This window comes from Singulisphaera rosea, from assembly GCF_054877945.1.
This window is the reverse complement of the sequence record NZ_JBTYIP020000013.1, coordinates 1-230,686: the sequence shown is the minus strand read 5'-3', so window position 1 is coordinate 230,686 and position 230,686 is coordinate 1. Positions and strand designations below refer to the sequence as shown.

General features: G+C 65.9%; 176 protein-coding genes, 4 pseudogenes and 1 riboswitch (1 of these 181 cut by a window edge). Of the genes and pseudogenes, 97 read left to right on the top strand and 83 right to left on the bottom strand.

The genetic code is table 11. The annotated features are described in order from the left end of the window. Both rfbB and ACYOEI_RS22125 read left to right on the top strand, forming a co-directional pair. Window positions 1–992, top strand: partial view of a dTDP-glucose 4,6-dehydratase gene (gene rfbB, locus ACYOEI_RS22130; protein WP_462851746.1) — the 3' portion only. The gene continues 7 nt to the left of window position 1, outside the view; the window shows 992 of its 999 coding nt (coding positions 8–999); the start codon falls outside the window, past its left edge; the stop codon is at window positions 990–992. 208 nt (window positions 993–1,200) lie between these two features. Next, window positions 1,201–3,228 (top strand): RiPP maturation radical SAM C-methyltransferase, encoded by a 2,028-nt coding sequence (locus tag ACYOEI_RS22125; RefSeq protein ID WP_462851745.1) that lies wholly within the window; start codon window positions 1,201–1,203, stop codon window positions 3,226–3,228. A gap of 79 nt (window positions 3,229–3,307) precedes the next feature. Here the strand turns inward: ACYOEI_RS22125 and ACYOEI_RS22120 are convergent, their stop codons facing one another. The 3 genes from ACYOEI_RS22120 to ACYOEI_RS22110 all read right to left on the bottom strand — a co-directional run bounded on the left by ACYOEI_RS22120 (window position 3,308) and on the right by ACYOEI_RS22110 (window position 8,222). Further along, window positions 3,308–5,146, bottom strand: a complete 1,839-nt coding sequence (locus tag ACYOEI_RS22120; protein WP_462851744.1) for a cupin-like domain-containing protein — start codon at window positions 5,144–5,146, stop codon at window positions 3,308–3,310. Window positions 5,147–5,335: 189 nt separating this feature from the next. Next, on the bottom strand, window positions 5,336–6,139 hold the full coding sequence (locus tag ACYOEI_RS22115) for a hypothetical protein (RefSeq protein WP_462851743.1): 804 nt from the start codon (window positions 6,137–6,139) through the stop codon (window positions 5,336–5,338). A gap of 73 nt (window positions 6,140–6,212) precedes the next feature. After that, on the bottom strand, window positions 6,213–8,222 hold the full coding sequence (locus ACYOEI_RS22110) for a DUF6065 family protein (protein WP_462851742.1): 2,010 nt from the start codon (window positions 8,220–8,222) through the stop codon (window positions 6,213–6,215). Window positions 8,223–8,872: 650 nt separating this feature from the next. On the opposite strand from ACYOEI_RS22110, the gene ACYOEI_RS22105 reads away from it, so the two are divergent. Then, window positions 8,873–9,271 carry a hypothetical protein gene (locus tag ACYOEI_RS22105; protein ID WP_462851774.1) on the top strand — a complete coding sequence of 133 codons (399 nt, stop codon included), beginning with the start codon at window positions 8,873–8,875 and terminating at the stop codon, window positions 9,269–9,271. A gap of 400 nt (window positions 9,272–9,671) precedes the next feature. On the opposite strand, the pseudogene ACYOEI_RS22100 reads toward ACYOEI_RS22105, so the two are convergent. Then, window positions 9,672–9,929, bottom strand: a pseudogene (locus ACYOEI_RS22100) (DUF4214 domain-containing protein); the annotation flags it as partial. A gap of 764 nt (window positions 9,930–10,693) precedes the next feature. Continuing rightward, complete coding sequence (locus ACYOEI_RS22095; protein ID WP_462851741.1) at window positions 10,694–11,938, bottom strand: hypothetical protein; 1,245 nt, start codon at window positions 11,936–11,938, stop codon at window positions 10,694–10,696. 501 nt (window positions 11,939–12,439) lie between these two features. On the opposite strand from ACYOEI_RS22095, the gene ACYOEI_RS22090 reads away from it, so the two are divergent. Together ACYOEI_RS22090 and ACYOEI_RS22085 are read left to right on the top strand one after the other, a co-directional pair. Next, complete coding sequence (locus ACYOEI_RS22090) at window positions 12,440–15,109, top strand: serine/threonine protein kinase (protein WP_462851740.1); 2,670 nt, start codon at window positions 12,440–12,442, stop codon at window positions 15,107–15,109. 104 nt (window positions 15,110–15,213) lie between these two features. Next, window positions 15,214–16,041: a metallophosphoesterase gene (locus tag ACYOEI_RS22085; RefSeq protein WP_462851739.1), complete on the top strand. Its 828-nt coding sequence runs from the start codon at window positions 15,214–15,216 to the stop codon at window positions 16,039–16,041. 185 nt (window positions 16,042–16,226) lie between these two features. Here the strand turns inward: ACYOEI_RS22085 and ACYOEI_RS22080 are convergent, their stop codons facing one another. Beyond that, complete coding sequence (locus ACYOEI_RS22080; protein WP_462851738.1) at window positions 16,227–16,913, bottom strand: hypothetical protein; 687 nt, start codon at window positions 16,911–16,913, stop codon at window positions 16,227–16,229. A gap of 5 nt (window positions 16,914–16,918) precedes the next feature. On the opposite strand from ACYOEI_RS22080, the gene ACYOEI_RS22075 reads away from it, so the two are divergent. From ACYOEI_RS22075 to ACYOEI_RS22050, 6 genes are all read left to right on the top strand, one after another. Then, a complete protein-coding gene (locus ACYOEI_RS22075) occupies window positions 16,919–17,191 on the top strand; it encodes a GNAT family N-acetyltransferase (RefSeq protein WP_462851737.1) in 273 nt (90 codons plus the stop codon). Window positions 17,192–17,315: 124 nt separating this feature from the next. Then, window positions 17,316–17,513: a hypothetical protein gene (locus ACYOEI_RS22070; protein WP_462851736.1), complete on the top strand. Its 198-nt coding sequence runs from the start codon at window positions 17,316–17,318 to the stop codon at window positions 17,511–17,513. Window positions 17,514–17,531: 18 nt separating this feature from the next. Next, window positions 17,532–17,804 (top strand): DinB family protein, encoded by a 273-nt coding sequence (locus tag ACYOEI_RS22065; RefSeq protein WP_462851735.1) that lies wholly within the window; start codon window positions 17,532–17,534, stop codon window positions 17,802–17,804. A 329-nt stretch (window positions 17,805–18,133) separates the two neighbouring features. After that, window positions 18,134–18,436, top strand: a complete 303-nt coding sequence (locus tag ACYOEI_RS22060) for an HNH endonuclease (RefSeq protein ID WP_462851733.1) — start codon at window positions 18,134–18,136, stop codon at window positions 18,434–18,436. A gap of 127 nt (window positions 18,437–18,563) precedes the next feature. Next, window positions 18,564–19,037, top strand: a complete 474-nt coding sequence (locus tag ACYOEI_RS22055) for an NUDIX hydrolase (RefSeq protein ID WP_462851732.1) — start codon at window positions 18,564–18,566, stop codon at window positions 19,035–19,037. 120 nt (window positions 19,038–19,157) lie between these two features. Then, the gene (locus tag ACYOEI_RS22050) at window positions 19,158–19,679 is read left to right on the top strand and encodes a hypothetical protein (protein ID WP_462851731.1); all 522 of its coding nucleotides are present in this window, start codon (window positions 19,158–19,160) and stop codon (window positions 19,677–19,679) included. Window positions 19,680–19,725: 46 nt separating this feature from the next. Here the strand turns inward: ACYOEI_RS22050 and ACYOEI_RS22045 are convergent, their stop codons facing one another. After that, a complete protein-coding gene (locus tag ACYOEI_RS22045) occupies window positions 19,726–20,184 on the bottom strand; it encodes an IS66 family transposase (protein ID WP_462851730.1) in 459 nt (152 codons plus the stop codon). Then, complete coding sequence (locus ACYOEI_RS22040; RefSeq protein WP_462851729.1) at window positions 20,106–20,966, bottom strand: DUF3050 domain-containing protein; 861 nt, start codon at window positions 20,964–20,966, stop codon at window positions 20,106–20,108. Before ACYOEI_RS22040 ends, ACYOEI_RS22045 begins: the two co-directional genes overlap by 79 nt. A 248-nt stretch (window positions 20,967–21,214) precedes the next feature. Here ACYOEI_RS22040 and ACYOEI_RS22035 point away from each other — a divergent pair, with 248 nt between their 5' ends. From ACYOEI_RS22035 to ACYOEI_RS22020, 4 genes are all read left to right on the top strand, one after another. Further along, window positions 21,215–21,808 (top strand): DUF6933 domain-containing protein, encoded by a 594-nt coding sequence (locus ACYOEI_RS22035; RefSeq protein ID WP_462851728.1) that lies wholly within the window; start codon window positions 21,215–21,217, stop codon window positions 21,806–21,808. 346 nt (window positions 21,809–22,154) lie between these two features. After that, window positions 22,155–22,382 (top strand): carbonic anhydrase family protein, encoded by a 228-nt coding sequence (locus ACYOEI_RS22030; protein WP_462851727.1) that lies wholly within the window; start codon window positions 22,155–22,157, stop codon window positions 22,380–22,382. 216 nt (window positions 22,383–22,598) lie between these two features. Further along, window positions 22,599–24,338, top strand: coding sequence for an IS1634 family transposase (locus ACYOEI_RS22025; protein WP_462851726.1), 1,740 nt, complete (start codon window positions 22,599–22,601; stop codon window positions 24,336–24,338). Between the two features lie 92 nt (window positions 24,339–24,430). Beyond that, entirely contained in the window at window positions 24,431–25,087 is a 657-nt protein-coding gene (locus ACYOEI_RS22020) for an SMI1/KNR4 family protein (RefSeq protein WP_462851725.1), read from the top strand. A 45-nt stretch (window positions 25,088–25,132) separates the two neighbouring features. On the opposite strand, the gene ACYOEI_RS22015 is transcribed toward ACYOEI_RS22020, so the two are convergent. Together ACYOEI_RS22015 and ACYOEI_RS22010 are read right to left on the bottom strand one after the other, a co-directional pair. After that, window positions 25,133–26,899 carry a hypothetical protein gene (locus tag ACYOEI_RS22015; RefSeq protein WP_462851724.1) on the bottom strand — a complete coding sequence of 589 codons (1,767 nt, stop codon included), beginning with the start codon at window positions 26,897–26,899 and terminating at the stop codon, window positions 25,133–25,135. 99 nt (window positions 26,900–26,998) lie between these two features. Continuing rightward, on the bottom strand, window positions 26,999–27,505 hold the full coding sequence (locus ACYOEI_RS22010) for a hypothetical protein (protein ID WP_462851723.1): 507 nt from the start codon (window positions 27,503–27,505) through the stop codon (window positions 26,999–27,001). 233 nt (window positions 27,506–27,738) lie between these two features. Between ACYOEI_RS22010 and ACYOEI_RS22005 the strand changes: the two genes are divergently transcribed. The 5 genes from ACYOEI_RS22005 (at window position 27,739) to ACYOEI_RS21985 (ending at window position 31,359) form a co-directional block, all read left to right on the top strand. Next, the gene (locus tag ACYOEI_RS22005) at window positions 27,739–28,356 is read left to right on the top strand and encodes a sigma-70 family RNA polymerase sigma factor (RefSeq protein ID WP_462851722.1); all 618 of its coding nucleotides are present in this window, start codon (window positions 27,739–27,741) and stop codon (window positions 28,354–28,356) included. Beyond that, the gene (locus ACYOEI_RS22000; protein WP_462851721.1) at window positions 28,353–28,604 is read left to right on the top strand and encodes a hypothetical protein; all 252 of its coding nucleotides are present in this window, start codon (window positions 28,353–28,355) and stop codon (window positions 28,602–28,604) included. The genes ACYOEI_RS22005 and ACYOEI_RS22000 overlap by 4 nt, the downstream gene beginning before the upstream one ends. 154 nt (window positions 28,605–28,758) lie before the next feature. Continuing rightward, window positions 28,759–28,917, top strand: coding sequence for a hypothetical protein (locus tag ACYOEI_RS21995; protein ID WP_462851720.1), 159 nt, complete (start codon window positions 28,759–28,761; stop codon window positions 28,915–28,917). A gap of 235 nt (window positions 28,918–29,152) precedes the next feature. Beyond that, window positions 29,153–30,208, top strand: a complete 1,056-nt coding sequence (locus tag ACYOEI_RS21990; protein WP_462851719.1) for a DUF1559 domain-containing protein — start codon at window positions 29,153–29,155, stop codon at window positions 30,206–30,208. 77 nt (window positions 30,209–30,285) lie between these two features. Beyond that, entirely contained in the window at window positions 30,286–31,359 is a 1,074-nt protein-coding gene (locus ACYOEI_RS21985; RefSeq protein WP_462851718.1) for a TlpA family protein disulfide reductase, read from the top strand. 183 nt (window positions 31,360–31,542) lie between these two features. Here ACYOEI_RS21985 and ACYOEI_RS21980 read toward each other — a convergent pair whose 3' ends face one another. The 9 genes from ACYOEI_RS21980 to ACYOEI_RS21940 all read right to left on the bottom strand — a co-directional run bounded on the left by ACYOEI_RS21980 (window position 31,543) and on the right by ACYOEI_RS21940 (window position 43,210). Continuing rightward, window positions 31,543–32,469 (bottom strand): PLP-dependent cysteine synthase family protein, encoded by a 927-nt coding sequence (locus ACYOEI_RS21980; RefSeq protein ID WP_462851773.1) that lies wholly within the window; start codon window positions 32,467–32,469, stop codon window positions 31,543–31,545. A gap of 367 nt (window positions 32,470–32,836) precedes the next feature. Beyond that, complete coding sequence (locus ACYOEI_RS21975) at window positions 32,837–33,904, bottom strand: TlpA family protein disulfide reductase (RefSeq protein WP_462851717.1); 1,068 nt, start codon at window positions 33,902–33,904, stop codon at window positions 32,837–32,839. Between the two features lie 265 nt (window positions 33,905–34,169). Next, entirely contained in the window at window positions 34,170–36,155 is a 1,986-nt protein-coding gene (locus tag ACYOEI_RS21970) for an HD domain-containing phosphohydrolase (protein WP_462851716.1), read from the bottom strand. A gap of 344 nt (window positions 36,156–36,499) precedes the next feature. Continuing rightward, complete coding sequence (locus ACYOEI_RS21965) at window positions 36,500–37,060, bottom strand: thioredoxin family protein (RefSeq protein ID WP_462851715.1); 561 nt, start codon at window positions 37,058–37,060, stop codon at window positions 36,500–36,502. A 77-nt stretch (window positions 37,061–37,137) separates the two neighbouring features. Then, window positions 37,138–37,704: a hypothetical protein gene (locus ACYOEI_RS21960; protein WP_462851714.1), complete on the bottom strand. Its 567-nt coding sequence runs from the start codon at window positions 37,702–37,704 to the stop codon at window positions 37,138–37,140. Window positions 37,705–37,805: 101 nt separating this feature from the next. Beyond that, on the bottom strand, window positions 37,806–38,024 hold the full coding sequence (locus ACYOEI_RS21955; RefSeq protein WP_462851713.1) for a hypothetical protein: 219 nt from the start codon (window positions 38,022–38,024) through the stop codon (window positions 37,806–37,808). A 696-nt stretch (window positions 38,025–38,720) separates the two neighbouring features. Next, window positions 38,721–40,700 carry a redoxin domain-containing protein gene (locus ACYOEI_RS21950; protein ID WP_462851712.1) on the bottom strand — a complete coding sequence of 660 codons (1,980 nt, stop codon included), beginning with the start codon at window positions 40,698–40,700 and terminating at the stop codon, window positions 38,721–38,723. A gap of 46 nt (window positions 40,701–40,746) precedes the next feature. Then, complete coding sequence (locus ACYOEI_RS21945; RefSeq protein WP_462851711.1) at window positions 40,747–41,826, bottom strand: SGNH/GDSL hydrolase family protein; 1,080 nt, start codon at window positions 41,824–41,826, stop codon at window positions 40,747–40,749. After that, on the bottom strand, window positions 41,801–43,210 hold the full coding sequence (locus ACYOEI_RS21940; RefSeq protein ID WP_462851710.1) for an MBOAT family O-acyltransferase: 1,410 nt from the start codon (window positions 43,208–43,210) through the stop codon (window positions 41,801–41,803). Before ACYOEI_RS21940 ends, ACYOEI_RS21945 begins: the two co-directional genes overlap by 26 nt. 603 nt (window positions 43,211–43,813) lie before the next feature. Between ACYOEI_RS21940 and ACYOEI_RS21935 the strand changes: the two genes are divergently transcribed. Next, window positions 43,814–44,197, top strand: a complete 384-nt coding sequence (locus ACYOEI_RS21935) for a hypothetical protein (protein ID WP_462851709.1) — start codon at window positions 43,814–43,816, stop codon at window positions 44,195–44,197. 348 nt (window positions 44,198–44,545) lie between these two features. Here ACYOEI_RS21935 and ACYOEI_RS21930 read toward each other — a convergent pair whose 3' ends face one another. From ACYOEI_RS21930 to istA, 9 genes and pseudogenes are all read right to left on the bottom strand, one after another. Beyond that, window positions 44,546–45,745 (bottom strand): glycosyltransferase, encoded by a 1,200-nt coding sequence (locus tag ACYOEI_RS21930; protein ID WP_462851708.1) that lies wholly within the window; start codon window positions 45,743–45,745, stop codon window positions 44,546–44,548. Window positions 45,746–45,769: 24 nt separating this feature from the next. After that, window positions 45,770–46,423 carry a YdcF family protein gene (locus ACYOEI_RS21925; protein ID WP_462851707.1) on the bottom strand — a complete coding sequence of 218 codons (654 nt, stop codon included), beginning with the start codon at window positions 46,421–46,423 and terminating at the stop codon, window positions 45,770–45,772. A gap of 322 nt (window positions 46,424–46,745) precedes the next feature. Then, complete coding sequence (locus tag ACYOEI_RS21920; protein ID WP_462851706.1) at window positions 46,746–47,405, bottom strand: sugar transferase; 660 nt, start codon at window positions 47,403–47,405, stop codon at window positions 46,746–46,748. Between the two features lie 81 nt (window positions 47,406–47,486). Then, window positions 47,487–49,565, bottom strand: a complete 2,079-nt coding sequence (locus ACYOEI_RS21915; RefSeq protein ID WP_462851705.1) for an alpha/beta hydrolase-fold protein — start codon at window positions 49,563–49,565, stop codon at window positions 47,487–47,489. Window positions 49,566–49,601: 36 nt separating this feature from the next. Then, the gene (locus ACYOEI_RS21910; protein ID WP_462851704.1) at window positions 49,602–50,753 is read right to left on the bottom strand and encodes a DUF1559 family PulG-like putative transporter; all 1,152 of its coding nucleotides are present in this window, start codon (window positions 50,751–50,753) and stop codon (window positions 49,602–49,604) included. Window positions 50,754–51,465: 712 nt separating this feature from the next. Continuing rightward, complete coding sequence (locus tag ACYOEI_RS21905; protein WP_462851703.1) at window positions 51,466–52,254, bottom strand: carboxypeptidase-like regulatory domain-containing protein; 789 nt, start codon at window positions 52,252–52,254, stop codon at window positions 51,466–51,468. Window positions 52,255–52,323: 69 nt separating this feature from the next. After that, window positions 52,324–53,187, bottom strand: coding sequence for a DUF1559 family PulG-like putative transporter (locus ACYOEI_RS21900; RefSeq protein WP_462851702.1), 864 nt, complete (start codon window positions 53,185–53,187; stop codon window positions 52,324–52,326). A gap of 539 nt (window positions 53,188–53,726) precedes the next feature. Then, window positions 53,727–54,506, bottom strand: a complete 780-nt coding sequence (gene istB, locus ACYOEI_RS21895) for an IS21-like element helper ATPase IstB (RefSeq protein ID WP_462851701.1) — start codon at window positions 54,504–54,506, stop codon at window positions 53,727–53,729. 16 nt (window positions 54,507–54,522) lie between these two features. Next, window positions 54,523–55,923, bottom strand: a pseudogene (gene istA, locus ACYOEI_RS21890) (IS21 family transposase); the annotation flags it as partial. Window positions 55,924–56,157: 234 nt separating this feature from the next. On the opposite strand from istA, the gene ACYOEI_RS21885 reads away from it, so the two are divergent. Further along, the gene (locus ACYOEI_RS21885) at window positions 56,158–57,924 is read left to right on the top strand and encodes an ArnT family glycosyltransferase (protein WP_462851700.1); all 1,767 of its coding nucleotides are present in this window, start codon (window positions 56,158–56,160) and stop codon (window positions 57,922–57,924) included. A gap of 442 nt (window positions 57,925–58,366) precedes the next feature. Here ACYOEI_RS21885 and ACYOEI_RS21880 read toward each other — a convergent pair whose 3' ends face one another. Further along, a complete protein-coding gene (locus ACYOEI_RS21880) occupies window positions 58,367–59,593 on the bottom strand; it encodes a HEAT repeat domain-containing protein (RefSeq protein WP_462851699.1) in 1,227 nt (408 codons plus the stop codon). A gap of 277 nt (window positions 59,594–59,870) precedes the next feature. Further along, on the bottom strand, window positions 59,871–60,338 hold the full coding sequence (locus tag ACYOEI_RS21875) for a hypothetical protein (RefSeq protein WP_462851698.1): 468 nt from the start codon (window positions 60,336–60,338) through the stop codon (window positions 59,871–59,873). A gap of 225 nt (window positions 60,339–60,563) precedes the next feature. Here ACYOEI_RS21875 and ACYOEI_RS21870 point away from each other — a divergent pair, with 225 nt between their 5' ends. The 5 genes from ACYOEI_RS21870 (at window position 60,564) to ACYOEI_RS21850 (ending at window position 67,605) form a co-directional block, all read left to right on the top strand. After that, on the top strand, window positions 60,564–61,052 hold the full coding sequence (locus ACYOEI_RS21870) for a hypothetical protein (RefSeq protein WP_462851697.1): 489 nt from the start codon (window positions 60,564–60,566) through the stop codon (window positions 61,050–61,052). Between the two features lie 205 nt (window positions 61,053–61,257). Further along, on the top strand, window positions 61,258–64,398 hold the full coding sequence (locus tag ACYOEI_RS21865) for a sigma-70 family RNA polymerase sigma factor (protein WP_462851696.1): 3,141 nt from the start codon (window positions 61,258–61,260) through the stop codon (window positions 64,396–64,398). A 394-nt stretch (window positions 64,399–64,792) separates the two neighbouring features. Further along, window positions 64,793–66,415, top strand: a complete 1,623-nt coding sequence (locus tag ACYOEI_RS21860; RefSeq protein ID WP_462851695.1) for a polysaccharide biosynthesis protein — start codon at window positions 64,793–64,795, stop codon at window positions 66,413–66,415. A gap of 330 nt (window positions 66,416–66,745) precedes the next feature. Then, a complete protein-coding gene (locus tag ACYOEI_RS21855) occupies window positions 66,746–67,231 on the top strand; it encodes a VOC family protein (RefSeq protein WP_462851694.1) in 486 nt (161 codons plus the stop codon). A gap of 26 nt (window positions 67,232–67,257) precedes the next feature. Next, window positions 67,258–67,605: an MmcQ/YjbR family DNA-binding protein gene (locus tag ACYOEI_RS21850; RefSeq protein WP_462851693.1), complete on the top strand. Its 348-nt coding sequence runs from the start codon at window positions 67,258–67,260 to the stop codon at window positions 67,603–67,605. Between the two features lie 198 nt (window positions 67,606–67,803). Here the strand turns inward: ACYOEI_RS21850 and ACYOEI_RS21845 are convergent, their stop codons facing one another. After that, a complete protein-coding gene (locus tag ACYOEI_RS21845) occupies window positions 67,804–69,684 on the bottom strand; it encodes a glycosyltransferase family 39 protein (protein ID WP_462851692.1) in 1,881 nt (626 codons plus the stop codon). A 196-nt stretch (window positions 69,685–69,880) separates the two neighbouring features. On the opposite strand from ACYOEI_RS21845, the gene ACYOEI_RS21840 reads away from it, so the two are divergent. The 9 genes from ACYOEI_RS21840 (at window position 69,881) to ACYOEI_RS21800 (ending at window position 82,009) form a co-directional block, all read left to right on the top strand. Beyond that, on the top strand, window positions 69,881–71,515 hold the full coding sequence (locus ACYOEI_RS21840; protein WP_462851691.1) for a hypothetical protein: 1,635 nt from the start codon (window positions 69,881–69,883) through the stop codon (window positions 71,513–71,515). 303 nt (window positions 71,516–71,818) lie between these two features. After that, window positions 71,819–72,358, top strand: coding sequence for an RNA polymerase sigma factor (locus ACYOEI_RS21835; protein ID WP_462851690.1), 540 nt, complete (start codon window positions 71,819–71,821; stop codon window positions 72,356–72,358). A gap of 2 nt (window positions 72,359–72,360) precedes the next feature. After that, window positions 72,361–74,106 carry a hypothetical protein gene (locus tag ACYOEI_RS21830; RefSeq protein WP_462851689.1) on the top strand — a complete coding sequence of 582 codons (1,746 nt, stop codon included), beginning with the start codon at window positions 72,361–72,363 and terminating at the stop codon, window positions 74,104–74,106. Between the two features lie 438 nt (window positions 74,107–74,544). After that, a complete protein-coding gene (locus tag ACYOEI_RS21825) occupies window positions 74,545–75,618 on the top strand; it encodes a carbohydrate kinase family protein (protein WP_462851688.1) in 1,074 nt (357 codons plus the stop codon). Between the two features lie 18 nt (window positions 75,619–75,636). Next, window positions 75,637–77,802 carry a glycoside hydrolase family 32 protein gene (locus tag ACYOEI_RS21820; RefSeq protein WP_462851687.1) on the top strand — a complete coding sequence of 722 codons (2,166 nt, stop codon included), beginning with the start codon at window positions 75,637–75,639 and terminating at the stop codon, window positions 77,800–77,802. A gap of 434 nt (window positions 77,803–78,236) precedes the next feature. Then, the gene (locus ACYOEI_RS21815; RefSeq protein WP_462851686.1) at window positions 78,237–78,953 is read left to right on the top strand and encodes a hypothetical protein; all 717 of its coding nucleotides are present in this window, start codon (window positions 78,237–78,239) and stop codon (window positions 78,951–78,953) included. Between the two features lie 138 nt (window positions 78,954–79,091). After that, window positions 79,092–80,144: a DUF1559 family PulG-like putative transporter gene (locus ACYOEI_RS21810; RefSeq protein ID WP_462851685.1), complete on the top strand. Its 1,053-nt coding sequence runs from the start codon at window positions 79,092–79,094 to the stop codon at window positions 80,142–80,144. A gap of 96 nt (window positions 80,145–80,240) precedes the next feature. Next, on the top strand, window positions 80,241–80,735 hold the full coding sequence (locus tag ACYOEI_RS21805) for a hypothetical protein (RefSeq protein WP_462851684.1): 495 nt from the start codon (window positions 80,241–80,243) through the stop codon (window positions 80,733–80,735). Window positions 80,736–80,764: 29 nt separating this feature from the next. Continuing rightward, entirely contained in the window at window positions 80,765–82,009 is a 1,245-nt protein-coding gene (locus ACYOEI_RS21800; RefSeq protein WP_462851683.1) for a tetratricopeptide repeat protein, read from the top strand. An 11-nt stretch (window positions 82,010–82,020) separates the two neighbouring features. On the opposite strand, the gene ACYOEI_RS21795 is transcribed toward ACYOEI_RS21800, so the two are convergent. Beyond that, entirely contained in the window at window positions 82,021–83,910 is a 1,890-nt protein-coding gene (locus tag ACYOEI_RS21795) for an RNA polymerase sigma factor (RefSeq protein ID WP_462851682.1), read from the bottom strand. Window positions 83,911–84,269: 359 nt separating this feature from the next. On the opposite strand from ACYOEI_RS21795, the gene ACYOEI_RS21790 reads away from it, so the two are divergent. Continuing rightward, a complete protein-coding gene (locus tag ACYOEI_RS21790) occupies window positions 84,270–87,632 on the top strand; it encodes a protein kinase domain-containing protein (protein WP_462851681.1) in 3,363 nt (1,120 codons plus the stop codon). Between the two features lie 167 nt (window positions 87,633–87,799). Here ACYOEI_RS21790 and ACYOEI_RS21785 read toward each other — a convergent pair whose 3' ends face one another. The 4 genes from ACYOEI_RS21785 to ACYOEI_RS21770 form a co-directional block, all read right to left on the bottom strand. Beyond that, on the bottom strand, window positions 87,800–88,405 hold the full coding sequence (locus ACYOEI_RS21785) for a hypothetical protein (protein WP_462851680.1): 606 nt from the start codon (window positions 88,403–88,405) through the stop codon (window positions 87,800–87,802). A 229-nt stretch (window positions 88,406–88,634) separates the two neighbouring features. Further along, the gene (locus tag ACYOEI_RS21780) at window positions 88,635–90,068 is read right to left on the bottom strand and encodes a sigma-70 family RNA polymerase sigma factor (RefSeq protein ID WP_462851679.1); all 1,434 of its coding nucleotides are present in this window, start codon (window positions 90,066–90,068) and stop codon (window positions 88,635–88,637) included. A 498-nt stretch (window positions 90,069–90,566) separates the two neighbouring features. Continuing rightward, window positions 90,567–92,060, bottom strand: a complete 1,494-nt coding sequence (locus ACYOEI_RS21775) for a hypothetical protein (protein ID WP_462851678.1) — start codon at window positions 92,058–92,060, stop codon at window positions 90,567–90,569. Between the two features lie 241 nt (window positions 92,061–92,301). Further along, on the bottom strand, window positions 92,302–93,738 hold the full coding sequence (locus ACYOEI_RS21770; protein WP_462851677.1) for a DUF1501 domain-containing protein: 1,437 nt from the start codon (window positions 93,736–93,738) through the stop codon (window positions 92,302–92,304). 929 nt (window positions 93,739–94,667) lie between these two features. Here ACYOEI_RS21770 and sugE point away from each other — a divergent pair. After that, window positions 94,668–94,988, top strand: coding sequence for a quaternary ammonium compound efflux SMR transporter SugE (gene sugE / locus ACYOEI_RS21765; RefSeq protein ID WP_462851675.1), 321 nt, complete (start codon window positions 94,668–94,670; stop codon window positions 94,986–94,988). A gap of 447 nt (window positions 94,989–95,435) precedes the next feature. Beyond that, window positions 95,436–97,916: a polymorphic toxin-type HINT domain-containing protein gene (locus tag ACYOEI_RS21760; RefSeq protein WP_462851674.1), complete on the top strand. Its 2,481-nt coding sequence runs from the start codon at window positions 95,436–95,438 to the stop codon at window positions 97,914–97,916. A 54-nt stretch (window positions 97,917–97,970) separates the two neighbouring features. Here the strand turns inward: ACYOEI_RS21760 and ACYOEI_RS21755 are convergent, their stop codons facing one another. Continuing rightward, window positions 97,971–98,669: an SDR family oxidoreductase gene (locus ACYOEI_RS21755; protein ID WP_462851673.1), complete on the bottom strand. Its 699-nt coding sequence runs from the start codon at window positions 98,667–98,669 to the stop codon at window positions 97,971–97,973. A gap of 157 nt (window positions 98,670–98,826) precedes the next feature. Here ACYOEI_RS21755 and ACYOEI_RS21750 point away from each other — a divergent pair, with 157 nt between their 5' ends. From ACYOEI_RS21750 to ACYOEI_RS21720, 7 genes are all read left to right on the top strand, one after another. Continuing rightward, window positions 98,827–99,225 carry a hypothetical protein gene (locus tag ACYOEI_RS21750; protein ID WP_462851672.1) on the top strand — a complete coding sequence of 133 codons (399 nt, stop codon included), beginning with the start codon at window positions 98,827–98,829 and terminating at the stop codon, window positions 99,223–99,225. A 138-nt stretch (window positions 99,226–99,363) separates the two neighbouring features. Further along, the gene (locus ACYOEI_RS21745) at window positions 99,364–102,111 is read left to right on the top strand and encodes a bifunctional acetate--CoA ligase family protein/GNAT family N-acetyltransferase (protein WP_462851671.1); all 2,748 of its coding nucleotides are present in this window, start codon (window positions 99,364–99,366) and stop codon (window positions 102,109–102,111) included. Window positions 102,112–102,386: 275 nt separating this feature from the next. Further along, the gene (locus ACYOEI_RS21740; RefSeq protein WP_462851772.1) at window positions 102,387–104,402 is read left to right on the top strand and encodes a HEAT repeat domain-containing protein; all 2,016 of its coding nucleotides are present in this window, start codon (window positions 102,387–102,389) and stop codon (window positions 104,400–104,402) included. 37 nt (window positions 104,403–104,439) lie between these two features. Next, window positions 104,440–105,672, top strand: coding sequence for a polysaccharide deacetylase family protein (locus ACYOEI_RS21735; protein WP_462851670.1), 1,233 nt, complete (start codon window positions 104,440–104,442; stop codon window positions 105,670–105,672). Window positions 105,673–105,791: 119 nt separating this feature from the next. Continuing rightward, window positions 105,792–106,232 carry a hypothetical protein gene (locus ACYOEI_RS21730; protein ID WP_462851669.1) on the top strand — a complete coding sequence of 147 codons (441 nt, stop codon included), beginning with the start codon at window positions 105,792–105,794 and terminating at the stop codon, window positions 106,230–106,232. Beyond that, window positions 106,229–108,649 (top strand): glycosyltransferase, encoded by a 2,421-nt coding sequence (locus ACYOEI_RS21725; protein WP_462851668.1) that lies wholly within the window; start codon window positions 106,229–106,231, stop codon window positions 108,647–108,649. Before ACYOEI_RS21730 ends, ACYOEI_RS21725 begins: the two co-directional genes overlap by 4 nt. A gap of 47 nt (window positions 108,650–108,696) precedes the next feature. Further along, on the top strand, window positions 108,697–109,284 hold the full coding sequence (locus tag ACYOEI_RS21720) for a sulfotransferase family protein (protein WP_462851667.1): 588 nt from the start codon (window positions 108,697–108,699) through the stop codon (window positions 109,282–109,284). A gap of 62 nt (window positions 109,285–109,346) precedes the next feature. On the opposite strand, the gene ACYOEI_RS21715 is transcribed toward ACYOEI_RS21720, so the two are convergent. Next, window positions 109,347–113,336 carry a WD40 domain-containing protein gene (locus ACYOEI_RS21715; protein ID WP_462851666.1) on the bottom strand — a complete coding sequence of 1,330 codons (3,990 nt, stop codon included), beginning with the start codon at window positions 113,334–113,336 and terminating at the stop codon, window positions 109,347–109,349. 552 nt (window positions 113,337–113,888) lie between these two features. Here ACYOEI_RS21715 and ACYOEI_RS21710 point away from each other — a divergent pair. Continuing rightward, window positions 113,889–114,158: a hypothetical protein gene (locus ACYOEI_RS21710; protein ID WP_462851665.1), complete on the top strand. Its 270-nt coding sequence runs from the start codon at window positions 113,889–113,891 to the stop codon at window positions 114,156–114,158. A 517-nt stretch (window positions 114,159–114,675) separates the two neighbouring features. On the opposite strand, the gene ACYOEI_RS21705 is transcribed toward ACYOEI_RS21710, so the two are convergent. Then, window positions 114,676–115,401, bottom strand: coding sequence for a universal stress protein (locus ACYOEI_RS21705; protein ID WP_462851664.1), 726 nt, complete (start codon window positions 115,399–115,401; stop codon window positions 114,676–114,678). A 147-nt stretch (window positions 115,402–115,548) separates the two neighbouring features. After that, window positions 115,549–115,690, bottom strand: a riboswitch (cyclic di-AMP (ydaO/yuaA leader). Window positions 115,691–115,903: 213 nt separating this feature from the next. Between ACYOEI_RS21705 and ACYOEI_RS21700 the strand changes: the two genes are divergently transcribed. From ACYOEI_RS21700 to ACYOEI_RS21685, 4 genes are read left to right on the top strand one after another with little or no spacing between them, the layout of a single operon-like run. Next, window positions 115,904–116,413 carry an RNA polymerase sigma factor gene (locus tag ACYOEI_RS21700; RefSeq protein ID WP_462851663.1) on the top strand — a complete coding sequence of 170 codons (510 nt, stop codon included), beginning with the start codon at window positions 115,904–115,906 and terminating at the stop codon, window positions 116,411–116,413. Beyond that, a complete protein-coding gene (locus ACYOEI_RS21695; RefSeq protein ID WP_462851662.1) occupies window positions 116,383–116,928 on the top strand; it encodes a hypothetical protein in 546 nt (181 codons plus the stop codon). The genes ACYOEI_RS21700 and ACYOEI_RS21695 overlap by 31 nt, the downstream gene beginning before the upstream one ends. Continuing rightward, a complete protein-coding gene (locus ACYOEI_RS21690) occupies window positions 116,925–118,427 on the top strand; it encodes a hypothetical protein (protein ID WP_462851661.1) in 1,503 nt (500 codons plus the stop codon). The genes ACYOEI_RS21695 and ACYOEI_RS21690 overlap by 4 nt, the downstream gene beginning before the upstream one ends. Before the next feature lie 29 nt (window positions 118,428–118,456). Next, window positions 118,457–119,977 (top strand): DUF1559 domain-containing protein, encoded by a 1,521-nt coding sequence (locus ACYOEI_RS21685; RefSeq protein WP_462851660.1) that lies wholly within the window; start codon window positions 118,457–118,459, stop codon window positions 119,975–119,977. Window positions 119,978–120,026: 49 nt separating this feature from the next. On the opposite strand, the gene ACYOEI_RS21680 is transcribed toward ACYOEI_RS21685, so the two are convergent. The 3 genes from ACYOEI_RS21680 to ACYOEI_RS21670 form a co-directional block, all read right to left on the bottom strand. Next, window positions 120,027–123,005, bottom strand: a complete 2,979-nt coding sequence (locus tag ACYOEI_RS21680; RefSeq protein ID WP_462851659.1) for a CRTAC1 family protein — start codon at window positions 123,003–123,005, stop codon at window positions 120,027–120,029. Window positions 123,006–123,151: 146 nt separating this feature from the next. After that, window positions 123,152–124,249: a DUF1559 domain-containing protein gene (locus tag ACYOEI_RS21675; RefSeq protein ID WP_462851658.1), complete on the bottom strand. Its 1,098-nt coding sequence runs from the start codon at window positions 124,247–124,249 to the stop codon at window positions 123,152–123,154. Between the two features lie 210 nt (window positions 124,250–124,459). After that, window positions 124,460–124,660 (bottom strand): hypothetical protein, encoded by a 201-nt coding sequence (locus ACYOEI_RS21670; protein ID WP_462851657.1) that lies wholly within the window; start codon window positions 124,658–124,660, stop codon window positions 124,460–124,462. A gap of 1,161 nt (window positions 124,661–125,821) precedes the next feature. Here ACYOEI_RS21670 and ACYOEI_RS21665 point away from each other — a divergent pair. Beyond that, window positions 125,822–126,460 (top strand): sigma-70 family RNA polymerase sigma factor, encoded by a 639-nt coding sequence (locus ACYOEI_RS21665; protein WP_462851656.1) that lies wholly within the window; start codon window positions 125,822–125,824, stop codon window positions 126,458–126,460. Between the two features lie 3 nt (window positions 126,461–126,463). Further along, on the top strand, window positions 126,464–129,979 hold the full coding sequence (locus tag ACYOEI_RS21660) for a protein kinase domain-containing protein (RefSeq protein ID WP_462851655.1): 3,516 nt from the start codon (window positions 126,464–126,466) through the stop codon (window positions 129,977–129,979). A 223-nt stretch (window positions 129,980–130,202) separates the two neighbouring features. Here the strand turns inward: ACYOEI_RS21660 and ACYOEI_RS21655 are convergent, their stop codons facing one another. Next, window positions 130,203–131,828: a fumarate hydratase gene (locus tag ACYOEI_RS21655; RefSeq protein ID WP_462851654.1), complete on the bottom strand. Its 1,626-nt coding sequence runs from the start codon at window positions 131,826–131,828 to the stop codon at window positions 130,203–130,205. 574 nt (window positions 131,829–132,402) lie between these two features. Between ACYOEI_RS21655 and ACYOEI_RS21650 the strand changes: the two genes are divergently transcribed. Together ACYOEI_RS21650 and ACYOEI_RS21645 are read left to right on the top strand one after the other, a co-directional pair. Further along, a complete protein-coding gene (locus ACYOEI_RS21650) occupies window positions 132,403–132,627 on the top strand; it encodes a hypothetical protein (protein WP_462851653.1) in 225 nt (74 codons plus the stop codon). A gap of 41 nt (window positions 132,628–132,668) precedes the next feature. Continuing rightward, window positions 132,669–133,448 (top strand): hypothetical protein, encoded by a 780-nt coding sequence (locus ACYOEI_RS21645; protein WP_462851652.1) that lies wholly within the window; start codon window positions 132,669–132,671, stop codon window positions 133,446–133,448. Window positions 133,449–133,483: 35 nt separating this feature from the next. Here the strand turns inward: ACYOEI_RS21645 and ACYOEI_RS21640 are convergent, their stop codons facing one another. Further along, on the bottom strand, window positions 133,484–133,834 hold the full coding sequence (locus tag ACYOEI_RS21640; protein WP_462851651.1) for a hypothetical protein: 351 nt from the start codon (window positions 133,832–133,834) through the stop codon (window positions 133,484–133,486). 123 nt (window positions 133,835–133,957) lie between these two features. After that, complete coding sequence (locus ACYOEI_RS21635; RefSeq protein WP_462851650.1) at window positions 133,958–135,061, bottom strand: serine hydrolase domain-containing protein; 1,104 nt, start codon at window positions 135,059–135,061, stop codon at window positions 133,958–133,960. A 167-nt stretch (window positions 135,062–135,228) separates the two neighbouring features. On the opposite strand from ACYOEI_RS21635, the gene ACYOEI_RS21630 reads away from it, so the two are divergent. From ACYOEI_RS21630 to ACYOEI_RS21620, 3 genes are all read left to right on the top strand, one after another. Then, a complete protein-coding gene (locus tag ACYOEI_RS21630; protein WP_462851649.1) occupies window positions 135,229–136,497 on the top strand; it encodes a hypothetical protein in 1,269 nt (422 codons plus the stop codon). A 195-nt stretch (window positions 136,498–136,692) separates the two neighbouring features. After that, the gene (locus ACYOEI_RS21625) at window positions 136,693–137,460 is read left to right on the top strand and encodes a methyltransferase family protein (RefSeq protein ID WP_462851648.1); all 768 of its coding nucleotides are present in this window, start codon (window positions 136,693–136,695) and stop codon (window positions 137,458–137,460) included. A 224-nt stretch (window positions 137,461–137,684) separates the two neighbouring features. After that, entirely contained in the window at window positions 137,685–138,194 is a 510-nt protein-coding gene (locus ACYOEI_RS21620) for a hypothetical protein (RefSeq protein ID WP_462851647.1), read from the top strand. Between the two features lie 68 nt (window positions 138,195–138,262). Here ACYOEI_RS21620 and ACYOEI_RS21615 read toward each other — a convergent pair whose 3' ends face one another. The 3 genes from ACYOEI_RS21615 to ACYOEI_RS21605 form a co-directional block, all read right to left on the bottom strand. After that, window positions 138,263–139,405 carry a hypothetical protein gene (locus tag ACYOEI_RS21615; RefSeq protein ID WP_462851646.1) on the bottom strand — a complete coding sequence of 381 codons (1,143 nt, stop codon included), beginning with the start codon at window positions 139,403–139,405 and terminating at the stop codon, window positions 138,263–138,265. Window positions 139,406–139,501: 96 nt separating this feature from the next. Further along, complete coding sequence (locus tag ACYOEI_RS21610; RefSeq protein WP_462851645.1) at window positions 139,502–140,317, bottom strand: hypothetical protein; 816 nt, start codon at window positions 140,315–140,317, stop codon at window positions 139,502–139,504. Between the two features lie 334 nt (window positions 140,318–140,651). Next, the gene (locus ACYOEI_RS21605) at window positions 140,652–141,086 is read right to left on the bottom strand and encodes an SET domain-containing protein (protein ID WP_462851644.1); all 435 of its coding nucleotides are present in this window, start codon (window positions 141,084–141,086) and stop codon (window positions 140,652–140,654) included. A gap of 526 nt (window positions 141,087–141,612) precedes the next feature. Between ACYOEI_RS21605 and ACYOEI_RS21600 the strand changes: the two genes are divergently transcribed. The 9 genes from ACYOEI_RS21600 (at window position 141,613) to ACYOEI_RS21560 (ending at window position 152,094) form a co-directional block, all read left to right on the top strand. Continuing rightward, on the top strand, window positions 141,613–142,191 hold the full coding sequence (locus ACYOEI_RS21600) for a superoxide dismutase family protein (RefSeq protein ID WP_462851643.1): 579 nt from the start codon (window positions 141,613–141,615) through the stop codon (window positions 142,189–142,191). 225 nt (window positions 142,192–142,416) lie between these two features. Next, window positions 142,417–143,796 carry an argininosuccinate lyase gene (gene argH, locus ACYOEI_RS21595; RefSeq protein ID WP_462851642.1) on the top strand — a complete coding sequence of 460 codons (1,380 nt, stop codon included), beginning with the start codon at window positions 142,417–142,419 and terminating at the stop codon, window positions 143,794–143,796. Window positions 143,797–144,081: 285 nt separating this feature from the next. Further along, window positions 144,082–144,213, top strand: a complete 132-nt coding sequence (locus ACYOEI_RS21590) for a hypothetical protein (RefSeq protein WP_462851641.1) — start codon at window positions 144,082–144,084, stop codon at window positions 144,211–144,213. Between the two features lie 56 nt (window positions 144,214–144,269). Next, the gene (locus ACYOEI_RS21585; protein WP_462851640.1) at window positions 144,270–146,588 is read left to right on the top strand and encodes a HEAT repeat domain-containing protein; all 2,319 of its coding nucleotides are present in this window, start codon (window positions 144,270–144,272) and stop codon (window positions 146,586–146,588) included. A 206-nt stretch (window positions 146,589–146,794) separates the two neighbouring features. Further along, window positions 146,795–147,919: a sigma-54 interaction domain-containing protein gene (locus ACYOEI_RS21580; RefSeq protein ID WP_462851639.1), complete on the top strand. Its 1,125-nt coding sequence runs from the start codon at window positions 146,795–146,797 to the stop codon at window positions 147,917–147,919. A 4-nt stretch (window positions 147,920–147,923) separates the two neighbouring features. Continuing rightward, window positions 147,924–148,805, top strand: a complete 882-nt coding sequence (locus ACYOEI_RS21575) for a DNA-methyltransferase (protein WP_462851638.1) — start codon at window positions 147,924–147,926, stop codon at window positions 148,803–148,805. A gap of 836 nt (window positions 148,806–149,641) precedes the next feature. After that, entirely contained in the window at window positions 149,642–150,766 is a 1,125-nt protein-coding gene (locus ACYOEI_RS21570; RefSeq protein WP_462851637.1) for a DUF1559 family PulG-like putative transporter, read from the top strand. Window positions 150,767–150,886: 120 nt separating this feature from the next. Beyond that, entirely contained in the window at window positions 150,887–151,357 is a 471-nt protein-coding gene (locus tag ACYOEI_RS21565) for a hypothetical protein (RefSeq protein WP_462851636.1), read from the top strand. 128 nt (window positions 151,358–151,485) lie between these two features. Continuing rightward, window positions 151,486–152,094 (top strand): metallophosphoesterase family protein, encoded by a 609-nt coding sequence (locus ACYOEI_RS21560; RefSeq protein ID WP_462851635.1) that lies wholly within the window; start codon window positions 151,486–151,488, stop codon window positions 152,092–152,094. Window positions 152,095–152,101: 7 nt separating this feature from the next. Here the strand turns inward: ACYOEI_RS21560 and ACYOEI_RS21555 are convergent, their stop codons facing one another. The 4 genes and pseudogenes from ACYOEI_RS21555 to ACYOEI_RS21540 form a co-directional block, all read right to left on the bottom strand. Beyond that, window positions 152,102–152,347, bottom strand: a complete 246-nt coding sequence (locus tag ACYOEI_RS21555) for a hypothetical protein (RefSeq protein ID WP_462851633.1) — start codon at window positions 152,345–152,347, stop codon at window positions 152,102–152,104. Between the two features lie 436 nt (window positions 152,348–152,783). Then, window positions 152,784–153,836: a DUF1559 family PulG-like putative transporter gene (locus tag ACYOEI_RS21550; protein WP_462851632.1), complete on the bottom strand. Its 1,053-nt coding sequence runs from the start codon at window positions 153,834–153,836 to the stop codon at window positions 152,784–152,786. 411 nt (window positions 153,837–154,247) lie between these two features. Next, window positions 154,248–154,568: a cupin domain-containing protein gene (locus ACYOEI_RS21545; RefSeq protein WP_462851771.1), complete on the bottom strand. Its 321-nt coding sequence runs from the start codon at window positions 154,566–154,568 to the stop codon at window positions 154,248–154,250. Between the two features lie 61 nt (window positions 154,569–154,629). Then, a pseudogene (locus ACYOEI_RS21540) lies at window positions 154,630–154,914 on the bottom strand (hypothetical protein); the annotation flags it as partial. A 347-nt stretch (window positions 154,915–155,261) separates the two neighbouring features. Between ACYOEI_RS21540 and ACYOEI_RS21535 the strand changes: the two are divergent. Next, window positions 155,262–155,714, top strand: a complete 453-nt coding sequence (locus tag ACYOEI_RS21535) for a hypothetical protein (RefSeq protein WP_462851631.1) — start codon at window positions 155,262–155,264, stop codon at window positions 155,712–155,714. Window positions 155,715–156,118: 404 nt separating this feature from the next. Continuing rightward, the gene (locus ACYOEI_RS21530; RefSeq protein WP_462851630.1) at window positions 156,119–157,144 is read left to right on the top strand and encodes a DUF1559 family PulG-like putative transporter; all 1,026 of its coding nucleotides are present in this window, start codon (window positions 156,119–156,121) and stop codon (window positions 157,142–157,144) included. Between the two features lie 94 nt (window positions 157,145–157,238). Here the strand turns inward: ACYOEI_RS21530 and ACYOEI_RS21525 are convergent, their stop codons facing one another. The 3 genes from ACYOEI_RS21525 to ACYOEI_RS21515 all read right to left on the bottom strand — a co-directional run bounded on the left by ACYOEI_RS21525 (window position 157,239) and on the right by ACYOEI_RS21515 (window position 160,759). Next, the gene (locus ACYOEI_RS21525; RefSeq protein ID WP_462851629.1) at window positions 157,239–157,598 is read right to left on the bottom strand and encodes a hypothetical protein; all 360 of its coding nucleotides are present in this window, start codon (window positions 157,596–157,598) and stop codon (window positions 157,239–157,241) included. A 13-nt stretch (window positions 157,599–157,611) separates the two neighbouring features. Next, on the bottom strand, window positions 157,612–158,253 hold the full coding sequence (locus ACYOEI_RS21520; protein WP_462851628.1) for a nucleotidyltransferase domain-containing protein: 642 nt from the start codon (window positions 158,251–158,253) through the stop codon (window positions 157,612–157,614). Between the two features lie 136 nt (window positions 158,254–158,389). Further along, window positions 158,390–160,759 carry an RNA polymerase sigma factor gene (locus ACYOEI_RS21515; protein WP_462851627.1) on the bottom strand — a complete coding sequence of 790 codons (2,370 nt, stop codon included), beginning with the start codon at window positions 160,757–160,759 and terminating at the stop codon, window positions 158,390–158,392. A gap of 172 nt (window positions 160,760–160,931) precedes the next feature. On the opposite strand from ACYOEI_RS21515, the gene ACYOEI_RS21510 reads away from it, so the two are divergent. The 12 genes and pseudogenes from ACYOEI_RS21510 (at window position 160,932) to ACYOEI_RS21455 (ending at window position 173,495) form a co-directional block, all read left to right on the top strand. Beyond that, window positions 160,932–161,030 (top strand): DUF4058 family protein, encoded by a 99-nt coding sequence (locus ACYOEI_RS21510; RefSeq protein WP_462851626.1) that lies wholly within the window; start codon window positions 160,932–160,934, stop codon window positions 161,028–161,030. 95 nt (window positions 161,031–161,125) lie between these two features. Next, a pseudogene (locus tag ACYOEI_RS21505) lies at window positions 161,126–161,320 on the top strand (DUF4058 family protein); the annotation flags it as partial. A gap of 61 nt (window positions 161,321–161,381) precedes the next feature. Then, a complete protein-coding gene (locus ACYOEI_RS21500; RefSeq protein WP_462851625.1) occupies window positions 161,382–161,723 on the top strand; it encodes a DUF4058 family protein in 342 nt (113 codons plus the stop codon). A 133-nt stretch (window positions 161,724–161,856) separates the two neighbouring features. After that, window positions 161,857–162,501 carry a sigma-70 family RNA polymerase sigma factor gene (locus tag ACYOEI_RS21495; RefSeq protein WP_462851624.1) on the top strand — a complete coding sequence of 215 codons (645 nt, stop codon included), beginning with the start codon at window positions 161,857–161,859 and terminating at the stop codon, window positions 162,499–162,501. Window positions 162,502–162,520: 19 nt separating this feature from the next. Next, complete coding sequence (locus tag ACYOEI_RS21490; RefSeq protein ID WP_462851623.1) at window positions 162,521–163,981, top strand: serine/threonine-protein kinase; 1,461 nt, start codon at window positions 162,521–162,523, stop codon at window positions 163,979–163,981. Between the two features lie 369 nt (window positions 163,982–164,350). Continuing rightward, on the top strand, window positions 164,351–165,313 hold the full coding sequence (locus ACYOEI_RS21485) for an EF-hand domain-containing protein (protein WP_462851622.1): 963 nt from the start codon (window positions 164,351–164,353) through the stop codon (window positions 165,311–165,313). A gap of 866 nt (window positions 165,314–166,179) precedes the next feature. Continuing rightward, entirely contained in the window at window positions 166,180–168,756 is a 2,577-nt protein-coding gene (gene lon, locus ACYOEI_RS21480; protein WP_462851621.1) for an endopeptidase La, read from the top strand. Next, window positions 168,753–169,061, top strand: coding sequence for an H-X9-DG-CTERM domain-containing protein (locus tag ACYOEI_RS21475; protein WP_462851770.1), 309 nt, complete (start codon window positions 168,753–168,755; stop codon window positions 169,059–169,061). Before lon ends, ACYOEI_RS21475 begins: the two co-directional genes overlap by 4 nt. Before the next feature lie 936 nt (window positions 169,062–169,997). Next, a complete protein-coding gene (locus tag ACYOEI_RS21470) occupies window positions 169,998–170,657 on the top strand; it encodes a PEP-CTERM sorting domain-containing protein (protein ID WP_462851620.1) in 660 nt (219 codons plus the stop codon). A 207-nt stretch (window positions 170,658–170,864) separates the two neighbouring features. Then, window positions 170,865–171,665: a class I SAM-dependent methyltransferase gene (locus ACYOEI_RS21465; protein ID WP_462851619.1), complete on the top strand. Its 801-nt coding sequence runs from the start codon at window positions 170,865–170,867 to the stop codon at window positions 171,663–171,665. A gap of 150 nt (window positions 171,666–171,815) precedes the next feature. Then, a complete protein-coding gene (locus ACYOEI_RS21460; RefSeq protein ID WP_462851618.1) occupies window positions 171,816–173,039 on the top strand; it encodes a tetratricopeptide repeat protein in 1,224 nt (407 codons plus the stop codon). 138 nt (window positions 173,040–173,177) lie between these two features. Beyond that, window positions 173,178–173,495 (top strand): plasmid stabilization protein, encoded by a 318-nt coding sequence (locus ACYOEI_RS21455; protein ID WP_462851617.1) that lies wholly within the window; start codon window positions 173,178–173,180, stop codon window positions 173,493–173,495. Window positions 173,496–173,700: 205 nt separating this feature from the next. Here ACYOEI_RS21455 and ACYOEI_RS21450 read toward each other — a convergent pair whose 3' ends face one another. After that, window positions 173,701–173,985 (bottom strand): DUF2171 domain-containing protein, encoded by a 285-nt coding sequence (locus tag ACYOEI_RS21450; protein ID WP_462851616.1) that lies wholly within the window; start codon window positions 173,983–173,985, stop codon window positions 173,701–173,703. A 324-nt stretch (window positions 173,986–174,309) separates the two neighbouring features. Here ACYOEI_RS21450 and ACYOEI_RS21445 point away from each other — a divergent pair, with 324 nt between their 5' ends. Further along, window positions 174,310–177,999, top strand: coding sequence for a DUF4132 domain-containing protein (locus ACYOEI_RS21445; protein WP_462851615.1), 3,690 nt, complete (start codon window positions 174,310–174,312; stop codon window positions 177,997–177,999). A 281-nt stretch (window positions 178,000–178,280) separates the two neighbouring features. On the opposite strand, the gene ACYOEI_RS21440 is transcribed toward ACYOEI_RS21445, so the two are convergent. The 6 genes from ACYOEI_RS21440 to ACYOEI_RS21415 all read right to left on the bottom strand — a co-directional run bounded on the left by ACYOEI_RS21440 (window position 178,281) and on the right by ACYOEI_RS21415 (window position 186,857). Further along, window positions 178,281–178,592 carry a hypothetical protein gene (locus ACYOEI_RS21440; RefSeq protein WP_462851614.1) on the bottom strand — a complete coding sequence of 104 codons (312 nt, stop codon included), beginning with the start codon at window positions 178,590–178,592 and terminating at the stop codon, window positions 178,281–178,283. A 46-nt stretch (window positions 178,593–178,638) separates the two neighbouring features. Next, window positions 178,639–179,994, bottom strand: coding sequence for a UDP-glucose dehydrogenase family protein (locus ACYOEI_RS21435; protein ID WP_462851613.1), 1,356 nt, complete (start codon window positions 179,992–179,994; stop codon window positions 178,639–178,641). A 352-nt stretch (window positions 179,995–180,346) separates the two neighbouring features. Next, a complete protein-coding gene (locus tag ACYOEI_RS21430) occupies window positions 180,347–180,970 on the bottom strand; it encodes a precorrin-2 dehydrogenase/sirohydrochlorin ferrochelatase family protein (protein ID WP_462851612.1) in 624 nt (207 codons plus the stop codon). 10 nt (window positions 180,971–180,980) lie between these two features. Then, window positions 180,981–181,766: a GNAT family N-acetyltransferase gene (locus tag ACYOEI_RS21425; RefSeq protein WP_462851611.1), complete on the bottom strand. Its 786-nt coding sequence runs from the start codon at window positions 181,764–181,766 to the stop codon at window positions 180,981–180,983. A 225-nt stretch (window positions 181,767–181,991) separates the two neighbouring features. Next, the gene (carB, locus tag ACYOEI_RS21420) at window positions 181,992–185,225 is read right to left on the bottom strand and encodes a carbamoyl-phosphate synthase large subunit (RefSeq protein WP_462851610.1); all 3,234 of its coding nucleotides are present in this window, start codon (window positions 185,223–185,225) and stop codon (window positions 181,992–181,994) included. A gap of 1,236 nt (window positions 185,226–186,461) precedes the next feature. Next, window positions 186,462–186,857 (bottom strand): RNA-binding regulator, encoded by a 396-nt coding sequence (locus tag ACYOEI_RS21415; protein ID WP_462851609.1) that lies wholly within the window; start codon window positions 186,855–186,857, stop codon window positions 186,462–186,464. Window positions 186,858–187,512: 655 nt separating this feature from the next. Here ACYOEI_RS21415 and ACYOEI_RS21410 point away from each other — a divergent pair. Then, window positions 187,513–187,950 (top strand): response regulator, encoded by a 438-nt coding sequence (locus ACYOEI_RS21410; RefSeq protein WP_462851608.1) that lies wholly within the window; start codon window positions 187,513–187,515, stop codon window positions 187,948–187,950. 25 nt (window positions 187,951–187,975) lie between these two features. On the opposite strand, the gene hemA is transcribed toward ACYOEI_RS21410, so the two are convergent. Together hemA and ACYOEI_RS21400 are read right to left on the bottom strand one after the other, a co-directional pair. Continuing rightward, window positions 187,976–189,277 carry a glutamyl-tRNA reductase gene (hemA, locus tag ACYOEI_RS21405; protein ID WP_462851769.1) on the bottom strand — a complete coding sequence of 434 codons (1,302 nt, stop codon included), beginning with the start codon at window positions 189,275–189,277 and terminating at the stop codon, window positions 187,976–187,978. A gap of 5 nt (window positions 189,278–189,282) precedes the next feature. Continuing rightward, window positions 189,283–190,140, bottom strand: a complete 858-nt coding sequence (locus tag ACYOEI_RS21400) for a cytochrome C assembly family protein (protein ID WP_462851607.1) — start codon at window positions 190,138–190,140, stop codon at window positions 189,283–189,285. A 209-nt stretch (window positions 190,141–190,349) separates the two neighbouring features. Between ACYOEI_RS21400 and ACYOEI_RS21395 the strand changes: the two genes are divergently transcribed. Then, on the top strand, window positions 190,350–190,853 hold the full coding sequence (locus tag ACYOEI_RS21395) for a DinB family protein (protein WP_462851606.1): 504 nt from the start codon (window positions 190,350–190,352) through the stop codon (window positions 190,851–190,853). Window positions 190,854–191,158: 305 nt separating this feature from the next. On the opposite strand, the gene ACYOEI_RS21390 is transcribed toward ACYOEI_RS21395, so the two are convergent. The 3 genes from ACYOEI_RS21390 to ACYOEI_RS21380 all read right to left on the bottom strand — a co-directional run bounded on the left by ACYOEI_RS21390 (window position 191,159) and on the right by ACYOEI_RS21380 (window position 194,082). Then, window positions 191,159–192,262, bottom strand: a complete 1,104-nt coding sequence (locus ACYOEI_RS21390; RefSeq protein WP_462851605.1) for a hypothetical protein — start codon at window positions 192,260–192,262, stop codon at window positions 191,159–191,161. Between the two features lie 343 nt (window positions 192,263–192,605). Further along, entirely contained in the window at window positions 192,606–193,073 is a 468-nt protein-coding gene (locus ACYOEI_RS21385; protein ID WP_462851604.1) for a hypothetical protein, read from the bottom strand. A gap of 160 nt (window positions 193,074–193,233) precedes the next feature. Then, window positions 193,234–194,082 carry a hypothetical protein gene (locus tag ACYOEI_RS21380; RefSeq protein WP_462851603.1) on the bottom strand — a complete coding sequence of 283 codons (849 nt, stop codon included), beginning with the start codon at window positions 194,080–194,082 and terminating at the stop codon, window positions 193,234–193,236. 309 nt (window positions 194,083–194,391) lie between these two features. Here ACYOEI_RS21380 and ACYOEI_RS21375 point away from each other — a divergent pair, with 309 nt between their 5' ends. From ACYOEI_RS21375 to ACYOEI_RS21360, 4 genes are all read left to right on the top strand, one after another. Then, on the top strand, window positions 194,392–194,607 hold the full coding sequence (locus tag ACYOEI_RS21375) for a hypothetical protein (protein ID WP_462851602.1): 216 nt from the start codon (window positions 194,392–194,394) through the stop codon (window positions 194,605–194,607). Between the two features lie 71 nt (window positions 194,608–194,678). Beyond that, on the top strand, window positions 194,679–195,845 hold the full coding sequence (locus ACYOEI_RS21370; RefSeq protein WP_462851601.1) for a cysteine desulfurase family protein: 1,167 nt from the start codon (window positions 194,679–194,681) through the stop codon (window positions 195,843–195,845). Between the two features lie 290 nt (window positions 195,846–196,135). Beyond that, window positions 196,136–196,993, top strand: a complete 858-nt coding sequence (gene larE / locus ACYOEI_RS21365; RefSeq protein WP_462851600.1) for an ATP-dependent sacrificial sulfur transferase LarE — start codon at window positions 196,136–196,138, stop codon at window positions 196,991–196,993. Window positions 196,994–197,094: 101 nt separating this feature from the next. Next, on the top strand, window positions 197,095–197,625 hold the full coding sequence (locus ACYOEI_RS21360; protein ID WP_462851599.1) for a hypothetical protein: 531 nt from the start codon (window positions 197,095–197,097) through the stop codon (window positions 197,623–197,625). 90 nt (window positions 197,626–197,715) lie between these two features. Here ACYOEI_RS21360 and ACYOEI_RS21355 read toward each other — a convergent pair whose 3' ends face one another. Further along, the gene (locus ACYOEI_RS21355) at window positions 197,716–198,153 is read right to left on the bottom strand and encodes a hypothetical protein (protein ID WP_462851598.1); all 438 of its coding nucleotides are present in this window, start codon (window positions 198,151–198,153) and stop codon (window positions 197,716–197,718) included. A gap of 245 nt (window positions 198,154–198,398) precedes the next feature. On the opposite strand from ACYOEI_RS21355, the gene ACYOEI_RS21350 reads away from it, so the two are divergent. Further along, complete coding sequence (locus tag ACYOEI_RS21350; protein WP_462851597.1) at window positions 198,399–199,079, top strand: FkbM family methyltransferase; 681 nt, start codon at window positions 198,399–198,401, stop codon at window positions 199,077–199,079. Between the two features lie 295 nt (window positions 199,080–199,374). Here the strand turns inward: ACYOEI_RS21350 and ACYOEI_RS21345 are convergent, their stop codons facing one another. Beyond that, complete coding sequence (locus tag ACYOEI_RS21345) at window positions 199,375–200,883, bottom strand: rhamnulokinase (protein WP_462851596.1); 1,509 nt, start codon at window positions 200,881–200,883, stop codon at window positions 199,375–199,377. Between the two features lie 569 nt (window positions 200,884–201,452). Between ACYOEI_RS21345 and ACYOEI_RS21340 the strand changes: the two genes are divergently transcribed. Further along, on the top strand, window positions 201,453–204,734 hold the full coding sequence (locus tag ACYOEI_RS21340) for a sigma-70 family RNA polymerase sigma factor (protein WP_462851595.1): 3,282 nt from the start codon (window positions 201,453–201,455) through the stop codon (window positions 204,732–204,734). 139 nt (window positions 204,735–204,873) lie between these two features. Next, window positions 204,874–205,164 (top strand): hypothetical protein, encoded by a 291-nt coding sequence (locus ACYOEI_RS21335; protein ID WP_462851594.1) that lies wholly within the window; start codon window positions 204,874–204,876, stop codon window positions 205,162–205,164. A 207-nt stretch (window positions 205,165–205,371) separates the two neighbouring features. On the opposite strand, the gene ACYOEI_RS21330 is transcribed toward ACYOEI_RS21335, so the two are convergent. The 4 genes from ACYOEI_RS21330 to ACYOEI_RS21315 all read right to left on the bottom strand — a co-directional run bounded on the left by ACYOEI_RS21330 (window position 205,372) and on the right by ACYOEI_RS21315 (window position 210,297). Continuing rightward, window positions 205,372–205,986, bottom strand: a complete 615-nt coding sequence (locus ACYOEI_RS21330) for a macro domain-containing protein (protein ID WP_462851593.1) — start codon at window positions 205,984–205,986, stop codon at window positions 205,372–205,374. A gap of 634 nt (window positions 205,987–206,620) precedes the next feature. Next, on the bottom strand, window positions 206,621–207,598 hold the full coding sequence (locus ACYOEI_RS21325; protein ID WP_462851592.1) for a GDP-mannose 4,6-dehydratase: 978 nt from the start codon (window positions 207,596–207,598) through the stop codon (window positions 206,621–206,623). Window positions 207,599–208,048: 450 nt separating this feature from the next. Beyond that, on the bottom strand, window positions 208,049–208,810 hold the full coding sequence (locus tag ACYOEI_RS21320; RefSeq protein WP_462851591.1) for an MBL fold metallo-hydrolase: 762 nt from the start codon (window positions 208,808–208,810) through the stop codon (window positions 208,049–208,051). 110 nt (window positions 208,811–208,920) lie between these two features. Then, on the bottom strand, window positions 208,921–210,297 hold the full coding sequence (locus ACYOEI_RS21315; protein ID WP_462851590.1) for a lactate racemase domain-containing protein: 1,377 nt from the start codon (window positions 210,295–210,297) through the stop codon (window positions 208,921–208,923). Window positions 210,298–210,837: 540 nt separating this feature from the next. Here ACYOEI_RS21315 and ACYOEI_RS21310 point away from each other — a divergent pair. Beyond that, complete coding sequence (locus tag ACYOEI_RS21310) at window positions 210,838–212,193, top strand: carbonic anhydrase/acetyltransferase (RefSeq protein WP_462851589.1); 1,356 nt, start codon at window positions 210,838–210,840, stop codon at window positions 212,191–212,193. 31 nt (window positions 212,194–212,224) lie between these two features. Here the strand turns inward: ACYOEI_RS21310 and ACYOEI_RS21305 are convergent, their stop codons facing one another. Next, window positions 212,225–212,935, bottom strand: coding sequence for a metal-dependent hydrolase (locus tag ACYOEI_RS21305; RefSeq protein WP_462851587.1), 711 nt, complete (start codon window positions 212,933–212,935; stop codon window positions 212,225–212,227). 298 nt (window positions 212,936–213,233) lie between these two features. Here ACYOEI_RS21305 and ACYOEI_RS21300 point away from each other — a divergent pair, with 298 nt between their 5' ends. Then, window positions 213,234–214,103, top strand: coding sequence for a DUF6065 family protein (locus ACYOEI_RS21300; protein WP_462851586.1), 870 nt, complete (start codon window positions 213,234–213,236; stop codon window positions 214,101–214,103). A 218-nt stretch (window positions 214,104–214,321) separates the two neighbouring features. On the opposite strand, the gene ACYOEI_RS21295 is transcribed toward ACYOEI_RS21300, so the two are convergent. Further along, a complete protein-coding gene (locus tag ACYOEI_RS21295; RefSeq protein WP_462851585.1) occupies window positions 214,322–214,711 on the bottom strand; it encodes an AAA family ATPase in 390 nt (129 codons plus the stop codon). A 45-nt stretch (window positions 214,712–214,756) separates the two neighbouring features. Then, a complete protein-coding gene (glgC, locus tag ACYOEI_RS21290; protein WP_462851584.1) occupies window positions 214,757–215,989 on the bottom strand; it encodes a glucose-1-phosphate adenylyltransferase in 1,233 nt (410 codons plus the stop codon). 202 nt (window positions 215,990–216,191) lie between these two features. Here glgC and ACYOEI_RS21285 point away from each other — a divergent pair, with 202 nt between their 5' ends. From ACYOEI_RS21285 to ACYOEI_RS21270, 4 genes are all read left to right on the top strand, one after another. Beyond that, the gene (locus ACYOEI_RS21285) at window positions 216,192–217,913 is read left to right on the top strand and encodes an alkaline phosphatase (RefSeq protein ID WP_462851583.1); all 1,722 of its coding nucleotides are present in this window, start codon (window positions 216,192–216,194) and stop codon (window positions 217,911–217,913) included. Window positions 217,914–218,574: 661 nt separating this feature from the next. Beyond that, window positions 218,575–221,373: a PAS domain-containing sensor histidine kinase gene (locus ACYOEI_RS21280; protein WP_462851582.1), complete on the top strand. Its 2,799-nt coding sequence runs from the start codon at window positions 218,575–218,577 to the stop codon at window positions 221,371–221,373. Then, window positions 221,370–221,816 carry a response regulator gene (locus ACYOEI_RS21275; RefSeq protein ID WP_462851581.1) on the top strand — a complete coding sequence of 149 codons (447 nt, stop codon included), beginning with the start codon at window positions 221,370–221,372 and terminating at the stop codon, window positions 221,814–221,816. The genes ACYOEI_RS21280 and ACYOEI_RS21275 overlap by 4 nt, the downstream gene beginning before the upstream one ends. 8 nt (window positions 221,817–221,824) lie before the next feature. Next, window positions 221,825–224,191, top strand: coding sequence for a response regulator (locus tag ACYOEI_RS21270; RefSeq protein WP_462851580.1), 2,367 nt, complete (start codon window positions 221,825–221,827; stop codon window positions 224,189–224,191). Window positions 224,192–224,953: 762 nt separating this feature from the next. Here ACYOEI_RS21270 and ACYOEI_RS21265 read toward each other — a convergent pair. From ACYOEI_RS21265 to ACYOEI_RS21235, 7 genes are all read right to left on the bottom strand, one after another. Continuing rightward, on the bottom strand, window positions 224,954–225,994 hold the full coding sequence (locus ACYOEI_RS21265; RefSeq protein ID WP_462851579.1) for a squalene--hopene cyclase: 1,041 nt from the start codon (window positions 225,992–225,994) through the stop codon (window positions 224,954–224,956). Between the two features lie 32 nt (window positions 225,995–226,026). Beyond that, window positions 226,027–226,257 carry a hypothetical protein gene (locus tag ACYOEI_RS21260; RefSeq protein ID WP_462851578.1) on the bottom strand — a complete coding sequence of 77 codons (231 nt, stop codon included), beginning with the start codon at window positions 226,255–226,257 and terminating at the stop codon, window positions 226,027–226,029. A 175-nt stretch (window positions 226,258–226,432) separates the two neighbouring features. Then, complete coding sequence (locus ACYOEI_RS21255) at window positions 226,433–227,029, bottom strand: hypothetical protein (protein WP_462851577.1); 597 nt, start codon at window positions 227,027–227,029, stop codon at window positions 226,433–226,435. 126 nt (window positions 227,030–227,155) lie between these two features. Next, window positions 227,156–227,890, bottom strand: coding sequence for a DUF4058 family protein (locus ACYOEI_RS21250; RefSeq protein ID WP_462851576.1), 735 nt, complete (start codon window positions 227,888–227,890; stop codon window positions 227,156–227,158). A gap of 243 nt (window positions 227,891–228,133) precedes the next feature. After that, window positions 228,134–228,526 carry a hypothetical protein gene (locus ACYOEI_RS21245; RefSeq protein ID WP_462851575.1) on the bottom strand — a complete coding sequence of 131 codons (393 nt, stop codon included), beginning with the start codon at window positions 228,524–228,526 and terminating at the stop codon, window positions 228,134–228,136. Between the two features lie 203 nt (window positions 228,527–228,729). Continuing rightward, window positions 228,730–229,689, bottom strand: a complete 960-nt coding sequence (locus ACYOEI_RS21240; RefSeq protein WP_462851574.1) for a hypothetical protein — start codon at window positions 229,687–229,689, stop codon at window positions 228,730–228,732. Between the two features lie 309 nt (window positions 229,690–229,998). Next, window positions 229,999–230,403: a hypothetical protein gene (locus tag ACYOEI_RS21235; RefSeq protein WP_462851573.1), complete on the bottom strand. Its 405-nt coding sequence runs from the start codon at window positions 230,401–230,403 to the stop codon at window positions 229,999–230,001. Window positions 230,404–230,686 lie beyond the last annotated feature (283 nt).

Sequence of the window (230,686 nt, the reverse complement as noted above, 5' to 3'; positions counted from 1 at the left end):
GCATCCTCGTCACGGGCGGTTGCGGGTTCATCGGCGCGAACTTTGTTCGGTGGGAGCTCGGGGCGTATCCTGAGGTGTCGATCACGAATCTGGATGCGCTCACGTATGCGGGGAACCCGGACAACCTGGAAGGGTTGGAGGGGGAGGCGAGGTATCGGTTCGTGTACGGCGATGTCGCCGATCGGGGGCTGGTCGCGGCGCTGGTGGCGGAGGGGTTCGACGCGATCGTGCACCTCGCGGCGGAGAGCCATGTCGATCGCTCGATCAATGACGCGGCGCCGTTCTTGAGGACCAACGTGCTGGGGACGCAGTGCTTGCTCGACGCCGCGAGGGCGGCGGGGACGCCCCGGTTCGTGCAGGTCTCGACCGATGAAGTCTACGGGACGCTCGGGCCCGACGATCCGCCGTTTGCGGAAACCAGGCCACTCGCTCCCAACAGTCCGTATGCCGCGAGCAAGGCGGGGGCCGACCTCCTCGTCAGGGCGGCGCACCACACGCACGGGATGGATACGGTCATCACCCGCTGCTCGAACAACTACGGGCCGTATCAATTCCCCGAGAAGCTGATCCCGCTGTTCGTCACTAACGCGCTGGCCGACACCCCCCTGCCCGTCTATGGGGATGGTCGGCAGGTCCGCGACTGGATCCATGTCTCCGATCACTGCCGAGGCGTCGACGCCGCACTTCGGCTCGGGAAGGCCGGGGGGATTTACAACTTCGGCGGCCGCAGCGAGCGATTCAATATCGACGTCACCCGCGCGGTCCTCGAGCGGATGGGGAAGCCGGAGTCCTTGATCCGGCACGTCGCCGACCGGCTCGGCCACGACCGCCGCTACGCCGTCGACTGCTCGAAGGCCGAGGCCGAGCTCGGCTGGTGCGCGACGGTCTCGTTCGAGGACGGCCTGGCCGCGACGGTCGACTGGTATCGGGAGCACGCCACCTGGGTCGAACGCATCAGGTCGGGGGCCTATCGCGCGTCGGTGGGTCGGTGAATTAAGGCCGCCCGGAGGCCGATACGTCGGACAGGCGATCAGAGCAATTTCTATTTTATTGGAAATGTGTTAGTGTCGTTGAAAAGATCGCCGCGCTCTTTCGCGAATTCGGGTTGACCTTTGGAACGGTGGCCGGCACCGGCGGACGTCTTCCTCCCTTTTGCCAACGCCCGCGGGACTTGCTCTCCACCGGACCTCGGGAGACCTCATGGGTGAGCGCGTGGCCCTCGTCAACATGCCCTTCTTCGGGACCAATCGGCCTTCCCTGGGGCTTGGCCTGCTGAAATCCGCGTTGACGACCCGAGGGGTCGACTCCGAGGTCTTCTACCCGAACATCGATTACGAGTCGATGATCGGGAAGAATGCATATCGATTGATCGAAGGCACGACCTCGAGCCTCCTGGTCGGCGAGTGGACCTTCGCGGAGTCGTTGTGGGGGCCGAACCTGGATCGTGATGCGCGGTACCTGGAGCTGGTGCTTGGCAGCCCGGATGCGGCGAGGGCGATGTCGCGAGAGGCGTTCACCCTCGAGGAGATCGGCCAGGTCCTCCGGCATGCACGGGGGTGCGTCGACGACTTCCTCGAATACTGCCTGGATCGCATCCCCTGGGAGGACTTCAAGGTCGTCGGATTCTCCTCGATCTTCCAGCAGCAGGTCGCCTCGCTGGCCCTGGCCGAGCGCCTGAAGGCGCGGCACCCCCACCTCTACTGCGTCTTCGGGGGGGCAAATTGCGAGGACGAGATGGGGCGGGCGCTCTTCGAGTCGTTCCCGTTCATCGACGCCGTCTGCGCGGGGGAGGGCGACCTGGTCTTCCCGGAGCTCGTCGCGAGGGTGCTCGCGGGGGCCCCGGCCGGTGAATTGGCCGGGATGTACCAGAGAGACCTGCCGCGCCTCCCGCCGTCGTTGGCCATCGGGCATGTCCCCGTCACGCCCAGGGTGACCGACATCGGGTCGCTGTCCTACCCGGACTATGACGATTTCTTCCTGCGACGGGGCCCTTCGACTCGAGGGGACGACGCGCCGCTCTGCATCCCGTTCGAGACGTCGAGGGGCTGCTGGTGGGGTCAGAAGCACCACTGCACCTTCTGCGGGCTCAACGGCGGATCGATGCGCTTCCGAGAGAAGTCGTCGGCCCGGGCCGTCGCCGAGATCACGTCCCTGGGGGAGCGCTACGGGGGATATACCCGCGAGTTCGAGGCCGCCGACAACATCCTCCCGATGTCCTACTTCCATTCGATGTTGCCGGAACTGGCCCGGCTGGACCTCGGCCATCGGTTCTTCTACGAGACGAAGTCGAACCTCCGCCCCGACCAGGTGCGGGCCCTCAGCCTGGCGGGCGTCAAGAGCATCCAGCCGGGGATCGAGAACCTGAGCTCGCCGATCCTCGCGATTATGAATAAAGGCGTGAGTGCTATCCAGAATGTCCAACTTTTGAAGTCATGCGCCCAGTATGGTGTCCTGCCCTACTGGAACTACCTCGTCGGGTTCCCCGGCGAGACCGAGGCGAACTACGACGGGCAGGCCGACCTGTTCCGATCGATCTCCCACCTGCCCCCCCCCTCCCCCGGGCGTGCGGGGAAGGTCCGGTTCGACCGGTTCAGCCCCTACACGACACGGCCGGGCGAGCTCGGCGTCCGCGATCTCGTCCCCTATCCCGCCTACCCCTTGGTCTACGAGGGGCTGGGCGAAGCGATGGTCGGCCGGCTCGCCTACTTCTTCGAGGGTCGATTCGAGGGGGACGAGGCGCTCCCGGGGCGGCTGGATCGGATCAACGTCGAGATCCTCGAGTGGTGCTCGGCGAATGTTCGCTCGGCCCTGTTCACGCTCGAGGTCGAAGACGTCCTGATCGTGTTCGATTTCCGGCCGATCTCCCGCCATCCCTACACCGTACTCCATGAACCCTGGCGGACCCTCTACCACGACTGCGCCTCGATCCGGGGCCGGGACACGTTGACGCGCCGGGTCCATCAGCTTTGCGGCGAGGGTGCGTTGTTCGAGCCTCGGCTCGAGCGGGTGCTGGAGATGCTCCTGGAGCGTCGGCTCTTGATGCGGGAAGGCGACCAATATCTCTCGCTCGCGCTCGACGTCGGCGTCGATTATCAGCTCTCCGAATCACTCTCGGAACGCTTTCATGGACGCTTCCCGGAGACCGCCGGCCTCCCCGATGATGAGTTCGCCGAAGGGCTGGGAGGGTTGCCCCTCCTCGCGCTTGCGAGTGCCTTGGAGGTCGTTTAGGACCCCGGTCGGACCGTGGTCTGGTATCCCCTCCTGGCCTCGGGCTCTATGTACCCGCCCGGGGGCCGCCGAGAACGAGTTAGACGCCCCGGGCCGAGATCCGGAAGTCGCCGAAGTCGTTGTCGAAGGCGAAATTCGTGAATGAGAGAGTGGCGGAAGGCTCGAAGGTCTCGGCGAACGACCAGCAGCCGACCGGCAGGAAAAGGAGCTCGCCCGGCTCGAGGAGGCATTCCAGGATCTGGGGCCGGCCGAGCGGGACGACGGGGTCGTGGGGTAGCGTCCGGCCGTCGAGGTTCGAGGAGACCCGGCCGGTGTTCTCCATCAGCGGCAGCTCCCACGAGGGGGCGAGCTTGAGGAGCGTCCGGCCGACGACCTGGGCCACGAGGACGTTGACGAGGTCGTGGTGGAGCGGGACGACGGACTCGGCCGGGGCGAGCCGGAAGGTCCCCGCACGATGGTTTCGGGCGTCGAGGTAATCGGCGATCGGCTCGACGTCGTCCCATAATTCAATGAATTGATTTTGATTTGAGGAATTGTCGCCCGCGACCAGGACCCCGGCGGCGTCGGGCCAGGAGGCGAGGTACTCGGCCACCGTCATCGCCAGCATCCGGTCCGGCGTCGTCGGCGATTCCGCATCGGGGGCGGGTCCGATCGCGACCATCCGGTCGCCGAACCGCGAGGCGAGGGCGTCGAGGCTCCAACGCTCCAGGGCCGGCCAGCCATCGGCCACGCCGGTGATGATCACGGGCCGGCCGGTGGTGTAGTAGTCGTTGAGGAACTCGTCGCGGGACGGACGGTGCCGACGCTCGACCTCGAACAATTCCGGGCGCTGGCGTTGGAGCTTGCGGTAGGTGGCGAAGAGCCAGTCGCGCTTCTTCAGGCGGTTCTGGAGGCGCTGCATTCCCCAAAAGTAGGGGCTTTGGATCGCCCGTTTCAGCTCCAGCGAGGCCTCATCCTTGGAGATGCCGGCCGCCACCATCGTGTCTTCGAGGTCCGTGGGCGACGATCCCAGCATCAGGTTTTCGGATATCCATCGTCGCCATTCGTCGTCGATCTTGAGTACCGAATTCTCGGCGTGCTCGATGCCCGGCGAGGCGTAGGCCACGGCATTTTCCCCCGTGCCGGCCTCGTGGCGATTGATGTGGACGGCGTAGTGCCGCAGTTGGCTCTCGGCCAACCGTTCCGTGTCCAAGAGGGGAATGAAGCAAGGCGATGGGAGGGTGCTGGCGTCCCCGAAGAGGGCGCGTGACAGCACCGCCTCGAGGTCGCCGCGTTCGGCGAGCCGGTCGAGCAGTCCTTGCGAGGCGTCGGGGAATGGGACGAGGGTAACCCGATCGGAGCCTCCGATCCGATGCGCGTGGATGACGTCGAGGGAGACGGCGTCGGGATGGGTGTTCTCGCGTTTCGTGCCGAACAGGACGACGATGTCTCCCTGGAAGTCCGAGCGGTCGATGAGGGCGGAGACGTCGTAGCGCTTCGCCAGGGCGGGGTCGGGGAACTCGTCGAGGACATGGCCCCATCGCCGGTCGTTGTAGAGGGCGAGCTCGTCGGCGATGAGATGGGCGGGAGGCTCGACGGCGACGATCTGCCGGGCGCCGAGGAGGATCCCGTAGACGAGCGCGGCATGCCCTCCGAGGCCCTGACCGAAGGTGATGACCTCGCTCGGATCGAGCTCGGCAATCATCGGCCGCAGGGCCGCGACGGCCTCCTCGATCGACTCGCCAAGGCCGTCGATGCCTCGGTAGTACCCTGCCTGCCCGCGGTCGTTGAGGACGATCCGCCCGAACGGCTGTTGGCGATGGCTGGCGAGTCGCCCGAGGATCTCGCGGGGGCCGAGGACATCGTCCGAGGCGCCGATTTCGCCGAACGCGATCACCAGGGGGACACCGGGGCCGAACCAATCGACATTGTTAGACATAATATTGTCTAGATTTAAAAATTGAAGTTACAGGTATTGTAAGCCTCGCGGGACCTCTCCCGAAACCTGTTTTCTTCTCAAGAAACGGGTTTCTGATGCTCTCGACATCGACGACCACACCCGGGATGTCGTCGTGGACTCCCACGGAAACCCGTTTCTTGAGAAGAAAACGGGTTTCAGGAGAGACACTCATGCCGAAGCCACAGGTTCGGCTGCGAGCAGGCCGGCGAGCAAGTCGTCGATCTGCTTGTTGTCGATCAGCCACTGGATGACGGCGTGAACGGATTGGGGATAGGGGTGCAACGTCACGTGGGGGAGCCTCGCGAGCCGGAAGGCGTGGAGGGCGTCGAGGTTGCCGGAGACGCCGTCGTCGATACCGGGATGGGTGCCGAAGAGGACGTGGAGGTCCCCTCGGTAGTCGAGGGCCTTGCCAAGCTCGACGAGGTCGGAATAGCCCGACTTCGGCGGGTCGTCCCGCAACTGTTGCATCACCGGCAGGAACCGACGGTCTCCGTAGCGCTCCGCCTCGGCCGGGTCGAGGTGGGACAAAGGGCCGAAGGCGACGATCCGGTCGGCGTTCAGGAGCATGCCGAAGAGGACCGCCGCATAACCCCCCATCGACTGGCCGATCGTTATCACCTCGCTCGGGCCGATCGAGCGGACGAGGCCGCGGAGGGTCGCCGCGACCTCGTCCACGTGCGTCCCGAGCCCGGGGACGCCCCGGTGATACCAGGAGTTGACGACGTCTCGTATCAAGATACGGTTGAACCGCAGTCCGATACGATCCTCGAGCTTCTTGGTCCGCCCGAAGAAGTCGAAGATGGGGGGGTTGGTCCAGTCGACGAACCCGAAGCTGATGATGAGGGGCCGCCCGGGGATGACGCGGTCGATCAGGCACCCCACGTCCTTGTTCGACCTCGCGGCGTCCAGGGCGGCGTTCGTCAACTCGGGGACGCCCGAGAGCCCTTCGGCGCCCAGCGCGATTCGCTGCATTGGCATCCCCCCCGCCGGCGGCCGAGTGGACGGAGCAACCGGTCGGCACGACCCGACCGGCTCGCCCTTCGGCTTAGACGCCGTGGTAGGTCGTGTAGAAGCTGGAGAAATCGTTGTCGAAGGCGAAGTTGGTGAACGACATGGTCACCGAAATCTCGAGCCCCTCGACGAAGTGCAGGCAGCCGATGGGGAGGAAGAGAATGTCGCCGGGCCCGATGATGCACTCGAGGATCTGCGGCTGGTCGAGCGGCGGGTGGGGCATCGGCGTGAGGTTGCGCCCGTCGACGGCCGAGAAAACATGCAGATAGTTATGCATCAACGGCATGTCCCACGACGGCGCGATCTTGACCCGCTTGCGGCCGATCACCTGGGCCATGAAGTTGTTGGTGAGGTCGTGGTGGAACGGGGTAATCGTGCCGGCGGGGCCGAACCAGAAGAAGCCGGCCGTCTTGTCGCGCCCGTCGAGGTACTCGGGGAGCGGCGCGATGTCGTCCCAGAGCTCCGGCAGGGCGGTCTTGTTCTTCGAGTTGTTGTTGGCCGTCAGGTAGAAGTCGTTGGTGACTCCGGCATTGCGAACCTGGTTGACGAAGTCGGCGAACAGCATCCGGCTGAGGTATTTCTCGCGCTCGATCTCGTAGTTCGCGCCCGCGTTGCGGCCGAACTGCACTTCGACCTCGCGGTCGCCGAACTTGGTCTCGAAGTAGTCGAGGCCCCACTTCTGCAACGCGGGCCAATCCTCCATCATGCCGGTGATGATCACGGGGCGGTTGGTGCTGTAATACTCGTCGAGGAACTCCTGGCGCGAGAGCTTATGCCTGCGCTCGATCTCGCCCGAGTTGGGGTGGAGACGGTTGAGCTTCCGATACGTCGCGAGCAACCAATCTCGCTTGGTCAGGCGGTTCCGGAGCCGCTCGGCACCCCTGAGATAAGGGCTCCGCAGGGCCAGATCGACCTCGGCGGCGGCGTGCTGGGGGGCGAATCCCTGCGCGACCATGGCCTTCGCGATGTTGTCGGGCGTGCCGCCGAGAATCAGGTTCTCGGCGATCCAGCGGCGCCAATCGTCGTCCACCTGGCGGCCGGGGGCCGGATCCGCGGCCGGGACCGGGGCGGGATCCTGTCCCGGGCGGGTTGCGGCGTTGGCCAGGCGCACTGGGTTCGGCATCGTTTCCGGACTCCCCTGGGGTTGGGCTGCGGTCTGGATGGCGGCCCGGAGGGGGGCGGCCTGGCCTTCCACGTGTCGGTTCGGGGAGGCGGATGATGTCGACGTCGCGACCGCCTCGCCCGAGCCCGATCGGTACTGGATCTTCGGCGGCTTGACCTTCGTCATGTGGTCGCGGATCGTCTGCTGGCCTGACATGTCTCGGCCCTGGAAATAGTCCTTCTGCCAGCCGTCCGGCTTGACCTCGCCCTTCGCCTTCTGCTCATGGAACCGCGTCCGGGAGACGTTCCACTCGTGGTAGGCGCGGTTCATTTCGGGGTCGTCGACCAACTTCTGGTAGGTGACCGAGGCCGTCTCGAGGTCCGCGCAGACGTTGCTGACCAGCGGGATCGCCTGGAAGAGCGGCTCGCCCACTTCGAACCTCACCGGCACGTTCGGTGCCGTGAGCTTCCAGTTCATCGTGAACGACATGGTCATCCAGTCGCTCTCGATCAGCGCGGTGAGCGGGTAGGCGTTGGGTCGGAAGTAGTTCGCCGGGCCGCAGATCAAGAGACGCGAGCCTTGCGGCTTGGTCCGGAAGAGGAACGGCGTGTTCCAGGTGATGATCCCCTCGCCGAACTGGCTGTTGATCCAGCTCTTCCAGAGGTCGCCCGCGGCGTCGAATCGGAAGTCGATGGACCCCGGCTGGTTCTGCCCTCGCCAGACCGCCGTGAAGCCGACCGGGTTCCGGATCCACCAACCCGTTTGATTCGCGATCGTCAGCGGGAGGCAGCGATACGCGTAACGATTCGGCGTGGCATCCATCCAGTCCCGCTGCCACTCCGCCCAGCCCCATTCCCACCCGGTGCCGTCCGTCCGGTGACTCTTCAGCACGTTGTCGTCAACAATTTGATAAATGTCGACTTCAAGCTGCGGTCGTTCCATACCCTACTCCACGGAAACGGCGTCGAATGGAGTCGACCGAGGAAAGATGGGGCGATTGGGGCCCCTCGCATCGACGGCGTCCCGACTCATCGCCAACAGCCCGATTCAGATGGGGACGAAGCCCGCCGACCGGCCCACGGGAGACCGCGGCGAGACGACCCCCCGCGAGACCTCGCAAGCCTTGGGACGCCTCTATCATGCCCCGAGGCCTCGGCGCAAACAAGCGTCGTTTCTCGAGGGCTTCGCCCCGTTCCTGCAAAGACATCGTTGACACGATCGCTCCCACCCGGGGTCGTGCTCCATTCTTGAGACCCCCCAATCGGGCGTCGAACGGGTTCTCCGTTCCGGGGGAATCCTTCTTCGATCGCGCCAACCTCTCTAGGGGTGACCGGTGGATGGCGGCCACCCCCAGAGACGCAACCCGGCGCTCTCGGGACCACAGATTGCGCGTTGCCGAAGTCGCTAATTCAAAATCGGGTTCGTGGGAGTTGGCGTAGGCGTCGGTGTTGGTGTTGGTGTCGGAGTGGGCGTCGGTGTTGGTGTTGGTGTCGGAGTTGGCGTCGGAGTGGGCGTAGGAGTCGGAGTGGGCGTCGGAGTCGGCGTGGGCGTCGGAGTCGGAGTCGGAGTGGGCGTCGGAGTCGGAGTCGGAGTTGGCGTCGGAGTCGGAGTCGGAGTCGGAGTCGGAGTCGGAGTCGGAGTCGGAGTCGGAGTCGGAGTGGGCGTCGGAGTCGGAGTCGGAGTCGGAGTCGGAGTCGGAGTCGGAGTCGGAGTCGGAGTCGGAGTGGGCGTCGGAGTCGGAGTCGGTGTTGGTGTCGGAGTGGGCGTCGGAGTCGGAGTCGGAGTCGGAGTGGGCGTCGGAGTCGGCGTGGGCGTCGGAGTCGGAGTCGGTGTTGGTGTCGGAGTGGGCGTCGGAGTCGGAGTCGGAGTCGGAGTCGGCGTCGGAGTGGGCGTCGGAGTCGGTGTTGGTGTCGGAGTGGGCGTCGGAGTGGGCGTCGGAGTCGGAGTCGGTGTTGGTGTCGGAGTGGGCGTCGGAGTCGGAGTGGGCGTAGGAGTCGGAGTCGGAGTCGGAGTCGGAGTCGGAGTCGGAGTGGGCGTCGGTGTCGGTGTCGGTGTCGGAGTGGGCGTCGGTGTTGGTGTCGGAGTCGGAGTCGGTGTCGGTGTCGGTGTCGGTGTCGGTGTCGGAGTGGGCGTAGGAGTGGGCGTCGGTGTTGGTGTTGGTGTTGGTGTTGGTGTCGGAGTGGGCGTAGGAGTGGGCGTCGGTGTTGGTGTTGGTGTCGGAGTCGGAGTCGGTGTCGGTGTCGGAGTCGGAGTCGGAGTCGGAGTCGGAGTCGGAGTCGGAGTCGGAGTCGGAGTCGGAGTCGGAGTCGGAGTGGGCGTCGGAGTCGGTGCTGGGGTTGGGGTCGGTGCTGGGGTTGGTGTCGTGGGGGTCTGGCCGCGCTCGGGCGAGTTCAGGAATGCGCGGACAACGCGTGCTCGGCTCTCGCCGGCGCGGATCCGGTGGGTCCAGAATGCGGCACCGTCGGGATCGGGCTGCCGATTCAGGATGGTGACGTACAGCGAATCCACGAAGGCTCGCGTGTTCGCCAGGGAGGCGCGCCGGGCTTCGGCGTGTACCTGGCCCGCGGCGCGGATCTCCGGTTGGTTGGCTCGGGCGATTTCAAGGGGAGTCGGGTGTGAAACCAGTTTTTCCGTCCCCGGGCCGGACATCAAGGTCCGGTCCTCGAGCCCTGAAATTGCAGGGGCGCTCTTCCGGAGTGGGCGGCGAAGGCTGCCGAAGCCCGCGTCGCGTAAGGCTTTCTTCAGTTTGCGAAACATGATGCGTCGCCTCCTCTACTGGACTTCCGCCTTCGACAGAAATGCGGCCAACCCTTCCGAAACGCGTCGGAATGCTTAGCTGGCTTGACTATTTTGCCTGGATGAATTTCGCGACAAACTTTAAGCAATTGCCATGCCTTTGCACGTTCCCTTCAACGTTTATGGGTTATGGTGATCGCGGGAGGTTCGATCCGGCGAGAATCCATCAGTCGCGGCAATCCGGGCCGAGCCTGAAGATTTCACCGTGGATGCCGTGTGGAACGGCACTTGGCCTACGACCTGAGGGACGATGACCGTCGTCGAAACGGTATATTCTTCAGGGAGTTCCATCATTCAGGCGGGGACCCCAGGCATCGGGCCGTTACGAGGGGCGACTGCAATGGCCTTCCCGGGCGGGGCGTAGTCAGGTGTCGAAGTGCGGCGCGAATCTCGGGTTGCTTTGCGTGATGATAGTAATTTTCAAATATTCAAATAATCCGAAAATCTCAAGATTTGAGATCGGGAGGATGAGTCGGAATGCGCGAAGCGCATTGCCCAGCCTGGCGCAGCAAGGGTGCGTTTAAGCCACATCGGCGAAATCCATCGGCCCAATTCCTTGATACGATCCTAAGCACCCGGCTTTAGGATCCCCGGTCAGGCCTCGGCTCGTCCAATCCTTACAATGCGACCGCCTTCCGTCGGCTCCGCCTCCAGAGGATGACCCCGAAAGCAAGGAGGATAATGGGGATGCCGAGGATCGAGAGCTCCGCGATTTCATAAGGCAACCTCAGCCCCTGCACGTACACGTCGATCGAAGATTTCGTGGGGAGGCTGGACTCGGGGCCCGGAGTGTAGCCGGCCCAGAAGTCTGGATTGGTATCGGGGTGGAGACCTTCCTTCAATCGGCCCGTCATGAAGGCGATGCGCTCGGCGTGCCAGGTGTCTGCCTCGTCTCGGAGTTTCGCAAACATGGGCTCGAGGGCCTTCTCATCGTCCACGTGGCGTGGTTTGGGGAGTAAGGCCGTCAGAGCGATCCCCCTTGGCGCATCGGGGAGCATCGAGTTCTTGCCTGCGACGATCAACTCGCGGCATCGTAGCCAGGCGAAATAGGCGAGATAGTTCCGGCCCGCGCCCATGCCCTTCTCGAAGCCGAGGGTGTCGTACTGGAGCGCAACGCAGAGGGCATAGTAGACGTCGACGCTTTCCCAGGCGTTGCCCAGAACAATCAAGCCCGCCAGCCCTCGCACGGCCTTGTCGGCCTCTGTGGGATCGACGGCTTTGCCGGCCTCCTTGGGCTCCGCTGGCTCGCCATAGGGTGACGCGACCCAGCCGAGGAGGTTGGGGAGGGCGTCCAAGCCCGCCACCTTGGGCGGGTTGATGATCCACTCGAGGGCCCGCAACTGGTACGTCTCGCGGCCGAAGTGTGCGTTCGGGTTGATCTCGAGGGCCTTGGCGATGTGGTCGCGGGCCGCCTTCACCTCGTCGATCTTCGCGCGGTCGGCCCCCTGCCTCACCCAGCGGTGGACGAGGAACGTGCCGAGGTTCGCGTGGTAGCGGTATCGCTGCTCCTTCGCTTCGGGTTGGGCGGCGTCGAGCGTCTCGAGCCTTGCCCACTTCTTCTCCATCCAGGCGATCGCCTCATCGCCGCGACCGAGGCGGTCGCAGGCGACGCCCGCGTCGTCGTAGGCCGAGAAATCTTCGGGGTGGCTTTGGAGGTGGGCCGAGACTCGTGTCAGACGCATCTCGTAGAAGAGCGGCGGGTTCCTCTCGAATCGGCCCGTCAGCACGTTGACGACCTCGGGAAGCCCTCGGCTCTCTTCTTCCGGGGTATCCCGGTCCCACAGGCAGGCGACGATCGACGCAGGGATGCCGAGGACCAAGCCCAGGGCCAGGAACCAACCGAGGACGGGCGATCTACTCATGCTCGAGGCTCCCCGGCGATGATCGGTCCTGGAGCTCGCCCGACACGGCCGTCGCGAGGTTTGACGAATCGACCGGCCGACGACGAGACGCTCCTGCCGGTTGAATGTATTTAAAGGTTTGGGACTTGTCGAGACGGTCGACCGAAGCACCTCAATCCCCGTAGGGCAAAGGCTTCACCCGTGCGTCGATCCGACGGCTCGGGGATTGAAAAGCCAGGGTCTCTTTTCTACGCTTTGAGGTGGATCGGCCCGGTCTGTGCTCCCCCACGGCCACCGACACATTGCCCGTTCGTCGACCCACCCCGACGTCGAGAGGTGGTGTCTCACGCAACCTATCCCTGGCCGTCTCGGCTGCCGTCTCGGTGTACGTCATTGGTCCTCGACCTTGCAGGACTTTGAAGCCTACGGCTATACTCAACTAAACAGGTCGACTTAGTCGTGTTAAAGGCTTGAGGGGGATGATTGCCCCGACCCACCCTCAACGAACCGCGAGTCTCCGCGATGCCAGATCCCTCGAAGCTTGACAACGCCGCGACCTCTGGAGTTGGGGTGCGGTCCGGCCGAGCGGGCGAGGAAGGGTTGATCCACCCCGATGCCGATTGGGGAGTGAGGGATCCTCTTTCGTCAGATCGGGGCGGAGATCGTTCGGACTCGGGGACATGGGACCCGGCACTGGCCGGCTTCGTCGAAGGGCTCACGAGGAGGATCCAGGGGGGTGAAGCGGTCGACGTGGAGGCGCTCGTTGCGGAGCAACCCGCCTGGGCCGAGGTGATCCGAGGCCTCTTGCCGGCCTTGCAGAGCCTTGCTGCACTCGGTCGAGTAGGTGAGGCCGCCGGGGAAGGTCCGGAGTCCATCGCGTCGGCCGGGCGGGTCTTCGGCGACTTCCGGATCATCCGCGAGGTTGGCCGAGGGGGCATGGGGATCGTTTACGAGGCCGAGCAGGTCACCCTGACGCGCCGGGTTGCGTTGAAGGTGCTGCCCCTGGCCGCCGCGATGGACCCGAGGGCGCTCCAGCGGTTCCAACTCGAGGCGCAGGTCGCCGGATGGTTGCAGCATCCTCGGATCGTGCCGGTGCACGCCGTGGGCCTGGTCGACGACGTCCCCTACTACGCGATGCCGTTCATCGAGGGGGGGAGCCTCGCCGACCTGATCGGCGAGCTCCGAGGCCTGGTCGACGGCGGCGACCTTGAAGCCGAAGCGCCGGCTTCCGCCGTCAAGGCCGACTCTCTGGCGGCGGGCGTCTTGTCGGGCCGATTCGCCCCGCCTCGCGGCGAGTCGGACAGCGGCCGACATCACACCGGCCACGTCTCCTCGGCCGAGAAGATGGAGTCGCCAAGCCTGTCGATCGGGACGCGGGCTTATATTCGCACGGTCGCGCGGCTGGGCATCCAGGCGGCCGAGGCGCTCGGGTATGCGCATGACCACGGGGTCATCCACCGCGACGTCAAGCCGGCCAACCTCCTGCTGGATCGTCGAGGAGACCTCTGGGTCGCGGACTTCGGCATGGCCGACGTGCAAGGAGACGCGGGCGTGACCGTGACCGGAGACCTGCCCGGGACCCTCCGCTACATGAGCCCCGAGCAGGCCCTCGGCCGTCGTGCGCTGGTCGACCGCCGGACGGATGTCTATTCGCTGGGCGCGACGCTCTACGAGCTGCTGACCTTGCGACCGGCGGTCGCGGGGGCCGACCGCCAGGAGATCCTCCGCCGGGTCGTGGAGGGAGAGCCGGCGTCGATCCGGAGGCGGAACCCGGCGGTCCCCGTGGACCTGGCGACGATCGTGACGAAGGCGACCGCGAAGGACCCGACAGGCCGCTACGAGACGGCCCGGCAGTTGGCCGACGACCTCGGCCGGTTCCTCGAAGGGCGGCCGATCGCGGCGAGGCCCGTGGGCCCGGCGTCGCGCGCCTGGCGTTGGTGCCGCCGCAAGCCGCTCCAGGCCTCGCTGGCGTCGTCGTTGGTCGTCGCCCTGGTCGTCGGATTCGCCGGGATCACCTGGAACTGGCGCGAGGCCGTGCGGCAGCGGAAAAAAGCCCGCACCCAGGCCGCCCGGGCCGATGCGATCAATCGATTCTTGATTCACAAGCTGTTGATCCAGGCCGAGCCCGCGAATAACCCGGCCGCGAGCCGGGTCACCCTGCTCGAAGTCCTCGACCGCGCCGCGGCGGAGGTCGGATCGTCGTTCGCGGACCAGCCGGAGATCGAGGCCGCGATCCGGATTGCGATCGGCCGGACGTATCACGGCCTGGGCGAATACGCGAAGAGCGAGGGGCACTACCGGGCGGCCTACCGGATCCTCGGGCGAAGGCCGGGGGGCCTGGGTCGGGACGGGCTTGAGGCCAAGTCCGAGCTCGGACACCTCCTCTGCCACCTCGGGCGCGTCGACGAGGCCGAACCCCTCCTGCTCGAGGCCGTCGAGGCGACCCGCCGAGACCTCGGGCCGAGCCACGCGGTCTCGCTCGCCTCGGCCGAGTACCTCGCCGACCTCCACAAAGACCGGGGCCGATTCGCGCAGGCCGAGGCCCTGTATCGTCGCTACCTCGACGACGCCCGGAAGGCCCCGAAGCCGGACCAGGACATCATCCTCACCGCGCTCAACAACCTGGGCCTCACACTCCTGAAACGCGACAAGACCGTCGAAGCCGAAGCCCTCTTCCGTCGGCTCGTGGCCGACTCCCGGCGCATCAAAGGGCCGAAGCACCCCGACACCCTCGCCGCGCTCAACAACCTGGCGACTCTCTTCGAGACGCAGAAGAAATACGCCGAGGCCGAGCCGCTCTTCCGCGAGTCCCTGCGCCACAACCGCGAGGTCCTCGGGCCGAAACATCCCGGGACCCTGGCCACCATGTTCAACCTGGCCTACGTCCTGAAAGACCTCGGCCGCCTCGACGAGGCCGAGTCGCTCTTCCGCCAGGACCTCGCGTTGCAACGCGAGAGCCAGGGGCCCGAGCACCCATCCACACTCTTCATGATCAGCAATTTGGCCTCCCTCCTGCGGTCCCGCGGCCGTCTCGACGAGGCCGAGGCCCTGCTCCGCCCCTGCCTCGATGTCCAGCGACGAGTCCTGGGTCCCAGCCACCCCGATACCCTGAAGACGGTCAGCCGCCTCGACGCCGTCGCCAAGGCCCGCGCCACGCCGACTCCACCCGAGCCGATCGTCTCCAAGCGATGATCTCGCCCGCCACGGATGGAACACGGATAATTCAATAATTGAAAGATTCTGAAAATCATAAGCGTTTTAATGTGAAAGACATTTTCAATAATCAAGATTTGGCGATGATCGACCTGCCCACGACCTTGGGCTATCCGATCGTCGCCATCGCCGACCTGCACGGGCAGCACGCGGAGCTTTCCCGTTTGGTCGGTGCGTTGGAGGACGTGCCCGAGTGGCCCGACTGCGCGATCGTCTTCCTCGGCGATTTCGTGGACCGCAACGTTGGGGTGAGGGAGATCATCGACCTCGTGCTGGAGTTGCTCGGTCGGGCTCCCGGCGGTTCGGCGGTGATGGGAAACCACGACCTGGCCCTGGTGAGGGCGGCGAGGCTCGACGACGGCCCGACGTCGCCCTACTGGGTCGCGGGCTATCGGACTCGATACGACCACCATGCAACGTTCGAGAGCTACCTGGGCCGACCGGCGATGACCGGGGGGAGCGCCTGGGATCAGGATCTCAACGCCCTGCGGGATGCGATGCCGGAGGAGCATCGGGCCTTCCTCGCCTCGTTGCCCTGGCTGGTCGAAGCTTCGGGGCATCTGTTCCTGCACAACGGGTTGTCGCCCGAGTTGGGGGCGAGGCCTGAGGAGCAGGTTGAGGAACTCCGGGCTGGGAGGTGGGATCGCAAGCGGCTAAAGCCGATCGCCGGGACGAAGACCGAGGCGCTCTGGGAGGCCGAGTATCCGGTCTGGCTCGGGGCCGACAAGCGGTTGTCCGAATCGCCCCTGCGTTATCCGGGCAAGGTCCAGGTCACGGGGCACGTCCGCGTCGCCGAGCCCGATGTCGACGAGATCCGAATCCGGCTGGATACGTCGGGAGGCTTGGGGAAGCCGACCGCCTGCCTGCTGAGGTCGGCGACGGCCGAGCCGGTGTTCCTGAGGGCGAGGTGAGGGCCGTGGCCGGCCTGTGAAATCCTGCCGATATCCGCCCCGGTTGCCCCGAAGTCGTGTCGGTGCGAGACTTCGCCTACGCCCGGACTACGGGCCAGGGGCCTCGACGAGAGAAAGCTCCGAGCAAAAGCCGGCCCGTCCACCCGATCCGGGGGCATGGCACTGATGCCGTCAGCCGCACTGCATCAGGGTCTCAACCCCGCCAGGCGACGGGCGAGCCGACCGGCGTGCTCCGCCGCTACGAGATCATCCAGCACTCGTTCCAGCTTCCGTGCGAAGCCCTCCTGCGCCACCTCGGCGGCGTCCACGGCCCGGTCGAGCACGCCGGCATCGACCCTCCACCGGGGCTTGGGGTCATACGACTCGTGCGGCTCGCTCAAGACGAGCGAACGGCCCTCGGTCCGGACGGAGAGCCAAGGGTGCCCGATCCACAGCATCCGCCACTCCGGCTCCTGATGTCCCGTGGCGGCCCGCCATTCCGAGAGGTTCCCGAGGTCGGCGCAGCAGGTTGGCTCGACCAGGACCTCGCCCCGTTCGAGGAGAGCCAGGCCGCCCGCCAGGGCTCCGATCTCCTCCACCCCATCCGGCGTCGAGACGTCACTGATCTCCGGGTTGAGGATGCGGACGACCCTGGCCAGCCTGTCCTGGTCGTCCAGTTCGTGAATCGGGACATGCCAGGAGGCGGGCCGAAGCGGAGCCAGGCCAGTGATCCCCGAGTCGGCGAGGCAGTCGAGCCAGTACCGGCCCTGCGCCTCGGGCGAGTTGTCACCGGACTCGTAGGGGCGGGGCCGTCCCTCGGTTGAGAACGTCCACGGCTCCAGTTCGAGCACGGGGACAAGCCGAGGTTGTCTCAGCACGACCAGTTCGCCCATCGTCGATGACTCCGAAACCCCGGTCCGCTGCCCGCTGCCGTTCACCCCCGGCAGGACTTGGGCCAAGTCCTGGCCCGGTCCCGGATGGGTATCACATTGGAGCGAGGAGGCGTCACTCTGGTTCATCTCATCGAGGTGCAGTCGGACTTGGGTGCCCTCAACCCAATCGCCCGATTAAGCAACTGTATGTGATCCCCGAGCATCGAGGTCGGGGAGTTGGGAGTATCCAGGTCGCGGAAATCCTGAGACGGGCAGCCAATGCCGGTTATTATCGATGATACTGGACACACTGATCGAGATCGCCGAGGCAGCCCCTTCCCACGACGGTCTGGTCAGTCGGACGATTCTATGCAGAAGCTTCTCGACGCACCGGATGTGGCCGAGCAAAGAGGAGGAGGTCGCATGGGACACGACGGATTTGCAGAGGATGTGAAGGCCGACCTGGCGGGCTATTTCGAGCATCTGGCCGCTCGCATCGGGCGCCTCGTCGGGATGCTGTCGCATGACCAGCTCTGGTCCAACCCTTTCGGGTTCGGCAACAGCGTCGGCCGGATCGTGGTCCACCTCACCGGCAGCCTGAACCATTTCATCGGGGCGTGAGTCGCCGGTTCGGGATACGTGAGGGACCGGGCCGCCGAGTTTTCTGATCCGTCACGGCCGCCCGCCGAGGAATTGCTGGGCCGTTTCCAGGAGGCCGTCGACATGGTGGTGGCGACGATTCGATCGCAGGGAGAGTCGGGCCTGACGACGCCGGTGACGGATCGTGGCAAGCCGGTGCGGGATCGTCTCGGGCTGTTCCTCGTGTGCGCCGGTCACGTCAGTAACCACCTCGGTCAGATTGTCTACCACGTCCAGGCCCACGGGCACACGCTCGACGAGAAGTCCTGGTGACCCCCGGACACGGCCGCATGGCGACCTTCACGAAGGTCTGCTTCTACTGCGGGGATGAATTCGAGGCGGCCCATCCCCTCGCCAACATCTGCTCGCCCAATTGCCGAGAGAGATCCCGCACGACGAGGATCGATGACGCTCGGGCCGTGTCCATAGGCTCCGGGGATAAGCCCGACCAGAGTGAGCCGAACGCTCCAGAGGGAGACCGGGGGGCCTGCGGCATCGTGATGAGGTGCCCCCGGTGCGGGCGGACTTTCCGGGATGCCACGGAGGCAAGGAAGTATTGCTCCCCGGCCTGCCGCAGGTCCATGCAGCGAAAGAACCGCAAGATGATGATCCGTCGTGCCTACGTCGAGCCCGTCTCGATGGCCGTGCTGAGGCGGCGTGACGAGGACACGTGCCGCATCTGCGGCGGGCCGGTGGACTTCACCAGACTTCCGCCCCACCCGTCTGCGGCGACGATCGATCACGTCATTCCCCTGGCGAAAGGGGGCGAGCATAGTTATGGGAACACGCAGCTCGCCCACTACAAGTGCAATACAGAGAAAGGGGCGGGACCGTCAGGTCACGGCTCCACATCGGCGGCAGCAATCGGGGAACACGTCGGCCATAACGTCGGGCGAGAGCCGTGAAATCCCGACGAAGGTCGGAGAAGATCCCAAGGGTTCAATGGGATCCTGCGTCATCATGCCGATTCCGACGTTCTGGCCACACGACGCCTCAAACAAGTCCCGCCGCCCTTCGTTGAGGTCCCGAGATATGCCAGGTCAACGGGTGAGCGCCGGGCTGCTGATGTATCGGATTGTCGCTGGTGGACTGGAGGTCCTACTGGTCCACCCCGGCGGGCCGTTCTTCGTGAATAAGGACGAGGGGGCCTGGTCGATCCCCAAGGGCGAGGTCGGGCCGGGCGAAGATCTACTGAACGCCGCCGAGCGGGAGTTCGAGGAGGAGCTCGGCACCGCTCCGAGCGGCCCCTTCCTCGCCCTGGGCTCCGTGAAGCAGAAGGGGGGCAAGACCGTCCACGCCTGGGCCTTCGAGGGGGACCTCGACCCGACCGAGATCACCTGCAACAGCGTCTCGATCGAGTGGCCGCCCAGGTCGGGGCGCTGGATGGAGTTCCCCGAAGTCGATCGGGCGGCATTCTTCGGCCCAGAGGAAGCGAGGCGGAAGGTCAACGCCGCCCAGGTGCCCCTGATCGACGAGCTGGAGCGGATCATAATAGGCTCGGCATGACACCGTTGCTCGTGGCCTATGCTCCCCTGGATGTTGGGGCGAGAGATCCTACCCTTCCTTGAACTTCGAGAGAACTGGTCGCCGAAGTGTCACCGAAGAACCTTGGCTCAGGAGCCCCAGATGGATAGGTCATCGTTCGAGTCCGCTGAACCGATCGTCGATGAGCTGGCCGAGCAGGTCCATCAAATCCTGGCGTCCGACCAATTTGCTGCGATCCGAGAAGCATTGGCCCGCCTGAGCGAAAATTTCGGCCCTGATTCCTCCGTAAACTTCAACGTGATCGTTGAGGTCTTCGACCCGAAGCGTAGCCACCCCTTGCCGCTCCTAACGACAGGCTTCTCCACCTCGGGGGGGCAGCCGCCCTACAGAACATGGGGCGATTCTTCGCCTCAAAAATATGTGGTTGGTGGCGATATCCAGGTCGTGCCCCACGACCGTTGTCCCCGGTGTTACGGACCTTGGGATTTCAAATTCAAGCAGCGATCCTGCACCAGTTGTGGTGCGACCTTGGGTGAAAATGTGAAGATGCTCCTTGATACGGATTGCTGTCCGAACTGCGAGGAAGGCAAGGTTTCGATGTCCGCACCAGGATGCACAAAATGTGGCTACCGGGGCGATCCCGGCCTCATAGCCTGGGGGTAGGAATGTCTATCGATCAGTAGATGTTCATAATATTGGAGAAGTGGAATCAGGCGGCTTTGATGTCGGACGTGCCAGCCGGCAAGAGAGAAGGGACGGTGTGACCGCGACGATCCGCTTCAAAACACGAGGTCAAGTAGGCCAGGACGTTACGACCTTGTTGCCGAGTAGTCGCCACCACGGTCAGCATTCGTTCCACGAACCGACTCCCCTGCACGCTCGCCGTCCCGCCACTGATCCGCCGCCAGATCACCGCGTGCCGCCGCGAGCGTTCCGCCGCGTTGTTCGTCGGCTCCACGCCCTTGACCCGAGCGAATGTCCGCAGGCCCTCCTCCAGCTTGAGGATCTCGAAGCAGGTCGCCGCGGTCTTGGCGCACGAACTCCGCGATCCTTCCTCAAGGACCCGCTTGACGTCCCGTCGCAGTCGGCTCATCCGCTCCCGGAACTGGTCCCAGGGCAGGGTCCCATCTCGAACCCGGTGCCAATGCCGGAACAGTCGGTTCGACAAGCCGAGATCCGGCCGTCGAGGCGTTCCCCGATGCCATTCCAGAGGATAGTCCGAGCCTCCAGGGACCGCACCGCCGCATCCTCGGCCGATCGCCATCGGGCTGGATCGTCGCCGCACAGATCTTCAACCAGTCTCTCGGCCATCGGTCCATGCTCGCCGTCGTCCACCTCGATGTGGCGGTCGAGGTAGTAGCGAAACACGGACAAAGCCGTCCGATGCGTCGTCCCCAACTCCGCCACGATGCGGCGGAGGACGCCGGGCAGCAGGCCCTCACGTCCGAAGGTGAAGGCCGAGGCGATGGCGCACGCATCGCCGCCCTCGATCGTCCCGAACGTCTGGCCTACGAAATGCCGCACGGAGTCGGGGAGGCCGACGACCTCGATGGCCGATCGAATGCCTCGCCCGCTGCGGAGCTCCTCGATGAGGCGGTCGATCGGCCCGGTCTCCGCCCCGCACAATTGCATCGCACGGCGGTAGAGTTCGAAGTGGCCGGAAGGTCTGCCCTCCTCGTCCTCGTCGGATTCCTCGCCCAGGACGATTTGGTTGACGAGGCGACAGGCGGCGGGGTTCGCCGGGGGAGTCCAGGGCACGTCCACGCAGCAGACCCGGCGCTGCAACGCTTTGAGCAGCGACATGAAATCCCAGACGGCGAAGACGTGGTGTTCCATGAACCGGCGCAGGCCGTCGATGTCGTCAATCCCGGCGTAGACCGGATGTGCCAGGAGGGCGTCCCGCAGCGGGGCGATGCGGGTTCGGATGCGGTCGATTCGTGGCGAGCTCACGATGCAGTCCGGCGGGCCGTAAAATTAGGAGCGTCCTCGAGCTTGATTGTAGCGGAAGAGGCTCCGCTCGATCAGTCGGCCCTTGGGGATGGGATCAGCCGCCCGCTTCCTGACGCCGCTCGGTATCGTATACCATGACCCGACCGGGTGAGCCGCTTCGCCGTCCGAACCGATATTCCGCACGCACTCGAACGTGGACCGAGATCCGAAGGCCGGCTTCCAGGGCATGATGATCTTGCGAGCCAGTGATGGTTTTTCGCCTTTCTCACAGATTGAGCACGAAGATCGGGGCCGGTACGCTTCCCCATGAGCCTTCGCACGTGCATCCATACGCCGATTGGTCGGGTCATCTCTTCGTCGCCGGTCGGACGCAGTCCATCCTCCTGAGCAACACGAGGTCGCTCGACTCGATCGTCTTTCCCGCCAGGGGGATCACGGACGAGGGCCGGTTCACCGAGCGGGCCTTGTCCGGCCTTCTGGAGTCCATGGAGGGCGACGGACTGGCGGCCCTCCACCTTCGCTTCATCGCCCCGGAGTGCGCTGCGGTCCGCGTCGGCCGGGCGTCCGATCGTGCCGTCACGGGTTCCATGAACGGACTCAACAAGCATGCGACCTCCCTGCTGGCCGAGGAGAAGTCGTCGCCCTTGGACGTCGGGTTACGGCTCAACGAGGTGCTCCTTTCGGCGATTGCGACGAGCCGGTCAGAGAAATACGGCAAGCCACGAGAGGCGTTCAAGGACATGGCGGGCATTCTCGAATCGTGGCGGTCCCCATCACCAGAGGGGGCGTCCCGGCTTCATCGGGCCGACCCTGAACCGGACCATCGCCTATCATTGACATGAAAATAATATTTGTACTAGGTTGTATTTGCAGTCCGCCTCGCTTTATGGCCGCCTCGCCGATCCGGCGAGACGATGCTCCTGCGGGCCGGGTCGATTCGAACCTCGGCCGGTAAGGAAGTACCGGTTCGGAGCAAGGCAGTGGTGATCGGCACCGAACATCGTGTGCCGGGACGAACGGACTGCGACTCGGGAAAGACTCGGGGCGGTATGAGCCGATCTCATAGCCCATCGCCGCCACTTCCGCCTCGCTCGCCCCGTGGAGGGCCTCGCCCTCGACAATCAATCCGGTCGCAGGTCCCGAGGATTTCATCCCCAGTGAATTCGAGACCGATTGGTCCCGGACTCCATGCAGTTCATCATATTGGGCGGCAAGTCCGACCACCGTTCCAGCTTTCGCTTCCACCATTCCAGCGAGCATCAGGTTGATGCCAAGCGGCACACCATCGAGTTGTATGTCGTCCACCAGAACATCGACGATGGCTCGTTGGCGGTCGAACGACGCCTGCTGGGGCGACGGGAGCGACGGCAGCGACAAGAATGGGTTCGGGCCGATCCTCATGCGGATGCGGGATAAACTTCGCCGCTCGCAAGGTAAGGTGATCGGGCCTGGCAAAGCTCAGAGGATTGGTGACTCGGATTTCGCGGACCAAATGTCCAGTAAACGGAGAATTACATCATAGCCCAATCTATGCATAGATCCTATGTTCACGTTTTTCCGACTGGATCTATCATCCGGCATCCCCACCGCGATACAACGAGGCCTTTCCCCTGCCATGCCTCGGAGCGCCCCGTGGATCCTACACTCGAACTCACCCACGAACGGGTCAATGACGTCCCCCTCCTCCTGGGTTTCCTCTGCAAGCTCCGACTCCCCGAGATCCTCGATCGACACCTCACGCCGCATCCGCTCCACCAGGGGCTCTCCAACGGATGGCTCATCACCGCCTGGATCGCCTACATCCTCTCACACGCCGACCACCGCAAGTCCCCCGTCCAAGACTGGGCATTGGAACTCCGCCACACCCTCGAGACCTTCACCGGACAGGCCCTACGGCCCGTCGAATTCAGCGACGATCGCTTGACCTTGCTCCTGAGACGCCTCGCCGACACCGACGCTTGGGCGGCCCTGGAAGCGGATCTCTGGGAATCCCACTGCGACGTCTATGCCCTCCCCGTCGATCGTGTCCGACTCGATGCGACCACCAGCTGCGGATACCACACCGTCACCGACGACGGCCTGATGCAACTCGGGCACAGCAAGGACCATCGTCCCGACCTGGCCCAGTTCAAGCTGATGGCCGCCGTCGCCGAGCCGACCGGGCTGTTCTTGGCCGGCGACATCCATCCCGGCAACGCTGCCGACGATCCCTTGTACCTCCCGTTGTATCGCCGCATCCGTGCCACGCTCGGCCAGACCGGGTTGCTCTATTCCGGCGATTGCAAGATGGCCGCCTTGGAGACTCGCGCCGAGATCGCCGCGAACCAGGACTTCTACCTGACTCGGCTCGCCTTGACGGGGAAGGTCTCGGCTCAGTTCACGGAGTGGGTCGAGGCCGCGGTCGCCGGGGACCGGGCCGCGGAGTTGATCGAGATCCGTCGCGGGGAGGAGTCGGAGGGATTCCTCGGCCGCGGATATGAATTCGAGCGTCCCCAATCCGCCCGAGTGGGGCCGGACGTCCATGAATGGAAGGAGCGAGTGCAAGTGATCCGCTCCGAGTCGTCGGCACAGAGCCAAGCGGCGACGTTGGAGCGAAAGCTGAAGAAGGCGGAGGCGGCGATCCGCGCCCTGACCCCGGCGCCGGGGCCTGGGCGAACCCAGTACACGATCGAAGCGGAATTGGAGAGGGCCGTCGCCGAGGTGTTGGCCGAGCAGGGCGTGGAGGCGCTGTTGACGGTGCAATGGGAACGGCAGGAGACGATCCGAGAGCACTACGTAGGCCCGGGCCGTGGTGGCCCCGGGCGGCTTAAGACGACGGAGTCGACGGTCCGCTATCAGGTGACGTCGGTGACGCGGGACGAGGCGTCGATCGAAGGGCTGGTGATGCGGATGGGCTGGCAGGTGCAGGTGACCAACATGGCGGCCTCTCGGCTGTCGTTGACGGAATCGGTGTTGAGTTACCGGGCGGGGACGTGCGTGGAGCATGCGTTCCACCAATTGAAGGACAAGCCATTGGGGATCCGGCCGCTGTTCGTGCATCGAGACGACCAGATACGGGGCTTGACGCATCTGCTGACGCTGGCGTTGCGGATCCTGACACTGTTCGAGGTGCTGGTGCGTCGGGGCCAGGACCAGGACGGTGTGGACCTGGGCGGCTTGTTCCCGGGTCAGGCGAAGCGGACGACGGATCGACCGACGGCGAGGCGAGTGCTGGAGGCGATCTCCCGGGTCGGAGTGACACTGATCGAGGAGGTCCGCGAAGAAGGGAGCCGTAGGCATCTGACGGCCTTGCCCGTGCTGATCAAGCGGGTGCTGGGTTACCTCGGGCTCTCCGAGGGAGTATACAATCGACTAGTTAATAATTCGGGTTAAGCACGTTTTCAATAAGCGAAAGAAGAGTGGTGAGTCATGTGGTCGGGCTATTCCTCGTGGATCGGCCCCGGACGCCTCCGGAGGTATCGCCGATGTCGACTTTCTCCGAGCGACTAGAGTCTACGTTCGCCACGCTGGCACGGCCTCTGACGCCGGGCGACGGCGAGCCCGAGGCGAACATCGCCGGGGCCGAGGACCGTCTGGGCCTGAAACTGCCCCCTGCCCTGCGTGCCTATTACCGACTGGCGGGCCGCTTCGACCAGTTCAACCGTGCTCACAACCGACTGCTCAGGCCCGAGGAGTGGACTGTCGACGGGGGCAAGCTGGTCTTCCTCGAAGAGAACCAATGCGTGGTCTTCTGGGGCGTCGAGGCGAGCCGATCCCCCGACGACGACCCTCCGGTCTACCAGGGGCCGAACGACCTGGAGCAGCCGACCGAGTGGTATCTTGAGCACGGGACATGCTCGGAGTTCCTGCTGGTGACGCTCCACTTGCAGGCCGTCTGGGGAGGCTACGAGTCCACCGGCGGGTCGGACGTCACGCCCGAAGCCCTGGAGCGGTTCCTGGCCGGCTGGACGGCCTGTGGCCGTGTCAACGAGTTGCAGGCGTTCCACCGAGCGGGCGGGGCCGCCTGCGTGCTCGAAGGCGACGACACATCGCCGTTATATATCGGGGGCTGGACCAAGCGGGACTTCGAGGCGATCGTGGTCGAGCTTGGGGCGGCCGGGATCGAGATCGACCACTTGTGAGACGGGACGGGCCGCTGACAGGTCACGATGTCGGCCCTGAAGATGCTACCGACCGAGGGCCGCACGGATCGCAGCGGCCGTGACCTCCCGGTCGCAGAGGGCTTGGAATTGGGCGCGGTCCAGAAGTCGCTTCGTCCGGCAGGTGATCGTCACCGGGCGGGCCAGGGCGTATGAGGAGTCGTACCAGTCGATATCTGGCTCGACCGCCCGACCTCGGGTGTCCCGCACGGAAACGGCCGGGTGCTCGGCGAAGCCGACTCTGAGGTTCCTCTGCTCGTAGCCGACGATGGCGAGGACGTGGAACTCGTCCTTGCCGGCGTCCTTGAACAGGGGCACCATCATCCGCACGTCCTCGGCCAGGTCGGGGTCGTTGCGGTGCATCGAGGCCCACGACCGGGCCGCCGCCTTGCACGAGAGGAGCCACCGACTGTCAATTCCGGCGTCTTCGGGAGCGAAGCCCAGTTCGTCCCGCACGACGGCCCAGGCCCCGGTGTATCGCTGCTCCATCGTGACCAGTTCGTCGAGAAGCGAAACGCTACCCTCACCTCGAGGCGTCAGCCGGCTCCGGGACAGCAGGACGTCCTCGCCCAGCAGGGCCACCAACCGCTCCCGGACAAAGCGGTACGAGGTCGCTCGGCGGCGGTAGTGCTCGGCCAGGGGCTCGAACGTCAGATGGGGCCGGACAACGAGCGGGCAGCCACCGGCAACGGCCGACTCGACCTGCTTGACGTGGGTCTCTCGGGCCGACCCCAGCAGCGACCGGAACAACTCCTTGAGGTCGTCCCGGTAGTCCTCAGCGAGCCGGAGCTTGCCCGCCTCGGGGGTTCGGTCGGGCAGAATGAGCGGCTCCAGGGAGTGGAGGACGTGATCGTACCAGCCGCTCTCCCCGTCGATCGAGAGGCTGAGTCCTCCGTCCAGGAGTCGGTTGATCAGTTCGCCGATCAGGTCGAAGCCGGGCGGCACGGGGTCGGTCCCCACCAGGCGTTTGAGGAGCACCCCCTCGGGCGTCTCCGAGGCCGGGAAGAGGGCAGGCTCCCGGCCGATATCGTCGCTCGACTTGTGGATCACGCCGGGTCGGACGAGCGGGTTGGTGAGGGCGAGGAGGGCGAGGTGTGACTCGTATGCCTCACGCAACGCCTCGTCGCATCCCATCGCATGGGCGAGGGCCGAGGCGACTTCCGGCGGCAGCGGCTCCTGGAGGGCCTTGCCCTGGCTGTAGAGCCCTGCGAGCCGGGGACTCCACGAGTAGACGCCGAGGGGCACGTCCACCGCCTGACGCGCGCGGAATTCGGCCAGGAAGCGGCCCCGCAGGAGCCGGAGCTTCGTGGGCCAGGTCGCCGGGTCCTCGCCCGCCTCGTCGTCGCCGAGCGATCGGGCGGCGGCGACCAGGCCGATGGCCCCGGCATGCCCTGCGGCGTCGGGCGATCGGTCCCACTCGGCACGGAGGCGGGCCTGCACGTCGGCGAGGAGGGTGGCCCGGCCGAGCAGGCGATCGGTCCCCTCGTCGAGGAGGAACTCCAGGGCCGCCACGATCCCGTCATCGACGGCCTTCGCTTTCTGGGCGAGCACGGTGGCCGAGGCGAACGGGCCGGGATCCGGCATGGCGGCGATGCTCCGGTACAGCGGGGCCTCGAAGCGTTCCTCGGGGTCGAACTCGATGACCTGGATCCCTCCCTCGGCCCGTCGCCTGCCGACCGCCCCCCGTCGGACCTCTCCCCAGGATGTGAACGGGTCCATCTCCAGGTGCAAGGCCTGCGGCCGGCTATCGACGGCGACCCGGAGGCCATTCCAGGTGAAGTATCGGACCGACATGAACTGGCCCCCTCCCAGGATGCGTCGAGGATTCGCCGCCCTGTCGCCTGAGCGCCTTGGCGGTCACCGGCTCGGCTTGCACGCCCCGCCTCCCGAGTGTCAGTAGAGGTCGCCCGACGGGTCGAGCCTGCGTCGGAGGCGTGCGGAGCCGATCGTACCTTTCGGCAGGCAGACGCGGCAGGGGCAAGGCGTGGTGCCGTGGGCGTCAGGCTGATAGCGCCAGCCGATCGCCTGGCGCAGCGGTCGGACCCGGACGATCTCGTCGCTGCGGACCTTGCGGGGCACGACGACCTCGTAGCCCCTCGTGTCGGCGAGCCGCATGAGCATGGCCACGGCCCTGCCCACGGTCGTCTCGGCCAGTGGGCGAGCATAATGCCCGAACCAGGCCGGCTCGTCGGAGTGGAGGCGGAAATCGACGGCCACCAGGGTCCTCTGCCCTCGCCGCTTCAACTCCCGGAGCCACTGGTGCGTGGCGAGGAAGTCGGGCCGCGCCGGCAAGCAGAAGACGCCCTCGGGCGTGCCGCGGCCCACCGTGCCGGGCCGGATCCCGCCACGGCGGATCGCCTGGGAGACCTTCTCGGGGGCGAGGTGGACGAGGATCGGCATCGCTTCACTCGTACGAGGACGGTCACCGAGCCGGTTGATCGACACGCCCGATAGAGGCATGCCGCACCGCATCGGTTCACTCGGCCCCTACGAGGAGTTCGGTGAGGCCTTCCTGACAGGGAACCGGAGGCGCGATTCGGATCGAATTCATGGAGGTTTGCGAGAAATTTTGGTTTCGTTGTGAAGGAGATTCTCGCGAGTTGCGGGGTAAGGACGGGAGGAGGGAACCGGCGATGACGACCGACGTCAACCAGGCCACCGAGCGACTGATCGGCCGAGCGGGCGACGGCGACGAGGCCGCCAGGCGCGAGCTGCTCGAGCGCTATCGCGACAACCTGCGGCGGATGGTCGCGGCGCGGCTCGATCGGCGGTTGGCCTCGCGGGTCGACCCTTCGGATGTCGTCCAGGAGACCTTGGCCGACGCGGCCCGCAGGATGGACGACTATCTCCGCGATCGCCCGCTCCCGTTCTTAGGTTGGCTGCGGCAACTCGCGGGCGAGCGCGTCATCGACGCCCACAGACGCCATGTCGTCTCGCAACGGCGGAGCATCATGCGAGAGAGCCGGTCGCCGGAGTTTTCCGACGAGTCGGTCGCGACGCTCGGCCGCACCCTCTTGGCCAACGACACCAGCCCGAGCAACCGCCTGTTGCGGCAGGAACGGCTCGACGAGGTCATGGCGGCCCTCGAGGCCCTCTCGCCCAGGGACCGCGAGGTGCTGGTGATGCGACACCTTGAACAACTCGGGACGGCCGAGATCGCCGAAGCCCTCGGGATCTCGGAAGGGGCCGTCGAGTCGCGGCTCCTCCGAGCTTTGATCCGCCTCCGAGGCCGATTGGAGGTCCGACCATGACCGACCCCGGCGACGTGGACCCGGCCCTGGCCGCCCTGGCCGAACAGATCACCCGCCGGCTCGAGTCGGGCGACTCTGTCGACGTCGAGGAGTACGCCCGGCGCTATCCGTCCTGGGCCGGGTCGATCCGAGGCTTCTTCCCGACCTTGCGCCAGCTCGTCGCGCTCGGCCAATCGGCCTCGAGGGGTCGAAATTCGCTCCGAAGTCCCGAGGATCGGGATCCCCGGTCCTCTCCCCCGGGGCTGTGAGATTTCCACTGGATCGCCCCCCCTCCCCCTCGATATCCCCGGCCTCGATCCTCCATTCGACGTTTGTTCTTTGAAACCCGGGCGCCAAGCCATGATATGTGCAATACGATTTCATCATTTCAAAAGATTTGTCTTCCCCGCCCTGCTCGCGGTCATGTCGACCGCCATTTTCGGCTGCGGGGATGAGTCGAGCCGGCAGGCCGGGACGATCGAGCTGCCGTCGCGGGGGCCGACCCGTCCCGACGTCAAGAAACCGGCCAAGGCCAAAGGCAAGGCCAGGGCCAAGGGGGCCGTCCAGGCCAGGAATCCATGAGTGTTTGTCCCGAAGCCTGTTTTTTTCTTAAAAAACGGGTTTCTGTGGGTGTATACCTCGACGTACCGCGAGGGGTTTTCGGCGTCGAGTGGGGCAGAAGCCCGTCTATTCAGAAGAAATCGGGTTTCAGGTCAGACGCTGGGTCCCCTGGCCTGAATCAAGGCTCGGCACCCTCCCGAACCTCCCCGTCTTCGATCGGTTCCTCCATCATCGTCCATTCTCGAGGAGTTGCGCAATGATTCGTCCCTCGACACGCGGCCGGCTTGGCCGAGGTTTCACGCTGATCGAGCTGTTGGTGGTGATCGCGATCATCGCCGTGTTGATCGCCCTGCTCTTGCCCGCCGTGCAGGCGGCCCGCGAGGCGGCCCGACGCGCCCAGTGCGTCAACAACCTCAAGCAGCTCGGGCTCGCCACGGCGAATTATGAGTCGTCGACCGGCGTGTATCCGCCGTCCAACCTGTACACGATGCAGGGTTCGTCGCAGTTCGGGCCGTCCGAGTTCGTGCACATGACGCCGTTCCTCGAACAGTCGGTTGTGTATAACACGATTAATTTCCAGTTTAGCTATGCCTGTCCGGCGAATTCGACGGTGGGTGCCGTGAGCCTGTCGATGCTCCTCTGCCCCAGCGACCCGACGTCGAGCACCAAGGCACAGATCACCGCCGACTCCTACGGCCTGAGCGCGAGCGTGACGCTGTCGCAGGGCTACACCCATTATTTCGGCAACGGCGGCCCCTGGAACGCCAACGGATTCAAGGTCGTCGGCGGCTTCGGCGCCGACCCGACCCTCTCGCAGTACCAGCTCGGGGTGATCGTCGACCAGGGCAATATCACCATCGCGTCGGTGACCGACGGGACGAGCAACACGCTGATGTTCTCCGAGAACGGCCACGGCTATTTCACCGCCCCCAACGTCAACTATTATCACTGGTGGAACGACGGCGACCCGAGCGTCGGGGTCTTCGAGACGCGATTCCCGCCCAACATGCAGAAGAAGTACGCCGGGATGCCCACGTCTTGGATCCTCTGCAACCCGAAGAGTTTCCACCCGGGGGGGATCAACGCGTCGTTTTGTGATGGCTCTGTGCGGTTCATCAAGGATACGATCGATTCCTGGACGATCGCCTCGCCCGCGAGCAACGGCCTCCCGGTCGGCGCCACGGCGGAAAACTATTCCTCCGTGGGGCCTGGGGATTATGGGTTCTCGCTCGCGACCGTGTCCAAGGTGGGCGTCTGGCAGAAGCTCTCGACCCGGAACGGGGGCGAGGTCGTCAGCGCCGACCAGTATTGATTTCCCCAACACGGCCGGCCGTCGGAACTCCCCGGCGACCGGCCACGACCCTCGGCCACAGACAGGATGGTGTCGCCATGATCTCGAGATTCCGCCACCCCGCCGGCCTGGCCCTCGTCGCATGCCTGGCCCTCACGTCCCTCGCCCTGGGTGAAGACCGGCCGGCCGAGGCCATCCTCGCGGACTACGACGCCGTCGAGGAGCCGAGGTTCGACCCCGACATGAAGAACGACCCGAAGGCCATCCGGGAATTCCGCCGTGAGAAGATCAAGGCCGACGCCCGCAAGGCGGAACTGGCCTTGGAACTCTTCCGCGCCCATCCCGATCATGACCGGGTACTCAAGGTCATGCTCCCGCGCTGGATCGAACGGATGATGGGCCCCGAAACCGCGGGAGAGACGATTACCGAGATCGAACAGGCACTCCCCAGGATCAAGGATCCGGAGCAGGCGCGCGAGGCCTCGTACCTACAGGCCATCGCCACGATCCGCAAGAACGAGAAGACCCCCGAGGCCGCCTTGCCGGTCGTCGACGCCTTCATCCAGAAGGACCCCAAGGATCGCCGCGGGGCGCTGCTGCTGAACGGCCTCGCCATGCAGGTCGAGGACGCGACCCTCAAGGTCAAGCTCCTCAAGCGCCTGACCGCCGAGTTCCCCGACGATCGCGTCACCAAGAGTGCGGAAAGCAGCCTCCGCGTGCTGGACAGCGTGGGCAAGCCGTTCGAGTTGTCGTTCACCGAGGCGATCACGGGGACGAAGGTGTCGATGGAAGGGCTGAAAGGGAAAGTGGTCGTGGTGGACTTCTGGGCGACGTGGTGCGGCCCGTGCGTGGCCGAGATGCCCAAGATGAAGGAGCTCTACGCCAAGTACCGCGACAAGGGCGTCGAGTTCATCGGCGTCAGCCTCGACCAGCCCAAAGAAGACGGCGGCCTGGATCGGCTGAAGGAGTTCGTGTCGAAGAACGAGATCCCCTGGCCGCAGTATTACCAGGGGAATGGCTGGGACAGCGAGTTCTCGAAGTCGTGGGGGATCGGCGGGATCCCGTGCGTGTTCCTGATCGACGCCGAGGGGAAGCTGGCGTCGACCGAGGCTCGGGGGAAGCTCGAGGAGATGATTCCCGAGTACCTCAAGAAGGCTGGGGGGGGGCACTGAGGGGGATTTTTTGGCCACGGATGGAACACGGACAAGATAGCGGAAGAAAATCGATCGACATATGGTAAAGATGAACGCGGATTAAAAACTGGAAATTTCGGTTTTAAGAAAACTGCGTTCATCCGTGTCATCTGTTGATCGATTCCTTATTTCTTCACGCTATCCGTTGATCGATTCTGTGTTCTATCGAAAGAGTTCGGTGGAGAAGTAGCGTTCCATCCGGTCGGGGAAGACGGTGACGATGTGGGCATCGGGGGCGAGGCGTCCGGCGGCGGAGAGTGCGGCACGGAAGTTGAGGCCGGAGCTCGGGCCGACGGGGAAGCCTTTGCGCATGAGGCGTCGGGCGAGCTCCAGGGCCTCGTCGTCGGAGACGTCGATCTCGACCAGGGACGCGGGCCGGTGTTCGGCGTAGATCGCCGAGAGGCCTTCGACCACGCCGGGGATTCGCCCGCTGAATGAACAGCACTCGGCCCCATCGAACACGGCGCCGCTGACGGGCCGGGCCGCGAAGGGGGCGACGGTGCAGCCGAAGTCGGCGAACCCCTGACAGAGCCCGACGAGGGTCCCGCCGGTCCCCACCCCGCTGACGACCGCGTCGACGCAGCCCCCGGGGATCTGTCCGATGATCTCCTGGGCGGTCTGGTGCCGGTGGGCGCCGGGGTTATCCGGGTTGGAGAACTGTCGGGGGAGGAAGCCTCCACGCTCGGCGGCCTCGCGCTCGGCGCCGAGCAGTGCGCCTCGGATCCCCCCTTCTCGGGGGGTGAAGACGACCTCGCCGCCGTACGACTCGATGATCAGCCGACGTTCCAGGCTGACCCCTTCGGGCATCACCGCGACGAAGTGGAGCCCCATCTGCGCCGAGGCCAGGGCCATCGCGATGCTCGTCGAGCCGCTCGACGCCTCGACGACCGTCGTCCCCGGCCGGATCTCGCCCCGGCGCAGGGCCTTGCTCAGGATGTAGTTGGCGATCCGGTCCTTCGTCGAGCCGCTGGGGTTCAGGAACTCGAGCTTGCACCAGATCGTCGGGCCCGAGCCCTCGAGCCGCACCGGGACCAACGGCGTCGGCGTCGTCCGGTCGAGATACCGGTTCGTCTCGGGGAGTCTCACCATCATGCCCACGACCCGCCCCTTCATGATTATCGCGAGGAATCGCGGATAAGATAGTGAAAAAGAATAGATAATCAGCAGATGACGTAATTTGGCCAACCAATGGAAGAGAGACAATCGACAGGTGACACAGGCGATCGCAGATTATTTAAAGCATAATGCTATTTGGATTTGCATGGCCATGTTGATCGGCGTGGTTGAACTCGTGGAGCCGAGGCAAACAATCAACAGACGGTTCAGATGAACGCATAATGCCAATTTAGAAAGATTCCCATCTACGTTCATCTGCGTCATCTGTTGATCGATTCTTTTCCTCTCCCCGTCTTATCCGTGTTCCATCCGTGGCTAAAATGTCCCTCTCCTCAATTCGTCAGTGGCTCGCCTCACCCTTCTTGAGGTACTCGGGAATCATCTCCTCGAGTTTCCCCCGGGCGTCGACCGACGCCAGCTTTCCCTCGGCGTCGATCAGGAACACGCACGGGATCCCGCTGATCCCCCACGACTTCGAGAACTCGCTGTCCCAGCCGTTCCCCTGGTAGTATTGCGGCCAGGGGATCTCGTTCTTCGACACGAAGTTTTTCAACTTGTCCAGCCCTCCCATCTCTTTGGGCTGGTCGAGGCTGACGCCGATGAACTCGACGCCCTTGTCGTGGTACTTGGCGTAGAGCTCTTTCATCTTGGGCATCTCGGCCACGCACGGGCCGCACCACGTCGCCCAGAAGTCGAGGACGACCACCTTCCCTTTGAGTCCTTCCATCGACACCTTCGTCCCCGTGATCGCCTCGGTGAACGACAGCTCGAACGGCTTGCCGACGGCTTCGAGCCTGCGGCGGTCGCCGCGGATCATGTCGGTGAATTGCGCCTCGGGGTAGTCCTTGAGGATGCGATCCTCGAGGGCGGTTCTCTTGTCCTTGTCCTTGATCTGTTGGGAGACGATGTAGAGGAGTTGGGGGCTCCGCTCGTCCTTGGGCGCGAGCTTGACGAAGGACTCGATAGCGGCCATCGCCTCGTCGGGTGCGTCGGAGAGCTTGGCGCGGAGGACGCCGACCGTCTTGACGAAGGTCCCCTCGACCTTGAGTCCTTCTTCCTTGAGTTGGGCCGTAACCTCGTCGATCTCCTTGCCGAGTGCATCGGCCTTGTCCGGGTCGGCCATCAGGCTGTTCCAACGCTCGGGCAGGAGCTTGGCGAGCTTGTCATGGTGGGGCTGGGTGCGGTAGAGCTCGAGGATCAGGTTGGCCTTCTTGTCCTCGGCCTCCTTGCGTGCCTTGAAGAACTTGAGGACCGCTTCTTGGGTGCGTCCCTCGGGCTGCTGGGGGACCTTGATCGCCTGGATCTCGTCGACGATCTGGTCGGCCGAACGGTCGGCGGCGGCCACGGACAGGGCGAATCCGCCCGCGAGTCCGAGGGCAAGGCAGGCACGCAACATTCGCTTCTTCATCGTCGCTCCTCTAACGTCGAGTTTCTGCGTATAACGAGAAACATCTCTCCATAGATCAATCGCTTGCCCGACACGCGTCGGGCTCGGGCCCTCGTCAATATCCCAGGGTCGTGTCGCGGGCCCCCGCTGTCAAGGAAGCGCTCTCGCATGTCCGTTGAACATGCATGGAGGCCACGCGCTAAAGGGCGATCGCGCGTCGGCGGGGCGTTCGGGCGGAGGTGGGGATGTTGGGCGGGGCTTTCGGGGCCGTGCGGTCGCCGACGGATCAGCCCGGCGCGGGGCGGGGCTTGCGGGGCCCTTCGAGGAAGCGGGGATCGTGCACGACGAGCTCGAGGAACGCCTGTGTCACGATCGGGTCGAGGTGCGTGCCGGCGAGGGCCCGGATGTGCTCGAGGACGGTCTCGGCGGGCCAGCCTTTGCGGTAAGGGCGGTCGAAGCGGAGCGCGTCCCAGATGTCGACGATGGCGAAGATCCGGGCGGCCAGCGGGATCTGCTCCCCCGCGAGCCCGTGGGGGTAGCCGGTGCCGTCCCACTTCTCGTGGTGGCAGTAGGGGATGTCGAGGCAAGGGCCGAGGAAGGCGATCGGTGAAAGCATCTCGAATGCGTAGGAAGGATGTCGGCGGATCACCTCCTGTTCCCGATCGTCGAGCGGCCCGGGCTTCAGGAGGATCGCGTCGGGGACCCCCATCTTGCCGATGTCATGCAGCAGGGCCCCTCGGCGGATGTGGACGAGCTCGGGCCCGCTGATGCCCATCGCGCGGGCGAGCCGGACGGTCAGCTCGGTGACGCGTTGCGTGTGGCCCTCGGTCTCGCTGTCGCGGAGCTCCAACGCGCGCGACCAGCCCTCGATCGTCGCGTCGTAGGCCAGCGTCAGCTCGATGTTGGAGTCCTGGAGGTTCTCGAACAGCAACGCGTTGTCGATCGCGACGGCGACCTGACCGGCGAGGGTCTCGAGGAACTCCGACCACTCGGGCTCGGGCACGATCGGGGCGCGATGGAAGATCTCGAGCACCCCCTTGATCTGCCCCTTGGCCGAGAGCGGGACGGCCGAATAGGCCAGGAACCCTTCCCCCTCCAGGAGCGAGACGCGGCGGTCCGGCCCCCCCTGCCGGTGCAGGTCGGGGATGTGGATCGCGCGACGCTGGAGCGCGGCCCGGCCCGCCCAGTCTTCGCCCAAGCGGACGCTCGAGCCCGTGATCTCGTCGGTCCGGAACCCTCGCGAGGTGGCGTAGTCGAGGGTCTGGGTCGAGGGGTCGAACAGCAGGACGGCGGCCGCATCGACCCGGAGCTGCGCGAGGACCTGGTCGAGCACGATCTCCAGGGTGGGACGGAGGTCGAGCGTCGAGGTAATCGCCGTGTCGATCCTGCGCAAGGCGGCGATGCGATCGAGCCGATGCTCGAGGTGGGCGTTCAGCCGGCGGATCTCTTCCTCGGACCGGATCCGCTCGGTGACGTCGCGGCCTGCGACATAGATCGCGCCATCCTCGAGCACGGGGACCGCCGTCCAGGAGATCCAGCGATACGAGCCGTCCTTGTGGCGACAGCGGCACTCGAAGCCGTTGATCGAGGAGCCGAGGGCCAATTCTCCGAGCTTGGCGGCGGCCGCGGTACGGTCTTCGGGCTGCACCAGGCCGAGGAATCCCGAGGAGACGATCTCCTCGGATCGGAAGCCGAGCGACCGCTCGAACGACGGGTTGAATCGGCGCATCTGGCCGTCGAACCCGATGACTCCGATCAGCTCGAGCGAGATCGAGAAGAACCGCTCGCGTTCTTGCTCGGCCCGCCTCCGCTCGGTGATGTCGTGATGGGTGACGACCGCCCGTCGAGGGCCTGGGCCCGCGAACGGGGTCGCCCTCGCGAAGAACCAGCGGCGTCGCCCGTCGGGGTGGTGGCAGGCGTATTCGATCGTGAAGTGTTCGTCCCGGCCCGACAGGATCGTGCGGATCCCCGCGGCGAACGCGGCCGTTTCCTCGGTGCCCGGCCCCTCGGCGCGGTCGCAGACCTCGAGGTAGTTGGCCCCCTCCGCGAGGTGCGTGCTCGACCCCATGTTGGCCGCCGCGAAGTCACGCCAGGCCCGATTCACCGCGACGATGACCCCCGACTCGTCCACGACCGCGATGTGCGGGACGAGCGAGTCGAACAGGGAACGGGCGAATTGCTCCGATTCCTGGACCGTCTCTGCGGAGGTGTTCGACTCCACAATCGGTCGAGGTCCCACGTCCTCGGGACGTTGGGCGGCATCAGGATCCATTCCCCAACCCATATTCCGCCCATCGAGGCTGGTTCGACCACCGCCCGGCCGGGTCGCCCCTGTCCTCACGAGGAGAAGTTCGCCCGGAATGTCTTTCGTCGTGGACATCGCCCACCGATGACGCAAAGGGGTGGGCGTACCCACCGGATTTGGAAAAGGTGCCGATCCCGCTTTTACGGTCGACGGCGCCAACGGATGGCATAAATCTCAAAAATCGGGGTCGAAATAAAGAAAGGCTGCGATTTCCCTACCTAAATGTAAGTCGGTTTTTCCATCGGCGGTACGACCAGTAATCTTTCTGTGACAAAAATTTTCCGAGAATTTTTGAAGAATCGATGATCAGGCTAGTCGTTGTGGATCTGGCGGAGGCGAGGCGAGAGGCGGAGGATCCACTGGGCCCGCTCGAATTCGGCGAGCCACTCGGCGGTGACCCCGGCCAGGACGTCATCATCAGGCGCGACCAGCCCGGTCGGACAAGCCGGCCCGAGTTGCTCGGCGGCGAGCCGACGGTACGTCGAGAGGGTTCGTTCGCCGTACCGGGCAACCTCGAACCCGTCTTCACTCAAGAAGACCACCACCGGGACCCGTTGCCCACCATTGATCGCGAGGGCGTCTCGAACCTCCGCCTCCGCGTCCCGATCGAGGAAGCGGAGCTCGATGGCCGGCGAGGCCCGCGCGAAGTGGTCGAATGCGGGACATTGATTGATGCAATCGCCACACCAGGCACCGGCCAGGCAGAGGACCGGCATCCGGCGGACGTATTCCGCAAGCCCGGCGGTCTGCTCGGATGTCAGCGCGAAGCGCCCGTGCATGGCGTCCCAACGCGTTCGCTGAGGCGGAGTTGCGTAACGGTCGAGGAAGCTTTCGTAAGGCAGGGCTGCGGCGAAGATTCTCGACCAATCCATCACGCGTTCCTCTCTCGACCGACCGGAAAAGCTTCGCTGACCCCTACCAGACGTATGGATTGTCGCATGACTTGCGGTCAAAGCCAACCCAAGCTGCCGAGGGCGGCCAAGTGTTTACAAGGATCTTCACGAGGCGTGTCGGCGACGTGATAAGTCCACTCGGCGCAGTCGCATTGGGTCGAGCCGTCTTCGAGTCGGCAGGCGTAGTAGGGGCCGTCGTCGAGGGGAGGGTGGAGCCGAGTGAGCCGCCACTGGACGGGGGCCAGGACGGTCCCGATGACGCGCTCGGCGCGATAGGTCTGCCCGGCGATGGGGATGAGGATGACGCGAGGAGGGCCGTCGGCGACCTCGCCCAGCGTGAGGACGGTGAGCGGAGACTCGCCCAGGGCGGCCTCCAGGGCCGAGCCGCCATACTCGGCGCGGAGCCGGTCCCACGAACGCATGGCCTCGTGCAGGGCGTTCCGGAAGTGCCAGGCGGTAGGGTGGAAGGCGCCCAGGATGACTTCGGCGGCCTCGAGGTCGGCGGCGGCGACGTCGAGGATCATCCGGCCCCGCTGGGCCAGCTCGACGACGCGTCGGGCCGGATCCGATGGGTCGCGGTTCCGCAGGAGTAAGTTCGGTTTCTTCGGCCTGGGGGCGGGCATCGCCGATCCGGTACGGAGCGATCGGGGCAAGGAGCCGCCCGGGTCACCTCGGGCCTTGGCTGAGGGGCCGGGTCGGGACGAGATCCCAAAGGAGAGGACGGTCAGCCCCCTCCTCGCCCCTCGTCCTTATCCTCAACGTCGGCGGCCAGGTGGACGTAGAACGGCTCGATCGCTTCGACCCGATAGACTCGTCCCGAGACCGAGACCCGATCTCCCGACATCCAGTCATCCGACCGCCTCGGGCCGCCGAGCAAGCAGACCTCACGGACCGAAGGTTCGGCCACGCGCCTCGGCCGCACCGTCCTCGTCAAGATGGACATCGCCGCTCCCCTCCGTGCCTTCCTCAGATGGGTGCATTTCCGGGGTCGCCATGCTCCAACGTCCGGCTGAACCCTTGGGCTCGGCCCGGGCGGGCACATGGAAAGGTTGGGAAGGTTGCCCCTGTCCCAACCTTCACGAGTGTACTGAATGCCAGAAGGCGGGACAAGGGGATGGCGAAAGACGAGGGAGGCTCAAGGAGCGAGTTCGGTCCTGTCACACGCGTCGGCTGTGTGACGTGGCTTCTAAGTCATTCGGGTAGCACCGGTTGGCACAACCGGTGTCGCGTAGCGACAAGAGGTCGTAGGCAAGTCATCGAGATCGAAGATGATCGCCAGACATGGACTTACGCCTCGTCCCTGCCCGCCAGATCGATCCGTGCACCGCATCGCTGGCTAGGATGATGTCATGGGTGTTGTGCCTCTTGTCGCTACGCGACACCGGTTGTGCCAACCGATGCTACCCTTAACCGGCTATCTCCAGCACCGATTTTGCACCTTAGCCGACGAGGGATGTGGAGTGCGCGAGGGATCAGTGCGGTTAACGTTCGAGTGGCTTCTCTTTCTATACGACCCCGAAGCACAATCGAGTGAACTCTCTTCGATATCTTGCGAAGAGGTTCACTCGCTTGCGCTCGGGCATCGTCAAGAGCCGGTCGGGGGCACCGCGTGAAGAGTGCGACCCGAGGTGCGGCCGAACTATAGGCTGTCCGGCCACTTCTTCTTCATGGCCTCGAAGCCGCCGGGGTTGTCGGCGATGACGTGGATGTGGCAGCCGAGCATCTCGTCGGTGCTCTGGCTCCCGAACATGACTCGGCGCGGGGGATGGCTCGGGTTGGCCGGGTTCTGGTCGGAGTTGTCGTAGTAGGCGACGACGTCGAGCTTCGTCCCCTTGGGCAGCGCGATGGGTTGTTCGAAGTGGTACTGCCCTTGCCAGTTGAAGTCCCACTCCTTGATCCACAAGAGGCGCTTGACGGTGCCGTCCGGCAGGGTTGCCGCCAGCTTGATCTCCTTCATGAGGAAGTGGCCGTGGGGGAGCACCGAATAGGCGTGGACGTCGGTCGGCAGCGTGGTGCGCAAGGCGATCCGGTGGTGGCTCTCGCCGGGGGGGATGTCGATCTTGGAGGTGCTCATCGGGACGCTCGTCATGTATCGTTCGGGGGGCGTCTTGCGGAAGTGCAGGCCGACGCTCGACCGGTCGGTCTCGGGCTTCCCGGTCGGGTGGTAGTGGATCAGGACGAGGAGGTCGGAGCCCTTCTTGATGACCTGGCCGACCCCTTCGGGTGGGAACCTCGCGATCACGCCGGGGAGCCACTGGCCGATGGTCGGCTTCTGGATGTCGGCACCTCCGAAGCTTGGGAAGCCCGGGAGCGCGTCGCCGGCGTCTCGCCCGCGCGACTGCGGGGTCTCGTCGACATAGACGCGGCTGTGGTGGACGACTCGGCGATTGCCCGGCCGGAAGACGACTGCTGAGATTGGCTGGTCGTGGTCGAGCGGGACGGGGAGGACGAAGGCGCGATAGACGTCGCCCCCGCCGGCGGGGATCGTGAACGGCTCGGGCAAGCTCAGGACGAGGTCGGGCTCGCCGAGGTCCCAGCCTTCCTTGGGGAAGGCCACGGGAGGCGGGAGGTCGGCCGGATTCCCTTCCTTCGCGCCGGTCTCGGCCCACTGCTTGAGCGTCTCGATCTCGCGGCGGTTGAGCCAGGTCTCGTCGAGGAACTCGCCGAACCCGCGCGCCGCACGCCAGGGGGGCATCCGCCGGGAGGCGACGACCTCGTGGAGGAAGTCCGCCCGCTTGGCCGCGTCGCGGTGGGTCAGGAGCGAGAACGGACCGACCTCGCCCGGCCGGTGGCAGTTCTGGCAGCGCTTCTGGAGGATCGGGGCGACGTGCTTCGTATAAGTGATCTCCTCACCCTTGGCGACGATCGGCCGGGGACTCGGCAAGGGGCAGCCGAACGCCTTGGCCTCGGCGATCGCGGGCGTCTTGCCCGCCAGAGCCGATGCGAGGGCATCCTCCAACTCGCGAGTCCTGGGCGTGTCCCGGCGCTTGCCGTCGGGCGAGTGGCGGTCGTCGATCCGGCCGTGGTAGAGGATCGTGCCGCCGGGATCGAGGACGACCGCCTCGGGCGTCACCCGGACGCCGACGTCGCCGGTCAACTCCTGGTTCGGATCCAATAGTGCGGGGAAGGCGAGCCCGAACTCGGCCGAGTGCTTCGCGGCCGACTCGGGCGTGACGTCGGGGTCGGGGTAGACGCCGAAGAACCCGACCCCTCGGACGCGGTAGGCCTCGGCGATCCGGCGCATCTCCGGGGCGTAGCCGTTGGAGACGGGGCACTCGGTCCCCACGACGTAGAGCACGACCGCCTTGTAGGCCCGCCAGTCGCTGAGCGAGTGGGCCTTGCCGGCGGCGTCTTGGAGCGTGAAGTCGTCAATGCGCTGGGCTTCGGTCAGGGAGTCCAGGTCGAGCCGGGAGGACTTCTTCCAGTACAGGCCGACGGCCAACGCCGCGACGAGTCCTCCCAGCGCGAGCGTGACGACGAGCCCCCGGCGCGGGCGCTTAGCCTGGCTTTGGGTGGTCTCTGGGGTCGTCGAGGCCGTCTTGTGGTTCTCGAGTCGCCAGCGGCCGAGCCGCCGCAGCCCCCTACCCTGCCCTGACTCGGTCTGCGGACGCTCCATCATCTCGAATCCTTTCGGGCCGACAAAGATTCCCAGTCATCAGCGATGATCACTTCTTGAGGACGCCGTGGTCGGGGGCCGGGCCTCCGTCGGTCTGTGCGTTCGGGGTGCCGGCGATCTGGGTCGGAGGCTCGGCCTCGTCCATCAGTTGGGCGATCGGCTGGCCGATCGAGGCGCAGAGCTTCGCCGCACCGGCGGAGTTCAGGTGGTCGTCGTCGCGGAAGTCGCCGTCGAGGAAGCGGGGGTCCTGGATCATGTCGATGTATGCGACCCGACCCCCGAGCCCGGGATCGTCGCGGATCTGTGCCCAGGCCTTTGTGCAGAACTCCTCCCAGCGCGCGGGGCGATAGGCCGCGTAGCTCCGGTGGAACGGGGTGCGGAGCAGGACCACGCGGATCCCTTTCGCATCGAGCGCGCGGACGATCCGCCCGAGGCTGGCGCAATTGGCCTCGAACTCCGAGTCCTTGAAGACGCGAGCGTGGTGGTCGAGCCTCACCGAGATCCCCTTCGGCGGCACCGCGTACCGCTCGTCTGAAGGAAGATGCCCGGCCACGGCGCGCGAGGCTCGCAGCCCGAGCGCGGTGAAGACCAGGTCTGGTGAGAGCCGGTCCGTCGAATGGAGGAACGACCGCAGCCCGGAGACGACGCCCGACGACGACCCAGGACCTCGGGGAACCTCCGACGGCGAGAGCCCCCAGTCGGTCAACTGGGCCGACTGGCCCAGGCCTCCTGCGGCCGTGTTCAGCAGCGGGTTCGTGTCGAAGGCGACGACCGCGACTCGGAGCCCCGTCAACCGGTCCAGATGCTTGCGCAAAATCGCCTCGAGGATCTGGTAGTTGAAGCCGCTGCCCGAGATCGTCATCGCCTTGAACGGGAATGCGTCCGGGCGGATCCCCGAGTAGAAGTGCGAGTTCCCCACGAACAGCACGCGGGTCTCCGCCGAGAGCTCCCGACGGGCTTCGGTGATGAAATTCACCCGAGCCTGGGTGGCGACCCGCATCGTTGCGACTCGCGCGGCCACGAAGGTCGCGGTCAGCGTCACCAGCACCGCCAAGTGCCAGAGGCGCTCGCGGAGCGGCAGCCGAGCGTAGCGCGCCAGGGCGTCAAAATTGAAAATAGAGGAACTCATAGCTCTCCTGCGCCGAGAAGGCGACGAGCATCGCGACCGCCGCGGCGTAACAGGCCAATCGGAGCGGCCTCGGCCAGACTTTGACGACGTCCATCCGCCCCGAACGCTCCTCGGCCCACTCGAGCGCCAGCAGCGGCGCGGCCAGGCAGGCGATCACGAGCAGGCCGGCGGCATCACCGGCCCTCGACGGGGCGAACAGGTTCGTCAGCAAGGTCGGCACGTCCGCCAGGCGACGGACCGCGAAGAGGATCCACCCAAGGCAAGTCACCTGGAAGAAGGCCAGGACGAGGGCCACCCTGACGATCGGCGCGGAGGTTTCGGCCGGGGTCTTCTCCGAGCCCTTGCTGATGTGATAAACCACCAGGAGGATGCCGTGGAAGAGGCCCCAGGCCACGAAGTTCCACGAGGCGCCGTGCCAGATGCCCCCCAGGAGCATCGTGATCATCAGGTTGCGGTACATGGCCGCGCGGCCGTGCCGGTTGCCGCCGAGCGGGATATAGAGGTTGTCGCGGAGCCAGCCCGAGAGGCTGACGTGCCACCGCCTCCAGAAGTCGCTCGGGTTGGTGGCGAAATACGGGTGACGGAAGTTCCGCATGAGCTCGAAGCCCATGAGCGCGGCCGTCCCTCGCGCGATGTCCGAATACCCGGAGAAATCACCGTAGATCTGGAACGCGAACGCGTAGATCCCGACCAGGACCCCGACCCCCGTCGCCGTCCCCGGCGAGTCGAACACCGGCCCCGCCAGCGTCGCCATGTTGTCCGCCAGCACCATCTTCTTGAACAGGCCGAGCAGGATCAGCCAGAGCCCCTCGCGGACCATCGCCCCTCGGATCTCGCGCCGCCCCTCAACTTGCGGCAGCAAGTCCTCCGCCCGCTCGATCGGCCCGGCAATCAACTGAGGAAAGAATGCGATGAAGAGCGCGAAGTCGAAGAAGTCCACACAAGGGCGGAGCTTCCCCCGGTACACGGCCATCGTGTAGTTGATCGACTGGAACGTGTAGAACGACACCCCGACCGGCAACGCCACCGAGATGATCCTCGGGTCGACGCCGATCCCCATCGACATCAGCAGCGTATGGAGGCTTTCTGTGAAAAAGTTGAAATATTTGAAAACAAATAGGATTCCCAGATTCGATGCCAGACTCACTCGCATGAGCGTCTTGCGCAGGCCCGGCCGATCGCCCGCCGCCCCCATCCCCCGGCCGCAGGCGTAGTCGATGACGGTCGACGTGAGGATCAGGAGGAGGAACCGGCGATCCCAGCAGCCGTAGAAATAGTAGCTCGCGACGAGCAACAGGCGGTTCTGCCAGCGCTTGTCGAGGATCAGGTAGAGGGCGTAGACGGCGGCGAAAAAATAGAGAAACTTAAAGGAATTGAAGAGCATGGGGATGGTACCTGGACGAGAGAGCCGGGCCGCCTCCCTCCAGACGGCGAGGAACCCCACCCCTGCCGGAGCGGCTCCCTCCTTCGGCTCGGGGCGGTCGCCGATCGCCTGGATGTTTACGGTCGGCTCGAATTCGCCGGGAATACAATCGAATCCCGGAAATCCGTCAAGCCCGGATCGGTCCCCGCCCGGTCCGGCCGGTCCGGATCCGCTCGACCGGAGCATGAGATTGACGTGTTCCAGGTCCCTATAGCGGGTCGCACGGGGTTTGCACGCATGACGCGGCTACCTGGAACAGTTTCTTGCAAGTCCGAAGTGCCAGCGAGTGAAACTCCTCGCACGAAATCGTGGAAGATTCACTCGCTGGTGCCTTGGGCTCGTATCGAGAGGATGCCACTCGAGCTTCGTTACGTCATGGACGTTCCGACGAGCACGATAGTCTGGACTGTGGACCTGGCGTCTTGCGTGCTGGGACCCTGGGGCCGTGGTCGACCGCCGAAGCGGCCGACGCGAGAGTTTGCCCGCACCGTCGCCTCGCTCGCGGCGGATCTGCGACCCGAGGTTTCGAGATGCCTCCAAGTCCGCGAAGGGGCAACGGGGCCGTTGGTTTTCGAGTTCGCAGCGGTCCGGGTCTGGGCAGTGCGCCATCACAAGCCGGGGCCGCCAACCAGCTGGGTGTTGATCCGTCGCTCGCTCGGGGAGTCGCCGGAGTGGAAGTATTACGTCAGCAACGGGACGGCAGGGACGCCCTTGACGATGTTGGCCCTGGTGGCATGCAGTCGGTTTCGGGTGGAGGAGTTCTTCGAGGAGGCCAAGAGTTATCTGGGGATGGTGCAGTACGAGGCGCGGACGTGGATCGGCTGGCATCATCACATGACTCTGGCAGGCCTCGCCCATCTGTTAGTGAACCTGGCGAGGAAGGCTCTCAAAAAAGTTACCGGAGTTGAAACTGGATCGGACGGTCCGTCTCTTGAAGGCCGCCTCTGAGGAGCCGGTCTTAGCGTTTCCTTGAGCGACGTTGGTGGTGGTCTATCACGTTCGTCGGAACAAAAAATAAACAACTATATATGCATAAGTGTGGGAAAGAATGCCACAAGAGTCTCGTTTTCCTGCGGCTGCAGAACTAGCGGTTGACGCGATAATTCTTTGGTGCCATGGAGGGTACGGATGATGACGAGCTATTTTGATGGGTTCGCATGAGGGCGTGGTCGCTGTCTGCGGCCGGAGTGACGCTACTCGCGCAGTCTGAAGCCTCTGGCCTTCGAGATCGTTCGTCTCGCGTCCCTTACGGTTGAATGGATGTATCATGATAGTTCGACACCCTTCGACCAAAGCCTAAATCAAGGATCGCGCGATGATGTGCCGTCTACTCCCAAATCGGATGTCTTGATAGAAGTCGAGGCTTCGGCGGGCCATCACGCAGTGGTCGAACTCCGCCTCGGCTCTGGCCCTCGCCCCGAGAACCAATCGGTCGCGCAGACCCGGCTCCTCGAGGAGACGGCGGGCCGCCCACGCCAGGGCCGCCGGATCGTCCACGGGGGTCGTGAGGCCCGTCTCTTCGTGACGACTGACCCAAGTCACGCCGCTGTGGGGGATCTCGGCGTTGAGCACCGGACATCCGGACGCCATCGCCTCGACCTGCACCAGCCCGAACGATTCGCTGCGGGCGTTAGATGGAAACCACAGCGCGTCGGCCGCCAGGTAGTAGGGGACGATTTTCGCGTTGGGCATTGCGCCTAAGAAACGTATGCGGTTGTCGACGCCCAAGCGTCGGGCTTCTGAGTGGAGCCGGGACTCTTCGGGGCCATCGCCGATCACCAGAAGCGTTCCCGCAACGAACTTCAGAGCGCGGACGGCGTTCATCAGCCCTTTGTAGTAGACTAGGCGACCACAGGCCAGCCAGATCGGGCTTGGGTGGCGGACCTTGATCCGCTCAGCCTCGAACTGATCGTCGGGCGAGGGGGTGCGATAGGGCGACAGATCGATGCCGTGGGGCAGTATTCGAAGCCGGTCGGTGTAGGATCGTAGGAAGCTCGAACCGGCGGGATAGGTCGGGCTTGTGACCAGGACGAGTTGAGCCCGCCGGTAAGCGAGCCGCTCGATCGGCCGGAAGAGTGGACCCAAGACCTTCTGCCGGACGAGGTCGCTATGGTGGGTGACGACGATCGGGGCGGCGGGTCGAGCCGCCACTAGGGCTAGAATCATCGTCGGATTGGGGGTGTGCAGGTGAAAGATGTCAGCCTCGACCTTCCTCAGGCGAGGCACGAGACCAGGGCAGACGTCCAATTTGGCGACGGAGGCCGCCCGGCCTGCTCGAGCGACGCCGACCGGGCCGTCCCATTCCTCAATGGCGCGCCGACCTTTATGGTCGACGCACAGGACATTCACGGTCGCGCCGAGGTCAGCCTGGGCGCGGGCCAAGGTGCGGACGTGTGACTCGATCCCGCCCGGAGCGGGAGGGTAATATTTGCCAAGGTGGCAGACGCGGATCGACGTTATGTCGATGGCCGATTTTTTAGGTTGTGATAGGTTCATGTTATGTTTTGGTGGCAGCGATTCTCAATACACGAGGCGATAATATAAATTCTTGGCGATCTCCCATCGATAGATGGTCGTCCCGAGGTCGCTCTTGTACCAGTCCTCTTCGCCGAACTCGGGGTCTCGGCTGGCAGCGACGCGGACGTCGACGCCCGCTTCACGGAGAACCTTCCGGAATGTCCAGCCAGCCCGCCGGGTATGGTAGGCGGTCGTTACGACGATGATCCTCCGGATTGGACGGGACCGCACGTATTCGCGTATCCTGAGTGCCTCATCGTAGGTGCTTTCGACCGGTCCTCCGGGGAGGATGTGGATCGCGACCTCCGGAACGCCTTCCTGGATCAACGCATGGCGATGAAGACTGCCTTCGGACGAGACCGCCTCCGTCGAACCTAGGAGCACGACCGGAGCTAACCCCCGCAAGTAAAGATCGGCAGCTCGGGCCGGACGGTCGAGCGGACCGCCCAGTAGGAGGACGATCGCGTCCGCCTCGACGAGCGGATCCTCCAAGCGGCACGACCAGGCGATCCAGGTCAAAACCGTCTCCGAGGTCAGCCCTAAGTAGAGCAGGTCGACCGTCAGCCATAGGCCGAGGGCTGCCGCCAATCGACGTCGCGAGAAAGGCCTCCACGGCGCACCTGCGTCGACCTTAGGGGATCGTTTCAGGAATTTCATCTTGCGTTGCCTCTTTCCGGATATTCGTCATTCTTTGGTTCTCAACTAATGACGCTGAAGCCGGTGGACTTTGGGGGCTGGGAACCAGATCCCTTGATGCGGAAGGGTGTACGAAATCCGTCCCTCCCTTATCAATCGCAAGCTGCACAGGCTCAAGGCTATAAAGCCGAGAAACCAGGATGATTAATCAATTGTTTAATTCACTGTTCATGTTGGATTTCCCGATTTAATGACCCCGGCAATCTATCGTTTGGCGTTGCAAACGCTGATGTAACTCTCTCTCTCCGGATCCGAAAATCCAGCCTTGACAACCCGCGATTCCTTAGGCTTTGTCCGGAAACGCACCCTGAAACGGCGCGACCGACGCTTCGCTGGGCCCATCGATCCCGTCGCGTCGCAGGACACACGCGACGGTGAGCGCCAGTATCTTGAGGTCGAGCATTAGAGACCATTTTTCCACGTACCACAGGTCGAGGCGGAACTTCTCATCCCATCCGATGGCGTTCCGCCCGTGGACCTGGGCCCATCCCGTGACGCCCGGCCGTACGTCGTGGCGCTTTATGAAATCTCGGGTGCATAAACGGAGACGGTCGGCCGTTTGAGGGCGGGGTCCTACGAGGCTCAGGTCGCCTTGCACGACGTTCCACAACTGCGGAAGTTCGTCGAGGCTTGTCCGTCGCAGAATCCGGCCCAGACGCGTCGAACGTTCGGCGTCGGGCAGTGGGGAACCGTCCGGCCGGCAGGTTTCGCGCATTGTGCGAAACTTGTAGATCGTGAACGGCCGGCCGAGGTACCCCGAGCGGACCTGACGGAATAGCACGGGGCGTCCCAGGGCGGCGGCGACCGCCAATCCCACGACCATGAGCACGGGGGTCAGGGCGACGAGACCGACCGCCGCCGCCGCGAAATCGAACGTCCGCTTGAAACCCGAACATACGGAAGGATGGGACCGGCCGAGGTCGATCACGTCGAAATCCGACATATCGTGCTTCATCATAATTTGTGAGTTGCAATAACGAAATTTAATCAGTGCAACGATCGAATCGAACGTCATGCGGACGATTCAAGGCAAAGTCCTCGGGCGTCTCTGATGCGAGAGCCATTCGTACAAATCCGGCAGGACGTACGCTCGCTCGCCAGCGTTGTGATTTACGTCGGCATACTCGGTGAACCTCGGGCTTCCGCCCGAATCCTTCATCGCGGCCGTCATGCGTCGCGGTCCCTCCACCGGGAAGACGCCGTCGTAGCGGTCATGGAAGCACCAACACGGGATATGGGCGACTTCGGCGGCGCGTCCTGGGTCGCACGATCCGGCCACAGGAACAATCGCCGCCCAAAGGTCCGGCCGCCGCGCCGCCATATCCCATGCGCCGGTCCCGCCGTTCGACAGCCCGGTCAACGAAATCCGGTCCGGATCCACCCGATACTCGCTCTGGACGAAATCGAGAAGCTCCAACGCCTTCCGGGCGTCCGCACCGTCCGGATCCCAACCGCCGCTACGTCCCTGCGGGCAGAGAACGAGGAAGTCGAGCCTGCGGTACTTCAGCGTGAACGGCAGGCCCACCTCGACGTACCTGCGATCCGTCGCGGTCCCTCGATCGCCGTAGCCGTGCAGGAACACGACCAGCGGGTAAGGGTGGTCTCCTCGGTATCCCTCCGGCACGTACAACGCGTAATTGACCTCTTCGCCCTGTGAGTCAACGAACTGCCGATATAGAAGCCCGCGTTCGTCTCGCCCGGCTCCTACCGACATTTTTGGTTCGGGCAGGCGTAGGCCGAATCTCCGCCCCTGGCGGACCATATCCTGTCGAAACCGAGCCGTCCGGTCCGGCCTAGCGAAGCGTCGACAGGCTGCGTCGAAGCCGTCACCGACAGCGATGATGGACAGGGCCGCGGCGATGCTCCTGGCCCAAAAGGAACAAGACCGAGCGTTTCGGCGGAATCCGACGGCGGCGACGATTGCGAACGGGGTCGCCATGAGCATGGCCGGGGCGGGGGGAAGCCATGGCGATGAAGACGCTGCCAATGCCGACAGGCCGAGCGTGGGGATCCACGGCTCGATTTCCTCAGGTGAGGCGACGCGTCGAAAGCTGCGTTCGACGATTGCCGCGAGACTGACGAGGATCGCGGCCCACACGCCCACCGGAAACTCCCCCGCAGCCGTCGCTCCCGGCCGAGCGCCAGCGTCCACCGGCCATCCCCGCCGCTCCTCCTCGTCCCGAGGCTGCGGATTTCCCTCGTACCACCGTCGATTGATCCCCGCCAGGTATGCTCTTGGCAATGGAAGCGGGATCCTGTCGACCCACGATGTGATCGGCCTTATCGCAGGGCCGTCCGATCGCGATCCGCCTGCGATCGCGTAGACCACGTTGACGATCGACACGGCGACGACGAAGGCGGCCGCTCCGTGCAGCAAGCGGATGCGTACAGACGCGGTTCGCCCGGATCCGTCCCGCTCTTGCAGGAAGGCCGTCGGGATCCATAGGGCCGGAATCGCCAGCCAGGTGAAATCGGAGAGCAGACCCAAGCCCGACGCGACCCCGACCAGCAGGGCCAGTTCCCACGAAGGAGCGCGTCGATAGGCAACGAAGGCGAAGGTCGCCGCGAACCCGGCGACTGTGACGGGGAATTCGGACGTTGCGAGTTGTTCGTACGCCAGGACGTTCGGAACGACCGCCCACAGGGCGACACCGATGGCGGCCGCGGCGGCCCCGTAAAGCCTATGCGCCCATGCCAGAACGATCCCGGCGCCAAGCAGCCACCACAGGAAGTTCGTCGTCCGCGCCAGCAGGACGAGGTCGAACGTTCTCGGGAGATTGAGGCGGGCGAACCTCCCCGCCGAGTATAGTTCCCGCTCTCGGACATCGGCCGGGCCGGCCTCCCCACGCAGGATCGGCGGCTCGTACGCCGCGCCGAGAGCCGCCAAAGGCGCGGCTGCAACCAGTCGGGACAGTGGCGGAACGTCGCAGGCCGTCCCGAAGTCGCCGACCACCCACGCGAGGACTCCAGCCTCGATTCCACGGGCCTCGTCGTTGGTCGTCAATCGGTTCGTACCCGCCAGGAAGACGAGCGTCGCCAGGTTGAAGAAAGCTGCTACGACCGCTACGCTGGCGAGCAGGCGCTTCCGCGTCATGAAGCTCATAGGATCCGATTCCTCTTCTCCTCTTGCGCGGTTCACTCAATAAGCGTCGCTCCCGACAACTTCGCCGCCTGATCTGCTGCCAACGGCCGCGTAGACCGTCGGCGCGATGGATTCCTTGACGAACCGCACGGACCCGTCGCAGAACAGGAAATTGGCTCCGCCGGGGTGTCCGCTCTTGAACCCTGTCGCTGCGTTGCTGAATCGGCAGCCGAGGTTCATGATGCCGAAGAACGGCGGATCGCCGGCGCAATCGGCCCCCTTGGTGGGGTGGTTGATCGGGATCGTCGTCCCCGCCGTCGCCCCGTTGCACTCCCAGAGATTGTTGTCGGCCCGCTCCGCTGATAAGCCCTCGCCGACCAGTATCGTCGCTGACGTTCCGTCCGAGATACTGGCGAGCCGGACGGTCTGGCCCGTCCGCACGTCGAAGATGCCTCGGAGCCGTCCCCCTTGGTCCCGCCCGAGGCTGACGTCGCAACCGAATGTTGTCCCCCAATAGCCCGGCCAGCCGATCCGCGTTCGGTCCGGCCGGCCGTCCTCTCCGCACGGCGTCTCCCACGGGCTTGATCCATTCAGCGTCAACATAGCGTAGTTGTCCCCGAAGCTGCCGAGATAGCTCGCCACGGGCGTCGATCTCAGCGGCGTGCCCGTCACTGGGTCGATTGGTGGCGGGGCGATCGCATACTGGCCGTTGAACGTGTCGGCGGTCTGCGAGGGGCGGAACCCACCGTCGTGTCCGACGTCCGATGGGCAAAGAAAGGCCCCCACCGTCGTCCGCCAGACCGTCGCGCCGGCCGCGCGATCCGGCCCGATATCGCTGAGGGGCACGCTAAAGTTGATCGCGTTGGCCAGCGGAGCCTGATCGAGGTGCGTTAGGATCTGAGCCCGCCAGCACAATCCGCTGGCGTATCCCTTACCATCCACGTTCGTCCACCCGTCCATCGCCGAAGCCTTGCCGGCCGTCCGGACGATCCCCCCCGGCGGTAGTATTCCATTGGCGGATTCATAGTTCGCTAGCGCCAAACCGATCTGTTTGAGGTTATTCAAGCATTGGGCGCGCCTCGCCGTCGCGCGGGCCGATTGTACGGCTGGGAGCAGAAGGGCGATTAGGATGCCAATGATTGTGATGACTACGAGCAGTTCGATCAGTGTGAACCCAGAGCGATGGACTCGAGGTTGGCGATTACGCATGACATAGTCCTCCAAAGAACCGTGGAAACGCCCCAAACCGGCCATTCATTGCAAACGATTGATTGCGACCCGAACATATTAACTATTCTGAAATTCTTTGGCATGCTGAAAAGGCGGAAATGCCAACCGCCGAGCCGTGAAACGAGGTAGATCGACCAACGATCTCGATGTTACTCTAGTTGTGTCGGAGAATGGAAAGGGGCCGTGCGACTTCTTGCCCAAAAAAGAAGCAGCAGTTCCATGACGGTGTGAAAATCATTCACTGTCCTTTGGACGGGTCAAAACACTGCGCCTTAAACCAAATTCTTCAGGACTTGCCGTGGCGGGAAATGTTGATCGGTTATAGAAAACTGCTATGTAGAGATAAACTAAGAAAACAACTTGAACCCTTTGATTGAATTTATTTTCAAAATATCAGAAAATTCATTTGTGCTCATTAATTGTATATAACTGAAAAAACAATTATCGGCATGGTTTAATGTTGTAGTTCTGGGATCTAAAATCCCTCGCCTTCAGGCGACCACTTCCAGTACGTTGCGTCAGATATGGCGTTCACCGAGGGACTTGGTCGACCTTGCTCTGCCGAGAATCATGGCTCGTGGTCCGGTGGTTGTGACGAACGATGCCGGAGCAGAAGAGCGTTGCGTTGGATCGCTTCGAAGTCGGGCTTTCAGCCGACTGTCGAACCCACCGCCTTCCAGGCGGTGGTTGTTCAGTTGAACTCGACGAGTCTGTGTTCCTTGCTGCATCCCTTGAGTTCGATCCATCGGACTAATTCGCCTTCTTTTCTTGGCGTCAAATGAGTGTCCCGTGGCCCCGATCGTTGTGTTTTTTTCTTTGGAGTCGGCTTGAGGGGTTTCGAGGTCAATTCTTTCGTCATCCCATCTGGGGTGGACACGGCATAGTAGCCAGGGGCGATATTAGAGAGCCGGAAGTTTCCGTCGCCATCTGTCTGCGTCATGAATTTACCCGTGTCGCCGGTCCATAGGAGGATGACATCTCCGAGGGGGCGATTCTCGGCGACGGCCTTGCCTTCCACGGTGATTGCTTCCGCCTGCTGTCGCGTCACAGCTAGGACGATTAGCGAGAGGCATGCCATCCCAAAGAGATGGAGGGGTGGCATGCTTAGGGCTGACCATATCTTGGCCCTTCCTTGGGCGAGGGATAGCCCGGCGACAGCGGCGATGTCGAAAAGGAAGACGGACCAAGGAGTTGGCGATAGGGGACCGAAGCAGCCACACGTGCATTTGCCATCGAGAGCCTGGAAGAGGCTTGAGGCCGCGAGGCCGATGAAGACGGCCGAGGCCCAGATGCGGGTTCTCTCCGGATTAAGGCCGCTGAGCATCCACAAACCGCCGAGGATCTCGGCATCGGAGAAGACCAGAAGAAGGAGCGTTGAGGTGCTCTCATCATTGGTTTCGAAGGCGAGTTGGTAGCCCTTGAGAGTCCCGGCCGCGATAAAGACCAGGCCGAGGCACGATGGGACGAGCCAGGAGGGCACCCCTCCTTGTGGGGGCAGTTCCTGTCTTCCACTGGTGTTTCTGGTTTGGGATGATTTCGGGGTACCCATTCAATTGGCCCCCGGTTCGATCGTTGCGCGGCCGTTGCAAGTGGCCAGGGTGTGGAGGATGTTAGGGGTGATTGTGTCTTTGATCGGGTGGATAGACCCATCGACTATCAGGAATTCAGTCAGGCCGGAGTGGCGGCTCCCGACGACTTCCGGAGTCGGGTTGTTGCGATCGTGTCTAGACCCAGTGACGGTTACAAGCACCTGTATGCCCCCTCGCGCGTTGCCGAGGTTCCCCTCCCAGGCGTTTTGGACGTCGAAGTTGCTATGTTTGCCGAGGTCGAGCGAGTTGCTGGCTTTATCCGTAATGTCCTTGGGAGGGTTGACTTGTTCATGCAGAAGAGACCGTTGCCGTTGTGCTGACTCGAGTCGTCGGTCCCTGCGTTGGCCGCATAGCTTGTCGTCCGGACCTCGGCCGGTCCAGCGACGACCTGGGACGTCACTATAAGCGGCCCAGTATTGCGGTCGCTCGAGCAGATATATAACACCAGCGAGGTCGACCTCACAGTCGAGTTTGCCGAGGAATCGATCGGTACCTTGGATGCTCGAGACATTGTAAGTGGCGTCTTGATCGGCCTGAGGGAGGATGCCAGGCGCCCAGGACCACTCCGGCGCTGCCCCTCCTGGGGGATTGAGCAGGGCGATATAGCTGATGGGGAATGCGTCGAGGGCCGTGGCGTAATTATTGATGGCTAAGTCGTGTTGCCTGAGTTTGTTCTGGCGCCCGGCGCGGCGAGACGCTTTGCGAGCCGCCTCCACGGCAGGGAGTGTGAGGTTGGCGAATGCCTCGATGATTGCGATTACGGCGAGAAAATCAATTAATGTAAATCTCTTGCTAGGATTGATTGCACGCCTTTCGGAAATCATCGCGACTCCTTGAGAGTTCTGTGCCGGATCAGATTTATGTGAGCGAATTGGCTTAATGAACGATTTCGCCTCGGATTTGATAGGCCGACTGGTATGGGGGGGAGGTCGACGTTTAGAATAGCAGGGCTATCGCCGGAGTCCAAATAAAAAAATCAGACACGTGTCGCGTTTCGCCTGGCTTTGATTGCGACTCGTATTCCATCTCGGACATATTTCACGGAATGACCTCAGCGTCTCGTTTTCGCTCGGAGCGTCATAATTCGACCGTTTGGTTAGTTGAGCCCCATTCGGTATGCTGGATCGCATCACACGCTTATTGCGCCCTTTAACATGACTGCTCCGAACGACTTGCTACACGCTTGAAACGCGTGCGAGTGAATCTCACTCTAATAATGGCGAGGGATCCACACGTTGGCGCTTCAGGCCTTTCCCGGTGAGATGCGCGATCCGAGTAGTAACCGCTCCAGCCTTCGGCTTGGGGATCGCGTTGCCCTGACTGTCTGGCGTCAATTATTTTTCCCGGACGCATAAACCGGTCGTTATTGGGCCGCGACGGGTGGTTGGCGGGCCTTCTTGGCCTGCTCCGCGCGGTAGCTTGGAACGTTCAGCTCCAGGATCACGCAGTGATGCACCAGCCGGTCGATCGCCGCCGCCGTCATCATCGCGTCCTTGAAGATCGACTCCCAACCCGAGAACGCCAGATTGCTCGAGAGCATCACGCTCCCGCGCTCGTAACGCTCGGCAAGTAGGCTGAAGAGGACCTCGATCTCATCTCGACCCTGCTGCACGTAGCCCAAGTCGTCCAGGATTAACACGTCGTAGCGTGAGAGGCTCTTGAAGTAACGGCTCAGCTTCAGGTCACGCTTCGCCGCCAAGAGATCCTGCACCATCAGCCCGCAGTTCCGGAAATAGACCCTCCGTCCCGAACGAATCAACTCCTGTCCGATCGCTGATAAAACATGCGTCTTCCCGCTCCCGGGGTTGCCGAACGCCAGGACGTTCTCGCAACGGTCGGCGAACGATCCATCCAGCAGCGCCCTCACTTGTTGGACCACCTTCGGCGGCAGTCGCTTCAGGTCCAATGACTCCAGGCCTTTGCCCGGCGGCAGCCGCGACTCCCTCAGGAGACGCTCGATCCGATGGCCTCGCCGGGCCTCGCGCTCCCGTTCCGTCAGCTCGAGCAGGTAGCGATCATAGCTGTGCGATTCCTGCTGTGCCTGTCGCGCCAACTCCTCGAAACTGCCTCGCATCGTCGGCAGGTGGAGTTCCTTGAGATGGGCGATCAGTCGTGCCTTCAGGTCCGTCGTACTGGGATCCATGCTCCTCCCTTGGCTCCAAGAGCCGATCATACATCGCCAAATCTACACTAAATATTGTGACGTCGGTCACCGCGGGGAGCCGCCGGCCCTCGCGGGCGAGATCGGCCACCGCATCACCGTCGAACGGCCGCTCTCGATCGAGCAAGGATCGCAGCGCCTCGTCCACGAGTCCCTCCCCCTCCTTCGCCGCCAGATGGAGGATCGTCAGGTACTCCTTGACCACGCCGCCCGGCCGCCAGCCCTTCCAAGGCGTCGTAGGCCATCCGGAATCGGCTGGTAGGGAACATCGCATCGCGGTAGCGGTATTCCTCGAACGCCCCGGGCTTGCGTACCAGCCAATCGATGACGTGGCGGTACTCGATGCGGTGCTTGCCGCGTCCCCGCAGTCGAGGGATGCGGTCCACCAGGCGGGCCCCGTGCCAGATCTCCAAGGACTCCAGGCCGATGTGGACGTCGACCTGCTCGCCGATCAGGCGGCTCGGCAGCGAGTAGGCGTTGCCGCCGACGTGGATCGTGCTGCCCGAATCGACCCGCGCCTTGACCCGTCGGCTCATCTCCAGCCGCCTCGTCGGCAACGGACGAAGGGCGGCTTGCTCCTCAGCGAATCGACCCTTTCGGTTGGTGTTGCGACCGGACATGAGCTTGCGGAGGAATGCCTGATAGTCGCCACGGCTGGCGAAGTCGCGCCCCCCTCGCAGCAGGAGGGCCTGGTCGACGGCCTGCTTGAAGCGATGGTGACTCTGCTCGACGTCACCGTTCTGGTTGACCTTCCGTGGCTGGATCGCCTGGGCCTCGAGCCCATAATGGGCGATGAGGGCCTGGTATTTCCGCGTGAATGTCTCGGCGTCCGAATCATTGTTGATCGCTGCGGACAAGCGATCGGTGCGATGCCGCTTGGGGACCCCTCCCAGTTCCCATAAGGCGTTCTGTAGCCCTTCGCTGAGGCTCTCGAAGCTCTCCAAGAAGCAGGTCGTGCCGGTCTCCCAGTTGGAGTAGGTGAGCACGAAGTGATAGATCAGATGGTCGAACGGCTCACTCGCGATGGTGACGCCGAGTCCCCCATGTGAGTAAAGTCGCTCTCGGCGAGGCGTGCGGGTTCGTGGATCTGTCCGAAGAACACCTCCTTTGGAGGCCCTTCAAGGGCCCGCCATCGTTTGATCCGCCGTTGTAGGGTCCGGAGTTGGACATCGGGGAAACGCCCCGGGAAACGGCGCTGCAGGTCGAGGAAAAGGGTCTTGGCCTGGAGTCCGGGGTTGAGCCGAAGCCGATCCTCGAGCTCAGGCCAGACCTCCTGAAACGGATCCTCCCGAGTCCGCCAGGAGTGAGGGACGCGGCGTTGGCTGGGGAGCAAGTCCGAGTCGCGATACTTGCGTGCGGTCTTCTCGTCGATGTCGGCCTTGTCGGCGGCGTTGGCCAGAGTCGATTCGGTTGGGACAGCCTACCAGGGGTCAGGAGCCGGGAATTCTAATTGACGTTGACCGGGAAAAATAATTGTCGCCGATCACCTGACTCCTCGAAGAGGCTTGAAACCATGGAGCTCGACCACCACGGGCAGCCTCTCACTTGGGAAGGGGGCGCCGAAGTCGAGGGACCGGGGCGTTCGCGCCCGATCACCTATTTACGAACGGCCTCTCTTGCGCGGGCTGCGATCTTGGCCAGCGCCGTCCTCCTGATGCTCCCCGGCGCGTGGGGGAACTCGGTCACGGTCGTCGAGTTCGCGCAACTGCCGGCCGGCCTGGCCGCCTGGCAAAGTGGGATGCTTAGCACCTATCGCGTATGCGGGCCTTTCAGTAAGCTCCTCTACGCCTTCCCGGCCTATGCGGCGGGCGCCCGGGTCGGATATCCCGCTTCGTTCGACGCCGAGCTCGTGAGCCGTCGAGAATGGGAACTCGGGCGACTCTTCCAGGTGCAGGCTTCGAAGGCATACTTGAATATCTATCGCGGCTCGCGCCTCCTCCCGATCCTCCTGACGGTTCTGGGAGGCTGCCTGGTCTGCGAGTGGTCGACGGGGTTGTTCGGGACCTGGCCCGGCCTCATCTCGCTCGCCACCTGGTGCTGGCTGCCGCCGGTCCTGGGGCACGGCGCCCTGGTCACCTCCGACATGCCCTCGGCCGTGCTCACGCTCCTGGCCGCCCGGACGTTCTTCTGGTTCCTTCTCCGTCCCAAGGGGTCGACTGCATTCCTGGCGGGCGTAGCACTCGGGCTCGCGCAGGCGACCAAGTTTACGATGCTGGTCCTCGACCCCTGCTGGGTCGTCATTCTCGTGATCCGGGCCCTTCTGTCTCCCGCCTTGTTACCGGACGATCCTTCGAGGCGGCGCGAATCCCCGCTCCGGTGGGGGGTGTTCGGGTTGGTGATGTTGGCGACCAGCGTCCTCGTGATCGATGCGTCGTACGGGTTCCGGGAAGTCGGCTCGCCTTTGTCGGAATGGCGCTCGGGGCAATCCTCGCTGGCCGAGAGCCCGAAGCGGCTCGGCGAGTGGTGGGCCACCGCCTGGCTCCTGCGAGCCCCCCTGCCCGTCCCGCTGGAACTCGTCCGAGGGATCGACATCCAATTGGCGGATACCGAGCGGTTGCAGTCCGCCTACCTGCTCGGGCGGAGCGAACTCGGAGGCTGGTGGTATTGGTACGCGGCCGCGTTCCTGCTGAAGGTCCCCCTCCCGACTTTGGCGCTCTTCACCCTCGCCCTCGTCCGACTCCTCTGCGTCCGCCGGAGAAACTCGGCCGTGTCGTGCGCGATCCTCTGCGTGCTGATACCGGCGATCGAGGTGGCCCTCGCCATCTCAGCGACGACGGGAACAGGGTCGAACGCCGCGTTCCGCTACCTTCTGCCGAGCCTCGGGCTCTTGTGCGTCATCGCCGGCTGCGCCTGGAACCCGACGAGCAAGCTCGGCCGCGCCGTCACGGTAGTTCTCCTGGGTTGGATGCTGCTGGATGCCGTCGCCGCCTCGCCTGATTACATCGGGGCGCAGAACGAGGCTGCTTGGGTTTGGGCCCGCCAAGCGGGCCGGCCGGCGTTGATCGGCGACAGCCTCGACTGGGGGCAGGATCTGGCCCGGCTCAGCTCGTGGGTCTCGCGGCACTCGGCCGAGGGGCCCACCCAGTTGTGTGTCGTCGGATCGGGTGATACGGAACCTTACGGGTTAGGTCCGCCGTTGGCCCTGCCGAGTCAGCCCACGGAATCGGGGCCGAAGGCCGAGTACCTAGCGGTCAGCGAAGGCATCCTCTTCGGAGATCGAATCACGAGCGATGCCCACATCGAAGGGGCTCGCCCCGTGTTGGCCCCCGGCCTCCTCCTGAAACTCCGACGCCTCCCCTCCATCGAACGCGTCGGCAGGACCATCCGTATCTATCGGATGATCGATGTGATTCCCGCATCGACCGACATCGCGAGAAACCCGTCTTTTCCTTCGAGGTGAGGCACGGGGGGCTACGTCCTCGATCGGGTCGCCTGGGACTTCCTCGATCCCGGCGAAACCTTACCCATGTCTGTTCTCCTCAAGGCAAAGCGCGGGGCGGGCCATTCGATCCATGGCTTCCCACAGGACTGCGACCGACTCGACTCGGCCGGGCCGACGATTACGCGACGGTTAACGTGATGTTTGAGGCTAGCCGGGCGATCTTTCTAGGTACGCCGACTCGGGAATTCATATATGGTTTCAAATGGTAAATATTCGTCGCGCGAGGATTTTACCACAAAAGGTACAATGGACACGAAGAGGAGGAGCCGGAGAGAGACAATCCTCCCTGGACCTGCTTCGATGGTTCTTTGTGTCCTCTGCCTTTGTGGTGAAGCCTTCTTCCGGATCGGGCTTGGTGGGGATCAGCGAGGGGAGTCAATGAAACGCCCTGTCGGCACGCTCAGCCACCGGGGTGGGTTCGTCGGACCTCTTCCAGCAGTGTTTCGTACTGATCGGGATGCCATGGCAGGCCATACTCCAGCCCGACGTCCATGAGCATCCCATATTGATAGGGCTCGACCTTCCAGACCGGTGCACGCCCGATCGTCTCGATCGCACGGCGCTGATCCGGCGTTAGTTCCTCAGGCGTTACTCGGCGGAACCCCGTCCTGGGATCGGTCCCGAGCGCTTCCGGGTCCGGGAAGACGAGGTTCAGGAGGGCCTTGAAGACCTCGGCTCCGCTCCAAGGGTTCTCCACCAACTCGGCGGCCCGGTACATGGCGACGAGGACGGCCTCGGCCGGCTCCGGCTTCACGACCATTATCGCTGCGCTCGCGTGGGCGATGGGGCCGAGCCAATGCCAGCCGACCAGGTCCGGAGCATCAGGGGTCTGGACCGCCTCGAGCAGGACGTCGAGGCATTGCGCTGGAGCGGACTTCCCCAGGATCACGGCCAGCGAGATCGCGGCGGCCAACTTCACCGAAGGCGATTGATTGGGCGACAGGCGGGCAAGCAGGGTGGGAGTGTCCGACTCGTCGTTCTGGTAATGGGCGAGGATGCCCACGCTGAGGAGGGCGTTCGCAAGTTCCGTCGGTCCGGATTCGCGATCGGGGACGTCTCGCACGATTTTCAACGACTCCGGCGCGGCCTCCGGAAACCACGCCAGGGCCTTCACGGCCGCAGTCCTGACGTCTGCGTCCGAGGCTTTGGTCAGGCTCTGGAAGAGGTCGACTCGCCGGATCACGGCCTCGTAGGCGTCCCTCTGCCACAGCGCGATACGACCGGGTTCGTAGTCGTCTTCCTCCTCGGGTCCCGAAGCCCGGATCCGCTCGATCTCTTCCGGTCCGCCCAGGGATTCGATCTCGGCGAAGCGTTGGGCAGGGTCGAACCCAAGCGGGACGTGCCATTCGGGATACCCGATGGCGAGGTTCACCAGCAGTTGGATGAGCCGGACGCTCTCCACGGCGTCTGGAGACTCGAGCAACTCGAACAGGAACGGGACGGCCGGGGTGCTGGCCCGGTATCGCGACCCTTGATGGCAGATGTTCCCTTCGAGTTGATCGAACGCCTCTTTGCGGATCTTGGCGTCGTCTGACGCCAGTCCGCGAATCCAGCCGGGGACTTCGCCGGCGGGGCCATAGGCGTGGGTTAACTGCTCCCAGTCGATTTCGTCCAGCCCTTCGAACATGGCGATGCTCCTCGACTGATCGAAGTGGATTCGCTTGGAACAAGCTCGCCCGACCTCAACAGGTCCAGGATGGTCCTCGGCCATTCGTCACGGCCGGCATGGGCCAGTGGAATCTCGCCGTTCCGATCAGGGCCATGTTGCATCACCGGGGGGGGGCGGTTAAGCACGTCAGGATATGGCGGGAGAACCTCGGCCGCAAGGGCGTGGTTGCAGTTGAGCCATTCGCATCGATCGAGCCACAGTCCTCTTCATTCCCAGCAATGCCTTTGGTTTTATCCTAACGCCGAGTGATGTCGACCTTGAACTGGCTCAGAATCAGGGCGAGGACGAGGGCAAGAGCAATTAGAGGCCCGGACATCAAGGCTCCGACCCACGCCCCCAACACGGGAGCCATGTTATCGCCGCTTTCTTCGAGGGTTCTCAACTGGGTCGGCGACGCCATGACGATCCACTGCAGAAGGCTTCGAGGCGCCACGATCGACGCGAAGGTCGCCAGCCCGAGAATGATCCCGAGGGTGACTCCGAAGGTCTCCAGGAAGGCTCCTCGTTCCATTCGGATCTTGAAACGGAATCGCTTGGAGATCACGAGGTAAAGCACCACGAGCAGCGTGTCGAAGAGGGGCATTAATCCGACGAGGAGAATGATCGTTTCGGCATCGGTGAACAGTGAATCGTAGGTCCGCAGAGCGACGAGGTTGAGGGCGGCCAGGACGACCAGCCAGAGGAGAAATGAGACACGAAACATCAGGCTCTCCCTTGGAGAAGACGTTGATGGAGGCTCGCCAAAGCATCTATCCCAATGGTTATCGAGTCGATGATAATGAGCCGAGTCAAGCTTGGGAGTGGTGTTCAAGAAATCTCGTAGATTCGCCAGGCCGAGTGATCGCGGAGTGGATCGACTTTGGAGCATCCTGAGGCGAGTCCTCCTGGCAACGCGCCCAAGCCCAAGATTCCGTGGGGTTGCTTGGTCGTGCTCCTTGTCATCGCGATCCCTGTTGTCCTCGTCTCCAGGATGATCTCCCCCTCGGACTGGGTTGACGTTACCGTCGGACCTCTTCCCGACGGCTACGAAAACTTCTGCCTGATCGCCGAGGACTCCGAGGGCATCAGCGCACTCCCTTGGTATCACGCCAAGATCATTCCATTCGCGGAAGATCCGTTCCTTGGCGGGACCCTGGGCGGGGGATTCTGGGACCCCGACCACGACGGAGTCATCCTTGCCAGCGTCCAATGGAGAGACGCGAGGAGGTACGGTGTCCTGATACACCGTCGCGACGGCCAATGGCAACTCCAGTGGCTCGGCCCCGGAGATGTGCGACGGCCTTCCCTCCTGAGACATGTCTTCGGCGGTGGCAAGGCTGAGATGCGTCTGCCTGCACGAGGCCGTGCGCTGGTCCCATCCCGGCAACTCCTGGAGCAACTTGGCCTGTCCCCCGCATCGGTCGGCCGGACGATCTGATTCCGACATTGCGCGTCGAGGTTGTTCTGCCGATTCCAAGGATCTCACCGGCCGAGTCGGAATTCTGGAACCATCGGGCCTTCTCGGAAGGCTACTTGGAACATTCAATCGCCTGGGGTGGGACGCGGGGCCGTCGAGGCGGCCCGCGGCGTCATCGTGTCGACCCGGTGATTGCAGGGTATCCAAACCGAACTGGGGACCGATCGTGACAACCTACACACGTGCCGCCGTCCTGAAGGATCTGGGGACACTCCACGATCACGGGGTCCTGGTCAATCTGAACGACGGGGAGTTGCTCGAACGATTCCTGGCCAGGAGTGGCGAACCCTCGGAGAGGGCGTTCGCGACCCTCCTCGGGCGGCACGGGCCGATGGTCCTTCGTGTCTGCCAGAACGTCCTGCTTGACCCGCACGACGTCGAGGATGCGTTCCAGGCCACGTTCCTGGTCCTGGTGCGAAAGGCCTGGTCGATCCGCAAGCGAGACTCCTGCGGGAGCTGGCTCCACGGCGTGGCCAGGCGCGCGGCCGCCGCGATCCGGACGGCGGCGAGCCGGCGGAGGGACCATGAGCGGAAAGGTGTCCTGATGGTCGCGAGTGATGCCTCGCAAGATCACGAGTGGCCGGACGAGTTGCCCGGCCTGATCGACGAGGAGCTTGGTCGACTTGGAGTCGACCACCGGTCGGCGCTCGTGCTCTGCTATCTCGAAGGCTTTACCTGCGAAGAGGCGGCGCACCAACTGGGGTGGCCCGTCGGGACGGTCAAGAGCCGATTGGCCCGAGGTCGCGAGCGTCTGCGGAGCCGCCTGCTCCGCCGAGGGATCACGCCGGCCCTGGCCCTGGCGGCGAGCGAAGCCGGTGCCCCGGCCAAGCTCGCCGTGGCGGCAGCCCTCGAGGCCAGGCTCCTCGAACAAGCCACCAAATTGGGGATCTCTGGGGCGACCGTTGCCGGGCTGTCGCCAAGGATCGCAACCCTGGTGCGGGCGGAATTGGCGCGAGGGGGGGTGATCCGAGCCCTTCGGGTCGGCGTGGTCCCGCTCATGATCGGCGCGGCACTCGCGGTGACCGTGGCGCGGTCGACCACCATGGCAACGGGTCCGGTTCCCGATGCGGCCCATGCTGCACCGATCCCGAACCCGGTCAAACCCTCGACCGTACACGTCAAGGTCGTCGACCCGCAGGGGAAGGGCCTTCCGGGGGCGGCAATCACGGTGTTCCTATCCAAGGACCGGGTCCTCAAGGTCAAGACCGACGACGGCGGGCTGATCGTGCTCGACAAGCTGGGGGTCGACGATTTCTTCTCGTTGCTGGTGCGCGGAAGTGATGCAGTGACCGGATACACCCACTACGGCCGCGTCCCCCTGCCGGCGGGGACCGCCGATCGGCCGTTGGTGCTGACCCTCGCACCCTCGTCGCACAAGGTCACCGGGTCGGTCGTCGATAGGAAGGGCCAGCCGATCCCCGGGGTTCGTGTCATAGGGAGTGGGCTGAACTACGATGAGTCGAACCTGTACGTGTCGCGCGGACAACTCGAAGAGGAGGGCTTCCCACTCGGGAGTTCCTTGACCGATCAACAGGGGCGATTCACTCTCGCCATCCCTGCCCGGGCTGAACTGCCCATCCTCTTCCTTCATCCTCGATTCGTGAGTCGCCGGTTCGCTATCTCCGAGGACGATCTGACGATCGATCCCATTGCGCTACAGCCAGCGGGTCGGATCACCGGGCGGGTCGTCGATGCGGTCACCGGGGCTGCGGTCGCCGGCGCCAAGGTGGGTAGCCAACTCCTCGAATCTCCGCACGAGAGCACCGGAGAAATCCAGAACGCCACCAGTGACCTCCAGGGCCGATTCACCATCGATGGACTTGAGTCGGGTGTCTACGACGTGATCATCGCGGGTGTCCCCGGGCGCCCAAAGGCTACGGCTCGGGCGATGGTCGGGGTGCGTATCCGAAGTGAAAAGGACACGTCGGTCGATCTCTCCGTGTTCGACGGAATCCCGCTCCGAGGTGTGGTGGTCGACCCCACGACCGGCCGGCCGCTCCACAATGTCTTGGTCTCCTGCAACGGGCCGGCGAATCCCGCTCGGAACAATTTCGGCGCCACTCGCATCAGCGACGAACGTGGGGAGTTCACGTTCTTCGTCGCCCCCGGAGAAAATATGATTTATGTATCATTCGATTATGATTCCAAAAAGTTGAGCAGCCGTCTCGGTCGGGCGAGCGTATCCGTCCCGGAGAGAGGGACATTGCCGCCGATCCGCCTCCTGGGGCCTATCCCTGTGCACCCTCCCGTGGCTTTGGAAGCGATCCACAAGGAGCGAGTCAGCACGGTCGAGACATCAGTCTCGCGGAAGGTCGGTAGCTACCGGATCCGGGGGAATTTCCGAGGTCCCAAGCCTGCCGGGGGGAGGACGGTGGTTGGACGAGTTCTCGACACCGATGGCCGTCCGGTCGTCGGCGTCTCCGTCCGGTCGATCGTCGTCAAGAAGACCATCGGGAAGAACATCTGGTCGCTGGAAAACCGAAAAGTGAGCACGGTCGTCAGCGACCAGCAGGGTGTGTTCGTCGCGAAGGACCTCCCCCGTGAGGAAGTCCAGATGGAGGCGATACGATCCGAACAGTGGCGTGAGACTCAAAAACTGACCGAGATCGTTCCGGTCGGCCGAACGACCGTCGATTTCCACTTCGGTCCAGCCCCTGCCGACCCACATCCGAGTCAGCCGGCACCGGCGGTCGACGAGCCGATCCCCGCCGCGCTCAGGGACCGATTGAGCTTCGTCGACCTCGGCCCCCGTGCCAACGAATTCCTGGCCGACGGGCCGGGAGGTCGGGGTGATGACCTGAATCGCCTGTTGCAGGGCGTCCATGCGCACGGCAATACCTACTTCCGTATCGGGGAGAAGCTGATCCACCTTCGTTCTCAGGCCGGCCAGGTCCTGCCCGAGACGATCTCATCCATCGCGGTCGGCGCCCAGGCGGATCGGGTTCGTATCCTCCATTCGGCGCGTGGGATTGTGCCCAACGGCACCGAGGTCGCCTTTTACACCGTGCACTACACCGATGGGACCTCGGAACGCATCCCCGCTGTCTACGGCCGAAATCTGGGGCATTGGACGAGCTCCAAATCTCAACCCCTCGTGGCCCCCACAGACGCCTCGGTCGCCTGGACCGGTTCCAACGACTGGGGCGATCGGAGGACAGGACATGACATGAAAATCCATCTGTTCGAATTGACCTGGGCGAACCCTCATCCACAGCGCGTCATCGCGACGATCGACGCCACCTCGACCACTGCCACGAGCGAGCTTGTCCTCGTCGGGATCACCCTGGAACGGACCTCGGCCCATTGAGAAAAGAGTTAAGTTATAATAAATGGTCACATATTTTAAGTGCGAGAGATTTTCAGTCGACGTAGGTAACGTTTGGATAGTAAATCGATGAGATCTTTTACGAGCGATTCGCATTCGCAAGAGCCGCCCGGCCGGAATGGTGCCGGGAGATGCTCTCGGCTTTGAGGGAAGCCGAGGGAGACAGGAGGTTGACCACCGGCCGGGGGGTCGGTCATGATTTTGCGAACAGGACGTACGCTGACCCGAAGTTCCGGGATTGGCCGCGGACCGATCGACGGCTGCGCCGGTCGGACGGGGTGGCCGGACAGAGGGCCGCCCCTTTCCCGCTTCTCGGGATCGTGGGCGGATAAGCCGAACGGCGAATGCGACGATCCCTCCCCGTTCGGGAGACGGAATGGACCGACCCTCCGAGAGTCAGGAGTCTGCGAACGTCGGCAAGCTCGACGTGGAGGGCGTGCCGTCGCATCGTTCTTTGCCGCCGGTGCTGCGCGGGCTCCTGAGCGGCACGGTCTGGCTGGCGGTCCAGGTCCCGCTCCAGATCGGCTTCTCGTTCTGGTCGCTCTGGTTGATTGTCGGCGCGATCGGGCCGGACCTGGCGGGGGCCTATCGCTTTGCCGTCGGGTTCGGTTTCCTTCAACTTCTCCTGGACTTCGGTGCGGGCTCGGCCTTGCACCGGCAGGTCTCGGACGCCTGGACGCGCGGTGATCGGGCAGGGGTGGAACGGTCGGTTGCGTGTGGGATGAATTTCTACGCGGCGACATCCCTGGTGCAGGCGGTCCTCCTCCTGGCTATTGCCTACCTGGCCTTGCCCTATACCAAGTTCGATGAGGCGTCGTCCCGGCTCGTCGTCCGCTTGCTCTGGCTCCAGGCGGTCTCGGCCCCGAGCTTCGGGCTCGCGGCGGTGGTCTCGGGGGTGCTCCAGGCGGCCCGCCGGTATGACTTCGTCCCGCGGTTCGAGCTGGCGATCACCGTCATGCGGTTCTTCGTGCTGGTCGTCGGGGTGAAGGCCGGCGTCGATTTCTTCTGGGTGGTCGCCGCCCAGATGGCCGGCGTGGCGACCCTCCGGGTCGGGCCGGCCCTCTGGGTCATGATCCATGAGCTGGGGTTCGTGCCCCGGTTCCGGGGCGCGACGGCGGCCGACTACAAGGCACTCGGCCGATTCAGCCTGTACCTGGCGATGATCCAGGTCAGCGTGGTCCTGGCCGACAAGGTCGATACGACGATCCTCGGGTTCGTCCTCAACAACCCGGGGCCGCACATCGCCGCCTATGACGTGGTGAGCAAGCCGTTCCTGCTGCTCCGGCAGTCGGGAGCGATGCTGGCCTCCTTGGTTATGCCGGCCGTCGCGAGCCTGTCGGCCGCGGGCGACCTGGCGGGGCTCGAACGGCTCAAATATGACGGGACCCGCCTCTATATCGCCGCGCTCGCGCCGGTGGGGCTCCTGGCCTGGATCGACGCGGGGCCGTTCCTGTCGCTCTGGTTCGGTCGCCGCCTGGGCTACGACGCGGCCGAGCTGGCCCCGTTGATGAGGATGTTCTTGATCGCCGCGATCCCGCTGGCGCTGGCGGTGCCGGTGCAGATCGCGATCGGCACCGGCAGGGTCCGTGTCATCGCACTGTCGGCGTTGGCCGGGGCGTTCGTCAACCTGCCGATCAGTTGCTACCTCGCGACTCGGCTCGGCGTCGCCGGTGTGATCTGGGGCACGATTTTGACGACGCTCGTCTCCAACCTCTTTGTGCCGGGCGTCTATCTCTTCGGTGCATTGGGGATTGAAGCTCGGGCTTTCATCGGACGGACCTTGAAAGCGCCGATGGCGGGCGCGGCCGCGTTGATCACGGCGAGCTGGACCCTGCGGGCCTTCATGCCGGTCGCCGCCCCTTCGGCCGGATTGTGGTGGCTCATCTCGACCCTGTCCCTCCACCTTGGGGTCGGCATCCTCGCCTATGTCGGAGGATACCTGCTCGTGCCCGTGGGTCGACGCGACCTGGCCCGGCTCATGGTGTTGTCCCGCCGTTGACGGGCGTCTCTGTTCCGAGCCAATGCGATCGGAGCGGCAGGCCTAACCCCAATCAATGTGAGGCATGAACGGTGATTTTGCGCGATAGAAGCCCCCATATTTTGCTTTGAGACTTGGACGTCGAGCCGTTTGAATGCCTTCGATCCGGGCGGATGCCCGTGGGCCGGGGGCGAGGTTTCGAGGTTCCGTCCACGAGATCCCGGCCTGGAGGAATCGCCCAATCGGCGAAAAATAGTGTACGTCCGTTGACTTTTCGCCGATGTTTGGTTCCAATCCCCCGAAGATGGTGTTTGTCGGGGAGTGATGCCCGCGATATGCGAGGAGAGCAAGATGACCAAGATGATGACCTGCTTGTGGTTCGACCGAGGCAAGGCTCGCGAGGCGGCCGAGTTTTACGCGAGCGTGTTCCCCGACAGCCGGGTCGTGAAGGTGAACGCCTCCGCCGTGGACATCCCGTCGGCGAACGTGGGCGAGGACCTCACGGTCGAGTTCACCGTCCTGGGCCAGCCTTACGTCGGCCTGAACGCAGGCCCGAATTTCAAGCCGAACCAGTCGGTCAGTTTTATGGTCCTGACCGAGGACCAGGAAGAGACCGACCGTTACTGGGCTGCGATCGTCGACAATGGCGGCCAGGAGTTCGCTTGCGGCTGGTGCAAGGATCGCTGGGGCTTCTGCTGGCAGATCACGCCGCGCGTGCTGCTCGAGGCGACGACCGACCCCGACCGGGCTACCGCCAAACGCGCGATGGAAGCGATGATGACGATGAAGAAGATCGACATCGCCGCGATCGAGTCCGCGCGTCGAGGCGAAGGCTGATTCCTCTTGCCAGGGAGGGCCGTTTCGTGAAAACAAACGACTTTCGAGAACTGGCCCTTGGATTCGACGACGCCGAGGAGGGCGCGCACATGGGCACGCCCGACTTCCGTGTCGGCGGTCACATCTTCGCAACCCTCGCCCATGAGCATCTCGGGCTAGGCAACCTGATGCTGTCCCCCGAGATCCAGCAAACGCTGATCGCCGAGGCCCCGGAGGTCTTCCACCCCGTCTCCGGTGGTTGGGGACGACGGGGCGTGACGCACGTCCGGCTGGCGGAGGCGAACCCGGAGCAGTTGCTCAAAGGGCTCCAACTCGCCTGGGAGTTGCGAGTCAACAAGAACGAGCAATCGCGCAGGCGTAGGAAGCGTGGTTGAGGGCACTATTCCCATCGCCTTTGCGCCGGGATGGCCCAAGGATCCCGTGATACGGCCGGAATCTCTATTCCCGCACGAAGGATGTCGCCTTGGCGATGGTGTCCTTTGTGCGGATGTCAGAGATCGTCAACTGCGCCAGTCTGCGACATGTGTGGATCGACTTGGTTTCTCCGGCCTGCGTCCCATCCGTGGCTGATCTCAGTGGGGGCGCTTGTCGGACAGGACGTTGGCGGTCGCGAAGGCGTCGAGGACGCCGGAGCGGCCGGGGTGGATGGCTTCGAGTCCGAGGCGGGACTGGTCGCCGTAGGAGAGCCGCTGGCTGCTGCCGACGAGGACGACGAGCCGCTGTTGGCCCTCGCGGAGGCCGATGAGCTCCTCGGTGGTGGCGAGGTCGCGCTGCGGCAGGTGCGGTAGCGCCGAGCGGAGGATGAATCGGAGCCGGCCGCCGGGGGGCGGGCCTTCGTCGGGAGAGCGGAACGGGTCGGGGCTGACGACGGCCACCATGTCGAACGGACGCTCGCGGTCGCGGCGGAGGATCATCGAGCGGAGCATCAACAGGTCGTTGGTCTCGTCGTGGCGGAACCAGACCTCGTGGGCCCCCGCGGCCACGGTGACGCTCAGGACGGCGGCGAGGTAGCCCCCCAGGACCTGGCGCTGGCGGTCGTCGCGACGACGCGCCCAGCGGTCGAGCCCTCGGGTGAATACGATCGCGATCACGAGCAGGTCGAGCGCGAGGTGGAGGCCCAGCACGGTGTTCGAGTCGGCCCGGCGGTGCATGAGGTCGGTGACGGCGTTCTGCAAGGTCGTGCTGAGTTGCCAGGCGATCGAGACGGCCGTCGCCGGGGCGAGCCACGTCAGGGTCCGAATCGGGATCCGGCGCGAGGCCAGGTCCGAGATTGCCCGGGCGGCCAGGAGGTTCAACGGCACGAGCAGGAACAGCCCGATCCCCGGCCGGGGGCCGCTCGGCAGGAGCGTCGGGGCCAGCATCGCGGTGGCCAGCCACATCACCCAGAAGACCCCGCCGACGACCTGCGGGTCGTTGTTCTCGTCGGTCAGGGCCAGACGGATCGCACGGACGGCGGCGTAGAGCCCCAGGGGCAGGGTCGCCGGCGCCAGGTTGATCAGGCGGCTGAGGAGCCCCCGAGGATCCTGATCCCTCGGGTCGAAGGGCGCGAAGAGCGCCGAGACGGCCTCGTATCCGTAGGCGTTGAAGATCCGGGCGTGCCAGGGGGCGGCGACCACCACCGCGATCATCAACGCGAACGCACCGGCCGCCAGGCTCGGGTTGGTCCGCCAGGCGAGCCACCACCGCGAGGCCCGCTCGCCCGGGGGCGAGCCGGCGCGGAGGTAGGCCTGGTGGAGCAGGATCACCGGGAGGGTCATCAGCCCGAAGGCCCCCACCGACATCAACGCCAGGCCGAGCGCGAGTCCCCCCGCCACCGCCCAGGAGGCCGATCCCCCCCATCCCCAGAGGCGCGTCGACTCGGAATCGGCGCGGAGGTGCCGGCCGTAGCAGAGCAAGGCCGCCAACGTCCCCGCGAGGCCCAGGGTTGTGGGCGTCGCCTGCTGCATCTGGATCAAGAGGTTGCGGTTGAACCCGATCAGGATCGCCGCGACGAGGCCAAGGCCCGGCCCGTGCCAGAGCCGGCCGTGGAGGTAGACGAGGACGACCACCAACGCCCCCGCCACGTAGCTGGGCAGGACGCTGGCGCGGGGGTCGCGGTCGGGGCTCAAGGCCATCCCGATCGCCTCGAGCCAGGCGTAGAGCGGGGGTTGCATCGCCACCCTGCGGAACGCCCAGGCTTCCGGCCCCGACTTCACGTCTTCAACCGCCGGGACCTGGTCGACGACCAGACCGTCGAGCACCGCGAGCCCGCGGAGCCCCCACCAGGGGCCGGGGGGCGTCAGGTCCCAACTGGTCAGCCCGTAGAGGCCCGGCAGGACCGCGACCAGCACGACGAGCGGAAAGAACATCGCCGACCGAGGAGCCGGTCGGAGCAGAGGGCGGGCCGGGGTGACCGTCCCCTCGAGCCTGGTCCGAATGTCGCCTCGCGGCCTCGCGGCCAGCCTTGGCTCCATGCCACCCCATCCTTCAAAATGCGGTTGCAAGTCAAGTTCCCTTCCCTGACCGACAAGGCCGACCTTACCATAACGCGCCGGATCGGGGGAGACGAGGTTGCAATGGAAGCCGGGCCCGTCCCCCCCCTGCTCCGGCGTTTGGGGTCCAGGGCGCGCCGGCCGCACCTTAACCGGCGCACGAGGAGCACGGACGCAAATGATGCCGAACGACCAGGGCCGGCCTCGGCCGAGGGGCGGTCGGGCCGCGTTGGCCTTCCTCATCGTCGGGCTCCCGGCCTGGACGGCCTGCGCCCTGAACCTCGACGCCGGCCGAATCGGGCTGGTGCTCGACGACGGGATCTACCTCGCCTCGGCGCAAGCCCTGCGCGACGGCGAAGGTTATGGTCTGTCGAGCCGTCCCGGCTCGCCCCCTCCCAAGTATCCCGTCGGACTCCCGGCGGCGATCGCGCTGGCGCTCCGGCTCGCGCCTGGCGAGGCGACGCTGGCGCGGGATGTCGCCGTGGCTCGTGGGGTGGTTCTCGCCTCCGGCTGGGTGTTCGCCCTCGCCGCGTTCGCCTGGCTCAGACGTCTCCGGCTCGCCCCTTGTCTCTCGGCCTTGATCGTCCTGGCGACCCTCTTCCACCACGTCGCTCTCGTCGGCTGTGCGAGCACGATCTTCGCCGACCTGCCCTTCTGTGCCGTCAGCTACCTCCTCCTGATGCGCTGGGCGGCCCCGGGTCGGGTCCGAGATCCTTTGCGACGGGCCTTCGGCGACGGGTTGCTCGCGGGGGCGGCGATCCTCCTTCGAAGCAATGGCATCACGCTGGTGATCGCCTCGCTCGCGGCGTCGGCGCTCGGGCCGAGGCGTCCGGTGCGATTGGCGTGTTGCGTGGCCGGGTTGGCGACGATCCTCCTACCCGCTTCGGCCGGTTTCGAGCGGCACGAGCGTCGGGTCCCTTCGGGCGACTATACCCTCGAGCTTCGCGCCGGGTGGTCTTCGGTCGCCTCGGGGCTCAGGATCCTCGGAGAGAGCACCCGGGCGATGGCGCTCCGGTTCCCGAGCGATGTCGTGCTGCCCAACCTGGCGTATACGGCCCCGGTCGGCCGCCTCGCGTCTGCGTATCCTTCGGCCGCGTTCGCCGTCCGGATCGGCGTCTCCGCCCTGGTGGTCCTCGGGGCCTTACGACTCGCACGGGCCAGCCGGCGTCGCGACCGGCCGACCTGGCTCCACGTCGGGGGGACGCTGGCGATTTTCGCCGTCTGGCCCTGGACGATGCTGCTTGACCGGTTCCTCCTCGGCCTCTTCCCGATGACCTTGCTGGCGTTCGGCGTGGGGGTAGGGGACTTCGCCCGACGCTTGGGGGCCGGGCGTTGGTCCCGTCGCCGGCTGACGGCACTTGCGCTGGCCCTGGCATTTGCGGGGAGCCTGAGCGTCGCGATCCGATCGGTGATGGTCGCGCGCTCGGGCGGGACGCATCGGCGAGGCTCCGCAAACCTCGAAAGCCTTGCCCCTGCCCTCGAGCACGTGCGGACGAATCTCGAGCCTGATGCCGTCGTCGCCGCGGGTTGGCCGGAGACCGTCTTCCTCGACACCGGCCGTCAGGCCGTCCCCCTGGTGGAAGACGATGACGTGCTGGTCGGCCGATTCGGGCGTCGGGACCGGCTCCTGCTCTGGATGACCGAGTGCCGCGGGCGTCCCTTCTATCTCCTGATCCGCGACCTCGCCGAAGATCCCGCCGGCATCGAAGAACGCCAGGCCGCCGCCCTCGCCGCCGACCCGAGTCTCGTCCTACGCCTCGTCTTCCGCACCCCCGACGGCCGCTATCGCATCGAGGCCGTCACCCGGCGCTGACCGTTGGGACACTCGTCGCTGAATTCTCGTCGGGAGATCTCTTCACCACAAAGGCACGAAGGCACAAAGGGAGGATTTCGAGAGGATGAATCCCTCTCGAGCTTCTTCTGTGATTGCTTTGTGTCTTTGTGTCTTTGTGGTGAAGAGATCTCCCGGCGAGGCCGACCGGACAGGGCCGGTTGGTCGTCCGCGATGAGTCTCGATTTTCCTGTCCACAAGCCGGCCGGTTGCTGCGGTTACTACTGGCCCGTGAGGATATGGGATTCACGAACCGGTCGTCCCCATCCGAGGTCGAAATCGCCGATGTCTCGCCCCGACTTCGTCTACGAAACGATCGTCGCGCCGATCGAGGATCGCATGATCCGCTCGATCTGGAGGGTCACGCGGAACGCCCAGGACGCCGAGGACGCGATGCAGGACGCGCTCGTGGCGATCTGGACGCGCCGGGGTCGGATCGGGCGGCATGCGGCCCCCCAGGCGCTCGTCCTGAGGATGTGCGTCGACGCCGCGTGCGACGTCGTGCGACGCCGGTCTCGCCACCGACGCCGCGATCACCACGACTCGGAGGATCCCGCCGACCGGCTCGTCGACGGGGCACGGTCCCCTTGGGAAGAACTCGTCCAGGAGGAGCTCTCCCGCGAGATCCTCGCGGCCGTCAATCGGCTCTGTCGGAGCCAGACCCTGGCCTTCACGTTGCGCGTGCTCGAAGGGCTGGCCTACGAGCAGGTCGCCGCGGCGATGAACTGCTCCGAGGCGACGGTCCGGAAGCACCTGGAACGCGCCCGGGGACACCTACGAATTGCGTTGTCGAAGCACGAACCCCACCGAAACACGAGGACTTGATCATGAGCCATTCGGACGACGACATGCTCGACGAGCCGATCCGCAAGGGCGTCCTGCCCTCGGCGGTCCCCCCCGAGGTGGAACGACGCCTGCGATCTCAACTGGCCGGCTTCCGGGCTCGGCTCGAGGCCGCGGTGGAGCCGATCTCCAACACCCGTCCCCGACCTTGGGCACGCCCGACCTGGCGGAGGGCTGGCCTCGGGTGTGCCGCGGCCGTCGTGCTTGTGGTGGTCGTCGGCGTTCTCGTGCGGCCCCGGACGAGCCTGGCCGAGGTCGCCGGCGCCATGCTCGCGCAGCCCTGGGTCCACTCGAGGAGCATCGATTCGGATCAACGTGTGTCGGAATTCTGGTATTCGCCCTCGAGGGATATTTCGGCGACGCGGGGGCCGGGGTCGATCGAGTTCGACGACTTCCGGGTCGAGGTCTACCACTCCTACAACCCTGAGGAGGGCGTGGTCTACCGCGGGCCGATCGTCTGGCGGTCCCAGGCCAATCGGTTCGACTCCATGGCCGAGTCGTTGAAGGTCCTCCTCCGGGGCGAGAACCCGCCCGATAAGCCACTCGCCAATCTCCGCTTCCTCGGCCCCGGCCGAGGTGCGATGAAGGTGCTCGACCAGCGTGTGGAGAAGGTTGTCGAGCCGGCGCACACCTGGCTCGACTATCACCTGACGGTCAAGTACCCCGACATGGACCAACCGCTCGGGATGCTGTTCCGGGTCGACGCCGCCACCAAACTGCCGCAACTGTCTCGCATCGAACAACGGCGCGACGGCAAGTCCTCAAGCTTGGAGACCCGCTACGACTATCCCGAGACCGGCCCCGTGGATCTCTATGCCCTGGGAGTGCCGAAGACGGCCAAGCTCGTCGACCGCGTGCCGGCGGGCGACCTCGACCGGGTCTGGAAGACGCTCCAGGCCGGCCGGGAACGCATGGACAACTACCGCACCGTCTTCGTCCAGCACATCGAGGGGCTTGATTATCAGTGGTGGAGGGACACGCCGATCGTCTTCTACCGCAAGGGGAACAAGTTTCGCGCGGATTACGTGAGCGGCTCGATCGGCGACGAGTCGAAGCTCCAGAAGCCCGCCGACGGTGAAGACCTTCGCAAATGGTGGTTCGAGCGCACGAAATCCTACCGATTCTACACCCAGTACGTGCTCCGCGACTCGATCCTCTACTCCTCGAACACGAAGATGGTCAAGGATGCCGACGGCTCTCCGCATCAGGAGATCGAGTCGGTCCAGGAAACCCGGTTCAGCTTCGCGCCCGGCGAGACCTTTCCGTCGGAGTACGTGATGCGTCCGGAGTTCACCTGCCGCCCCCCCCTGGGCCTCGGCCACCAGCATCTCGAGCCCCGACTCGACCTGCACCCCGCCGAAGGCCCCCCCGGCTGCTTCCTCCTGAGCATCGGCCATACCTCGAAGGAGAACCGAGTGAACGACAAGGGGATCGGGATCCCCGACGGCTACCGCTACTGGCTCGATCCCCAACGCGACGACATCATCGTCCGCTGGGAGATGGCCATGCGCGACGACAACGGCAAGGAAACCATCATCAGCAACCACACCATCGAAGAGACCGCCCGCTCGCCCCAGGGCGTCTGGTACGCGACCAAGGTCCGCCTCAAAAGGGCCAGTCGCGACAAGGACGGTAAGTCGTTCGACCAGGTCTATCACATGTACGTCGACTTCGACGTGAAGCTCGACGACTCGTTCTTCGAACCACCGACCCCGGGTCGGATCGAATGACCGGGGACTTCGATCTCCCCGACCTTAACTTCATAGCGGGGCCCTGGACCGGCGGCCGCCTCGGCTCTCCTCCCAACAATGCCGCTAACGGGCTCGCCTCCGAAATCTGTCCTTCGAGTCCAAGCCGAAATACGTCGGGCCTGACGTACGTCAATTTCGACGTACGTCAGGCCCGACGTATTCTCATCAAGTTCCATGGACCTTCGCTCGCCGCGCTCCAAAATCGCCAGAGGCTCACATCTTGCTTCCATAGCCCAGTGGGAACGAGATCCGTCTCGGTTTCAATTCCTGCCAGGATGTTTGCTTTTCGCGACGGGTGGCCGATAATCACGGTCCCGACGTTTTTGCGTCGACGCAGGGTTGTGGCCGGCGTTGCAGGGCAACGGCCGGGGCTGACTCCTTTTGCTTCACGGCTTCGCGGGTGTTCGGCGAGGGACGATGGGCCCTCGGCTGCCCAGTTGCGGGGTCGTCGGGCTGCATTTCCACGATCGGGGCGGGCAAGGTCGTGAGGGGACGATTCGACCGCGCGCCGAGGGGCGTGGCGGTGCGGTCGACGAGCGTGTGGGATGGGGGTTTGAACTTATGGGGCCTCGGATCTTGGCCTTGGGGGAGCTGTTGTGGGACCTCCTGCCGGGGGGGGCCCAGCCGGGGGGGGCGCCGGCGAATTATGCGATTCATTGTCGGGGGCTGGGGGCGGAGGCCCGGCTGGTGACGCGGGTCGGGGACGATGCGCGGGGGAAGGAGCTGCTCGAGTGGCTGGGGGAGCACGGGCTGGACTTGGATACGATCCAGGTTGATTCGGAGCGGCCGACGGGGACGGTCTCGGTGTCGCTCTCGGACGACGGGCAGCCGACGTACGTCATCCACGAAGGGGTCGCCTGGGATCGGATCGCCCTCGACGGGTCGGCGCTCGAGGCTGTCCGCGACGTCGACGCGATTTGCTTCGGGAGCCTCGCCCAGCGGTCGCCGGTCTCGCATGCGACGATCCGCGCGCTAGTCATGGCTTCGCCGCCGGAGGCCCTGCGGATCTTCGACGTCAACCTCCGGCCGCCGTATGACTCGCCGGAGGTGGTCGAGGAGTCGCTCGCGCTGGCGAATGTGGTCAAGGTCAACGACCTGGAGCTCGAGCGCCTGGCCGAATGGTTCGGGCTTGGCGGGACGGTGCGCGAGCAGGTCGAGGAGATGGCCCGACGGTTTGCGCTGCGTTTGGTGGCCGTGACGCGAGGGGCGGGCGGGAGTTTGCTGTTCGGCGGGGGCCGGTGGAGCGAGCATCCGGGCTTCTCGGTCGAGCTCGCCGACACGGTCGGCGCGGGTGACGCATTTACGGCGGCCCTGACCCTCGGCTGGCTCGCAGGACGGCCCCTCGACCTCATCAACGCCTGGGCCAACGCCGTCGGCGCTTATGTCTGTTCGAGGTCCGGGGGGACCCCGCCGCTCGCTCCTTCGATCGTCCGGAGCATCGCCGAGGGGTTGGAAGCGCCCCCGGCCTCGCCCGAGTTTCTCCTCACCTGAATCGTTGAAGGTTGTCTCATGAGATATGCAAGATCCTTCGGGATGCTCTCGTGCTTGGGGCTGCTGGTCGTCTCGACCGCCCGGGCCGAAGATCGTCCCGACGTCGTGTTCGCGGACTTCGAGTCGACGTCGTATGCCCCCTGGCAGGCGGATGGGACCGCTTTCGGGGAGGGGCCGGCGTCGGGCGCACTCCCCGGGCAGATGGCGGTCGGCGGGTTCCGCGGGAATCGCCTGGTGAACAGCTTCCACGGCGGCGATACCACGACGGGCACGCTCACGTCCCCCGAGTTCCGGGTCGATCGGCGCTACATCAACGGTCTGATCGGTGGGGGCGGCTTCGCGGGGACGACCTGCGTTAACCTCCTCGTTGACGGCAAGGTCGTCCGGACGGCCGTCGGCCCGAACACCGAGCCCGGCGGCAGCGAAGAGCTCGTGACGATGTCCTGGGACGTCGCCGACCTCGCGGGCAAGACCGCCAAGGTCCAGGTCGTCGACCGGGCGACCGGGGGCTGGGGTCATATCAACGTCGACCAGATTGTTCTCTCCGACAAGAAGGCCTCGGGGGTGCTCGGGACCGCGTCCCGCGAGCTCGTCGCCCGGGGCCGATACCTGCACATCCCCGTCCGTCGGGGGGCACCGAAGAGGACGGTCACTGTTAGCGCAGGGGGACGCGAGGAGCAGACGTTCTCGGTCGAGCTGGCCGAAGGAGCTCCCGAGTGGTGGGCTTATCTGGATATCTCCGCATGGCGGGGACGTCCCCTGGTCGTCCGGGTGTCCCGCGTCCCCGAGGACTCGAATCTCCTCGCCAGCCTGGAGCAAGGCGACTCGATCCGAGGCACCGAGGACCTCTACCGCGAGCCGCTCCGGCCGCAGTTGCATTTCTCGCCGCTGCGCGGCTGGACCAACGACCCGAACGGGCTCGTCTACCTGAACGGGGAGTATCACCTGTACTTCCAGCACAACCCGTACGGGTGGGACTGGGGGAACATGCACTGGGGGCACGCGGTCAGCCGAGACCTCGTCCACTGGGACGAGCGCGGCGAGGCGCTTTATCCGGACTCGTTCGGCCCGATGTTCTCCGGGAGCGCCGTGGTCGATTGGAAGAACACCAGCGGCCTGGGACGCGGGGGAGCGGCCCCCCTCCTGCTCTTCTACACGGCGGCCGGGAACCCGACCGTCCAGTGCCTCGCCTCGAGCACGGACGGCGGCAAGACGGTGGTCAAGTATGACGGGAACCCGATCGTCGGGCAGTATACGCCGGGCAACCGCGACCCCAAGGTCCTCTGGCACGAGCCGACCGGGCGCTGGGTGATGACGCTCTACGTCGAGCGCGGTGGCAAGCACACGATCCAGTTCCTCAGCTCGACCGACGCGATCCACTGGAAGGACGAGAGTGCGATCGACGGCTTCTTCGAGTGCCCGGACCTCTTCCCCCTCCGGGTCGACGGCGACCCCGCCCGGACGCTCTGGGTACTGACCGCAGCCGACAGCGGTTACATGCTCGGCGCGTTCGACGGCAAGCGGTTCACCCCCGAGACGCCGAAGCTCCCCGGCCAGCGCGGGCGGGGGTTCTACGCGGCCCAGACCTACAGCGACGTCCCCGTCTCGGACGGCCGCCGCCTCCAGTTCGGCTGGCTCCAGGCGCCCTCACCGGGGATGTCGTTCAACCAGTGCATGTCGCTCCCTCTTGAGCTGACCTTGCGCTCCACGCCCGAAGGTCCGCGGCTCGCCTGGCAGCCCGCGAAAGAGCTCGAGGCGCTCCGCGCCCAGTCGCACAACTTCGGGCCGCTGACCCTCGACCCGAAGACGCCGAAGTCGCTCGATGCCGTCCGAGGCGAGTTGCTCGAGGTCCGCGCCGAGTTCGAGGCCCCCGAGGACGGCGATGTTCGGTTCGACGTCCGGGGCATCCCGGTCGCCTACCTCGCCAAGTCGCGCGAGATCGAGGTGAACGGGCACAAGGCCCCCGCGCCGACGCGAGACGGCAAGGTCCGGCTGGCCCTCTACACCGACCGGACGTCCATCGAGGTCTTCGTCGGCGACGGCCTGACCTACGTCCCCATGCCCGTGATCGCGAAGCCCGAGGCCCTGACTGTCTCCGTGCGACGCGAAGGGGAACCCGTCCGGTTCACGACACTCGATGTCCATGCCCTGAAGTCGATCTGGGGGGGCCGATCCGCCCGGTAAGCAAGCAGGGTGCATCTTCTCGGAACCGCCGCATTCTCCGGGGCCATCGTCCATAAGTTGGGCGATGGCCCCGCGTGTTTCGGCCTGGTTTCCTTTCTTGACGGGATGTTTTCGGAACGAGATCTCTCCGGCCGATCGAGTTTTGAGCGAACCGTGAAAGTTTGAAGTGAAATAAATTTACGTGAATACGGTCATGTGTGTTGTAAGTGGTTGGACTGCTGGGAATTCCGTGGAATCTTGTTCGGGTGTTGCCTTGGCCTCGGGGGTGACAGGGGGAGGACAGGACGGTTTGCTTTTGGGTATCTTGACCGACCCTTTGCGGAGGGACCTGATCCGCCACCTCGCCGTCGACGAGGGATCGGGCCCTCGAAGGGAGAGACCGAGTCGAGGTCTTCGGCGGGCGAATGGCGCCCGGTGATGCTGGGGAGGTCGAGATGGTCGAGTGTGCTCGGTCGGCGTGGGGATTGGTGTTGGCGGCAGTCTGGGTGCTTTCGGCCTTGTCGGGATGCGAGAAGCCGGGGCCGCCGCCAGCCTCGGCTCCGGTGTCGTCGGCAACGCTCGCGGAGCGTGCGGCGGTCGACTCCGACCCCGAGGCTTTCGGAAAGCTCAAGGGCGAGCTCGGGCAGATCATCGACGACGCCTCGAGCCGCTATCATCCGATCGTCTATCACTACGACGAGGACCTCCTCGCCAAGATGGACCGGGTCGCCGCCCACCTGCAAGGGGACGCGAAGCCGGCCGCAGGTGCCGGTGCCGAGGCCGTCCGCCATTTTCCCGAGATTGATGCGAAGGAGGAGGACGACCACTTCCGCGAGACGATCCGACGGTGGAGCGAGAAGACGGGGAAGGATTTCCGGGCCGCGATCGACGGGCTCAAGCGCGACCTCGCGGCGGTCGACAAGTCGAAGCCGTTCCACCCGGAGTTCCACAAGGCATTCTCGGCGGTCTTCGACGACTTCATCGCGATCGAGGTCGCCGAGATCCGCGAGAGGCGCAACCGCGTGATCCACGCCCGGACTCGCGAGCAGCTCGATCCCTTCCGTTCGTCCCGCCCGCTGATCGTCGAGTATTTCGAGGGGACGATCGCCGGCCCGCCCTACCAGGAGCCTCCCGCTCCGGCCGGTCGTGTCGAAGGCGTGAGCCCCCGGTAAAGCATTGGAGAAGAAAGATTCTTTGTTTATTCATTTGTGATTGCTGACAAGGTCGTTTACGATCCGTGCCGGTGCCTTCGGACGCCGCTTAGGCGGCGTGGCATCGGAATTTTCATGAATCGTGATATGGAAAGAATTATGAATCTCGCTTCCCCCCGAGACCTCCGAGTCGGCCGCGGCCCGCGCGCCTTTCGGGGTTTCACCCTGATCGAGCTCCTGGTGGTCATCTCGATCATCGCCGTGCTGATCGCCCTGCTGCTCCCGGCCGTCCAGGCCGCCCGCGAGGCCGCCCGGCGGGCCCAGTGCTCCAACAACCTGAAGCAGATCGGGCTCGCCCTCCACAACTACCACGACAGCGTGGGGGCGTTCCCCAGCTCGTTCTGGCGGAAGGCCGCCGGCTCGAACGGGGTCGAGCGGCATAGCTGGATGACGATGATCCTGCCCTACATGGAGCAGACCAACGTCTACAACGCCGCGAACTTCATGGTCGGGATCCGAGGCGCGGGGGGCCAGACGCTCGCGCCGGGCGACGAGAACACCGTGGGGCGGATGAACGCCACCGCCTTGATGTCGGTGATCAATGCCTTCATGTGCCCGACCGACCCGGGCCCGACATTCTCGAACATCCCCCGACAGGACGCGGGCGTCGGCGACACCGGCAACTCCGGCCCGAAGCTCAGCTACCAGGGGAGCTGGGGCGATAATTACTACACCGACGCGGACACCAACGCCTTCTCCTGGCCGAACCAGCCCTTCCTCCGCGGCAACAACTACGGCAGCGGCGGATCGCTCACCGGCTTCATGAACCGCTACGGCGACACGACCTCGATCCGAGACGCCACGGACGGCCTGAGCAACACGTTCATCGCCGGCGAGTCGCTCTACGAGTCGTGCGACTTCTTCACCTGGGCCAACCCCAACGGGACCGTCTCGGGGAGCATGGTGCCGATCAACTGGAAGATCACCGACCACAAGACGGTCGACGACGCCACCGCGATCGACCCCGCCTTCTTCCACAGCAGCGGCAACTGGCTCGTCGGCTTCGGCTTCCGGAGCGCCCACCCGGGCGTCTGCCAGATGCTCTTCGCCGACGGCCACGTCGTCGCGATCAAGGAGACGATCAATCGGGTCACCTGGCGGAACATCAGCACCCGGAACCAGGGTGAGATCGTCAGCGCCGACCAGTATTGATCGGTCGATCCCTCCCCCGCCCTTCCTGTTCTCCGGGGCCGCCCGTCCTCGCGCGTTGAGGGGGGCGGTCCCTCCCCCTTTGAGGACCGAGCGTCGATGCCGAGAAGTATTCCCCCCAGCTCCCTCGCACTCCTGGCGGCCGTCGCGGCGGCCCTGTTCCACGGATGTGGAGGGCGTACCGACATCCCGCCGATGGGGAAGGTCGCCGGGACGGTCACCTATCAAGGAAAGCCGCTCGGGACGGGCATGGTCGTGTTCAGCCCGCTCCTGGAGTCCGAGGCCAGGACCGGCCAGCTCGCCACCGGCGTCATCGGCAAGGACGGGTCATATCGCCTGACGACCTTCGACGACGGCGACGGGGCGCTCGTCGGCGAGCATCTCGTGACGGTCAAGGCGGTCGAGACCGTCCGCACCGCGAAGCCGAACCCCAAGGACAACGAGCAGATCCGCACGCGAGGGCCGGACGGTACGCTGTCTTACGTTTTCATGAAATCGCTGATCCCCAAGAAGTTCTCCAACCCGAACCTGACCAAGCTCCGATGCAAGGTCGCGCCGGGCCAGCAGGAATACAACATCAACCTGGACGATTAGGCCCTTGAGGGCCGGGGCGGATCCGAACGATGTCGACCCCCGAGTCCGTCGGCCCGGCCCAGATCATTCGGCCGACGTCGCGGCGAATCGAGATCCTGAGTGGGTTGGCCCTGCTCCTGGCGGCGACCCTGCTGGGAGCCGGGTCGTTCGCGTGGTGGAGGGGCCGGCCGGAGCGATATCTGGCCGAGGCGCGTCGTCAGCTCGACTCGGGCGACCCCGAAGGGGCGCTCGCCTGGCTGCCGCTCCCCGAGTCGGTCGCCTCGACCCGGGACCCCGCCCTGCTCCTCCGGGCCAGGGTGGCGCTCGAGCGCCAGAGGCCCCGCGAGGCGATCGCCCCCATCGACCGGGTCGACCCCTCGGGCCCCTGGGCGGTCGACGCCGACTTCTGGAAGGGCCGGACCCTCTACGCCGCGAAGGACCCGAAGCTCGCGATCGCCTGGTTCCGCCGCGTCCTCAAGCGCCGTCCCGACGACCTCGAGGCCAGGCGTTGGCTGGCGGCGGCGTCGTACGACCTGGGCGACTGGAAGTCGGCCGTCGCTACGCTCCGGGTTGTCACCCGTCGGGAGCCCGGCGACGCCCGTGCCTGGAGGACCCTCGGGACCCTCTACCTGGAGGAGAACGAGCTGACCCCCGCGCGTGAGGCCTTCGAGGCCTCGCTCCGATCCGCCCCCGATCAACCCCAGGTCCACCTCGACCTGGCCAAGACCCTGGTGAAGCTGGGCCGGTTCGCCGACGCTGCCCGACCCCTCGCGGCGTGTCAAGGAAAGGTCGCCGAGGGCGACCGTCTCGACCTGGAAGTCCAATCTCTCCGCGGACAAGGCGAACAGAGGAGAGCTTGGACGCTGTTGGACGCTGCGGTGGACGTTTTTCCGTCCCACTCCGGCCTGCGTTCACAGCATGCCCTGATGTCCCGGTCGCAGGGCCGGCCGGCCGTCGCGCTCGAGTCCATCGACCTCGCCTTGGCCGGCGACCCGAACAACGCCCAGGCCCTTTACCTGCGCGGGCTGATCCTCAGGGACCTCGGCCGGGTCGACGAATCCGACCGCGACCTGGCCCGGTCTACGGAGATCAACCGGCAGACGGCCGAGATGGCCGACCTCAACACGCAGGCCAACGACCATCCCGACGACCCCGATGTCCGCTGCCGGCTCGGGCAGGTCTGCGTCCGGTTGGGCAAACCCAAACTGGCCGCCTTCTGGTATCGGGCGGCCTTGGCCTGCGACCCCAAGCACGCCGAGGCGAAGGTCGGCCTGAACGTCCTGGACGCGCGCTGACGAATCCGAGATCAACGGGTGCCTGGTGCGGTGCGGTCGATGTCGTGTCGGCTGCTCCGGGACTGGCCCTGATTGCGGTTGAACACCGGCAGGGAGGTCGTCACGCCCAGGGCCCAGGAGGTCGCGTCCCGGGTGCCGAACGGCGGCTGGCTTTGGAGGGCGTAGGGCTGGTAGAGCAGGTAGACGTCCTCGAACCGGCCCCCTTTGGCGAGCGGCCGGGGCTCCGCTTGCGGTCGGCCGAGTTTTCTCGACACGTCTCTCGGGCGAGGATCGAGGGGGATGTCTTTGATCTCCACCACCTCAAACGGACGGGACTGGACTCGATACTCGCGGATTTGGTCCGGCGGCACCTGGAACTCGACGTCGAGGAGGCTGAGGATCTCGCCCCCGGCTCCGGACGAGTAGACGGGAGGATGCACCGTGTCGTCGCGGTCGACCGCCACGACGCGGGAATCGCGGCCGACAATGTTTTGGGCGACCGCGATCGTGGTCCCGCCTCGATAAGCGCGGGCTTTGCCGAAATAATATTTCTTGTCGTTGTGAACATAAGAACGGCCTCCGGTGCCGACGTCGGATTGCTCGGTCGTCCATGGGCCGGCGGAGACGCGAACCTGGACCGCGAAAGTCCCTAAGTCCGTGGGTGTGAACGAGGCGACGTACATCTCCAGCCCGGGCACGTGCCGGCCCCCCTTCTTCGCCGTAACGCCCCAGGATCGTCCGTTGTGCGATGGTGACCACTTGAGGGTGGCGCCTTCGGGCAAGCCTGTGATTCGGACCAGGACCTCTCGGGCGGTGCCGTCGTTGGCCCGGAACGGGCGGGGCTCCGAGGGGTCGACGGGCGCCTCGTCGAGGGGCGAGCCGTCGGGCGTCCACCAGGTCTTCGGGCCCGAGGGGTGGGTCGAGATTCCGACGACTTCGACCGTCGTGCCGTCGGGGGTCTTCGCCTGGTAAGGGTTGTCGCGCCGATCGTGTTTCGAGGGGGACGGCGAGGCCGCAGGTCCCGGGGGCGCGGATCGCGCGGCCACTCCGATGCCGCACGCGAGGAGGCCGAGCAATGCCGCGCCGGCTGCGGCCGACTTCAGTTTCTCGAGCATCATGGTCCTCAAGACTCCTTCGGAGAGTGCAGCGACCGTCGCCGAGACCGAGACCGAGACCGAGACTGAGGCGGTCGAGGTCGCGCCCGCTGCCTGGCGGACCGCCGCCTTCACCGTGGCCTCTGCCCAAAGATCCGTGACGGCCGCCGAGGTCGACTCCGGGGCCAGGGCATTGGCCAGGAGGGCGGCGGCCGGTCCCAGGCCTCGTCGGACGAGGCGGGCGCGGAGTCGCTCTCGGCCCCGCGCCAGGCGGCTCTGGACGGTCCGGGGCGGGCATCCGATCCGCTGGGCCGCTTGCTCGTGGCTCAGCCCCTCGAAGTGGCAGAGGACGATCGCCAGGCGGAACTTCTCGGGGAGTCGGCCGAGCTCCTCGTGGAGCTCCGGCCAGGATTCGGGAGGTCTTTCGGGAGCGTCGAGTCTCGGCGAGGCCCCCGCGCCCCGGCGTTCCCTCGCCCGCTGCCGGGCGGCGTCGACCTTCGCCCGGGCCGCCACGCGAGACGCGACGCCGTGCAGCCAGCCGGCGACCGAACCCGACTTCCGGATCGATTCGGCCTTGCGTGCGAGCACCAGGAACGTAGCCTGCGACGCGTCCTCGGCGTCGTGGGGGTTGCCCAGGATCTGCCGGCAGGTCCGCCTGACCATCGCCCCGTGACGGCCCAATAACGCCGCGAATGCCCCTTCGGCGGCCTCTTCGGGGCCGTTGACGAATCGTTCGAGCAGTTGACCGTCCGACAGGCCGGCGACCGTGCCGCTTCGATACAGGGTCGCGAGGTCTTTCAAGACGGTCGGCGACGATCCACCGGCCATGACCCAATCTCCTCGTCTTTGTCCGACTTCCAGGGAGAGTGCCCGCTGCGCCGGCGGAACGCCCCAAGTTTTTCAGCGGCCGTCACGGATTCTGCCTCCTGACCGGGCTCTCGCCGGAGGATTTCTTCCCCACAAAGGCACGAAGACACAAAGGGAGGGACCATTCTTGAGAGGACGAGCATCCTTCGGAGCTCATTTCTGTCTTTGTGGGGAATCTCCCTCGAGTCAAACGGAGAGATTCCGCGAGAATTCTTCCCCGCCGGAGATGTCCGGGGGTTATGCCGCCGTTGAGTGCGTGGGATAATCGACGGACGGCCCGTAGATAGGATTCGGCCCCGCTTCAACAAGTCGGGAGGAGCATGGCTGAGATCCCCACCGCCGCCTGGTCGCGGATCAACGGCATCGCCGATCGCTTCGGACGGGCCTGGAAGGCCGGGCTAAGGCCTCGCCTCGAGGACTATCTCGCCGAGGCCGATCCGGAATCGCGGCCCCACCTGCTCGAGGAGTTGCTCCGCGTCGAGAGTGAGCTGCGCCGGCAGGAGGGCGAGGAGCCAGGCTCCGAGGAGTATACGCTCCAGTTTCCCCCGGATTCTGAGGTGACTCAGGCCGTTTTCAGCTCCGAGCACACCCGGACCGACTCCGAGAACGGACCCTCCGGTTCGACGACGATTGGATACGTCGGGACCGGCAGCGAACCCGGAGTCGACGGCGACCAGCCGTCCGGCACGTTCGTCCGCTCCCTCGGCGACTACGAGATCCAGGCCGAGATCGGCCGAGGCGGCATGGGGGTCGTCTACAAGGCACGCCAGATCCGCCTCAACCGGCCGGTCGCGCTCAAGATGATCCGAACGGTCGCGTTGGCCTCCGACGACGAGGTCCGCCGATTCCGCAACGAGGCGGAGGCGGTCGCCCGGCTCGACCATCCCCACATCGTCCCCGTCTACGAGGTGGGCGAGCACGACGGCCAGCGCTACTTCTCGATGAAGCTCGTCGTCGGCCCATCGCTTCAAGCGTCACTCGGCCACTTCAGGTCCGACCCCAAGGCGGCCGCCCGGCTGATGGTCGCCGTCGCCGAGGCCATCCACCACGCGCATCAGCGTGGCATCCTCCACCGCGACCTCAAGCCGTCCAACATCCTCCTGGACGAGCTGGGCCGGCCCCACGTCACCGACTTCGGCCTGGCCAAGCGGGTCGAAGCCGAAGAGGACCTGACGCTCTCCGGGGCCGTCGTCGGCACGCCGGCCTATATGGCGCCCGAGCAGGCCTGGGGCAAGCGTCGGCTGGTGACGACCCTGAGCGACGTCTATGGGCTGGGGGCGGTCCTGTATACCCTCTTGACCGGCGGGGCGCCGTTCGGTGGCGAGACGGTCCTGGAGACTCTGGACCTGGTACGTCGGGAGCCTCCGGCGCCGCCGTCGCGGATCAACCCCAAGGTCGCGCGGGACCTGGAGGTGATCTGCCTGAAGTGCCTGGAGAAGGACCCGACCGAGCGGTACCCCACCGCAAGCGCGCTGGCCGAAGACCTGAGCCGGTTCGTCGCCGGCGAGCCGGTGAGCGTACGGGCACCCGGCGTGCTCGAGAGGGGGGCCAAATGGGCCCGGCGGAAGCCGACGCTGGCCGCCGCGTACCTGCTCGGGTCGCTGGTGGTGCTGCTCGGCGGATTGGGGGGGACAGCCCTCTGGCAATGGCGCGCCGCGGAGCGCGAGAGGGCTTCCGCGGACACCGCGCGGCGCGAGGCGGTCATCGCCCGGGACGCGGAGACGAAAGCTCGGGAGCAACTGGCCGTCGTCGAATACGGGCGGACCATCGAGGTGGCCCACCAGAAGTGGCGAAATAACAAGGTCGCTGCCGCCTTGACCTTGCTCGGCAACACCCGGGCCGACCTCCGTGGCTGGGAATGGCGGTACGTCCACCGCCTCTGCCATTCCGACCTGCTCACCCTCAATGGGCACACCGAGGCCGTCTTTTCGGCGACATTCAGCCCCGACGGTTCGCGGCTCCTCACCGCATCGGGTGACGCCACCGCGAAGATCTGGGACGGACGAACCGGTGCCGAGGTCGTTGCCCTCAAGGGGCATGTCGCCGAGGTCAGGGCCGCGTCATTCAGCCCCGACGGTACGCGGGTCGTCACCGGGAGTTCGGACGGGACGGCGAAGATCTGGGATGCGCGGAGTGGAGCAGAGCTCCTGACCCTCAAGGGACACACGTCGAGTATTTGGTCGGCGTCGATCAGTCCCGATGGGTCGCGGGTCCTGACCGCGAGTCGGGACGGGACCGTGAAGGTATGGGACGCCAAGACCGGCGTTGCGCTCCTCTCTCTCGACGTCCATACCTTCGAATTCGCGTGGGCCTCGTTCAGCCCTGATGGTTCGCGGATCCTCACCGGCTCCGACGACGCGACGGCGAAGGTCTGGGACGTGAAGACCGGCGCTAAGCTCCTCACGCTCAAGGGGCATCTCGATTACGTCTATGCCGCGTCGTTCAGCCCTGACGGCTCCCGGATCGTCACCGCGAGTCGGGACGGGAGGACGAAGATGTGGGACGCCGGGACCGGAGCCGAACTCCTCACGCTCGGGGAGCGCGCGGGACACCTCTATGCGGCGTCGTTCAGCCCCGACGGCTCGCGGGTCCTTACCGCCTCGGGCGATGCGACGGCGAAGGTCTGGGACGCGAAGACCGGCGCCGAGCTCTTGACCCTCAAAGGGCACACTGCGAGCGTCTGGTCGGCGTCATTCAGCCCCGACGGAGCTCGGATCATTACCGGGAGCGCCGACAAGACGGCGAAGGTCTGGGATGCCCGGAGCGGCACCGAGGTCCGGATTCTCGAAGGGCACAACCGCCGCGTCGTGGCTTCGGCGTCGTTCAGCCCCGACAGTGCACGGGTCGTTACCGCGAGTTGGGACCACACGGCGAAGGTCTGGGATGCCCAGAGTGGTGCGGAGCTCCTCACTCTCCACGGGCACACCGGTCACGTCGAGTCGGCCGCGTTCAGCCCGGACGGGTCGCGAATCGTGACCGCGAGTCGCGACGGGACGGCGAAAGTCTGGGACGTCCGAAATGGCTCCGAGCTCCTGACCCTCGAGGGGCAGACTGGTCAGGTCGAGTCGGCGACATTCAGCCCCGACGGCTTGCGGGTCGTCACCGCGAGTGGTGATATGATGGCGAAGGTCTGGGACGCAAAAACCGGCGCCAAGCTCCTCACGCTCAAGGGGCACGACGGTCATGTCGAGTCGGTGTCGTTCAGCCCCGATGGTGCGCGAATCCTGACCGCGAGCCGGGACAAGATGGCGAAGGTCTGGGATGCGCGGAGTGGAGCGGAGCTCCTGACCCTCAAAGGACACACCATTCAGGTCACCTTCGCGTCCTTCAGCCCGGACGGGTCACGGATTGTGACGGGCGGGGGTTGGGACAGGACGGCGAAGGTCTGGGACGCGTGGAGTGGGACCGAGCTCTTCACTCTCACGGGGCACACCAGTTATGTCGGATGGGCGTCGTTCAGCCCGGACGGCACACGTGTGGTGACCATCGATGACGATGCGGCGAAGCTGTGGGACGCGCGGAGTGGAGCGGAACTCCTCACCCTCCAGGCGCACCCCTACGGCGTCAACTCGGCAACGTTCAGCCCCGATGGCTCGCGGATCGTGACCGGCGGCAATGACGGGATGGCGAAGGTGTGGGACGCGGCGCCTTTCCAGCCCCGGGAGCCCGCCCGGCGGCAATAGATTGCTAAATTGATAGTTTTTATATGGATTAATTGGAAAATAAAAATACTTGGATTCTATTGATGTGTTAAGTGTGTGTAGGCGTCTCCGACGCCGGCCTGGAACTCGCACGTCCGCTGAGATATCCGTGAGCCGTCGAATCGAGCTGTTCGATACGATCGAGTTGCTCACTCCATGCGAATCGAAACCGCCAACAAAGAGACACAAACCCAGATCGTACCAAGAAGCTGACCGCCCCGGTCGATCCAACTCGGCTCTGGCTGCCAACGACCGCTGGCCCAGGCGGTTACCCATAACAGAAAGATCGCCGCTCCGACATCGCGACCGGGGTTGGTCGGCATCCTGGAAAGCTCCCGGATGACGTTGGCATAGCTCGACGCCAGGCTTCCGGAAGAACGATTGATCAGAAGGTGGCTGCCCTCGACAGTCCCAAGGCAGATGACCTTCCAGGCGAATCCGAAGACCACCGCGACACAGGCCAGGAATCCCGGCCGGTACCACAAGCGTCGCCGGGGAGGCTGGGAATCGCAAAGTTGCAGGAGGAGGATCGCCGCCGTCCACCAGATCAGGAGTATGGACAGAGGCGGTATCGAGAGGATCCCCATGAACCATAGCTTGTATAACACCGATGCCGGCCCTGCCCGCCGGAAGTTGGTCCAGTTGTTGAGGACCGCCGAGAGCTGGGAGCGACCCGTGGCCAGGCCGAGCCCCGTCGCCGTCACAAGGATGAGGGAATCACGAATTCGGAAGGGACGGATGACCCCTGGCCGCATCAGAAGAACTCTCGAGTTCCGGGTCAGGTCATTTTCGCCTTGGGAGGATTCGACGATCGGCCGGATCGGCTTGGGTGAGCCTTCACCACAAAGGAGTTCGGTGGGAGATCCGGAGGGTGCTTCGTCTTTTCGGGATGGCCCCCTTTGTGTCTTCGTGCCTTTGTGGTGAAGAAATCCTCCGGTAGCCGCCCGGTCGATATCCGCGAGGGGTGCCAAACAAACGGGTTTCTCAAGGCTTCTTGGTGCGGAAGACGAGCAGGTAGGGCACGGCCGAGCGGCCGTCGAGGTCCTTGAAGTTGCGGAACTTCGAGGTGTTGCACCAGAGGGCATAGGTCTTCCCGGGCTCGAGCTCGACCGGCAGGAGGCAGGTCCGCGTCCCCTTCGCGTATCGGGGCTTGCCGCTGAGCTTGGGAAAGGCCTCGGCGGAGTTCTGGACGACGGACCAGCTCCCGTCCTCCATCTCGCGGCTGAACGTGATCCGGATCTCGGAGAGTTTGGGGTCGACCTCGGTGTCGGCGATCGCCGGGACGGTCTTGATGACGAGCGGGGGGTAGTCCTGGAATACGTCCGGCGCGCCGGTCGCGTCCGACGGCTCCGCGGCGGTTTCCGTCTGCGTCTCCTCTTTCAAAGCGACCGCGGGGGTGGCCGAGGTCCTGGGGGTGGCCGGGGTCCTTGAGGTAGTCGGGGTCGCGGGGGTGGCTGGAGTTGCGGGGATGGCCCTTGTCGCGGGGATGGCTGGGGTCGCGGGCGGAATGTCGGTGGAGGGAATCGAGGGCCGGCTCCCGGATCCTTGGGCCGCGAACGCGGCCGCGGCGAGGAGGGGGATGGCGAGGAACGAGGCGGAGAGTCCGATCTTTGACAAGACCATGGTCCTGATGACTCCTGCGACCAACGTTTCGACGCCGGCCGGGACCGTCCCGGCGAGCGTCCGGCCCGCCGCGAGTCGCGTCGCGGCCCGGGCCGTGGAAAGGGTTAGGGATTCGGGCCAGGCCGATCGGGCGGTCCCGGGCGTCAGCGTCAGGACTGAGGCCAATGCGGGCACGCTCGGGGCGAGCCCTCGGCGCGTCAGGCGTGAGCGCAGCAGGTCTTTGCCGCGGGCCAGGCGACTGCGGACCGTGCCGACCGGGCAGGCGAGCCGCTCGGCGGCCTCGTCGTGGGTCAGCCCTTCGAGGTAGCAGAGGATGACGGCCGAACGATAGTGGTGGGGGAGGCCCCGGAGCTCGGCGTCGATCACCTCACGCACGTCGTCCCGGGGGGACGGGCCATGCGCCACGATGTCGGGCAGCTCGACGTTGTTACGCTCACGCTCGCGACGCTTCAGCACGACGCCTCGGGCGCGCCTGGCGACGAGGACGGTGACCCCGTGGAGCCAGGGGGCGAGGGAGTCGTCGACCCGGACCGTGGCCGCCCGGCGGGCCAGGACGAGGAAGGCGGCCTGGAAGGCCTCGCCCGCGTCGGCCTCGTTGTGCAAGAGCCGTCGGCAGACGCCCCAGACCATCGGGCCATGCCGGCCGACCAGGGTGGTGAACGCGAATTCGGCCGTCTCGTCGCGTCGGTCGACGAACCGGTCCAGCAGTTGCCGGTCCGTCAGCCCCGAGGCCGCCCCTCCTCGAAAGAGCACCTCGAAGCCTCGCGACAGCCCCTCCGCCTGCTTGCTCGCCATCTCGACAGGTCCTCTCGACGTGGCTCGTCCAGGACCTTTATGCCGACAGCGTGGCGAAGCAATCCAGGATTTTCTTCAACGACCCAATATCGGGCGAGAATCTGCCACGGATGGAAGAGGAAACCTTTTAGCCACGGATGAAACACGGAAAAGATGAAGAAAGAGGACAATCAACAGATGGCGCGGATAGATGCTGACAACCAATTCAATAAACTAGTGTGTTTTATTGTGTTTCCAATCTGTGTCCATCTGCGCCATCTGTTGACGAATTCTTCGATCCCTTGATTTATCCGTGTTCCATCGGCGTTTCATCCATGGCTAAAAAATCTTTGGCCCAATCTGTGGCGGATCCTAGCTCGATGTTCGGTCATGGATTTTCTTCCGACTGTCCCGATCCCGCCCGGGGGCGGCACGAGCGGCGATCGCTCGTCGGTGGGATCGTGGGGACGTCGGGGCTCGGACGGGTCTTGGGCATCCTCCTCGTAAGGTTGCGAAGGCTCAGGTGGGAGACTTGAGCAGGCCGCGTCGTAGCGTCTCGCCGATCTGGGCCGGTCCATAGCCCCGCTCGACCATCAGGCAGGGGATGTTGTGCTGTTCGCAGAGGGGACGGAGCCGCTCGGGGACGTGGTGGCCTATGAAGCTCTTGAGGATCAGGATGAGGTCGACGCCCCGGTTGCGGACCCGCTGCTCGAGCGAGTCGAGCATTGCCGGTTTGGCATCTTCATACGGTTCCCAGTCGAGTCGATCGAATTCGAAGAGCCTCTGTAGCGTCCGGCGCACGTCTTCGCGGACACTGCCGCCGATCATCAGGGCCCGTAACCCTTGGGTGGCCGCGATCAGGTCTTCGTAGCGTTCCTGAAGGGTGTCGTCGTCCTTGGAGTCGATCTGCTTGATACGGTCGAGGTTACGTCGAAGGGCCCTCAGGCCGTTGCCGCCGGAGATGACCTCGCGGAAGGGCATCACGAGCTCGAGGAGCCTGGGGTCGGACGCGCCGAGCCCGTTGACGACGAGTTTTAGTTGCGCGAGGAATTCCTCGACGCCTTCATCGGGCAAGGCGGTCCGTGCCATCAGGGCCTTGAGCTCATCCATGGCCACCTGGCCCGAGGCGCGGGCCTGCTGCTGGCGTTCGAGCTCGCGGGCCTGCTGCTCGAGACGCTGCTGCTCCCAGTCTTTCGAGCGCCTGGCGGTCTCGGTCGCCTGCGCGAACTGCTCCTGGGCCTCGCCGACGTACGCCGCCCAGTCGGTGTGGAAGTCGTGCCGGAAGGCCTCGATGTACCCGGGCTCGTACTGCTTCGACAGGGTCTTGAGCTGGTGGAAGACCCGCTGCGAGAGCGCCTGGTTCTCTTCGGAGATCTCGCCGTCGTTGGCCGCCTGATGCATCCGGAATCGGCCGATCCAAATTTTTAATTGCGAGTATTGCTCGAGTTTGGATAGGACGCCGAAGTAGTTGAGACTGGCCTCGACCTCGCGGGCGAGGGCCTGGAATTGGCCGCCGGGGAAGTGGACCTCGGCGTCCCAGAGGAGCCGGTCTTCGGTCGAGAAGTGGTCGGCAAGTTGGGGTTGTAAACGATCGAGCTCTCGACGGAGGACCTGATAGTGATCCATCGTCGTGCGGAGCTCGCGACGAGCCTCGTCGGACTCGCGGACGACGAGCTCGAGCTCGGCTTGCGCCTCTTTGCGCTTTCGATCGATCTCGGCCTGGGCGTTGGAGATGAGGGACTCGGCGTCGGCGTCGGACTCGAGCGAGGATTTGAATTGCGCGAGTTTACGAATCAAATCTTTGAGATGATGTTCATCTGTGTCGGCTTGTTCGAGTTCGCGTAGGCGCGCGGGGCGGCTCTCGCGTAGGCGCTGGGCGGCGGCCCTCGCCCGCTGCTCGGCGGCGCGGAACAACTCGGCGGCCTGCTGGGTCTCGGCGCCTAACTTCTTGGCCCGGGTCTTTGCCTCGGCAAGTCGCACCAACTCGGCGAGCCGTTCAAGGGATGGCGTCATAGGGCGGATCTCTTCCTCAAAATTACATATCTTCCATCGATTGTCGGGCCCCCTGGAGAAGACGCCTTCGGAGTCCCCAAATCCTTCTCCAAAGATATCCTCCGGAACGAATCGTCTCTGTAAGAAAGGGCCTTCGCCTCGTGGGAAATTTGCGGATGGGAGGGGTTGGGGTGATTGGCGCCAGCGTTCGGATCGGCGATGTGACGCTGACCGTTCTGTGGGTAAGGGGTGAAATAATGGGTCAACCCAGGACTCCTGCGATTGGTGTGCCAAGGCAGAGGCGCAAGGGCCTGCCGAGCGAATCGGGGAGTTCGAGGGATGGGTCGATGCCGAGGAGGTGGTAGACGGTTGCGGCGATGTCGGCGGGAGAGACCGGATCCCGGGCGGGGTGGGCGGCCCATCGGTCGGAGGCGCCGAAGACGGTCCCCCCTCGGATCCCCGCGCCGGCCAGGACGGTGGAGAAGCAGTGCGGCCAGTGGTCGCGGCCGTCGCGCCCGGCCCCGGCCCCGCCGACGACCCCCTGCCCGACCCGGGGCGTCCGCCCGAATTCGCCGGTCCAGACGACGAGTGTTTCGTCCAGCAACCCTCGCGCGTCCAAGTCGTCGAGCAGCGCGACGAACGCTTGGTCGCTGGCGGGCATCAGCCGGGTTCTTAGATCGATAAAATTTCGGTTATGGGTATCCCAATACACACTAACGTTCGTCAATCCGTCGTTCTGCCAGAAGACGGTCGTGAGCGGGACCCCGGCCTCGACGAGGCGACGAGCCTGGAGGACCGCTTGGCCGTGCGGGTGGAGCCCGTACCGGGCCCGGAGCTTCGGGTCCTCGCGCTCGAGGTCGAAGGCTTCTAGCGCCCGACGCGTGGTGAGCATGTTGTACGCCCGGGCGTAGTGGGCATCGAGGGCCTGGACGTGCAGGCTTCGCTCCAGGTCCCTGGCCTGCGCCTCGACCAGTTTGAGGAGTCGCCGACGGTCTTCGAACCGGCCCGAGCCGACATCTTCGGGGAGGCGAAAGGCCCCGACGCGATAATCCGGCCGGCTCGGGTCGTCGTCGATGGTAAACGGGCTGAATGCCGGCCCGAGCCATCCAGCCCCCTGGCCGTGGCTCTCCTCGACGAATCGTGGGGCCCCTTCCGGGATGGTTGGGCGCATCTGGACGAACGGCGGTAGGCAACTCCGCTCTCGGCCGCGGTCGCGCCTCGCCAGGACGGCCCCGTAGTGCGGCCAGTCGTCCTCCATCAGGCCCCCGCCGACCGTCGGGATCGGGCGGCCTGTGAGCAACTCATGGGTGGCCGTCGTGTGGTTGACGTCCGCGTGGTGGACCGAGCGGATGATGGCCAGCCGATGGGCCTGGCGCGCGAGGCCCGGGAAATGCTCGGAGATGGCGATGCCCGGCACGTTCGTCGCAATCGGGCGGAACTCGCCCCTTACTTGCTCGGGGGCGTCGGGCTTGAGGTCCCAGGTGTCTTGCTGCGCCGGGCCACCCCACATAAACAGGATGACGCAGGATTTGGCCCGGCCGAAGGTGCTCGACGGCGAATCACCCGCCGATTGGCCCCGGGCTTTTAGCATCGAAGGGAGCCCCAGGCCGAATAGTCCGAGGCCGCCCGCGCGCAGAAATTCGCGTCGCGATCGCTCTCGGGCCATCCGCAATGAAGCACACCCTCGTGCACTTGGCATGACCGAATCCTTCTCCGATTCTTCAACTTCCGGTTTCTATCATACTCAGAGGTCCGAAAGAAAACAGGCGGATCGAGGCTGCAAGTTGCGAAAAAATGGCATGGATGTCATCGAGGAATTAAAATCGAAATAGTTGAGAATTCGATGGTCTTACCGAGTTCATCGTCGTCACGCCCAGCGAATTTTCGGCCTCCACGACCGACCCTCGGGTGAGGTCTCGGCCGAGGTGCCGCCCGGTCATGGCGACGCCTACGCGGCCGGTTGCCCTTCTCGAATCCCGCAACGCTCCATCCATGCGGGCCGCGATGGTTCGAGCCCAAGGACTTCACAGAAACCATCCGTGTTGGAGGGGGATGGTCCCGGGGCTCTGGTTCCGACAAAGCCCGGGTCTCACCCCACTCTGGTCGTTGCCGCCATTATTACGCACGCGCAAAGCGTTGGCGACCCCGGCACTGCCCTTTTTTTGCGGGACAATGGGCGGGTTCGGAACCTCGCGTGACCTCCGCTTCGGCCCTCGAAAGATTAGGATAAGTCTAGATGGTGGGTGGCGTCTAGTTGGTGGAGGAAATGCTACGCGGAAATGATAGTCAGATGGATATGCCGTCTTCACGAATATTTCAAGGGGGGGCGAATTGGCCGAAGAGTGCTGTCGTCCTGGATTGTAATTTAATGGGTTTCCTAGGCATTAGTTCGAGAGGTTCGCGTCGAAGCGAGACATCGCCTCTGCAAGGAGGACATCCGCAGGGGCGTCGCCGGATCTCAGCGAACGTTCGGTTCTAGGCTTGAACTGGGGGACGGAGGTCGTCGTAATCGAAGGGATGTGGGGACGACCCCACGCGTCGGTCGAGGCGTCTCGAGCGGCGTGCCTGAAGAACGAGCCGGGGACGACCCCGGAGCGACCGAATCGTTCGGTTCGCGAGGAGGCGGTAATGGCCTGGGTCGTGCTGGTCGTGGCGGGCTTGCTGGAGGTCGGCTGGGCGGTCTGCCTGAAGGCAGCCAAGGGGTTCACCGAGTTCTGGCCGAGCGTGGGCTTCGTGGTCTCGATGTCGGCGAGCGTGTTCCTGCTGGGCTGGTCCTTGAAGACGCTCCCGCTGGGGACGGCCTACACGGTGTGGACCGGCATCGGGGCCGTCGGGACGGTGGTGGTGGGCGTCCTGGTCCTCGGGGAGTCGGCGGACCCGCGTCGCCTCGCGTGCGTCGCGCTCATCCTCGTCGGCCTCGTGGGGCTGAAGCTGGTCTCGCCCCACTGATCGATCTTGCATGTTTTTAGATTTGCAATCGAAGATGTGATATCCGCTCTGAAGTCGTATCGGAATTCTTGAGATTCCTCATCGAAGTCCACCGGGTCGTCTGCGGTCGACGCGGTGGATGACTCACCACAAAGAGACTAAGAACCCCGAGTGCACATCGGAGAGGGATCCGTTCCTCGGGATTCTCTCCTTGATGTGTCTTGGTCTGCCTTTGCGGTGAAAGAATCCTCGGTGGAAATCGGCGAGGAGTGTTGCCATTTCCTCCCAAATACGGAAGGGAATCTTTCCTCAGAGCATTGGCTTATTCAGTTGATGTGTGAGTGGGGCTCACGTTCCTTGTCAGCTTGCCTTGAAGTCGACGCGTCTCGGGTCCATCATGGTCCATGGCCTCGAGCTCTCGGGGCCCTGGAGCCCAGTCGCCGTCCCTATGAACTGGGAGGATCGACGATGTACGCGAGTCTGGTCGTCGCCTTGGCCCTGTCGGCCGCCGCCTTAGGCGCCGACCCGGGCGAACCTTCGTCGTCGAGCGACCCTGGGCCGAGGACCTACGAAGCGGCCAAGGCGGCCGCGGGGCGAGATGCGAGCTCGCAGCTTCGGCTGGCGCTGTGGTGCGAGGCCCACGGGCTGTCGGCCGAGCGGTTGGAGCACCTGTCGCGGGCCGTCCTCGACCAGCCGTCGAACGCTCTGACGCGGGCCCTCCTGGGGCTGGTCAAGTATCAGGGGCGCTGGGAGCGGCCCGACGCGGTCACGAAGCGGGTCCAGGACGACGCTGATCAACAAGCATTGATCCATGAATATTTGGTGCGGCGTGGGCAGGCGGGTAGCACGGCCGACGGCCAGGCCCAACTCGCGGCCTGGTGCGCGAGCAAGGGCTTGAAGGATCAGGCGTTGGCCCACTATCACCAGGTGCTCCGGCTCGACCCTGCGCGGAAGGCGGTGTGGAAGCGTCTGGGTTACGTCAAGCAGGGTAGCCGTTGGGTCAAGCCCGAGCAGATCACGGCGGAGAAGCAGGAGTCGATCCGCCAGAAGCAGGCGGATCCGCGTTGGCGGACGAAGCTGTTGAAGCTTCGGGAGGCCCTGCAGGGCAAGGATACGGCGAAGGCTGCGAAGGCGGAAGCCGAACTGGGCGAGGTGACCGACCCTCGAGCGGTGGGGGCGATCTGGGCGGTGTTCGCGAGCGGCGGTGTGCGGCTCCAGATGCTCGCCATCCCGATGTTCGGCCAGATCGACGGCCCGTCGTCCTCGAACGCGCTGGCGGCGATGGCGATCCTCAGCCCCTGGCCGGAGGTGCGTGCGAGGGCGACCGAGGCGTTGGTGCGGCGCGACCCCCGGGACGTCGTCGGGCGTCTCATCGATCAGATCCGCAAGCCCTACAAGTTCGAAGTGAGGCCGGTCGGGGGACCTGGCTCGCCCGGCGCCCTGTTCGTCGAAGGGGAACGGTTCAACTTCCGGAGGTTCTACGAGAACGAATACCTGGCCTTCAGCCTGAGGGCCGGCCGCATTTTCGCGCCCGAGGTCCCGTTCGATCCGTTCAGCCTCCAGAACTACTGGATCGTGAAAGGTGCCCTGGCGAACAACATCAACAACATCGTCACCCTGACTCCCGATGGAATCCGGCCCTCGTCTACGGCACCAATCGACCCGGCGGCTACCTCCCGGATGCTGAAGGACTTGGCGGCCAATCCCCAGCAGGCTTCGGAGACGATTTCTCAGTACCAGAGCGATCCCAACAATCGAGTCATCCCGCCCGGATTCACGTTCACGCCCACGGGGCCGCTCGCGCCCACCATCTCGTATGGAAAGCCGACGGTGCACGCCAACGGTCCAACGCCGAGTCTCATGCATCCCACCGCTGCCCAGAACCAGGAGCTGGAAGAGTTCGGCAGGCAGCTCCGGGCGCAGGGGAACAACCCGCTGAGCCTCTGGGGTATGGCGAAGCAACTCCAGGATCTCGAATACAGCCATCCGAATCCGCAAGCCGCAGCGGCCGCGTCGGCAACCTTAAACGATCTGTCCCTGGGGCGGATGGCTGCTTCACGTGACATCGATATCGGGCATGATCTCGAGAACATCCAGCAGGAGAACCGCAATCTCCAGGAACAGCTCGATCAGGACGTTCAGTTCATCAAGTCGCTCAACGAAGGCAACCGTCAGACCAATTCCCGCATTCTGTCCGTGCTGAAGGTGATCACGGGGGTCGGACTAGAGGACGACAATCGAACGTGGAGGAGCTGGTGGATGGACCAACTCTATGGCTCTCCCAACTCGCACAACCCACAGACAGGAGCCGGGTCTCTGGGCAAGCCCAAGGATCCCTCAGGCCCGGCCGATCAGGCGGCGAGTGACGACGAGGCGGCGAAGGGCCCCGAACCCACGGTCCCGGTCCGGGCGTCCTTCACGGCGGGCACGATGGTCCAGACGCTCGAAGGCCCGAGGCCGATCGAGTTGCTCGAGATGGGGACCTCGGTGCTGTGCCAGGATGTCGCGAGCGGAGGCCTGTCGTATCAGCCGGTCCTGGCCATCTACCACCAGAAGGCTTCGCCCACGTTGCGCATCTCGTCCGGCGACGAAAAACTCGCGGTTACCGGCCTTCAACGCCTCTGGCGATGCGGCAAGGGCTGGACGATGGCCCGGGACCTGAAGGCGGGCGATCGGCTGAGAGTCGTCGGGGGTGTGGCCGAGGTGTCCTCGATCGAGGATGTGCCGCCGCAACCGGTCTACAGCGTGGACGTGGCCGAGGAACGGAACCTTTTCGTCGGGGCCAAGGGATTCCTGGTCCACGATTTCGGCTTCGTCCCCGCGGTCCCCGAGCCGTTCGATCGCCAACCCGAGCCGAAGGCGGCCGTGGCATCGAAGCCGGCGACCTCATCGAAGCCAGCTCCGGCTCCAAAGCCGGCGCCTCGGAGCCGCACCCGTCCGGGCTCTTGAATCGGCATGCGTCGAGCGACCGGGTCTCTCCGCCAGACGGCGAGCGTCGGGCGGTTATTGGCCGGGGACGGTGAGGGGCTTGCCGTTGTCCTTGGGTCCGAGGCCGAGGAGGAAGGGGACGGCGGACCTGGCCCATTCGTCGGGCCCGAGGAAGTGGGAGGCCTTGCCGCCGAAGGTGGTGCGGAGCATGTCGGTGTCGATGATGCCCGGGTTCAGGGGGACGGCGGCGAGGCCGCGGGGGAGCTCCTGGGCGAGGGCACGCGTCAGGCCTTCGACGCCCCACTTGGTCGCGCAGTAGGGGGCGACGTTCGGGGCCGTCGACCGGCCCCATCCCGAGCTCAGGTTGACGATGACCCCGGCCCCTCGAGCGATCATGGCCGGGACGAACGCACGGAGGACGTTGGCGATCCCCTTGAGGTTGACGTCGATGACCCGGTCGAAGTCGTCGGCGGAGACCTCCCAGAGGGGTGCGTTAGGGTTGATCAGCGCCGCGTTGTTGACGAGCAGGTCGGGGACTCCCGTCTCGCCCAGGACGCGGGCCGCCCAGGCTTCGACCTGGCCCGCGTCGGCGACGTCGACCGCCTCGAAGTCGTGGGGAGGGCCGAATTGCTCGCGTAGGCCCTCGATCGCTTCGGCGGAGCGACCGCAGCCGATGACCGAGTGGCCCAGCCCGGCGAAGCCTTCCACGAGGGCCCGGCCGAGCCCTCGAGTCGCCCCCGTGATGACGATCCGCCGCGGCGATCCCGCGGCCATGTCCGGTCCTCCGATCCCCTGCCCTCACTTCGTCCGAACGCGTCCTCCCCACTGTATTCGGGCGGCCCGGTGGCGGCTAGCTCGCCGGGTGCGATCGTGTAAGGTGAACCGGCCATCTTTTTGAAGCGGTCAGTGACCCTACGAATGGGGTGTTGCCATGGATGAAGACTCACTGGTAATCGACCAAATCGAGGCGGGTGCCGAATTCGTGAACCTTTTCGACAAGCAGGTGCCGGTGACGGCGGCATTCTGGGCCAAACCTGCGGATGCTGGCCAGTGGTACCTCTACATCGCCTCCGAGCAGATTGATGATGAGGGGATCGGCCGAGCCTATCGCGAAGTCCTGCGGCTGGCAAAGCTGCATCGTCGTTCGTACCTGGACCCCTTCCAGGTAAGGCTGATCCCGGCCAAGGATCCCCTGGCCCAGGCCGTCCTGGAGATTCATCGATGGTCTCCCGGCAAGATGGCGACGCGCATCGGGAATAAGGCGTTTGGTGGGATGAGCGTCGAGGGCGTCTATATCTATCCTCCACTCGTTGTCGCTCCCACGCCTTAGCCATCGCGGCCGGTGTTGCTACCCAGTGCGCTCGGGTTCGCTCTCCTCGGGGCCTCTTGCAATGCCGGCGAGGTCGTGGAAGACTACTCGCGTGGAGGGAGGTTCGAGCGGCCCTTCGACTCGAGGGGGAGTCCGTCGATGGAAGGCGATCCGCAGGTGCCGAGCGCCGGGCTGGCGCACGACGTCCTGCACGCGGAGCGGAAGCCGCTCGACGCGATCTTCTCGCCCAGGACGGTGGCCGTCATCGGGGCGTCGGAGAAGCCGGGGAGCGTCGGGCGGGCGATCCTCTGGAACCTGATCTCGAACCCGTTCGGCGGGACGGTCTTCCCCGTCAGCGCGACCCGGCCGAACGTGCTGGGGATCCGCGCGTCGCGGCGGATTGCGGAGATCCCCGAGCCGATCGACCTGGCGGTCATCGCGACCCCGGCGGCGACGGTCCCCGACCTGATCGGCGAGTGCGCCGAGGCGGGCGTGCGCGGGGCGATCGTGATTTCGGCCGGGTTCAAGGAGGTCGGCCCCTCGGGCGTCGAGCTCGAGCGCCGGGTGCTCGAGCAGGCGAGGCGCGGGCGGATGCGGCTGATCGGGCCCAACTGCCTCGGCGTGATGTGCCCGCTCGGCGGCCTGAACGCGACCTTCGCCGGGCGGATGGCCCTGCCCGGCAACGTCGGCTTCCTGAGCCAGAGCGGGGCGCTCAGCACGGCGATCCTCGACTGGAGCCTCCGCGAACACGTCGGCTTCAGCGCCTTCGTCTCGATCGGGTCGATGCTCGACGTCGGCTGGGGCGACCTGATCGACTACCTCGGCGACGACCCGAGGACGAAATGTATTGTTATGTATATGGAATCGATCGGCGATGCGCGGTCGTTCCTCTCGGCGGCGCGTGAGGTCGCGCTCACGAAGCCGATCATCGTGATCAAGGCGGGCCGGACCGAGGCCGCGGCGAAGGCGGCGGCGTCGCACACGGGGTCGCTCGCCGGCAGCGACGAGGTCCTCGACGCCGCCTTCCGGCGCAGCGGGGTGCTCCGCGTCGACACGATCTCCGAGGTCTTCTACATGGCCGAGGTCCTGGCGAAGCAGCCGCGTCCCAAAGGGCCTCGGCTGACGATCGTCACCAACGCCGGCGGCCCCGGCGTGCTCGCGACCGACGCCCTGATCCGCCGGGGGGGCGAGCTCGCCGAGCCCGCTGGCGAGACGATCGCCGCCCTCGACGGATTCCTCCCCGCCCCCTGGAGCCACGGCAACCCGATCGACATCCTTGGCGACGCCGGCGCGGACCGCTACGCCAGGACGCTCGAGGTCGTGGCGAAGGACCCGAACAGCGACGGCCTGCTCGTTATCCTGACCCCGCAGGCGATGAGCGAGCCGACGCAGACGGCCGAGAAGTTGCGCCCCTACGCCAAGCTCGCGGGGAAGCCCATCCTGGCGAGCTGGATGGGGGGGGCCGACGTCGCGGCGGGCGAGTCGATCCTGAACCAGGCGGGGATCCCTACCTTCCCCTACCCCGACACCGGGGCCCGGGTCTTCCACACGATGTGGCGCTCGGCCTACTACCTCCGAGGCCTCTACGAGACCCCGACCCTGACGGAAGACTCGGGCGACGCCGCCGAGGCCCGCGCCCTCGCCGAGTCCATCGGCGCCGAGGCGAGGCGTGCCGGCCGTACCCTGCTCACCGAGCTCGAGTCGCTCCGGCTGCTCGACGCCTACGGGCTCCCGACCGTGGCCTCGAAGCTCGCCCGCGACGAGGATTCGGCCGTCGAGGCGGCCGAGGCCTTCGGCTATCCGGCCGTCGTGAAGCTCTTCTCCGAGACGATCACGCACAAGACCGACGTCGACGGCGTGCGGCTGAACTTGCACGGCGCCGAGTCGGTCCGCCGCGCCTATCGCGAGATCGAGGCCTCGGTGCTCGAACGGGCCGGGCCCGGGCACTTCCTCGGGGCCACGGTCCAGCCGATGATCCGCCGGGACGGTTACGAGATCATCGTCGGCAGCAGCATCGACCCGCAGTTCGGCCCCGTGCTCCTCTTCGGCGCCGGCGGGGCGCTCGTCGAGGTGTTCAAGGACCGGGCCCTGGGCCTCCCTCCGCTCACCACGACCCTGGCACGGCGGATGATGGAGCAGACCCGCATCGTCTCGGCGTTGCGCGGGGTCCGAGGCCGCAAGGCGGTCGACCTCGCCGCGCTCGAGCAACTTCTCGTTCGCTTCGGGCGGCTGGTCGTCGAGCAGCCTTGGATCCGCGAGATCGACATCAACCCCCTCCTCGCCTCCCCCGAAGGGCTCCTCGCGCTCGACGCCCGGGTGATCGCCCACGGCCCCGAGGTCGCCCCCGAGGACTGGCCGAAGCCGGCGATCCGCCCCTACCCCACCCAGTACGTCTCCCCCTGGACCGCCAAGGACGGGACCGCGCTCCTCCTCCGCCCGATCCGCCCGGAAGACGAGCCTCTGTTGATCCGCTTCCACGAGACCCTCTCCGAGCGGAGCGTCGCACTCCGCTACTTCCACGCGATGAAGCTGAGCTCCCGCGTCTCGCACGACCGCTTGACGCGGATCTGCTTCAACGACTACGACCGCGAGCTCGCCCTCGTCGCCGACGCCAAGGACCCGGCCACCGGCGCCCACGCGATCCTCGGGGTCGGCCGCCTGAGCAAGCTCCACGGCGTGAATGAAGCCGAGTTCGCCATGCTCATCGCCGACCACTTCCAGGGCCGAGGCCTCGGCACCGAGCTCCTCCGTCGCATCCTCCAGGTCGGCCGCGACGAGCGCGTCGCCCGGATCTCCGCCGACATCCTCCCCGACAACCGCGAGATGCAACGCGTCTGCCAAAAACTCGGCTTCCGCCTCGCCCACGTGCCCGGCGACGGCGTCGTCCAGGCCGTCATCGACCTCTGATCCGAATGCTATGGGGTAGGCCGGTGAATTCGGCCCGACCCTTTTGGGATGCGTGGACCTTTGGTATGCTCGGTTGTGATTCGGATTCACAGGCGAATTGTGGCGAATGATATGTCATAAAATGGTTTTTAATAAAAATGAACGGGCGTGGTATGCATCGAGTTCGCGGGTTCTTGCTTGTCATCGCTGTGCTCCGTTTTCTTGAGCTTCCGCGCCTGACCGCCTCCGACCAACCTCTCCTCGAGCCTGGGATTCACGATGGAACGTTGTCGGGGGTGGCCGCCCAGGCGATCGGCAGGATTGGCCCGAGCTCGGTACCCCAGCTTCAGCGACTCCTGGCGTCGACGAACGCGGTCGAACGCCGACGTGCCGCGTATGCGGCCAGCCTGATCGGACCCGAGGCCTCTGCGCTCGTTCCCGCCTTGATCACGATGCTCGACGCTCCCGACAGGGCGGGTGTGCGGGATGCGACCTTGGCGCTGGGCAATATCGGTCCCGCGGCCGGGGATGCGGTGCCGAGGCTGATCGCCCTGATGAGGAGCGCCGACGTCGAAGATCGGCGAGTGGCCGCGCTCTCTGTGGGGCGGCTGGGGCCGAAGGCCCAGCAGGCGGTCGCTCGGCTCTCGGTGCTGCTCAAAGATCCGGATGAAGTGGTCGCGCAGGCGGCGGCCTTCTCCCTGGGCGAGCTCGGCCCGTCGGCGTGCGCCGCGGTCCCGGACCTGATCGCCGTGCTCAGCATCGGCGATGTCGGGTCCGATGCCGCCCAGGCCCTCACCCGTCTTGGCCTTTGCGCGGTCGCCCCTTTGATCGCCGTAGCCCGGACCGGCGAGGAGCCGGCGCGATTACTCGCGATCCGTACGCTGGGGCGGATGGGGACCTCGGCCCGCGAGGCCGAAGACGTGCTCGCCGGGTTCCTCGGCACCGGTCCGCTCCCGATCCGCGTCGCGGCCGCCAGGGCGCTGAGTTTGATCAAGGCGACCCACGGCACGACCTTCGACAAGCTCGTCGCCGCCCTGGCAGATCCCCGCGACCAACTGCGAGCCGCGTCGCAAGCCGCGCTTATCGGGATCGGTCCGCCCGCAATCCCTTCCCTGGAACGTGCGATCCGGGAGGGCGTTCCCAAGCTGAGCCAACCCGCGTCCGAAGCCCTTGCCCGCATCGGTTCGCAGTCCGTTGACAGCCTCGTGCGGCTCCTGAATCTCAAAGACCGCCTCAAACAGACCGCGACCATCCAGGCGCTCGGCGCCATTGGAGCCGACGCCAAGCCGGCGGCCCCGACCCTCAACGCGTTGCTGTCCGACCCGATGGAGGTCAGCGAGTTCCGCGGCACGGTGATCAAGACCCTCGGGAGGATCGGCCCTGGTACGCCCGAGAGCCTCGCGCTGCTGGAACGCACTCTCGACGACTCCCCCGACCTCCGCCCGCAGGCGTTAGAGGCCATCGGAAGGATCGATCGCCTGGGCTCGGCGGTCGGCAAGCTTACGCCCTGGCTGTCGGACACCGACCCGCTTGTGATCGAGGCCGCGACCACCGCGCTGGGCGCGATCGGCCCGCAGGCGCGTCCGGCGATCGGTGCGATCGCTCCACGACTCGAAGACCGGAACCGAGCGATCCGGTCGGCGGCGGCCTTCGCACTCTCGGCGATCGGCGAGCCGGCGATCGGCCCGCTGATCGCGAAACTGAAATCCGACACGTCTTGGGGGCGCGCTGCCGCCGCCGAGGCCCTCGGCCGGATCGGGATCCCGGCGGCCGAAGCCGTTCCGGCCCTCCTCGAAGTCAGCCGAAACCCGGAAGGATCTCCGCGAAGGGAGGCGGTTCGGGCCCTGGGCCGGATTCGCGCCGAAGCGGCGAAGGTCGTGCCGCGACTGGTGAGGGCGCTCGACGATCCCGAGCTCAAGGTGCGCATCGCCGCCGCCGACTCTCTGGTCGACTTCGGCGCGGCGAGTACTCCGGAACTGGTCCGCGTGCTGGACGACCCCGACAAGCTCGACGGCGAGCGCACCAGGCGAGTGCTCGAGGTCTTGCGCCGTCTCGGTGACCGGGCGAAGGCGGCTGCCCCCAAGATGGTGACTTTTATGGATTCGAAGGACGACGTCCTCCGGTATCTGGCGGGGGACGTCCTGATCCACGCCCGGAGAACCGCAGTCCCGCTCCTCCGAGAGCTGATCAAGTCCAACGACAACGTCGCGCGGCTGGCCGGTGTCGATGCGCTGGGGTGGATCGGCCCCGACGCGAGCGACGCGCTGCCCGATCTGGTTTCGATCCTGTCCCCGAAGCCCAGCAAACCCTAGCCCGTCGACCCCGTACAGGACCCCGTGAGATGAAACCATGGCACGGATCTTGAAACGTCGGCTGACGCCGTTGTTCCTCGCGACGCTTCTCAGGGCTGTGACCTCGGGAACGGTCGGTGCCCCCGTCGACGTAGCGGCCGCCCCCCTGCTCCAGGCCGCGAGCCTCGCAATCGCGAACGGCGACGGCGTCGCGGCCTGGAAGTACCTGGACCTCGTGCGGAGCAATTACCCGCTGGAAAGCGCCGCAACGGCCCCCCTGCTCGCGGTCTTCAACGCGAAATTCGCGGCCGACGACCCGACCGGGCGGGTCTCCGTCGCCACATGGCCCGGCGGTCGTGACGCAGCGGTCACTTTTTCCTTCGACGACTCGCTGCCCAGTGGCTATCAGAACGCCGCGCCGGACCTCGAAACACGAGGCCTGCTCGGGACCTACTTCCTCACGAACGTCACGCTTGCGAGCCAGGACAAGGGGCCGTGGAAGGCACTCGCGAGCCGGGGCCACGAAATCGGTTGTCACACGGTCAATCACCTGGGCATGACCTTGCCGTCTTTACCGCTCGGCACGATCGAGTCCGAGCTGAACTGCTGCCAGTTCCTCACGCCCGACGTCACCAGTAAACCGATTCTGACATTCGACTATCCGAATTCCAATTCGGGAGCCCTAAACGGCCCGCTACGGGCGACGGTCCGCCGCCGGTACCTGGCGGCCCGGACCTCGCTGGCTGCCGACGGCGGGAGCGTGGCGACGGCGTGCCCGCCCGAAGCCGACCTCCTGCCGAGCCTCGCGATCCTCAAGACCACGAACCAATCGGAATGGGAGAACTCGTTGGAGCAAGCCGTGCTGACGCGAGGTTGGTTCATATTTCAGTTCCACGCAATCATCACGCCCGAGGGTTGGCCTGATGGGCAGATTGGCCCCGACCTCTGGCAAGCCTGCCTGGATTCGATCGATCAACGGGTCGATCCGCTTTGGATCGCGCCTCTGGCCGACGTCGCCAGCTACGTGCAGTGCCGACGCACCGCGCTGGCGGACTCGCATTGGGACGGGCGTTCCCTGCGGGTCTGGATCCTGAGCGATCTCGACCGCACCCGACCCGAGACGAGGCTCACGATCTCGGTGCAGGTCCCCGCCGGCTGGCGCGAGGTGACGATCTCGTCCGAGCCCGATACCCAAACCGTCCACAATGGCAGCGTGACCTTCGACCTCCGGCCCGATGGTAGGCAGGTCGTCTTGGAGCAGGTGATCCGTCGAGGGGGCGGACGTCGCTGATGTTCGAGTGACGTTGAACGCGGCGACTCCCCTTCCCGGCACCGTTGCTGGGATTCACTTCGAGCGTATTCGGAGCGAAGTCCGGCCGAGGCAGGCAATCGACTACTCCGGAGGATTCCGTGTATCCCTCGCGACTCGAACATCCCTCAAGGCCGTTCGTGGAAACTCCGTCCGGGCGTCACACGGTGGGCTCGGGGGCACAGCCGAGCTTCCGCATCGTGCCACGCTGCCTGGTGTTGAGGGAGGCCTGCCTCGACGTCGCGCCGGCGTCGAGGCCGTCAGGCGGGCCGCTCTCGGGCCGGGTTGTTCTGGAGTACGACGAAACGTCGGGACATGTTGCCCCTGTGTGGGTCTCGGTCAAGCCCGACGAGGCGGTCGGGCAGTGGCGGCTTCAGGTGACGCCGCAGTTCGAGGAAATGGTGGCCGTGCTCGTGCACCGCGGCGTGCCGCTGATCTGGCTGAACGCCCACTGGAACTGGGTCGGTGCCAACCGCATGACGCCCGTCAGCCCGAGCTACCTCTCCCACATCCTCCGGCCCGTCGAGATCACACCGGCATGAGCATGATCTCGCCGAGTTGCCGGCATCGCGGCCCGAAATGCAGCCCCGACCTCTGGGTCTGTCGATCGCCGAAGCTGGTCATCCCAGGGGGCACGGTCTCCTCTCGAGACTGCGCGGAGGTCTGTCCGTTTGTGGACCATCCGTTGGCCTTCGAAGACGTGGTCAATGGCGGGCCGGTCGGGAAATCCGCGACGCCTCCGGCACGCGAACGCACGGTCGTGCGCACCGACCCCGCGACGGAGGTGGCGCTCGCCGTGATCACGGCGCCCCGGGTCGTTCCCACGCTCGCAAGGACCTTGCGCGAGCTCCGGCTTGCCGGGTTCTCGCAAACGATCCGAGTCTACGCCGAGCCCGACGCGACCGTTCCCGACGAGCCCGGCGTGATCGCCGTCCCGAGCCCGACCGGCCTGGGCGCCTGGGCGAACTGGAAACGGGCCGCGACGGACCTGCTGAATGCGACCGAGTCGTCGCACGTCCTGATCTGCGAGGACGACCTCGCGTTCGCCCCTTGCGCACGGCTTGCCCTTGAACATGCGATCCAGACGCTCGCCCGACGCGACTGGGGATACGCCTCGCTATACACCCCGGTCGAGCACCTCGACGGCCAGGCCGACGACGCCGGTGAGGGCTGGAGGGCCATCGACCGCGGCGAGCGCGAATACTGGGGCGCGCTCGCCTACTGCTTCACCCGGCAATCGCTCCATGCGCTCCTCCATGACCCGATGGTGATCGAGCATCGTGGCGATCGCGACACCGACGTCATCGTCTCCGCCACGCTCCGGAACCAGGGAAGGCAGCTCTATTTCCACGTCCCGAGCCTCGTCGATCATGTCGGCAAGGGGATCTCGAGCCTGGGCCATGATCCGCTCGACGGCTCGCGCGCGGCCGGCTTCTCGGGGTCGTACGATCATTACGTGCCGGATGAATCGCCGGTTGCGATCGCGGTCGACGCCGGCGAGGCGCGTGTCACCGTAATCGTCGCCACATACAATTGCGCGGAGTATCTTGGCGACTGCCTGAGGAGCCTGATCAGCCAGACGGTCCCCTGCGAAATCATCGTCGTCGATGACGGCAGCCAGGACCGGACGCCGGACGCGCTCCGACCGTTCGACGGCTTGATCCGGACCATGTTCCAGGGCCAGAACCGGGGCGTCCGCGCGGCCCGATGCGCCGGCCTTCGCGAGGCGAGGACGGAATGGATCGTCCTGGCGGATGCTGACGCCGTGTACGATCCGCGGTTCCTCGAGACGCTCCTCGAGGCGGCAGATTGGGATTCGACGGTCGTCTATTGCTCCTGGCAACGCCAGTACCTGGGCACGTCGGACGCGGAGATCGTCCAGGCTCGTCCGTTCGACGCCAGCGAGCTCTGGTGGAGAAACGGGACCTCGATGTCGTCGCTCGTCCGTCGGAGCGCCATCCCGAATACTCTCGGTGACTCCGATGACCTGGACGATTGGTCGCTCTGGCTCGAGTTGGTCTTGCGCCAATGCCGGTTCCAGGCGGTGGATCGCATCCTCTTCCGCGCGTTCGAGCGGCCGGAGGGCAAGACCGCGGGTCTGCGACGCGACGCCCCGCGCCTCCTTCGGGAGCAGGCGCGGCTGCGCCGGAAGTTCGCGCGATTGGTCGGGCTCGACGAACGCATCTCCGTAATCATCCCCGCGAAGGATTGCGCCGACCTGACCGAGGAGTGCCTCCGGCATCTCGCCTGGTACTCGGGCCTGCCGTTCGAGGTGCTCTACGTGGACAATGGCAGCGCAGCGGGCGTCCCCTCGCGGATCGCCGCAGTCGCCGAGTCGCTGGACATCCCGCTGGCGACGATCCGGAATTCGTCGAATCGGATGTTCACGACTGCCGTGAATCAAGGGTTGCGGTTCGCCGCCGGTCGGCATGTGCTCTGCTTGAACAACGATTGCTTCATCGGCCCTGGGTGCCTGGAACGGATGTACTGGCACATGACGCAGATCGGCCGGTCGGTGGCGGCCGTGGGACCACTCACGGGCGATGACGAGTGGCAATCGATCCGACGGCCGGAACGCCGCAAGCAGGTGGGCATCGACGACGCCTGGCCTATCGACTACGACGACCCGATCTCCGGCGCGAGGGCGGTCGTCGGCCCCTTCCGGGCCGTCGCCGAGGACATGGTGGCGTTCTTCTGCACGCTCCTCCACCGCGACGCCATCGCCGATTGCGGGTTGCTGGACGAACGGACCACGGAGTTCGAATCGGGACTGGGCGTGGACAACGAGTGGTGCTTGCGGGCGACGCGACGCGGCTGGAAGATCCTGGTGGCCCTCGACGCCTTCGCCGTACACCTCGGCCATCAGAGCTTCCAACGCCTGGAGATCGATCGCCATACCCTCGCCGACTCGGCCCTGGCCGCGTTCCACAAACTCGCGAGCGCGGGCCCAGGACCGTAGGCGAACGGACCCTCTGACGCATTCTGGCGCGACGGCGATCTCCCGACATGGCTCTCTTCTTGCCCCGGAGCCGGTTCCTGCATACTCCCAAGACCGGGGGCACGTGGGTCGGACGCGCGCTCGGCAACGCGGGGATCCCCCGCATGCGGATCCAAGGGGCGCCCAAGCACACGCCTTTTGCCGAGTGCGCCTGCCCCGAACTATTCGCATTTGCGTACGTCCGCCATCCTTGGTCGTGGTGGAAGAGCTACTGGGTCTACAAGCAGATGGCCGGCTGGGACGATCAGAACCCGTTCGATCGCGCATGCCAGGCCGATCGCTTCGAGCCGTTCCTCGTCCGCGTCCTCGAGAGTAGGCCCGGCCATTGCTCCGAGATCTTCGAGCGATTTACGGGCGTACCCGGCCGCGAGGTCCAGTTCATCGGCCGCTATGAGCGGCTCGTCGATGACCTGATCGCGGCCTTGGCCCTCGCGGGCGAGCGGTTCGATCCCCGTGCCATTCGCGCGACGCCTCCCGTCAATCTCAGCAACTATGAGGCACACCCGGTCGTCTGTTCGGAAGAGCTCCGTGACCGGATCCTCGAGGCCGAAGGACGCGCGGTCGAGCGCTTTGGGTACCGGGGTGAGAGCGACTAGCGTGTGCCAGCCACACGTCTGCCGCCCTGGGCCACATCTCCCACGGAGGACCGCGGGGTGGCTCATTTGGGGGTGAGCGTCACGCGCAGGCCTTCGGCGGGCTGGCCGGATGCGTCGACGAGCCGAACGCAGCCTTCCCATCCGCCGGAGACGTTCAATACCTTGAAAATCAAGACATTCGTTCCTTGCTTCAACGTCACGGGACCGGCCGTGTCCAGCCCCGAGAGCTCTCGGAACACGCTGTCGCGATAGATGGGAACGCCGTTGAGGTAGAGCTGCGAGCCGTCGTCGCTGCCGACTTGAATCCAGACGTCGTCGCGGGCGCGCTCGCTCTCGACGTAGCAGACCGCGTAGCCGATGCTCCGCTCGGTGGTTTGGCCCACGGCTTCGTTGAAGTCCAGGACCGCTTCAGGGGATCGGTATGCTCGCCAGACGAGCCCTCGGCCGGCGATTTGGACCCGTTCGTCGGCGCGCGGCCGCAGCTCGGCCTCGCCGGCGAGTTGTTGAGCATCGAGGGCTTGGACTCCGTCCCCGGCGATCGGCAGCAGCAGTAGCCAGTCGCGAATGAACCCTCGGGCCTCGGGTCCTCGGTAGGTGTTGAGTGCCAGGAAATTGGCGAGGACGTGGTCCTGGCGTGCCCATTCCTCGCCTTCGGCGACACTGGCCGCGTCCCACAAGTGGATCAGGCGGTCGCCGCTCCCTGTCGCCAGCCGCTGTCCGTCGCTCGACCACGCGACGGCCGTAACGCCGGCCGTGTGCCCTTTGAGCATGAGCAGCTCACGGCCGCTCACCGCGCTCCAGACCTTGGCCGTGCTGTCCTCGCCGGCCGTGGCCAGCCGCCGACCATCCGGAGACCAGCAGACCGTCCGGACCGAGTTGGCGTGCCCCTTCAGCATCAACGGAGCGGAGGTCGTGGATACTTCCCAGATCCGCGTGGTGTTGTCGGCACTGGCCGTCGCCAGCCGTTCGCTGTCCGGCGCCCATGCGACCGAGTGTACCCGCTTCGAATGTCCCTTGAGCGACCGCAGTTCGGCGCCCGTCGTCGCATTCCAGACCTTGGCGCTACTGTCCCAGCTTCCGGTCGCGATCCGCTGGCCGTCCGGCGACCAGGCCACCGACAGGATCCGATGCGTGTGCCCTTTGAGCGCGAACAGCTCCAGGCCGTCGGACGCATCCCAGACCCTGGCCGTGTTGTCCTCGCTTCCGGTCACGATCCGCTGTCCGTCCGGCGACCACGCGACTGAGCAGACGCCGTTCGAATGCCCCTCGAGCGTGACCAGGTGGTGGCCGTCGGATGCGTCCCAGACCATCGCGGTGCCGTCTGTGCTCGCGGTCACGATCTGGTGGCCGCTGGGCGACCACGCGACGGCGCGCACCTCGCCCGAGTGCCCTTCGAGCACATGAAGCACGCGGCGGTCGGCGGCATCCCACACCCTCGCCGTGTTGTCCTCACTTCCCGACGCCAGTCGCCGGCCGTCGGGCGACCAGGCGACGGACGAGATCGATCCGGCGTGCGCCCTGAGTGCCACAAGCTCGCGGTCGCCCGAGATGTCCCAGATCTTGGCCGCGCCATCCCAGCCACCCGTCGCCAGCAATTTTCCCACGGGCGACCAGGCGACGGCCGGGACCGGCGAGGAATGGCCCTTGAGCGTGACGAGCTCACGCCCGTCGGTCGTGTCCCAGATCCTGGCCGTGCCGTCCCAGCTCCCGGTCGCGAGCGACTGGCCTTCGGGTGACCACGAGACGGAGCGGACCGCGGCCGTGTGGCCCTTGAGAGTGACGAGTGGGCGACCGTCCGACGCACGCCAGACGATCGCCGTGCCGTCGCCGCTCCCCGTCGCCAGTCGCTGGCTGTCCCCGGACCAACTGATCGACGAAACCCCGCCATGATGTCCTTTGAAGGTGACGAGTTCCCGGCCGTCGGATGCGTCCCAGATCCTGGCGGTCAGATCCTCTCCGGCCGTGGCGAGTCGCCCGCCGTCGTGAGACCAGGCGACGGAGGCGATCGGGCCTTGATGACCGTGGAGGGTGCGCCGGGCTTCGCCTAGGGTCGCGTCCCAGACCTTGGCGGTGCCGTCCCAGCTTCCGGTCAGCAGTCTGCGGCTGTCGGGTGACCACGCGACGGCCGCAAGGCGAGCGGAATGCCCGCGGAGCGTGACCAGTTCGCGACCGCTGGCGACGTCCCACACCTTTCCCATGCCGTCGCCGCTGCCTACCGCCAGTCGCCGGCCGTCTGGCGACCAGGCCATCGAGGCGGCCCCGTCCCCGAGGCCGTGGAGCGTGTGGAGCAAGCGGCCACTGGTGACGTCCCAGATCTTGGCGGATCCGTCGTCGCTGCCGGTCGCCAGACGCTGCCCGTCGGGCGACCACGCGACCGCCGCGATCACGTCGCGGTGGCCGATGAGCGTGCGTAGTTCGAGGTGGCAGAGCCGCTGCCAGTAGTACCACTCGAAGCCGCGGTCGGGGTAGACCTCGGTCTCGGCCAGGAGCTCGCGGACGCGGCCGACCTTGCCGCTCTCCCAGGCCGACGGCATCAGCCCCATGCTGGCGGAATACCACTGCTGCCGCATCTCGTTCTCGGCCGCGCGTGCTCGTGCCGCTTCGGCCTTGGCCGTGCCCTCGGCCTTTCGCGCGGTCGCGCGCGCGGACGCCTCGCGCACGTAGCCGACCGAGGCCACTGCCGCGACTGTCATGAGCAGCGTCAGCACGGCAGCCAACAGGCTCGAGACGGTTCGGTTCCGCCGGCACCAACGCCAGGCACGCTCCGGACTCGAAATCCGCCGCGCCTGGATCGGCCGGCCTTCGTAGTACCGCTGCAGGTCCTCCGCCAATGCCAACGCACTGGCGTACCGCTTCGCGGCCTCCTTGTGCAGACACGTGAGGCAGATGGTCTCGATGTCGCGGTCGAGTCGGGGCACCAGCCGGGATGGGGGCACGGGCTCGGCCGCGCGCACCTGGTCGAGCGTTTCCAGCACGGTCGCCCCGCGGAACGGCGGTCGACCGGTCAGCAGTTCGTAGAGGATCACGCCTAGCGCGTAGACGTCGGCGGGGGGACCGACCTGCTTGGTCTTGCCGCCGGCCTGCTCGGGCGCCATGTAACTGGGCGAGCCGAGGACCGACCCGCTCAGCGTCAAGCCGCCGTCGGAGTCGAGTGCCTTGGCCAGCCCGAAGTCGGAGATCTTCGGCGTTCCGTCCTTGTCCAGGAGCACATTCGCCGGCTTGAGGTCGCGGTGGACGACGCCTTGGCGGTGGGCTTCGGCCATCCCTCGAGCGAGTTTCTCGACGAGGGGCGTCGCCCGTCGCGGCGACCAGGGCGTGCCGTCAAGCTGGCGGTCGAGGCTACCCCCCCAGGCAAACTCCAACTCGAAGAACGGCAGGCCGTTGGCCTCGCCGATGTGGTGGATCCGGACGATGTGCTGGTGCTCGAGCCGGGCGATCGATTCCGCTTCCGCGAGGAACCGAACGCGGGATTCGACGGAGGCATGGCTGCCCGCCAGGATCATCTTCAGAGCGCAGACTCGGTTGAGGACAATCTGCCTCGCCTTGTAGACCACGCCCATCGAGCCGCGGCCCAGCTCGCCGAAGATCTCGTATCCGGGGATCGTCGGCGTTGAACCCCTGACCGGGAATCCCGATTCTCCCCCGGTTTCCTCGGCGGCCCCCGACTCCGGATTCCTCGCCGGCCGACGCCAGGACGACGGGATGGCCGCGCCCATAGTGTAGCCGAGGGCCCCCGCCGCTAGGCCTTCTTCGAGCCATTCCGACATGCTGCAAGGCTGCCGCAACGTGGCGCCCGGCTCCTGCCACGCAAGAGGTCTTGACGCGTCGTCGATCGAGGTGGACGCGAGCACGTCGCCGACAGGCGCCTGCCCATCCCAAACCGTCGACGGCTCCTGGGCGCGAGGGCGGCCAACAACGTCCTCCTCGGTCGCCGCGTTCTCCTTGCTGACCGCGGACTCGTGGCCAGCATTCGACCCAGGGTCGAGGGGCCCGGGAGTTGGCTTTGGACCGCCGGACCTGGCCTGCTCGTCACCCTCGTTGAGAAGATCCATCGGCCGGTCCTTCTCGCCTGACCACGGGGCGTCCGTCCACAATGGGAAGGGCCAAGTCCCCGGAGGGCGAATGGCCGAGGGACGAAGGAGAACTCCACAAAATCGCGGCAACGCTCATCCATGGGCCGATAGTTATTCCACATTATCCGGCGGTCCATGTGCTCCGTCAAAAGGATTCTGGATCTGGCGCAGGAGCGGGCAGGAGCGTCGCCGATCGGTGGCGTTTCCGGGCTGTACACGTCGCAAACACGACCGGGCTGCCGCCAGTCCCTTTCGACTTCAAATCGGCTCTTGCCCTGCATCGCTCCCTTAGCAAAAAAATGAGGCAGATTTTTAATTGTTTAAATCATGGATAGTTTATGTCGAGTGGGTTTGCTCGTGACCGAAATCTCTGCTAACCTGGGGATTTGCTCGATATTCGGCCGTCGCGGCGACTTTCCGGGGCTCGAGCTCGACCTTTCTCGAGAAGTCACCTCTTGCGGTGGTTAGCCATCGAGTGGCGTTTCTCTGAAGTGAGAAGCACCGGGTGATTCCGAATCAAGGGAGACTGGAATGTCTCAATCGCAGTCCCTCCATCGCGAAGTCATCAACACCGCGAAATTCGCGAGAGAGGAGGCGGCGTTCGAGGCTCACCGGGATGAATTCCTCCCATTCGAAGGCTCGTTCGTGGTCATCAAGGACGACCAAGTCCTCGGGATCTGGCCCGACCGGGCCGAGGCGTTGGATGCGGCGCACCAACGGTTTGGTTCGGCACCCTTTATGGTGAAGCAGATCCTCAAAGAGGAACCGATCCGTCGATTCTCCCACGACCTGCCCCGATGACGTTGCTCACCGGCCGCACGAGCGAGCTCGGCCCGATCATCGACTCGCAAGTGCCCATAAGCCCGCAAGAAGAAAGGGCCTCGCTCCTCCGCTTGAACCTACCCGTCACGGCCCCGGTCACCATACCTGCCCTGATCGATACTGGGGCCAGTGAGTCGGCCCTCGACGAACTTGTCATCGAAAGTCTAAAGCTCGAGTTTTGGGGACCCGTCCCCGTCCTGACCTCGACGACTGATCCGCAGGGGGAAGTTCGCGATGAGTACGGCGCCCAGTTCAGTCTGGGCGGGCCTTCCTACCCGTTGGCCATGGTCGTTGGCGTCATCGCCGCCGACTATGCGACACGCGGCTATCTTGCCTTGATCGGCCGGGACGCCCTCCGCTATTGCGTTTTCAACTACGACGGTCCGCGCGGTACGTTCACCCTCAGTTTCAATAGTGAAACTGAAATATTTGTAGATCAACTATTTTGTGATTCTAAAGTTCACATGCCCAGAACGTTCTCGTTGTGGCACTACCCTCACGCCGCGTGGAGCAGCAGGCCGACGCGTTCGGGGAGGTGGGCGAGGACGGATCGGACCTCGTCTCCGAAGAGGGCACGCCAGAGGATGTTGCGGCGGGTGGCTTCCATCAGGACGAGGTCGGCGCGTTGGGCGCGGGCGACGTCCAGGATGGTCTGGGGCATGTCTCGGGTGGTCTCGTAGAGGGGGCGGATCGGGACGCCGGCGCGAAGGGCTTCGCCGTTGATGCGGTCGAGCGCGGCCAGGGCTTGCGCGTCCTCGGCCAGCGTGGGGAGGGGGTTGGGGCCCATCGGCGTCACGGCGATCGGGCGGAGGAACAGGAGGAGGAGCTCGGCCTGCCGCTCGCGGCATTCCTCCAGGGCGAACGCGACCAGGCCCGGGCGATCGGCGCTCAGGGGGACGAGGATCCGGGTCCGGGCGTGCGAGGCGGCCGGGTTGGGGGAAATCTCCGTCACCACCTCGGAGGTTGAGCGCTTCGACCGGCCCTTGCGATGGGAGAGGCGCCGAGGTCGCGCCGAGGATTCCGCGAGGCGGCGTCCCCGGGGTTGGGTCCGGTGCCGGTGCTTTTTCGGCCGCTCCCAGAGGGGACGGAGCGACTCGACGAGGAATTCCAGGCCCAGGAACAGGAGACTCGTGATCCAGTCCAGGAGCCCCGAGGCGATCAGCGCAAGGAGGCTGACGACCGCGAGCAGGACGACGGCCCAGAGACGCCGAGGATCGCGCATCGGATTTTCGCTGCCTTGTCCCACACCAAAGGTCCGGCCCGGGGCATTTGGCCGGACGCTCCCTCCCTATCAAGGGAGGGACGTGGGGGCTGCGGGGACCGACCTCAACGGTCGGTGAGGCTCGGACCGTAGGACTTCGGCCGGAGCGAGTGACCCCTCGGACGCCTGCGAGGTTAGCTGACGGGCTCGGAGCCGAAGGTGCCCCGTCGTGCCGTCTCGGCACGATTCGCCCCAATTGGGTGGTTCCCCCGCTCTCCCGGCCCCCCGGGAGACTCGGCGATCGTCAACAGCGTCCCATCTGGACGTTCATTCCACCGCGACCCGGCCCGACCGTCAATGGTGAAGCCCCTGGTATTTTGTCCCAACCGACGCTCATTTCCCTAAAGACGGAAAGAGCTGGGGATGAGTTGCCGCCGGTGGAAAAATTTTGGGATGGAATCGTGCGACAGTCGTCCTAGGGGTAGGACGGTTGCTTTGAGCTTCGGGGCGACGGAAGTCACGCATGGACTTTGATCTGCTGGGACGGCTGCTCGATCGGCATTCGGCCGCGCTGGAGCTTTATGCTCGCCAGTGGTGCGACGTCCCCGAGGATGTCGTGCAGGAGGCGTTCCTGAAGCTCTCGGCACAAGGGTTAGTGCCGAGTCGCCCGGCGGCCTGGTTGTTCCGGGTCGTGCGCAACGGGGCGATCAGCGCGGGCCTGGCCTCGAAGCGGAGGCGCCGCCACGAGGCCGAGGCGGCGACCAAGGCCCCGGACTGGTTCGAGCCGGCCCCGTCCTCGGCGACGGCGGAACGGCTCGACCCCGAGGCCGCGGCGGAGGCGCTCCGCACGCTGCCCGTCGAGCAACGCGAGGTGATCGTCGCCCACCTCTGGGGCGGCCTGACGTTCGAGCAGGTCGCCGAGGTGGCGGGCTGCTCCTCGAGCACCGCACACCGGCTCTATTCCGCGGGACTTTCGGCCTTGAGAGAACGCCTGGGGGTGTCATGTCAAAAGACTCGTCCGACCCCGAATTGACGGCCCTCGAGTCCTCCCTGAGGGACCTCATCCCGGCGAAGAGCCGGCTCGATCGCGACCGGCTGATGTACGAGGCCGGGCGGGCCTCGGTCCAATCGCCGACCTCATCCCGAGGCCGATGGGCCTGGCCCTCGCTCGCGGCATCGCTCGCGGCGTTGGCGCTCACGGAGGGGGCCTTCCTGGCCGCTCGCCCTACCCCTCGAGTTGTCGAACGCGTCGTGATCGTCAAGGAGAAACCGGCCCTGCCCGTTGAGGAGGGCCCCCCCGTCGTCATCTTGAGCCAGGCCCCTCCGGCATCTTCTCGAGGGTCGGAGCCGTCGTGGCCTTCGGAGTCCGCCTCGCTCGGGCTCCGGCGCCAGGTGTTGCGGTTCGGCGTCGAAGGCTTGCCCGAGCCTCCCCCTTTGCTCACGCATTCCGGCGACCTGTCCACGCACTCGGGCGACCCCTCGGAGTCCTCGCCCGCGTCGCGGCGATTTGAATATGAAAATGTCCTCGAACCAGGAGGTCCCTCATGATTCGCCCGTTGTTGTGTTTCGTCGGCCTCGCGGCGGCGCTCGTGCCCGCATCCTCGGGGGCGCAACCGATGCCGAAGCCCCTGCCGCCGAAGGTCATCGAGCTCCGCCCGGCCGCCGCGCCGGTGCCCGCGCTCAAGTACCGGCTCATCCCCGAACGCCGCGACCTCATCCCGGGCAACGCCGCGGTCTTCTACCACCGTGCGCTCCAGATGGTCATCGAGACGAGGTATCGGCTGCTGCTCCAAGCCCAGGCCGAGAAGTCCCCCACTCGGAAGCCTTCGGTCGACGAATCGATCAACGACTGGGTCGCCGGCGCGATCCAGGACATCCCCCGAGAGGAGGCGCGGAAGCAACTGGTCACGTACCGGAACGCCCTCCGCGAGGTTGAATTGGGCGCGCGTCGGGATGACTGCAACTGGGAGTTCGACCTCCGCGACGAGGGCTTCGCGCTCATGCTCCCGGATATCCAGGAATCGCGGACCCTGGCCCGCCTCGTCGCCCTCAAGGCCCGGCTCGAGATCCTGGACGGGCATCCCGAAGAGGCGATCAAATGGCTGCGGACGGGCTTCGTGCTGGGCCGCCACGTCGCGAAAGGGACGTCGGTCATCCAGTCGTTGGTCGGCCTCGCCATCAGCCAGGTCATGGCCGGGGTGGCCGAGGACCTGATCCAGATCCCGAAATCGCCCAACCTCTACTGGGCCCTGGCGAATCTCCCCCGGCCCCTGATCGACGTGTCGTACGGGATCGAAGGCGAGCGATTCATGCTCGAGCGGGAGATCCCCGGACTCAAAGACCTCGGAGGGGAGGTCTGGAGCCTCGACCGGGCGCGCTCCTTCGTCGACCAGTTGCTTCCCGAGCTCAGCCTCTTCAATGGCATCTGGGGCGGGGCTCGCGTGGATAGCCCTTCGGCCAATCCTCGACTCGAGGAGTGGAACAAGCGGCTGATCTTCGCCGCGCTGGTGGCCCGGGCCTATCCCGACGCCAAGCTCGCGCTGATTGCCCGGGGGCGTCCCGCGGCGCAGGTCGAGGCGATGCCGGCGATCCAGGTCGTCGCGCTCAACTCCATGACCGTGTACGAGCAGCTTCGCGACGAGGTCGCCAAGTGGGGCAATCTCCCCTATTACCAGGCCTACAAGGGCTACGTGGAGGCCGATCACGCGGTCAGCGCCAGCCACGGGGGGACGAACCGAGGGATCCCCTTCGAAGAGGTGCTGCCGGCCACCCATTCCGTGCGCGTCGCCTCGGCCCGGGGCGAGCGTCGCCTCGCCGCGATCCAGTGCATCGAGGCGATCCGGCTCTACGCCGAGGGCCATGGCGGGGCCCTGCCCGACAGCCTGGACGCGTTGGCGGCGGCCCCCGCCCCGATCGACCCGGGGACCGGGAAACCCTTCGAGTACAAGGTCAGTGGCGGCACCGCCTCGCTGTCCGCGCCGCTCATGCTCGGGGAAGCTTACGTGCCTTACAACACCATCGCCTACGAATTGAAGGTGACGCGTTGAGCACCCCCATTTGGACGAGGAGGATGAACATGCCACGCGTGGTTCCCGCTCTCGTGATCCTTGCCCTGTGCGGGCCGGCGCTGGCCCGCGACGTCGACGTCCGGGCGATCGCCCCGTTCGTCGACGGCACGACCCGGGCCGTCGTGCACGTCGACCTGGTCGAGGCCCGCGTCGACGAACTGCTGGGCCGGCTGGTCCCGGAACCGAACCTGTCGGACCAACTCTCGAAGTCGATCGCCCCCTGGGCGTCGGCCCTGCGCAAGGCCGGGGCCAAGGACCTGTTCCTGGTCTCGAGGCCTACGGATTTCCCCGAACCCCCGCTCGTGGTCGTCCCGCTCGCCGAGGGGGCCGACGCGAAGGCTATCGGCAAGCTCCTCTGCGGCGAGGGCCAGGAGAAGGGACCCGTCGCCTGGCCAACCTGCGCGACGATTCACAACGCGGTCTTCGCCGGGACGTCGGAGGCCCTCGACCGGGTCCGAAAGACCGACCCGGCCCCTCGCCCGGGGCTGGCCGCGGCATTCGAGGCGTCGGGAGCTTCGGCGGCCCAGATCATCCTCCTCCTGACGAGCGACGACCGTCGCGTCCTCGAGGAAATCATGCCCAGTCTACCCCAGGAGTGGGGGGCCGGGTCGATCTCGCTCGTTAGCCAGCACCTGAGCTGGGCCGCGATCGCCCTCGAGACCGAGCCTCGACAGAACCTTCGCCTTATGGTCCAGGCCAAGGATTCGGCCTCGGCCGACACGTTCCTGAGACTCGGTCGCCACATCGTCGCTTGGATGGTGTCGTCGCCGGAGGTGAAGCGCTGGTTCCCCGACATCGCCAAGCTCCCCGCCGAGCTCAACGCGACGCGTACCGGCGAACGCCTGGTCGTGGATCTTGGGCTCAAACAAGGGGGAGCCCTGGTCGGGGCGATGACCTCGACTCTCGGGGAGTCGTACAACCGCCGCGAGTGCGTCAAGAACATGCTGCAACTCGGCCTGGCGATGCACAACTACCACGCGACCTACAACACCTTCCCCCCTGCCTTCACGAAGGACAAGACGGGCCGACCCCTCCTGAGCTGGCGGGTGGCGATCCTGCCTTACCTCGAGCAACAGGCCCTCTACCGAGAGTTCCACCAGGACGAGCCTTGGGACAGCCCGCATAACCGGACGTTGATCGACAAGATGCCCGCGGTCTTTCGCTGCCCGGGGCAGCGGAGGACGCCGGAAAGCCTTGGCAAGACGACGTACCTGGTCCCTCGGGGCAAGGCCACGATCTTCCCCGGGGCCGAGGCGGTCAAGATCAAGGACATCACCGATGGCACCTCGAACACGATCTTCGTGGTCGACGCCGCCGACGACCGGGCCGTCGTCTGGACCAAGCCCGACGACTGGGACGTCGACCCCGAACTCGACGCCAAGGGGATCTTCGGGCATCACCCCAAGGGGACGAACTTCAGCATGGCCGACGGCTCGGTCCGGTTCCTCAAGGAGACGATCAAGCCGAGTCTGTTGAAGGGGCTGGTCACGAGGAACGGCGGCGAGGTCCTCAGCAACGACGACTATTGAGAGGGCCTCGCAGGGCCGGACGCCCCGCATCGACACCAACGATCGCCGCTCACGGGGTCTTCCCGGAGGCGGCCCCGGACCCGCCCGACAGGGCGGGTTCTTTTTTGATCGGGGTGGCCGAAGGGTCGCCCTCCTTGAGGAAATATTCGGAGTCGGCGGGGAGGTCGCGGTAGACGTCGGACTTCCCCGAGGGCCAGCGGACTTCGACCGACTCGACGCGGTCCGAGGACCCGAGCCCGAGGTGGACCCGGCCGTCGTTGGCGGAGAGGAAGCTGCCGCCGCCGAAGCGCTGGGTGATTTGGCGACGGCCTCCGGCGGTTATGGTGAGGCGGGTGCCGACGGCGTCGCGGTTGGAGGAGGTTCCTTCCAATCGGAGAGTCATGTAATGACCCGGGGGGGTCGCTCCCGTGTTGTGCAGATACGCCAGCGGCTCGTGCTCCGAGAGGATCAACAGGTCGACGCGGCCGTCGTTGTCGACGTCCCCCGAGGCGAGGCCTCGGCCGAGTCGAGGGATTTGCCAGGGGGGCCCGGCGCGGCCGGAGACGTCCTCGAGGCGGCCGTCGCCGATGCCCAGCAGGAGCTGCGCGGGCATGGCATAAGGGATGGCCGGCCCGAAGTCGTTGACGTGGCCGTTCGCCGAGGCCATGTCGAGCCGGCCGTCGTTGTTGGCGTCGAGGAGGACGAGACCGAAGCCCAGGAGGAACCGGCTTGGTGCGGCGAGGCCGATCGCGGAGGTGAAGTCGGCGAACTGCCCGCCCCCGAGGTTGCGGAAGAACGTGGTCGACTCGCCGTAGAAGTTGGTCACGGCGAGGTCGATGGCCCCGTCACCGTCGAGGTCACCCGCGGCCACGCCCATGCCCGCCTGGTAGCCTCCTGAGGCGTTCGTCGCCACCCCCCGCTCGGCCCCCTGCTCCTGGAATCGGAACCCCCCGAGGTTGCGGAAGAGGAAGTTGGCGGTCATGTCGTTGGCGACGAAGAGGTCGACGAGGCCGTCGTCGTCGACGTCGGCCGCGACGACCCCAAGGCCTCGGCCGTCGAGGTCGACGAAGCCCGTTTCCTCGGTCACGTCGGTGAACCGGCCGCCGTCGTTGCGGAAGACGCGGTCCGGCTCGGCCTCGAAGGTCCTGGGCACGCAATAGTTGTGCGTCCCCGGCCGGTCCGCGTCGGGGCAAGGTGGCGAGGTCATCGGGTCCCACTTGAGGTACTGGCAGACGTAGAGGTCGAGGTCGCCGTCGTTGTCGAGGTCCGCGAACGCCGCCGATGTCGGCCACCCGCGCTCGCCCCCGAGGCCGACGCTTTGCGTGGCGTCCTCGAACGTGCCGTCCCCCTTGTTGTGGTACAGGGCGTAGGCCCGCCAACGCGTGATGAAGAGGTCGGGGTGGCCGTCGTTGTCGTAGTCACCGACGGTGACGCCGTGCCCGTATCCGCGTGAGAACCCGGCGATCCCCGACCGCGTGGTGACATCCTCGAACGAACCGTCTCCCTTGTTCCGGAAGAGTCGGTCGCCTTCGCCCGAGGGGAATTTCCCTCCTTGCACGGCGTAGACGTCGAGCCGGCCGTCGCCGTCGAAGTCGATCAGGCCGACGCCCCCTCCCATCGTCTCCGGGAGCCGGCGGAGGGACGTCTTGTCGTTCTCATAGACGAACTTGAGGCCGGCGGCTTCGGCGTCGTCGCGGAACGTCGGAATTGCCAAGGCGGATCCGGCGGTGGGTGCGGCCTCGGTCTTTGCCTTTGCCTTTGCCGTCGCTCGGCTCGCGATGAGGTCGGCGAGGGTCCGGCCCGCAGGCGCCTTGGGAGGCTCGGCGCGGGAGAGACGTTCGAAGGCCGGTCGAGCCTCGGAGTCATCGGGGACCTGCCGGGCACGGATCGTCCACCACCCCTTGGCCTCGAACCTTCGGCCGAGGGATTCGGCGGTCTTCGCCAACTCGGCGGATTCCGAGAGGTCGCCCGCCACGACGTTGCTCATCAGGATCTGGTATTGATCCCGGGCACTGTCGATCTCCGCCTTCCGTCGACGGGCTCGAGTCAGGAGGTCGGCGGGCCCTCGGCTCGCCGCGAGGTCCGCGAGCCGGCCCCAGGACGGCGCATCCCCCGGCTCGAGCTCGACCCGGCGCTCGAGCGCAGCACGCTCCTCATCGGGGTGGCCGCGGAGGGCGGCGAGGCGGGCGTCGATGGCGGCGACCTCGGCGAGGGAGAAGCGGTCGGCCGGGAGCTGCCCCAGGACGCGAACGGCCTCGTCGACCTTCCCCGAGTCGAGCGCCCAGCCAAGTCGGGCCTGCCGGACATCGAGGTCGTCGGGATGCTTGGCTTCGCAACGCTCGAGCCAGGCGTCGGCCTCGTCATAGGCGCCGGTGCGCGTGGCCAGGTCGGCGCGGCCGAGCCAGATCCGCTCGTCGTCGGGGGCCTCGGCCCCCAGCCGTTCCAGGGCCTCGCGGACGGCGCGGACCGCGAACGGCTGCGAGTCGAGGAGCCAATGGAGTCGCAACTGGCCCGCCAGGTCGCGGGCGGATCCGCTCCGCTCCTCGATCCGTCGCCCGATCAGGCGACTCCGGCCCGAATAGAGATTGAGCTGGTCCGCCAGCTTCCCCGCCTGCTCTCCGATCTCGTCCGACCGACGTAGGATCGAGCCGAGGCTTTCCTCGGCGGCCGCGAGCCGCCCGTGCTCGATCGCGAACTTGGCCCGCTCGAGCGCCGCTCGAGGGGACATGACCGAGTCGGCCGGGACCCTTTTCCACGCGTCCAATGCCGGCTCGACGTGTCCCAGCGCCGCCTCGCAAACGCCGAGCGGGTATTCCACCTCGTCCCGGCCCTGCCAGTGGGCCGAGAGCCGGGCCAGGCGGGCTTGGGCCGGAGCGTATTGCTTCGAGGTGATCTCCCCTTCGGCCTTGGTCAGCTCGGTGTTATACCACCAGGCGTCGTACACCTGCACCGCACCCCACCCGACGACCGCGACGATCGCGATGGCGGCGGCCACCCGGCCGAATGTGGATTTGCGGGACGATGGCGTGAAGAGCTTTGTAACACCCATCCCGCTACACTACCGTTCCCGGAGGGGGGGAAACAACATGGCCGCCCCCCACCCCGGAGAGATTCCGGGATGGTGGACGGCCTTGATTCTGCGTCACGATTGTCGGCCGGCCAGCGGCCCGGCTTCATCCGGGCGTGGGCCCGTGATTAGAAGCTGTCGGCGCTGATGACTTCGCCGTTGGCCCGGGTGCCGAGCGCCCACCACGTCTGCATGTTGAGGGTGCTCTTGACGAATCGGACGCTGCCGTCGCCCATGAGGACGTTGGCACCGCCGGGGTGGTTGCTGTTGGCGTTCGTGATGTGGGCGTGGTCGGTCGACTCGACGCCGCACCCGCCGCAGCCGAAGCGGCACTGGCCCCAGGACGACTGGGTCGAGCTGGGGGGGACGATCGTGTTGAACATCGACATCGACTCGGAGCCCCACGCCCAGTAGTGGCCGCGGTTGGTGCCGAGGCCGGCGCCCGGGGCGGCCGTCATGAAGGTCGTGTTGCAGAGCTGGATGTTCTTCAGCGTGGTCGGCTGGTCGGAGTTCACGTCATAGAGGCCGGAGGCGCTTCCGTCCGGGAGGTTGACGCCGGTGTTGAAGTTCGACTTGACCGAGCCGCCCGAGCCCACGAGCCCTTCGCTGAACGCGACGGTGTTCGACGAGCCGTCGGTGATGTCCCGGAGGCCGTACGCGATGTTGTAGTAGAACATGCCCGTGCTGCCCTGGGTCGGGGTGCCGCAATTCGCGGCCGTATTCGAGACGCCGCCGTCGGCCCGGTCGCTCGTCCCTTCGCTCGCGTAGTAGCTGTTGATGTACTGCCGACCGGCGAGTCCGTCGGAGGGGCAGAGGTAGGCGTTGAGCTTGGTGTTCGTGGTCGTCGAGTTGAAGGGGTAAGTCGGGCTATTGATCGGGTCGAGCATGAAGTTGATGGCGTTGTAGAGCGGGGCCTGCTCCAGGTAGTTGAGCATGAGGCCCTGGGCGCTCCAGCCCATCCATGCGATGCAGATGCCATCGCCGCTGCCGTTCAGGCCGTTGCGGCTCGCCGCGGCGGCCGGCGGGAACGTTTCGTTCGCCGAGTGGTAGTTGTGCAGGGCCAACCCGATCTGCTTCAGGTTGTTCGTGCACTGGGCCCGCCTGGCGGCCTCGCGGGCGGCCTGGACGGCCGGCAGCAGCAGCGCGATCAGGACGGCGATGATGGCGATCACCACCAGAAGCTCAATGAGCGTAAAACCTCGCGTACGTCGCATTCCAACAGTCATCGATCTCGTCTCCTCTGGCAATGGAAATCAAAAAATGAAAAATTTGGGAGAGGTCAATTGATCCGAAGTCCCATCACCGTTGGAGTGAGGGCCTCGATCGATGAAGACTGGGTCGGGCGAAGGTGCTCATGACAAGGCGAAGGTAATAATTGGCCCGTGCATGTGGGGGCCATACAGGATCGACAACCTTCGCCCTCGAGCTCAACCGACTCAATTCCGGACGCCCTTCCCCTTCTTCTTCATGTGCGATTTGAAATAGTCCATGGAGTCCTTCGCGGAGACACCGGGAGGGGCCTTGGGGGTAATCATTTCATTCGGGGCCGATCCGCCGCAACCCACGAGCAGCGGGCCGCAGAAGATGCTCAAGCCAATGACCCAAGGCAGTGGGCGGATGAACCGAACTCGTTGCATCGACAACGTCTCCAAGCTGAGTGTGCAAGTACAGTTGTGTTCGAATGCACTCAAGTCGTGTGCGGACCGAGGACGTCCCCTCGCCATAAGGCGGGGTGATGAGAAGACCGAATTCGTTTGAGACGCCTCGTCCGATACGAAGATGCGCTTGGTTTATGGATTGGCGACGAGCGCTACCATGACCAAATGAAAATATGGCACGACAGACCCTGACTCGCTCCGCGAGTTACCCCGCGGGTTGACCCTGCAATCCGCACCGACCCTGCATCGACCATCACGACTTGATATGCAAGTCCTCGCCCTCTATTCCGTTGTTATCCGCAATCTCGCCGGCCCCGTCAACCCCTGCAACGATTTTATAATCATTTCAGGGGCTTTTTGGCTGCCCTAAAAAGGCGTAGGCAGCTTTGCGCGGAAAATCTTGGCGCAGCACTACTAACGACTCCTGGAGCCGACAGTCGTCAGGGGCAGGGGCCGAGGTCGAGCCGGGCCTTTCCTCAATTAAGCCTGCCCAAATCGCATAAGTCGAAGCAACGAGATAGGATACGTGGCTACTAAAGATTTAGGAGGCTGCACGGGCCCTTTCGCACACGTTCTCTATCAAGTATAACCGCGGATCAGGGCTTTTTCGGGACAGGTGAATTCGAGACTTTTTGAGAAATCCTCTCGATGCCATCCCGGCGAGCCTCGAAGGGTGCCTTGATGGTCCGTACCCGGAGCCCCGCCTCGCACTGACAGGGTCTTTTCGGCATGCCGCCCGATGTCGTCCCCAAGGCTTGGGCAGACGACCGGGTCTGCTAGAATTACGGACGAGCCTCTCTGCGGTGACTCATGAAGGCGATCGTTTCGCGCAACATTGAGGCCGGAGACATTCTTCCGTGGCGGTGCCGCCACTCCCGACATCTGGAGATGGATTGAAGCAAGGGCGCTTGGCCCGGGGCATGACTTCAAGGATCGTCCGCGCCATTCGATCGCCACTTTGAAGCGATCGGGCCGGGCGATGGTCGAGGCGGGTTTGCCGTCCGAGATCAGGCCGGCCCATGAGGTCGATACGGCGTGGGATTGTGCCGTGCGTGCGGAAGATGGCGGCAACGACGGCTTCCGGAACGCTCTTTTCTCTTGTTATCCTCGACGTAAACGCCTGGAATCATCTTCGGAACCATGGGCCATCATTCGGGGGAGACTCAGGTCCTTCTGGAACGCGCCGCGGCGGGCGACGGGGGGGCACTCGCGGAATTGTTCGAACGGTATCGAGGCCGGCTCGAGCAGATGGTCCGCTTGCGCTTCGACCGTCGGCTCCTCGGGCGGCTCGATCCCGCCGACGTGCTCCAGGAGGCCTACCTCGACCTGGCGCGTCGGTTTTCCGAGTATCTGACGAACCCTCCGATGCCGTTCTATCTCTGGCTCCGACTGCTCACGGCGCAGAAGCTGGTCGACCTGCATCGCAAGCACCTCGGGGCCAAGATGCGCGACGCCGGCCTCGAGGTCTCGCTCTTCCAGGGGCACTCGTTCCCGGCCTCCTCGGGGTCGCTCGCGGAGCTATTCCTGGGGCGGCTGACCTCGGCGAGCCGGGTCGCGATCCGGGAGGAGACGCAACTGCGCGTTCAGGAGGCCCTCAACGGCATGGATGCGATCGATCGCGAGGTCCTGGTCCTGAGGCACTTCGAGGATCTCTCCAACGCCGAGGTCGCCTGCGTTTTACAGATTCAGGAGTCGGCGGCGAGCAAGCGTTACCTCCGGGCCTTGAAACGCCTGAAGGAGATCTTGAGCTCCTTGCCCGGCGGCCTCGGGGGGGTTTAGGCGATGACCGACCCGGATTCCGGACGCGAAACGCTCGAGGAACTCGCCGAGGAGTTCGCCGCCCTCCATCGGCGAGGAGAGCGGCCGACGTTGACCGAGTACGCCCGGAGGTATCCGGAACTCGCCGACGACATCCTCGAGCTGTTCCCGGCCCTTCTGGTTCTGGAGGAACTCCGGCCGGCCCCGTCGCCGACATCACGGGCCGGAGACGCGGGGTGGACTCCGCTTCGGCGGCTGGGCGAATACCGGATCGTCCGCGAGATCGGCCGAGGGGGGATGGGGGTCGTCTACGAGGCCGAGCAGGAGTCGCTCGGCCGACGCGTGGCCCTGAAGGTGCTGCCCCCCGGGACGCTCGGCCACCCCCGGCAGGTCGAGCGGTTCCACCGCGAGGCGAGGACCGCGGCCCGACTGCACCACACCAACCTCGTCCCCCTTTTCGGGGTCGGCGAGGAGGGTGGGACCCATTACTACGTCATGCAGTACATCGACGGGCGGCCTCTCGACGATGTGCTGGTCGAGCTCTTGAGGCTCATCGGCGGCCCAAGCTCCACTCGCCCGCACCTGCCCACATCGCGGCGAGAGCGGGACGCGTCGGAGGTCGAGGAGGGCGTGGCCTCCGACGGCAATGCGTCCTCGGCGGAGGTGGCGCTCTCGCTCTGGAAAGGCCAGTTCCCCGCGCCCTCTCGGCCGGGGACCTCGGATCTCGCCCTCGTCGGAAGGGCGTCGTCCCTGGATCTCGACCTCAAGTCGGAGCCCGTTTCCAACCCATCGCGGCCCGACTCGAGGAACCTGAGCCGGCCCGTCGGGAAGTCTCAAGGTCCCTATCAGGCTTACGCTCGGAGCGTGGCCCACCTCGGCGTCCAGGTGGCCGACGCCCTGGCGTACGCCGCCGGCCAGGGGGTGTTGCACCGCGACGTCAAGCCCTCGAACCTACTCCTGGACATGTCCGGGACCGTCTGGCTGACCGACTTCGGCCTGGCCAAGGCGACCGGGACGGCCGACCTGACCCATACCGGCGACCTCTTCGGCACGTTGCGCTACATGGCCCCGGAGCGGTTCGACGGGCGTGCGGATGTGCGGAGCGACGTCTACGCCCTCGGCTTGACGCTCTACGAGCTCCTCGCGCTCCGGCCTGCGTTCAACGACCGGGGGCAGGCCCCGCTCGTCCGCCAGATCGCGATGTCCGAACCCCCTCGCCTCGACGAGCAGGGCCGGACATGGCCCCGAGACCTCGTCACGATCGTTCACAAGGCGATGGCCAAGGAGCCGTCCGACCGCTACCAGACGCCCGAGGCCCTGGCTGAAGACTTGCGCCGATTCCTCGACGACCGGACGATCCTGGCCCGCCGGCCGGGCCTTGCGGAGCGGGCCGGGCGGTGGTGTCGGAGGAATCCCGTGATCGCCGGCCTGGTGGCGACCGTGTTCGCCCTCACGGCTTTGGCGATCGGCTCTGGGTTCCGGGAGCAGCAGCAGCGGGCCGAGCGGAAGCTGGAGGAGGCGCGTCGGGAAGGCCAGGCCCGCCAGGCGGTGGAGATCGCCCTCGACCGGGCCGTGGGACTGCAGCGGCAGGGCCTCTGGACCGAGGCGGGGAGCGTCCTGGCCAATGCCGCGAGCCGGCTTGAAGATGCCAGCTCCGAGGACCTCCGCCGTCGGCTCAACAGGGCCCGGGGCGACCTCGACCTCGTGGCCAAGCTGGAGGGGAAGCGGATGGGCCGGGTCGGCCCCTTCGGTCGCAACCAGCCCGACGCCAGCGCGGCCGCTCGAGGTTATGCCGAGGCGTTCAGGCACGCAGGCCTCCCCGTGGAGGGGGACCTCGACGAGGCCACGGTCGCGGCCCGGATCCGGATGTCCGGCGCCCAAGGGCCCCTGGTCGCCACCCTCGACGACTGGTCCCTCGTGACCAACGACAGCCGCCTAAGGGCCCGGCTGCTTCGCATCGCCCGACTGGCGGACCCGGACCTCGACTGGCGCGATCGGGTGCGCGACCCCTCCGTTTGGGGCAATCTCCCGGCGCTCGAGCGGCTGAAGGACGAGGCCCTGGAGGTGTCCGAGACGGCCCAACCGCCGCACCTCCTGACGACCTTGAGCGTGCTCATCACCGAGGCTGGCGGAGACCCCGAGCCGCTCCTCCGCGCGGCCCAGCGTCGGCACCCCGGGGACTTCTGGCTCAACTTCGAACTCGCCAGGTTGCTGAGGCCCAGGAAGCCGCCCGAGGCGCTCGGGTTTTGCCGGGCGGCCCTGGTGGTCCGGCCCCGGAGCGCCGGGGTCTATAACCTACTCGGTCTGACCTTGTGGGAAGATCACCGGTTGGAGGAGGCCGGCGAGGCGTTCCGCCGGGCCCTCGAGCTCGACCCGGGCCTCTCCGCGGCCCACACGAACCTTGGCCTGATCCTGGCGGCCGAAGGACGGTCCTCCGAGGCGATCGCCGCCCATCGCCGGGCCACCGAGATCGACCCGAAGGGGGGGCTCGGATACGCCAACCTTGCCGAGGTCTTCGAATCCGAAGGGCGGATCGAGGAGGCGATCACGGCTTACCGGAAGGCCATCGAGCTCGACCCCAAGCTGGCCCTCGCGTACCAGAGACTCCGCGACCTGCTCATGGCCGAAGGACGCGGTGACGAGTCCGCGGAGCTCCGCGACCGTGCCCTCGACGTCACGCCGAACGATGCGCCGGACTACCACAACCTCGGTAACACCCTGAAGATCGAGGGGAGGATGGCCGACGCGATCACCGCCTACCGACGGGCGATCCAACTCGACCCCAGGTTCGCCCTGGCGCGCGAGGCGCTGGGCGAGACCCTCTTCCGCGAGGACCGGTTCGCCGAGGCCCGCGCCGAGGCCCAGGCGTGGGTCGACCACCTCAAGGCCGACGACCCGTCGTACTCCCGAGCCCAGCAGCACCTCCGGGATTGCGAGCGCCGGCTCGCCCTCGACGCCAAGCTGGCCGCGATCCTCGAGGCGAAGGAGCTGCCCTCCGACGCCGGCGAGCTCCGCGAGCTCGCCGCCTTCTGCCTGTTCTACAAGCGACGATTCACCGACGCCGCCCGGCTCTTCAACGCCGAGTTCACGGTCGAGCCGAAGCGAGCGGACGACCTCCGGGCCGGCGATCGCTATAACGCCGCCTGCGCCTCGGCCCTGGCCGCCAGCGGCCTGGGGGTCGACGCCGATCGACTCGGAGAGTCGGACCGTGCCGTCTTGCGACGCCAGGCGCTCGACTGGCTCCACGCCGACCTCGCGCTATGGAGCAAGGTCGTCGCGGAGGGCCCGAAAGGCCGGCGATGGGGATGGCCCCGGCAATCCCTCCGACACTGGCAGACGGACTCCGACCTCGCGGTCATCCGCGACCCCGCGGCCCTGGCCAAGCTCCCCGCGCACGAGATCCAGGCCTGCGAAGCCTTCTGGGAAGAGGTGAACACGCTCCTCACCACCCTCAGGAATTCGCCCGGTCGGGACGCGGACGAAACCTCCGGAAACCGTCCCCAAGCGGGTACCCATCGGATCGCCTCGGACCGAGACTGAGGCGGCTATCCTTCTCCGTGCCCCGCATCGGAACGTCCCACCCCCGCGAAACACCTTTAGAGCGGATCGCTCTCAGGTATCACACAATACGTGGCACCCCCTAATCCACACTTACAAGCCCGAAGCGCAAGCGAGTGAATCCTCTTCGCACTAAATCGAAGAGGATTCACTCGCTTGCGCTTCGGGCTTGTGTCGAATTGATGCCACTCGCACGTCAACCGCTCTAGGAGAGCACCGGGAGCTGGCTGAAGAATTCGTTCCCCTTGTCGTCGACCAGGATGAACGCGGGGAAGTCGACGACGTCGATCTTGTAGACGGCCTCCATCCCGAGCTCGGGATACTCGAGGAGGCTGACCTCCTTGATGTTTTCCTGGGCCAGCAGTGCGGCGGGGCCGCCGATCGAGCCGAGGTAGAAGCCCCCGTGCGACTTGCATGCGTCGGTCACGGCCTTCGAGCGGTTGCCCTTGGCGATCATGACCATCGAGCCCCCCTTCGACTGGAAGAGGTCGACGTAGCTATCCATCCGACCGGCGGTCGTCGGGCCGAACGACCCCGAGGGGAGCCCCTCGGGGGTCTTGGCGGGGCCGGCGTAATAGACCGGATGGTCCTGGAGGTAGCCCGGCATCGACTCGCCCCGGTCGAGCCGCTCCTTGATCTTGGCATGCGCGATGTCCCGGGCGACGACGATGGTCCCGCTGAGCCGGAGCGGGGTGGCGACCGGATACTTCGAGAGCTCGGCGAGCACCTCGGGCATCGGGCGGTTCAGGTCGACCGCGACCCCGTGCTCCACTCCGAGCCCCGCGCGATGGTCGTTGGGCAGGAACCTTGCGGGGTTGCGCTCAAGCTCCTCGACCCAGAGGCCGTCGCGGTCGATCTTCGCCTTGATGTTGCGGTCCGCCGAGCAGGAGACGCCGATCCCGACCGGGCACGAGGCCCCGTGTCTGGGCAGTCGGATGACCCGGGCGTCGAGCGCGAAATACTTGCCGCCGAACTGCGCCCCGATCCCGCTCCGTCGGGCCATCGCGACGACCTGCTCCTCGAGCCCCGGATCGCGGAAAGCCCTCCCGAGGGCGTTCCCCTCGGTCGGCAGGTGGTCCAGGTAGCCCGCGCTGGCGAGCTTCACCGTCTTCATCGTCGCCTCGGCCGAGGTCCCCCCGATCACGATCGCCAGGTGATACGGCGGGCAAGCGGCCGTGCCCAGCGAGCGGAGCTTCTGGTCGAGGAACGTCTCCAGACTCTTCGGGTTCAGGAGCGCCTTGGTCTCCTGGAACAACATCGACTTGTTCGCCGAGCCCCCCCCTTTGGCCACGAAGAGAAACTCGTACGTCCCCCCGTTGGTGGCCATGATGTCGACCTGCGCCGGCAGGTTCGTGCCGGTGTTGGCCTCCTCGAACATCGACAGCGGGACGGTCTGGGAGTACCGGAGGTTCTCGTTGAGGTAGGTTTCGTAGATCCCCCGCGAGAGCCACTCCTCGTCGACGACGCCGGTCCAGACCCGCTGCCCCTTCTTGCCGACGATGGTGGCCGTGCCGGTGTCCTGGCACATGGGGAGCCGGAACCCCGAGGCCACGACTGCGTTCTTGAGCAAGGCCAGGGCGACCCCTCGGTCGTTGGCGGAGGCCTCCGGGTCGTCGAAGATCGCGGCGACCTTCGCGAGGTGCGACTCGCGATAGAGGAACGAGACGTCCCGGAAGGCCTCGCGTGCCAGCACCGAGAGTCCCTCGGGCGCCACCTTGAGGATCTCCTGCCCCTCGAACGTCGAGGCGGAGACGTGATCTGAGGACAGGTGGCGATACCGCGTCGAATCGGGCCCGAGGGGGAACGGGGCCTGGTAGGCGAACTCCGGCATGGAAAGGTTTCCCGAACAAAGACCTCCCCCGCCCCGATTCGACTCGAACGGGACGAGGGGCGAAGGCGAATGCCAATGCGTGCGAGCCTGCCTACTATCCTTGCGGTTCTCCGCCGCTCTTGCAACGACACCCGGCCGGATCGCCGTCGCGGACCTCCGCGAGCGCTTCGGGCTTGTGCCGGAGAGAGGCGCCTCGACGTCGCGATGGACCCGTGCTCACGATTGACGGGGTTGTCATGTCGGGGATAGGCTTTGGGGCGGAAGAGCCGTGGATTTGGCCGATGGTACGCAATCCCTGGACACGCGACGAGAAGGTGATATGCAAACGTCACGAAGCATTCTCCGGGCGGCCGTCTTTGCGTGTGCGGTCTTCGCATCGGCTCAAGTGCATGCCCAGATGTCCTCGTGTGGCCTGGCGAGGTCTCCGGTCTTGAGTGGGTCGTCCTTCGGCTTTGCCGGCGCGATGTTTCCATCATCGGGATTCAGGCCCGGCGATGACAACGTCCCTCGAATCCAGGATGGCGGTGCAAGAAAGCGGCCTCGGAGGATCAAATCTGCTCCCAGGCCGGCATCGGTGGGCCAAGCCAAGCGCGTCGACCGGGCGGACACGGCCATCGGCATCGCCCGTAACCTCGAGCGAAACATACCGACCGCCGCCGAGCAAGGCCTCGCTTTGCGGAAGTCATTGAAAGCGTATGCCGACGTGATTGCAAATCATGGCGGGACGAAGCAGGCGAAGGACGCCGCGACGCGGATCAAGGCACTCAAGGGCCTCGAAGCCGGACACGATCCTGCATGAGTCGCCGATCAGAAGACTCCTTGCCGAATCGAGGAGATGCCATGCGGTGGCTTCCTCACCTTCTTTGGGTCGTGACGGCCATCGGACAACCCGGCCTGGCCCAGGACGCGCCGGGGGCCGGGGCACCCCGACGCGTGCTCGAACGCAATCTGAGCTTCGAGCGTTGGGCCTATTCTCCCTATGCGAACCGAGAGGCGATGCAGGCCGAGCTCGACGCCCGCCTGGAAGCTCGTCTCCGTGAGCTGGACGAGGTGTACGACCTCTCCCCGCTCCAGGAGAAGAAGCTGCGGCTGGCGGCTCGTGGCGATTTCCGGCGGATTTTCGAGGTCGTCGACCAGATGCAGGGCCGCTTCGAGTCCCTTCCGGCCAATGCGAATCAAGCCATCGCTTTTCATCGGGAAATGAGGCCGGTTCGGAATGACCTCTTCGCGGACCCACTGGGCGACGCATCCTTCCTGGAGAAGGTGCTCACCAAGACCCTGGTCGGGGCACAGGTCGCCCGGCATCGGGAGAGGCTCCGCGAACGGGCCCTGTCCGAGTACCGAGGGTGGATCGACGTGCTCATCACGCACGAGAACCAGGGGCTCGGCCTGAGCAACGAGCAGCGCCGAGGGCTGGCCGAGCTGCTCCGGGACGTGGCGAAACCCGAACGGAAGGGGAGCCGGCCCTCTTATGACGAGGTGATCCTCCGCCTGGCGGCCGTCCCCGACGCGAAGATGAAGGCGGTCCTCGACGAGGACCAATGGCAGGCGATCCGCAAGCGGACCGAGCCGGTAAAGGCGAAGAAGATGACCGGGCGGGAGGCCGGGGCCCTCCCGTAAGGCCGCCATCGCGAGGCGAGGGCGACCGTCCCCCGTCAGCGGAGTCCCCCGTGGAATTTGCCGAAGTGCTGCGCCATCTGCAGCGCGATGAGGAGGGCCCCCAGCCCCAGGACGGCGGCATGCCTCGTCCGACGCAGGTCGAAGCGTCCGACGCGGACGACCAGGAGATAGGCCACCGCCAGGTTGAACATCCCCCAGAGGACGTTCACCGTCGACGACGACAGGCCCTCCCCCGGCGGCGAGGCGAACGGACTCTGGAACGGGCTGCCGGAGATCCCGCTCACCAGGTGGGGAATCGTGTTCGCGAGGAAAACCCCGCCGAAGAAGTACGCAACGTCGTGATACCAGCGCGTCGAGCCTTCCGTCGATTGCCGTTCAAGTTCCATCGGAGATCGACCTCCTTGCCGCTTGGGAGTTGCGTCCAGGCCAGGTGAATCGGTGCCAGCCCGGATAATGTGAGGGTGGCCTCGTGAAACTAATTTATGAGGGACCCCTCGTGAAAGTCAAGCTCAAGCCGGGGGAACCAACGGCTTCGCCCGGAGGCGTGGTGTTCCTTGGAGTTTGGCGGCGATCCGATGCACCAGCCTGGCGGGCTGGCCATGGACGGCGTTGGTCATGACGATGACGGTCAACTCGTCGTCGAGGTATCGTGCGATGTGGGCAGCGAACCCTTGCCAGGTTCCGCTGTGCTCGACGACCCGCTGGCCGTTCACCTTGCCGAGCTCCCAGCCGAACCCGTAGGGATGGGTCGACAAGTCGGCCAGCCGAGTCGGGGTCCACATCTGTTGCAGGGTCGCTTGCTTCAGGACGGCCTCGCTCCGCAGTCCGGCGTCCCACTTCGCCAGGTCGAGCACGGTCAGATACAGGCCGCTGTCCGCGGTCGCGTTGATCGACGAGGGGAACCATTCCTGGTTCTTCAAGACGCCCCCGATCTGTCGGTAGCCGCTCGCGCGGTTGGGGACGATGTCGGCCTCGTCGATGATCCGCGCGGAGGTCATCCCGAGCGGATTGAACACGCGCTCGCGCAAGCCTTCGCCGTAGGGTTTGCCCATGACCTTTCGGCACAGGGCCCCGAGCAGGACGTACCCGGGGTTGCTGTACCGCCACCGCGTGCCTGGCTTGAAGTCGAGCGGGAGGGCGAGGATGATCGCCACCAACTCGTCTTCGGTGTAGTCGCGCCTCATGTCGATCCGCCCGCCGACCGACTCCGAGACTCCGGCCGTGTGCGAGAGGAGGTGGGCGACCGTGACTTTCTCCCAGCCCGGCGCCGAAGGGGGCAGGTACCGGGTGATCGGGTCATCCAGGTCGACCCTCCCCTCCTCGACCAGCGACATGACCAGGGTCGCCGTGAATTGCTTGGTGATCGAGCCGGACTGGTAGACCGTCGCCTCCGTCGCCGGCACTCCGAGCTCGACGTTCGCCAGGCCATAGCCCGCGGATTTGACCACGACCCCGCGCTCCACGATGGCGAGCGAGAGGCCGGGGATCATCTTCGCCTTCATCTCCGCCCGGATCAGTCCGTCGATCGCGTCGCCCTCGGCCGTCGAGGTCCCTCCCCTCGACGCCAGGCCCAGTATCAGGACGATCCACGCTCGTCCGTTCCACCCGGTCATAGGGACTCTCCAAACGTTTGGAAATCGCCGCGCGTTGGGACGTTGAATTTCGATTCAAGCCTCGCCGGGGGCGAGATCGATTCTCCCCAAGTATCTCCGGCCCGCGGGATGCTTTGCCAGTCGCCCGGTGCGGGATGTCGTATTTACCAGTCAGCAAGGCTTCATCCGTGGTCGAATCCGAGCCCAACTTCGTGGATCGCAAGGTGGCGGAGGTCACCTTCCGGGGGAAGCTCCATTCGCCGATCCACCGGTGGTATCGCCTCACGCCGAGCTTCTCGCCGCAGTTGGCGATCGACATCGCCGACGCGTTCGGGCTGTCGGGAAGCGACTTCGTGCTGGACCCGTTCAGTGGGGTCGGGACCGTCCCGCTCTGCATGAAGTACCGCGGGATCCCGGCGTGCAGCGTCGAGCTCAACCCCTACCTGCGGTTCGTCGGGATGGTGAAGACGCGGACCTATCGCGACGTCGCCGCCATCGAGGGCACGCTCCGACGGTTCCTGGCCGCCTTCGAGGTCGAGTGGAAGGCGATCCCCTCGGGGGAGGCCGCCGCGGGATACCTCGCCGAGCACGCCGACTGGATCCCCCGGATCTCGAACCCGGGACGATGGTGGTCGCCGGGGAACCTGGCGCAGCTCGTCGGCCTCCGACGTTTCGTCTCCGGCTTCGACGCCGAGCCGGCCCACCTCGACCTGATCAAGATGGCCATTCTCGGCGTGCTCGTCCCGTTGAGCAACGCGAAGCACAACCACGTCTCGCTCACGTTCGCCGAGGTCCCCTTGCCCACGGTGAGCGTGCTCGCCGTGCTCGAGGCGAAGTCTGCGGAGATCGTCGACGACCTGCGATCCGTCTCGGGGCTGCCCTGCTCGGAGGTGGAGGTCCACCGGGGCAACAGCAAGGCCCTGTCGGCCGTCCTGCCCCCCGAGGCCCGGCCTTCGGCGGTCATCACCTCGCCCCCCTACCCCAACCGATTCAGCTACGCCCGGGAGACGAGGCCCCACCTGTTCTTCTTCGACTTCATCGAGGACGCCAGGGCGGTCGGCACGCTCGAGACCGACGCGATCGGCGGCACCTGGGGCAAGGCGACGTCGGTCCTCATGACCGGGGTCGCGCCGGCGAACGCGACCGTCGCCGCGTTACTCGCCCCCTACACGGGCCACATCAACGGCCGAGGGCCACTGATGGCTAATTATGTGACAAAATATTTTAACGACATCTACGACCATGCCCGCGAGGTCGCCCTCGTCTGCCGAGACCGGGCGAGGCTTGCATACGTGATCGGGAACAGCAAATTCTACGACCACCCCCTCCCGAGCGACGAGATCCTGGCCGACCTCTTCGCCCATTTCGGATTCGAACGCGTGCGGATCGACCGGATGCGGAAGCGGCAGAGCAAGGCCGGACTGTACGAGGCGGTCGTCTTCATGGCGAGGGGATGAAAACAGACACTCTTCGTCGATCTCGACCGAGCAGTCGCCGGGTGAGTTCTTCACCACAAAGGCACAAAGACACAAAGGGGGGACAACCGAGAAGAGAAAGAATTCCCCTTGGGTCTCCTCACGGATTACTTTGTGCCTTTATGGTGAATCCCCTTCCGAGTTGATCAGAAGGAGCTTGGAGGACCGGAGACGATCATGAGCGAATCGCAGGCGGGGGAAGAACGAGCGCGCGTGGAAGATCAACCGATGATCCCTCCACCGGCCTGGGCGGCGGTCGTAGGGCGGGTCACGGAGTACTTGATGAGTGACCTCGGAGGCGGGCCACGCCCCTGGAAGCTCGCCTGGGTGATCAACTTCCAGAAGGTCGGGACGTTCCCTTTCCTCGGCCTGCTCATCGCCTGGTATCACAGCACCAGTCTCGCGGCCTGGATCTACCTCGCGATGCACGGGAGCTATGGGTTGGTCTGGATGATCAAGGACCTGGCCTTTCCCGACCCGAGTTGGCAGCGCCGGGCAACCATCGGCGGCGGGCTCGTCGTCTTCTTCGGCGTGCTGGTCTGGTACTGGTCTTTCGGCTGGCTCCTGATCTCGGGGACGTCCCGCCCTAACTATCCCCTGCCGGACTATGCCTGGTACGCGCTCTGCATAACCCTGTGCATCCTGGGTTCCGCGATCATGATCGCCGCTGATGCCCAAAAATTTTTCACCTTGCGTCTCCGGCGCGGGCTCATCACCGACGGGATGTTCCGCTATATTCGCCACCCGAACTACCTCGGCGAAATGATGATCTACGGCAGCTTCGCCCTGATGGTCTGGCACTGGCTTCCCACCGTCGTCCTGGCCTGCACCTGGGGCGGGGTCTTCTCGGTCAACATGATCCTCAAAGAAGCCCGGATGTCGCGTCATCCCGAGTGGGCCGATTACAAGCGGCGCTCGTGGTGGCTCCTCCCGCCGATCCTGTAATCGATCGAGCCCAGTCGTCGGCCACCCTCCCCTCAACGTGAGTTGCGATCCCGCCTCGCCCATTCCCAGGCGGCGCGCCTGGACGTATCCCCGGCGCGTCGGATACGATGCAACCCGATCTGCGACAACTGTCATTGGTGACGGAACTGGTGGGGTAATTGACGATGGAAACGGCTGTGGGTTTGGGTCGAACGAGACGCTTCAATCTGCTAGACGGGATGGTCATGGTCGCGGCGATTGGTCTGAGCCTATCCTGGTGGCAGATGTTCCAGGCGAGTATGCGTCCCCGGCCTTCGCCGAACGGCCCGATATCGACGTCGTATCCCCTCACGATCCGCTATCTCGGCGCCTCGGCCCCTTTTCTCGTGACGCCGACCCTTGCGCTGTTCTTCCTCCGGATCGTCGGATCTCGTCCGCGCTACCACGACCTGGTCCGCTCGCCGGGGTTCCTGGCGTGCGCGGCGGCCGTCCTCGGCCTGGCGATGACTGGGATTTCGATCCTCCTGAATGAACTCGGGAGGATGTATACCTCGGGTCGTCCTCCGCTCGCCGTCTTTTATCTGACCATGCGCACGGTCAACTATCCTGCGCCCGTGATCGCGGGGGCCTGGCTGGCTCTCGGCCTCATGGGAGAGTGGCGGGGGCGGCTTTTTCAGGATTGGATCGAGACACTCGGGACTCTGGTTGGACTCGTTTGGTTGGTTCTCTATATGGCATCACAGATTAATATTTAAAACTCAAGAAATTTTTGTTCGCTTGAAGGTTTTGCCCTTCGAGCGATCGGCTCGCCTTCATTTGATGGTCAGTTGGGAGGGTGGTAGCCCTCCCAGGTCGCTTTTGTCTTGAGGCCGGTAAGTTCGAGCATCAGGCGGCAGAGTTCCGTGTAGGAAGGGTCAGGCATGATACGGTCGACCCGGTGATACTTCCTGGCCTTCACCCCTTCGATAGTGAGTTCGTCACCATCGTCCATGCCGCCGTTGAGCACTTCACGAGTCGGGAGGTTCCAGAAGTCGCTCTCGGCCACGATCTGTTCAAACGTGTTCCATTGATCAATGGTCAGCGTTAGGTTTCGGTCAATGACCGCTTTCCCAAAGTCGTAGCCGCCACGGCCATCGAGCACGACGGCTCGAAGCCTGATAATGTCGCCCGTCCTGCGGATGCGGACGCAAACGGGATGGTTGAAGGTCGGGAGCCAGATCAACTGATAGGCTGTGGTCCTGTGGTCGCTGGACGCGACCGAGGCGAGAGTGGGTTCGCCTTCGGGGCCCAAGAGCGTCCGATTTCGCGGAGCCTCAGGTCTGTGGAAGGCCGGCTCCCCGAATAAACCGAGGTTGGGTGTCATCGATTCGGTGGGCTGAGCTCTTGTATTGATGCAGGCGGAGAGCGTGCCGAGGAGGAGCCCCACGAAGATCGTCGTCGGGGCAATCACCTTGGATCCCGACCCCGGCTTTGTGCCCCGGCTCGGCGTCACAGCCCTGCGGCGAGGCTTAAGCAAGACCGCGATCATACCCCCGCAGGTCGCCACGGCGAGGACGATAAACAGGTGGATGATGCCGGCCGTATTCGCCGTGATCGAGTCGATCGCCTCGAGGTCATCCGTCTCCGCCCGAATTCGTGGCACGATAAATTCAATGACTCGAGATGAGAGCAAATATTGGTTGATTGACTGGCTGAAGTCGCCTCCCACCTCTTCAAAGCGAATGGCCCAGGGGCCCATGCTCAGGAGAAAGAATCCCCAGCCGAAGACCGAGAATCCGAACCAGAACGTCCCCTGACTTCCTCGCCGCAATCGGGCTGCGATGACGGCGATCAGCAGGATCCCCGCCGTCGCCGTATAGAGCACGCTGAACCAAAGGTTGGAGGCGATCCGAAGCGCGGCGAACGCCGTCGCCGCGACGACCACGGTCAAGATTAGCCCCATGATCGAAATCTGCAGCCGACCCATAAGCTTGCTCCGTCCAGCGAGGGTTGTCGGCGTCGAGTGGGGGTCAGAAACCCGGTTTTGAAGAAAAAACCGGGTTTCGGGCCAGGGACGTTAAGATCACGCCACGGAGGCCTTCCGCGTTTTCTTCCCCGAGAGCTGGACGGCCACCACGGCGCAGAGGGCGACGAGGACCGTGACGGAGAAGCGGGCGACCATGCGAGAGGTCGACGACTTCGAGAGGGGCTCGGTGGCGCCGTCGAGCGGGAAGGCGGCGGCCCCGACGAGTTGGAAGAGGAAGCAGCCGAGGATGCCGCCGACGAGGCCGCCGAAGGTGGCGCGGAGGATCCGGTCCTTGCCCCCGAGCCCGACGCCGAAGGCGAGGCCGCCGGCGGCCCCGATGGCCCCCCAGATCGACCCCAGGACGAGCAGCGGCAGGAGGAGGTCGTCGGTATTCGCCTGGGTGGTCGTCCGCAGGAACGGCGGGAGTATGCCGTAGGAGAGCCCGACGGCCGCGAGCAGGCCGAGAACAATCCCCACGGCCGCCCCGATCAGGCCCGCCCGCGTCGAATGCCGGGCCAGACCGCCGGCGATCCCGAGTGCGAGGGCAAGGGCAATGGCCATCGCCGCGTAGGTCAGGATCGCATTCTGGATGTCGGCCATGGCCTGGGTCTCGACGCTCGGCATCGAGACGCTCACGCCTCGGAAGTCCGACGTGACCGAGGCGGCCTTGAAATGCTCGAAGGTCGACTCGCCAATGAAGTACGACGCGACCCCGGCCGCGAGACCGGCGGCCAGGGCCAGCGCCACGAGCGCCACGGGAGGGACGATCTTGGGGGAGGAGACAGGGCTTTGCGCCGGGAGAATCGGACCGTCGGCAGGGACGCTCGACGCCGAGCCGGGGGAGGCCGGATCAGACGCTTGTCCGGAAGACATCGTGGGATGACCCTCGGTGGAAACAGATTCGCCATTCAAGGATTGTTGCGATCTTCCGATTGTGCGAGACCGAGCCTGGCAGGTCAATCGGTGTGCCCGGCCGGTGTCCGTTCCGAAAGTCGGCATATCCTCACGAAAGCGGTCCCCACTTTCGTTACGCCCGTCGGAGAAAAGCTGGGACCGGCTCCCGGCCCGGTTCACATCGGGCCTTTTACGGAACGACATCGAAGCCGGAGACCCGACCCCATTCCCTGAAACGACGCCGCCGCCGCTGGCCATGGCGGTGGGTTTGGGGCAAACTCAGTCTCACCCTCGCACTGCGGTCTCCGCTTACTTAATGATCCGTCCTCGGGAGCTCGTTGAGGACGCCCCGGCATCCCGACGCGGCGCAATGGCAGGGGACGGGCGTGTCGTCGGGGTCGAATGCATAATCGAAAAAGAGTTCATGGCCCGCCAAGATCGGCATCGAGGCGACGATCGTCGCGCGGCCGCCTTCCCGGCGGATCGTGCAGTTGGGCTCGCAGGAATGATTGAGATATCTCGCCGCGTTGCCTCCGACGGCGCCGTCGATGAAGGTGCTCTCGTCGAAGCAGAGGATGTACGTGACTCCGCCCTCGGCATTCCCCGACTCGCGGCGCTCGGCCTCCTCGCGGGAGATTCGCTCACCGGCATATTCGAGGATGGCGGCCCCGGCCGGGATGTCCCGGTCGGCGAAGACGCCTTTGCCGTGGACCGGGGAGTCTCTAATGGTAACGCTCGGCTCGAGCATGTCGTTCTCCAGGGGCTCGGCTCCGCGACGGCCTACCGTCGGGATTCTCTCGAGCGGCCGGCCCGGCAACTTATCGCAGGCCGTGGGGGGGCTTGTCCAGGTGATCGAAGATGTCGATAACACGCGTTTTGAGCGGATCACGCCCGGATTGCAACCACCCGAGGGCTCCCGCAGAATGGCTTTTTGCAAGCCCGAAGCGCAAGCGAGTGAATCTTCTTCGATTTCTCCCGTGGAAATCCACTCGCTTGCGCTTCGGGCTTGTATCAATCAGAGATGCCACGCGAAGGTTAGCCGCTCTAGACAGGGCGGCTGGCGATGAGGAGAAGACTCCGAGGATTTTCGAAGTAGGCTCGGCCCTCGGCCCTTCGTTTGCGGAAATCGTGGGGGTCGCCGACGGCTCCGGACCGGCCTGAGGACGGGCGAGAAGCCCCTTGTGAGCGCGATCGCCCCAGGCTAACTTTCAACGGCACGGGCGTCGCGGTCCCGACCGAACCTCAATTGAGACACGACCAGGAGAGACAGCACCATGACACTCAAGAGCTTCCTTACATCCGCCCTGGCGGCCGGCGGCCTCGTCGCCGTGGCCGCGATCGGTTCGCAGGCCCAGGCGCCTCATGGCGCGGAGGCCGCGCCGGTGACCAAGGCCGTCGCCGTCCTGCACGCGACCAAGAAGGGGGGCGAGGCGTCGGGCAAGGTGACCTTCACCAAGACCGCCGAGGGCGTCCGCGTCGAGGCCCACATCCACGGGCTGACCCCGGGCTCGCACGGCTTCCACATCCACGAGTTCGGCGACACCAGCGGCGACGATGGGATGACGACCGGCGGTCACTTCAACCCGACGGGCTCCCCCCACGCCGCCCCGTCCGCCGGTAAGCGGCACGTCGGCGACCTCGGCAACATCGAGGCCGATGAGAAGGGCCATGCCAAGCTCGACGTCGTCGACCCGGCCCTGAGCTTCTCCGGCCCGGCGTCGATCCTCGGTCGAGGCGTCGTCGTCCACGCCAAGGCCGACGACCTCAAGAGCCAGCCCGCCGGCGCCGCCGGCGATCGCGTCGCCACCGGCGCCATCGGCGTCGCCCGCGCGACCCCCGCTTCCGCCAAGTAACAAACCGTCCCGACACCCACGTCCTTGCGAAATGAGCCGGGTGTCGGGACTTCCACTCCTTCCGCAATCCTCACTCTTCGCCCCTCCTTCCCCATCTCGGCATATTGCCGGAACCCCACCCGAGCCCTCGCTCGGCGTGTTGACTCACGACCTAGGACTGCCTAAAATAAGGCGGGTCTGTGCCAATGTTGTGCGCACTGCGATTCGAGTTGAGGGCGATGATCGGTGGCAAGCAAAGCCTGGGGTGGCCGGTTCGGCGAAGGAACCGATCGTCGCGTCGAGCGTTTCACGGAATCGATCTCGTTTGATCGTCGACTCTTCGAGCACGACATCCGGGGTTCGGTCGCGCACGCCGAGATGCTCGCCCACGTGGGTTTGATCACTTCCGACGAATGCCAGCAAATTGTGCGGGGTTTGTCGGAAATTCGGGCTGAGATCGAGTCGGGGAACTTTGCGTTCACGCTCGAACGCGAGGACGTGCACATGCACGTCGAGGCGGCCCTGATCGATCGCCTTGGGGACGTCGGCCGGAAGCTGCACACCGCCAGGAGCCGCAACGACCAGGTCGCGACCGACGTCAAACTTTGGATTCGCGACGCCCTGGACCGGGTCGAGGGACGGCTCACCGAGCTCCAGCGGGCCTTCGTCGCGGCCGCCGACCGACATCGCGACCTGATCCTCCCCGGCTACACGCACCTCCAGCGCGCCCAGCCGGTGCTCGCGCCCCACTATTTCCTCGCGTACGTCGAGAAGCTCGCCCGAGACCGCGATCGCGTGGCCGACTGTCGCAAGCGACTGAATGTCCTCCCGCTGGGGGCCGCGGCCCTGGCCGGCACGACCTTGCCGATCGACCGCGAGCATGTCGCGCAAGCTCTCGGCTTCGACTCGGTCGCGGCCAACAGCCTCGACGTCTCCAGCGACCGCGACTTCGCCGTCGAGTCGGTCTTCGTCCTGACGCTCATCGCCGAGCACCTCTCGGGATGGGCCGAGGAGTGGGTCCTCTGGAGCACCCAGGAGTTCTCCTTCCTGGCGCTCCCCGACGCGATCTGCACCGGCAGCAGCATCATGCCGCAGAAGAAGAACCCCGACGTCCTGGAGCTGATCCGGGGCCGCACCGCCCGCGTCGTCGGGGCGCTCAACACGCTCTTGGTACTCATCAAGGGGCTGCCGCTCGCCTACAACCGCGACCTCCAGGAAGACAAGGAGCCGATCTTCGACGCCTTCGACACCGTCGAGGCGTGCCTGGAACTGGCGGCCGTCGTCGTCGCCGGCGCAACCCTCCGGGCCGATACGATCGCTGCGAGGCTCGACGAAGGCTTTCTCGACGCCACGACCTTGATGGAGTACCTGATCCTCAAGGGGGTCCCCCAGCGCACCGCCCACGAGGTCATCGGCCACCTGGTCGGCCTCTGCGTGCAGCAGAAGCTCCGGCGACTGGCGGACCTGCCCGACGAGGCCTTCGCCAAGGCCCACGAGAGCCTCGGGGCCGGCGTCAAGGAGATCCTAGGCGTCGCCAACGCTGTCAAGGCGTTCCGGTCGTACGGATCCACCGCGCCTGCCGAGGTGGACCGGCAGTTGGCCGCCTGGAAGGCGAAGTTGGCTTGATGTCGATCGCGAGGCGGTCCTCTCGGCGAGGCCCGGCGCCATCCGTTGCGTTGGCTCACGGAGTGGAATACCAGCCCATGGCACCCAACCCCGGCACCCCGGCCAGTCGTGTGTTATATACCAAGCAGTCGGGAGTGAAGCGGTCCCGGTTTCGGGGAGCCGCGATGAACGCCCGGATCCGGCCCACGCTCTCCGAAGTCGTTCCGCCGGATCTGGCCGGTCTGCGAGAGCGGAGACTTCCTGGCGAAAGGCTGTGCCCTCCCCCGCTCGACCGGGGCGTACGTCATGGTCATGACCTCTAACCACAACACGCGTCCCCGCGCCGCCGAGGTGCTCGTCGATGGGGCGGAAGGCCGCCTGGTCCGTCGACGCGAGACCTACGAAGACCTGGTCGTCCAGGAGCGCCTGGGAATCTAACGTCAACGGTTTCGATTCGTCCTCACCGATGGCCTAGCAAAGCGGACCCGACCCCAATGCGCCGAAACCCCTCCTACCGCGACCGCCTGGCGAAGTCCTGCGTCGTGGCCTGCTTCTCGGCACTCCTCGCGCTGGGGGGCGTCGCCGACGTCCGAGGCCAGGTCCCCGGCCCCGAATCGTTCATCCCGGAACCGAAGACGCCGCAGGAGCTCTGGAACGCGGCCGACTACCTCGTCCGCACCGGGCAGCCTTCGCACGCCCTCCCCTTCCTCGACAAGTTCCTCAAGAGCCAGCCCGACGACGCCGCGTTGGTCGAGATCCGCGACCGGTACGGCGTCGGTTCGGTCCTCCGCCTGGACAACTATCCCGAGACCCGGAAGCTGGCGAAGCCCCTGAATGACATGTTCGCCGCCGCGGTCCTCCGCAACTCGACCCGGACGGATCGGATCGACCGGTTCATCGCCGCGCTCACGAAGACCCGCCACGAGCAGGACTATGCCGTCGAGCGACTCCGAGAGTCGGGCCCCTACGCCGTCCCGGCCCTGGTCAAGGCCCTCGACCAGCCCGGCATCTCCGCGACCGACCGGGCGCTGATCACCGTGAACATCGGTCGGCTCGGCCGCTCGGTCGTCCCCCCGCTGATCGCGACCCTCGACAGCACCGATCCCAAGCTCGTGGCCGACGTGGCCGATGCCCTGGGCTCGATCGGCGACCCGAGGGCGCTGTCGGACCTGACCTACCTCGCGGCCCTCAGCGTCGACGACTCGCCGGCCCAGGAGGCCGCCCGACGCGCCGTCGAACGGATCACGGGCCGGTCGATCGCGTCGCAGCGGAAGTCGCCGGTCCATACCCTGGTCGACCAGGCGAGGAAGTTCCACGTCCACGCCGTCGAGTTCCCCGGCGACCTCGTCCGGGTCTGGTCCTGGAGCGAAGCCCGCAAGCTGCCCGAAGCCCACGAGGTGACGAAGAGCGAGGCTGAGGCGTACTTCGGCCTGCGGCTGGCCCGCCAGGCCTTGCGGCTCGACCCGTCGAGCGTGCCGGCCCAGGTCGTGTTCGTCAGCCTGGCCTTGGATAAGGCCGTCGAACGGGCGGGCTTCACGAACTTCCCCGCGAGCGACCCGACCGACGCCTATTCGACCGCCCTGGCCTCGGGGCCGGCGATCCTCGGCCAGGTGCTCCGGACGGCGATCGCCGACGGCAAGCTCGACCTGGCGGCCACCGCCGCGACCGCCCTGGGCCAGGTGACCGACCGCGACGTGCTGGCGAACGGCCGGGGGCTCCATCCGCTGGTCGAGGCCCTCTCGGCCCCGAGCCGACGGGTCCAGTTCGCGGCCGCCCGCGCCCTCGTCCGCCTCGAGCCTCCTCACCGATTCGCGGGGTCGAGCTTACTCGTCCCGGTCCTCGGCCGGTTCCTGACCGGGCACTCCTCCCCCAAGGCGATCGTCATCGACGGCAACAACGCCCGAGGGGGACGCTTGGTCGGCGACCTCAACGCACTGGGCTATGAAAGCATCCTCGCCCCGACCGGCGACAAAGGCTTCCGCGCCGCCGCCGAGTCGGCCGACGTCGAGCTGATTCTGGTTGATCCCCACTCGATCGAGGGGAGCTGGCGGCTCGTCGACACCCTGTCGAACCTCCGGTCCGACGCCCGGACGAGCGAGATCCCGACGTACGTCGTCGGCCCGCTCAAGATGGAAGTGGACCTGGCCCCGACGTTGGCGAACTACCCGGGCGTCAAGTTCGTGGTCACGCCCCCGAATGCGACCTCGCTCGAGCGGCAGATCGGCGGCCGACCGTCGGGGCTCTCGCCCGAAGCTCGCGCGGCGTATGCCCAGGAGGCGGGTGCTTTGCTCGCCCAGATCGCCGCAAGGCCGGGCAGCCCGTTCGAGCCGGATCTCACCCGCGTCGAGCCCGCCCTGGCGTTCGCGCTCAACGCCCCGGCGACCAGCCTCGCGGTGTCTTCGACGCTGGGCGACATCGCCGACGCGGGGGCCCAACGCGGCCTGGCCGACGTCCTGCTCGACCCGTCCAAGCCGGCCCCCTTGCGGCTCAATTCCGCAGCCCAACTGACCCGGAGCCTCCAGCGGTTCGGCCCCCTGGTGACGGGCGACCAGGAGGTCGCACTCGCCGTGGCCCTGGACCGCGAACAGGACCCCTCTTTGCGGGCGGGCCTGGCCTCGGTCGTCGGGGCTCTCCGGCCCAGGTCGGCCCCGGTCGGTACCCGGCTGAGAGGGTATAACTTGCCGCTCGTCAACGTCCCCGTTCCCGCAACCCCGGCGACCCCCGCACCGGAATCGGCCCCCTCTCCGCCGGCCCCGGCCGAAGAGTCGCCCAACGCCGAGGCCGTCCCGCCTCCGGCCGACGCCAAACCGTGATGTCTCGAGTGATGTCGGATGCCTGCCCGAGGGCGGTTGACGCCCGACCGGCCGTGTCCCGGGCGTTCGACCGAATGCCCGGATGACCCGGACAGGACTAGGATTAGGATTAGGATCAGGAGAGGAAGGTCTATCGGCCGGCCTCGGTGCGGCTCGCACGCCCGGGGACGGTCGCCGGCCTTTTGGGTTGGGAAGGACGCGCGGCGATGGCCACCCCTTACGATCGACCTTCCCCCCGCCCGGTGGGAGACCTCACATTGCCGGGGATCATCGGCTCCGGGCCGCCGATGCTCGAGGTCTTCCGGACGACCCAGCAAGTCGCACCGTCGCGCGCGTGCGTCCTCATCGTCGGCGAGACCGGGACCGGCAAGGAGCTCATCGCCCGCGCCATCCACGACCTCAGCCCGAGGTACTCCGGCCCCTACATCCGCGTCAACTGCGGTGCCCTTTCGGAGAGCCTCCTCGAGAGCGAGCTCTTCGGCCACGTCAAAGGCTCGTTCACCGGGGCCGTCGACAACCGCACCGGCCGGTTCGAGGCCGCCCACACCGGCAGCATCTTCCTCGATGAGGTTAACAGCACCTCCCCCAAGCTCCAGGTCAAGCTGCTCCGCGTCCTCCAGGAAGGGGAGTTCGAGCGCGTCGGCGACACGAGCACCAAGAAGGTCGACACCCGGATCATCGCCGCCACCAACCGCGACCTACTCGACGAGATCGACTCGGGCCGATTCCGCGAAGACCTTTATTACCGGCTCAACGTCGTGCCGATCTACCTCCCGCCGCTCCGCGAGCGCCGGGAGGACATCAGCCTGCTGGTCGACGCCTTCCTGAAGCGCTACGCCGAGCAGAACCGCCGCGAGGTCCGCCGCGTCCATCCGGAGGCGATGCGCCTCCTACGCGAGCACGACTGGCCGGGCAACGTCCGCGAGTTGCAGAACTACGTCGAGCGCGCCGTGATCCTGGGGGACGGCCCGGAGCTCACGGTCGAGCACCTGCCTCCCCAGTTGCGCGGCATCGCGGCCCCGCGGCCGATCCGCTCGAGGGGGGGCGACCTCGCGAGCATGACCGCCGAGCTGGTTCGCCAGGGCGTCCGCGCCGCGGGACCCCAGGCCAACGACCTCCACAAGCGGATCGTCGACCAGGTCGAGCGCGAGCTGATCCAGCAGGTCCTCATGGCCTGCGAACGGGTCCAGATCAAGGCCGCCGCCCGGCTGGGGATCAACCGAAACACCCTGCACAAGAAGCTCGCCCAGTATCGGATCGACAGCGACGAGAGTGGCAACGGCCAGCCCCTTGGTGACTCGATTCCCCCTGCCCCCGTCGACGAGGAGTGATCGAATGTCAGAGAACGGCCCGTTGGCCCTCGACCGCCTGCACCAAGGGGATTGCCTCGACCTCTTCAAACGGGTCGAGTCCGAGTCGATCGACCTGGTCTTCGCCGACCCTCCGTTCAACATCGGCTATGATTACGACGTCTACGACGACCGGCTCGACGAAGACAAGTACCTCGACTGGACGAGGCTCTGGGCGACCGAAGTCGCCCGCGTCCTCAAGCCGACGGGGACCTTCTGGCTGGCGATCGGCGACGAGTACGCGGCCGAGCTCAAACTCATCTTCCACCGCGAGCGTCGCCTGTCGCTCCGGAGCTGGGTGATCTGGTATTACACCTTCGGCGTCCACTGCAAGAAGAAGTTCAGCCGGAGCCACGCCCACCTGTTCTACTTCTCCAAGGACGCGAAGTCTTTCACCTTCAACGACGCGGACATCCGGGTCCCCTCGGCGCGTCAGTTGGTCTACGGCGATGCGAGGGCAAATCCCAAAGGCCGGATCCCCGACGACACCTGGATCCTCCGCCCTCAGGACATCCCCGACAGCTTCCCCGCCGACGGCGACACCTGGTACGTCCCCCGCGTCTGCGGCACGTTCAAGGAACGCGCAGGCTGGCACGGCTGCCAGATGCCCGAGCAACTGCTCGGTCGGATCATCCGCGCCTGCTCGAACCCCGGCGAGGTCGTCCTCGACCCCTTCGGCGGCAGCGGCACGACCCTGGTCGTCGCCAAGAAGCTAGGCCGTCGCTACCTCGGCTTCGAGCTCTCCCCCGACTATGCCGCTCAGATCCAGTCCCGCCTCGACGCCGCCCGAGTCGGCCAACCCCTCGAAGGGGCCCCCGAGCCCCTGGCCAGCGCCAAACCCGTCGCCGCCCGTTCCCGCGCCCGGTAACTGCTTCCCCCCGCTCCCCCGACAAATCCTCAAGCCTCGGCCTTCCCGGCCGAGGCTTGAGCCTGCGCATACACGGCTTGAGCCTGCGCGTACACATCGATAGATCCGGCTCAGCATCCCAGGGTCCAGAAATCGAACGGGCACGTGCCGTACGCCACCCTCCCCCCGGTGGGTGGGGCACTCTTGCCCCGCGGCATTCGGCTCGGCTTGTTAGGCGACTTGAAAAAGGTCCCTCCTCTCCGGCGTCTCGCTTCGCTTTCGGTGGAGTTGTGGGGCACCCGTCTCATCCGTCCCGAATCCCGATCGGGTAATTGCGCTTGCAAAAGCAAGGCAAGCTGTTCCCTGTCCTGCCTTCTTCCCGTTTCAACGCCGCCCACCGGACTTCGGATGCGATAGAAAATAGAGTTCGGATCGGACGTTCGCCCTTGCGATGAGAGGTGTATGGGTTCATGCCATGGTGCTTGGTCACGTTTTGGGTGTAAGAGTGTGACTTTTTAGTCGTGTGGTCATCTCGATTCCTTCACAATGACAAAACGCAGAAAATGAAGAAACCAGCATTGGCTTGATCCTGTTCGTAAAGCTGTCTATACTTTCGCAAGTCGTGCGGGTTCTCCCCCCGTCCGCCTACGCTCTCGGCGTGGGCCCGCTCGACATTATAGGGTCTCTCGTACCTGGACCAGCCCAGGGCGATGGCCCTTTCGGCCGGAGGCCGATCATTGTTCCACCATCCTGGACGCCGCGCGGTGTCCGGACGAGCCGGGCAGCCTCCCAGCTTCGGTTGAGGCCGCCTCGTGCCGTGGCGGAGTGAACTCATTATCGGGATCGGAGAGATCAAGATGGCGCAACGCCGCGGTTTTACTTTAATTGAGCTCCTCGTGGTCATTGCGATCATTGCCGTGTTGATCGCACTCTTGTTGCCCGCGGTGCAGTCGGCCCGCGAGGCGGCCCGGCGTGCGCAGTGCGTCAATAACCTCAAGCAGATGGGGCTGGCGGCCCTGAACTTCGAGTCGACCAACTCCACGCTCCCCCCGAACTTCGGCCCCTATCCGTACGTTTCGATGGGCGGCAGCCGGGTGAATTTCCTCCCCATCATGATGCCGTATCTCGAGCAGGGGAACCTCTTCAACACCTGGAACCTCGCCGTCGATTCGAACGGGGGAGGCAGCCTGGAGATCAATGAGACCGCTCGGCTGACGCAGGTGAACGCTTTCCTCTGCCCGTCGGACCCGTCCTCGGGGACGTGCGGTGACGTGGGGGGGAGCAATATCCCTTGCGGCAAGACGAACTACTTTGGGAACCTCGGGTACACGGCGGCCCAGTACTACAACTGCCCCTACACCGCGGGGGGCCCTTGCCCGGTCCTTTCGGAGCCGAACTCGGGTTTTGTCGGGCCGTTCATCGTCCAGTACGACCTCGGCCAGCCGCAGACGATCAACGGCGCCGGCAACCCGCAATACCTGAGGGTCTTGCCCTGCACGATCGCCGCGATCAGCGACGGCACCTCGAACACCGCCCTGTTCGCCGAAACGATCCGCTCGCGCTACGGGAACGCGGGCGTCTCGTCGAGCTGGCCGGCGCTCGCCACGGCGATGACCGGCAATGGCTACCTCGACCCGCACCAGGCCGGCGGCACGTTCACGAACCCGACCCAGGTCGTCCCGACGGTCTGCCAGTCGCTCACGAGTCGCCTGCTCGCCTACCGCGGCCTCGAGTACTATCGGTTCATCCCCGAATGCACCAACTACACCCACACCTACACCCCCAACAAGCCCTGGCCCGACTGCGGGGATAGCTCCATCACGGCCGCTCACACCGCCGCGAGGAGCTGGCACCCCGGCGGCGTCAACATGGTCGCCTGCGACGGCTCGGTCAAGTTCATCAAGAACACGGTCAATCCCCTCACCTGGGGCGCCGTCGGCACCCGGGCCGGCGGCGAAATCATCAGCGCCGACGCTTTGTGATTCCTCAGCCTGAGCCTTTGGATCGAGCGTCTCTCGAAAGAGGGGCAGAACGTTACTATCGCGGGGCGGCCCGGTATTCGGGCTGCCCCTCTTTCATTACCACGCCGAGGAGCGTCATCGATGATTCGCCCGATTCGCGGAGTCCTGGCGGCGGCGTTGATCGCGGCCGCGGGGTCCGGGGGCTGCAACTCGTCCCCTACGCCGGCAACGTCGGAGGCCCGCAAGGAGAACGTCACGAACCAGGGCTTCGACGACCTGAAGCAGATGCTCGAGATCCGCAACGGCGAAAAAAACGGAGGGAAGCCGGTCGCGAAGCCGTCTGAGTTCGCCAAATATGAGCGCGCGTTCCCGACCGGCTGTTACAAGGTGAAGACCGGCGAGATCGTGTTCCTCTTCGGGGCACCCGTCGTCGCGGGGGCGGCCGATAAGATCCTTGCCTACGAGAAGACGGCCCCCGACTCGGGGGGCATCGTCCTCATGCAGGACGGCTCGACCCTCCAGAAGATGACGGCCCAGGAATTCCAGGCCGCCCCCAAGGCCCCCGGCACCCCGGCCCAGATCACGGGCGGCAAGGGATCTCGGAAGGGCTGACCTGCCGGTCGTCGGCCCGCCCTCGAGCGTGCCGCGTCCGCCTTCCCAGGGCCCGATCCGCCCGGTATCGTGGCACGAGGGATCCCGACCTCGATCTCGTGCCCTGCCCTCTCCGGAGGATCGTGGCCTTGAAGCTCCTCCTCTTCAGCGACCTCCATGCCGACGCTTCGGCCGCCGGGCATCTGGTGGAACAGTCCGACTCCGCCGACATCCTCGTCGGTGCCGGCGACTTCGGGAATGTCCGGCGACAACTCTCCGTCTGCATCGACGTGCTCAGGTTCGTGGGCAAGCCCACGGTCCTCGTCGCCGGCAACAACGAGTCGACCGACGAACTGACCCGGGCCTGCCACGGTTGGCCCGGGGTCCACATCCTGCACGGCAATGGAGTCACCCTCTCCGGCATCACCTTCTTCGGGATTGGTGGGGGGATCCCGGTCACCCCGTTCGGGGCCTGGAGCTACGACTTCAACGAGGAGCAGGCCGAGGGGCTGCTGGAAGGCTGTCCTCCGGGATGTGTCCTCGTGAGCCACTCGCCCCCCAAGGGGGCGGTCGACGTCGCCTCGAACGGCCAGAGCCTCGGCAGCCGGGCCGTCCGCGACGCCATCCTCCGCGTCCACCCGTCCCTGGTCGTCTGCGGCCACATCCACGGCTGCGCCGGGAAGACCGCGATCATCGGCCACACGCCGGTCGTCAACGCGGGGCCATCGGGGATCGAATGGATTGTGGAGGGCGGCTGACGACGTTTCAGGAGATCGTGGCCGGCCCGGCGAGTGCGGTGGAAATCCGTTTCTTGGCGGGGCTCTTCTTCTTCGGCAATCCCACGGGCTTCATCTGCCCTCGGGCCTCGTTGACCTTGTTGATGACGGCCTTCGTCGACTCCGGGGTCAGCACCGGTGAGGTCGGGGGTGGCTCGACGGAAGGGCCGCAGCCTGCGACCGCGAGCAGGGCGAAGGCGAGCGAGAGTCGCCGCGGGGTCGTCGCTCGGTTCATGTTCGATGGGTCCCGAAGGAGGATGGTGGCAGGCCGGACGAATCCTGGCCGCTCGGGGCCTGGCCGATTCGCCCCATGGGCGGATTACGTTCTTGTCGCCTCTCTCCGAACACAAGCCCGAAGCGCAAGCGAGTCAATTTGTTCAACGACCAGGAATCTACATAGAACGAACAACCGATGAAACATGGACAAGAAAAGACAGATTCATCCGCAGATGACGCAGATTGGCAGAGATAAAATAAAATCTCGCGATCTATCAATTTTATCTGTGCCAATCCGCGTCATCTGCGGATCGTCTTCTCTCGTTTTCCTAGCCCGAGGTTGGGTCGTTGAGTTCGTTTCGCCGTTTTACGAAACCATTCACTCGCCCTCGCTTCGGGCTTGTAAGAGATCGATCGAAAAACTGTCTCTTGGATATAACCTGAGCTCTTTTGCCCTAGAATGCGTCGGCGCTGATCACCTCGCCGCCGGTCGATGTGGCGAGGGCGTAGTACGTGGTCGGGTTGATCGAGTCCTTGAGGAAGCGCACCGAGCCGTCGTCCATCAGGACGTTGACGCCGCCCGGGTGCCAGCTTCGGGCCGAGAAGAAGCCGTAGCCGGTGCCGTAGGTCCCCCAGGGGGAGCAATCGGGCGTCTTGCTGTTGGGCGTCAGGACGAAGTTGCCGACCGACGTCGAGTACTCGCCCCCGGCCCAGGTCCAGCCGCCCCAGTCGTAGGTCGGGGTGCCGCTCGTGCTGGCGCTCACGCATGCCGGGATCGCCGTGCCGGTGAGGTAGGTCTGGTCCTGCGCGTTCTGGAGGATGTACGTCGGGAACCCCGAGATGCCCACGCCCACATAAACGTCGCCCGGGCGATACCGGCCGGGGTCGCCGTCGCCCCGGTTCCGCTCGAAGAATCCGATGGTATTCGACGTGCCGTCGATGATGTTGGCGACCGACGAGATCGGCTCGCCGTCGACGGCGTTCACGCGCCAGATCCCCCCGTTCGCGGCCATCCGGGCGTTCCAGTCGAAGTTCGTCCCCTGGGAGGATCGGTAGTTGTTCCGCCCTCGGCCGGAGTCGCTCGGGCAGAGGAACGACGCGACCGTCTGGTAGATGGCCGTCCCCTGGACGGGGTCGACCTGGTCCTGGAAGGGATACATCCCGAAGCTGAAGTTGATCGCGTTGTAGAGCGCCATCTGCTCCATCTGGGGGAGCATCAGCGTCAGTCCGCCGAAGTTGGCCCAGGTGTTCCCCTTGCCGTCGCCGGGCGTGTTGGGGGTCGGGTAGATCTGCGAGGCGCCGCACGAATTCCAGGGGAACGAACCGACCGCCGTGTGGTAGTTGTGCATCGCCAACCCGATCTGTTTCAGGTTGTTCGTGCACTGCGCACGCCTCGCCGCCTCGCGCGCCGACTGGACCGCGGGCAGGAGCAATGCGATCAAGACCGCGATGATCGCGATCACGACGAGGAGCTCGATCAACGTAAAGCCGCGACGCTTCGCTGGCATTCGATGTCCTCCCGGAATAAAAAGGCGGAGACGGTGGCGGCGCGCAGCGGCCCACGTCCGAAGCCCCGAAAGGCCTTCAACGAGCCTGGCAACACGACCGATGCGACCCGGGCCTGGGGAAGGATTGGAGATCCCGCGGCCCCTCATCAGTTCTCTAGCGGTTTTTTTTGACGGTCGGGACGAAGTTTGTTGTGATTCTATTTTTTATGAATTCCTCTCCCCGTCGCAAGGGCGATCCGCGTCAAAAATCGGGTGGCGAACATCCGTTCCTATGGGGATACCACGACGTGATTATTGGAGGGAGCGAGTATGAGTTCTCATGAACTCTTGCTTGGACCCAGGCGTTGAGGTAGGTTCTCCCCACGCGACGGGCCGCCGGAGTGCGTGGCGGCCCTCGGCGGGTCGGATCGATCAGGAGGAATGAGCATCCTGTCCTGGCGATGGGGCACCGGCGCCGGAGCCAGGGGCGATGAAGACTCGGCGACGGGGGAACGTCGCGAGCGAGGAGGCGGGGACGTCGAAGTTTTTGGCGAGGACCTCGGGGGGCGTCTGGGCGAACCAGTCGCTGACGCCGAAGGTGCCGAACTCGGAGAAGTGGCCGTCGTCGAAGATCAGGATGAAGTGGGCCTCGCCCGGCCCCATGCCCTGGAGGGCGTGGCCGTGGCCTCGGGGGAAATACCAGACGTCCCCCTCCTCGAAGTCGTTGGTCTCCGACGTGCCGTCGGGGGCGATGACTGTGGGTGCGGACGCGCCCCTTGAGCATGAACGCCCACTCGGCCGCCTTGGCGTGCCAGTGCAACTCGCGGACGCCGCCGGGCTGGAGCCGCATCGAGACGCCCGCGAGCCCTTCGGAGATCGGCAACTGCTTGACCGTCGCCTCGCGGGAGAACCCCCCCGGCGGTGTGCCTCCCCTTCTCGGACTCCATCGCGCAGCGGATCGTCGGGATCGGCTCGGGCTTCTCACCGTGCTCCTTGTCGTTCGCGCCGTAGTCGCTCGCCCTGGCGACCCCGTCCGCACCCGCCGCCCCGCCCGCGACGGCGGCCGCCCCAGGAAATTGCGCCTCGACACTTCGGACATGATTCCCTTCCCTTCCTTCGCGAAATTCGGACCCAGTCTTTAGGCCATCCCCGGGAGCAGCCCCAGGGCCATCCGGCCCGTCATCGACGTCGGCCGATCAGGAGCGAGGCCAAGGGGCTAAGCTAAACCCGACTTAGGCCGTCGATGAAATCGGCTGCATCAAGCCCGCGCGCGGCCCTCGTGCCAGAGGAGCCGGTCATCCGGGCATCACCGGGATATCATCACCTCGGAAAAATCCGCGTGTGTTTGTCCGTCGATTCCATCGGGCCTGATAACCCTGGCGAAGGGGCTCGCGAACGGGCCCTGGAAGTTGGCGAAGGGTTAACCGATAGGAAAGGACGACTCCGATGCCGATGAACATGCGAGGAGAAGTGACGGTCGGTGGGTTGCGGTCCATGAAGGGAATGGTCCTCGCCGGGGTGCTGGGACTCGCCGGGTTGGCGCTCGCCGCCGCACCGGCCCAGGCCAACGGCGGGCACGGGGGGAACCGTGGCGGTGGGTATGGTGGCGGCGGCGGCTACGGTAGCGGCGGTGGCTACGGTGGCGGCAACTACGGGGGTGGGGGCTACGGCACCGGTGGGTACTGCGGCGGCGGATATCCTCCGCGAGGCGGCTGCTGGCCGCCCCCTTCCCGCCCCTGCTACCCGCCCTACAACACCGGTGGTGGCTGCTGGCCCTCGCCGTATCCCTACCCCGGCCGCACCAGCGGCTGGCCGGGCGGTGGTTATCCGAGCGGCGGATATGGCGGCGGCCAGCCGAGCGGCGGATATGGCGGCTACTCTCGCGGCAGGGCGCGGTGAGCGACGGTCCGGAGGTTGGGACCGAGCCCTCCCCGACTTGGAGCTCGATCGTCCCTTCTCCTCTCGGATAACAGGACAGGCGGTCAGCCCGGCGAGCCCGCTCGGACATCCATCCGATCCGGCCCCGCCGGGTTCGCTTTGCGCACCAGCATCCTGGCAATCGCTCAGCCCAACTCCGCAGGGTTGAGTTCGAGCCATGTGGTCTCGATCGTCGCTCCGATCTTTCCCGCCCGGTCCTCATGGCCTCTTGACACCGCGACGAGGATGAGGCAAAAATTGTCGTCGTGTTGAGACTGGATCTCAATCTCAAAATTGAGGAATGTTAATGTCTGAGACTTCGCCGCCGTCGGGCGGGTCTTGGCGACATTCCGTTCCCCCCTTCCGGAAAGAGAAGCATCCCCCCCATGCAACGCCCGAGGTCTCGCGGATTTACGCTGATCGAACTCCTGGTCGTCATCGCCATCATCGCCGTCTTGATTGCCCTGCTCTTGCCCGCCGTCCAGGCGGCGCGTGAAGCGGCCCGTCGCCTCCAGTGCACGAACAACCTCAAGCAGCTCGGCCTGGCCCTGCACAACTACGAGTCGTCGTCGGGGGCCTTGCCTCCTCCGTTTATCCAGAGCGGTAGCGGCTCGACCATTACCTGGTCGAACGGCTGGAGCGTCCACGGGCGGATCCTCCCGTTCATGGAGCAGAATGCGCTCTATGACGCGATGAACTTCACCCAGCGTTACAGCACGCCGTTCAACTCCACCATCACGGCGATGGTGATCAACGGTTTCCTCTGCCCGAGCGAGATCCAGCCCCAGCCCCGAGTGACGGCCACGGGGCGGTTCGGCGTGAACAACTACGGCTGGAACCGAGGCGACTGGTACATCTGGGGCGGGTTCGCCGGGGTGGCCAACCGCGCCCCGTTCGACGTGAATCGGAGCCGCCGGCTCGCTGATTTCAGCGATGGCCTGAGCAACACCTTGGTGGCGTCGGAGGTCAAGACGTATCAGCCCAACCTGGGCAACTGCGGGACCGGCCTGGCGAACATCAGCAACATGAACAACATCCCGGCGTCCTCTGCTGACCCGCACACCGTCGCCCCCGAGTACAACACCGGCTGCACCCTCGGCCTGACCGGCCACACCGAGTGGGTCGACGGCGCCGTGCATGAGACGGGCTTCACCACCGCGTGGACTCCGAACAAGCGGATCACCCGGCTCGGCGGCGACACCAGCCAGGACCTCGACATCATCGGCCTGCGCGAGAGCCGAGGCGGCCCGACCTTCGCGGCCGTCAACTCGCGGAGCTACCACCCCGGCGGCGTCAACACCCTGATGGGCGACGGCTCCGTCCGCTTCGCCAAGAACACCATCAACGGCGAGGCCTGGCGCGCGCTCGGCACCATCTCGGGTAACGAAGTCATCAGCGCCGACTCCTACTGATCGGCCCGTCGCGAAGCCCGGCTTTCTCCTCGGAGTCGGGCTTCCGCGGCTCAACGGACACGGCGTCGATCCGGTGAAGTTGTTTCGTCGGTCCTCACGCCAGGCCAGGGTGATTCGTAGCGATCCAGGTCTCGACCTCCGCCTTGAACTCCTGCGTCTTCCGTAAGAGCTCCGCGGCTTCCGGATCGCTGACGATATTGGCGACGTCGTAGTCGAGAGTGTTCCGCTTTCGGCGGCAGATCTCGAAATAGGCCACGAACGCCGAGACGCTCGTGCCCACCGCGATCTCGGCCGCCTCGTAGCTCACCTGATGGTGGCCCTGCCCGACGACGCGATAGCCGGCACAGGCGATCGCCATCTCCGCCGTCTGCAGGGCGGCGTTATGAGCCGTCGCGAAGGAACGATCGGCCGAGAGGCCGACGATTGCCGCGTCGCGGAGGCCCCGCTCGATCACCGTGCGGAGGTCGTCAAGCTCCTGCTTGCTTGTCTGGTGCGGCCGAACGCGGTTTGCGTTCACTAGCGACTGCCAGCTCAGCCTTGCCCCCGATGACGAATAGTTTTTCCTGGCTCATCACTGTTGAGAGGAAATGATGACCTGAGGCAAGTTTCTCCGCAATCTCTTCCGGAGAGTACAGGGAAGGATTGACCGGACGAAGGATCGTCTTCTCGATCCCCTCGAGAGTCGTCGCAAGCTCTGCGAGCCCGATGCGCCCGATGATCATGAGGTCGATGTCACTCCCCGGATGCTCTGCGTGCCGTGCGAACGAGCCATGGACGAAGGCGACGACAATTCGATCGTGGAAAGGCTCGAGGCCCTCGCAAATCACGTCCTTCAACCCGGCGGTGCGGAGGAGTAATCCTTGAAGGTCGGCAAAGATTGGGCTCTGGGTCTCGGCCGAATAATAGGCCCGGTTTCCATCTTCCCTCCTCCTGAGGATACCCGCCGGAACGAGCCTAGTGAGTTCTCGCTGCAGGCTTGAGGGAGTCACGCCGATCTGTCGAGCAAGGTCCGAGAGATACCACTCACGCGCCGGATCTCTGTAGATCGTGGCGAGGATGTCTTGGCGAGTCTTCGGGAAGAGGGCGTCGAGCAGGCTGGATTTACGCATGTTGCCTAAGAGTGTACGCGATCTGCGTAAAGGTGACCCACATTCCTGCGGAATCGCGCCAGGTTTCTTCGGAGGATGACAACGACTCTGGCAGAAACCCGGCTTTGAGGAAAAAGCCGGGTTTCGGAACGGAGACTCACTTCGGCGGAGATGCTGTCGTCGAAAACCGGAAGGTCAGGTCGCCCGGCCTGGAATCATTCCGGGAGTCGACGAGTCCGCCGTCGTCTCGGCCGTCGCGGCCGATCGAGTAGATGACGGGTTCGCCGTCGATGACGGCCAAGCGCAGGGGCTTTCCGTCGAAGGGGTCGGCGGGGATGGCCTCGAGGCCGGCGTCGCGGACGGCCGAGGCGAGGTCGGGTGGGGCGTCGGGGTGGACCAGCCGCTGTCTCTTGAGGGCGATCAGGCACTCCGAGGCGCGGAGCCGGGCGACGTCGACACCCAGCCCTCGCGTGACTGCCACCAGGGCGGGGTTGTATCCGAACACCACGCGAGAGAGGAGGTCGTCACCACCCAACGCGAGCTTGCGGTCGGGGGCCTTCTCCAACCGTGTGATGTAGGGAAACGATCGGAGGGTGAGCAGGCGTCGATAGTAGTCGTCGAGGCGGGAAACCAGCTTCGCGAACTCTTCGGGCGTCGTCTTCGCGACCTGGGCGTCGATGTCCTCCGGCCAGACCGGAGGGGGTGGGGCGGGACGAGGCGGGGCTGGGGGCGCCGCGTTCGCCGCCAGGACGGCCATCACTTGGGGCTCGACGACCGAGAGGACGACCGACCCGTTCGGATTGAGGGAGCCGGTGTCTTTCAGGTCTCGGACGAGCGTGGACTGGTCGTAGATCAGGTCCCGGACCACTTTCACATGCAAGAGATATTCTTCACGGATCCCCTCGGCGTATCCGTCGACGGACTCGTGGAGATCCTCCCGCAAGATCGCGAGGAGCCGATCGGCGTGTTCGGGGCGGATTTGTGGGGAGGTGAGGATCGGCACGAGGCCATCCTTGATGATCATCGCGTCGAGGGACGCGGCGACCAACTGCATGATCGCGCCGCCGCGGGGGCGGAGGTCTCGGGCGAGGCGGAGGGTGATCTCGAGGTCGCGGATCGCGGCGTCGACCTCTCCCCGTTCGAGGTCGCGGCGGATCCGGTAGGCGGCGATGCGACCGACGTGCCGGGCCCCTTGGGCGTGGGGCAGCCGGGCGGTCAGGCCCAGGCCGGTCGCGAAGACGCAGCGAGGTCGACGCTGGGCCTCTGCGAGCTTCCGGAACCCCTCGGCATAGGGGGCGATGGTCTCGTCGATCGTCGCGGCGGAGATCCCCTTCGGGTCTTTCGAGGAGGCCACGAGGAGCTCGCCGAACCGCTTGTTCCGCTCCTCGAGTGCTTTGGTCCTCGCCTTGCGTGCGGGCCCTTCCGGGAAGCAGATGGCCAGTTCATTGCTGAACTCGAAGAGGGCGTCGAGATACAGGGGCGCCGCGTTTTCCTCGGGCGGTGGGAGCTCGAAGAATTTGGCGACGTCGAAGGGGGCCTGGGGGCTGACCCAGTCCGGGGCCCGAGTCACCGCGCCGGGGAAGGACGGGACCGGTGTCTTCGGAGTGTCGATAGCCTTCTCGGCGGCCTTGGGAGCCTCGGGTCGTCCGGAATCCTCGCCGCCGGCCAGGACGACCGCCGCCCCCGCCGGGAGGAGCAGCAACGCCGCACCCGCGGCGACGGCCTTGCGGAGAGAGAAGGAACCGGCCCGGACCATGGCTTCGGCGAGCGTGACGACCACCACTGAGATCGACCCCCGGGCGACGTGGCCCGTTGCGAAGGCCGTCGCGCTGCGGACTGTAACGGTCTCGAGTGCGGCGGGCACGGTCGCGGAAGTGGCGTGGGCGGTGACCAGGGCCGCGGAAGGGGCCAGCCCACGCCGGACGAGTCGGCTCCGGAGACGCCTGCGGCCCCGGCTCAGGCGGGCGCTGACGGTGTTGGCGGAGAGATGGAGCCGGTGCCCGGCCTCGGCGTGGGACAACCCCTCGAGGTCGCAGAGGAGGATCGGCCGGCGATATGACTCCGGCAGGCGTCCGAGCTCCTCGTGGAGTAATGCGGCCTCTTCTCGCCGAATCGTCGCCTGCTCGGGACGCGAGTCATCGACCGGCTCGGACACCGGGCCGCCTTGCTTCGCCGCAAGGCCGAGGCCCTGCCCCCGGGCTTTCTTCGCGGTGCGGAGCGCCACGCCGTAGAGCCAGGGGCCGAGGAGGTCGGGCTCTCGGATCGTCTCGGCCTTTCTCGCCAGGACGAGGAACGTCGCCTGGAACGCATCCTCGGCCGAGTGGACGTCGCCGAGCAACCCTCGGCAGGCGGCCAGGACCATCGACCCATGCCGCGCGACCAGGACGGCGAATGCGTGCTCGGCGGCCTCGTCGCGTCCGGCGACGAAGCGGGCGAGCAACTCGCCGTCCGGCATGCCCGCGGCGGCCCCTCCCTCGAAGAGGCGCTGCAACGACTTCGCAACCACGTCCGCCCGGCGAGTTGCCATGATCCAAGGCTCCCGTTCCCTCGACACGTCCGCCATGCCCATGATACTGCCGGGTTGGGACAAGAGTCTGACAGACTCGTGGAAATCGATCGACCCTTAGGTCCCGGACTGGCTGCGAGTCGTTACCATGAGACAGTGACTTGTTCTCGAGCGTGCGGCGAGTTGAAGGCCGATGCCCTCGCACTTCCCCGGCATGGACCCGTACCTCGAGGCGCCGGAGATCTGGCCAGATCTCCAGGAAGCGCTGGCGGGGAGATCCGCGCCGAGCTGAACCAATCCCTCCCCGGCCCCTACTACGCTCGCCTCGAGATCCGGCCGGAGATCGGCATCACCGAGGAGGGCCAGGCTCGGCAGTCGCAGGCCGCAGTGCTCGAACGGTCTCGGAGGGATGTCTCGCGGTCGGTGGAGTTGAAGGTCCGCATCGAGCCAATCCGGCACCACTTCGTCGAGATCCGCGACTCGGCGAACGGGCACAAGCTCATCACCCTCATCGAGATCCTCAGCCCGTCGAACAAGCGTCACGGGCCCGACCGCGAAGCCTACCGCCGCAGGCCGCGTGAGATCCTCGACAGTGATGCCAACCTGATCGAGCTCGATCTCTTGCGGGGGGGCGACCGCGTTCTTGCCCGACCTCAACCTGGCCGCGTTGATCGCCAAACTCGACTCGCCAGCCGATTACGTGGTGCTGGTCAATCGTGCCTGGCGACGCGCCGACGAGGTCGCCTACCAGGTCCTTCCGTTCGGCCTTAGCGAGTGGCTTCCCTGCATCCCGATCCCACTGCGGGAAGGGGAGCCCGAGATCCCCTTCGACCTCCAGTTCGTCTTCAATCGTGCCTACGACGGCGGTCCCTACCGCCGAGGGGCGGTCGACTATTCCCGCCCCCCTGTCCCTTCCCTCTCGGACGACGACAGCCTCTGGGCCGAGCAACGGCTCCGCGATCGGGACGCGTCCGCATCGCCGTGATTAGGCCGGAATCGCCGGAGACGGTCGGATGAGGGATCTTCCCAACTCCGGGGAGAGCCCACACAATAGACCGAGTGGGCATCGTCGTGATGTCGTTCGAGGCAAGCCTGGCGTTGCACATGCGGGACCGATCGTGACTCCTGGGGACGAGGCGGAATCCTGGGAGCGTCACGTCCGCGGGGGCGACCGGGCGGCCCTGGCCGCGCTCTTCTCGTCGCATGAGGAGCGGCTGCGCAGGTTCTTGAAGCTCCGGCTCGACCCGAAGCTCCGGGGGAGGCTCTCGCCGTCCGACCTGGTGCAGGAGGTCTACCTCGCGGCCGAGCAGCGGCTCGACCACTTCCGAGGCCTGACCGACATGCCGTTCTCGGTCTGGGTCCTGTTGCTGGCAGGCCAGAGGCTGGTCGACGCCCACCGCCGGCACCTTGGGGCGGAGGCCCGCGACGCGGGACGCGAGGTCGCGATGGGAGGGGGCGGAGGCGCCGGCCCGACGACGAGCGCGGCGAACCTGGCCGAGCGGTTCGCCGGGGACCTGACCTCGCCGAGCCAGGCCGCGATTCGCCAGGAGACCCGGGAGCTGCTCGCCCACGCGATCGAGGCGATGGACCCGCTCGACCGCGAGGTCCTCGCGCTCCGGCACTTCGACGAGCTCAGCAACGACGAGGTCGCCCGGTTCCTCGACATCCCCAAGGGGACCGCCAGCAAGCGCTACGTCCGTGCCCTGGGTCGCCTGCGGACGATCCTGATGGAAGTGCCCGGCCTCCTCGAAGGGCCTCCTTGACCTCGGGTGGACACGCCCCATGACCGTGCGTCCCGATCCCGACCACGAATCCGGCCCCGACCTCGACGTCGATTCGGACGACGGGCTGGATCGCGACCCGCTCGACCTCCTGGCCGAGGAGTTCGCCCACCGCTGCCGACGCGGAGAACAGCCTTCGATCGAGGAGTACGTGGCGCGTCACCCCGACCTCGCTGGGCCGATCCGCCGGCTGCTCCCGGCCGTCGCCTTCCTCGAGCGGGGAAAGGGGGCGGCCTTGCTCTCCGGCTCGGGATTGGGGGCCGAGACGGACGGGATGGGGATGATCCCCCCGTCGCGACAGCTCGGCGAGAACCGGGTCATCCGCGAACTGGGCCGGGGAGGGATGGGGATCGTCTACGAGGCCGTGCAGGAGCCGCTGGGCCGTCGGGTGGCGGTGAAGGTCCTGCCTCGGCACGCGCTGGGGGACTCCGCGAGTCGCCGCCGCTTCCTCCGCGAGGCCCAGGTCGTGGCGCGGCTCGAGCACCCGAACATCGTGCCGATCCACGCCGTGGGCGAGCAGGACGGCCTGCCCTACTACGTCATGGCCCTCGTCGACGGCCGGGGACTCGACCACCTCCTCGCCGACCCCTCGGCCCTGCCGGGACTCGGGTCGGCGGAGCGTACCCGACTGGTCGCGCGCCTGGGCCTCCAGGCGGCGGAGGCCCTCGACTACTCCCACGGCCAGGGGATCCTCCACCGCGACATCAAGCCGGCCAACCTCCTGCTCGACGCGTCGGGGACGCTCTGGCTCGCCGACTTCGGGCTCGCCAAGCTCGCCGACGACCTCTCGCTGACCCGCACCGGCGAGCTCCCCGGCACGCTCCGCTACCTCGCCCCCGAGTGCCTCAACGACGAGGCCGACGCCAGGAGCGACCTCTACAGCCTCGGCTTGACCCTCTACGAGCTCGCCGTCGGCTGCCCCGCCTTCGCCGAGCTGAACCGAGCCCGCCTACTCCGCCAGATCGAGTCGGCCCGCGCCGTCGCCCCTCGACAACTCGTCCCGACGCTCCCGCGCGACCTGGAGACGATCATCCTGAAGGCGATGGCGCACGCCCCGTCGGCCCGCTACGCGACGGCCTCAGCCCTCGCGGAGGATCTCCGCCGCTTCCTCGATGACCGCCCGATCCTCGCGCGTCGCGCGACCCCGGCCGAGCGCCTGGCCCGAGCGATCCGGGCGAACCCGGTCGTGGCCGCGCTTACGGGGACCTCCCTCGTCCTGGCCCTTCTCGCGGCCTTCTTCATGCGGTTCTACCTGTGGCCCCCTCCGCCGCCGCCACCGGGAAGCGGGATCCCCTGGCCTCCCCCTCCCCCCGAAGGATTCGGCCCGCCGGATCGCCCCTGGGAGCAACGGAAACGCCCCCCGCGTCACCTTCCGGGCCCCCCGGGGCCCATGCCCGGCCGGATGGCCCCGCCGCCCCCGAATGGTCCCCCTCCTCCTCCGCCACCTCCCCCGCCAGGCTGATCAGGCCGGGCCTCGGGACACGAGCAGGAGAGGATTCTTAGAAAATCCGCCAAGGTCGGTCCGATCGACAGGTTGGAGATTCACCACAAAGGCACGAAGACACAAAGGGCTCCGAGAGAAAGCTTCCATAAAAGGGTACTTGTGCTCTTGGGCCTTCCACTTTGTGCCTTGGTGCCTTTGTGGTGAGGAACTCACGCGGTCAAAGCGTGGTGGAGATCGGGGAGGCGTGTCTTTTTCGAGAGTCCCGGTCGACACGAACCACCACGTTGCGTTTCCCCTTTTGAGGAGACGACCTGACCGCCTGAAAGAGCCCGCGAGGCGGGTCCCCGGCCGAGGTCGATGCTCCCGGAGCCTTTTGGGAACGACACGATGCCTCCGTCACTGATTTGCCGGTCGGGACTCCTCGGCGCCGGGGTGGCGTTGGGACTCGGCCTGGCCTGGGCTGGCCCGAAGACGGTCGGGGCCACGCTTTCCGCTTCGCCCTCTCGGCCTTCTTACGCCCCGTCCGCCGATGGCGTCGGCTCTCGGTCGGACCGCGGCCCCGTGCAATGGGCGCTCGCGGATGACGACGAACAAGGGCCACGCGCCGGCGACCCCCCGCCCCCGCCCGATGACGACGACGAGGATCGAGGCCCTCGCCGTCCTCCTGGAGGTCGAGGAGGCCGCCGAGGCGGAGGTCCCCCTCCGCCGCCCCCTCCCCCTCCGCCGCCGCCCGTGCCCCCGCTCATGTCCGCGCTCGACAAGGATCACGACGGCAAGCTCTCGGCCGAGGAGATCGCGTCGGCTCCGAAGGCGCTGAAGTCGTTGGACAAGGACGACGACGGGACCCTCACCCACGAAGAGATGCGCCCGCCCCGACCCGAGGGACGTCGTCGCGGCGGTCCTGAAGGCCGCGGCCCGGAAGATCGCGGGCCCGGAGGTCGCGGACCGAGAGACCGAGACAACGAGGATCGGCCCGACGCCGACGACGCTCCTGACGCACCTCCTCCTCCTCCGCCCCCGCCTCCTCCGCCGCCGGGTAGACGCGGCGGTCGGCCCGATGGTCCTCCTCCCCCGCCGCCTCCGCTGATCTCCGCGCTTGACAAGGATCGTGATGGCGAGCTCTCGACCGACGAGATGAAGGACGCGGCGCGGGCCCTCAAGACGCTCGACAAGGACGGTGACGGCACCCTCTCCCGCGAGGAGATGCGTCCACGACGTCCCGAGGGGGGCCGCCGAGGTGGCCCGGGCGGCCCCGGCCGTCGAGGTCCCGGAGGTCCGCCCGACGGGCCTCCCCCTCCCCCCGACGACGACCAAGGTCCCCCGCCCCGCGACCGAGATCGTGATGCTTGAAATTGCTCATGACTAAATGCTGGGCGGCTCCTCGGGGAAACCCGGCCCTTCCTGCAATGCTGGGTTTCTTCCGCCGTCACCGGCGACTTTCTTTGCAGTCGGAGACGACGCTGTCTCCCTTCACCAAAGCCCGGTCATTTTCAATCCCCGTTCCGAAACCTCGGCTTCCTTCAACGCCGTGTTTCTGCTGCTGTCGATGCCGACTCACTTTGTTCCCGGAGACGCCGCCGTCTCCTCTCGCAGAAACCCGGATTCGCGAAGGAAACCGGGTTTCGGAACGGTCCTGGAGAACCGGGATTCCGATCTAAAGCGAAGCCATCTCCCTGCCCTGCCCTCCCACTGGCCTGCCCTGCCTTCTCCTCGATCCAAACCGACCGAGTCGACTGCCGCAGGAGCGATGGCCCTTGGGGCAAGCGTGCAAAGCCATTGGTCCTCCCGTGTGGTATCACGCCCGGAGGCTCCCAATCACTCGAGACTTTGACCGCTCACACGAAACCGTATCGTTCCTCCTTTCATGTCACCATGCGTTGGAATACCGGGGGCGAGTCCCGCCACCCGGGATTCTTCCCGCGGGCGTTCGCTCTGGGTGGCCATACCCCCCCCGTCTATGCGTGACCTTGACATGGCCGCGCCTATAATGCCCCAGGTTCTCGCGAGGCGATGGTCGAAGGCCATCGTCGAGGAACGAGCCGGAGCCGTCGTGGAGCTTCGGAGATAGCAGCGAGGCCGGTCGAGTTTGAGGAGTGGAGAGAAGGTCGCGATCCTTTCGGTTGTTCGCGTCGAAGTAGGATGAGGTAAGCACGTCCGAGTCCGTCCGTCGGTCGCCCTTCCGGGCGGGCGGCGGGCGTCAGTCGAGGGCAACTCCCATGGCAGAACGACAAACGCTCCCCGTCCTCCCCATGCGGGGGACGGTGATTTTTCCGGGAATAACGATACCGATCAACGTCGGGCGTCCGGGGACGCTCCGCGCCATCGAGGCGGCGGTCAAGGGTGACGGCCTGGTCTTCGCCGTGGCGCAACGCGACAACGCGGACGAGCCCGCCCCCGAACAGCTTTACAACATGGGCGTGGTCGCCAGGATCGGCCAGGTCCAGCGAGGGCTCGGGGGCCTGCAACTCCTGCTTCAGGGCGAACAGCGGGCGAACGCCCTGCACTATCGCCCGACCGAAGGTTACTTCAGCGCCGACGTCTTCCCCGTCGAGGAGATGCGGGCGCTCAACGAGAATGACCCCGCGTTCGTGGGCCTCTATCGCGAGACCCGCGAGCGGGCCATGGAATTAGGCGAGCGCCGGGGGCTCCCCGAAGAGGTCCTGCACCAGGTCATGGACTCGGTCACCGACCCGGGACGGTTCGCCGACCTGGTCGCCGGGTACGTCGAGCTGACGACGGCCGAGAAGCAGTCGCTGCTCGAGACGCTCGGCGTCGAGGAGCGGATCCGCCGCATCCTCATCCACGTCCAGCGCCAGATCGGCATGCTCGAGGCCCAGGCGTCGATCAAGTCGCAGGTGCAGGAAGAGCTCGGCGAACGCCAGCGCGAGATGTACCTCCGCGAGCAGCTCAAGGCGATCCAGAAGGAGCTGGGCGAGGACGACCAGTCGCGAGAGACGGCCGACCTGCGGGCCAAGCTCGACGCCCTCGAGCTGCCCAAGGACGCCCGCGCCGAGGTCGACCGCGAATTGGGACGGCTCGCCCGCGCCGGTCGCGAGTCGGTGGAAGGTCAGGTCATCCGGACCTACCTCGAGTGGGTCGCCGAGCTCCCCTGGGGGACGCGCTCGAACGACGACCTCGACCTCGTCCACGCGACCGAGGTGCTCGACGAGGACCACTACGGCCTGAATGATGTGAAGGACCGCGTGCTCGAGTTCCTCGCCGTCCGGCAGCTCCGGGCGAAGCAACTCGCCCACGAAGTCGAGACGGTCGGCGAGTACCCGGCCGCCAAGCTCAAGGCCGAGAAGGACACGGCGACCCCGACGCTCGGGCAGGTCCACGACGACGGCCGGGCGATCACCGACTCGGTCGAGGTCAAGGCTCGCGCCATGGCCCGAGGGCCGATCCTGCTGTTCGTCGGGCCTCCCGGCGTGGGCAAGACCTCGATCGCCAAGTCGATCGCCCGGGCCCTGGGGCGGAAGTACGTCCGAGCGGCCCTGGGCGGCGTCCGGGACGAGGCCGATATCCGGGGCCACCGGCGGACCTACGTCGGCGCCATGCCCGGCCGGATCATCCAGGGGATGAAGCAGGCGGGGACGAAGAATCCCGTCTTCCTGCTCGACGAGGTCGATAAGCTCGGCGTCTCCTACCAGGGGGATCCGGCCAGCGCCCTCCTCGAGGTGCTCGACCCCGCGCAGAACGACTCGTTCACGGACCATTACTTGAACGTGCCGTTCGACCTGAGCGAGGTCCTGTTCGTCGCCACCGCGAACTTCATCCAGAACATCCCGGCGCCGCTCTTGGACCGGATGGAGGTCGTCGATTTCGCGGGCTACACCGAGCGTGAGAAGGCTGAGATCGCCAAGGCCTACCTGATCCCCCGGCAGCTCGAGGAGTCGGGCCTTGCCGACAAGGGGATCCGCTTCACCGACGACGCCGTGATGGCGATCGTGAGCCGATACACCCGCGAGAGCGGGGTCCGGCAGCTCGAACGCCAGGTCGGGGCCGTGGCGCGGAAGCTGGCACGTCGGATCGCGGTCGGCGAGCCGGTCGACCTCGAGGTCACGCCGGAGGAGGTCCGCGACCTCCTCGGACGGCCGAAGGTCCACCCCGAGCACGTCGGGCTCGAGAACGAGGTCGGCGTCGCAACCGGGATGTACTACACGCCGGTCGGCGGCGACATCATGTTCGTCGAGTCGGCGATCCGGAAGCTCGAAGGGCCGGGCCCGGCCGACTCGGCGGTGCAGGCCTCGGGCTGGGGCAATGTCTCGCTGATCCTCACGGGCCAGCTCGGCGACGTCATGAAGGAGTCGGCTCGGGCGGCTCTGACCTACTCGGCGAGCCAGGCCCGCCGGCTGCGGATCCCCCGCGACCGGCTCGGCTCGATCGAGGTCCACGTCCACGTCCCGGCCGGGGCGATCCCCAAGGACGGCCCCTCGGCCGGCGTTGCGATGTCGGTCTCGATCGTCTCGGCGATGTCGGGGCGGCCGGTGCGCCGGGATATCGCGATGACCGGAGAGGTCACCCTGCGAGGACGCGTCCTGCCGATCGGCGGCGTCAAGGAAAAGGTCCTGGGCGCCCACCGCGCCGGGATCACCCACGTCATCCTGCCGAAGGACAATGAGGCCGACATCGAGGACATCCCCGAGGAAATCCGCGAGTCCCTCACCTTCACGTGCGTCTCCACCCTCGACGAGGTCTTCGACCTCGCCCTCCTCCCCGTCCCGGCCCCCTCGGAGCCGGCCGACGTCGAGGATCTTGAGGTCGGCATCCACGCCGGCGTCGTCGTCGGCTGATCGATCGAAAGCCTCGAGCGATCCGCTGCGAGAACGGTCCGCTCCGCGACCCGGCACCCTGCAAAGGGAGCCGGGTCGCGGTCGTTATCTCGCTCCTCGGGGGGACGCATCGTGGTGGGGTGATGGTCGCCTTCGCCGATGGCTCCCTGAGGTTCCTCGCCGAGACGATTTCCCCGGAGACGCTCGAAGCCCTCACCACGGCCGCGGGGGGCGAGCGAACTGGGAGCGGTGAGCCTGCGCTCCTCGTCGAAGTCGACGTGGCCCAGTCCGGTCGACTTGGCCGGAGGCTCACCACTCTGAGGTGAGGACTCGTGCAGCGAGTGATTCCTTCGGCCAACGCCCGGGTGGGGCCCGCAACGAGGACTCCCGTCCGGCGAGTCATGGGAAAATGGCTGCCGATCCCAGCGTGGGCCGCTTCCGAACCCCTGTCCGCGCTTCAACGCCGTGCGCCCGACGTTGCCACCGCCGACCCCTTGTTCCTCCTGGAAACCCACGGCAACCCTCTCGCAATCGCCAACCTGATGCCTGGCTTCGCGATAAAGATGTGTTTTGGAAACACGGCGTTGGAGAATTCCCTCCGGGCCAGGTGCCGTCATGGGGATTGGCCCCCTTTTTGCTTCCGGAAATGGTCGTGGTATGGAGGCTCCTCGCGGTGGCGATACTGCCACCTCACTTTGGCTGAGCTCGCCTGAGACAAAGGTATTGCAAATTGTGAATGTAGTGAAATGTGCGCATGCGTTCCCGGGGTTCGAACGCCCTTGGCGTCGAGACTTGGAGAAAGTTTTCCGCGGGAAAACCAATGGATTTCGATTGGTTTGGGTATTTGTAAGATCCGAAAATCCTAAGAAATCGGCAAATTGATTATGGGATCATGCTGTTGTCCTTCGAAGTCCTGGTGTCGATCACTTGCGGGTTGGGCCAGGGATTGAGGGCCGGTTGTGCTGGGTTAGATTGCCTAAAACCCCTGCGTTCTCGACGGTGTAGGCCGAGTGTTGCGGAAAAACATCGAGTTGGGTCTGTTTGAATCGATGTATCTTGACCGAGATTAGGCGACAAGAGACCCTTTGCTTGACTCGATGAGTGCGAGTGGAATAAGTGACCCACCATCCATCCATTCCCTCGGGGCGGTCGCGACGGCCGCGGCCAACCCGGCTCCCCTTGAGTCGGTCCTGAGTGCAGAGGCGTGTGCCTCTTCCCGCCGACTCGGCTCAGAAGTAATGTTGGAAGGAGTCTCGATCACGATGCCGCTTAAGAAACTTCTCTTCTTGCTAGCGACTCTCTCTCTCCTGGCAGAGGCGACAGAGACTCGCGCGACGGTGCTGGCGCCGGGCTCGACCGTGGTGCCCGATGCCCAGGCCAATCCGCTGACAAGCCCTGGCTTCTTCGTCGAGGCCACGACGAACGGGACTTACAACGCGCAGTTCCAGGGCTCGACCCTCGACTCCGGCACGTACACGGCGTCGGTGGTCCGCGACCTGTCCTCGGGGACGCTCGACTTCGTCTACAGGTTCACCGCCGACTCGTCGAGCCAATCCGGGATCCTGGGACTGACCGTGTACAACTTCGGCGGCGTGACGACGGACGTCGGCTACGTCGCCGACGCGAGCGGGAACTCCCCCAGTTCGGCCACGCGACTCAACCCCCCCGGCTCGGTGATCAACTTCAGCTACTCCGGCGCGGATGCCGTGACGGCCGGTGAAGCCTCGAATGTGCTGATCATCCGGACGAACGCGACGCAGTTCGCCTCGGGCCTCTTCTCCCTCCAGGGTGGTGCGACCGACACCGTCGCCGCCTACCAGCCGATGGTCGTCCCCGAACCCTCCTCGCTCGCCCTCTCCGGTATCGGCGGTCTCGCGCTGTTCGGCTTCGCCCGACGTCGCAAGGCCCTCGCTGCCGCCTAGGTCATGCTCCGTTTCTAGGGCCGTCGACGAGAGGGGCGAAGCTGGCCCTCGATCGACGGCCCGGCGTTGTTCCTGCCTCCGGCTTCTCCTGCCTCCCTCCCTTCCTTCTCGTTCGAGATCATCCGAGCACAAAATCCTCCCAGATCCTCTCGCAGGGTTTCGGTCCCACGCGCCTTCGTCTCCGATCGGTTACGATGACGAGACGAGGTGTCCGCGCGACGTCGGACCGGAGGAGTCTCCACTCGGGGGGCGATGATGGCCGCCGAATACGACCGATTTGCTGCGCAGTATAAGATGTCGAAGTTGCTTCCGTTCCGCTCGCATGTCGAAGGCTACACCTTCTTCAAGATGCTCGGATCCCTCGAGGGTCTCACCGTCCTGGATCTGGCGTGCGGCGAAGGTCACTACACCCGCCTGATCCGGCAACAAGGGGCGGCGCGGGCGGTCGGGGTGGACCTCTCCTCCGAGATGATCGGGCTGGCCGAGGCCGAGGAACGACGCGAGCCGCTCGGGATCGAGTACGTCTGCTCGGGGGCCGAGGACCTGGGGACGATCGGGTCGTTCGACGTCGTCACCGCCGCCTTCTTGCTTAACTGTGCGCGCACTCGAGAACGCCTCGGCGCGATGTGCGACACGATCGCGGCGAACCTGAAGCCGGGCGGGCGGTTCGTCACGATCAACAGCAACCTCGGCCCGGGCGTCCCGCCCGATATCGCGAAGTATGGCTGGCGCGCGGCCGAGTCGACCCCCCTCGAGGAGGGGAAACACTATCCGCTCACGTTCCTGTCGGGGCCGGAAGAGTTCACGATCGTCAACGTGTTCTACTCGCACGCGACCTACGAGGAGGAACTCGCTCGCGCGGGGTTCGTTTCGGTGCGCTGGCAGCCGCCGGAAGTCTCGGACGAGGGGGTGCGGGACGCGGGCCGGGAGTTCTGGCAAGACCTCATTGAGTTCCAGCCGATCGTCGGGATCGATTGCCGATTGCGAGGCGAAGGGGAGCCGATGTAGGGACGTCAGGGGGCCCCGTCGGTATACTTTGAGGAGACGCGGTCGACCGGGGCGTCGCGGGGCATGCCTCCCGCACCTTCGGGTCTGACGCGGACCGAGTTCGTCCGTCGTCCTTTGCGAGGCGGGCCCGACCCCGCAAGATTCGCCGCCATGTCCCGACGCGCCTCGCGCCGACCTTCGCCCCGCCGGATTTCCCGGGAGCCGTTGCGCTCGCAGCCTCGTCGTCGTCTTTGGATCGTCCTGGGGGCGGTTGGGCTCGTGGTCGTGGGGATGGGGCTCGTGGCCTGGGCGTTCCTCCCGGAGCGCCCCGAACGTCTCCGCGATCGGGCCGAGGCCGAGAGCAAGGCGGGCGACTGGGCTGCCGCGGCCGAGCATTGGCGTGCGGTGAACGGGACGAAGCTGGCCCGAGGACGCACCTACCTGGCCGAGGCCCGCGCCTGCCTCGCCCTGAATCGGGCCTCGCAGGGAGAACGGGCCTTGCGACAGGCAATCGCTGCCGACCCCTCCGACCCCGACCCGCTCCGACTCCTGCTCGAGATGCTGCGGGTCGAGGACCGCGCCGACGAGGTCCAGCAGCTTGCGTGGGAGGGCTATGCGGCCGTACCCGCCTCGTCGCGTCGCGGGGTGCTCCGCGACCTGACCCTGGCGCTCCTGGCCGAACTGCCGGAGGACCGGGTGCGTCCGATGCTCGACCGCTGGGTTGCGGGCGACTCGGCCGACGTCGACGCCCAGGTCGCCCGACTGCGACGGATCGCCGCGGCGCCGAGGGCGGGTGACCCGGGGCAGGACGAACGGATCGCGACGCTGACCGACATCCTCGCCCGCGTCCCGGACCACCTCGGCGCACGCGAGGCCCTGGTCGCGGCCCTGGCCGACGCCGGAGAGCCCGACCGAGGCCGGCAGGCCCTCGACGCCTGGCCTTCCGAGTCCCGCGATGACCTCCGCTACCTGCGGCTCCGGGGGCTATGGGACCTCGACTACGACCAGCAGCCGGCGCGAGCCGTCGAGGCATTCGACCGCGTCCTCTCCGTCATGCCCCACGACTGGAAGACGAGGTATCGCCAGGCGCGGGCCCTGGCCCGCCTCGGCCGCTCGGACGACGCCCGACGCGCCGCCGAATCCGTGGGCCGGCTCCGCGAGTACCTCGAGCCGATGACGGCCGGCCCCCGACTCGGCGCCGACTTCGCCCATCCCGACGACCCCAAGTCCCTCGCCGACCTGGCCGACCTCTGCGCCAGGGCCGGCCTCACCCGGCTCTCCGACGCCTGGCGCCGCGAATCCATTGCCCCGCAAGTCGGTCCCGACCCCAAACCCCTCGACTCGGGCTTGCTCGGCCCCCCCTCCTCCCTCCCGATGCAGCCCAGCCTTCGATGAAGTCTGCCTTCAGCGAATCGAAAAATATTAAAATAAGCAGGCAGGTGTCTGGTTCCCCGGTGGCCGGTTGTCGGCACGACGTTTGCTTTTCTCCTCAATCATTGGTCCCTCACATCAATGGGAACAGGAGGAAGGCAAATGCCACGGGGCGATAAGTCGAAGTACACCGACAAACAGAAGCGAAAGGCCGAGCACATCGAGGAGAGCTACGAGAGCCGCGGCGTCCCCAAGGACGAGGCCGAGAGTCGGGCGTGGGCGACCGTGAACAAGGAATCCGGCGGCGGCAACAAGTCGGGCTCCGGACGAGGGGTCGCCGACACCCACGTCTCCAGCGCCAAGGGGGGCAAGAAAGGCGGGGCCGCGTCGGCAGCCCGCACCCCGGAAGAACGCTCCGCCTCGGCCAAGAAGGCCGCCGCGACTCGGAAGCGGAACCGCGAGGCGAAAGCTGAGGCGTAGTCTCAAGAGGGGGAGGACTCACCACAAAGGCACATAAGGACACGAAGGGAAAGTCAAAGAAAGATTCATTCGATCCTTCTTTCGTGCTCTTCGTGTGCTTCGTGCCATTGTGGTGAGTCCTCTCCGTTCCGTACACCTCACGCGAAAGGGGGGGGGCGAGTTGTCAACTCGCCCCCCCCTCATGTTTCGATGGCTGATGCGTCCTTCAGGCGGGCTGCCACTGACTCTGGACTTCCTTGTGGTCCTTGTCGAGGTGGATGTGGTCGTGGACCTTGGCGACCCAGTCCATCGGGATCGAGTGGTGCTGGCCGTCCGGGCTGTCATTCTTGGTGAGCTTGATGTGGTCCCCCTCCACGTGGTCGACCTTGCCGACCTTGGTGCCGCACGAGGCGTAGACGTCCATGTGCTCCTTGATGTCGACGGGGGAGCCGACGGGGCCTGTGCTCTCGGAGAGGGACGCACCGGTCTTGTTGGGATGTTCGGCAGACATGGTTGAGCTCCTGTAAATGTTGTGAGGGCCTCCGTTGGCCCTGGATGACATGGAGAGAGGATTAGTGCAAACCTCGCGCCGTACCGGCTTGCAATCAAACGAGTCCAGATTATTTTGATTGATGATGCCGGGCGGAGCCGTCCCTGTCCCGGATCAGAAGCTGGCCTGTCCGCGGCATCGGTTGCATCGTCCCGTCGCCCCGTTCAAAATATCTCGAGGCCGACCGATCCAGGGGAGTTGCCCGGTCGCGTCCCCGTGGGACGGCCGTCGTCGGGCGGGCGAGGCCCGACGCCTTCGAGAGGCAATTCCCGAGGCACGCGACCCATGCACGAATCCGGCGGCCCGGCGATCATGGGGGCCTGGGAGGCGGCCGACCTTGTGGTCCTCGAAGAGGCGCTCGCGGGGCTCGAGACGCTCGTGCCGGGGCTGCCCGCGAGGCTCGTGCGATACGTCGTCGAGGGCGAGGATGCGGCGGCACTCGAGATCCTGGCGACGCTCAACGGGAAGGCGTGCGAGGCCCTGAGGGTCAAGTCGAGCTCAGTGAATCTCCAATGCGCCCCGGATGAAAACCCGGCCTGGCGACGTTGGTTCGAGGGTGTCGGAGGGCCGGATGTCGTCGTCCTGCTCCGATTGGCCAAGGTCATCACCGCCCCTGCCCCATTCCCGTCGCCGTGGGGCCTCGCCACGGGGACGAAGGCGGATCGCTCGGCGCTCCTTCGGCCGCTGGGTCCGCCGGATTGGCTCGAGCCGCTCCTTTGGGAGTTCTCTTCGCCGAAGCCGACGAGCCGCTCGCCCTTCTGGGCTGCGAACACTCTCTCCGCCGCTCGGGTCGAGGACTTGCTCCGTGCCGACGGGTCTCCCCCGAACCTGCTCTATCGCGACGCCTTCCCCGCCCATCGCTTCGGTTCCAACACTCTCCGGCTCTTGGCGGGCCTGGTCGGTTATGGGGAGGGGGTGGCCCGTCATCCTGTGATCGTCCTCGAGGCCCTGGCCCGGCCCACCGCGTCGGAGAAGGCCCGTGCGCTCGACATGTTCCCGGGGCACGAGATCCCCGCGGCCCCGTTCGTCGAGCCCCTGACGGCGCTCGCCGTCTCGTCGGCGAAATCCGTCCGCGACGCCGCCGCTGCGCTCGTGATCGGGGTCGGCGAGCTCGCCCTGCCCCACTTACGGCTCTTCGTGGAGTCGAGCTCGCCCGAGGAACGGTTCCATGCCGTCCAACTGCTCGGTAAGCTGGGGACGGGCGCCGCTCTGGCCTTACTTCGGGCTCGGGCTACCTCGGAGACGTCGACCAAGGTCAAGGTGGCGATGGCCGAGTTGCTCGCCGAGGAAAAGGCCGGTATGCAGGGACCCTCGATCCTGACGCTCCCACCGATCGATGTCTTCCGGGGCGTCGCCCTGGGCGACGCGGATCGGGGGGCGCTCGAGGCGCTTATCGCCGAGGCGAACCGGAAATTGGCCGCCGGGAAAACAACGAAATACCTCGGGCAGAGCCTGAAGGCGATCGGTCCCCACACGATGGCCGAAGGGCTCGAGCGACTCGTCCAGCCGACCCCGTGGAAAGGGGCGCCTGGCCTCTCATGGGAGACGGCCCGAAAGGCCGACCCCTCGGCATTCGAGGCGTACCTGAAGCGCCCAGGCCTGACCCTCCTGCACGCCGTCCGCCTGCTCCGGCTGACCGGTGACCTGTGTTACTCGCACATGGAAGGGCACCTGCTCTACACCGATTTCGAGACGCCCCTGGTCGCCTACCGCGATTCGCACGAGCCTCGGGTCAACCTCCGGGACCTTGCGGCCGCGTTCCAGGCCTCGGCGTTGGACGTGCTCTCGATCGCTCGGGCGCGGGTCAACGCCCGTGGGATGCAGCGATTCCGCTGGTCCGACGAGGCGACGTGGCCCTACTTCGCCGATCATCTCGACTGGCTCGAGGCCGCCTACATGGCGACCTCGGACCGCGGCATGGATTACGGTTGGTTCTCCCAATTGGAACGCCGCCAAGAGGTGTTCGGGATCCTCGCGACGTTTCCGACACCTCCACCCACCTTCCTCAACTTGCTCTGGAGCACGGCGCTCGGGGCGGCGAAAGGGCTGCGGCCATCGGCCCAGCGGGCCCTGGAGGCGCTCCCCGACTGCGGCGCGAAGGTCCTGGCGGCCCTCGCCTCGGGCAAGCAGGACGAACGGATTGCCGCCGCCGATTGGGCGGCCAGGTCCCGTCCTGAGGGGGCGTTCGAGGCCGTCGAGCGTGCCTTCGCCTCCGAGCGCAAGGACGCCGTCCGGGCCGCCCTGATGGACGCGAGGGACCGCCTCGGCGAGGGGGGCTCGACGCCCGCGAGCCCCTCACCTTCGGAGACCCCCTCTGACGATCGCGAGGAACTCCGCGCCGAGGCCGCGAAGGGCCTCAAGGGGGGCGTCCCCAAGGGGCTCGCCTGGTTCCCATTCGACCGGCTGCCCCAGGTCCGATGGAGTCTCGACGATGCCCCACTCGCCGCCGACGAGTTGACCTGGCTGGTCGTGCAGGCGTTCAAGGCCAAGTCGCCCGAGCCGAACGCGATCCTCCGCCGACGCGTCGCGCAGTGGCGTACCGACGACGCCGGACGCCTCGGCCGCACGATCCTTGACGCCTGGATCGGCTATGACCTCACCGGGCCTTCGGATGAGGTCGTCAAGCAGCGCATCGCGGAGTGGGACAAGATGGTCCAGATACTCCTGCCGAGCGTCACGAGCCCCCAGGCGCTCGAGGATCTCCGGGCGAATCAACAACGGTTCCTCCACCAGCCGGTCGGCAGCGCGATCGGCGGGAAGGGGGTGCTGGCGATCGTCGCCGCGAGCGGCCCGAAGTCGGCCGGCTCGACCGTCCGGGGCTACCTGGACGAGTGGTACGGCAACCGCGTCCATCAGTGCCGGGCCCTGCTCCAGATGCTCGCTTGGGTCGAGGACCCCGAGGCGGTCGCGACCTTGCTCGCGGTCGCCAAGCGGTTCCGGACCAAGAGCATTCGCCAGGAGGCCGAGGCGCAGGTGCGCAAGCTCGCGGAGAGGAAGGGGAAGACCGTCGCCGAGCTGGCCGACCAGGCCTTGCCCGACCTCGGGCTCGACGCCGAAGGCCGGCTCGTCCTCGACTTCGGGAGCCGCCGCTTCTTCGCCAAGCTGGACGTCGGCGCGAACCTCGTCCTCGAAGACGAAGCGGGCAAGCACCTCGACTCGCTCCCCGCCCCTCGCAAGGCCGACGATCCGACGAAGGTCGCCGAGGCCAAGACGGCGTTGACCGAGGCCCGCACCCGGCTCAAGGCCTTGCGGAAATCGGTCGCCGACCGGCTTTATGAGTCGCTTTGCGAGCAGCGGAGCTGGCGCTTCGGCGAATGGCGAGTGACGCTCCTCGACCATCCGCTCGCGGGCCGGCTCTGCCGTACCCTCGTCTGGTCCTGCGACGCTCCCCCAGCGACCTTCCGGCCGCTCGAGGACGGCTCGTTGACCGGCCCGGACGACGACGAGGTCCGCCCGAGCCCCGATTGGACCGTCCGCCTGGCACACACCCTGACGCTTCCTGATGAGTTGTTACGTCGATGGAGGGAGCACCTCGCCGACTACGAGGTCGAGCCGCCGTTCGGCCAGTTCGGCGCGGCGTTCCGCTTGCCCGAGGTGCAACGCGGCGAGACCTCGATCTCAGCCACACTTTCCCATCCCTTGACGCTTCAGATCCTCAGCCGGCAGGCCAAGGGACTCGGCTACGACGCGAAGGCCTATCGCTTCGAGGACGGCGGCGATGAGTTCCTCAAGCATTTCCCCGGCGCGGGGCTCCAGGCCAGGATCACCGTAGAGGAGGCCGACGGCGAATACGACGGAGAGGTCCAGGCCCTGGCCCTTTCGTTCCTCCGTTCCATCGCCTCGGACGGGCGTCGCGCCAATCCCGCTCGTGTGCCCCTCGGAGATGTCCCGGCGGTGCTCCTCAGTGAATGCCAAGGCAACCTGATGGCGATCGTCGGCAGGGACGCCTCGTCGGCTGGACACGTCCAGGAGTGAGTCGAACTGGGGATGTTTTGGCCACAGATGGAATGCGTGTACGGAATATTGATTTGTCGGCAGGTCAATGGAGTGGATTGGTCGTGGCGATAACACAAAAAGTTGATGCTATGTTTGCAGCTAGATTTCGGATGAGGATAATCTCCCGGTAGGCGGGGCACTCCTGCCCCGCCTACGGAGGGGGCTGTGCGGTAGTGCGACTGTTGACAACGAACGCTGTCATAGCACACCCCGAATCAAGGTTTGACGCGGCGTAGGAATCGAGATGGGATCGCCAGGACTCATTTGCGCCTTCCGTGGCGTCGTCGAGTCCTCATGGGGATGGGGAAATCGGGATCCTCGGCGTCGAACTCCTCGGGGTCTTCGGGTTCTTTGAATCTTTCGCGTCTATCGAGCTCATCCGATCCGAATTGCATGAGCCGCATGAAGTAGTGGATCGATGCGACCGTCGAGACGACGGCCGCAATCACGCTGCTCCCGAGATCGATCGACGGGAAGATCTTGTGGGTAAGGAAGCCGAGGACGATCCCCAGGGCGAGGAGGCCCAGGTTGATCAAGAGATAGCAAAACCCCCAGCCAATCAGCAATCCCATCGAAAAGATCTCACGTCGAGGCGATCAGGGGTTGGACTCATCTGCTTCAATGATCATCGCCGCCGATGCCCGAGGCTTGCAAGACCTCGCTGGGGCTGACCTTGGCTCGGCCGATGCCCTGGTAGGTGAATCCGAGGGCCGCGAGCTTGGCCGGGTCGTAGAGGTTCCGGCCGTCGAAGATCACCGGCTCGCGGAGGAGTCGCGCGAGGACCTCGAAGTCGGGGTTCCGGAACTCGTTCCACTCGGTCACGATCGCCAGGGCGTCGGCCTGCTCGAGTGCCCCATAAGGCCGGTCGCAATAGGTCAGGCGATCGCCGTAGATCTCGCGGACATTGTCGATGGCCACGGGGTCGTGGACCCGCACCGACACCCCGGCCGCCAGGAGCGCATCGATCAGCACCAGCGAGGGGGCCTCGCGGATGTCGTCGGTCTTCGGCTTGAACGCCAGGCCCCAGAGCGCGACGGTCTTGCCCTCGGCGTGGTCGCCGAAGTGGTCGAGGATCTTGCGGACCATCACGTCCTTCTGGGCCTCGTTGACCGCGTCGACCGACTCCATCATCCGGGCGGGCACGCCGTGCGATTGGGCCATGTGGATGACGGCGCGGATGTCCTTGGGGAAGCACGAGCCGCCGTAGCCGACGCCGGGGAAGAGGAAGCTGAAGCCGATCCGCGAGTCGTGGCCGATGCCCCGGCGGACCTCGTTGATGTCGGCGCTATAAGACTCGCAGAGGTTGGCCATCTCGTTGATGAAGCTGATCTTGGTCGCCAGGAGGCAGTTGGCGACATATTTGGTCATCTCGGCGCTTTCGGGCGTCATGACCAGGAACGGCCGATCGGTGCGGAGGAAGGGGGAATAGAGCTCTCGGAGCCGCTCGCCGACCTCGGGCCGTCGGACGCCGACGACGACCCGGTCGGGCTTGTTGAAGTCGTCGATGGCGGCGCCTTCCTTGAGGAACTCGGGGTTATTCGCGACGTCGAAGGGGACATCGGTGACGGCGGCCATGCGTCGTGTGAGCTCGGCGTTGGTGCCGACGGGGACGGTGCTCTTGATGACGATGATCTTCCGCTCGACGAGGTGCCTGGCGATCTCTTCGCCGACGGCCCAGACGCCTCGGAGGTCGGCGCCTCCGTCATCGCCCTGGGGGGTGCCGACGGCGATGAAGATGATCTCGCTGTCGGCGATGGCCTCGGGCAGGGAGGTCGTGAAGTTGAGCCGGCCGTCGCGATGGTTGCGGTGGACGAGCTCGGAGAGGCCGGGCTCGTAGATCGGGATGATGCCCTGCTTGAGCCGCTCGACTTTGTCCGCGATCTTATCGACGCAGATCACGTTGTTGCCGCTCTCGGCGAAGCAGGTGCCGGACACGAGTCCCACGTAGCCCGTTCCAATAACGGCGATCTTCACGGAAGCAGTCCTCAAAGAAGGGGGCCGATGGCAGGTTTGCCTGGGGAGATTGCGAATGGCTGGGATAAGTCTAGGACAAGTTGCGGGTTGGGGAGCTTGTCGCGGAAAGGAGAGGCTGGCGAGCGGTTCGACTTGGTCAAGAACGACTGTAAGGGATATCCCTCCTGCTGACAATCTGTGAGGGTATCGAGAACGAAGAAAGATTCGCGAAGATCGCGGGTTGCGATGATTTTTCTCGATGTCCTGCGGTTCATGCTCGAGGCCGACCTGTCGGCCAGGCGTGTTGTACGGGTCTCGCGACGAACGAAGCTCCCTCCTCGGCAGCATCACCGCGCCGGCCCATCGGAGGGATTCAGCTCAGCCGTTCGATCTGCTCGACGAGCTGCCGGCGCACTTCTTCGGGCCCTTGCCTCTGCCAGAGTTCGAGCCAGCGAGGGTCGGCCCAGTCGGCGAAGAGCCTCCGACGGACTTCGGGGTCGCTTCGAAGGGCGAGGACTCTTGGCCGCAACTCGGCCAGGAGGGCGGCGAATCCCGAGGCGGCCGGGCCGAGGGCCTCGGCGGCGCGGTCGCGGAGTGCGGCGGCGAGGGCGGGGCTTGCTCCCGAGGTCGAGACGGTCAGCGTCAACGGGCCGTCCCGCCAGATCGCGGGGATCGAGAGGTCGCCCGTGTGGGGAGCACTCGCCGAGCCGACCCAAATTCCGGCACGCTTTGCGTCGGCGACCACCCGTCGATTCACCTCGTCGGTCGCGGCGGCCCAGACGAGTCGAACCCCATCGAGGTGCGCCGGGGCATAGGGTTCGGACCGGACCTCGACCCCGGGCAGGGCTTCCTCACGTGCATTCGCATGAGGGTCGACGCCGATGACCCGCGCCCCCGCCTCGGCCAGCCCGGCCGCCTTACGTCTCCCGACCGGGCCTAGGCCCACGACCAGGGCCGTCATGCCGCGCAGGTCGAGCTCGATCGAATAGCCGGCCATGGAAGTACCCTTACCGAGGCCCTCGGGCGCTGGGATGCCAGCGGAGGAACGACTCGGTGGCCGCGAGCTCGAAGCCGAGCGACTCGGCCAGCTCGCGGGACGCCGTGTTGTCGGGCGAGGTGGTCCAGAGCGGGAGCTTGCCACGGTCGTCGATGATGTGCGAGATCAGGGCCGAGGCCACCGCCCTGCCCAGGCCGAGCCTGCGGAATCGCTCGACGGTGGCGACGCCGATGGTGTCGTACCGGGTGGCCTGGCTGTAGGTCCAGGCCGCGGCCGCGAGGCCCGTGTTGAAGGGGGCGACGAAGCCGGATCCGTACGTGATCAGGTCTTCGAACGACGTCCAGCTCAGGAGGGCCCACCGCGGCGCCAGATCGGGCGAAAGGAACGCGGGGTTGTCCTCGGCGGTCATCCGTCTCGTGACGACGGTTGGGCCCGATGTGCGCGGGACGGGTTCCGATGAGTCGAGCTCAAACGTGAGCATCTCCACCTTCTCGGTCGCGCGGACCCGTCGCCCGACCGGGGCCCACCACTCCTTGGGAGCGAACAACGCGACGGGTTTTCCCGCCCTCCCGGTGAGCCAAGTGACCGCCGGCTCGGGCTCTCCGGCCCCGAAGGCCTCGAGCTGCCCGTCCCCCTCGCGGACGAGCACCACACTCTTCGGTGCCCTCGGGTCGTCCCCCCAGATCCCGCGCCGGTGATGCGCCAGGCCATGATACAGGTCGAGCACCCCCGGCCCCTCCGGCTCCCCTAGCCACGACCGGACATACCGCACGGCGGCCGAGTCGAGGAGCATCATGCCGGATTGGCCTCCAGGGTAAGAAGGAAGCTATTCACCACGAAGGCACGAAGGCACGAAGAAAACATCGATCCACAGATGACGCAGATGAACGCAGATAAAAATCGAGAAGTTTTTTCGAAAAATCTGTGCCTGTCTTCATCATTTGCAGATTAATCTTCCTCTCTTCTCCCCTCTTTGTGCCTTTGTGCCTTTGTGGTGAATAGAGTCTTTGCTCCCCCGCGATTACCCCTTCTTCAGCAAATCCTGGAGCGCTTCGACGTCGAGGGGACCTTGGCGGAGGCGTTCGAGGGCGGCGACGGCGGCGCGGGCGCCGGGGACGGTGGTGATGCAGGGGACGCCGTGGCTCACGGCGGAGGCGCGGATCCGGCCTTCGTCGGTGCGGGCCCCCTTGCCGCTGGGGGTGTTGACGACGAGGGCGATCGATCCGTTCGCGAGGTGATCCAGGAGGTTCGGCCGCCCTTCGCGGATCTTCCGGACGACCTCGACCTCGATCCCCTCGGCTCGGAGAGCCTCGGCGGTGCCCGAGGTACACATCAGGTCGTAGCCGAGGGCCGAGAGCCGCGAGGCGACCGGGACGATCGCCTTTCGGTCGCGCGCCGCGACGCTGACGAAGACCGTGCCGCTCTCCGGCAAGCGGCTGCTGGCCGCGAGTTGGCTCTTGGCGAACGCGGCGGGGAAGTCCGGGGCGATCCCCATGACTTCGCCCGTCGAGCGCATCTCCGGCCCGAGCACGATGTCGACCCCCGCGAATTTGGCGAAGGGGAAGACCGACTCCTTGACCGAGACGAACGTCGGCACCGGGTCGGCGACGATCCCCTGGTCGGCCAGTTTCCGCCCGACCATCACGCGGGCCGCGGCCCGGGCGAGGTCGAGGCCGGTCGCCTTCGAGGCGAAGGGCACGGTCCGAGAGGCCCGGGGGTTGACCTCCAGCACGAACACCTCGCCGTCCTTGACGGCGAACTGGATGTTCATCAGTCCACGTACCGAGAGGGCGTCGGCCAGCAGCCGGGCCTGGCGGCGGAGCTCGGCCTCGACGTTCGCCGGGATGCTGAACGGCGGGATCGCGCACGCCGAGTCGCCCGAGTGGATCCCGGCCTCCTCGATGTGCTCCATCACCGCGGCGATGATCGTGCTCTCGCCGTCGCCGACCGCGTCGACGTCGACCTCCTGCGCGTCCTCGAGGAACTTGTCGATCAGGATCGGGTGCCCGTCGCTGACCTCGACGGCCTCGGCCATGTATCGGGCCAGGCTCGGCTCGTCGTAGACGATCTCCATCGCGCGGCCGCCGAGGACGAAGCTCGGGCGGACGACCACGGGGTAGCCGACCCGCTCGGCGATCCGCCGGGCTTCCTCATACCGGGTCGCGGTGGCGCTCGGGGGCTGTCGCAGGCCGAGCCGCTCGATCACGACGCGGAACCGTTCGCGGTCCTCGGCCAGCTCGATGCTCTCGGGGCTGGTCCCCAGGATCGGCACGCCGGCCGTCTCGAGCGCCCGCGCGAGGTTCAGCGGGGTCTGCCCGCCGAACTGGACGATGACGCCGAGCGGGTCGACCCGCTCGCAGATGTTGAGGACGTCTTCGACCGTCAGGGGTTCGAAGAAGAGGTGGTCGGAGGTGTCGTAGTCGGTGCTGACGGTCTCGGGGTTCGAGTTGACCATCACCACGTCGAAGCCGTCGGCGTGGAGGGCGAAGGCGGCCTGGCAGCAGCAGTAGTCGAACTCGATCCCCTGCCCGATCCGGTTCGGCCCCCCCCCGAGGATCACGACGCGGGGACGCTCGCCGATCCTCGCCTCGTCGGTCGACTCGTAGGTCGAGTAGTAGTACGGGGTCGTCGCGGCGAACTCGGCGGCGCAGGTGTCGACGAGCTTGAATACGGCCGAGATCCCCCGGCGCTTCCGCTCGCGGCGGACTTCGGCTTCGGTCGTGTCCCAGATGTGGGCGAGCTGGCGGTCGCCGAACCCGTCACGCTTCGCGCGGCGCAGCAGGTCGTCGTCGACCCGTTCGAGCGAGCCCGCTTCGAGGAGCAGGCCTTCGGTGTCCACGAGCTCGGCGATGTTGGCGAGGAACCACGGGTCGATCGCGGTCAGCTCCTGGATCCGCTCGAGCGACATCCCCGCGAGCATGGCGTAGCGGAGATACCAGAGCCGTTCGGCGTTGGGGGAGGCGAGCTTGGCCTCGATCTCGTCGAGGCTGGGCTGCCTCTCGGTCCCCCAGCGGTCCTTGACGTCGCAGCCGAGCCCGAACCGGCCGACTTCGAGGCCTCGGAGGGCTTTCTGGAACGACTCGCGGAAGGTCCTGCCGATCGCCATGACCTCGCCGACCGACTTCATCTGCGTGGTCAGGACCGGGTCCGCCTCGGGGAACTTCTCGAACGCCCAGCGCGGGATCTTCGTGACGACGTAGTCGATCGTCGGCTCGAAGCACGCGCAGGTCTGTCCGGTGATGTCGTTGCGGAGCTCGTCGAGGCGATACCCGACGGCGAGCTTGGCCGCGATCTTGGCGATCGGGAACCCGGTCGCCTTGCTCGCCAGGGCGCTCGAGCGGCTCACGCGGGGGTTCATCTCGATGACGACCATCCGCCCGGTCTTGGGGTCGATGGCGAACTGGACGTTGGACCCGCCGGTGGCGACGCCGATCTCGCGGAGGATGGCGAGCGCGGCGTCGCGCATCCGCTGGTATTCCTTGTCCGTCAGGGTCTGCGCCGGGGCGACGGTGACGCTGTCGCCGGTGTGGATTCCCATCGGGTCGAGGTTCTCGATCGAGCAGACGATGACGGCGTTGTCGTCGCCGTCGCGCATGACCTCGAGCTCGTATTCCTTCCACCCCGAGAGGCATTCCTCGACCAGGACGGAGCCGACCGGGCTGAGCTCGACGGCGTAGGCCGCCATGCGGTCGAACTCCTCGCGATTGTAGGCGATGCCGCCGCCGGTGCCCCCCATGGTGAAGCTCGGGCGGAGGACGCAGGGGAGCCCGATGCGGTCGCGGATGGCGCGGGCCTCCTCGAGCCCGTGGGCGAGGCCGCTCTTGGCGCTCTCGAGGCCGATGCCGTCCATGCACTGCTTGAAGAGCTGCCGGTCCTCGGCCTTGCGAATCGACTCGGCGCTGGCGCCGATGAGCTTGCAGCCGTAGCGTTCGAGGACCCCCGAGTCGTGCAGAGCGAGCCCGACGTTCAGCCCCGTCTGGCCGCCGAGGGTCGGCAGGACCGCGTCCGGCCGCTCGGCGGCGATGATCTTCTCGACGAAATCCGGCGTGATCGGCTCGATGTAGGTCCGGTCGGCCATGTCGGGGTCGGTCATGATCGTGGCCGGGTTCGAGTTGACCAGCACGACCTGATATCCCTCCTCGCGGAGGGCCTTGCACGCCTGGGTGCCGGAATAGTCGAACTCGCAGGCCTGGCCGATCACGATGGGGCCGGCGCCGATGATGAGGATCTTCTTGATGTCGGTACGCTTGGGCACGTCGGGTTCTCGTTTCGCTTCTGCTCTCGATCTCGATCGGACCGGCCGGTCCGTCCATTCCCGTCCCGTTCGGTTCCAATTCTTCGGCGCGCGTCGGGCCGCGCCCACCCTCAGCCTGGGTGTCGCGGCCCGGAAAATCTCAAGATTTTAGCAATCCTCGCCCGCCCGGGACAAGATCACGAGCCGGCCAGGCTTCGGCGATTCCCTCTAGAGAATCGCCCCGCTCCCATCCACGTTCCCCCCGGTAGGCGAGGCACTCCTGCCCCGCTCCCTCTGAGGAACACGCGGGGCAGGAGTGCCCCGCCTACCGGGGGGAAGTTTGCGAGGCACTTCTCGTCTTGGGCGTTTGCGGAGTCCTCCTGCCCCGCATCCGCTTCCTCAGGACGAGGTTGTGAATCGGGGAGGTATTAGTCCTCAATCTTGGTCGAGGAGTCATCGGCCTCGCCGGCCTCGGCAGGATCCGTGGGCTTGGGCTTCGGCCGGGCTGCATCGGACTGCCGGATGGCGCACTGCGGGTGGATGCCCGCCGGCGAGTAAACGGCCTCATGGCAAACCGGACAGCGCCGCCGACTCGGAGCGGACGTCGGCGGGGTGTGATTATTCCTCGAGGTCATTGCGTCCGCCTTCGATTAGGCCTATCGTGAAAGAAAGAGCCTCTGACGCGTCCGAAACGCGAGCCTCCCGACGAAGTCGTCGCCCAGGGCCTCGCAAGACTCGTCCCGCTCGTTTCGCTTGAGGAAGGGATCCGGGACGCAAGGCCCCTTACGCCAACCCGCCCGACGACATCATTCCGCCCGCCCGTCGGGCTCTCTCTATTTCCGGGTCGTTGCCTTGGCCTTCGCCCAAGGCCGACACCTTCTCCGAGCCTTGGCCAGGGTCAAGGCATACAACCTCGCCACCTCGTAGATGCCCGGTGGAATGCCTCAGTACGGTCGCAATGAGGCGTTCCCACCCGAGCCCTGCCGCGGGATCCACGCCGCAGTCCGAATTGCCGCGTCTCGCCGGGAGGGCGTCCCGAAGAGCCCCGGCCGACTCTCGCCGCGAGGGAAGGGCTATCCCCGAATGCGACGGGAGAGGAGGAGATCTGTGAGGTGATCCGCCGTGCCGAGGGAGGCGGGCCGGGCACGGCGATCCGCGTTCAAGGTCGATTCGCGAGCGGGAACGGACGACGGCCCGCGTCGGTGCGAGCGCCGACGAGGGCCTTGCAAGGTCGAGCGCCCGCCCGCGATTCATTCCTCAATAACGGCCACCGCCGCCACCGCCATATCCACCACCACCACCGCCGCTGCCACCGTATCCGCCGCCGCCGCCACCGTAGCCGCCACCGCCACCGCCACGGCCGCCGCGATATCCACCGCCACCACCGCCGCCGCCGCCGCGATCTTCGCGAGGCCGGGCTTCGTTGACCGTGAGGTTCCGGCCCCCGTGTTCCTGCCCGTTCAGTTCATCGATGGCCGCCTGCGCCTCGTTGTCCGCGCTCATCTCGACGAAGCCGAAGCCCTTCGAGCGGTTCGTGTCCCGGTCGATGATGATCTGGGCACTCTGCACCGTGCCGAACTGGGAGAACAACTCTTCCAGGTCGGTCTCATTCACGTTGTAAGAAAGGTTGCCGACATAAAGCTTCTTGCCCACCGTAGAACTCCGGGCCAAGGCATCACGACCCGCCATACACTTTCCGGGTCGCAGAGAAAGATCGGCTCGAGGCGAGCCAGTCAGGCAGGCACGGCGAGGGAGGGGAGCAACGACGGGTTCGAAAGAAGCCAGACGGTGCCGCTCAGTCGTCAGACCAACCATCCAGATGCTAACAAAAAATCGACGTGCCGAACAGGGACATCAAATTTCCGTCTTCTCGCACTCTCGCTCGAGATTTCTTCTCCCGCCCGATTACGTGCCGCGCCCTGCTTTCTCGCGTCGGCGCGACTCCAAGCCTCGCGCGTCCGAGGGGAGGCGTTTGGCTTTGAAACACAGAGAAAAATGCCGAGCGCGCACCGGATGGTGCTCGAGGATCGTGCCTATGGGCGGCCGGGGCGTCGCTCCGATCCGGCTAACTTTCTTCTCATCCCGGTTCCGTTCGAGAGATCGCACCAAAGGCCGAGCGCTCGGAAAAGTTCCCGTGATTCAGGAAAGACCTGGAGGGCTTCCGTCGAACGTTTAGCGCGTTGCAGCGTAGAAGAGAGCAGAGGCTGCGAGCACGCATGTGTGGTGGTGCATGCGGGCCGGAGATGATGCCGGCGGGGTCGAGGGAACGTGTTGGCATGAGATCGGTTGCGGATGTATAGGTGGGCTGATGTTTGTCGACCGACTGAGCAGGGAAGACTGGGTCGGTGGAGCGGGCGTTGTCTTGCGGCGGGACGTCCGCGACGCCTTGGGAAGCGAGCCCGGGCAGGGAGCTCTGGTCGTCGGGCCGGATCGGGCGACGTGTCGGATGCTCGGTTGGATGCTGGGGAATTGGGGATGGTCGGTCGAGACGGCGACGACCGTGCCGGTCGCGCTCGACTTGCTCGAGGATGAGCCCGGCCTGATCGTCCTGGATATGGGGCTGCCCGGCTGTGAGGAGGTCTTGGAGCGAGCCCGCGACGAAGGGAGCTCCGGCCGAATGGTGGTGATCGCCGGGGCACTCGACGCGACGCGGCATCGCCGGCTGGCGACGTGCCGGCCCGATCGGATCCTCTCCAAGCCGCTCGACGTCGCGCGGCTGCTGAGGGCGTGCAACGAGCCGGCCTGACGCTTGAATCCTCATTTTCCTCGCTCTAGTCGACGCCGTGGCCCTTGGTCGGGAGCTTGTCGGCGAGGCCGAAGATGTGGCTGATGGCGTTGAGCAGGGGGTGGGGGTGTTCGTGGGCGGGCTCGGAGGCGGCGGAGCGGAGCGAGGCCCGGGGCTGGTGGAGGACCTGATTCTGGAACCGGGTGAAGAAGTGCGTGATCTTCTCGCGCTGGGCGGGGGTGAGGTCGGGGGTGGTGTTGAAGAGGGTGTCGAGCTCTCGGCGGCGGATCGCGTCGATCTTCTCGCCGAGCTGGCGGATCACGATGCCGTGGTGCTGCTGATGGCGGAGCTCGGAGTAGAAGGCGACGACCTCGCGCTCGATGATCGCGACGGCCGGGTCGATGCCTTTCTGACGCCGCTTGCGGTTCTGCTCGGCCTCGGTGCGGAGGTCGTCGACGTTGTAGAGGTAGACCTGCTCGATGTCGCCGATCTTCTCGTCGAAGTCGCGGGGGATGGCGATGTCGAGGATCAATGAGAGACGATTGCGCCGGGCACGCTGGACCCGGACGTACTGGTCGTAGGTGACGATCGGCTCCGCGGCGGCGGTCGTGCTGATGACGACGTCGGCCTCTTTCAAAGTCAGGAAGAGCTGGTCGAAGGGGACCGCCTGCCCGCCGAAGCGTTGGGCGGCGGCCTCGGCGCGTTCGAGGTTGCGGTTGGTGATGAGGATCCGGCCGGGGTTCAGGGCCTTGACGTGCTGGAGGGTCAGATCCCCCATCTTGCCCGCGCCGATGACGAGCATCGTCTTGTCGGCGAAGGTGGCGAACGTTCGCTTGGCGACGTCGACGGCCACGCTGGCGACGGAGAGCTTGCCCTGGTCCATGCCGGTCTCTTCGCGGACTTTCTTGCCGACGCGGAGGGCGTTCTCGAAGACCTTGTGGAGGATCGGACCGACGGCCTCGCGCTGCTTGGCGGCGCGGAAGGCGTCCTTGACCTGGCCGAGGATCTGCCCTTCGCCGAGGACCAGGCTTTCAAGGCTGGCGGCGACGCGGAAGAGGTGGCCGATCGCCCCCTCGTCGCTGTAGCTCCGCAGGTGGGGTGAGAACGTCCCGAGCGGCACGGCATGGAAGTCGGACAGGAACCGGGCGAGCGCGTCGGAGTCGGGCAGGGTCGCGAGCTCGCCCGCGGCGTAGAGCTCGACCCGGTTGCACGTCGACAGGACGACAAACTCGGCGTCGGGGAACGTGGACTTCAGCGCGTCGTACCCCCCGGCCACCTTCGGGCCGTCGAAGGCGAGTGCCTCGCGGACGGGGGTGGGGGCGGAGGCGTGGTCGACCCCCAGGGCCATCAACTTCAAGGGAGCCTCCCCGCCGTCCACGGCTTGCCGTGAGTCGTGGGCAGTCGAAGCGCCTCGACACCGACCCAGGTGAAGACCAGGAATGCGAACGCGACGATGGTCAGCACCATCAGGCTCCGTCCCCGCATCGCCGGCCGGAACCGGGCGTGCAGGAGGATCGCGAAGACCAGCCACATCGCCGAGGCGCTCAGGACCTTGGGGTCGGTCCAGCGGATCGCCATGTTGGAGTCCCCTCGGGTCGAGATGGCGAGGAGCACGCCGATGACCAGCCCGAACGTCAGGAGCGGAAACGCGACGGTGATCGCCGCCCGGTTCAACTGCTCCGACTGCTCGAGGCTCGGCAGCGCGAACCCGAACCCGGGGGGCCGCTTGTGTTTCAGGCGATTCGACTGGACCAGGTACATCAGCCCCGCCGCGAACCCGACGCACGAACAGACCGCGCCGGCGAGGAGGAACAGGCCGTGGGTCATCCCCCAGAACGCCGTCATGCTCCCCCAGCGGCTCCAGCCGGACTGTGGGGGGGAGAACCGTCCCGCGACGATCAAGGCGAGCACCAGGGGCAGGACGAAGACCCCGACGGCGATCGGCTCGGGCGCCCGGGCCATCAGGTACAGGCCGATCAGGGCGAAGATCCACGACAGGACGATCAGGGATTCGAACGTCGTGGTCACCGGGATCTTGTGCTGGACCCAGGCGAGGTTGCCGAGGTACGCCGTCTGGACCCCCCAGCCGAGGGCGGTCAGCCCGACGGTCAGGTACCAGCGCGCGGGGCTGCGGACGACGAACCTCGCCAGCTCGCTCGCCAGCGCCAGGCCGTACGTTCCCCCGAAACAGAGCACGGTCAGCCGGTCCATGTCGCCGACGCTTGCCGCGTCGTCCTCCCCAAAAGGCGTGGTCGAAATCCGTAGGCGGGGCTTCGCTCGACTCCTCCATTGTAGAATACCCGCGCGCCGAATCCCAGGCCGACGCGAACCCGAGGCCGGGGGTCTCCTTCTTTATTGTCGCCCGGAGGGATCACCCAGGGCTTGGGCCGGCGAATTCCAGGACAGGAGCTCCGACGACGATGAAAGACGATCTGTTCTCGCTCTACGCGTTCAACCGCTGGGCGTCCGCCCGCGTCGAGGCCGCGCTCCGGGCACTCTCGCCCGAGCAGTACGTGCAGGAACCCGCCCCGGGGTGGACTTCAATCCGGGCGACGTTCGTCCACATCGCCGGGGCGACCGACATCTGGTCCCGACGCCTCCACGGCGAGGCCGTCGCCGCGCGGCCGACCGAGGCCGAGCTCCCGACCCTCGACGCCGCCGTGGCGCTCCTCGCCAAGGGCCACGACGCGTTCGACCGCCTCCTGCCGACCCTCACCCCCGAACAGCTCGAGTCGACCTGGTCCTATCGCGACCTCAGGGGCACCCTCAACCGCCTCCCGCTCTTCGCCGTCTTCCGCCACGTCGTCAACCACGAGAGCTACCACCGCGGCCAAATCGCCTCCAAACTCGGCCGCCTCGGCTTCGACCCGCCCGTCACGGATCTTGTCTATTGGGGGATCGAGGAAGTACACAGTACACAGTAGGCAGTAGGGGAGAGGAATGAGGCAGAAGGCATCAGGCAGTAGGCTGGACGCGATGACCATAGACCAGTCAACGATAGTCTCGTTGATCGATGGCCAGGCGGCGCATTACAGCGAGTTCCCATCCTGCTCGTTTACTACGGCATCCTGGTGTTATTAGGAATTGGTGTAAGAAGGTTGACGTCCTGTCGTTGTTTCTCCCCTGCTGCTTTCTCCTTCGTCTACTCAACACACGTTGCCATCTTCTGCCTTCTGCCGTCTGCCTTCTGCCTTCTGCCTTCTGTTTACTGTCTACTGTCTACTCCCACTCATGGCCCCGCCGGCCCCGCGGCGATGGGCTCGAGGCTGATGTCGTCGATCCACATCTCGCCGATATCGGCGCCGCTGATGCGGAAGTCGAGGGAGAGGGTGGTGGCTTCGGGCTCGGTGCGGAAGATGCGTTCGACCTTGACCCAGCGTCCGACGGTGGTCATGGCGTGATCGTGGTCGCCTTCGTTGAGGGCCTTCCACGACGTCGGGGTTTCTTTGTACTGGGCGATCCGGGCGTGGCACTCGCCCTCGGTGCCGCAGGCGATGAGGTACCAGAACCGCAGCCGCATCTTCGTCGCGTAGCGGACGGGCCGCTCGGGGAAGCGATAGTACTGGTTCCCGGGCACGTGCGCCTCGATGTGCAGGCTATCCGGGGCCGACATGAAATGTCGGTCGTCCCGACGCTCGTCGGGCACGGCGGGCCAGGTGCCTTTGGGGTGGGCGAGGTACTGCTCGAATTCCATGGGCACGACGTCGCGGAAGACGGCCGAGCCCAGGTGGAGCTCGACGCTGCGCTGGCCGAGGAGAGGGTCGTAGTCGCCGTAGAGGAAATGGTGATGCTCGAACCGGATCCGGACGCGCACGAGCTCGCCCGGCGAGAGGTTCAAGGTCGGCTGGCGCTCGACGGCCACGGCCCGGACGACGGCCTTGGCGATCGGGTCGGGGGGGCCGTCGGGTGCGTCGCCGGTCCAGACCTGGAGGACGGCCCGCTCTCGGCAACGCTCTCCCTCGTCGGACGAGTGGATGACCTCGCCGAACGCCGAGAGGCCCGACGGGCCCGAGACGACCAGCGACGAGAACCGGGGGATCGCGTGGCTCGCGACCCTCGAGTTCGAGACCCAGGCCTCGACCTTGGCGAGGACCTCGGCGGGGTTCACCGTGATCGTCGTCGGCCCCTGATGGCGGAGCCGGTAGTCGACCTTCCAGCCCCCCTGCTCCTGGACGACCGACCGCTCCGCGAGGGCCAGCGGGCTGGGGATTGCGGCGGCCGTCGTCTCCGGCTCGGCCCCTTTTGTAGCGATGGCGTCGGCCCAGGCGACGAGGCATGCGAGGACGGCCAGGAGGCGCCGAGGGCGGGCGAGGAGCGTCGTTCGAGCGGGCATGGGAGTCCTTCCCTCCTTCCTTGGTGGGGATAGGCGCACGCCGGCCAACCGGGAGGCGGCTCGAGGTCGTGGGGGCTTGACACGGGGGCGGATCTATCGACCCTGGGCCGGCCGCGACGTCGCGGCGAGCGGGCGACCGAGCGGGCGTGCGAGAACGCCGGCCGCCAGTGCAACTCTCAGACTCTTCGACTCGTTCATTCCAACAAAGGCTAGGACAGGGAGCGGTCACCGGATCCGAAATTCCGGCGAGGGGAAAGGACGCCGACGGCTTCCTGCCGCGGGCGACGCGACGGACGACTGCCTCCAGCAAAAAAAGGAGACGGGGTTGCGGAGCCGGCTTACCTTACTCGGAATCTTCGAGGTCGCTGGGATACGAGGTCCCGTTGGTGCAGTGCTCGAGGAGGCGCGGGAGGAACCGTTCGATGAAGACGGAGACGGCGATTTGGGTGGACGGGTTATCCATGCCCCAGATGCTGGCGTGGGGCTCGGCGAGGTCGGGGTCCATCTGGATGTAATACTGTCCGTCGACCGCGAGCGAGACGGGGACATCTTCGAGCCAGCGATGGGCGAGGGCGTTGACCCCGGGCCCGCCGACCGAGATCGTCGGCACGGCGTGGAGCGGCTCGTCGTGGATCCAGCGGAAGTCGGAGACGACGCGGACCCGAAAGGATCCCAACGAATCTTCAACCTTGCCGGGCCCTTGTTCGATCCGTTGCTTGAGGTAGTACGCCAGGGGGCGGTCCATATCTTCGGCCCGGAGCGTACTGCCGGTGACGATCAAGAGCAACTTGGCCGGCGATTCGACGGCCATGCGCGAGCCTTTCTCGGAGAACACCGCAACGAGGCATGAGGGGGTAGTCCACGGGAGAACTCCCAATTATAGGACGACCGTGAAATCGGAGACAACCTGGGGTGGAGAGGAGAGGCGATGCGTCGGGCTTGGGCCGCGTCGAGGTGACCGGGAGTCTCGGTCAAGGACCGGAGCTCTCGGCGGTCCTCCAGAGGGTCACGCGGCGGAGGGCGATCTCGGCGGCCTGGAATTCGTCGTCCCCCTCGGCCTCGAACTGTTGCGCGACCGCGCGTCGACCGGCCAGGGGGATGAGGCAGTGGAATCGGACCCGGCCCGTGGGCTCGCCCTCGAAGCCGTAGCGCGAGACGCCCAACTCGGCCAGCTTCCGCCGGAGCGCGGTCCAGTCGGACGATGACGGGGCCCCGCTCGGGGCGGTGACCTCGGGTGACTCGGCGTTGGCCCCGCCGTTCGGGGGCGAAGGCTTCGCCGACGCGCCTGGGTCTGACGCGCCGGCCCAGGCTCCCTTGGCGGCCTCACCGGCCGGCTCCGAGGGTTCGGGCCCTTTCGCCAGGAGGATCGGCGCGTCCTTGACCGGCTTCGGCGGCGTCGAGTCGTCGAGCCCGAGCGCCTTGGGGTCGAGCGGCTCCGGGGCTTTGAGCTCGTGGGAAGCCGGCGCCGAGGGTTCCGGGGCCTTGGCCTCGAGCTCCGTCCCCGACGGGGTGGGTGCGGGTGTCGGTGCCGGCGACGGCATCGCGGCGGCCGACTTGGGGGTATCTGGCTTGGGCAACGGGTCGGAAGATAACTCGGCGGAGGCGATCAAGGGGGGGATCGGCGCGGCCGGGAACGGCTCGGCGGGGCGCGGAGGGCTCGATTTGGCCGGGGCGGATCCTTCGTCTCCCGACTCGCCCTCGTCGCCGCTCACCCGGCTCATGATCATCGCCTGAGCCCACTGGAGCCCGGGGCCGTTGACCACGACCCCTCCCGCGAATGACGAGGCGATGAGCAGGACGGCGAAAAATAGTTTGCGCAATGGAGCGGCCTCCCTGCCCCCCGAGTTCCTCAACCTTTGGTGATGCTCTGCTTGCAAATTCCGCTGCCCGGCTGCTCAAGGAATGGCCGTCCTCGGCGAATATCCTTGCGGGCAAAAGTGCGGGCATTTGAATCGAGCCCGACGAAATTGACAAGGCCAGTCCGGAACCCAAGATTGATCTGTTCATCAAGCCGAACAACCCACCATTAAAGGGCGAGTTGCGGAGTCGTGGCTCGCCCGAACGAATCGGCCTCGGAGGGGCCCGGCAGCGGGTTTCCGGGACGCCGCCAAGGTGATAGGCTGAAATCTATGCTGGAGACCGTGTTTGGAACCCTCTGGTCGATCATCACGCTGCCGATCCGCCTGGTCGTCTGGGTGGTCGAACTGCTCGGCCGTGCCGTGGGCCTTGGGCTCGGCTTCGTGCTGATGGTGGTGGGCGTGGCGCTCATGGCGGGGCCGCTGTTCATCATCGGCGTCCCGGTCTTCATCGTCGGCCTGCTGTTGACGCTTCGGTCCCTCGGCTGAGGGACGGCCTCGGGACTCGCTCGGCCTCGGGCGCCGGCTCCAAGAGGGTGTATCGAGCCGACTGCGACGCGATGGAACCCACGATCTATCTCGACCACAACGCGACCTCGCCGCTCGACCCTGAGGTCCTTGAGGCGATGCGTCCGCACTGGCTGGCGGCGGGCAACCCCGAGAGTCGGCATTCCGCCGGGCGTTCGGCGCGTCGGGCGTGGGAGGGGGCCAAGGAGTCGGTGGCGAGGATCCTTGGGGCCGACCCATCCGAGGTGATCTTCACCTCCGGGGGCACCGAGGCGAACAACCTCGCGATCTTCGGGCTGGCCGGTGCCGAGCACGACCCGGGGCACGTCGTCTCCAGCCCGATCGAGCACCCCGCGATCGCCGAGCCGATCGCCCGGCTCGAGGCCGCGGGATTCGCCGTGGACCGCCTGTCGGTGTCGTCCGAAGGCCTCGCCGACGCCGAGGCGATGGCGGCGACCTTCCGCGACGGGACCCGGCTGGCGACCTTGATGCTCGCCAACAACGAGACCGGCGCCCTCCAGCCGGTGGCCCGCCTGGCGGAGTTCGCACAGGACCGAGGGGTCGCGGTCCACACCGACGCGGTCCAGGCGGTCGGCCGGATCCCGGTCGACTTCCGCGCCCTGGGCGTGGCCACGCTCGCCGCCAGTGCGCACAAGTTCCAAGGCCCGGTCGGCTCCGGGGTGCTCCTGGTGCGCAAAGGTATCCGACTCGGCTCCCGACTCTTCGGCGGCGGCCAGCAGCAGGGGCGCAGGCCCGGGACGGTCGCCGTCCCCCTGGCCGTCGGCCTGGCGCGTGCCCTGGAACTCTGGCAGGCCGAGCTTGAGGCCCGGCTCGCGCGTTGGTCGGCGTTGCGCGGTCGGCTCGAGTCGGGCCTGGCCGAGGCGCTCGGACCCGGGCGGGTCGTCCGCAACGGGCCGGCGGACGACACACTCCGGCTGCCGCAGACCGCGAACCTCGGCTTTCCCGGGCTCGATGGCGACGCGCTCCTCATGCAACTCGACCTCGCTGGCGTCGCCGCCTCGCTCGGCTCCGCCTGCGCCAGCGGCTCGACTCGCCCCTCCCCCACCCTCGTCGCCATGCGCGTGACCGACGATCGCCTCCGCTCGTCCGTCCGCTTCAGCCTGGGCGCCAGCACCACTGAGGCCGACATCGAAACGGCCCTGCCCCGGATTGTCGCGGTCGTTGATCGGATCGCGCAGGCCACGGAGGGGGGATTTTAAGCCACGGATTGGACACGGATGAAACACGGACAAGAAATTGCTTTTAAAAATGATTAAATTTAAATTTATGGGATTATCTGCGTTCATCTGCGCCATCTGTTGAAAAATCTCTCCATTTTATCCGTGTTCAATCCGTGTTTCATCCGTGGCTAAAAGGTCCTCCCCCCTTGATCGCCGCATCCAGGGCCTCGGGCGCAACCGTTCGAGATTCGACTCATGGCTTGAGGCCAGGGACGCCGGGCCCTACAATGCAAGGCATTCGGTCCGGTCGACTCCGAGGGAGGTGAGCCTTGAGCGCGTGGAACGACCCGCAATTGTCCGCCCAGCGTGACGCCTTGCTCGCGACCCTGAAGGGGTACGGGCGTGTGGCGGTCGCGTATTCCGGCGGTGTCGATAGTACCGTCGTCGCCAAGGCGGCCCAGGAGGCGCTCGGGGATGCGGCGGTGGCGGTGACGGCCGTCTCGGACAGCCTCGCCGAAGGGGAGCTCGAGGAGGCCCGGGAGCTCTCCCAAAAGATCGGGATCCGGCACCGGGTGATCCGGACCGAGGAATTCGCCGACCCGAACTACCTCCGCAACGGCACCGACCGCTGCTACTTCTGCAAGAGCGAGCTTTACGGTCGGCTCTCGGGCCTGCTGGGCGAGCTCGGGGTCGACGCGATCGCCTCGGGTGCCAACACCGACGACGCGGGCGACCACCGTCCGGGCATGAGGGCCGCGGGCGAGAACGGCGTGCGGCACCCGCTCCAGGAGTGCGGGTTCGGCAAGGCCGAGGTCCGGGCGTTGGCCAAGGCCTGGGACCTCCCCACCTGGGACAAGCCCGCCACCCCCTGCCTCTCGAGCCGGATCGCCTACGGCGAGAACGTCACCCCCGAGCGCGTCCGGATGATCGACCAGGCCGAGCAATGGCTCCGCGCCCAGGGACTTCGCCTCTTGCGGGTCCGCTACCACAAGGGGGACCTGGCCCGGATCGAGCTGCCCCTCGAGGAACTTCCGCGGTTCACCTCGCCCGAAGTCCGCGAGACGCTCGTCCCCGCCTTCCGCGCCCTCGGCTTCAAGTTCGTGACCATCGACCTCGAAGGGTTCCGCTCGGGGAGCTTGAACACGCTCATCCCCCTGGATAACCTCCTGCGGCAAACCGTCCGTTGACTCCGGTACGCGGGGCACTCCTCCCCCGCGCCAAACGGTAGGCGGGGCACTCCTGCCCCGCATCCCTTCCGATCTCCTCCGCGAAATTACGGGGTGGCATCATGCCCCGAGTCGTCTGCCGCTGCGGCCACAAGTTGAAAGTCGAGGCGGATGGTCCCGAGCGGGTGGATTGCCCGAAGTGCTCGGCCAAGATCCGGGTGCGCCGGGCGTCGCCCCAGGCGGTGGATGCCGATCCGTACATCCGGTTCCCGTGCCCTTGCGGGCGTCGGCTGAAGGTCCGGAACGAGGGGACGCCCCAGGCGGGCAAGTGCCCCGACTGTGGCCGGATCGTCCCCGTGCCCGCCTCGGCGCGGGCGGCCGCCCCCTCGAGCCTGTCCTCGTCCTCCACCGCCGGCCCCAGCCCGATCGCGGGCTCGAGTCGTCCCGAGGCGTCGACCGAGGAAATGTCCGTGGTCGACCTCGACATGCTCGACGAATGGACGAAGATCCATCTCGACCGGGCGTCGGCCAGCCCGTCCCCGTCCGTGAGCCGGATCGAGGCGGGCCTCCGCGTCTGCCCTCGCTGCGGCCGCCCCGTGCACCTCGGCGCCGTCGCCTGCCGCGAATGCGGGGCCCACGTGCCGAAGCGATGATTTGACCTCGGCCGGGCGTAAAGCTGATGCAAAGCGAGGTAACGCGGACCCGAGAGGCATGGGCACTCGGTGTGGGCGTGGCTTTGCAGGCTACTTGCCGAACTTGAATGTGAGCTTGAACAGCACGCCGTTCAGCTTATCCACGCCCGGCTTGTCCATGTCGTACCAGAAGACGGCGGTCCCGGTCGCGGGGGGGAGGCCAATAAGCCCGAGCGGCACCGGGACGGCGGGCGACTCGAACCGCTTGCCGGGGATGTTCCAGACAAGGTCCTGCTGCGCGCTGGCGATGCTCAACATCCGGTCGGTCAGATAGGCCTGGGTGAACGAGTTGAGCTTCGTCAGGTCCAGCCTGAGGAGCGCATTCGTCCCGGGTGTGCAGAGGTTCTTGACTTCTTGCTTGACGATGAATCCGGGGTTCAGGTCGTAGGCCAGCCCGGCCCCGGCGGGGAGCGGCTTGAGGCCCAGGCCTTCGGCCGCCTGGTTAAGCCCCAGGCTCAGGATCCCGCCGATGATGTCGCACGCGTCCATCGACTCGACTCCGCTACACTCCTCCCACAGGCGAGGAGACATGAGGAAATGACGTCCCGCCCAACCCATCGGGAGGGACCAACGTCCCAGTTACGCCCGGCATCCGGCGACGTGACGGCACGGATCTGCCCAAGTCGTCCTATGCTTATCTCAGGCCCGAGGGACTTTACCGCGAGGCGGGGCCCGGCCACGATGAAGGGATCAGCCACGTTCCCGCCGAAATCCCACGCGAGAGCAAGACGACCATGATCCGTGCCGCCGTGAGAACCGTGAAGAAGAGACTGCTCACCAGCGGGCCCCGATTCCGCAAGGTCCCCTTCGGGCCCGCCTCGGGATGCGTCATGGCGATCGACCTCCAACACCAGTTGCTCCAGTACTTCGGGCTCTACGAGATCGAACTCGCGAGCTCCTTCCGCTCCGTGCTCAAGAAGGGCTATCGCTCGTTCGACGTCGGCGGCCAGGGGGGGTACGACGCCCTGATCATGGCCAAGCTGACGGGCGGCCCGGTCGTCTCCTTCGAGTGCGAGCACGCCGCCGCGGAGGAGATGCGCGAGACCTTCAAACGCAACCCCTACACGATCCAGACCGTCGAGGCGTTCGTCTCGGACAAGGTCGACGCCGAATGCACGACGCTCGACCACACCGCGGCCGAGACGTTCGTTCCGGACGTTATCAAGATCGACGTCGAGGGGGCGGAAGACGCCGTCTTACGCGGCGCCGAGCGAATTATCCGCGAACGGAAGCCGCACCTCATCATCGAGGTGCACGCGGTCGAGAAGGAAAAGGCCTGCCTCGAGATCCTCCGCACGCACGGCTACGAGCCCCGGATCATCGACCGGCGGAAGTGGCTCAAAGAACAGCGCCCCCTCGAGCACAACCGCTGGCTCGTCTGCCCGGGGGCCGTGACTGCCCCGACCCCCGCCTGAATCCGCGGGCCGGAGGCTGGGTTTATCTTGGCCTCGGCGTCGAGGATCTGCGGGGATACGTGCCGTAGTGTCAATGTCGAACCTTAGGACCCAAGCCGCCAGGCTATGTTCTGCCGCCCCTGCGGGGCTCGTTTATTGACTTGTTCGCCTCTTAAGTGTGCGTGTTCAATTAGCCACCAAAGTGCCAAGGCACGAAGGATTCGGGGAGGAAGCCCGAGGAGATTTGTACTCTCGGGATCCTCCCCTTTGTGTCTTGGTGCCTTTGTGGTGAAGAGCTCAGCTCCCCCACGGACGCTCACCAGGGGACGAGCGTGGCGAAACGAGCCGCGGCGTGGTCCCAGGCGGCGGTTTGTCGGGGTTCGTAGACGGTGACGGGGAACGAGTTGGCGACGATGGTGCGGGCGTCGGCGAGGGAGCCGATGCGGCCTCGGCCCATGGCCTGGAGGAGGACGTTGCCGGCGGCGGTCGCCTCGACGGGGCCGGCGAGGACCATCCGGCCGCAGGCGTCGGCCGTGAACTGGCAGAGCAAGGTGTTCCGCGACCCGCCGCCGACGATGTGGATCGTTCGGATCGACGTCCCGAGGATCTGCTCGATCCGCTCGATCGTCCAGCGATACTTCAGCGCCAGGCTCTCGAGTGCGCAGCGGGCGAAGGCCCCTTCGTCCTCGGGGGGCGTCTGGCCGGTCTTCGTGCAGTAGGCGGCGAGGCGCGAGGGCATGTCGCCGGGGGCGAGGAAGCTCACGTCGTCGGGGTCGACGAGCGCCCCGAACGGCCGGGCGGCTTTCGCGAGGCCGAGGAGCTCCTCGTAGGAGAAATCCCGACCGTTGCGGGCCCAGGTCCGGCGGCACTCCTGCACCAGCCAGAGCCCCATGATGTTCTTGAGCAGCCGGGTTGTCCCCGCGACGCCCCCTTCGTTCGTGAAGTTGGCGCGGAGGGTCTCGGCGGTGATGACCGGGTGCTGGACCTCGACGCCGAGGAGCGACCACGTCCCCGAGCTGAGATAGCACCAGTCGGGAGGCCCGACGACGTCGACGACCCCCGGCGGCCGGACCGTGGGGACGGCGGCGACTGCGCTCGCCGTGTCGTGGGTCGCCGGCGCCAGGACGGTCACGCTGGGGATCCCGAGCTCCTCGGTGAGCGACTTCCGCAGCGGCCCGATCTCGGTCCCGGGCGCGATCAGCTCGGGGAGGATCCGGCGCGGGAGGTTGAATCCCTGGCAGAGCTCATCGGACCAGGCCCCCGACCTCGGGTCGAGGAGCTGCGACGTCGACGCATCCGTCCGCTCGCCGACGCGGCGGCCGGTCAGGAGCCAGGCGAACAGGTCGGGCATCATCAGCAAGGTTTCGGCCGCGTCGAGCAGCGGCGACTCGGCCAGCCGCATCGCGAGGAGCTGATAGGCCGTGTTGAACGGCATGAATTGCAGGCCGGTGATCTCGTAGATCCGCTCGCGGGGGACGCGCCGGAAGGCGGCCTCGAGCATCCCGTCGGTCCGGGCGTCCCGGTAGTGGACCGGGTTCCCCAGGAGGGTATCGCCCCTGCCGACGAGCCCGAAGTCGACGCCCCAGGTGTCGACCCCGACGCCGTCCAGTCCGGGGTTGGCCACGGCGGCCTTGCGCAGGGCGACCTTCGCTTCCTCGAACAGTCGAGGGAGGTCCCAGTGGAGCGTGTCGAGCATCCGGACCGGGCCGTTGGGGAAGCGATGGACCTCCTCCAAAACGAGCCGCTCGCCGTCGAACTTGCCCAGGAGACCCCGTCCGCTCTCGGCGCCGAAGTCCAGCGCCAGATAGTCACTCGTCTTTGCCATGGCGCAACGCGATCTCTCGAAACCACAGATCTTCGGTCTCCGAGCCCTTGAGAAACCCGTCCGCTTCGGAGACAAGGGGTCCCTCAAGCACTCGGCTTCAGCGGTGTTCGCCTTTCGATAGCCCGATTTTTCGGAAAGACCGGCGCCTCGACGCTCGAACCGGGGGCCTCAGTCCCCAACCCAGACCACACCCGCGACCGCCCATCATAAGATGGGTTGGTCCGTGCGACAATGCGCGAGGTCGTTCCGAGACGCTTCGCACCTTCACAATGAAGCACGCGGGGCCTTGCCCGGTTGACCTCGTTGGTGATTCACCACAAAGGCACAAAGGAACTCTTTGGGAGAGAGTCGGAGGAGAGTTCGTTCTCTCGGCGCGTGTCCCGGAACCTGTTTTTTAAGAAGAAAGCAGGTTTCGAGATCGGCTCCCAGAGTTCTCCCGTTGCTGCCCGTGTGGTCAAGAACCCTGGCGGCGAAGGTTCGCCGAAGGATTTTCCAAAAACCTGGACAAGCCGGGCTCGCTCGCCACATTCCCTTGTGTTCGGAGGACGAGACGGGCCCGAGGAGTTCTCATGGCGATCGGAAATCGAGGCACGACCCTCGGGCAGCTCGACACGCTCTTCCGCCTGGGGATGACCGGGAGCCTGACCGATGCGCAGTTGCTCGACCGGTTCCGGTCACGTCGGGATGAGGTCGCGGAGCTGGCGTTCCGTGAGCTCGTGGAGCGACATGGGGCGATGGTCTTCCGGGTCTGCCGTGCGGTCCTCCGGGACGTCCACGAGGCCGAGGAGGCGTTCCAGGCGACGTTCCTGGTCCTCGCCCGCAGGGCCGGCTCGCTCTGGACGCGGGACACGCTCGGCCCCTGGCTCTACCAGGTCGCCCATCGCACGTCCCTCTGCGCCAGGGCGACGATGGCCCGCCGTCGTCGGCACGAGCTGTGGGTCGCGGAGCTCGCGGACCGGGCGGAAAACGGCCCTGAGCTCGACGACGTCGGTGACGTCGTCCACCAAGAACTTGGCCGATTGCCGATGCGGTATCGCGAGGCGGTCGTGCTCTGCCTGCTCGAAGGACTAACCCCCGAGCAGGCGGCCCGGCAGCTCGAATGCCCGGTCGGGACGGTCCACAGCCGACTGGCTCGGGGCCGAGCGCAACTGCGTTCCCGACTGGCTCGGCGGGGGCTGTCGGTGCCCGTCGCCGCCCTCACCGGAGGGGCGACGGTACCGGCGGATTCCGCGGTCCTGGCCGTGGTCCGGGCCGGCATGGGAGCGGCATCTGCCGGGGCGGTCTCGGCGCGTGTCGTCGCGTTGACGGGGATGGTCTCGAGGAGCATGCTCATGTCCAGGATTCGGGCGGCGGCCGCGCTCTTGATGCTCGGCGGAGGGCTGGTGATCGGTGCTGGTGTGGTTGCGAGCCAGGAACCGGAAACTCGGCCGTCGTCCGACGCCGCCCAGCCGGACGCCGCGCGCCGGGAGCCTCTGGGGAAGACGACTACGGACTCACTGGGGGATCCCCTGCCCCCGGGGGCTCGGCTTCGGCTGGGGACGTTGCGGTTCCGCCCTCCTTCGAACGTCGCGGAACTGGCCCTGTCGCCCGACGACAAGACGATCGTCTCCTTCGGCGACGAACTGATCGCCTGGGATTCGGCCAACGGCAAGGAGCTTTGGCGGGCCGGCACCAGCGACGTTGTCTCCCAACTCCCCATCGCGGCCTATGGGGCTCGCCTCCTTGCCTTCTCCTCGGACTCGTCCCGGTTCTACACTCCGCTAGGGCCGGACGGGGTCAAGGTTTGGGAGACGGCCTCGGGCCGTCAGGAGGCATTGAAGCTCGCCCCGAGGAAGACGGCCATCGGAGCGGTCAACGGGGTCGCCCGATCGATCGACGTCACTTCGGACGGCGCGACGCTGGCTCTGGGGAATCCGGCGGGAGTCGCCATCTACGACCGAAGCGGGGCGGTCCTCTACGAGATCGTGAACGCTCCCCAAAAGCCCGCCGACCCCTCGCACACGGACCGGCTGGCGTTCTATGACCATTACAGCTTCGGCCAATTCTCGCCGGACGGGACGACCCTCGCCGTCGTCCTGAGCGAGAAACCCGACGAGCTCCGCCTGTACGAGGCCCGCACCGGTCGCGAATTGCGCCCAATCGCCCTCAAGGGACGCCTCGTCCGTTTGGCCTTCTCTCCGGACAGCAAGCGGCTCGCCGCGACCGAACGCGACAGTGCCGTACGCCTCTACGACGTAGCCACAGGCGAGAGGATCTGGTCGCATATCGTTAAACTTGCGAATATTTATGAAAATTACACATCCGCTATCGCATTCCATCCCGATGGGAAATCTCTGGCCGTGTGCGCCACGGACTATCGGATCTACGTCCTCGATCCTTCCACCGGCGAAGAACAGGCGTCGCTGGCCGGACATCACTGGTATCCCTGGTGCCTGGCGTTCACGTCGAAGGGGGAGCGGCTCTACTCCTCGGGCTGGGATGCGACGATCCGCGGCTGGGATGTCGCCGGGCGGAAGCAACTCTCGTTGACGCCGACGGGGCACGCGACGGGCGTGATCACCATCTCCCCCGACGGCAAGACCCTGGCCTATGAGGACGACCTGGGGACCATCCACCTCGCCGACGCCGGGAGTGGCCAGGAACGAAGCTCGTTCTCGCTCCCGGGGGTCAACTACGACCGGTTGGTCTTCTCGCCCGACGGACGACAACTGGCCGCGGGAGGCGCCGTCGGCGACCAGGTCCACGTCGCGGTCTGGGACGTGCCCGCCGGGACGCTCCGGCACCGTTGGGATTGGCCGAAGGGACGCGACCCGCATTCGGTGGCCGAGGCCCTCCAGTTTTCGCCGGATGGGAGCCGGCTGGCCACCGCGGTCTTCCGGCAGGATGCGGCCTACGTCTTCGACCTGAAACAGGGCCGGCAGATCGCTCGCCTTAAGCAGAACGAGGTCAGGGGCCTCTCCTTCACCCCCGACGGCAAGACCCTGATCACCGGCGGTTGGGACTCGAAGCTACTCTTCTGGGAGACGGACACCGGGAACGCTCGCGGCGAGTTCAAGCTTGCAGACCATACCAAGGGCAACGACCTGCGGATCGAGCATGTCGTCCACTCGCGGGAAGGAGGGTGGATCGCCACTGCCCACCTCGATGGAAGCGTCCTGATCTGGCAGGCCGACGAGATGCGCCTGAAATCGCGGTTTAACGACGGACGGTTCAATAGCGGGGACTTGACCTTCTCCCCGGACGGGCTGTGGCTGGCCACGGGAGCGGACTCCAACCGGGTGACCATCCTCGACCCGTCGACGGGCAAGAGCGTCTGGGACCTCGGCCGCCATCAGAATCAGTTGATCTCGATCGGTTTCAGTCGCGACGCCCGGACCCTCGTGAGCGGCAGCGGCGACGGTATCTGCTACGTCTGGGACCTCCGGTCACCCTCGCCTTCTCTTCGACCGGAAGACACCCCGACACGCCTCGTCGACCTCCTCTTCGGAGACGACACCCCGGCCGCCTTCCAGGCGATGGCGGCCCTTGCCGATCTTCCCGACCCCGCCGTGGCGCTCCTTTCCGAGAGGCTCCGTCCGTTGACGTCCGTCGTCGACCTGGACCGGGTCGACGAGGGGATCTCCTCCGACGAAGCTCAACGCCGACGTCGCTTGCGAGTGCAGCATATCAACAAGGACCCGAAACGCGCGTCTGTCATTGCCGTCCGCCGCGCCCTCTCCTTGCTCACCCAAATCGGCACTCCCGAGGCCCTCGCGCCCATCAAGAGCCTGGTCGAGCGCGACCCGAACGGCGACCTCGGCCGGCTCGCGACGGCCACGCTGACGCGGATCGGAGCTGCCTCGACCCCGTGAGCCGACACGTCGTCTGTTGCGACTTCTGTTCTGGTACGATGAGGAAATCCCTGGCCGAGCTCGTGCGAGGCGCGGCAATGCGGATTCCTGAACCGGGCGGGATTCGATGCGAGTATCCTCGTTGCGGATTTGGCATCTCATGGTGCTGGTCGCACTCGCGAGCGTGCTGCTGATCCTTTATGGGATGATCTTCCCGCCGGGCCCGACATCTACACATGTCTTTCGAAGCAACTTCGTCTTCGAGATTCACGTCGGCGGCTATTCCATCCCGCACACTTCGCCCGTCTTTTGGGGCTTGGCGATTCTGATCCTCAGCATCCCCTTTGCTCTGTCGGCGGGAGTCGTTGCTTTAATCCTCTGGTCGTTGAAAGGCGAGGACAGACGCGAGCCGAGTTCGCCGCGGCCCGAGTCGTCTGAGCCGAAGGTTTGAACACGGCACTGGTTGATCGTGCGAGCGATTTCATTCTTTCCATCACCGCCGATCCAGCCGAGCTTCGGCGCGTGTCGCGATCGATGGATTACGAGGGGCGGCCGGACCCTATTTGTCCACTGTCGTGGGACGTCCCGGGGTCATGATGTAGTTGGCCTGAAATTTGTTCGGATGTGCATTTGTTGGTTTTAGTCGCTGTTAGCCTGCTCAGCGGACCACCTGCCGGCCGTTGTCGTAATGGATGGCCTTCTGGCGATCGATGACGAAGTCCCAGTCGAGCCGGTGCGGGGGTTCGAGGAAATGGCGATAGGCCGCGGCCATCTGCCTGGCCGCCTCGTCATAGGGGACGCCCCCGAAGCCCGTCCCCATCGCCGGCATCGCCGCGACGTCGATCTTTGGGCCTGAGCTTCGATTGTGGGCGTGGATCGCCAGCAAGGCGGCCCAGGTCGCGTTGTAGACCTTGTCCGTCCCCTCGATGCTGCCGGGGACCCTCATCGTCGGGGCGTGGGCCACGAACGGGATCGAAGAGTGGCCGGTGGGCACGACGAAGGCCGTCCCGACAGGCTGCTCGCCGAAGAACTCGTCCATGATCCGGTGCTGGACCTTCCGCATCAGCCCTTCGCCGAAATAATGCATGACCGCCGCGTCGATCCCGGCCGTCATGATCCCGAACGAGTTGCCCGCAGTCACGAAACAGTCGTGCGGCTCGAGCTCCTCGAACCTGGCTCGGACGACGCGGGCCCCAGGAAGGCCGTCGAAGCGTCGCCGGAATGCGTCGGACATTTCCTCGTCGGGATGGACCAGCCAGAGGGATTCGAGCATTATGTTTGGTAATTGTGATCGTTTGTCTAAGGACACGATGGCTGTTTATCTTAGACGAATCTCTGTCGACCCTCATAGGGCAGAAGTCTCGACGGTGCTGCCTTGACTTGGAGGCCCAGCGTCGCTCGTGAATGGTATAGCGACTCAAGCCGATGATGGTTCCCCGATGGCGTTTCACCGAGGTAGTCTCTTGCAAATCACGTTGCGGTCTCTCTAGAGCGGCAAACGGTTGGGTTGCACACGGTACGGCGTGTCTGTGACCCGAGAGCGGAGGCGAAAGCGGGGACTGGCTCCGCAGCGAAGCGCAGGTGCCTGTCGCCGTTTCCACCGCAGCGGACGGCGACGGCCCGGAAAATGGGGACAGGCACCCGGCCTCCATGTTCATTCGCGAAAACCCCAGCCTGATCCTGCCGGGAGCCAGTCCCCGTTTTCCTCCGACGTGCGCAACGCGTGTATGATCCGCTATAATCCCGACAGGGACCGCCCCATCGGTGTGGTCTCAAGCCTATCCTTGTGAAGAGGTTGCGGAAAAGCGGGCGGCGTAATTTTCGCTCGGGGCTCCTCCCCGATCACATGGCCGTCACATGAGAGGCCTCGGCGTTCATCGGTCGTTGGTTTAGTTGTGTGATTTGATTTAGTGTGTGTTGAAGTTGTCGCGTGCCAGGATTTCACGCCAGTAAGCGAGCATGTCGGCGAGCGTCTGCCCAGTCGAGAACCTTGGGGCCCAGCCGGTTGCGGTTCGGAGCTTGGTGGCGTCGGCGACGAGGAGGGGTTGGTCGACGGGGCGGACGCGGGCGGGGTCGACGTGGACGTCGACGGGGACCCTGGCGAGGGAGGCGAGGGTCTGGAGGGCGTCGGCGATCTTGGTGCCGACCCCGGTGCCGAGGTTGTAGATCTCGCCCGACTGGCCGCGGACGGCCAGGAGCCGGTAGCCGCGGACGACGTCGCGGACGTCGGTGAAGTCGCGGACGATTTCGAGGTTGCCGACCTCGACGCGGGGCTTGCGCCCGGCCTCGACTTCGGCGACCTGGAGCGCCAGGGCGCTCAGGACGTATTCGGGGGCCTGGCGGGGGCCGGCGTGGTTGAACGGACGGGCCATCACCACGTCGGTGCCGTGCGAGAGGTAGTGCTGGACGCCCAGGAGGTCCGCCGCCGCCTTGCTCGCCGAATACGGGTTGTTCGGCCGCATCGGGCAGGATTCGGAGACCGGCAGGAACTCCGGCGCGGGGTTGCCGTAGCAGACGCCCGAGCCCACCACCACGACCCTCGGGGATAGGCCCGACGCCTTGACCGCCTGGAGCAGGTTCAAGGTGCCCCCGAGGTTCAACTCCCAGGTCCCTCTCGGGTCGGAGACGCTCTTCTGCGGGTTCGCCTGCGCGGCGAGGTGGTAAATCACCTCGGGATTCTTGCGCCCAATCAGGGCGGCTAGGGCATCCTCTGGCATCCGGACCAGGTCGCACGGCTCGATCGTCGCCAATTTCGAGAGGTCGGCCAGTCCCGCCGGCCAGCGCCCCGAGGTGGAGAGGCCCTGGACCACGTCCCCTTCCTCGGCGAGGTGCTCGGCCAGGTGGCCCCCAACGAATCCCGAGATCCCGGTCACCAGAACTCGCATCAGCCCCTCACGTCCTCAAGAGAATCGGCAAACGTTCGTGCGAATGGGGCGGATCACGCCCACGTCGCATGCACCGGGAGGCGTGTCCCCGTTATGGACGGTTCACCTTAGCCAGGTTACGTGGGAACTGCAACTCACCCGGCCCGCGCTGGCTCAACGAGGCGACACCGGGCCTTGAAAATTATGCTCATGTCCGAAAACGGCTGCGCCGGGCGCCACGGGTTCCGTCTTCGGACCCCGTGCGGATCAGGCCCGGCCCAACGCCTCGATCCCCGGAGGAGGCTCCGATGGACGGTCGGAATCCCTGAATCCGCGAGCCCTGCGGACAAGCCCGATGTCGCCGGCCGGGCTTTTTCCGCACGGGGTCCGAAGACGGAACCCGTGGCACTCTCAACCTCTGCCATCGCACCGACTTCGTCCCAAGAGCCGACTGGGTTTCGGGAGGGACACTCAGACGATGTAGCATTGCCCCTGCTGGAGCGGTTCGATGATGGCGGGGTTGGCCTTGAAGTCGTCGGGGTAATGGATCAGACGCATCTTATCCCGGATCGAGGCCGGGAGGGCGGCGAGCTTTTCGAAGGGGGTATGGACCGTCGATTCGGGGTGGGTGGTGGTCTCGTGGACGATCAGGTCGGCGGCGGCGAGCCAGTCGATCAGGGTGGGGTCGAAGGCCGAATCGGCGCTGAAGGCCAGGGTCCGGTCGCCGACCCGGATGCGGAAGGCCGTGGTCGGGATCGGGTGGATCGTGGCGCGGCATTCGATCGAGAACGGGCCGGTGGTGACCGGGGCCGAATCGCTCAGGGGGGTCAGATCGAAGAACTCGTCGAACCGCCGGGCGACGGGTGCCCCTCCCGACCCTTCGTGGACCTCGCCCATCCCCGCGGAGAGCTGCCCGTCCCAGAGTTTGGCCGAGACGCGCGGGTGCATCAGGAGCCGGGCGCGTCGGCCGAGTACGTAGTAGGAGTAGTAGCCGAAGTCTTCGAGGCCCGAGCTGTGATCGGCGTGGAGGTGGCTGACGGCGACGGCGCGGATCTTGTCCAGGTCGAGCGGGTAGCCGGCCGCGGTCGAGGCCTCGCGGAGCATCTTCCGCACCGGGTGCGGGCACTCGAGCAGGATCCACTCGTCGTCCACGCCGAGGGCCAGGCACGTCGTGTAGTGCCGCGCGCTGAAGGCGTCCCCCACTCCCAGCGGAATCAAGCGGACTTCGCTCATCGCGGCACTCGAAGGGGGAAGGAGAGAAGGATCCGGCCGGGTCGGGATGGGAGCCGGGCTCACCGCCTCGCAACGGCCGGGTCGTCCAGGACTGAGGCCTCTGTTTGGCATCATACCACGGCGGTCGGCCGTGGATAGCCACGCGGTTCGGGGGCATACGTCAGCCCCCCCTGGGGGAAGACGCGGACTCGAGGGTTGGCCACACCCCGGAGGGCGTCCTCGGCGGCGCTCCAGAGCTCGCCCTGGTCGGCGAAGAGCCGGATCGGGCCGAGGCGAGGGCCGAGGCGCTCGCGGAGCGGCGGGGCGTAGACGAGGACCGTCCGGTCGACCACCAATTCGCGGGCCCAGCCGAGCAGGAATGCGCTGGGACGTCCGAGGGCGGTGACGAGCCGGCTCGCCGCCGCGAGTCCTCGGCGGATCGCCCAGGCCCCCACGGCCCCGGATGCGGCGATGGCCTGGAGCGAGGGCATCGGCACCGAGCGGTCGATCTCGCCGGGTGCCGTCCAGAAGAACCCGACGAGCACCCCGCCGGGCCGGGTCGCGGCGCGATGCTGCAAGAGGACCTTGAAGCTCTGCATCGGGTCGCCCGGCCACGGGTGATTCCCCGCGACGATCAGGTCGGCCGGCGGCGCGTCGGGGGCCCGAAAACGGCGCCGGACTTCGGCCGAGAGCCCATCCTGGACCGGGTCGGGATGCCCGGCCGAGACACGAAGAACCTGGCCAGGGGCCCCGAGCAGGTGGCTGATCGACGTGCAAGGTCCGAGGAACCTGGCCGCCGACCGGATCGCCTGGCGCATCGGGTTTTCGGAAGCGTCGCCGCCGAGGAGCTTGCCGGCGTCGGCCGGGCTCAGGCCCTGGCGGTGCAAGGCCCCGAGCGTCGACCGGTGGCTCGTCCCGGGGAAGATCAGCTTGTAGCCGCCGCCGAAGCCCGCCTGGAGGTGCGGCAAGACCGAGCCGATCAGGACCCTCAGACCCGCCTCGGCGACCGGGCGGAAGACCCGCACCTGCACCCCCTGGGGCGTCGTGCCCAGCTCCGCGTAGGCCGAGAGGTCGTCGACCGGCGGACTGAGGCAGCGGTAGGCCTCGACGACCTCGTCTCCGACCCGTGCTCGCATCGAGGCGTCGTCCACCGCGTGGTGCCTCCCGACGCCCACGCTGATCGTGACATCCTCGCGACGCACCCCCGCATCATGGAGTCGGCGAAGGACGATGGGGAGCGCCTCGCGGACCGGCGTCCACCGCGAAGGGTCGTCGACCACGATCGCCACGGTCGTCCCCGGCGCGACCTGGTCCTCGAGTCGGCCGCAGCCGAGGGGCGCGTCGAGGGCTTGCTCGAGGGCCCCGGGATAGTCGTCGATCAGCCCGTCAAGGTCGGGTCGGACGACGTCGGGTTCGGGCCAGGCCGGGGGGAGCTCGAGCGGCAAGGCGTTGTGCCAACCCCAGGGAAGGACGACGGAGGAAGATGGAGGCACGGGAGAGGTTTTCATGAGAGAGGTTCCCCAGGCCGCGGGGGCGCGTCGATGACAATACCCGAGGGCCGGCCCTGGCCTGTCGCGCCTGCTCGGCGGTCGACGGTCTCGAAGGGAAAGGAACCTCGCGGGTCCCAGGCTAATCCATCCCCGCCGCCATCGCCAGGCCGGGAACGCTCGTGAGACCCGCAGGCCCTGACGAACGCCCTGTCGTTGGATGGGGTGCGAGCGGTAGGGTTGCGCGGAACGTGCCTGTATTGCCGATTATTCGTCTCGTGGGCAAAAGAAGGGTTTTGTCGATTGTCTGGATTTGTGCCCTGATTTCCGTTCGGGTTGTCGCAAAGTAAGGGCTTGGGGCGAGTCGATGGAATGTGCTGGTCTGCTCGGTATCGCGCCTCTCCCTACTCGGCTGCGAGTTTCGGGCGTAGGCGGGCCTTCGCTTCGGACGGCGAAGCTTGTCCCGTCGAATGAGATCACGGATTGAGGCCGGCCCACCGAGGGCGGCCTTGCCCTTACCGCATCGGTGGTGTCATGGATCGACCAGGACGGCGGCGGAGCGTGGCGTATCGACCGGTCGGCGAGCCGATGGAAGGGCGACTGCTCTTGAGCACGATCCCGCCGTTCGTGGATCGTCGACACCCCTACCTCCACCCGGCCAGCGCCCCGGCGGTGACCAACCCCAACCGTCCGATCCTACCGGCGGGCGCCTCGTCGAAGAATGCGACGTTCATCGACCCGTCCGCCCGCATCACCAACGGTGCTCACGTGATGGTCGGCAACCGGACGTACATCGCCTCGTACTCCACGCTGAACGCGAGCACCGGGTTCATCAAGATCGGCAAGGGATCGAGCATCCTGTCGAACGCGAGCATCCTCAGCAATCCCACCAAATCGCGCAAGCCGACGACGAGCGTGCGGATCGGCGATCTCGTCCAGGTCGGGATCGGGGCAACGGTGACGGGGCCGAGCACCATCGGGGCGAATGGGGCGACTGCCAAGCCGACCATCATCGGGCCGAACGCCGTCATCAACGGGGCCACGGTGCAGCCAGGCGCGATCGTCGGGGCGTTGGCGTACGTCGGGCCCGGGGTCACGGTCCCCTCCGGCTTCCGGGTCCTCCCCGGCGTCAGCATCACCAGCAGCGCCGAGGCCTCCGATCCGGCGGTGGGCAAGGTAGTCCCGGTGACGACCTCCGACAGCAACCTGGCGAACCAGATGGTGGCCAACGCACAGGCCCTGGCCGCGGGGTATGCCGCGGTCTATCAGGGGAACTCGGCCACCGGGAACTTCGGGGGCGGCGGCATCGTCACCGCGCCGAACTCCAATGGCACGTTCAACGGCAACCTCGCGACCATCGAGGGGGCGGGGGCCGAGCCGGGTTCGGCGCTCGTCTCGTTCGAGCCCGCCTCGGGCTCGCCGACATTCCTCGCGCCGATGGGCCAGCAGCAGCAGGGGCTCCTCGTCGACTTCCCCGCACGGGTCACGGGTGCAGTCGCCTTCCACCAGAAGGCGGGCGACGTCGCGAACAGCCTGGGGCGAGGCGACTCGATCCTCGGCGACCAGGGCCAGCCGATCACCATCGGCTCGCTCCGCAAGCTCGGCAACGGCGTGACCATCACGTCGCCGTTGGGGAGCGGCTCCGGCCCGGTCGTGGCCGGCGGACCCGTCACCATCGACCAGGACTTCTCGGCCGACGACAACGCCGTGATCCTCGGCGGCCAGGGGATCTCCATCAACATCGGCGACAACGTCAGCGTCGGCGCGGGGGCCGTCCTCTCGCGGACGTCCGTGGGTGCCAACGCGACCATCGGGGCTCGTTCCTACATCGAGAACTCGTCGATCGCCGCCGGGGCGAACATCGCCCCCGGCACGATCATGATCAACAACGTCGTGGTCGGCACCGTCCAGTCGTGACACCGGTCCGCCGGGTGTCGGCCGTTTCGCCTTATCGCGACCGGCTCTTGATCTCGTGCCAATCGCCTGGTTGGAGCACGACCGGCTCCGACTTCGTCTCCTTCCGGACCCGATCGGCCCAGGCCTTCTCGTCCTGCGCGATCGGGGGGAAAGTGTTGTAGTGTATCGGCATCACCGCCTCGGGACCGATCAGGTTGACGGCGCGGAGCGAGTCGTCGGGGCCCATCGTGTAGTAGTCGCCGATGGGCAAGATCGCGAGGTCGACCCCTTCCTCCCCGATCAGCCTCATGTCGCCGAAGAGCGCGGTGTCGGCAGCATCATAGACGGTGGTGCCGTCGGCGAAGGTCAGGAGGAATCCGCAAGGGTTCCCCCCGTAGGTGCCGTCGGGCAGGACCGAGCCGTGGAAGGCGAGCGTCAGCTTGACCCGACCGATCCCTTCGAACCCGAGTCCTCCGCCGTGCTGGAGCCCGTGGACATCCTTCAAGCCACGCTCCGGCGCCTTGAACCACTCGGCGATCTCGTAGTTGGTCAGGACCGTCGCGCCGGTCCGTCTCGCGATCGCCACGGCGTCGCCCACGTGGTCCCCGTGCCCGTGCGAGATCAGGATGAGGTCGGCCGGCACCTCCTCCGCCTTCGCCGCCGCTTTCGGGTTCCCGGTCAAGAACGGGTCGACCAGCACGTGCCGACCGTCGGTCTCGAACAGCAGGCACGAGTGCCCCAACCACTGCACGCGAGTCGCCATCGCCGCCCCCTCTCCTCTCCGGTTCCGGGCCGATCCTGAGATCGAAACGCGGGGCCGGAGTCCCCTCGCCATCCAGTCCCCATCGGCCTGAATCAACCACAAGGAACGAACGCTGACAACCCCCCGCCCTGCCCTCGATGGAGTGCCCTCGGCCTGGCTCGCCTCCCGAAACTGATCGAGCCGAACGGCGAGGCCCCGAGTAGACTGGGCCGTTCCGGGCCCTCGAGGTCTTCGCGGAGTGGGACGGGATCCGGACGTTTTGCCAAAGGGCGAGGTGCTTCCAGAGGAGTCCGTGCGGATGAGCGACGTCGAGAATCCCGCCGAGGCCTCCCCGCGGATCCGGGAACTGGAGGCACAGGTCGCCGAGTTGCAACTGCGGCTCGCGGGGTCCGAGGCCGGTCCCCCTCCCCCTCCCCCTCCCACTCCCCTCGAGTTGAAAGCGCTCCGGATCTCGACCCAGGAGTGGACCCTGGGTTGGGGGCTGCGACCCTCCCCGGCGCGTCGGCACTGGATGGACCAATCGCCGTATGCCTACCAGTGCCTCCCCCTGGTGTCGGCCAACCAGTGGGGCTGGCAGATTCTCTGCCCGACCGACGTCCGCGTCACCTGGGACGGCAACCCGGCCCCTTCAGGCCTCCGCGTCGAGGTCGACCCCCGCTACACGCCCGCCGTCGAGAGCCGATTCGGCTCGGGGATCGTGACGTTCACCCCCCCTTGGCTTTTCCGCACCTCCCCCGGTTGGAACCTCTATTCCAAAGGTCCTGGGAACCGCTGGAAGGTCAACTGCATCGCCCTCGAAGGCCTGATCGAGACGTGGTGGTTGAACTACACCTTCACCCTGAACTGGAAGGTCGTCGAGCCCGGCACCGTCGAATTCGCCAAGGGCGAGAGCCTCGGCCAACTCGTCCCCGTCCCCCACTCGACCTTCCGCAACGCCTCCGCCGTCGAAGCCCCCGTCACCGTCGACCCCGCCACCGCCAACGAGTTCCTCCGCTGGCACGAAGCCCGTCTGAAGCTCGTCGCCGACAACGCCCAGACCCACCACCTCTACCGCAAAGGCGAAGGGATCGAAGAGCATCTCGTCAAGGTCCCCGTCCCCCCTTTTGTCTCCCACTGGCCGGATGGAGAGGGTGAGGCCCCTTCAAAGTCTCCAGAGACTCCTCGATGAGCTTCATCGCCTTGGTCTGCTCGAACGACTCACCCGCCGGGAGGGGGCCGAGCTTCGCGTCGAGCTCCTCGAGCTCTCGCTCGTCAGTGTCAGTTAGGTTCGGCCTGGTTAGGATCTCCTTCCTCTTTGCGAGATAGGAATCTAATTCGGGCGGGCGAGCGCTCACGAGGCCGAGGAGGTCGCTCGTCAGGATCTGATCAATCCGTCATCCGCGACGGTTACACGCACGGTGATTTGTGAATTTTTGCTCCGGGAAATGCTGTCGGCAAATGAAATGTACTTTTTTGATAAAATAATGTAAATTGTGAGTTTAGTGCGTGGGTTGCCTGCGCGTCGCCTGCCGGTGGGATCGTCTCCGCGAGGCGAGCGATGTAAGCAAGCACCTGGAGCAGGGTCGTCTTCCCGGTCCCGTTTTCCCCCAGCAGGATCGACCAGCGAGCCGGACCGCCTTGGCCGTCGGAGAGGTCGAGGGTCTGCGGCTCGCCGAAGCAACGCACGTTCGACAGGGTGAGCGACAGGAAATACGAAGCCAGGGCCGAGGGCTTCTCGGCCTGAGTCGTCCGACGTGGGGGCTTCGATGCCTTCGGCTTGTGCGGTGCCTTGCCCATGTTCTGCCGCCTCGGCTACGCGTTGACAGGTCCTCGTTCATGCCCTCAGGGCATGAACCGGTCGAGGTCTTCGCTCTTGGCGACGACGGTGACGCCTTCTTCGGTGACGGTGAGTCCTCGGGCGAGGTCGGCGGCGCGGTCCCAGCCGATCTCGAAGCCGGGGGGGATCTTGACGTCCTTGTCGATGATCGCGCGGCGGATCCGGGCGTGGCGGCCGACCTCGACGTGGTCGAAGAGGATCGAGTCTTCGACGAGGGCGTAGCTGTTGATCCGAACGCCGGGGGAGAGGATGCTGCGGAAGACCTGGCCGCCCGAGACGATCGCCCCCTGGCAGACGATCGAGTTCAACGCCGCGCCGCGGCGGTCGGGGTCGGTGTGGACGAACTTCGGCGGGGGCATGGGGGGCTGGTAGGTGTGGATCGGCCAGTCGCGGTCGTAGAGGTTCAGGATCGGGTCGATCTGGATCAGGTCCATGCTCGTCTGGAAGTAGGCGTCGAGCGTGCCGACGTCCCGCCAGTAGGCCGCCTGCTTGCGGTTCTCGTCGCGGAAGGGATAGGCGAAGACCCGGGAGTTGGCCAGCATCGCCGGGATGATGTCCTTGCCGAAGTCGTGCGAGCTGGCCTCTTTCTTGGCGGCGTCCTGGAAGAGGAGCTCGTACATCACGTCGGTGGCGAAGACATAAATCCCCATCGAGGCCATGCAGAGCTCGGGGTTGTCGGGCATGCTCGGGGGATTCTTGGGCTTCTCGAGGAAGCTGGAGACCCGGCCGGACGGGTCGACGGCCATGACCCCGAACTCGCTCGCCTGGGCCTTCGGCACGGGGAGGCAGGCGATCGTCAGGTCGGCGCGCCGGTCGCGGTGGAAGGCGATCATGTCGGCGTAGTTCATCTTGTAGATGTGGTCGCCGGCCAGGATCATCGTGTCGCGAGGGGCCGCCTTCTCGATCGTGTAGACGTTCTGGTAGATCGCGTCGGCGGTCCCCTGGTACCACGACTCGGCGATTCGCTGCTGGGGCGGGATGACCTCGATGTACTCGTCGAGCTCTCGGGAGAGGAACTTCCAGCCCTGGTCGATGTGCCGGTTCAGGCTGACTGCCTTGTACTGGGTCAGGACGAGGATTTTGCGGAGGTCGGAGTTCAGGCAGTTCGACAGGGTGAAGTCGATGATTCGGTAGATGCCCCCGAAGGGGACGGCCGGCTTGGCCCGGTCGCGAGTCAGCGGCTCGAGGCGAGTCCCCCGGCCTCCGGCGAGGACGATGGACAGAACGTCGCGATGCACCGGGGAGCACCTCCGCGTGAGGATCGGGGACCGAGGCCGTCCCCCATTGTGACGCCAGGTGCGGGGCAAGCCAACGATTTCTTCGGCAGAACGGGGGCCGTCCGCTCCCCCTTCCGGATTTTCCGGGGGATCTGATAAACTTCGGGGCCGGAGCGCCCCGGCCACCGGGGCCCAACTGGACCTTGCCCTCGTGGAGTCGCCCGTGACCGCCCGCCCCACTCTCCCCGCCCGGTCCTGCCTGGCCTCGATCGTCGTCGCAGGACTCCTCCTCGGCACCTCGGCCCATGCCGCCGACCGCCTCAAAGAGATGCAGGCCGCCAACGTCGCCAACGCCAAGACGAAGGCGGAACGCCCCTACCACTTCGGCTCGCAAGGCCCCGGCGACGTCTTCTCGAACCACGGCAGCCACTCGAACCGGCTGATCCCCTTCTATACCTTCGGGCGTAAGATCCGGCTCGACGCCGTCACCGGCCCCAACAGCATCTATCGTAACCCCGAGAAGCTCCGGGCCCTCTACGGGTTCCTCCCCGAGAAGACCGTCAACCCCGAGGCCGAGTACGCCGACCAGAGCGACCTCTTCCGGGTCCAGCGCGACGCCGTCGCGCGAGGGGTCAAGCACCTGTTCATCGTCTGGTTCGACGGCATGGACTGGCCCTCCACCCAGGCGGCCGCGGTCGCCAAGACGGGCAAGGTCTATACCGAGGGCAAGGGCTCAGGGCTGATCTTCCAGGAGGATCCGACGGGCGGCTCAGCCCAGTTCGGCTACTACGTCACCAGCCCGACCCACGACAAGAACACGCCCGACGTCGATGCCCAGACCGTCACCATCGACACGGTCAAAGGCTTGCCGGGGGGGTACGACGCGAGGATCGCCGGCCCGAACCCGTGGACGCTCGGGCCGCTCGGGCCCAAGGCACCCGGCTATCTCAAGGGGCAGTCGGGACACGAGGCGGACCGCGCCGGAGTGCTAGCGGTCGGAGGCGTCTTGCACGCCTACACCGACTCGTCGACGAGTGCCGCCGAATTCGTCACCGGCGTGAAGGCCTATAACAACGGGATCAACGTCGCCGATGACGGCCACCTCGTGCCGACCCTCTTCCGCCAACTCCAGGCCGAGGGGTGGAAGGTCGGAACCGCGACGAGTGTGCCGTTCAACCATGCCTCCCCCTCCGCGATGTATGCCCACAACGTCGACCGAGACGACTACCAGGACCTCGCCCGCGATATGCTCGGACTGTCCGGCGTCGTCCAGCAATCGCGCAAGGATGAGCTCCACCCCGGCCTCGACGTGGTGATCGGCATCGGGTTCGGCCAGGAGGCCCCCGCCAAGGCTCTCCAGGCCCAGGGCAAGAACTCGGTCGCGGGCAATGCCTACATCACGGACGCCGACAAGGCGGCCATCGACGTCAAGAACGGCGGCAAGTACGTCGTCGCCCAGACCACACCCGGCCTGAACGGGGCGAAAGGCCTGGCGGAGGCCGCCTCGGCCGCCGCCAAGCAAGGGACGCGGCTCTTCGGCCTCTACGGCTCGAAGACGCTCGGGCACCTCCCCTACCAGACCGCGGACGGCCATTTCGATCCCGCCCCGGACCTCAACGGCAAGGCCGAGGCCTACAGCGCCTCCGACCTCGACGAGCAGCCGACGCTGGCCGACATGGCCCGGGCCTCCTTGACCGTCCTTGCAGCAGACCCCAAGACGCCGTTCGCGCTCTTCGTCGAGGCCGGCGACGTCGACTTCGCCCTCCACTCCAATAACCTCGACAACGCCGTCGGGGCCGTCTACAGCGGCGAGGCGGCGATCCGGGTCATCATCGACTGGGTCGAGAAGAACAGCAACTGGGACGACTCCGCCATGATCGTCGCCGCGGATCACGGGCACTACCTCGTGATCGACGACATCAAGGCGATCGCCGGTTCCCGATAAAGAACACGTTGATGAGAACGGTGGGAGGACTCCGCTCCTCTCGCCGGCTCCAAGCTCCCCCCAACGAAGGGCCACCTGCGCCGATGGGCAGGCCCCCCTCTTCCTTCGCACCTCAAATTTTCCAGACTGCCGGATGCTCGACAGGTCTGTTCGTTCCTCCTGACAGAGACACCGGATCTTGCCATCCGACGTCGATACCCGGACATTGGATCGAGTCATTGAAGGTGACGACAGGTATAGGATGATGCGTTTTGTCAACACGACTCGCTGAGGTGGGATCGCGGCCTTAATTCGCCCCAACATATGTCAGGGATTGGCTTAAGGTTTTTGTGGCTTGGGAGTTGTGGGTGGTTTTGCGGGGGGATCGGCGGGCGCCGAGAGGGGTTTCTCTACTAAGGGCTTGCCGGCCGAGTGGGCGTGCTGGAGAATTGGATTGCGATGGCTCGATGACCGTGCCATGGATCGCCTTAAGGGAACGAAGACGGATTCCTGACCTTTGATTAATGCCTGAAGACCTCGGCTTTAAGCGGTTTAAGCTAAGCCCCGCCACGTATCGATATTTCTTAGATCTAATTCGATAGGTCATGGGCTCGACGAGATCGGGCCGCGTTCGGCGTCCGTCACCACATTCGGTCGGCCAGGGCCCGGGATCCCTGTCTGAATGGTGTTGGGGACATCGGAGGGGCAAGGCGTCTTCATGCTGGATTTTCTGGCCCGCCTGTTCGACCCGTCGGGGTTCGTCCCTCGGAGAGTCTGCGGAGACTGGACGCCTGGGCTGATCCGGCTCCATACGATCTCCGACTCGCTCATCTGGCTCGCGTACCTCGCGATCCCGGTGGTCTTGATCTATTTCACCGGTCGTCGCCGGGACGTGCCGTTCCGGGAGATGTTCTGGCTGTTCGGCCTGTTTATCCTGACGTGCGGGTTCGGCCACTTGCTGGAAGTCTTGGTCTTCTACGTGCCGATCTACCGGTTCATCGGGCTTGTGAAGCTGGCGACCGCGCTGGCGTCGTGGGCCACGGTGATCGCGCTGGTCCCCGCGATCCCGAAGGCCCTGGCGATGCCGAGCCAGGGCATGCTCGAGCGTGAGATCGCCGAGCGGCGCCGGGCCGAGCGGGACCTTTCGCGGGCCAGGGACGAGCTCGAGGACCGCGTCCGCGAGCGGACCGCCGAGTTCAAGGCCCTCATGGAGGCGGTCCCCGCCTTCGTCTGGATCGCCCACGACCGCGACGGGCTCCGGATCACGGGAAACCGGGCGAGTGACGAGCTGCTCCGCATCGCGCCCGGGGCGAACGCCTCGAAGTCGGCGCCCGAGGGCGAACGCCCGACGCATTTCCGGTTCGCGCGCCAGGGGATAGAGATCCCGCCGGAAGATCTCCCCGTCCAGAGGGCCGCGCGTGGGATCGAAGTTCGAGGCTACGAAGAGGACCTGGTCTTCGACGACGGGACCAAGCTTCGGCTCTTCGGCAACGCGACGACGCTCTACGACGAGCAGGGCCGACCTTGCGGGGCCATCGCCGCGTTCGTCGACATCACCGAGCGACTCCAGGCCGAGGAGGAGCTCCGGGCCAGCCAGGGCTGGCTCGGCCGCGCTCTCGCCGCCGCCCAGATGGGGACGTGGGAGTGGGACCTCGTCACGAACCGGCTCCACTGGTCGTCGGAACAGGAACAGCTTTTCGGGTTCGCCGAGGGGGAGTTCGACGGCCGCTTCGAGACCTTTAACCAGTGCGTCCATCCCGACGACATCCCCGAATGGTCGCGGCGGGCGGCGGCCTACCGGGCGAACGGGGGGCAGCTCCGTTCGGACTTCCGGATCCTCTTGCCGGACGGCTCTGTCCGATGGATCGAAGGGGTGGGCGACGTGGTCGCCGGGGATGATGGGCGGCCGACGCGGATGGCCGGAACGGTGAAGGACATCACCGCGCGCAAGGCCGCGGAAGAGGAGCTTCGTCGCGCCCGCGACGAGCTCGAGGTCCGGGTCGCCGAACGTACGGCGGAGCTCGAGGCCGCGAACCTCGCCCTCCACGAGGGCGAGCGGCGGTTTCGAACGCTCTTCGACCAGACCTTCCAGCTCGTCGCCCTGCTCGATCCCGACGGGACCATCCGGGAGGTCAACCGGACCGCCCTCGACTTCGCCGGGCAAGGGCGCGACGACATGATCGGGCACGCGCTCTGGGATCGCCGGGGATGGGGGACGACCCCGGAAGCGGGGTCGCTGCTCGAGGCGGCCCTGGCCGGTGCGTTGGCCGGCGGCTTCGCCCGGCACGAGCTCGAGGTCCTCGGCGCCGACGGCCAGGTCGCGACGATCGACTTCTCCCTCAAGCCCATGCGCGGCGAGGACGGGAAGGTCGAGATGCTCATCGCCGAAGGACGCGACATCACCGAACGAAAGCGGGCCGAGGAGAAGTTCCGCGGCCTCCTCGAGTCCGCCCCCGACGCGATGGTGATCGTCGACGCCCGGGGCCGGATCGTCCTGGTGAACTCTCAGACGGAGCGGCTCTTCGGCTACGACCGCGCGGAACTTCTCGGCCAGGCCGTCGAGATCCTGGTCCCCCCTCGCGTCCGCGACCGGCATCCTCATGCCCGGAGCAGCTACTTCGCCGACCCGGTCCCCTGGCCGATGGGCGTGGGGCACAACCTCTACGGCCTGCGCAAGGATGGGCGTGAGTTCCCTGTTGAGATCAGCCTCAGCCCGATGGAGATCGAGGAGGGGATCCTCGTCAGCAGCTCGATCCGCGACATCACGGAGCGGAAGCGGGTCGAAGAGCAGTTGATCCGGTCGAACCGGGAGCTCGAGAGGTTCGCCTACGTCGCGTCGCACGACCTCCAGGAACCGTTGCGGATGGTCGCCAGCTTCACGCAGCTCCTGGCCAGGCGCTACCAGGGGCGGCTCGACGCCGCCGCCGACGAGTACATCGGCTTCGCCGTCGACGGCTGCCATCGGATGCAGCAATTGATCCAGGATCTGCTCCATTATTCCCGGATCGGCACGCGCGGGAAGCCACCCGAGCCGGTCGACTGCGACGCCGTATTGAAACGGACCATGGTCGACCTCGGCGCGGCCATCGCGGAGGCCGGGGCCACGGTCACCCAAAGCCCGCTGCCGACGGTGCTCGCCGACCCCACGCAGCTCGGCCAGCTCTTCCAAAACCTGGTCGGCAACGCGATCAAGTTCCGGGGCCCTTCCCCCCCGACCGTCCGCGTCTCGGCCGAACCGCAGGGCGACGAGTGGGTCTTCTCCGTCCGAGACAACGGCATCGGCATCGACTCGAAATACTTTGAACAAATTTTCACGCTCTTCCAGCGGCTCCACACCCGGGAAGAATACCCCGGCACCGGCATCGGCCTGGCGATCTGCAAGAAGATCGTCGAGCGGAACGGGGGCCGGATCTGGGTGGAATCCGAGCCGGGCCGGGGGACGTGCGTGTACTTCTCGCTGCTCGAGAGATGTGAGTCATGAAGCCTGAAATCGCAACCGAGCCCGTCGAGATCCTCCTGGTGGAGGACAACATCGGGGATGTCCGGCTCACGCAGGAAGTCCTCAAGGAGGCCAAGGTCATGAACCGGCTCAGCGTCGTCCGCGACGGGGTCGAGGCGATGGCCTTCCTCCGCCGCGAGGACGCCCATGCCGAGGCCTCCCGCCCCGACCTGATCCTGCTGGACCTCAACCTCCCCAGGAAGGACGGCAGGGAGGTCCTGCAAGAGATCAAGTCCGACCCGGCCCTGCGGCGGATCCCGGTCGTCGTCCTGACGACCTCCGAGGCCGAGGAGGACATCCTGCGGAGCTACGATCTGCACGCCAACTGCTACATCTCGAAGCCCGTCGAGCTCGGGCGTTTCATCGATGTGGTCCGTTCGATCGAGGATTTCTGGCTGACGATCGTCAAGCTGCCGGCGCAATGAGGTGCCCCGTGAGTGTCCAAGGCTCGGAGATCGGAGTCCTCCTGATCGAGGATAACGTCGGCGACGCCGTGCTCGTCCGCGAGTATCTCTCGGACGCGGGGCCGGGCCGATTCCGGTTCGTCCATGCCGGCCGGCTCGACGCCGGGCTGCGGCGGCTTGAAGAGGCGGGCATCGACGTCATCCTCCTCGACCTCTCCCTCCCCGACAGCCATGGGTTGGACACCTTCCGCGCCATGCAGGCCGCGGCGCCGCACCTGCCGATCATCGTCTTCAGCGGGCTGAACGACGAGGACGTGGCCACCGCGGCCGTCAACGAGGGCGCGCAGGACTACCTGGTCAAGGGGCAGATGTCCTCCACGTCCCTCCTGCTCCGCTCGATCCACTACGCCATCGGCCGGAAGCGATCCGAGGAGGATCTGAGGCGGGCCAAGGCCGAAGCCGAGGCCGCGAACCGGGCCAAGGGCGCCTTCCTCGCGAACATGAGCCACGAGATCCGCACGCCGATGAACGGCATCGTCGGCATGGCGGAGCTCCTGATCGACACGACCCTCGACCGGCAGCAGCGCGAGTTCGCCTCGATCATCCAGACCAGCGCCGAGGCCCTCCTGACCGTCATCAACGACGTGCTGGACTACTCCCGGGTCGAGGCGGGCAAGCTTTCCCTCGAGCGCGTCGCGTTCGACTTCGAGAAGGTCATGGAGGAAGTCGTCGACCTGCTGGCGCCCCGGGCTCATCAGAAGGGTTTGAACATCCATTGTCGGGTCCCCTCCGACCTCCCCGAACGCCTCCTCGGCGACCCGGCCCGGCTCCGCCAGGTGTTCGTGAACCTGGTCGGCAACGCGGTCAAGTTCACCGAGTACGGCGAGGTGAGCCTGGACGCGCGGATCATCGACCAATCGAATGCCGGTGTGACGATCCATCTGACCGTAAAAGATACCGGGGTCGGCATCCCGCCGGAGCGGCAGGCCCTGATCTTCGACAGCTTCACCCAGGTCGACGACGGGACCCATCGCAAGTATGGCGGGTCGGGCCTGGGCCTGGCGATCTGTCGGCAGTTGGTCGAGTTGATGGGGGGCCAGATCGGCCTCGAGAGCTCGCCGGGCCGTGGGAGCACCTTCTGGATCGACCTGACCCTTCCCAGGGCCCAGGACGAACAGGAAGGGGCCCATCCGCATGTCGATCGCCTCATCGGCTCGAGGATCCTGATCGCCGACGGCAGCGCCACCACTCGGCGGATCCTCCGCGAGTACCTCCGCGCCTGGGGATATCGCGTCGAGGAGGCTCGCGACGGCCTCTCGGCGCTCCAGCTCCTTCGGACGGCCTCCGCCGTCGACCCGTTCGCCGTCGCCATCCTCGACTCGTTCCTCTCGGGCAAAGGGGGCGATGCGCTGGCGAAGGTCGTCAAGAGCGACCAGGGGATGACGAAGCTCCGGCTCGTCTCCCTCTCGCCGCTCGGCGCCCGGGCCCCCAGCTCCGGCGCCTTTTGCGCCACCATCTCCAAGCCGATCCGACGTTCCCAGTTATACAACGTGCTCGCCGAGCTCCTCGCCGAGGACGGCGAGCTGATGCACGAGGAGTCCCTGCTCGAGCCGCCGGACCTGCCGAAGCTCCCCAGGCTCCAGGTCCTGGTGGCCGACGACAGCGAGATGAACCGCAAGGTCGCCTCGATGATGCTCGAACGCCTGGGCAGCCGGGCGTTCACCGTCGTCAACGGCCTCGAGGCGCTCGACGCGGTGGAGAACGGGGCCTTCGACCTGGTCCTGATGGACGTCCAGATGCCCGAGATGGACGGCCTGAAAGCGACGGAGGCGATCCGCAGTCGCGAGGCCGGGTCGGGGCGTCGGACCCCGATCCTCGCCATGACCGCCCACGCGCTCGAGGACGACCGCCGGCGCTGCATGGCCGTCGGGATGGACGGGTACCTCCGCAAGCCCGTCCGCCCGGGCGACCTGTACGACGTCCTCCACTTCTGGAGCCGGCACACCCACCGCCCCGACGAGGACGAGTCCACCTCCCCTGCCCCCTTCGACGAGCCGTCCACGGCCTTTCGCCAGGAGTGGCTGAACGAGCACTGCGGGGGCGACCCCGACTACCAGCGAGAACTCGTCACCCTCTTCCTCGGCGAGGCCGCCCGCTCGGTCGCCAACATCGCCTCCGCTCTCGAGGCCGGCGACAGCACCCGAGTCCGCGAAGAGGCGCACGGCCTCAAGGGGATCAGCCTGACCATCGGCGCCGAATCCCTCGCCAAGGCCAGCCGAAACCTCGAAGAGCTCGCCAAACAGGGCCAGCCCCAGGCCGAGCGCAGCCACTTCAACCGCCTGCAACCCGAGTGGATCCGCCTCCGCGACGAGTTGAGCGTACGCTACTGTCGCTGACGGCGTCTCCGATCGGCCCTTTCAAGGTTGAGCGGCAGGGTTCTTCCGCTCTATCATCATCGTCTGGTCAAGCACACTCTTGACTTCGAGAGCCTCCCAAATGCACTCCTTCTTCGGGGTGGGATCGCGGGCTGCCGCGCGCGGCGTGCTCGACGCAACGCCGCACCGTCCGAGGCCGGCGGTTGCGACCGCCTAGCCTTGCCCTCGAAGAGTGCGGATAATCACGGGCGCCCCCTCCCCTTCCCACTCACGTCGGCCGATACAGGAGCGCCTCCATGTGGCGTCAAAGAGGACACGGTCGAGACCGTTGGATGATCGTTGTCGTCGTGGCCGCCTTGGCCGGCGGTGCAACTTCGGCTTCGGGCCCATTATTTGCTTGGCTACCTCCGCAAGGCGGAGGGTCGCGACGCGGAGGCGGCGACGTGTGTCGTCGGCCGACGCGACTCAGTCGGTGTAGCCTCGTGACGTGGTCGGAACCGGCTGTTCGTCCCGACGGAGGACTTCCTTGGCTTTACGGCGAGCGCTTCTGATTAGCTTCTGCAAGAGCTTGCCGCCGTACTCTGTGTGCATCCCCATTCGACAACGCCGGCAACTGCACCCCTTCATGTGGTTGCCCATGCCGACTGCCCCCCCATCGCCTAACGAATGAGAAGAGCTACGACGTTTCGTATACTCCTGTCATACCGCTTTTGTTTACGGGACGAGCGAAGGATCCGCGAAGGCGTTTGCAAGAGCATTCGGGACGGATCCCATCGCTCGATACTATTTCTCTCCGCATTCGGCAAGGGCCATCAGGGCGTATGCCGTCCCGGTGTGGGTTATGTAGTGGATACTGTCAAGGGTCGGCGAGCGGGTGAACCATCGCCCGCTGGCGCGCTGGTGCGTCTTGAGCCACGCGATCCCCCGACGCACCGGCTCGGCGTCGGCGGCCATCCCCGACTGCCGCAAGATATAGACCACGAACCCGGTACCATAGCCGTCGCTGGGGGAATCCTTCGGGTTCGGAGTGCCATCGCGGCGGGTGAACTGCCCGAGCGAGGTCAGGCTCCATCCGCCGTCTGGCCGCTGCCGGGCCAGGAGGTCGGCGACCGTCCGTTCGCGTTCGGGCTTGTCCATCAGCCCGTCGAGACCCATCGAGGCCCAGAGCAGCATCGCCCGATGATGGAGATTGGGGGCAGGTGTGGAGCGGAGATAGCCTCGGACTTTCTCGATGCCCTTCTGCGCGGCGACCGTGGATTTGTAGTCGCCGGGCGCATGGCCCACCGCGACGGCCCCGAGGACGATCCCGTAGTAGTCGTCATCCTCCATCGGCGGATAGTCGCAATCGAACCACGTCCAGCCCCCATCGGCCCTCTGGACCGTCCACATGCGATCCAGGGCGGTGCGGGTCAGCGGATGGAGCGTCCCCGTCGAGGCGCGGTCATGGAACGCCAGCGCGGTGGCCGTGGCGACGATCTCACCATCGCCGATCGGCCGGGCTCCCTTCTGCGGTCCATCCCAGCCGGAGACCCTCGACTCGAAGAACGCCCGCACTTCGGTCAGTTCGGGCGATGACTTTTCCTTCTCCACCATCGGGCCGGCCATCATGTGGGCGTAGTTGGTGTGGCAGGTTCCGCACTTTCGACGCCGGGTCCAGTCGAGCGAGACGGTGTCCAGGAACTGAGCACCACGACCAAGAGAGAATTGCTCCGCCATCGGCTCCGAGTCAGAGTTGGGCGAGAGCTTCGTCGGCTCTCCTCCTCGAGCCCCGAGCGCCGGGAAGAGGACCAGGGCCGCGATCCACAGACATGTTTTTCGGAACATCGGGTCGATCCTCTCGAAGCGGCCAACTTGGTTTACCCAACCTCATTGTTGTGGGCGTTGCGGTGCGAGCTTGGGCGATTGACCCACAGCCCGATCAGCGTGAGTGCCGAAGTGATCTGAAGACAGCCCAGGAACCAGAACGGCGTCGTCCACAGGATCATGCCTGTGGGGTTGGTGAGCAGAGTCGCCCCGTCTTCGCGTCGGATGACGTTTTGCGCCCCCAGCGCCTGTTCCTCGCCGACAACATGGATGAGGAACCTCATCAGATCCTGAGACCACCACAGAGTGGCGATCCCGACGATTGGTAGAACGACGGCTTGGACCAAGATCAGTGATCCGAGAAAAACTGTTTTTAACATCGCAGTCTCGCAGAAAATGATCCATAAATAAATGGTGAGCACTCAATTATAGGTAGGGTTCTCTGGCTTGCTCAACCCGCTAATTCAGCAACAGGGCGAGGTAGCACGCGCAGACTACTGAGATGCCGAGCCAGACCGACCCGGTGAGGCGGCCGAGGCGATCCGTCCCTGTGGGGCATGGGCGGCAGACGCCGCACAGCCTCATCGTCACCCAGGAGCAAAGCACGCCCGAGCCTGTCAGCAAGCCGCCAAGGAGATGAGCCTTCAAGTCGTAATCATCACCGGATGCCTTTACGTCCCAGATGGAGGTCGCCAGCATCGACACGGAGACCACAATTGTCGCGGCGACGATGGCGGACGCGATCAGGCACGCGACGAACCCCGGCTGTCGCCTCAGACGTCGCCAAGGAGGGCGGGGTCTGGCCCATTGAAGTAACAGGCAGGCCGGGGTCCAGCCCGCCACGAACGGGACGACGAACATCGCGACCGTTTCCACGAGGAACTCGAACGCACCTCCGGGCGATGGGGTTCTCAACTCGTTCAGAAATACCGCCCAGAATTGCCCCGCGGAGATGCCGGGGGTGGTCAACCGGACGAAACCCATGCCCGCGGCGAGCCCGGCGATCAGGATCATGCCGTCATTGATGGAATATCTGCGATCACCGCCAACGTTCATGGCTCGTCATCCCTGCCCTCACGGCTCTTATCCCGGCCACCTGCTGTCCGCCAGCGCTTCGCACCACTTCCGCTTGCCCTCGTTCAGCCAGCCGTATCGGGTCTGTTGATTATCCTGCGGAGCTGTCTATTCGATCCACAAATCGTTGCAGGCTTGCTCATAGCTCTGTTCCAGATCCAGAGGGACAACCAGATCTTGGCTTAGCCAGAGTGGCAACGTCGGCAACGGTTCTCCCAGGAGGAGGACATGGGACCATGCTTGAAGCAGCGTTCGTTTATTTTGCCTGATCCAGCGACACGAGGCTGCGTAGATGTGCAACTCCGGATCAACTAACGTCGGGTCGGCATGGCCGATTGTGGCCATTAGATCGCTGTAAAGGTTGAATTGTTTGACCGTTACCAGATCAACGATGCTGACCGCCACGCCGTTCTGGAGTAGCGATAGACACTTGGCGACGAAGATATTGCGATGTTCGGGGCGATCCTTGTTCGCTGGACTGACGATCTCAATGGCCGCGACCAGGTGCCGCCCGCGTCTCGTATCGAAGATCCGGACTTCGTACTCGTCGTTGTCAGGCAGCTTCGTTTCCACCATCACGGTAGGCTGAGACGGCGCCCATCCAACGGTTGGCGCCCCTCCATTCCCTTCTATCAATCCGGACAGCCGCGGGGCTACGTCGTTTTCGAAGGCCGCCACGTCGATCTCGAATTGGGAACCAGTATGGACACGCGGCTCGGCGACATATCCGGCCGGGAGGCGCTTTCGCAATTGCTGGACGATGACCGCCGGCCATTGGCCATGCAGGCCCTCCCATGATGTCGTCAAATCCAGCGGCGGTCGAAAGTGATCGCGGAGCGGCATGACACGAGTCTCCTACCCATATTCTACCGGCCTTTGGCGATCATTCGAACGGCGTCTCTCCTCTTCAAGAGCGTTCGGAGTTCGGGAATCGACCGGCGACCCAGGATGTGAGAGGCTGTCTGGTAAGTCGAAGTCTTGTAACCTGCGATCGTGGAGCGAGTTAAGGAAGTCGATGCCTGCCCGAGGCATTTTCCTATGCGTAAGTCCTGTCCCTCCGATCTTGGCGACGAACAGGATAGCCTCTTATCCCGGCCACTTGCTGTCCGCCAGCGCTTCGCACCACTTCCGTGGGTCTTCACCGAGGTCCTTGCCGGTCTTCCGTCGAAGGGTGGCGATGATCTCTCTCACGGCATTCCGCCTCGCCCGCTCGACCATGCCATCAATCCGAGATCCAACGACTTGTTTCGTCCCTGACGGATAATACCACACTGTATGGAGCAGCTCATTGGCTCCCGCATCCTTGGTCTTCGACTCGATGGCCTGCTGACACATCTGCTCGAAGACCTTCGTCTGCTCGTCGGCCATGCCAAGGTAGATGGTGTTGAGCCCGAACTTTACGAAGAAATAGGCGAACAGGATCGCGAACAAGGCGGCGATGGCCCAAGGGACCTGGTGCCTGGATAGTTGGAGTCTCATTGAAGTCGCCTCCGGTTAGGATCGGGCCCTTCTCTGAAGACCTGTCGGCGGGAGGTCGTTTGCCGAGTCAGATTTGCGGAATCTCAAAAGCTTTGGAAGTCGATGACGAAAACGTCAGGAGGGGCTTTCCGCCTCGAGCTTGGAAGGATCCCGAACGCTCGCATGACTCTGCGGGATGCCACCGACAGCAGCCCATCTGCCGATTAGTCGCCGAGCCCTGCGAGGAGCTCCTTTGCCCATTCCGGCTGCTCGATCACGGCGATGAGGAGGGTTTCGAGCGACTTCGCGGGCAGGCGAGATACGTGCATGAGCATCTCCGCCAGGGGGCGCCCAGCGGGCAATACGGCGAGGAAACGCCGCCAAAGTTCGCCCCCGGTCTGGAGCATCCAAGGTTCGAAATCGACGCCGTCGGCCGATGAGACCACCTGACCGTAGGTCTCGTCGGATAGATGGATGAGGCCGTGGAGGCAGATCAACTCGGCAGTCCCCTTGACGAGCTCCTTGGTCAGGAGCTGCCAGTTCGTACCCCGTCCTACCACCGCCAACGCCCCGCCGCGGCGCATGACCCCGCCGTACCCGACCACGCCGGCCCTGAAGACCGTACCGGCGACGGTCCGGGGAGGTGTCACCGTCCCGAACGCGACCTCGGCCGTCAAGTCGCCATCGAGCCGGTGCGGGGGGATCCCCCAAACCATCGTCACGGCCTTCTTCGAGAGCTCGATCAACGCCTGCTTGTGGCGAGCCTCCCTCCGGCGGAGGCTGCTGGTTACGAAAAGCACCCGGTACGGGAAGCAAAACCGCAGGCCCCACAACCTCTTTTCGGCACAACGGTCGCAGCCCTTCTGCCGCGACACCGCCGCCAGCATGCCCCCGTGGCGGGACAGGACAGGGTGGCCGAAGAACAGATGCTTCGGGTCCGACGCCGCCCGCTTCCAGAATCGCGTTGGACTGCCGAGGAGCAACGAGGCGTCAAGGCTCCAGTATTGGAGCAGGTTGATCAGCGCGTACTCATCGTAAAGCGGAACCAATCTTGGATCGATCGCGTCGAGCTCGTCGCGCACGAGGTGATGGGCCGTCATGCCCGCGTGCTGGGCGGCGCCCTGGATCAGCCAGTTGAGCGTGAATCGCTTGTTGATCTCGTCGCGGAACGCGCTCACCGGCATGAGAGGGCCTTCGGCTCGGGCATAGGTCGCGTGGCTGGCCAGTCCGGATTGAACGGGTCCAGCTTACGCTCAGGAGGCGCCTTTTCGGGTGCAGGCGCCTCCTTGGGCTTCGCAGGCGGCGCGACCGGCTCGGTTCGTGGCATGTCCAGGTCCCTCGCTCTCGCAACGTATCTGCCGATCAAGATGACGGGCCGGGTCACATAAGGCAAATTCGCCCGCTAAGCAAACATTTGCTAGCTGTATGATCGTCAAAGTGAAAGAGCCGTCCAAGCGTCGGAACAGGCTGAGGTCAACGATCGATCCTTGCCGCTAGGTTTGTCCACGCATTGCCAGATCGGCAATCTCCTGGTTGGTTGGCTCGCGATCTTTGGGCAATTCCGGGACCAAATCAGGCCAATAGATGAGATCGGTTCCCGACGGATGTTTGCAGTTCACCAGGAACAATTCGAGATAGAAGATATGGTCCGCGATCACTTCAAAGGCCGACACCCTCGAAACGATTTCCACCATCTCGTCTCGAGAGAGTCCTGAGTCGGGAGTGAGGACTTGCCGGTAGAGGATTCCTCGGACCCAATCTTCGTGGTCCTCCGCTTTGTAGATTCCCTGGAAATCCTCGATCGGGATGGTCGTCCCGGCCAGCCTGTTGAACTCATCGAGGAATTCATCGAATTCTCCGGCACGCGCACCATCAAGCCGATCGGCGAGGTGTGCCAATCGGTGAAGCTTCGACTCGTCAAGCGCCGGGGGCGTCAACTCGGGCCGCAGTTCCATCGCAGTCACCATCTCTTTCTGATGGTTATCAAGCAATCAGGACTTACCTCAGTTTGTCCGTTATCTTGTGAAAGAAATTTCAGGAACGCACAGGGCGAACCTATGTTCCGCACATCCGCCCTTCATTTTCTCTGAATTTCTTTCGCCTGTACTCGCGATCGGTGCACTCAACGAAGACTCGCCGTGCCAGCCTTCGGCGGGCGCTGTCCCTATGGACCGTGGCTAC

Coding starts and splice junctions, on each gene's coding strand:
- ACYOEI_RS21910 (WP_462851704.1), bottom strand. CDS start 50,753: ATGCGTAATCGCCAACCTCGAGTCCATCGCTCTGGGTTCACACTGATC.
- ACYOEI_RS22055 (WP_462851732.1), top strand. CDS start 18,564: ATGCCAGGTCAACGGGTGAGCGCCGGGCTGCTGATGTATCGGATTGTC.
- ACYOEI_RS21685 (WP_462851660.1), top strand. CDS start 118,457: ATGCCACGCGTGGTTCCCGCTCTCGTGATCCTTGCCCTGTGCGGGCCG.
- ACYOEI_RS21485 (WP_462851622.1), top strand. CDS start 164,351: ATGCCTCCGTCACTGATTTGCCGGTCGGGACTCCTCGGCGCCGGGGTG.
- ACYOEI_RS21985 (WP_462851718.1), top strand. CDS start 30,286: ATGATCTCGAGATTCCGCCACCCCGCCGGCCTGGCCCTCGTCGCATGC.
- ACYOEI_RS21960 (WP_462851714.1), bottom strand. CDS start 37,704: ATGCCCGCCCCCAGGCCGAAGAAACCGAACTTACTCCTGCGGAACCGC.
- ACYOEI_RS21725 (WP_462851668.1), top strand. CDS start 106,229: ATGAGCATGATCTCGCCGAGTTGCCGGCATCGCGGCCCGAAATGCAGC.
- ACYOEI_RS21690 (WP_462851661.1), top strand. CDS start 116,925: ATGATTCGCCCGTTGTTGTGTTTCGTCGGCCTCGCGGCGGCGCTCGTG.
- ACYOEI_RS21580 (WP_462851639.1), top strand. CDS start 146,795: ATGGCCACCCCTTACGATCGACCTTCCCCCCGCCCGGTGGGAGACCTC.
- ACYOEI_RS21950 (WP_462851712.1), bottom strand. CDS start 40,700: ATGATGGAGCGTCCGCAGACCGAGTCAGGGCAGGGTAGGGGGCTGCGG.
- ACYOEI_RS21305 (WP_462851587.1), bottom strand. CDS start 212,935: ATGGCGACTCGCGTGCAGTGGTTGGGGCACTCGTGCCTGCTGTTCGAG.
- ACYOEI_RS21720 (WP_462851667.1), top strand. CDS start 108,697: ATGGCTCTCTTCTTGCCCCGGAGCCGGTTCCTGCATACTCCCAAGACC.
- ACYOEI_RS21965 (WP_462851715.1), bottom strand. CDS start 37,060: ATGGATTGGTCGAGAATCTTCGCCGCAGCCCTGCCTTACGAAAGCTTC.
- ACYOEI_RS21555 (WP_462851633.1), bottom strand. CDS start 152,347: ATGAACCGAGCGACGACCCCGCGGCGACTCTCGCTCGCCTTCGCCCTG.
- ACYOEI_RS22125 (WP_462851745.1), top strand. CDS start 1,201: ATGGGTGAGCGCGTGGCCCTCGTCAACATGCCCTTCTTCGGGACCAAT.
- ACYOEI_RS22015 (WP_462851724.1), bottom strand. CDS start 26,899: ATGTCGGTCCGATACTTCACCTGGAATGGCCTCCGGGTCGCCGTCGAT.
- ACYOEI_RS21645 (WP_462851652.1), top strand. CDS start 132,669: ATGCGGTGGCTTCCTCACCTTCTTTGGGTCGTGACGGCCATCGGACAA.
- ACYOEI_RS21945 (WP_462851711.1), bottom strand. CDS start 41,826: ATGAGTTCCTCTATTTTCAATTTTGACGCCCTGGCGCGCTACGCTCGG.
- ACYOEI_RS22110 (WP_462851742.1), bottom strand. CDS start 8,222: ATGGAACGACCGCAGCTTGAAGTCGACATTTATCAAATTGTTGACGAC.
- ACYOEI_RS21875 (WP_462851698.1), bottom strand. CDS start 60,338: ATGTTTCGTGTCTCATTTCTCCTCTGGCTGGTCGTCCTGGCCGCCCTC.
- ACYOEI_RS21260 (WP_462851578.1), bottom strand. CDS start 226,257: ATGAGGTTCCTCATCCATGTTGTCGGCGAGGAACAGGCGCTGGGGGCG.
- ACYOEI_RS22070 (WP_462851736.1), top strand. CDS start 17,316: ATGGGACACGACGGATTTGCAGAGGATGTGAAGGCCGACCTGGCGGGC.
- ACYOEI_RS21855 (WP_462851694.1), top strand. CDS start 66,746: ATGACCAAGATGATGACCTGCTTGTGGTTCGACCGAGGCAAGGCTCGC.
- ACYOEI_RS21535 (WP_462851631.1), top strand. CDS start 155,262: ATGCCGATGAACATGCGAGGAGAAGTGACGGTCGGTGGGTTGCGGTCC.
- ACYOEI_RS21455 (WP_462851617.1), top strand. CDS start 173,178: ATGCCACGGGGCGATAAGTCGAAGTACACCGACAAACAGAAGCGAAAG.
- ACYOEI_RS22120 (WP_462851744.1), bottom strand. CDS start 5,146: ATGTCTAACAATGTCGATTGGTTCGGCCCCGGTGTCCCCCTGGTGATC.
- ACYOEI_RS21975 (WP_462851717.1), bottom strand. CDS start 33,904: ATGAAGAAGCGAATGTTGCGTGCCTGCCTTGCCCTCGGACTCGCGGGC.
- ACYOEI_RS21925 (WP_462851707.1), bottom strand. CDS start 46,423: ATGAAATTCCTGAAACGATCCCCTAAGGTCGACGCAGGTGCGCCGTGG.
- ACYOEI_RS21520 (WP_462851628.1), bottom strand. CDS start 158,253: ATGCGTAAATCCAGCCTGCTCGACGCCCTCTTCCCGAAGACTCGCCAA.
- ACYOEI_RS21680 (WP_462851659.1), bottom strand. CDS start 123,005: ATGGGTGTTACAAAGCTCTTCACGCCATCGTCCCGCAAATCCACATTC.
- ACYOEI_RS21340 (WP_462851595.1), top strand. CDS start 201,453: ATGGCGATCGGAAATCGAGGCACGACCCTCGGGCAGCTCGACACGCTC.
- ACYOEI_RS21510 (WP_462851626.1), top strand. CDS start 160,932: ATGCCCTCGCACTTCCCCGGCATGGACCCGTACCTCGAGGCGCCGGAG.
- ACYOEI_RS21325 (WP_462851592.1), bottom strand. CDS start 207,598: ATGCGAGTTCTGGTGACCGGGATCTCGGGATTCGTTGGGGGCCACCTG.
- ACYOEI_RS22005 (WP_462851722.1), top strand. CDS start 27,739: ATGACGACCGACGTCAACCAGGCCACCGAGCGACTGATCGGCCGAGCG.
- ACYOEI_RS21695 (WP_462851662.1), top strand. CDS start 116,383: ATGTCAAAAGACTCGTCCGACCCCGAATTGACGGCCCTCGAGTCCTCC.
- ACYOEI_RS21800 (WP_462851683.1), top strand. CDS start 80,765: ATGTCGACCCCCGAGTCCGTCGGCCCGGCCCAGATCATTCGGCCGACG.
- ACYOEI_RS21345 (WP_462851596.1), bottom strand. CDS start 200,883: ATGGCAAAGACGAGTGACTATCTGGCGCTGGACTTCGGCGCCGAGAGC.
- ACYOEI_RS21275 (WP_462851581.1), top strand. CDS start 221,370: ATGAAGCCTGAAATCGCAACCGAGCCCGTCGAGATCCTCCTGGTGGAG.
- ACYOEI_RS21610 (WP_462851645.1), bottom strand. CDS start 140,317: ATGTCTTCCGGACAAGCGTCTGATCCGGCCTCCCCCGGCTCGGCGTCG.
- ACYOEI_RS21980 (WP_462851773.1), bottom strand. CDS start 32,469: ATGGTGAGACTCCCCGAGACGAACCGGTATCTCGACCGGACGACGCCG.
- ACYOEI_RS21395 (WP_462851606.1), top strand. CDS start 190,350: ATGAAAGACGATCTGTTCTCGCTCTACGCGTTCAACCGCTGGGCGTCC.
- ACYOEI_RS22095 (WP_462851741.1), bottom strand. CDS start 11,938: ATGAGTAGATCGCCCGTCCTCGGTTGGTTCCTGGCCCTGGGCTTGGTC.
- ACYOEI_RS22080 (WP_462851738.1), bottom strand. CDS start 16,913: ATGGGCGAACTGGTCGTGCTGAGACAACCTCGGCTTGTCCCCGTGCTC.
- ACYOEI_RS21655 (WP_462851654.1), bottom strand. CDS start 131,828: ATGCCGGAGTTCGCCTACCAGGCCCCGTTCCCCCTCGGGCCCGATTCG.
- ACYOEI_RS21705 (WP_462851664.1), bottom strand. CDS start 115,401: ATGCGCGATCCTCGGCGTCTCTGGGCCGTCGTCCTGCTCGCGGTCGTC.
- ACYOEI_RS21660 (WP_462851655.1), top strand. CDS start 126,464: ATGACCGACCCGGATTCCGGACGCGAAACGCTCGAGGAACTCGCCGAG.
- ACYOEI_RS21780 (WP_462851679.1), bottom strand. CDS start 90,068: ATGGCGAGCAAGCAGGCGGAGGGGCTGTCGCGAGGCTTCGAGGTGCTC.
- hemA (WP_462851769.1), bottom strand. CDS start 189,277: ATGGCCCTGGGGGTCGACCACGCCTCCGCCCCCACCCCCGTCCGCGAG.
- ACYOEI_RS21920 (WP_462851706.1), bottom strand. CDS start 47,405: ATGTCGGATTTCGACGTGATCGACCTCGGCCGGTCCCATCCTTCCGTA.
- ACYOEI_RS21385 (WP_462851604.1), bottom strand. CDS start 193,073: ATGGCCGTCGAATCGCCGGCCAAGTTGCTCTTGATCGTCACCGGCAGT.
- ACYOEI_RS21710 (WP_462851665.1), top strand. CDS start 113,889: ATGTCTCAATCGCAGTCCCTCCATCGCGAAGTCATCAACACCGCGAAA.
- ACYOEI_RS21770 (WP_462851677.1), bottom strand. CDS start 93,738: ATGCCAAGTGCACGAGGGTGTGCTTCATTGCGGATGGCCCGAGAGCGA.
- ACYOEI_RS21675 (WP_462851658.1), bottom strand. CDS start 124,249: ATGACTGTTGGAATGCGACGTACGCGAGGTTTTACGCTCATTGAGCTT.
- ACYOEI_RS21735 (WP_462851670.1), top strand. CDS start 104,440: ATGGCACGGATCTTGAAACGTCGGCTGACGCCGTTGTTCCTCGCGACG.
- ACYOEI_RS21955 (WP_462851713.1), bottom strand. CDS start 38,024: ATGTCCATCTTGACGAGGACGGTGCGGCCGAGGCGCGTGGCCGAACCT.
- ACYOEI_RS21585 (WP_462851640.1), top strand. CDS start 144,270: ATGCGCCGAAACCCCTCCTACCGCGACCGCCTGGCGAAGTCCTGCGTC.
- ACYOEI_RS22035 (WP_462851728.1), top strand. CDS start 21,215: ATGGTTTTTCGCCTTTCTCACAGATTGAGCACGAAGATCGGGGCCGGT.
- ACYOEI_RS21970 (WP_462851716.1), bottom strand. CDS start 36,155: ATGGATCCTGATGCCGCCCAACGTCCCGAGGACGTGGGACCTCGACCG.
- ACYOEI_RS22090 (WP_462851740.1), top strand. CDS start 12,440: ATGCCAGATCCCTCGAAGCTTGACAACGCCGCGACCTCTGGAGTTGGG.
- ACYOEI_RS21320 (WP_462851591.1), bottom strand. CDS start 208,810: ATGAGCGAAGTCCGCTTGATTCCGCTGGGAGTGGGGGACGCCTTCAGC.
- ACYOEI_RS21315 (WP_462851590.1), bottom strand. CDS start 210,297: ATGAAAACCTCTCCCGTGCCTCCATCTTCCTCCGTCGTCCTTCCCTGG.
- ACYOEI_RS21245 (WP_462851575.1), bottom strand. CDS start 228,526: ATGAGACTCCAACTATCCAGGCACCAGGTCCCTTGGGCCATCGCCGCC.
- ACYOEI_RS21990 (WP_462851719.1), top strand. CDS start 29,153: ATGATTCGTCCCTCGACACGCGGCCGGCTTGGCCGAGGTTTCACGCTG.
- ACYOEI_RS21790 (WP_462851681.1), top strand. CDS start 84,270: ATGGCTGAGATCCCCACCGCCGCCTGGTCGCGGATCAACGGCATCGCC.
- ACYOEI_RS22010 (WP_462851723.1), bottom strand. CDS start 27,505: ATGCCGATCCTCGTCCACCTCGCCCCCGAGAAGGTCTCCCAGGCGATC.
- ACYOEI_RS21915 (WP_462851705.1), bottom strand. CDS start 49,565: ATGAGCTTCATGACGCGGAAGCGCCTGCTCGCCAGCGTAGCGGTCGTA.
- ACYOEI_RS21825 (WP_462851688.1), top strand. CDS start 74,545: ATGGGCCCTCGGCTGCCCAGTTGCGGGGTCGTCGGGCTGCATTTCCAC.
- ACYOEI_RS21665 (WP_462851656.1), top strand. CDS start 125,822: ATGGGCCATCATTCGGGGGAGACTCAGGTCCTTCTGGAACGCGCCGCG.
- ACYOEI_RS21330 (WP_462851593.1), bottom strand. CDS start 205,986: ATGCTCGAATCCCTCTGGCTGGTCCATCCCGACGAGGAAATGTCCGAC.
- ACYOEI_RS21995 (WP_462851720.1), top strand. CDS start 28,759: ATGTCGACCGCCATTTTCGGCTGCGGGGATGAGTCGAGCCGGCAGGCC.
- ACYOEI_RS21810 (WP_462851685.1), top strand. CDS start 79,092: ATGAATCTCGCTTCCCCCCGAGACCTCCGAGTCGGCCGCGGCCCGCGC.
- ACYOEI_RS21600 (WP_462851643.1), top strand. CDS start 141,613: ATGACACTCAAGAGCTTCCTTACATCCGCCCTGGCGGCCGGCGGCCTC.
- ACYOEI_RS21445 (WP_462851615.1), top strand. CDS start 174,310: ATGCACGAATCCGGCGGCCCGGCGATCATGGGGGCCTGGGAGGCGGCC.
- ACYOEI_RS21860 (WP_462851695.1), top strand. CDS start 64,793: ATGGACCGACCCTCCGAGAGTCAGGAGTCTGCGAACGTCGGCAAGCTC.
- ACYOEI_RS21400 (WP_462851607.1), bottom strand. CDS start 190,140: ATGGACCGGCTGACCGTGCTCTGTTTCGGGGGAACGTACGGCCTGGCG.
- ACYOEI_RS21750 (WP_462851672.1), top strand. CDS start 98,827: ATGGATGAAGACTCACTGGTAATCGACCAAATCGAGGCGGGTGCCGAA.
- ACYOEI_RS21745 (WP_462851671.1), top strand. CDS start 99,364: ATGGAAGGCGATCCGCAGGTGCCGAGCGCCGGGCTGGCGCACGACGTC.
- ACYOEI_RS21240 (WP_462851574.1), bottom strand. CDS start 229,689: ATGCCGGTGAGCGCGTTCCGCGACGAGATCAACAAGCGATTCACGCTC.
- ACYOEI_RS21700 (WP_462851663.1), top strand. CDS start 115,904: ATGGACTTTGATCTGCTGGGACGGCTGCTCGATCGGCATTCGGCCGCG.
- ACYOEI_RS22085 (WP_462851739.1), top strand. CDS start 15,214: ATGATCGACCTGCCCACGACCTTGGGCTATCCGATCGTCGCCATCGCC.
- ACYOEI_RS21425 (WP_462851611.1), bottom strand. CDS start 181,766: ATGATGCTCCTCGACTCGGCCGCCGTGCGGTATGTCCGGTCGTGGCTA.
- ACYOEI_RS21845 (WP_462851692.1), bottom strand. CDS start 69,684: ATGGAGCCAAGGCTGGCCGCGAGGCCGCGAGGCGACATTCGGACCAGG.
- ACYOEI_RS21430 (WP_462851612.1), bottom strand. CDS start 180,970: ATGGCCGGCTATTCGATCGAGCTCGACCTGCGCGGCATGACGGCCCTG.
- ACYOEI_RS21440 (WP_462851614.1), bottom strand. CDS start 178,592: ATGGGATTGCTGATTGGCTGGGGGTTTTGCTATCTCTTGATCAACCTG.
- ACYOEI_RS21940 (WP_462851710.1), bottom strand. CDS start 43,210: ATGCTCTTCAATTCCTTTAAGTTTCTCTATTTTTTCGCCGCCGTCTAC.
- ACYOEI_RS21755 (WP_462851673.1), bottom strand. CDS start 98,669: ATGGCCGCGGGATCGCCGCGGCGGATCGTCATCACGGGGGCGACTCGA.
- ACYOEI_RS21390 (WP_462851605.1), bottom strand. CDS start 192,262: ATGCCCGCTCGAACGACGCTCCTCGCCCGCCCTCGGCGCCTCCTGGCC.
- istB (WP_462851701.1), bottom strand. CDS start 54,506: ATGGATCCCAGTACGACGGACCTGAAGGCACGACTGATCGCCCATCTC.
- ACYOEI_RS21760 (WP_462851674.1), top strand. CDS start 95,436: ATGTACGCGAGTCTGGTCGTCGCCTTGGCCCTGTCGGCCGCCGCCTTA.
- ACYOEI_RS21250 (WP_462851576.1), bottom strand. CDS start 227,890: ATGCCGCTCCGCGATCACTTTCGACCGCCGCTGGATTTGACGACATCA.
- ACYOEI_RS21370 (WP_462851601.1), top strand. CDS start 194,679: ATGGAACCCACGATCTATCTCGACCACAACGCGACCTCGCCGCTCGAC.
- ACYOEI_RS21355 (WP_462851598.1), bottom strand. CDS start 198,153: ATGGACGCGTGCGACATCATCGGCGGGATCCTGAGCCTGGGGCTTAAC.
- ACYOEI_RS21530 (WP_462851630.1), top strand. CDS start 156,119: ATGCAACGCCCGAGGTCTCGCGGATTTACGCTGATCGAACTCCTGGTC.
- ACYOEI_RS22115 (WP_462851743.1), bottom strand. CDS start 6,139: ATGCAGCGAATCGCGCTGGGCGCCGAAGGGCTCTCGGGCGTCCCCGAG.
- ACYOEI_RS22000 (WP_462851721.1), top strand. CDS start 28,353: ATGACCGACCCCGGCGACGTGGACCCGGCCCTGGCCGCCCTGGCCGAA.
- ACYOEI_RS21815 (WP_462851686.1), top strand. CDS start 78,237: ATGGTCGAGTGTGCTCGGTCGGCGTGGGGATTGGTGTTGGCGGCAGTC.
- ACYOEI_RS21605 (WP_462851644.1), bottom strand. CDS start 141,086: ATGCTCGAGCCGAGCGTTACCATTAGAGACTCCCCGGTCCACGGCAAA.
- ACYOEI_RS21840 (WP_462851691.1), top strand. CDS start 69,881: ATGATGCCGAACGACCAGGGCCGGCCTCGGCCGAGGGGCGGTCGGGCC.
- ACYOEI_RS21620 (WP_462851647.1), top strand. CDS start 137,685: ATGGTCGCGGCGATTGGTCTGAGCCTATCCTGGTGGCAGATGTTCCAG.
- ACYOEI_RS21715 (WP_462851666.1), bottom strand. CDS start 113,336: ATGGATCTTCTCAACGAGGGTGACGAGCAGGCCAGGTCCGGCGGTCCA.
- ACYOEI_RS21805 (WP_462851684.1), top strand. CDS start 80,241: ATGCCGAGAAGTATTCCCCCCAGCTCCCTCGCACTCCTGGCGGCCGTC.
- ACYOEI_RS21590 (WP_462851641.1), top strand. CDS start 144,082: ATGGTCATGACCTCTAACCACAACACGCGTCCCCGCGCCGCCGAGGTG.
- ACYOEI_RS22075 (WP_462851737.1), top strand. CDS start 16,919: ATGACTCCGAAACCCCGGTCCGCTGCCCGCTGCCGTTCACCCCCGGCA.
- ACYOEI_RS22030 (WP_462851727.1), top strand. CDS start 22,155: ATGCAGTTCATCATATTGGGCGGCAAGTCCGACCACCGTTCCAGCTTT.
- ACYOEI_RS21795 (WP_462851682.1), bottom strand. CDS start 83,910: ATGGCCGGTGGATCGTCGCCGACCGTCTTGAAAGACCTCGCGACCCTG.
- ACYOEI_RS21670 (WP_462851657.1), bottom strand. CDS start 124,660: ATGCAACGAGTTCGGTTCATCCGCCCACTGCCTTGGGTCATTGGCTTG.
- ACYOEI_RS21515 (WP_462851627.1), bottom strand. CDS start 160,759: ATGGCAACTCGCCGGGCGGACGTGGTTGCGAAGTCGTTGCAGCGCCTC.
- ACYOEI_RS21880 (WP_462851699.1), bottom strand. CDS start 59,593: ATGTTCGAAGGGCTGGACGAAATCGACTGGGAGCAGTTAACCCACGCC.
- ACYOEI_RS21280 (WP_462851582.1), top strand. CDS start 218,575: ATGGTGTTGGGGACATCGGAGGGGCAAGGCGTCTTCATGCTGGATTTT.
- ACYOEI_RS21410 (WP_462851608.1), top strand. CDS start 187,513: ATGTTTGTCGACCGACTGAGCAGGGAAGACTGGGTCGGTGGAGCGGGC.
- ACYOEI_RS21775 (WP_462851678.1), bottom strand. CDS start 92,060: ATGACGCCATCCCTTGAACGGCTCGCCGAGTTGGTGCGACTTGCCGAG.
- ACYOEI_RS21575 (WP_462851638.1), top strand. CDS start 147,924: ATGTCAGAGAACGGCCCGTTGGCCCTCGACCGCCTGCACCAAGGGGAT.
- ACYOEI_RS21335 (WP_462851594.1), top strand. CDS start 204,874: ATGGTGCTGGTCGCACTCGCGAGCGTGCTGCTGATCCTTTATGGGATG.
- lon (WP_462851621.1), top strand. CDS start 166,180: ATGGCAGAACGACAAACGCTCCCCGTCCTCCCCATGCGGGGGACGGTG.
- ACYOEI_RS21565 (WP_462851636.1), top strand. CDS start 150,887: ATGATTCGCCCGATTCGCGGAGTCCTGGCGGCGGCGTTGATCGCGGCC.
- ACYOEI_RS21820 (WP_462851687.1), top strand. CDS start 75,637: ATGAGATATGCAAGATCCTTCGGGATGCTCTCGTGCTTGGGGCTGCTG.
- ACYOEI_RS21375 (WP_462851602.1), top strand. CDS start 194,392: ATGCTGGAGACCGTGTTTGGAACCCTCTGGTCGATCATCACGCTGCCG.
- ACYOEI_RS22060 (WP_462851733.1), top strand. CDS start 18,134: ATGATGATCCGTCGTGCCTACGTCGAGCCCGTCTCGATGGCCGTGCTG.
- ACYOEI_RS21255 (WP_462851577.1), bottom strand. CDS start 227,029: ATGAACGTTGGCGGTGATCGCAGATATTCCATCAATGACGGCATGATC.
- ACYOEI_RS21300 (WP_462851586.1), top strand. CDS start 213,234: ATGAGCGACGTCGAGAATCCCGCCGAGGCCTCCCCGCGGATCCGGGAA.
- ACYOEI_RS22050 (WP_462851731.1), top strand. CDS start 19,158: ATGGATAGGTCATCGTTCGAGTCCGCTGAACCGATCGTCGATGAGCTG.
- ACYOEI_RS21460 (WP_462851618.1), top strand. CDS start 171,816: ATGTCCCGACGCGCCTCGCGCCGACCTTCGCCCCGCCGGATTTCCCGG.
- ACYOEI_RS21265 (WP_462851579.1), bottom strand. CDS start 225,994: ATGTTCCGAAAAACATGTCTGTGGATCGCGGCCCTGGTCCTCTTCCCG.
- ACYOEI_RS21350 (WP_462851597.1), top strand. CDS start 198,399: ATGATCCGTGCCGCCGTGAGAACCGTGAAGAAGAGACTGCTCACCAGC.
- ACYOEI_RS21490 (WP_462851623.1), top strand. CDS start 162,521: ATGACCGTGCGTCCCGATCCCGACCACGAATCCGGCCCCGACCTCGAC.
- ACYOEI_RS21615 (WP_462851646.1), bottom strand. CDS start 139,405: ATGGGTCGGCTGCAGATTTCGATCATGGGGCTAATCTTGACCGTGGTC.
- ACYOEI_RS21635 (WP_462851650.1), bottom strand. CDS start 135,061: ATGACCGGGTGGAACGGACGAGCGTGGATCGTCCTGATACTGGGCCTG.
- ACYOEI_RS22020 (WP_462851725.1), top strand. CDS start 24,431: ATGTCGACTTTCTCCGAGCGACTAGAGTCTACGTTCGCCACGCTGGCA.
- sugE (WP_462851675.1), top strand. CDS start 94,668: ATGGCCTGGGTCGTGCTGGTCGTGGCGGGCTTGCTGGAGGTCGGCTGG.
- ACYOEI_RS21360 (WP_462851599.1), top strand. CDS start 197,095: ATGCCCCGAGTCGTCTGCCGCTGCGGCCACAAGTTGAAAGTCGAGGCG.
- ACYOEI_RS21625 (WP_462851648.1), top strand. CDS start 136,693: ATGAGCGAATCGCAGGCGGGGGAAGAACGAGCGCGCGTGGAAGATCAA.
- ACYOEI_RS21570 (WP_462851637.1), top strand. CDS start 149,642: ATGGCGCAACGCCGCGGTTTTACTTTAATTGAGCTCCTCGTGGTCATT.
- ACYOEI_RS21295 (WP_462851585.1), bottom strand. CDS start 214,711: ATGGGCAAGGCACCGCACAAGCCGAAGGCATCGAAGCCCCCACGTCGG.
- ACYOEI_RS21930 (WP_462851708.1), bottom strand. CDS start 45,745: ATGAACCTATCACAACCTAAAAAATCGGCCATCGACATAACGTCGATC.
- ACYOEI_RS21470 (WP_462851620.1), top strand. CDS start 169,998: ATGCCGCTTAAGAAACTTCTCTTCTTGCTAGCGACTCTCTCTCTCCTG.
- ACYOEI_RS21900 (WP_462851702.1), bottom strand. CDS start 53,187: ATGATTTCCGAAAGGCGTGCAATCAATCCTAGCAAGAGATTTACATTA.
- ACYOEI_RS21830 (WP_462851689.1), top strand. CDS start 72,361: ATGAGCCATTCGGACGACGACATGCTCGACGAGCCGATCCGCAAGGGC.
- ACYOEI_RS21785 (WP_462851680.1), bottom strand. CDS start 88,405: ATGCGGCCAGGGGTCATCCGTCCCTTCCGAATTCGTGATTCCCTCATC.
- ACYOEI_RS21835 (WP_462851690.1), top strand. CDS start 71,819: ATGTCTCGCCCCGACTTCGTCTACGAAACGATCGTCGCGCCGATCGAG.
- ACYOEI_RS21450 (WP_462851616.1), bottom strand. CDS start 173,985: ATGTCTGCCGAACATCCCAACAAGACCGGTGCGTCCCTCTCCGAGAGC.
- ACYOEI_RS21550 (WP_462851632.1), bottom strand. CDS start 153,836: ATGCCAGCGAAGCGTCGCGGCTTTACGTTGATCGAGCTCCTCGTCGTG.
- ACYOEI_RS21640 (WP_462851651.1), bottom strand. CDS start 133,834: ATGGAACTTGAACGGCAATCGACGGAAGGCTCGACGCGCTGGTATCAC.